The sequence below is a fragment of the Aminobacterium sp. UBA4987 genome (genome assembly GCF_002396985.1).
Classification (GTDB): Bacteria; Synergistota; Synergistia; order Synergistales; family Aminobacteriaceae; genus Aminobacterium; species Aminobacterium colombiense.
The window spans coordinates 57,672-234,255 of sequence record NZ_DGZF01000009.1 but is presented as its reverse complement, the minus strand read 5'-3'; the positions used below and the strand labels follow the sequence as shown (position 1 = coordinate 234,255).

The window sequence follows — 176,584 nt, the reverse complement described above, 5'->3', positions numbered from 1 at the left end:
GGAGAGTTCCCCTTTTTATATTTTACTTCCATCAGGCCCCTGTTTCACAAAGGAACCTGGCTATTCTCTGTATTGACGCTGCCTTTTTCGTTTCATTATCCACATCGACAATCACAGCATTGAGTCGAAGGTCATCACTTGCCACCTGGAAACGAGATGGAAGACTCGTAAGGAACCGTGGTAGAACACTTTCAAGGGTCATACCTATGGCACTTTGAAAGGATCCCGTCATCCCCACGTCAGAAATATAGGCCGTTCCCCCTGGAAGAATCTCTTCATCAGCTGTCTGGACATGGGTGTGAGTTCCCAGAAAAGCCGAAACCCTGCCATCCAGATAAAATCCCAACACTCGCTTTTCAGAAGTGGCTTCTGCATGAAAATCCACAAGCACCGGTACGTCTGCAAAAGTTTCTAGAATTTCGTCAGCCTTGCGAAAGGGACAATCTATATCGGGCATAAAGACCCGTCCCTGCAAGTTAATGAGTCCTAACTTCATTCCATTCTTAGAAAGAACGGTCCATCCCAACCCCGGACATCCCGGAGGATAGTTCGCCGGTCTTATTACTCTTGGCTCTCCATCAAGAACTGGAAAGAAATCGGACCGATCCCATATGTGGTTGCCAGAGGTAATGCCATCCACTCCAGCATCAAATAGTTCATTCATGATCTTATCGGTCAGTCCTTTGCCAGCAGCTGCATTTTCTCCGTTTACGATCACGAAATCAATTTTGGAAAACTCTTTTCTTAGAAGAGGCAGCAGGGTCGAAAAGATCTTTCGTCCCGGCCGCCCTACAATATCACCAACGAAAAGTATCCTCATAGCATAAAGGGCCTATTTCGCGTACTCTGTTGCCCGAACCTCCCTGGTCACTGTAACTTTAATCTGACCGGGATACTTCATTTCCTCTTCTATCTTTCGAGCAATGTCATAGGCCGTCTTGTAAACCACCCCTTCATCCGTTACATTCGGTGAAACAATGACCCGCACTTCTCGTCCAGCCTGAATGGCAAAAGCCTTGCTTACCCCTTTAAAGGACTTTGCCACTTCCTCGAGTTTTTCAAGTCTGCGTATATACGCATCAAGACTCTCTCGTCTGGCCCCAGGGCGAGATGCGCTCACCGCATCAGCTGCAGCAACTATAACATCATATACAGAAATCTGCTCTACATCCTCATGATGGGCAGCTATGGCATTGATGATTTCTGGCGTTTCTCCGTAACGCTTTGCCAGATCAGATCCAATGAGAGCATGAGGGCCTTCGATCTGATGGTCCACAGCTTTTCCTATGTCATGGAGCAACCCAGCACGCCGGGCCATTTCTTCGTCAAGCCCCAGTTCTCCTGCTATAATCCCCGATAAGTGAGAAACCTCAAGACTGTGCTGAAGGGCATTTTGCCCATAACTGTAACGGAATCGAAGCTGGCCAATAAGACATACCAACTCATCGTGCATGTTTTTAATGCCAGTTTCAAGAAGAGCCATTTCTCCTGCTTCAAGAATCTGCTCTTCGACGTCGCTGGTCGCTTTTTCAACAAGTTCCTCTATTCGGGCTGGATGAATGCGCCCATCAGCCACAAGCCTTTCAAGTGAAAGACGGGCTACTTCTCTTCGCACTGGATCGAAACTGCTTAACGTAACAGCTTCAGGCGTATCGTCCACTATGAGGTCCACTCCTGTCAGAGTTTCAAAAGAACGGATGTTTCGACCTTCCCGTCCGATAATACGACCTTTCATTTCATCTGAAGGTAAAGGAACTACACTTACCGCTACTTCTGATGTCTGCTCAACTGCGCACCGCTGTATTGCTGTTACGAGCACTTCCTTAGCTTTCTTATCCGCATCACGCCGTGTCTTTTCTTCCAGGTCTTTGATCAACATCCCCAAGTCATGCTGGATATTCTCTTCTGTCTCTTTTAATAGAACCTGACGTGCGTCTTCTCTGGACATTTCGGCAATTTCTTCAAGGCGTTTGACTTGCTCAAGACGAATAAGCTCTATTTCTGCCGACTGCCTTTCCACTTCTTCCTTTTGGAGGCGAAGCTCTTCTTCCTTATGGCTCATACGGTCAATTTTCTTATCGAGGTTCTCTTCTTTTTGTTCGAGTCGCCGTTCTGCTCTCTGCAGCTCCGATCGGCGCTCTTTGTTCTCCCTTTCCAGTTCCTGGCGAAGTTTATAAGATTCTTCCCTGGCCTCTGTCAATTTCTCCCGTTTACGCTGTTCCCCTTCTTGAACCGCCTCTTTAAGAATTGTTTCTGCCCTTAGTTTGGCGTTTTCAAGATGTTTTGCTCCGATAGTTTTTGAAAGCATAAACCCTGCTGCAACTCCAGCAGCAAGGCCTGCAGCTATTCCTATAATAGCAGTCATAATTTGCATAATTGGCCAATCACTCCTCATTTTATTATCAAGGTGCTGTCATATTTAATGGAGACTGCACACGTAGTGCTGAGGGTTCTATTTTACAGGTCAAAAGAAGGGCTCACAAGTCCTTTCTAAAGCAATTCTGCAAGAACTGGGAGAAAAACCCCGACGAACCAACCGCCCCCATATTCTACGAGGGTCAATATCATGGTCTTTCCACTCTCCTGCTAAGATGCAGGCTCGCTGAACTTCGTCAGACTCTGCCTCCTCAAGCACTTTCTCAATCACGCAGCGAGCCACCTTTCGCCTGCGCAACTCATCCCGCAACTTCCGGTCACCCCAGCCTTTATGGGATGCCACAAAAAGAATACTATAAGCTTCATCATCAAGAAAGCCTAATTCTTTGTACTGCTCAACTAATTTATCCGCTTCTTCTTCAGCTGCACCCTTTTTTATGAGTTTATCGTGTATTTGCCAACATGTATAGGCTCCGCGGGTTAACAATCGCTGAAGATAGTTTTCAAGATCCTGGTCACTCATGCTATTCCCGCCAATTCAAGGTTTTTTCCCACCGTTCTCAAGACATAATCTAGAAGTTCCTGTTCTTCAGAAAGACGAGGGTCACATTCCACAAGATTGAAAGCATCTTTTCTAGCCATGTCGAGCAGAGAACGATCCTTTAAGAGATCTGCCACTCTGAAATCTGTAATTCCATGCTGCCTGACGCCACACACCTCACCCGGTCCCCGAAGTCTCAAATCAGCTTCCGCTATCTTAAAACCGTCGGTGGTGGCACACATGACTTTGAGTCTTTCTACACCTTCCCTGGTGGTTGGATTGCTCAATAGGACGCAATAGCTCTGGTCCCCGCCCCTCCCCACCCTCCCGCGAAGCTGGTGAAGCTGAGAGAGACCGAAACGATCAGCATCTTCTATAACCATCACAGTGGCCTGGGGGACATCAACTCCTACTTCAATAACCGTGGTAGAAACAATTAAATCAAGATGCCCCCTCGCAAAACCCCTTATTATGGTCTCTTTTTCACTCGATGGAAGCTGACCATGCAAAAGGGCCACGTTCAGATCTGGGAAAATTTTCTTGAGATATTCGTACCTCTCAGTTACCGAAGCCACTGAAAGGGTTTCACTTTCATCTATGAGAGGACAAACCCAGTATATTTTTTCCCTGGCTGAGCACCTCTCTCGTATAAAGGGCCACAATCGTCCCTCATCCTTTTTCTTAAGCCATCTCGTCTGTATGGGCGTTCTGCCTGGCGGCATTTCATCAATAACCGAAACAGAAAGATCCCCATAGACTGAAAGGGTGAGGGTCCGTGGAATAGGCGTAGCTGTCATAACCAATATATGAGGAGCTTGCCCATCATTGGCCCCCTTGGCGCGAAGGGCGTTTTTTTGCAGCACGCCAAATCGATGCTGTTCATCTATAACAGCAAACCCTAAATTTGAAAAGGTGACGGGGTCAGAAAACAGGGCATGAGTTCCCACCACTATGTGGGCCTCCCCTGTGCTGATCTTTTGCAATGTCAATTCCCTCGCCCTGTTTTTCAAAGAACCTATGAGCAACACCACTGAAACCCCCAAGGGCTCCAGAAAAGAATGCAACCTGTAGTAATGCTGTTGAGCCAATATTTCTGTAGGAGCCATAAAAGCCCCCTGGTACCCTCCCTCCACAGTTTGAAGGAGGGCCAGAACAGCTACTGCTGTTTTGCCAGACCCTACATCCCCCTGAAGAAGGCGATGCATGGGGATATTAAGGGCCATATCCTGACTTATTTCTAGAGAAACTTTCTTCTGAGCTTCCGTGAGAGGGTAGGGAAAGATTTCTTTCAGGAAACGCTCTTTCAGTCTTCCGCTCTCTGGCAGCATTGGAGCTTTTTCAGCCAGACGGGACCGCTCCCCTCGTCGGAGAGCCATTCCTGTCTGAAGCACAAAGAGCTCCTGATAGGCCAGACGATCTCTCGCCTTTTTCCAGCTTTCACGCCCCTGGGGGTAATGCATTTCTAGAATTGCATCATAGAGGGGAGGGAAAGCATGTTTCAAACGTAAAAAGTCAGGTAACGGATCAAAAATAAATGGGCTATTATCAAGACAAAAGCGAATGAGCTTGCGAAACCACCGCTGATGCAATCCAGCAGTAAGTGGGTAAATTGGCACCACTTGACCAATAGATTCAGGGCTTTCCCCTTCTTCTATGATTTCAAATTCAGGATTAGTGATCTGAAGATGTCCGTATTTCCAATCTATCGGACCATACAAAGCGACCTCTTTGCCTGGTGTGAGCAAGCGTTCCAGTCCTTTTCTATTGAACCAGACTGCGCGAAGAAAATCCTGACCATCTGTCATAAGTCCCTGAATAATGACAAATCCTTTCCTGGATGTTTGGCGCTTTTCTACCGCTACGACGCGGACAAGAAGTGAAACTGTGGTTTCCGGCTTTAATTTGGCCAAAGGAGTTAAACCTCTTCTGTCTTCGTAACGGCGTGGGAAAAATAGAATCAAATCTTCAGCTGTCTGAATGCCAAGGCGGTTCAATTGCTTTTCTCTTACCGCCCCTACACCTTTAATATAGCGCACAGACTGCTGATGCAATTTTTTCTCCGTCACTCCCTTTAACTCTCCTCCGGTTTGTCTTCAATGGAGTTAAGTATGGAAGAGAATTTCGATAAAAGAGCCACCATATCTCCTTTGAATACCCGCTTCAGGTCTGCAAAACTAGCAGCTTCCCGCCGATGAAGATCCCGCTCGTTCATAGCCTCGAACACTATGCGCTCACTTTTAGCCCGAGCTTCAGAAATAATCGCGTCGGCCTCCTGTTTCGCCGCTTCCGTTTTGGCTTCAGCACTTTTCTGAGCCATAAGAAGAGTTTCCTGCAATGTGTCTTTCAGATTGTTATACTCTTTTAATTGCCCTTCATAGAGCAAAGCTTCCCGCTCCAGGTCTGTTATCTGCTGAGCCATCAGACGAAGAGTTTCTGCTATTTGATCGAGAAATTCATCAACCTGATCGGGGTCATACCCGCGAATAGATCTTGAAAAAGTCTTACTTTCAATATCAAGGGCCGTTATAAGATCAGGCACGATGTTCCTCCTTCCATTCCTCTGTTATCCCCTTACGCGGAGAAGCTATAAAAACTCCAGGCGACACTCGCACCACATCTCCACGCATTGCAAATGCAACTCCACATAAAAAATCAAGTACGCTTTGCCCAACATCCCGTTCCATGTTTCGCAAATCCACAATGACCATAAGTCCTCTATGAAGAGCTTCTCCAAGTTCTTCCCTCCGGTCAAGGCAGAGTTCACCCCGGCAAATCACTATTTGTGCCTGGGTGGGAGGAGTTTTTAATACCCTTTTCTGCCGTTCCTCCAGATCTTCTTCGGTACGAACCGGTACTTCCAGAGCTGCCTCGTTCCCCACATCATCATAGTCGTATTCGGCAAGCCCCAGCATAGCCATCAGGCGCTCAAACATTGAACCACCTCCTGTATTAGAGCGGTCAATATGATCGGGGACCAAAAATAGCCGTCCCGATCCGAACCATGGTACTACCCTCCTCAATGGCCCACTGAAAATCTCCACTCATACCCATGGAAAGCTCCGGCAAGGACACTCCCGTGGAAGAGCTCAGATCATCTCGCAGGTTCCTGAGCAGCGCAAAAGCCTCCCTTACTCTGTTTTCATCATCTGTAAGGGGACCGACGGTCATAAAACCAGCTACATATAGAGAGGGACACTTTTCTATTACAAAATCAAGAAGTGCTTGTACATCCTTTGGCGCAACACCATGTTTAGATGTTTCTCCAGACGTATTTACCTCTAGCAGCACCTGGACGGTGCGGTTCATTTCTACACATATGCGTTCCAGTCTCTCTGCAAGGGATTCGGACTCCAATGACTGTATCGTATGAAATATTTCAAGGGCCTTCCGCGCCTTGTTCCGCTGAAGATGGCCCACAAGGTGCCATTGAGCCTGAACCTCCTCAGGCCACGAACATATTTTTGTCTGGGCCTCCTGAACCCGGTTCTCTCCAATGTACATAATGCCAGCATCCCGAATGGCCGTTACCATTTCTTCCACCGCATGGTTTTTTGTTATGGCAATAAGTTTTATCTCATGAGCCTGGCGCCCACTTTTGGCAGCACCTTCCTCGATACTGTTGCGAATAAGTTCTACATTTTTACGTATGTCTATAGTTACCATAGCTCTACTCTGCCCTCCCTGGCATGATCTGCTTTAAGAATAACGATATTCCCTGGCTGAAGTCCACTTGTAATGAAAAAAAGATGATCTGTCAGGGGAATGCCTTTGACCTCTTTAAATCTGGCGTAATTTCCCTCCACAATAAAGACGCCTAATTTGCCCTCTCGCGAAATGACAGCAGATTGGGGAATGGACACGCCAACATGCTCTTCTGTAGAAATAAGATACGATACAGAACGTTTTTTAACAATATTAACAGGAAAAAAGGGAAGGGAAAGATATAATTTTACCCTATGTCCCATTTTTCTCACAACCCGTACTTCCGCTTGGTACAGAGGGTCTTTAGGGCCGCGACGTAAAGATATCGATCCCCGCTTTAACTGTTTATCAAGGGCTGGAGTCAAATCCGCATACCCTACCGCTCTTAACTCCTGAGGCATGGGGATAAGCTTTCCAATAAAGCCACCCCTCTCTGCTGTATGTCCCATTGAAAAGAGCGAAAGCTCAGGGGTTTGGGGAATCCTGTCTTCTCCCGCCCAAAGGGACTGATAACTTAATCTCCCCTCAAAGCCATCGAGACCGGGAACAAAGTAGCCTGTCTGGGGCGCACGAAGCTGTTGACGTGATTCTTCACCCACAGTTGCTATGACATCTCCCTGACTCACTCTTCCACCACTTTCAGGAACAGTATAGGCCACATTTCCCCCAACTGGGGTGGTTACAATGATTTCTTCCCATAAAAGCATTCCTGAAAAAGGCATTTCTTCCTCATAAGAATGAGGAACAGCCTGAGTGATACGAGGGTGGGTCACCTCATAATTACGCCACCAAAGCCCATAAACCCATATGGCTGCCGTTATAAAACATAAAACCATAACTCCATAGGCAACGGCTTTTCTTTTTTCCCCAAAATTAAAATTCATCGATTACAGCGTCTTCCTTCTGTTAATATCTTGGACATTGAGACAAGAACATGGTTCACGTCCATCTGACAGCCTTTTGATGTTTTCTACTATAAAGTCAATGGCACCCTGAAAGGAAGCATCTGTTACCCCGCCAACGTGAGGAGTAGTTGTTATGAGAGGATGGTGAAGGATGGGGTCGGCAATATCGGGCGGCTCGTTCCAGAATACATCAAGCCCCGCCCCGGCAATCCATTTATTTTGGATAGCCTTGTCAAAAGCTTCCCGTTCCACAATATCTCCACGAGCTACATTAATAAAAAAGGCATCTCTATCCATAGCCTGAAAAAAAGACTCGCCAATAGTATGCCTCGTTTCGGGCGTCAATGCCAGGGTAACAATGACAAACCGGCATCCAGTCACTGCCTTTTCTATTTCTGTCAAAAGGTGGAAGGTGTCTACGCCCCATTGGAAGAACTCGTCCCTATAGGTGCGATTGACTCCTGCCACAGTCATCCCAAGGCCCTTCAAACGCTCTACCAGACAGTGTCCCAGATTGCCAAGACCGATGACACAGGCTTTTTTGCCCCACAGAACTGTCCCTGGAGGTGTAAAGACCTTGCCCTCCAAGAGTTTTTCTCGGGATCGATGATATCGCCTTCCTAGAAGCATCATATGGAGAATGGCCATTTCTGCAACTCCTTCCCCATTACCAGTGCCCCTGGATGGTATGTTGCAGGCATATATGCCCAAATCCGTACAGTCCTGAATGTTAAGGCCTTCCACACCCGCACCCCACTGCTGAACCATTTTAAGGTTTGTTCCATGTTGGAGAAGACTTTTTGTAATATTCATAGGACGGATGACAAGCACATCCGCCCATGGAAGTTTCTGCTCGAGTTCTCCGTCGCCTGCCACATCCAGAGAATGTTCCTTAAAAGCAGGAAAAAGACTATCCCTCAATCGCAGAAAGGCCTTGTCCCCAAAGAGTATATTCATATGGACCCCCCATGAGCCACATGTCTTTCAAGCTCTGCAAAAGCATCGTGATTATGAATGCTTTCAGAGCTGACCACTCTCACTTTGTACCAGGATATGCGGGGTTCAGCTTCAAGTGCCAAGGCCGTGTCACGGAGCACGTCTTCTACGAATTTAGCGTTGTTATAGGCCTCCTCTGTTACATATTTTTCATCTTCTCTTTTCAGCAAAGTGTGAAGAGGAGCAGAACCGCAGCGTTCTGCAATTTCAACAAGCTCTTCGATCCAGACAAAATTTTTCATGCGGGCTGATATGTCTATTCTGCCCCGCTGATTATGGGCACCCGCCTCAGAGATTTCTTTTGAGCAGGGACACAGTGTCTGTACAGGAACTGAAACGGTGGTCACAAGATCAAAGGTATCCGATTTCTGAGACCAGAATGTCACATCATAACGGGAATAACTTGGAAGATTGGTTACCGGGGCGTAACGGCGCATAAAATAGGGAAATTGAAAAGTGATCTCAGCCCGGTCTGCGTGAAGGACCTTCCGAAGATGCTCCGTAATATGCTCCATTTGTGAAAGTGTCACTTTCCCCTGGAATTCCTCAAGAACTTCAATAAAACGGCTCATATGTGTGCCCCGATAGTGATGGGGCAAGGAAACAGCCATGGAGATCTCCGCCACTGTTCGCTGCTCATTCTGCTGTCTATCGAGCACTATAATGGGGTAAGAGAGGTTTCTCACCCCCACAAGGTCAATGGGAATTTTTCTTGAGTCTCGCTCGTTCTGCACGTCACGCATTGATGTCTTCCTTTCTAACGACTACTCCACTGGTCGCTGTTTCCCAAATTTCTACTGCCTCCAAATGGCAGTTAGGTCGTCGCAGAAAACCCTCTATTTCTTTCCAGACCCATACCGCAATATTTTCCGCCGAAGGCTGGGGGATAATATCATTGATATACGCGTGGTCAAGACGTGAAATGACCCGCTCTTTAACGAGGGAAGAAACTTCACAGAAATCAATGACCATGCCTTCATGGTCCGGTATGCCTTCAATGATCACTACCATGCGATAGGTATGGCCATGAAGTTTTTCGCACTTCCCCTTGTAATGGATTAGGTTATGGGCAGCATCGAATACAAATTCTTTTTTAAGAAGCATTGTGTCTAAGCTCCTTTCTTTCTAATATATTGTCTATTAGATTTTACACCAAAAAACCCCCTCTCCCTCGCTGAGAAAATATACCTTCATGGTTTTCAGGACAAGCATGAAATCATAGGATCTTCCTTAAGCATGAATTTTCTCAAATAACATGATTAATCATAGCTCCTTATACTCCAAAAACCTCTTTATCCATCTTTTATACGCACCAATCTATTTTTTAAACATTAAATATGAAAACTATTGACTCCGTTTATTTTTGGTGCTATAAATCAGCATCATTTTTTTGTAATATCCACTCTATAAGTGAGAAGGGATTATGATGCCATACGATAAGCCGCGGGATATTTTCGGGATGTATGTTTTTGACAGAAGAGCCATGAGAGAGCGCCTCCCAAGGGATATATACGATACTCTCATCGCATCTATCGAGGTTGGGCAGAAACTAGATGCCAGTATTGCAGATATGGTGGCAGCCGCTATGAAAGAATGGGCGTTATCAAAAGGAGCCACCCACTATACCCACTGGTTCCACCCCCGCACAGATCTCACCGCTGAAAAACACATGGCTTTCCTTTCAGCAGATGAAAATGGGCTGCCCATGGAGTCTTTTAAGGGAAAGGAATTAGTACAAAGTGAACCGGATGCCTCGTCTTTCCCTTCCGGCGGCATTCGCTCCACCTTTGAAGCGCGAGGATACAGCGCCTGGGATCCCACAAGTCCAGCATTTGTTGTCACTAGCCGTAAAGGGGGAACACTGTGCATCCCCTCTGTCTTTATATCCTACGATGGCACCCCCCTTGACCTCAAGACTCCTCTGATGAAATCTCTCGATGCAGTAGAAAGCAGGGCCCTTCGTCTTCTCAAGCTTTTTGGGAACCGCGGATTACGGTGGGCCAAGGTTACTGTAGGAGCTGAACAGGAATACTTTCTTGTGGATGGAGAAAGAGCACGCAAGCGCCCAGATCTTCAATTCTGCGGCCGCACGATCATCGGCTGCCAACCCCCTAAAGGGCAACAGATGGAAGATCACTATTTTGGAGCCATCCCCCCCAGGGTCCTCGCCTATATGGAAGATGTAGAGCGCGATCTCTATCGTCTTGGGGTCGTTATCACCACTCGCCACAACGAGGCGGCTCCCTGCCAATTCGAATTTGCCCCTCAATTCTCTGAAGCGAACCTCGCCTGCGATCAGAACCAACTTGTTATGGAAACCATGCGAAAGATGGCCCGCCGCCACGATCTTATGCTCCTGCTTCATGAAAAACCTTTCGCTGGTCTGAATGGGAGCGGAAAGCATATTAATTTCTCAATACAGGACAGCGATGGGAAGAACGTTTTGAAACCGTCTACCAACCATCGGAAGAACATTCAGTTTTTGACCTTTCTTTCCGCTCTTCTTCTTGGGCTTTCCCGCTACAGCCCTTTGCTTCGGGCATCCATAGCCTCGCCGGGAAACATGTACCGTCTTGGCGGACACGAGGCTCCGCCGCCTATTATGAGCGTATATCTTGGAAACACCCTTGCCACGATTATGGAACGAATCGAACAGGGTCTTCCTGAGTCTTTTCCAGGGAAAAGCCTTATAGACCTGGGACTCAATCGTTTGCCAGAGATTCGGGCTGACAATACGGACAGGAACAGAACGGCGCCTATAGCCTTTACCGGCAACAAATTTGAGTTCAGGGCCCCTGGAGCATCTCAATCCATCGCCGGCCCTCTCACCATGATCTTAAGCATCTGGGCGTGGGGGCTGGACCAGATGTGCTCTATGATCGAAACGCGCCTTGGCGGGGGGGATGTGGTGGATGCAGCCCTTGAAGCCATTCGATATGCCGCTCAAGAAAGCAGGAATATCCGTTTTGAAGGAAATGCCTATAGCCAGGAGTGGCATGACGAAGCGCGAAGGAGAGGCCTTTCCATTGCCAACACTACGCCTGAAGCCCTGACCCTCTATCTTGTGCCAGAACATCGTCAGCTTTTGTCTGATCTTCATGTTATGACAGACAGGGAAACGTCAGCCTATTATGAAATAAGACTTGAACAATATATAAAGACTGTGGAGATCGAGATGGGAATTTTGCACTCCATGGTATGGGAAGGAATTCTGCCAGCCCTTACAAAACAGATAGTTTTAGAAGGCCAGTCCCTTTCAGCCATTGAGGGCAAGATCAATATTGATACTCAGCCCTGGATGGGGTTTACCGAACGTCTCTGCACATTGAAAAGCGGACTTCTCACCTCTATTGAACACCTTGACAACCTGCGCAAAACCATTCAGGACAAGCCCATAGAGAAACAGGCCCAGGTACTCACCGAAGAGGGCCTGCCCCTGTACGAAGCCATCAGGGGCATGTGCGATGCTGCCGAGTCTATAACTGCAGCCAGTGTCTGGCCCTATCCTACCTATAGGGATCTGCTTTACATTTCATAAACCAGGCAACGTAAAAAAGGGGACAGTGATGGATATATTTCTGTCCCCTTTATTGGGTATAAGGAGACAGTTCATTGAGAAGGGTTTCGTTATTCAACCTGTGCCCCCAGTTTAAAAGGATACCTAGATCCTTTCCATGAGGTTCATGTTGAAAAACATCATAAAGACGGTTGAGCCCCGCAGAGACCATTTGCGGATTCCGCAGACGCTCTCCCGTATTTAAGTAATGATAGGCCAATTGCTTTTGAGCAAGATCTTGCACCATAAAAGATTTGCCGGCCCTTTCTAGATAGTCTCTCTGCAAATCCACGTCCTTAACATTGAAGGAAGAGCTCAAAAGATAATCCCCGTACATACCTTGACCAAGGAATAGAAGCCCCAAAAGGACACCCACGCCAAGCAGAGTAAAAAAAGCTTTCTTGCTTTTTCTAAAAAAAGAAAACAACGGCTGGGTGCCAAGAATCTCCTTATTGGCTATCGCAAAAGCCACAACCATCCATAGAACGTTTTCGATACGATGGAAAGGGCGGGTCCATAGACCTGTGCCTAAAATAAGAGCGATAAGAGATGTTCCCCACAAAATCTCATGAGGGAGACGAATTTTTCTCCATATTATCCCCCCAAAACTCCAGAGCCACCAACCTGCAAGAAGCAAAAGCCACAATCCCCCTACAATCCCTGTTTCACATAACCACTGAAGGTATTCATTATGGGCCCAGTAAGTGAATTGCCAGGCTTTTTCAGGGTGAAGAGCACGCATAGAGCGCTGAGCTTCGAGATAATGCCATTTATACTGGCCTAGACCTACCCCCTGAAGGGGTTGGGATCGGAACATATACCAAGAAGTAAGCCAGATGCTGTCTCTTTTGCCAACGGAAGCCGGATTCTCAAGAACATCTGCAAATTTTTGCCTCAGAGTCCCTATTCTCCCCTTATTCATTTCAATGGTAACTCCCAGAATGACAAAAAAAATAAAAATCACTGCTAAAGTTTTCTTCTGAATCTCCTTAGATTGGGTCCTCAATGACGTTACCAGCATAAAGAGGATGCCCGCCCCAATTCCAAAGATTGCGGAGCGGCTTGTGGTATTCCAAAGTCCCCACTCTATCACCGCCATAAAAATGATGACCGGGATACCTAAAACAATAGTTTTCTTCTTTATATAAAGATACATGGTGTTAAGTACACAAATAGCCAGCCACAGCCCTAACATGTTTTGTTGACCGGTATTAGCGATGTAATGTCCTGGTGTAGCTAGAATAAAAGGGAAGGAACCATTCATTCCCCGGAGCTGCAATTCTGCGAAAAAAACGCTCAAAGCACCGCCAATGGCACTTCCCCACAACAGAAAAGAGAGAAACTCCATAGAGAAAAAATTCGAAGCAACAACATAAAGAACCCAAAGCCCAGCAAAGAAGAACCAGCTTCGCAAGAATGTGGGGAGGGAAAATATGGGGATCCAAAGAGGCTGCAATGTTACATAGACCAAAAAGGCAAGCCATATGAGGGCAAAGAAGTCAACAGAAAAGGGAAAGACGGCCCTTTTATTAAAAGAACTGGCCCAAAGAACCAATACTATCAGAGCAATGGGAACAAAAGCCGCGACCCATTTTAGAAGATGTAAGCTCTGAAACCAGTGGTTGCCAGAGAAAACCATATTGGGGAAAATGAGCATGGCAAAAAAGCAGGAAAATAAAAAGCCCTCCATTAAAAATGAGGGGCTTTCATTAGAGAAAGACGGATCTTTCATTTTGTTTATTCTATCCATAGGCTGTCTTCGCAACTTACCGACCTGCTACATGAAGGTTCTTTCAACGTTGACAAATCTTGTGTATTCTTTTAAGAACACAAGATTCACGTCGCCTGTAGGGCCATTACGATGTTTGGCTATCCGAATGGTCGCCCTATTATCTTCTTCTTCTGGAGAGGCTGCCGTATCATAATATCCAGGCCGGTATAAGAGCATGACCAGGTCGGCATCCTGCTCTATAGCACCACTATCACGAAGGTCAGACAGCTGGGGCATTTTCTCGTTTCGCTGTTCCACTGCGCGGGAAAGCTGGGAAAGGGCTATGACTGGAACATCAAGCTCACGAGCCACTCCCTTTAAGGCCCTCGATATTTCTGCGACTTCTTGCTGTTTGCTATCAATGCGGCGGGCAAAACTCATGAGCTGAAGGTAGTCAACTACTATTAGTCCCAGGTTTTCGAAACGGGATTTGAACCGTCTGGCCCTGGCCCTAAATTCGAGAGTTGAAAGCATGGAACTATCGTCTATAAAAAGTGGGGCCTGAGAGAGACGGCCAGCGGCATCTGCAAGTTTTTCCCAGTCCTTTTCAGCAAAGGAACCATTTCTAATGTCATGAATATTCACCTTGGCTTCAGATCCGAGCATCCTCTGGACAAGCTGCTCAGCGCTCATTTCAAGACTGAAAATGAGGATAGGCTCCTTTCGTTCAACTCCACCATATTGGGCAATATTCAAGGCCAATGCCGTTTTCCCCATAGAGGGACGGGCAGCTATGATATTAAGGCTGCCAGGCTGCAGGCCTCCTGTCATTCTGTCGAATTGATAAAAACCGGTAGAAAAACCGATCACATCCTGATCGGATTTTCGATACTGGGTTTCTATGATCTGGAATGTTTTGCCTAACACATCAGAGATGGGTCTGAAATTCGTTCTGTTCCTCTTCTGAGCTATTTCGAAAACTGCTTTTTCCGCCTCTTCCAGAATCTCGTCCACTTCTCGCTCTTCAGAGTAGCCGAGATGAACAATGGTGTTTCCAGCAGAGATCAGACGGCGATGTATAGACTTATCCTTCACAATTAGGGCATAATACTCCGCGTTTGCAGTGGTGGTCACACCGTTGACAAGTCCTGCTATAAAGGGCTGCCCTCCGATTTTTTCTACTAGTTCGCGCTTGGTTGACTCTTCCAGGAAGGTCAGGGCATCTACAGGTTTATCCCGCTGTGCCATATCACAAATAATATCAAAGGCCAGGCGATGGTTTAAATCATAAAAATCATCAGGGACAAGCGTTTCCATCACCATGTTGAGGGCTTCCCTATCAACAAGGCAAGCCCCTAATACGGCGCGCTCTGCCTCAAGACTTGACGGAGGCACTCGATTATATATATTTTCACCCACTACTATTCAGCCTCAACTTTGACGGTCATACGAGCTTCTACCCCTTGATAGAGCTTGACCGTAAAGGAATAATTTCCCGTATTTCGAATATTTTCATCAAGTCTGATGTCTTTCTTATCAATTGATACATCCAGCTGATTTTTCAGGGCATCCTCTATATGAGCGTTTGTTACGCTTCCAAAAAGTTTCCCCGATTCTCCGGCGCTCGCTTTTACAATAACCCGCTTCCCCTGAAGCTTCCGGCTTTTTGCCTGAGCTTCGGCCAACATTTTTTCTTCTTTTCTTTCTCGGGCTTCCTTCACTTTCTTCCACTCTTTCAGCTTGGCAGGTGTAGCCTCTTCCGCCAAACCTCTTGGAAAAAGATAATTTCGAGCATATCCGTCGGATGTTTCGATAAGGTCGCCTTTACTGCCAAGTTTTGCAACATCTTCTTTCAAGATCACCTTCATTGCTATTCCCTCCTGATTCGTGACCTGAAATCAAACCACATATCTGCCACTCCAAGGATCAGTGAAACATTCGAAAGGAATGGGATAAAAACTATAAGTATTACCGCAATCCATTTAACAACAGCCCCCATACCCTTCAATGAAAGATAATACCAGATGACTGACAACCCCTGAAGTAGGAAAATAATATTGACAAGGAGTTTTAAGTTCATCCCCATACGAAATAGCAGGCTAGTCTGTCCTTGTTGTATTCCCACCATAGAAAAAACCATAGATACTAGCAGAGCCCAAAAAATACTTTTAGGGAACCGCCAGTTGGAGAAAGACGGCAAAGGCGGAAGAATCCCGCTTCCAACCCTCCTTATCACTGCACTGCTAATGACATAGCTAAGATAGCAATCAACAGAGGCTGCTAAAGTAAGGAGTGCAGGAAAGACAAGGGGAATTATCTTCAGAGACATCATCACCTGCTGCTTCATTGATTCAATTGTTTCCGGGGAAAGCCCTTTTCCTGCGTAGAAGGCAAATATCTTATTGAACATGGTTTCCATCTCTACTGGATCTATGGAAAAAGGATTTACTCCCATTACTTTGCTCGCAATAACCATGAGAAGCAACTTGCTTCCCAGGGAGAGAAGTATTCCATAAAGAATAATCTCAACTCCCCTGGTAAAGCGTTTTGCAAGAATGCCAAGCCCCACCCCTAATACACCGAAACCAAGAATAAAGAACAACGCACCTATGGGGCCCATAAAGATCGTAATGAGACCTGTAGCTACAGCTACACCAAGAAGGGCCTTTTTTATGTCGTGCCTCAGGCCCATTACTACAAGAGGGGCCGGACAAAGAAAGGAAAAAACAATTCCGACGACAGGAAGAAATTGAGCCGCGAGAAAAAGTACGACTGCCAGCCCTACAAGAAGGGATGATTCCACGAGGCTTCTCGTTGGTGTCACACAAAAACATCCTTTCACGCACTAGTTGTGCCTAAAAAAGAAGGGGAGAAGCCTCGGCCACCCCCCTGGAAAATCTTATTATTCAGCCGTTTAATCTACAGAGTAGGGCAAAAGCGCCATAAAACGAGCTCTTTTAATTGCTGTTGTCAGCTGCCGCTGATGTTTGGCGCAATTCCCGGTAACCCGTCTCGGCATGATCTTGCCTCGTTCACTAATGTACTTCCTCAGGCGTTCTACATCTTTATAGTCAACATAATCGATTTTGTCGACACAGTAAAAACAAACCTTTGGCCGTCTCTTGCCGCCTCTTCTCGGAGCTCTCGGCCCCTTTGAAGCGCCTCCACTTACAGCCATAGTTGTGTTCCTCCTCTCTAAAAGGGAATATCTGCTTCATCATCCCCGGAATCAGGTTGTCCCATTTCGGAGATGTCAAGAGGAAACTCTTCTCCATCGAAACCTTTATCGCGGATACTTCCGAAATCATCGTTTCCTCCACCATAAGGGCTTCCTTTATTCTCATCATCTCTGGGAGCACTGCCTAAAAAGATTACTGAAGCAGCGATTACTTCAGTCATCCAGCGGCGTTCACCTGATTTGTCATCGTAACTCCTCACCTGGAGACGTCCTTCTATCAAAACCGGACGTCCCTTGCGGAGGTACCGTTCGCAGTTCTCAGCCTGAGCCCCCCAGACAACAACTGGGATAAAATCGACCTGGTTCTGCACTTCTCCGCTTCGGCCTTTCCATTGACGGTCAACAGCTACGTTCAACCTTGCTACTGCCTGTTTGGACGTAGTGTAACGAATTTCAGGATCACGAGACAGATTTCCCATAAGTATGACTTTGTTGAATCCCCTGGCCAAAAGATCTCCTCCTTATTCTTCGTCAAGACGGACGATCATCTGCCGGTGCACATTCTGCCGCAAGCTCAGCAATCGTTCAAGCTCTGTTATTTCGTCAGGGTTGAGCTTAAAGGTCATAACGGCATAGAAACCATCGGTGTGCTCATTTACTGGATAAGCCAGCTTTCTTTTTCCCCATATATCGGTTTTTGAAAGCTCTCCACCGAGGCTTCGTACGACCTCTTCCACTTTAGAAACCTCTTCTTTAGGTTCTTCGAGATCTGCATTGACAAGAATCATCATTTCGTATGGCCGCACGTAACTCACCTCCTCCCTTTGGTCTAAGTGGTCTCTTTTCTTAAAAAGAGACAGGGACACATGCCCGTGTATTATACGCTACTGTTTATTCTCGGGCAAGGTATCATCTGACGTTACAACAATTTTATAGATCCGCTCACCTGGAAAAACCAGGTTATACTGGTCTCTCGCCAGATGGGCCATCCCTTCCTGAGTTTTATAAAATTCGATCTTTTCACGGCATTCCTGGATCGTCCGGCTTTTTTCCATTAAATAGTTCATTCGGGTATCCACTAAAACTGAAAGGCGGCGTATGTCGCGAAGTTCCACGATATAGGCTGTTCCCATAATGGCTGTTATAAGAAACAGGACAACCGTTAAAAGAACCCACCGTAACCGCGGCATGCCTTTACATCCTTTCCGGAGCACTCACTCCAAGAAGTTTTAAAGAGCGGGAAAGCACAGACTTCGATGCTTGCACAAGCAAAAGCCGCATATCCATAATATCCTGACGTTCCCCAAGTATGCGATTGGCATTATAAAAAGAATGAAAGTCCGCTGCCAGATCATAGGCAAAACTTACAATCACATGGGGAGCGCGGTCCAAAGCAGCCCGTTTCACTTCCTGGGGGAAGAGGGAAAGACGATTGACTAGTTTTTTCTCTTCGTCAGAAACAAGAAGCTCTGGGTTAAACCCAGCAAGACCGGGCATTGGGATATGCCTGTTTTCTGCCTCTTTGAGAACGCTGCAAATGCGCGCATGGGCGTACTGAACATAGTACACTGGATTTTCATTAGAGGATTGCTTGGCCAGCTCCAGATCAAAATCAAGATGGCTGTCGCTCCGCCTCATAACAAAGAAATATCTCGTTGCATCTACACCGACTTCATCCATAACGTCCCTTAATGTTACAAATTGTCCTGAACGGGTAGACATAGCAACTTGTTCGCCGCCTCGCAAAAGATTTACGAACTGGATCAGTACGACTTCAAGACTTCCTCTTTCCTTGCCCAGAGCCTCCACTCCCGCTTTCATTCGGGGGACATATCCATGATGGTCAGCTCCCCAAACGTCAATCACCCTTTGAAAGCCCCGACTAAATTTTTCCATATGATAGGTAATATCTGAGGCGAAATAGGTTGGCACACCGTTATTCCGAATGAGAACGCGATCCTTTTCATCTCCGAAGGCTGTGGCCCTAAACCAGAGCGCCCCTTCTTCCTCATAGGCGTACCCATGTTTATTGAGCATCTCCATAGCCTGGGGAACTAAATTCCTGTCGTAGAGACTCTTCTCTGAAAACCAGACATCATATGCAACGCCAAAATCTGCAAGGTCTTTTTTAATGCCTTCCAGGATGCGGCCTGCTGCGTAGGTCTGAAAGAAACCGAGGCTTTCTTCAAGGGGCAAAGAAAGGAAACGATCCCCCTCCTGGTCGATGATCTCCCTCGCCAGGTCGTATATATACTCGCCTTTATAGGCATCTTCCGGAAATGGAGCACGTTCCGGGCAGTTTAGAAGCTTGAAGTATCTGGACTGTGTTGAACGCCCCAGAATCTCCATCTGCAATCCGGCATCATTAATATAATATTCTTTCTCCACCTGCCACCCGGTAAAGTCAAGGATCCTTGCAATAATGTCACCAACAGCGGCACCCCGACCATGACCCACATGAAGGGGGCCGGTAGGATTGGCGCTTACAAATTCCACCTGAACCTTTTCTCCTCCGCCTATATTCTGGCGACCGTAATCATCGTCAAGGGTAATAATATCTTTTACAACTTCCCCCATCCACTTTTTAGAGAGGCGAAAATTGATAAAACCTGGACCGGCAATTTCTACCGCCGTAAAATAATCACAATCAGCCAACCGGCTCACAATTTGCTCGGCCAGTTTTCTCGGATTGTCATGGAATATTCTCGCCAGCTGCATGGCCGCGTTTGTTGCCCAATCTCCGTGCCCCTCGTTTTTCGGTTTTTCAATAGCAAACTCAGGAATATCATCAATTGCAACATTTTTTTCTTCTGCCATGGATAGGACCGCTTCATCCAGAAGCTGGCGAAGGGTCCGCAATACATCTGCCATTCTTACACCTCCGATAAAGACTTACTTTGCACGCAGGGGCAGTGTCTTCGTATTAAAATCGGCAAAACGCCGCAGGGATTCGCTAAGGGCAGAGGCCAAGGAACCATCAAAACGATCCACAGACACAACTACTCTGGCGCTACCATTCACTGTATGTTTTTTCTTTTTATAGGTCAGATTTTCATAATACTTTACTTTTCCCATATCTTTACCTGACGTACCTGGAAGGGCAAGAACGCTCATGGTGTCTGGAATGCGAAGGTCATATTCCATCTCTACAGCAAATGGAAACTGCACGGAAAAAGGAGAGCGGACAGTCACTAGTTCCTTCAGGCATCGCGGAGTAAAAGTTGGAAGCTTTACCAGCATCTGCTTACCTGAAGCTCCAGTAATCGCTCCAAACACCTTTACGGGGAAGATTATTTCATAGCCATATTTCAGCTTCTTTATTTCCCCTTGTCCGCTATCGAACTGGAGCCCCGTGCTGTTTGAAAGAATAGAGGCAGCCGTTGAAATATCAGGTGTCTTCCCTCCAAAGAAAAGTCCCGCCCATCCGTTTCGCAACAAGAAAGAGGCATGCCCGGAAAGATAACCGCTCTCGTCAAGGTTCAGATTCCAGCGAAGGGAAAGTCGATGATCCGCTGCGCCGCCTCCCTGAATAACATCGGATGTAAGTTTTCTGTCAACAATGCCGCATATCCTGCTGCCCCATAGAGAGGGAGGGGTGTTGCCCAAAGAAAGCCCCTGCCGAATGTCGAAATAGAAAGTGCCGCTGCCAGGGATAGAAGCTTCAAGGATCGGCTTTAGAAGAAAACCCCTGGTTACAGGCGTATCCTTTGCAATGTCTGCCGCTGTAACCCATTTCAGATTCACCTGCCACCCCGCGAGGGGCAGCCATCGGGCGAGAATGATTGTCTTTTCCCAATCCGACCAGGCACCTTTCTCAGGGATCACTGTCCTCAAAAGATTATCCGCCACGAAATCCGGAAAGGACGGCTGATTCTTTACATACTGAATAATTTCATTACCGGCTTTCATATGGTTTGCATTTTTTGCTATGGAAACCACCGATGCAGGGGCATCGGGTACAGTAACACCTTCCATTGACTGAAAAAGGCGATAATAAGCATCTTCCCCCTGCTGCATGCTAAAGGCTATAAAAGGTTCGAAAGAGCTTAGAAGAGATGTCCCTCGCCATATGGGGCGATTGACTATATGCCATAGATATCGATCTCGCCCGGCCTGTTTCTGGAGTACTGGTTCGTCGTTCTCACTGGCAAGCCAGGAGAATGATGAACCAGCGGGCACATCCACTGTAATGAACTGCTCCCATAGGGGGAGGGTCAGGCCTGTTCTCACATAGCCATCCACCCCTAGTTTTCGAGGAGATCGGACCCTATAGGAAAGAACCCAGATAACTTCATCTCTTGCAGGGAAATGCACATGATAAAGGGAACGGCCTTCCACTTCCTGAGAAGAAACCTCTGCCGTTTTTATCAACAGAGCGGAAGCAGGATCATACACTTCCGCCTTCATAATTTCGACAGAACCTCCTTCGGGAGCTGGCAAAGACCAATCCTGCCAGGAAGGGTCAATAGTATCCCGCACAAGCACTACCCAGGAGATATCAGTTTCCATACTGCCATCGGCAAGCAATGTGTAGTGGTGGTCCTTCAACCAGACGATACCTTGCGCCTTTTCATAAAGGGAAAAATCCGGGGCTTCCTGAACAAGTCGCTGTATGTCAATATCCGAAGCCGCCATAGCTGGTGAAAGCAACACTGTCCCCGCTAAAATCGCCAGAATGGCCACATTCAAAGCTATTTTTAAAATGTTCCGGCCCATACCCGTTACCCTCCTCTTGTTATCATTAGGCATTTTTGCCGCAGCAATACTTATACTTTTTGCCGCTGCCGCACGGACAAGGATCATTGCGCCCAACTTTGGGCCCCTTCCGTATGGGTTGATGTTTTTCTGTACCCACTCCGGCTCCGGGGACCTCCCCTGAAGGGATTGGCATAGCAAAGTCTCTGCTCTCTCTAAGACTTTGCCGATCAGGACTTCTGTGAGTTTCCTCAGAAACAACCGTAACCCTGAAAGCCAGCTCAGAAATAGACTCTCGCACCCGTCCCATCATAGATTGGAAAAGGTTATATGATTCAAACTGGTATTCAAGAAGAGGATCTTTTTGACCTATGGCCCGCAGTCCGATACCCCTCCTCAACTCATCCATTGCAAGGAGATGATCTTTCCAGCTCGTATCAAGGGTGTGGAGGACGATGAATCTCATCAGCTCATCTGCCACCAAAGGGCCAAGATTCTCTATCTTCCGAGTGAAACGGGACTCCACTTCCTGCTTTATCTGTTCAGACACTTCAGGTAAGAGGCGGCTGCTATCAACACTTTTTAAAAAGGTTTCGAAACCCGGGCCGAAAAGTCCTCTTAGCCTCGCTTCCGCCCGCTCTGGTTCAGGTTCCCCTTCTTCGGGGAAATAATGGTTCAGCACATCATCTACAACACCAGTTACCACATCCCGTGTGTGGTCAATAATGTTTTTGTCTTCGAGAATTCTGTGACGCTCACCGTACACGGCTTCCCGCTGCTGGTTCATAACATTGTCATAGGACAAAAGCTGACGGCGTATATCAAAATGCATTTGCTCCACTTTCTTCTGGGCCGATTCGATAGCTTTCGTAAGAAGGTTGTGTTCTATCGCTTCCCCTTCTTCCATGCCTAATTTTTCCATTATGCCCTGAATACGCTCGGAACCAAAGAGTCTTAAAAGATCATCTTCAAGGGAGAGATAAAAACGGCTTGATCCCGGATCTCCCTGTCGGCCGGATCGGCCCCTCAGCTGGTTATCGATCCTTCTCGATTCGTGACGCTCCGTACCTATGATCTTGAGACCGCCTTTATCAAGAACCTCATCCCGTTCTTTAGCGCATATCTGCCGATACTCTTCAAGAAGCTGCTGATATTTTGAAGGATTCGGATCTTCATCATTGCCTTCTTTTCGAAGAGTTTCTTTTGCCAGGAAATCTGGGTTCCCGCCCAATACAATATCAGTACCTCGGCCAGCCATGTTCGTCGCCACGGTAACCGCTCCAAACCGCCCCGCCTGCGCAACGATCTGAGCTTCTTTTTCGTGATATTTGGCATTCAGGACCTGGTGAGGAATTTTGCGGGCTTTCAGCAACTTGCTAATGCGTTCTGAGTTCTCAATGGATGTTGTTCCCACAAGTACCGGCTGACCATTGCCATAGGTCTCTTCCACTTCCTCTGCCACAGCGTGGAATTTTTCAAGGGATGTGCGGTAGATTACATCAGGGAAATCGCTTCGCACCATAGGCTTATTGGTAGGTACCACAATGACATCCAGACCATAGATCTCTTTAAACTCCTCTGATTCAGTAACAGCAGTACCGGTCATTCCCGCCAGTTTCCTGTACATCCGGAAATAATTCTGCAAAGTTATGGTGGCAAGAGTCTGGCTTTCTCTGCCAACTCTGACTTTTTCCTTCGCCTCGATGGCCTGATGCAACCCATCAGAATAGCGCCGGCCAAACATTAGCCGGCCGGTAAATTCATCTACGATTATAATTTCCCCATCTTTTACAACGTAATGAACGTCTTTTTGAAAAAGCACGTGGGCTTTAACGGCCTGCACTATTCGGTGGGCAAGATCTGAATTGGCAGCATCAGAAAAAAGCCCGGGCATTTTAAGCAAGTTCTCACAACGGGCTATACCATCTTCTGTAAAAGCTACGTTTCGCTCTTTCTCATCCTTTTCAAAATCCCGAGCCTCTTTAAGTTGCCTTGCAATCTGATCTGCTGTGGTATACATCTCTACGTTGTCTTCAGAGGGGCCGGAAATGATAAGAGGGGTTCGAGCTTCGTCAATCAAAATAGAGTCAACTTCGTCAACAATGCAAAAATGATGCCCCCGCTGGACAAGCTGATCTTTAGCCACTGCCATGTTATCTCGAAGATAGTCGAAGCCAAACTCACTGTTCGTTCCGTAAGTTACGTCAGAAAGATACGCTTCTTTTCTTTCTTCCTGATCCATATAAGCATAAATACACTTTACGGAGAGACCGAGAAAACGATAGATAGGTCCCATCCATTCTGCGTCACGCTTCGCCAGGTAGTCATTCACTGTAACCACATGTACTCCATTGCCGGAAAGGGCATTAAGCACTACCGCAAGGGTGGCCACAAGTGTCTTCCCTTCACCAGTCTTCATTTCTGTTATCTTGCCTTCGTGAAGAGCCATGCCTCCCATTAGCTGTACGTCGAAATGGCGGAGGCCAAGAGTTCTCCTTGAAACTTCCCTTACAAGGGCAAAAACCTCTACAAGAAGATTGTCAAGGCTTTCTCCTTCGTTAGCTCGTCTTTTGAAGTCTGCAACCAAAGAGCGAAGGTCTTCATCACTTTTCGCACTATACTCTGGCTCCAGCCCGTTGATATCATCAGCTATCTGACGATATCTTTTCAGCGCCCGTTCATTGGGGTCTAAACCAAGAACGCGCTTTAGGCCTTTCAACATTTACTTCACCTCAATAAATAATATACGATGATCGTTCCACAAGAGTTTATTATATGCCGTCTGGGAGTAACGGGTCAAAAGTATTTTTACTGCCTGCCATCATAAGGGCAAAAACTTTTGTCTCATTCACTAGATGGGTAATTTCACAATATTCATTTGGCATATGGGCCACATCAGCTTCTTGCGCCCAGACAACTGCCGGAACGCCATTTTTTCTAAAATAGGCAGCACAGGTCCCGCCTCCTACTCCACCTATCACCGGCGCAAAAGAATAAACTTCCTTAACTGCTTCTGAAAGAAGCTTAACCACAAGCGCATCAGATGGGGTGGGGCTTGTGGAATCGGTTCGCTGGAGTACGGTTAAGTCGATTTCGGCACCACTTTTCTGCTCCTCCAAATGGGCAATCTGCTCCATAACCTTCAACACTTCATCTACATTGATCGAAGGCAGTATTCGGCAATCAAGACAGAAGATCTCTTTGCCGGGAACAGTGTTTACGTTGCTCACGTTGGCCAATCGCCGAGTAGGCTCAAAAGTGGAAAGGGAGGGAGAAAAAAGCCCATTCTTTTCTGGGAAGGCTTCGTTGAGGGCTCCATCAAGTTTCATGGCAAATTCATTTGCAATTCGGCAAGCGTTTAGACCAAGGTCAGGCCTGCTCCCATGAACCTGTTTCCCTGTCACTGTCCATTGGACCCACAGGATGCTTTTTTCTGCAACTTCAATAAAATCACCCCGTTCATTTCCACCATCTGGAACAACCACAAGGTCTTCTGAACTGAAAAGCCCTTCTTTGATAAGATGCTGTATGCCGTATAGACTGCCCAGCTCTTCATCTGCTACAAAGCAGAGGCAAACCTCATATTCCGGCACAATATTCTGCTCTTTCAATGCTACAGCTGCAAAAATACTGGCTATGAGCTCTTGCCCATTGTCACTGCAGCCCCGCCCAAATATACGGCCGTCTTTTATAGAAGCCTTGAAAGGGTCAGTGTGCCAAAGGGTGGAATCGCCCTCTGGAACCACATCCATGTGTGTGATGACCCAAAGGCGTTTTTTTATTCTGCCTGGGATACGCACTATAAGATTAGGGCGATATTTTTCTGGCGCCTTCTCATCAGGGGCATTATGCCATTCTGCTTCCGGAAGGCCTTTTTCTAGTAGAAGCTTCGCAATAAAGCGCGCTTTTTCGACCTCTCCTTTCCCTCCGTCATGAGGAGAGATAGCGGGAAAGCCAATAAGCTGAGCCAGACTTTCAACCATTTGATTTTTCATTCCGTCTATATAGGCAATTATATTTTCTCCCATATGAAAATCCACCCTCTTACGAAGCGTCAAAAATGATGTTTCGCCCTTTTATGAGATATTCCATGCCAGACCACACAGTGAGAATCATGGCCACCCACATAGCGAGGAGCCCCCCTGGGAAATTGAATATTAACAACGATATGGCAATGATCTGACTTACCGTTTTGAGTTTGCCCATAGGTGAGGCGGCGATAACTATCCCTTCTACCGCAGCTACAAGGCGGATGCCTGTAACAACAAAATCCCGGGAGATAATGACCACCACTATCCATGCAGGCAAACGCTGTAATTCTACGAGGGAGATTAAAGCCGCAACCACAAGGATCTTATCCGCCAGAGGGTCTATAAATTTGCCAAGGTTGGTAACGATGCCTTTTTTACGGGCAATGTAACCATCGGCAGTATCAGTGAGAGCCGCAAGAATAAAGACAAATCCAGCAATAAGGTCCCCATAGCTTACCTCGGTTCCCAGTTTTTCAAGGATAAGAACTGGAGTGCTTATTTTCAGGGTCAAAAAGATAACTACTAAGGGAGTCAGGAAAACTCGTAACAGACTTAACATGTTCGGAACATTCAGGGCAGACATTTAGTCTTGTCGCCTCCTCAACCAAATTATCGGTGCCACACTGCGCTTCTCCATATTATGACACAAAGCAGGGGCCGGCAAGACTCGGCCCCTGCTTTTTAGCTGTAAATATTATACTACCTATTCTTAGCCACCTAGATATGCCTCTTTAACTCTTGGATTTTTCAGCAAATCCTCACCCGGGCCAGAGAGAACAATACTGCCAACCTCAAGAATATAGGCATAATGAGCGACTTTCAACGCAGCAAAAGCATTTTGCTCAACAAGAAGAACTGTTTTCCCCTGAGCGTTTATTTCCCGAATTATATCAAACACTTCCTTAACAAGCATGGGTGCAAGGCCAAGGGAAGGCTCGTCCATCATCACAAGGTCTGGGCGGCTCATAAGAGCTCTGCCCACAGCAAGCATTTGCTGTTCCCCTCCCGATAGAGTTCCCCCCTTCTGCCATGCCCTCTCTCTAAGGCGTGGGAACAGAGAATACACGTGGTCCATGTCCTTTTCAATTCCCTCTTTATCATTTCTGATGTAGGCGCCTAAAAGAAGGTTTTCCTCCACTGTTAGATGGGGGAGGATACGCCGCCCCTCGGGGCTCATGGCAATGCCTTTTTTTACTATGAATTCAGGGGCCTTCCCTAATATATTCTCTTCAACCCCTTCATTACTGGTGTAGAGAATCTTTCCCTTCGCAGACCGGACAAGGCCGGCTATGCTCCGAATAGTACTGCTCTTACCGGCTCCATTAGCGCCAATCAACGTAACTATCTTCCCCTTGGGAATATGAAGACTTATGCCTTTTACGGCATGAATTCCTCCATAGTAAACGTGAAGTTCCTCTATTTTAAGCATTTTTCACGTACTCCTCTCCAAGGTAGGCTTCTATAACCCTAGGGTTGGACTGTATCTCGTCTGGATTTCCTTCTGCAATGAGCTTGCCGTAATCAAGAACCCAGATATATTCGCAAATTCCCATGACAACCTTCATATCATGTTCGATAAGAAGGATAGTTAAATTAAACTCGTCGCGGATTCTGCGTATAAAGGACATGAGGTCCACAGTTTCCAAAGGGTTCATGCCGGCTGCGGGTTCATCAAGAAGCAAGAAGCTCGGATCTGTGGCGAGGGCCCTGGCTATTTCAAGACGACGTTGCGCTCCATAAGGCAGAGAGCTTGAAAGTTCGTCAGCATGTTGAGCCAAAGACACAGATTCCAGCAGCTTCATAGATTTCTCACGAATTTCCTTCTCTTCCTGGATCATAGATGGCACTGGGAAAGGTGCCATCCACCACTTGCTTTTCTGCCGTACATGGCAGCCTATCATAACATTCTGCACTACCGTCTCATTGGTAAAAAGACGTATATTCTGAAATGTTCGGGCAATGCCCGACTCACATACCTTATTTGGAGGGAAACCTGTAATATTATCTTCATTGAAGAAGATATTACCTTCTGTAGGCTTATAAAAACCTGTAATCATATTAAAAACAGTGGTCTTTCCCGCACCATTAGGACCTATCAGCCCAACAATACTTCCCTTCGGAACGGCCATATTAAAAGCGTTTACCGCCGTTAACCCGCCGAAACACATGGTGAGCCCCTTTGTTTCAAGCACAGCTTTAGGCTGGTTCATTCCGCCTTCCCCCCTTTGTTGAAGCGGGCAAAGATCCCGTCCCAGGTAATCTCTCTCATCCCAATCATGCCTTCTCGCCTAAAGAGGATTATGAGGATCAGAGCGAGGGAGAAAATAACCATACGCATCCCCGGAATGCCAGGGATTTCAAAGGATCCTATGGTGAGGGGATTTTCGACAAAACGGAGCCATTCAAGCAAGATAGTGATGATAAAACTGCCTAGGATACTCCCGGAAAGAGACCCCAACCCCCCAGCGACAGTAATCATGAGCACGTTAAAAGTCAGCAAGAAAATAAACATTTTGGGATCAATGGTGGTGATGAGGCTTCCCATAAGAGCACCTCCAATACCAGCAAAAAAGGCCCCGATGGTAAAGGAGATGACTCTATACCTAAAAGTATCTATACCCATGTTCTTTGCGGCAATCTCATCGTCACGAATGGCTTTCAAAACATTACCGAAATTGCTGTTGAGAAACTTAACCATGAAATAGAGGGTAAAGATCAGCCATCCGTAGTTCCACCATATGTTCGCGTAGGACGGAATACCTTTAATTCCAAGAGCCCCGTTTGTAATAGGGGTCAGGTTTGTCAAGACAACACGGATAATTTCTGCAAAGCCAAGGGTTGCAATACCAAGATAGTCGCCACCAAGACGCAAAACCGGAATAGCGATAAGGAGACCGAAGAAACTGGCAATAAGCCCCCCGGCAAAGACTGCAACAACAAAAGGCGCGCCTATGACTGAAAATGGCCATATGATCGGTTCCAGAATCCATAGGGCCTGTTTCTGAGCCGGGCTTAAGATCAGTATGGCGCACACATAGGCGCCAATAGCCATAAAACCAGCATGGCCAAGGGAAAACATCCCCGTAAACCCATAGATCAAATTAAGACTGAGGGCCAGAATTGCATTGACAGCGACTAGATTAAGAACCTGTATCTTGTAGCCATCCAGATTTCCCTGTGCCCAGTAAAGGAAAAGACCCAGCGCTCCAATGCCGCATAAATTCAATATGAAGTTTCTCGTCTTTTTATCCATCAGATCTTGTCCTCCAGCTTCTCCCCCATAAGACCAGTCGGCCTTATGAGGAGGATAATGATCAGAAGAATAAAGGCAAAAGCATCGCGATATCCAGAAAGAGCGGGAAAAAATGCAACCACCATAATCTCAATGATGCCGAGGATCATACCCCCAAGGACTGCTCCCTGAATGGAACCTATGCCACCAAAAACAGCAGCTATAAATGCTTTGAATCCTGGAATTACTCCCATAAATGGGTTAATTTGGGGATATCTCAAGGCCCACATAATCCCTGAAGCCGCTGCCAGAGCTGAACCTAGAGCAAAGGTAAGAGCTATGACTTTATCCACCGAAACTCCCATGAGCCGAGTTGTTTCAATATCTTTAGAGATGGCCCGCATGGCCAGACCTGGCTTGGTTTTATAGACAATCCAGAGCAACCCTAAAACAAGCGAGAAGGTAACGACTGGAACAACTATAGCTAAAGGCAGTATACGAACTCCATTTACCTTAATGACCTTCACCAGCCAAGCAGGCTGAACAACAGGTCTCGGCAGACCAGTAAAGACCACAAGGCCCAAATTCTCTATAAAGAAAGAAACACCAATCGCGCTGATAAGGGCGGATATTCGGGGCGCGTTTCGAAGAGGGCGATAGGCAATTCTATCTACCAGAATCCCGCAGAACGTAGAAAGGATAACTGCGAGAGCAACCGCAATACCCCATGGCAACTTGGATAGGGAGACAGAAAAAAACACAAAATAGGCACCAAGCATAAAAATATCACCATGGGCGAAGTTAATAAGTCGCAAGATGCCATAAACCATGGTGTAACCTATTGCTATAAGGCCATAAAGAGAGCCGAGGGTAATGGCATTAAATAGATGCTGAATAAACATATTCAGGCTCACAGCAACATCCCCCTTGAGAAAAGGCAGGAAGGAAAGCTTTCCTTCCTGCCTTTATAAAAATCAGATCATCTGAAAAGCACCATGAAAAACTGCTCCTATTACATTTCAGGTTTTATAGTACCGACAAAGGTCTTTTTGCCGTCCTTGATCATAACGATACCCACTTCTTTTTCAGCATCGTGAGTTTCGTTGATGGTTGTGTTTCCTGTTACACCTGGGAAGTCCTTAGTTTCAGCCATAGCCTTGGTAATAGCTTCGGGCTCCGCAGCACCGGCACGTTTGATGGCGTCGATAACCAAAAGGTAGGAATCGTATCCAAGTGCGGCATTGACGTTAGGATCTTTGTCTGGGTGACCTTTCTTCCAGTTATCGGTAAACTGTTTTGCGATAGGGCTCATATCTGTCATTGATGGGTCATAGGGGAAAGTGGTGTGCATGAAACCTTCAACGGCCTCTCCACCGATAGCGACTATTTCGGGGTTGTCCATGGCGTCGCCGCCCATGATCTTGAATTCGGCACCAAGCTCGGCAGCTTGTTTCATAATGATAGCGCCTTCGGCGAAGTAAGAAGGAATAAACATAATATCGGGTTTTTTGCTGATTATTTCTGTAAGCTGCGCTGTGAAATCCTGGTCGCCAGTGTTGTACTTAAGCTCTGCAACGATCTCTCCGCCCAATTTCAGGAAGGACTGTTTGAAGAATCCAGCCAAACCTACACTATAGTCATTAGAAACATCAACGAGAGTTGCGGCTTTTTTCGCGCCAAGTTCCCTGATAGCATAGGTTGCAGCGGCTGCCCCTTGGTAGGGATCTATAAAGCATGCGCGGAAATAATATTTTTTACCCTGAGTTACGAGCGGGTTTGTGCAAGATGTCCCCATAACGGGAATCCCTGCTTTTTCTGCCACTTCTCCGCCTGCCATAGCAAGAGAGGATCCATAGGTTCCGATAATGGCAACCACTTTTTCTTTCTCAATCAGTCTTTTTACCGCGTTTGCCGACTCGACTTTGTCTGACTTGTTATCCACTACTATGAGTTCTACTTTCTTACCTAATACTTCCGGGACTTCTTCGTGAGCCATCCTTACGCCATCCAGCTCAAGCTGACCGCCAAAAGCGTTCTGACCTGTCAGAGGAAGAAAAACTCCTATGCGAATCGTATCTTGAGCAAAAGCCATTCCTCCCAGCAGCAGAACCATTGCTAACGCTAACCCAATCCTTCGCAGCTTCATAAATCAAACCCCTCCTTTTAATATTATTAAAAGAGAAAGAATCTATGATACATAAAGCCAACATAATTATACACGAATATTGAGTATGGCAATGGATTAAATTCCCACTGGAAAGTAACTTATGATAAAGCAACTAATCTTTTTCCCCGGAGAGCCGGGATATCTCTCGCTGAAAGCTTGACAGGTCTGTAAACTCACGGTAGACAGAAGCAAAACGAACGTAGGCAACCTTATTTAACTGCTTCAGTTCCTCCATTACTCGCTCCCCTATGAGTGAAACCGGAACTTCCCCATATCCGCCAGACCGAAAACTTTCCTCTATTCTGGAAGCTACTTCTTCAATCTGTTCTAAAGATACGGGAAGCTTCTCACAGGCCTTGCTGATTCCTCTGGTGATTTTTTCACGGTCAAAAATTTCCCTGCTGCCATTTTTTTTAATGACCCGCAACGTTCTCTTTTCCTCTACCTTTTCATAGGTTGTAAACCGGGCCAGACATTCAGGGCATTCTCGCCTACGGCGTACCACCCGTCCCTCGTCCGCGGTACGAGTCTCGATTACCCGAGTTTCCATAGCTCCACACTTGGGACATCTCATAGATGACTCTCCTCCAATATCTGTAAAAATAAAAGCCGGGCACAAACCCGGCTTTTATTTTACATGAAGAACTAATCTACAAGAGACTGCAAATAGGATTGGACCCTGGATTTGACCCTTTTCCCCTCTGCCCTACCACGGATTTCCCCCATTAAACGGCCCATTACACGGCCCATATCTTTGGGACCCGTAGCTTTGGCAGCAGCTGCAGCCCTTTCAATCATTTCATCAAGCTCTTTGTCAGAAAGCTGCTCTGGAAGATATGTTTCAAGAAACACAGCTTCACGCAACTCTTCTGCGGCTCGCTCAGCAGCTCCTCCTGCGGTATATTGCTCCGCGGCTTCTTGTCTCTGTTTAATGAGACGCTGGATAAGGGCAACAATATCATCGTCGGCAAGTTCCGTCGTACGGCCCTTTTCCGTCTGAGCCTTTTGTATTTCTGATTTCAACATGCGCAACACAGAAAGTTCAAGCTCATGTCTTGTTTTCATAGCTGCAACGAGATCTTTCTGAATACGTTCCGACAGATTGCTCACCTTAACTTACCCCCTGGATCTGCTCCGTCGTTTTCTGGCCGCTTCGGCCCTCTTTGCTTTTTTCACTTCACTTGGTTTCTCATAATGCTCACGTTTCCGTGCCTCTCGAAGGGTTCCAACTTTCGAAACCTCACGCTTGAAGCGCCTGAGCGCATCTTCAAGGGACTCGTTATCTTTCCGAATGATCGTTGTCATACAGGATCCCCCCTTTCTATGCCACCCACATTGCCTAACCTGGTGGCCAGCGGAACGATCGTCCCGCCAACAGGTGAACATGAAGGTGGGGGATTGTTTGTCCGGCTTGTGCACCACAGTTAATTACCAGCCTATAACCGCCATTGCCCAGATCAAGTTCCCGGGCAACTTTTGTTACTGCTCCCATAAGATCTGCCCAAACCTCACCTTCGAGAACTTCGGCAGCAGATCCTACGTGCTTTTTGGGAATAACAAGCACGTGAACAGGAGCCTGAGGATTAACATCTTCAAAAGCTATAACCTTAGAATTTTCATAAACTATTCGGGCATCCAAAGCTTTTTCGGCTATTTTACAGAAGAGACAATTTCTGCTCACTAAAACCCACCTCTCAACTTCAGGTTATTCTATACTAGATTTTTCTTCTGGACAATAGACTTAAGCCAAACTATTACCCTTTAAAACTGGCAAATTAAGAAATCTTTTTCAAGACTTTAAAAAATCAGTTCGTTTACACTCTTTATTATACCAGTCAAAAATTAATCATAAACAATAAATAATACTATCCATAAAGTTGTTCTGAATCATATGACCTGGTCAAAGTTCTTACAATGCGCCCTGGCGCGGCCATTTGGGGAATAACCGCTTTCACAAAAAAGGGGGTCAGGCCTGTGGATCCAGTTTCCGCAGCATCTTCAATGAACACAGAAATTTCTTCTCCAACCCACTTTGAACAATATTCTCTAAAAAGCAGTTCTCCCATTTCCATGACCTTATGGACCCGTTCTTGCACAACGTGTCTGGGAAGGTGATCATCAAAAGATGCCGCCCTGGTCCCCTCTCTAGGGGAGTAAGGGAAAACATGGACCTTTCCAAAGCCAACTTCATTCATAAGAGACAGGGTGTTAGCAAAGGCCTTTTCATCTTCTCCTGGAAAACCCACGAGAACATCTGTACTGATATGTATGCGAGAGCCGAGATAATGCCGTACCCTCTCCACTGAAGCCATATATTCCAATGCAGAGTACCCCCGTCTCATTCTCTGCAATACAGCGTCATCGCCACTTTGGAGGGGGAGATGGAGATGGGGGCAAAACTGAGGTGTCTCAGCCAGAGCTGAAAGCAATTCATCGTTTATCCCAAAGGGTTCCAGGGAACCGAAACGAATACGTTCAACCCCCGGAATTGCTCCTGCCTGTCGTACCAATTCCCCTAGAGAGACTTCCCCAAACTGGCCGTAGAGGCCAAGATGGACGCCTGTAAGTACAACTTCAGTGCATCCTGAATCTGCTATGGAGCGAACCTCTTCAAGCACACTGTTCAATGGCCTGCTCACAGGTTTCCCCCTAACAAAGGGAATAACACAATAGGAACAAAAATGATTACATCCGTCCTGAATCTTGACAAAGGCCCTACTGTGAAGAAGGGGCTGGAATTGAAAAAGATGGTCCCATTCTCCGCTATGAAGAATATCTTTTCTCACAATAGTTAAGGGTAATGGTCCTTTTTTCCTGAGAGCGTGGTTCAACAGGGAGGGAATCTGCCATTTCTGCCTGTTGCCCACAAGAAGGTCGACCCCAAGGCTCTGGGCAAGATTAGGGGCTGCCTGTTGAGCCCAGCAGCCCGTAGCCACAAGAAGAGCTTCAGGAGATTGCCTTCGCAGCCGCCTGAGAAGCTGACGACTTTTTTTATCTGCAATTGCCGTCACTGTACATGTGATCAGGACTGCTGCATCATAGGGCGGCGCCTTCACTATTTCGGAACCTGCCCTCTTTAACATAGAGGCCAGGGAATCCGCTTCAGACTGATTGGAGCGGCACCCCATGGCCATAATACAGATCTTTTTTCCTTGCAAGGCGCCCATCATTTTCTGGTTACTGCCACTCCCCACCACTCATTTTGTTCAAGTTCATCTATAATCTTCAAACCCGCTTTGCCAAGGGCCTCCATAAACATTACCTTTTCTTTAACTAGAAGCCCTGAAAAAATAGCAATCCCGTCATCTTTTAACACTGCGGGGACATGAGGCACCATCGAAATAAGGGGCTCAATGATAATGTTCGCCATTAACAGGTTGACCTGGTGGTTAAAATCTTTAAGCAGGTCTCCTTCTTTCAAATCTACTTCTTCTCTGAATATGCCGTTCAGTTCCATATTATTCAACACTTCGTCCAATACCGCGGGATCCAGGTCCCTCGCATAGACCTTGCCGGCACCAAGGCGGATCGCCCCAATAAAGAGAATGCCAGACCCTGTCCCGATATCAGCCACATCCCAGTGTGGTTTCATATGGCGTTCCAAAAGGGTCAGGGCTATTTGAGTACTCTCATGATACCCTGTGCCAAATGCGGAGCCAGGGTAGATGTAAAGCGGTATGCGGTCCCTGGGTTCCGAACCCCGATGCCAGGGTGCCATGACAACAAACTCCTCCCCTACGGGCAAAGGAGGAAAAGCCTCTTTCCATTCAGTATGCCACTGCCGATTTTCTATTTTCCCCATATCGACGGCAGTTATGCCTGATAGAGGCTCAAGAATACGATTGAGCTCATCAAGCCAGTAGCCTAGGTCATGGGAGGTTCGATAATAGATACGGAGAAGAATCTTTTCGGGGCTTTCATGCTCTTCAGAGCCTATTCCGCCAGAAAGATCGGCGAGAGAAACCATTTCCTCTTCAAGTCCTGTTTCTCCTTCCAGGGTTATATACCACCAGAAACTTTCTGCTCCGGCCATAATTCGTCCTCCTCTATAAAAACTTTGGGAAAAAACGGGGAGGCGTAGGCCCCCCCGGCAAGTCTTGAGTCTACCACGAAGAATTCAAAAATGCAGCCCTTTCTCAAGAACCGAAAAGGTTTCTAAACTTAGAAAACAGGCCTTCGTCCTTTACTTCAAGCTCCATTTCCTTGGCCAAACCTTCAATCAGCGCTTTTTGTTTTTCTGTAAGACGGGTGGGAACTTCTACCGTTACATGGATGAACAGGTCTCCCCGGCCTCGGCCTCCTCTAAGTCTGGGCATTCCTTTGCCGCGAATACGGAAGACTTTTCCTGGCTGGGTTCCCGAAGGAACCTCCAATTCCTCTACCCCATCTATCAACGTTTCCAGGCGAATCATCCCTCCCAGGGCTGCCGTTGGAAAAGCAATGGCCTCTTTCTTATGAAGATCTGACCCATCTCTCTTAAAGACGGGATGGTCCTCTATGTTAACGACAAGATAGAGATCTCCTGGCGGGCCGCCGTTAATACCAGCCTCGCCTTCACCATGGATGCGCAACCTTGTTCCTACGTCCACACCGGCTGGAATTTTCACTTTAACACGATGGAGGTTCCGCGTCCGTCCCTGGCCGTTACAAGAAGAACACTTATTCCTGATAAATTGGCCAGACCCGCCACATTCAGGACAGGGAGAAACAGAAACGAACTGCCCAAAAGGAGTTTGCTGGCGAATTTCCACCTGGCCCGTACCTCCACAGCGTGAACATCTCTCTGGCGACGTCCCTGGTTCTGCGCCGCTTCCATTACACCGAGCGCAATTATCCCATCGGGGGATCTCCACTTCATGATCTAGCCCAAGAGCAGCGTCTTTGAGGCTGATTGTAACTCTCATTTCAAGATCCGCGCCTTGGCGGGGTGCTCGGGGGTCGGCTCGGCGCCGCCCCATTCCCCCACCGAATATATTTTCAAAGAGATCTCCGAAAACATCCCCCATACCGCCAAAACCATCGAAGGGACTGCCGCCTGGAGGCATATCGCCCACAGTACCAAACTGATCGTACTGGGCACGCTTCTGAGAGTCGCTTAAGACCTCATAGGCCATATTGATCTTCTTGAATTTCTCCTCAGCATCGGCATTACCTGGATTTGCATCAGGGTGATATTTCCGAACAAGCTGACGATAGGCCTTTTTAATATCAGCTGACGAGGCATCCCGGGGAACGCCAAGTATTTCGTATAGATCTTCCTGCGTACCGGGAGATGGCACTTCAAATCACCCCTTACGCCTGACCCTGATCGCTGAACTCTGCGTCTACGGTCTCTCCGGCGCCTGAAGCTTCCTGAGTTCCTTCTCCTTCGGCACTGGAGGAGGCATTTGCCTGGCTATACAACCGCTCAGAAAACTCCTGAATTTCTTTTATCAAGGTTTCCTTGGCAGCTTTCATCTTCTCCAGATCGCCGCTTTCAAGAGCTTTCTTTATCTCTTCAACAGCGGTATTGATCTTGCCCTTCTCTTCAGCTGAGATTTTGTCGCCATGATCCCGGATAAGTTTTTCTGCCTGATATATTATGCCGTCTGCCTCATTTTTGAGTTCAGCTGCTTCTATTCTCTCCCTATCTTCACTTTCGTGCTCTGCTGCCTGGCTTTTCATCTTCTCTATTTCTTCATCAGAAAGCCGTGAGGACTGAATGGTGATCCGCTGCTCCTTGCCCGTGCCTTTATCTTTTGCTGAAACGTTAAGGATTCCGTTTGTGTCGATATTGAAAGTCACTTCTATCTGGGGAACGCCGCGAGGGGCTGCCGGAATCCCGTCGAGCACAAAGCTTCCAAGTTTTACATTATCTGCCGCCATAGGGCGCTCTCCCTGCAATACCAAGATCTCTACCTGGTTCTGATTATCAGCCGCAGTGGTAAAGACCTGGCTCCGTGATGTAGGGATGGCTGTATTTCGTTCGATGATCTTGGTAAATACACCGCCAAGGGTCTCGAGACCTAAAGAGAGAGGGGTTACGTCCACGAGAACTATATCATGATGGTCTCCCGTCATAATAGCACCCTGAAGAGCGGCGCCAGCCGCAACACATTCGTCTGGATTGATGCCTTTCGTGGGTTCTTTGCCAAGAAGATCCTTAATTTTCTTCTGCACCATGGGCATTCGGGTGGAACCGCCAACGAGCAATATTTTATCCAAATCCTTTGCGGAAAGGCCAGAATCGCTCAATACCCGATTTACAGGGCCTTCCACCCTGGCCATAAGGTCTTGGGTCAGCTCTTCGAACTTGGCCCGGGAAAGGGACATTTCGAGATGTTTAGGCCCAGTTTCATTTGCCGTAATAAAGGGCAGGGATATGGTAGTTTCCGGCATGGAGGAAAGTTCCACCTTGGCCTTCTCCGCCGCTTCTCGCAAGCGCTGCAGCGCCATGCGGTCATTCTTCAGGTCGATGCCTTCCAGCTTCTTGAATTCAGCGACCATCCACCCTACGATACGACTATCCCAATCGTCACCGCCCAGCATGTTGTCGCCCGAGGTGGCAAGCACTTCGCACACGCCCTCACCTACATCAAGAATGGATACATCAAAGGTTCCGCCGCCCAGGTCAAAAACAAGCAGCTTGCTTTCTCCCTGCTTTGAATCTCCATAGGCAAGGCTTGCCGCGGTGGGTTCATTGATAATCCGAAGCACTTCAAGTCCGGCAATGGTACCGGCATCCTTCGTCGCCTGGCGCTGAGCATCGGTAAAATAAGCCGGAACCGTTATAACTGCCTTTGTCACAGGTTCGCCAATATAATCCTCAGCATCCCGTTTCAATTTCTGCAGTATCATGGCAGAAATCTCCTGTGGAGTGTAGGCTTTGCCGTCAATCTGAACTGTTTTTTCACTTCCCATGTCCCTTTTAATAGAAAGGATGGTGCGATCCGCATTAACGATGGTCTGCCGTTTGGCCAGCTGACCAACGAGCCGTTCCCCATCCTTAGTGAAAGCTACCACTGAGGGCGTTGTTCGCGCTCCCTCCGCATTCGATATAATAGTTATGTTATCTCCTTCTTTAACAGCTATACAGCTGTTGGTCGTTCCTAGGTCTATTCCCACTACCTTTGACATACATATCACCTCTAGAAAAGAGTATAATTTCCTGCGAAATTCTTAATTGAGCTCTATACTAAGCATCTTGATTCGCTTCTTTGTTTCCTCTATATTTGCCAACCTTAACTCTGGAGGCTCGAATCACCTTGTCGGCCATTCTGTAGCCTTTCTGAAGTTCCAATATAACAATCCCATCTTTTTCAGGATCTTCCACATCCTCTATTCCTACGGCCTCGTGGCAAGCCGGAGAAAAAACTTCTCCCTCTGTAGGGATCTCAGAAACCCCAACACTCTCAAGCACCGATAGGAATTGGCGGCGAACCATAGCAACTCCCGTTCGAATATCCTGTTCCTCAGTTTTCTCTGACTGGCTCAAAGCCCTGTCAAGGTTGTCGAGGACTGGCAAAAGCAGCAAAACAATCCGCTCTCCAGCCAAACGGATGTACCGTTCCTTTTCTCTATCCACTCTATTTTTGAAGTTATGGAAATCGGCTCTGGCTGAGGCGGCAGCAGTTCTCAATGCTTCATTCTCACTTTTAAGCTCTTCTATAACTTTTTCCATTTCTTCTTTTTCCCTTGTTACAATTTCAAGGATCTTTTCTTGAGGAAGCTCTGCAGTCTCTACCTTTTCTACTGCCTCTTCCATAGGAAAATCCTGAGCCTGAAAATCCTTATCTCCAGGGGTCATAGAACAAACCTCCTTATTTTATGAATTCGTATCATCTTCTTCAATATCTGCCATCATCGCTTCAAGAACAGCAATGGTTTTTTCATAATCCATTCTCATGGGGCCAATAATGCCCAAAACAGTTTTGCGCCCTCTCTTGCGGGACGGAACCATAAGAACAGAACAATTTTGCATGCCGACTTCCGGGTTTTCGTCCCCAATAGTCACGCAGACTTCTCCGCCAACTGAGCATCGCCCCACCATTTCAACGAGGGACGACTCTTCCTCGAGAAGGGATATCACTGCCTGAAGTTTGCTGACATCCTGAAAATCCGGCAAGCTTAAAATATGCTGAGCGCCGCCAGTAAAGAGCTTGTAATTATATTTCTGTAATAAGGCGTCCATCTGAAGGATTGCGGCACGACATGCGCTGGAAAGCTTTTCAAGCCCCTCGAGTACGTAAGAGTACAACACTTCGCGGACTTCTGACCACGGATGTCCCACAGCTACCATGTTAATCCGCCTAGCCAGCTCATCCAGAGAATCCTGTGAGAGTTCGCAAGGCAACGTTACCGTATTATGATGGACAAGCCCGCCTTCAAGAACAAGTATGACCAAAACAGTGTTTCCACCAAGGCACAAAAAATCAACCCTCTGTATCTCCACTTCGTGAAGAGAAGAAATAGCAGCCACTCCCACATAATTTGTAACACGACCGAGAAGTTGAGAGGCATATGAAAGAAGGGATTCTATCCCCTGCTTCTGATCGCTTATGCCATTCCGCCAGTGTTCAAATCCTATTGGGGGAACTCTTCTTCTATGTAAAATGGAATCAACGTAAAGGCGATAGGCCCTGGATGTAGGAAGACGCCCTGCAGAAGTATGAGGCTGATAGAAGTACCCCATCTGCTCAAGATCGTACATTTCATTACGAACAGTAGCGGCACTGCACCCTCTCAGATATTTACGGGCAATAGTTCTGGAGCCAGCTGGCTCTCCTGTCTGGATATACTCATATACGACGGCTAGAACAGTCTCGAGTTGCCGCTCGGTAAGCATGAACCTCCCCTCCTTTTGAGGGTGTATTAGCACTCTGTGCTAATGAGTGCTAGCCTCACTATTTACAAAAGGTAGATTATCAACCCTTAGAAGTATTGTCAAGACTGGTCAACCTTTTTGTTCTTCCTTCAATTTTCTGTTATAAAGGTTGACATAGATAACAACAAGGAGGCTTTATGATGGCTACCAAATATAAACATACGACAATTTTTTTAGCCCGACACGGAGAATGCCAAGGGAACAGAGAGGAACGATTCAGAGGTCAGATCGACTACCCACTGAATGAACGGGGGCTGGAACAGGCAAGAGATCTTGGGAAAGCCATCATCCCCTTCTCACCTTCGGCTATATATTCGAGTCCGCTATTGAGGGCACGGCAGACAGCCTCTGAAATAGCTGACGCATGCAGTAAGAATGAAGTTATGATCCATGAAGGGCTCAACAATATATATTTTAGCAGCTGGGAAGGACGTCTCAAGTCAGAGATTGCCTTTGAATACCCCCATGAATGGAATATATGGTTGACCAGCCCTGAAAGGCTTGCCCTGCCTGGGGCCGAAACACTCGCTGAGATACAGCAGCGATCTTTTGCTGCTCTGAAGGAACTTGTGGTAAAACATGAAGGAACGACCTTTGTCCTCGTTTCCCACCGCACTGTTCTTAAACCCCTTATCGCCGCTTGTCTGGGAATACCTGTACCCTATTTCTGGAAAATACACATGGACACTGCTTCATACAGCGTCCTTATCTACGACCCTAAACGAGGATACGGCCTTTTCTGTTTAAATCAGACATCCCATTTAAAGAAGGTCGTCACCGAGTGGGTTTAACCTTTTTCTTGACCTCCTCATCAAGAGGACTTATTATCTTTGTGCTTCACCTTCTTTAAAAATATTCTGAGAAAGGGATCTGTGCATTGGCTACATACGAATTAAAGATACTTAATAGCAACGATCTTTTATCATTAATAGCAAAAATCGGGGCTGACCCCCGATCCGCAGCATACTTTTTGCCTAAAAGGGAAGTCCTTTCCTTTTGGATCCCCCAGGTCGATTTTCGCGCAGCCGCCTATTTAAAGCAGGAAATGCTCGCCCGAGGGGGCGATGCTATAGTACACCGCAACGTTATTGATGGAAGAACAGAGAGAAGCGACGTTCTGCTAATTGGAACAGAAGGCCAGTATAAGGCTATCTTCCCCAAGCTGGAAGCCATGTCATGCTGGGGACTCGATACACTGCGTAAAGCCCTTTATGCCGCCTTTCGAAAAAGCCATATTGCCGCGTGGAACATTCCCCTGCCAGGCGGCCGCACCCTTGGTCTCGGCAAAGGGAAAACGAAGATCATGGGCATCATTAACATAACCCCGGATTCCTTTTACTCAGACAGCCGGCTTTTCACTGCTGACATAGAAGAGATTCTTATAAGGGCTCAAAAAATGATCGATGCAGGCGCTCATATCCTCGATATAGGGGCAGAGTCTACCCGACCTGGATCCGAACCAATTTCAGAAACAGAAGAAAAAGGCCGTCTGCTCCCAGTACTTCGAGCTCTTAGAAAAAAATTTCCTGAACAGGTGATCTCTGTAGACACATATAAAGGGAATATCGCAAGAGTCGCAGCAGAGAATGGAGCAGATATCATTAATGACATATCAGGGTTTACCCTTGACAGCGGCATGCTTCAGGCAGTTGCCGAAACAGGGCTTTCATACGTGCTGTCCCATATCCAGGGTACTCCCCAAACCATGCAGTCAAATCCTTTTTACAACGATGTCGTTGAAGAATCCATTGATTATTTTGAAAAGAAACTCCAAGAACTGGAAAATGTGGGGATTTCGGCAGATCGCGTTATAATTGACCCTGGGATCGGATTTGGAAAACGTTTACAGGACAATCTCCGTATCCTTAAGTCTATCCAATCCTTTCGAAGTCTTGGGCGCCCACTTCTTATAGGTCATTCAAGGAAAGGATTTATCAAGAACATCCTTAATAAAGAAAACCCTGAGTCACGCCTTTATGGGACCATGGCAGTTTCTGCCTATTGTGCTGGAGAAGGGGTTGAACTTGTGCGGGTTCATGACGTAGAGGCAACCCATGACGTTTTAGAAATGATCGATGCCATAAGGGAGGCAGAATTGTGATGCGCCTAGCGCTAGGTATTGGAAGCAACGTCGGCGACCGAATGAATAACTTGAGGAAAGCAGTACAGCTTCTCAAGGAAAAGGGCGTTGTCATCATTGCTAAAAGTGATATTTTTGAAACGGCGCCTATGGGAGTGACTGATCAACCCCGTTTTTTAAACGCCTGTATAGTTATTGATACAAAATTTGATCTTGAAGAGTTACTCTCCGTTGTAAAGTCCATAGAACAGGAAATGGGACGTGTCCACAGACTGCGATGGGGACCCCGGGAAATAGATATCGATCTTTTACTTCTGGAAAACGGCGAAGTGCTGGATAGCTCAACGCTCAAGGTTCCCCACCCGGAAATGCATAAAAGAGCTTTTGTTCTTATGCCCCTTGCACAAATAGCTCCGGATTGGATACATCCCCTGTTGAAGGTTTCTGTAAAAAAACTGGCAGAAGATATTCACTTGCAAGATGAAACATTGCTAAAAATATCCAGTCTGTAGCAGGAGGTGTTTGGCGTTTATGCAATGTAAGAAGATTTGTAGAATTGCCATCATAGCAGCAGCTAGCCTTCTTCTTTCTCTCTCTGCTCTGGCAGCGGCAAATCCGCTCCAGGTATACTCAGTGCCAGGACATCCCCTTGCGCTGACAGTTCAGAATAGAAAAGGGATCATAGAAGAGGCCTGGCTTAGATCTCCTGCTGGCCTCCATCCCCTCAAGATCCTTCAGGGCAAGCGGATCACAAACAGCACATGGTGCCTGCCTATAGCGGACAATGACCTATGCGCAGATCTCATCTGGAAACTTTCTTTTACAGATCCTGATACGACAAAAGGCTATTTCCTCTGGATCACTGCCCTTACGGAAACTCCAAGGGCATGGCTTGCCGTCACGCCGGCAGGACGGTCTCGCTGGGACTCATTGCCTCTTCATTTAACCATACCAGACGATGTCTTTCTTTACATGTCTCCTACTCTTCCTGCCTATGCTGAACTGGGAGACCTGGAACAAAACAAATTACCCCTTCTGACTTTTGTATACACTGTTGGGCTCACACTAGACGGGCCTAATTTTGTCCTCGTCCCAGAAGTTTATCGCCAGCTTCTGCCCATTGCTGATCTCGTTCGCAAAGCTGAAATAAATAGCACCATTCGATCAGGCTATGACAGGCTTTATGATGATTTTGAGAAAATGGGGAAGGGGCAATCACCTTCCAGAGAAGCGATCATTAATTTTAATTGGAAAAAGGTCCTCAGCATAAATTGGCAAAACTGACCCCCGGCTGCGCCGGGGGATTCACTGCACTTATACGTATTTAAGTAACGCTAATTTGTGGCGTCAATCCCTTTTGACCGGCTGTCCTTCATACAGACTGTTCTCCCCATAGCGTCTTTCAGACATCTCTGTATCTCCATATCAAGGTTAGGGATCTCAGTCTGGGTATAGTCTTTAAGCAGAAAAATTATTTCCCGGAGATTAGGAACTTCCCCTAATTCGTAGCCCTTGGCAAAGATCACTTCGTGCTTCTCATTAAGAATGATATTTGCCCTCGCTGAAAACCCCTCTTTCTCTACAAACACCCCATATTGCCTGGCAACATCTCCATGGGGCCAGAAATCAGAAAGAAATTGAAGTTTTTTTATGCCAAGGGCATCACTCCAGGCTTTTTTCGCCGCAAAGGAATCTACACTCAGGGCAAAGGGCAGGGTGTTAAGCCTTTCAAAGAGCTTTATATGAGCATCTATTGAGTTAACCTGGGCTTGACAGACCGCTGTCCAGGCTAAAGGATGAAATGAAAGCAGTATATTTCTTCCTTTTAGCGAAGAAAGGGTTACATATGTTCCAAATTGATCTTTCAGACAAAAATCGGGACCTTCATACCCCATCTGGATCAGATCTAGCATATGAACTTCCCCCCCTTTAAAAAGTACACCTATTATGCCATAGATGTAATACAACCTTCAATAGTCTTAATTTTTGCCATTCTCTTAAACAAAGGAGCTTTATCACCTTTATAAGCGTCCATATTCTCTTCAAAGGCAGCTCTGCCTTCCTGTCGATATAAAACTCCAAGGGGAAAACTATCACTTTTAAGGGCCAGAGCCAGGGCTGCTTTCTGATCGGCAGAATTATGGCTGTCGCCAATATAATAGGTATTCTCTTTAAACCAATTATACGTATTCACCTTGTTAAAGGATACGCACGGTTGAAAAATATCAAGCAAAGCATATCCTTTATGTTGAACAGCCTGTTCTATAAGAAACGCCGTTTCTTCTACATCACCGGCAAAGGCCCGGGCCACAAAGGTGGCACCAAGAACAATGGCCACAGCTAAGGGATTAAAGGGCACAGACGTTACACCATGTACCTGAACAGGCGTTTTAAAACCGAGAAAACTTGTTGGGGACGCCTGACCTTTTGTCAAGCCATAAACCATGTTGTCATAAACAATGTTTGTAATGTCAGGGTTTCTTCGAATAGTATGGATAAAGTGATTTCCTCCTTCTCCATACATATCGCCATCACCGCCAATAGCGACTACATTCAATAAAGGGTTTGCCGCTTTAATTCCTGTAGCGTTTGAGAGTGCCCTGCCGTGAAGTCCATTGAAAAAATGACATTTCATAAAATGAGGAGTCTTTGCCGCTTGTCCAATTCCAGTAACGATAACCACATCCGCAGGTTTCCATCCCAACCTTGTAAAAGCTATCTTTAAGGCATCAAGTATGAGGAAATCTCCACATCCGGGACACCATGACATATCAGCAGACGGAAGATCAAAGATTGTCGAGTTCACGACAACACCTCCCCTATAAAACATGAGTCCAGATCTCTCGCTATCTGTTCTACTGAAAATTGCAAACCAGAGTAATGTCCAAGCACATAGTCTGGCTCCCTGCCAATTTCACTCTTTAAAAGGCGGGCAAATTGCCCTCTATTATTTCCCTCTACAACAACGATCCTTTGAGCTTGTTCAAGTCTCTCTCCTAGATTTTCCGGAAGGGGGTAAAGTTGCTGAAAATGCATGAGAGCCACATCCGAACGCCCAATATAATCAAGAGCCTCTTCAAGAATATGAAAAGTTGAACCCCACCCTATAATAAGAGTTCTATAGTCCGATGGCCCCACAAATAATGGTTCTTCCGCTTCAACCTTCATCTTTTCCAGTTTTCTGAAACGCTTTCGCACCATACGTTCACGAAGATCAAAGTCTTCATACACATGTCCGATCTCATCATGTTCGTGACTATCTGCACCTACAATGCCTTTGCCATAGCCAGGAATGCCTCTTGGAGAAATGCCGTTACTTGTAATTTCATAACGCCGATAATCTTCTTCCGTTTCAATGATCGCAGAGGGGATTACAGCAGCTTTCACATCAGGAATGGGGATATCGTAATAAGAATTGAGAAAATATTGATCTGTCATAAGTATCACAGGAATTTGATATGTTTCAGCCAGATAAAAAGCTTTTGCTCCCAACCTGAAAGCTTCTTCCAGAGTGGCTGGTGCCAGTACAGCCCTTGGAAACTCTCCATGGCCCCCGTATAATGCCACATCCAGATCTCCCTGTTCCGTTCGAGTAGCCATCCCAGTAGCCGGGCCAGGACGTTGCGCAAGATGTATAACCACAGGTGTCTCCATCACTCCCGCCAGGCTAATTCCTTCACACATGAGGTCAAAACCGCCTCCTGAAGTGGAAACCATTGCCCTCGCTCCTGCATAGGAAGCCCCTAAAGCCATGTTGATCGCTGCTAATTCGTCCTCAGCCTGTTCTACAACAATCCCCATTTCCTCTGCCTTTTGTGCCATGTAGGTTAAAACTCCCGTGGCTGGGGACATGGGGTAGGCTGTTATAAAAGAACATCCTCCGGCAAGAGCCCCCAGAGAAATGGCATCGGTGCCATTCATCACCACTCTATGAGCTGAACGCATAACTGCTTCTGGTGGAAGGAGTATGGAATCTCCCTTTACAAGGGCACGCCCCACTTCATATCCTCTCTCTAAAGCAATTTTGTTCTTTTCCGCGATATCTTCTTTTTTTCCGGCAAATCTCTCGTCGCAAAAACCTTTTGCCCATTCCAGACCTCCCTCTATAAGGCCTATAATCACCCCGGCAGCAACAAAGTTTGCAAAAATCCTGCCTCCAATGTCTTTGGCAATCTGGACAATGTCTACATCAAACAAAGAGCCTCCCAGGCTCTCTCCTTCCTCGCCCATTTCTTTACTGTCACATATAATTACCGTCTCTTCTGAGATGCGTCTCAGAATATTATCGCGAATACCAGGGCTTAAGGGCACTAGAATGTCGATACGGTCAACAAAGGCCCGTATTGGCCACGAAGATATTCTGATTTCTGTAGAATTGTTTCCCCCCCTGACTCGCGACATATATTCCCTGCTGGCAAAGACACTATACCCCGCTTGCCGAAAAGCTCCTATCAACAACTCCTCCACTGTCTGAACACCTTGTCCAGCAGCTCCGCACAGTACGATGGAAATATCTTTTGCAGCTTTGCGCAAAGGGATTCTGCTCATGTGACGCCTCCTCTCTCTTTTATGGCATACTGTTATAGTACAAGTTTACACTATTCAGGCTAAAGCACTTTATGAAAAAAGAAAATCTACTATAATAGAGAAGCCATCATAGAATATCTAAACGGAGGTGTTTGTGTGTGGCCAAGTTTAAGTGCCTTGAATGCAAAAAAGAATTCGAATTGGAAACGACAGAAGCCGTTATGAAGTGTGTCTATTGCGGAAGTCGTTATCTTTCGAAACTAGAAGGAGAGCCTTTAAAACGGGGCAAATCCTGGAACAGTAAATCATTCAGCGTTGGCGGCCCTAACAATTAACATATGAAAGGGGTCGGAACTTTAGAGAAAGTTCCGACCCCTTTCTATTTACGCTTTAGATTCATCCTTTACTTTTAAAGCACGGAAGGATTCCCGAACCATAAGGATAGCCAAGACTAGCAGGATAATAGAAATGGATACCAGCAAATAGTTCGGAACTCCAGTCAGTTTTTCTTTGATCATGAAGAGTAAGGCGGCAACTGTAGTCGCCAACATAAACCACATGGGAATCATAAGGAAAGAGTTATCCTTCTTCAATCCCTTAACCACCCAGACTCCCACTGCCAAAAGAGCCAGAGCAGCAACTAGCTGGTTTGCCGCTCCAAACATAGGCCAAATAGCAGCCCAGGCCGGAATTGCTTTTCCATCCGGACCAACGGTTTTGACCAGCAGCAAAGCCATAGCGGCAGCTATGGCGACAATGGTTGCCGTATATTTATCGACTTTCATATTCGCAAGCTCTTGAATCTGATACCGGGTCAGACGGGTTGCCGTGTCAAGAGATGTCAGCAAGAAAGAGTTAATGGCCAATCCTCCAAGAGATGCTCCTATTTTTGGATCAATGCCAAGAAGCCCTGCAAATTGACCAAAGCCTTTAGCATAGGTGACAACGGGCCCTCCTTCTAATATTTGACCGCTAATCATAATTGTTCCGATAGCGATAACAGCCACAACACCCTCAAGAAGCATCGATCCAAACCCGACCAGAGTGCTGTCTGTTTCACGCCGAAGCTGTTTTGAAGTCGTACCGCTTCCTACAAGGGAGTGAAAGCCGGAAATGGCACCGCATGCCACTATGACAAAAAGCATGGGCCACATATATTGATCGCCTGCAACAAATCCCTTGAAAGCGGGGAGCTTGACTTCGAAATTTCTGCCAAAAACCATTCCGATGGCACCAACAATAACTGCGAAATAAAGGAAGAATGAGGCAAGATAGTCTCGTGGCTGCAACAGAAGCCATACAGGCAATACAGATGCGAGAAGGATATAAACAGCCAATACCCACCGCCATGTGGGCATAGAGTATGCGAAAGCCCCTGCAACCCACGTGGCATAGTTTCCATACCAGCAGGCTCCTATGACAATGGGTACCATGACCAGCGTCATAAGCCAGAGGGGAGTGTTATATTTATAGACAAGAACACCAAAGATAACAGCCATAAAGATGTAAAGAACACTCGAAAAGGCAACAGCAGTGTCAGCAGCAAAGGTATTGGCAGAGAGCTGCAAAAAGACTGCGACAACCAGAATAAGGGTTAAAATAGTAAAAACTAGGAAGAAGAACTTTCCGCGCTTGCCCACCCAATGGTCAACAACCTCACCTACTGACTTGCCGTTATGGCGCATAGAAGAAACAAGAGCACCCATGTCATGGGGACCACCGAGAAAAGCAGAACCAAGAAGGCACCACAAATACGCAGGGAGCCACCCAAACATACTGGCTGCTGTTATGGGACCAACAATTGGCCCCGCCCCCGCTATGGATGCAAAGTGGTGTCCCAGCAATACTGCCGGGTGGGCAGGACAGTAGTCGATGCCATCATACATAGTTTCAGCTGGGGTAGGATTATCGTCATTAAGGTCATAAATTCGGGCCATATACCGACCATGGATACGATATATGACTGCAAAAAACACTAGTGAAAAAATAAATAGCATCGCCAACATTTTTCTTCACCTCCCAAAAGATTTGAAAATTAAAAACTAGCCGCACAAATCCCTGTTTCTGTGGGCGCCATCACCCCCAAGTTTGAGAATTAACCATGTCCTTCGCTTTATTGACTAAAGGAGCAAGGTCTTTAATTTTGGGATCCCAGACTGCACCGGGCACATAAGAATACACTTCAAGAAAACCTCTGAAACCCCAAAAAAATGTTTTGACTTTCTTTTTAAAGGTCGGGATCTGTTCGATGAAAAGAAATCTTTGGGTCATTACATCAGACAAGGGTTTCCACGTAGAAAAGATATCTGCTGCATCACGTACTCCCTGATGGGTCCAGACTACATAGTCGTATGCGTAGTATCGGCCGACTTCTCCTAAAAAGGAATCTTTTACAAAGGTTATCTTTCGGGATACACCCTTCATCTGCTTATAAGACCAGGGTTCGAATCCCCAATAGGTCCATAAATCCATGCTTTTATCTAAAAAAGACATGTCAACCATCTACGATCACCCCTGTGCGAATATTATACAACATACAAATAATTTTTTTCGCTGTGGGTTGAAATAATGAAGCAAGACAGCTATAATACGCTCTGTCGTGGGTGACTAGCTCAGTGGAAGAGCGCTTCCTTCACACGGAAGAGGTCACAGGTTCGAACCCTGTGTCGCCCACCATTTCTTTTTTAAATGTACTAATTTATTATAACTCCATTTCGATAGAAATATTTATCTTTTTTAGTTTTTTATAAAAATAGCGTACATATAAAATGCGGACACCCTTATCATATGGGTGTCCGCATTTTATTCAGCCCTTTTTATTAAAGACCTCTGAGTATAGTTTGGCTTCGCCCTGGCCCAACGCCTATGAGCTGTACTGGAACCCCTGTTCCTTTTTCTATATACTCTACATATCGTCGAGCCGCTTCGGGCAGCTTTTCGAAGTCTCTGCATCCAGAGATATCCTCTTTCCAGCCATCCAAAGTGGTGTAAACTGGCGAAGCTTTTGCTAGCAGGGAAGTATTCGTCAGATAGTTTTCATGCTTCTCCCCATTCACCTCATAATGAGTACATATCTTGATTTTTTCAAAACCTGTCAAAACATCAAGTTTCGTGAGAGCTATGGAACTCATGCCATTTACACGCACTGCGTATTTAAGAGCTACCATATCAAGCCATCCGCAACGGCGTGGACGACCTGTGGTCGCACCATATTCTCCGCCCCTATCCCGTAAAGTCTGGCCATGGTCCCCAAGGTCCTCTGTAGGGAAAGGCCCTTCCCCCACCCTTGTACAATAGGCTTTAACGACACCGATAACCCTGTCAACATCTGACGGACCTACTCCTAATCCTACACAGCCTCCAGCAGCAATGGGGGAAGAACTTGTTACGAAGGGATATGTTCCGTGATCAACGTCAAGGAGGGTTCCCTGGGCTCCTTCGAATAAAATCCCTTTACCATCAAGCATCGCTTCCCTCAATGCCAAGGATACATCAGCAACATAGGGTTCCATGGCTTTGCCCCAGGCTCGGGCCTGGGCATATATGTCATCAAAGGCTACTGGCTCCGCATTATAGACTTTCGTCAGCAAAAGATTTTTCAGCTCAAGGTTAAAGGAAAGTTTTTCCCGCAATATATCGGGATCAAAAAGATCTTCAATGCGAATTCCGCAACGATTGAATTTATCAACATAACAAGGTCCAATGCCCCGTCCCGTTGTCCCTATCTTTTTATCCTTGCTCCTGAACTGCTCGTCAGCTTTATCAAGTATTTTGTGGTAAGGCATTACTACATGAGCCGACCCGCTTATCATCAGACGAGCCCTGTCTTTTCCCTGTTCCTGAAGGGTGTGGAGCTCCTTAAGGAGCTGTTCCGGGTCCACCACTACTCCATTTCCCACTACACATAATTTACAAGGATAAAGCATCCCTGACGGCAAAAGGTGGAATACGTATTTTTCATCTTCGACAATCACCGTGTGCCCGGCGTTGGCCCCCCCCTGGTAACGGGCGAAAACCTCCACCCGATTCCCCAGAGCGTCAACTACACGCCCTTTACCCTCATCACCCCACTGGGCTCCTATAATAATCTCTACTCGTCCTTTCACTTTCAAGGCCTCCTCATCGTGCCCTTTTCTTCTTCGAGAAGTTCAGGCACCGTTACAAATTTTACGACGTTTATATTAGAATCGCAAAGTTCCTGTAAAAAAGGGATTGAATCAGGTCTGTTATGGCATATTGCCAAAACCCATCCTCTTCTCTTTGCGATAGTAATCGCCCTCTGAAATTGTTTTCTCATAAATTCAATATCTTTTTCATGGTCAAGAAACACTGAATTATACACTGCTGGAATCCCATAACAAAGGGCCATATCATAGGCAACAGAACGCGAAGAGGTGCGACTGTCAACAAAAACCTTTTCTAATGGCCTAAGGGTTTCCATCAAGGCTTCCATTGTTTTCTTATCACTTGTGGCTTTCGAGCCTCTGTGATTGTTCATCCCCACTGCACCTGGCAAAAGGGCAAAAACGTCCCGCACCTCTTTAGAGAGCGCCGGAGCCGACATACCAACTCCTATAAGTGAGGCTCCCTGGGACTTGTCTGCCAATGCTTCCATAGGCATGTGCACTAAATAAGGAATATTTTTTGACGCGGCAAGCTGGGCTGTTTCATGAGTGAATCGTTGATAGGGAATAATGGCCCACGTAACAGGGAGATCTATGGCCGCAATTTTTTCTGCCAGCGAATAGGAAAAACCAAAGTCATCAATTACGATAGCAATTACAGGAAGCGGCTCCCCCTCATCTCTATTCTCACCTTCTGCCTCTGCCTTGATTTCTGTATTAATCTCTTTTTCGCGGTCAAAGTTAGAGTGTGTAACAATATCACCACTAGAGGCAGAACCAAATGCAGGCTCAGATTGTGATTCCATCACGCTCTTCTTGTCTTTCCATAGATCAGCAGACAGAGGCTCAGTCTTCTTTTCTGATGATATAGGGATCGGCACTTGCCGCACATCATGCTTTTCCTCTTGTTTAGTCGATGTTAAAAGAAAAAGAGTTAAAAATAAAACAAAAACGCTAGACAGGATAAAGAGGAGGTCATAGGACCTCCCCCTTTTTTTCCATCTTTTTTTCACCATAAATTTTTCCTCTGATTACTTCTTCAAAAAAGGAGACGTTCCTTTTTCAAGCTTCACGAGCTCTTCTATAGCACGTTTCAACTGCACATCCTTTTTGCGATCCGGGTTGTATTCCCCCTCCACAGTAATCTGAGGGGTCAAGCCGATGTTATCTATCACCTTATTTGAAGGAGTGTGATACCGAGCTATGGTAACATAAAGCCCCGAACCGTCTGAGAGGTTGAAGAGGGTTTGTACAGACCCTTTCCCAAAGCTCTTCTTTCCAACGACCACCCCTCTCTCATGGTCCATAAGGGCTCCTGCCACTATTTCGGATGCGCTCGCACTGCCTTCATTGATCAACACTACCAGAGGGAGCTCTGTCAATACCCCCGGCCTGGCATACAGCTTATCGTTCGCCCGTTCTACACGGCCTTCCATTCCCACCACCAGGCTCCCATCGAGGAAAAGATCGCTTACATCCACAGCAGCGCTTAGAAGGCCGCCACCATTGTTACGAAGGTCAAGGATCAGCCCCTTAGCGCCCTTTTCCTCAAGCTCAACAATGGCGGATCGCACTTCATCCCCTGTTTTCTGCTTAAACTGAGAAAGCCTTATATATCCTGTGTCTTTTTCAAGCATTTCCGAGCGGACGGAAACAAGCTTAATGTTTTCTCTCATCAAATCAAAACGAAGCAATTTCTCTTCGCCCTCGCGACGCACCCAGATAATCACAGAGGTACCTGCCGCGCCACGAAGACGTTTTACCACTTGCTGGGATTCCCAGCCAATAATAACATCTTCGCCTATCTTTACTATTTCGTCTCCCGGCTTCAACCCGGCCCTGTCAGCAGGCGTATCTTCTATGGGGCTAATGACCAAAGTCTTTCCATCCCTATGGCCAAGATAAATACCGAGTCCCCCGTATTCACCCTCCATTTCAATCTCTTCTTCCTTCAGTTCTTCGGGGCTTACAAATCGGGTATAAGGGTCGCCGTAGGCCTGAACAAGGCCCTTCATTGCACCGTAGACAAGATCCCTTTCTTCTTTTTTCTTTTCTTCGCTATCTATCTGGTAAGTTTCTATAATAGCCCGGGCCTGCTTTATAAGCCAGAGGTTTTCAAGTTTGAAAGGCACGAAACGGGCCAGATCCTCCAAGTCTGAAGCATGGGCTCCCAAAAGAACTCCTGTAAGAACTACCCCTAAAATCAGTCCGAAGGCAACGCCTCTTAATCGTTTGAACATGCTATGTCTTTGCTCCTTTTCTCGTTACTGAGATGGTTATTGCAAATATTTCATCGGATCCCGCGCGTCGCCATTAACACGCACTTCGAAATGGAGGTGGGGGCCTGTACTCACCCCGGTACTTCCAACATGGCCGATCACTTGCCCCTTTGACACTCCCTGTCCTTCATCTACACCTGTGCTGGATAGGTGGGCATATACAGTGCTCAAATCCCTGCCATGATCTATAATAATGATCTGTCCGTAGCCTCGAAGCCACCCAACATAGAGAACTTCTCCGGGACCTGCTGCTCTTACCGCTGTTCCTCTTGGTGCCCTGATATCGATCCCCGTATGCATAGTCGTTGTTTTAAAAACAGGATGAACCCTCTTGCCAAAGGTTTCTGAGACTTCTCCTCGAAGAGGCCAATCCAGCCGTCCCCCGGCAGGGACATAGGCAATAACTCTTGTAGGCTTCTCATTACGTTCGCGTTCTTTGGCAATAAGCTCCTGTTTCTGACGCATAAGACGGCGAATCGTATTTCCTACTTCCTGCTGGGCCTGCTGAAGTTCCCGGGCCGCCTGCTCATGAAGAGCTTTTTCCTTCCTTAACTTTCCCAAAAGGGCATTTCTTTTCTCTATCTCTGCCTTATAACGCTTCCGTTCGCCCTGCAGTTTTTTCTCCTGAGACTCAAAAAGGGCCTTCTGTTCCTCAAGTTCCTTTTTAGATGCCTCTATTTTCTCCCGGCTAAGGGCCAGGTCATCGATCATATTTTCATCTTCTCTGGCTATTTTACCAAGAAGTATAGAAGTAGACATAGCTTCATGAGCCGTTGATGCTGTTAAAAGAAGATCTATTTCTGCCATTCCTCCGTATTTGTAGATGGCAACAAAACGCTCTCTCAAATATCCTTTTATTTCCTCTATTCGAGCATCTGTTTTTTTTATGTCTTCGTTCAGTTCCTTTATTCTTCGCTGTGCCTTGGCCTGCTTTAATTCCAAAACCTTGATCTGCTGTTCTGTCTTTTGCTTTTTCTGATCGTATTGGGTAATCTGGCCGAGGATGCCCCTCTCCTTTTCTCCTGCTTTTTTAATGAGATCTTCGTAATAAGCAGCTCTCCGTTCAATAATCGTCATACGCCGCTCTTCTTCTGCTATCTGCTGTTCAAGCTCCTGAGTGGTAAGAGCGAAAACAGGTGGTGTTAAACAACAAAAAATATAAAAAGCCGCTAGAAGGATACCGAATAAATGTTTTTTTGTGAAGCACTTCAAGGGATCACTCCCCCTTTCTCCTTCACATTAAAGAGGTTTTTCTGCCACACGCACAAAACGGCTCACTGCAAACCAGCTGCAAATCCAGCCCAGGGTTGTTCCTATTCCCAAAAGGAGCAGATAAAATTTTAAAAGAAATTCCGGCTGGGCAATAAGCTGGACAAAGGGAAGAGTCGTCCATATGGCTTCTCTCGCAGTCGAATAGGATCCAGCAACAGCGAGAGCTGCCAGCAACGCTCCCAAAGATCCCAGGATCATGCCCTGCAAGACAAAGGGGAGAGAAATATATGTCTTAGTCGCTCCCACCAATACCATTACCTGTATCTCTTCTTTACGGGAATATAAAGAGATCCTGATGGTGTTATAAACCACAAGAGCGCTGATGATCAGGGCAAGACTCAAGACAACGACGGATATTTTAGATACCATGAGGGAAATGCGGGATAGCTTTTCTGCTAATTTTCCCGCATATACAAGTTCATCAACTTCAGGCATAGCTGTCAGTTTTCGAACAAGAGGAGCCACATCCCCAGCCCGTTTCACTTTAACTTCTACGCTCCATGGCAATGGATTTTCTCCTAAAAGGGTTACTGCCCTGGCCTTGGTGCCTAATTTGGCCCGTAAACGCTCGAGGGCTTCCTCGGGAGATACGGCCTTGGCGTAGGTTACATAGGGAATTGTTTTAATTTGTTCTGCCGTTTTCTGAATCTGACCGCCCTCTTTAAAATAGACCTGAACCACCAGCTCACTTTCAACTTTGGATACCATAGATCGGACGTTCAAAGAAAAAAGAGCGGACATCCCTAGCAAATAAATCACTGCCCCTGCGGTAATGAGCGTAAGGATGCTAAGTCCCCAGTGTCGAAAAACCAACCTGAATGTATCACGAAGGGCGTATCTAAAGCTCGCCATCTATAAGATACCTCCCTTTCTCTTCATCTCGAACAATGCGGCCTTCCTGAAGTTCAACAACTCTCTGACGGTAGGCATCCACAAGGTATTGATCATGGGTGGCCATTATGACAGTGGCTCCGGCGGCATTCAACGCCACAAGCAGCCTCATAACATCCTCTGCCGTATGGATGTCGAGGTTTCCTGTAGGCTCGTCCGCTATAAAAATAGCGGGAGAGTTAGCCATTGCCCTGGCAATCGCCACCCGCTGCTGTTCTCCTCCCGAAAGCTGAGGGGGGTACAAAAAACGGCGTCGCCACAATCCAACCTGGTCGACTACCTCGTTGGTGCGTTTTTGTACCATTCTTCGAGGCATTCCCATGGATTCCAGAACAAAAGCTACATTCTCCCAGGCTGTCAAATGGGGAAGAAGTTTAAAATCCTGAAAGACAACGCCAAGATACCGGCGATAGTAGGGCAACTGTGAAGCCCTGAGCTTTCTCAAGTTCTGGTCACCAACGGTCACCTGACCACGAGTTTGAATGAGTTCTCTGGTTATAAGCCTCATAAGAGTCGTTTTTCCAGATCCCGTGGTTCCCACAAGGTATACAAATTCTCCCTGCATTATGGAAAGATAGACATCTTCGAGAGCTACAATGTCCGGTTGGAATATTTTAGTGACCCCTGCGAGACGTATATCCATTCTTACCTCCTGCGCATCGTCCATACCTGTACAGCCGCACTAACTATCTGGCTGGAAGTGAGGCCATAATACTCCTGCAATTCTTCGGCTCTTCCGCTTTGCCCAAACTTGTTATCAACTGCCACAAATTTAACCGGAGCAGGGTAACTTCGACAGACAAGACTGGCAATGGCATCGCCCAATCCGCCATGAAGCAAATGCTCTTCCGCTACTACACAGCATCCTGTTCGATGGATAGATTCCAATATCTGCTGGGCTGGAAGAGGGTTGACACTATAACAGTCTATCACTTCCGCACACAGATCCTGCTGTGCCAATATTTTTGCTGCCTTCAATGCCTCGTGAACCATAATACCACACGCACAAATGGTCACTTCTGTCCCCTCTTTTAAGACTCGGCCGCCTCCCAAAGAAAAATTAGCGTCGTCATTATCGTATAAAAGGGGCAATTCGGGACGCCCAAGACGTATGTAAACCGGTCTATTAAGTTCTGCCGCCCCTTTAATAAGAGCAAAAGCCGAGTTGTAATCTGATGGAACCAAAACACCCATACCAGGCAAAACTCGCATTAAAGCTATGTCTTCAAGCATCTGGTGGGTAGCGCCGTCCTCCCCCACAGTGACTCCTCCATAAGAAGCTATGAGCTTCACTGGAAGACCGGGAATGGCAATAGTCTCTCTAATTTCATCATAGGCCCTTCCAACAAGAAATGACGCTAATGATGAAACAAATACCCGAAAATTAGCGAGGCTCAGACCTGCAGAAGTAAGTATCATATTCTGCTCGGCAATACCCATATTGAAATAACTGTTGGAGCGAAGATTGCGAGCTGCATCTTTGAATGCCGGCGCACCAACATCTCCATCTATAACAACGAGATCATCATATAGGGCGGCAAGTTCCACAAGCGCTGGCCCATAGGCATCCCACGTGCTCTTATTCAATGTTTCCGTCATAGCTTCATCCCCCCCGAATCCAGCTCACCAAGAGCCTTGTCTACAAGATCCCGGGTTATAACAACCGACCGGTCAAGAAGCTGTCCCTCCAGAAAGGAGACCCCTTTTCCTATTACCGTTTTTGCAATAATGACCAGTGGCTTGCCTGGTACGCCACAGGAGAGGGCATAATCCAAACTTGAAAAATCATGACCGTCGGCACAAACAACATGCCAGCCAAAAGCCTGAAATTTAGCATCAAGAGGCTCGATAGACAAAATTTTTTCCACTATGCCTTCCATTTGAACTTCATTGCGATCTATGATCATAATAAGATTATCAAGCTGATAATGGGCGGCAGACATAGCGGATTCCCAAATGGCCCCCTCCTGCAATTCCCCATCCCCTGCCAGACAGAAGACCCTGCTTTGAGAACCCCTCAGCCTGAGGCCGAGAGCGATGCCATTCGCCACACCTAACCCCATCCCAAGGGAGCCACTCGACGCATCTATCCCTGGCGTTCGTTTCGCCAGTGGGTGTCCCTGCAACATGGCGCCGAGCCGCCTATAATTCCATAGTTCATCTCTGCTAAAAAAACCGCGGTTAGCAAGAGCAGAGTATAAAGCGGGGCAACCGTGGCCTTTACTTAAAACAAGCCTGTCCCGCTCCTCCCAGTTCGGATTTTCAGAATTCGTTTTCAGGACCTTCCAATACAGCCAGGCCATTATATCCACGATAGAAAGGGATGATGCCATGTGGCCAGAACGGGCAACCCCGATCATCCGAACCACATCTTTCCGAATCAAAGCCGCGGCTTCTTCGAGTAAAACCTGTTCTTCCTTAGGAAGTTTTTTCATGGAAGCTCATCTCCTTCCAAGTCTTTTCCATTGATCGGCCACATTCCTGCCTGACGTAAGCGACCCGCTCAAGGCCTGATACGGGCCATGGAACAAGGGGCAGGTCTTTATTACTGAGAAGAGGAATCCCCCAATTTTTAGCAAAGGCTTCGACTTTGGGATCGTAAGGAACTGCGACAACTGGACATCCGGCTAACAGGGAAATCATGCAAAAATGCAAGCGCATTCCCACCGCCTGTCCTCCCAGACTCCAGATTTCCTCTATCTCCCTCCAATTTCGCACAAGGCGTATATCTTTACAGGGCAATATTCCTGAAGCGGAAAAAGATCGTAACAGCTGTACATCCTCAGGCGCCATACCTACTCCTATTACAGGAAGAGCGTGTTGCCGGGCATACCGTGCCACAGTCTTTGCGGTCAGAACTGATAAATCCCCTTCCCAAGGACGAAGATTCACAAGCAATGCCAAAGGTGCATTTTCTTGTTTAGAAAAGGACAGCCCCATAACAAGATCAGGAACAAGCTCTCCGGCAAGGTCCCAGGAGTGAAGTACATCAAGCGATCTCTGATCCCGAACTGTTCTGACCTTGCAGAGGGTCAGGGCATTGCGGGCCAGCCAGGCCCCCATCCCGGTACGAAAAGGGCCGATAGATTGGGCCAGAACTGCCGAAGGACACCCTGCAATCCTAGCCATATGAAGGAGTCCCCAGTAATATACACATGATCGGAGACTTGTGGAATCCTGAAAAAGCCCCCCCCCTCCAAAAAGAAGAACTTCTGAACGTCGAAGGGTACGGTACACCTCCAGAAAACTCCACCGATCCACCGCATGAGTTCCAAAGGAAGACGCTGTTTCCTCAGGGGAGGCAGAGAGCACTACTATTCTCTCCCTTGGAACGCCATTCTTTTCAAGGTAATGAATCGCTGACGTTGCTAAAAGTTCGTCTCCTAAATTGTTGAAACCATAGTACCCTGCAAGAGCAGCTGCGAAGGGACGGCTCAATCCATAATCACTCCTCGCCATCGTTTCCAAAAGGGGCAAAGGATGTAGTGGAAGACAAGAAGCATTAATGTTCCTAAAATAATACCTGTCCACCACCCATTAAACTCTCGCCATAGAATAAAATACAAGGGGGTGTGGAAATGGCAGAAACTATTGACCAGGGATGAAAAGGCCAGGGTCGCAACTAATCTGAAAATTTCACGATACCGCTCCCATAACAGGCTCCTTCTAAAGTAATACCAAAGAAGAAGGGCCGGATACCCCGCAAAAAGCTCCTTATTCCTTGGACGAGCTATCAGGAATCTCTCAAGCATGTCACGCATTGTCACTTCCCAACCAGGAACAAACTGGGCATTTCCACTTCTGAGCAGGACTATAGCAGCGGCAGCGAGAAGACCTCCTATAAGCATAAGTTCCCCCCAGAGAGGCGGTCTGAAAATCACATCTTTTAAAGATTCTGGGTGGACTCGCCGACGCAGATCATGGAGAAGGACGATAAGAAGGGGTAAAAACAACGTCAGTTTAACACCAGAAAACGTCCGCAGCCTCAACATGTAAACGGGGTAACTAAAAAGAGCTGCAATGGCAAGGCCGCCAACAAGGGCGACGAGAAACCCACCCACAAGGCCTTTTAAAGGTTTTTTCCATTCTTCAAGAGCAATAAGAGAGGCCTCAGAAGCAAGCAGCCCCGCGGTGAAAGCCGCAACGATCCTGGCAATGAAAAGGATCTTCCAGACCCCCACCCCGAGAAAAAGTCCTATAACAATAAAAGCGGCGGTCTGAATGAAGCTGACCGTAGTCATTTCAAGAATTTGAAAGCGATCGCCCAAGCGGGCTATCATGAGAAGAAACACAAGGGAACAGGCAATAGCCCCGAATAGGGACATGTTCCACGATGAGAAAGGGTCTGGCCATTGTACCGCTATCTTCTGACCCCTCAGTCCCTGAGATAAACGCTGGATTTCTTTTTCGAAAGCCGCAAGAGGGTCGTCAGTCGCTTCAATAGCTGACGGACGCATGAGTAGAAGGCGCACGCCACGCTCTTTCGCTGCTCTCATCATCCGCTCATAGAGGGTATAACGAGAAATACTGCGGCTAATAATCTCTTCGGTGGTGACACTGTGAAGGGAAAGCAATCCCGGATACATAAGCCAATTCAGCTGGTGGGCTCCGAATTGTCTGGAAAACTCAACCATTGCCACAGGTATACCCGCCTCTTTCAACACATCGGCCAGTGGTCGAAGATCTGGATAACCGGCAGCAAAAAGCCCGGAAGGAGAAACGGCTCGAATCACAGCAGAAAAGTTATCAAGAAGCCCTTCTAAAAGGGCCATTTCATTTTGAGTATCGGGGACAGCGACCGGCGCAACTCTGTACATGACAGGAATTCCCGCAGAAGATGCAAAAAGGAGTCCCGAAAAATCAGGCAACACTCCTGTTTCTAAAAGTTCCTCTAGAGTATGGGGAAGAACATAGACAACTCCTTGTTCTTTGACATATCTGCGGCTCTCCGGAAACCTCACCTGAAGTGCGGAATCATACCATTGGGAGGCAGTAATGTCTGACGGAATCCATAAAGCGGCCGCGCCAAAGGGTTCATGGAGGTCTTTCCCCAAACCGTCCGGCAGACCCGCGACGGTTCCGTAATAAAGAGGAAGAGAGCCGGAAGAGAGATCTTTTCCTACTGTTTCGGATACGATCAGACCAGAAACACCGGCCTCTTTCAGACGGTCAAAGACTATTTCAGGGCTCTGGCTATTTTTCTGAGCCAGAGAGAGCACATCTTTATATTCGATAATAATGCCTGCATCTCTATGCTCTTTTTCCCCTTTCCAACGGGGGGTAAGGGCCAGCCCGGCACAGATAACGGCCAACACAAGAATAAGCAGCGTAAAGTTGCGTTTCGTAAAAGTCATTTCTCCCTCATCCTCCACTGATCTGCCAGAGAAAGCCCCGCCTTCTCAAAAAGACAGCTTAAAGCATATAAAGGCAACCCGACCACGTTGAAATAACAGCCATGAATAGATTGTACAAGAAGGGCGCCCTGTCCCTGTATGGCATAGGAACCAGCCTTATCAAGACCTTCTTCACTTTCGACATAGGCCGACAGGGCATCTTCATCAAGCTGGCGAAAGGTCACCTCCGTACACTCTACATCAGAAAACATCCTGTCGCCAGAACATAAGGCCACCCCGGAATAGACACGGTGCGTTTTTCCATTCAGCAGACGGAGCATTTTCAAAGATTCTTCTCTGTCAGCCGGTTTGCCCAATACCTGACCATCGATGGTTACAATAGTGTCCGAACCTATTACGTAGGCTTCAGGAAAATCAACAGACACCGATAGGGCTTTTGATTCTGCCAGTCGCCTCGCCATAGCCACGGGGTCTTCCTTAGGCAATAAATGTTCATCTACATCTGAAACTATGACATCAAAAGGCCATCCCAGGGACACCAGTAATTCTTTTCGCCGGGGACTCCCCGAAGCTAATATCACTTTTTTTATCGTATGATCCACAATCCCGCAATGCCTCCGATCAGTGTTCCCAAATTAGCGTGGAAGTAGAATTTCAGGCCAAAATCAATCACGGCAAGATTCACGTCGCGAAAATTAAAGCCTACAGATACTATATTACGAAAATACGATGCTGTAGAGGCAAATCCCTGTAAATAAATTCCGATGAGGGTTCCGATTACTATGGAAACGATGAGCATCCACCATCGTTTGGAACTATACTTTCCAATAGCCACATCTACCTACCTCCATAAAACCGACAAAAGACTCACGCTGGCAGGAATAAGACAATAAAAAGCGAATATGCGCCAGCGACCCAACGTTACCATCTTTCGCAAACAGATAAGCGCTCCATACCCCGAAATAAAAGCTATAATAACCCCACCATACCAGAAATCAGGCAGTTGGGTTACCAGACTTTCATTTTTGGTTATATCCATAATTTGGAGTATATTTGCCCCCAAAATAGCGGGAAGAGAGAGAAGAAAAGAGAAGCGGAATGCCTCTTCTGGAGATAGACCCCGTTTCAGCCCCATAACAATGGTAGAGCCAGACCGGGAGATTCCGGGAATAACTGCCAGCCCCTGAGCCACTCCGATCAAAAGACCTGACAGCAAAGATATTTTCCCCTGTCCTCTGGGCAATGTGGAAGCATACCAGAGAAGAAGGGACGTCACCAGAAGCGCCGCTCCCACAAGGGAAGGAACAACCATCCAGCGCTCAACAAGAGGTTTGAGAGGAAAACCGATAAATGCCGTTACAAAGGTACCGCAAATAACGGCCCACCCCAGGCGCCAACCTTCTGACTGACGACCAGAAGAGGAAACAAAACCAACAAGCCACTCACGGAAGAGATAAAGAATATCTCGCCAAAAGAAGCAGGCCGTGGCAACCATCGTACTAAAGTGAAGCAGCAAATCGTAGGTCAGGCTGTTTTCAGTGATACCCCACAAGTTTTGCAGAAGGGCAAGGTGGCCAGAGCTGCTTACAGGAAGAAACTCTGTGAGGCCTTGAACTATTCCAAGAATAAGCGATTCAAAACTCATTTTTCAGGTCGCTCCTCCACCATGGTTATGATAGGTAAAATCATCGGTCTTGCATGTACATAGCGCCGACGCACCACATCCCGCACTCTGCTTTTCACTCGCAGCTCAAGAACATCTTTCTCCACCGCTCTTTTTCTCTTTGCAAAATGTTCAAAGACTCTTTTAATAGCGGCAAGAAGGTCTTCATGAAGACTGGACGCGTCTTCTATGTGGATAAATCCTCGGCTTTCTATATAAGGGATAGAAAGGAGATTCAAATATTTATCAACCACCGCTGAAACAACAATAAAACCATCTTCTGCCAATTCATGACGTTCTTTCATAATGCTGCCTTCCAGTTCTCCCATGGCCACCCCATCGACCATGATCCTTCCTGCCGCCACATGCTCACGCACCTGGGCCCTGGTGCCTGATATGGCAAGCACATCGCCATTCTGCAATACAAATGTATTTTTGGGGGAGATTCCCATTTCCTGAGCTATCTGGGTGTGTCGAACCAGATGCCGGTATTCGCCATGGATAGGCACAAAGTATTTGGGTCTCACGAGATTGATCATAAGACGCAATTCGTCCCGGGCGGCGTGCCCGGAAACATGTATTTCCTTATCTCCCTCATAGATCACTTCACAGCCGCAGGCAAACAGGCGATTAATAGTGCTGCTTACGAGTTTTTCGTTACCCGGCACGGGAGAGGCAAAAATGGCCACCACATCTCGCGCACTCAGCTCTATCTGTTTGTGCTCTCCCTTGCTCATAAGAACAAGTCCGGAGAAAGGTTCCCCCTGGCTTCCCGTAGTCATCACAACAACCTGGTTCGGCGCATACTTATACACGTCAGCCGCAGGGATAATCATCTTATCATCTGCTGACAGATAGCCAAGCTCTCTCGCAAGGGCTACGTAGTTAATCATGCTGCGCCCCACAAAAGCGACCTTTCTGTTAAACCGGCTCGCCGCATCCACAACCTGCTGCACCCTGTGAAGGTTACTGGCAAAAGCCGCTATAATAATACGCTTATTCCGATGGAGGCGGAATATACGATCGAGGGTTCCGCCTATAATAAATTCTGATGATGTGAAACCTTTCTTTTCTGCATTGGTAGAGTCTGAAAGCATGAGAAGAACGCCCTTTTTCCCAGCTTCGGCAAAAGCCGCGTAATCGGTGAGCCGTCCATCAATGGGGGTAGGATCAAGCTTGAAATCCCCTGTATGTACAATGCAGCCCTGGGGGGTCTGAATGACTAGCCCCACACCATCTGGTATGGAGTGACAAACTGAAACGAACTGAACATTGAAACTGCCAAGCCCCGCCTCTTCCCCCGCCTTTACCTCCACAAAATTAGCATTGTAGTCGGGCACTGCCTCCTGTAGTTTATGGCGCACCATTCCAAGGGTAAGACGAGTTCCATAGACCGGGACGTTGAGGCGGGGCAACACAAAGGGAAGAGCGCCAATATGGTCTTCATGGCCGTGGGTAATAATAATCCCCTTAATTTTTTCGCGATTCTCTTCAAGATAAGAAATATCAGGTATGACAAAATCTATGCCTAACATCTCTTCGTCGGGAAACATGAGCCCAGCATCCACAACGAGAATGTCGTCTCCATATTGAAATACATACATATTTTTACCAATTTCGCCAAGTCCACCGAGGGCAAAAACCTTAAGCTGTACCGATTTTTTCTGCTTTCTTGGGCGTCGCCGCACTTTTTTATTATCCGGCATTCATTCACCTCCAATATTTTTATTGCCATAATCAGCATTTTTTGGTATTATTCCAAGTTACTGTAGATTCGTCCCTCTAAAGGAGGTTGGAGAATTTGAGTCGAATTGATTTTGATGGTGCACCTGTAATGACACGAAGCGGCTACGAAAAGCTCACTGCCGAGCTTGTTGAACTCAGAAGCGATGGACGGGCGGAAATATCACGCCAACTGGAAGAAGCAAGATCCTTTGGCGATTTAAGCGAAAACGCAGAGTACGCCGCCGCAAAAGACGAACAATCCAAATTAGAATCACGCATTTCGTGGCTAGAATTTCAGTTGAGCAAAGCTAAAGTAATAGATACTTCAGATGTGGATACCAGCCGTGTCACCCTCGGAACTACCGTCACAATAGAAGATATCACACACAAAAAAGTTTTCACATATACTGTCGTTGGCTCAGAAGAAGCAGACCCTAAAATGAATCACATTTCATCTTCCAGTCCCGTAGGAAAAGCCCTTTTTGGGAAAACAATAGGAGAAGAAGTCCAGGTCAAAGTTCCTAGGGGAATAAGGAATCTGAAAATCGTCAGCATCGCTGTAATGTAATCAATTAAGAGGGCGCATCTCTGCCGCACTTAACGGCAGGCGCTCTTTTTTTCAAGGGACAGACAAACAACATGAGACAGAAAAGCTGGAAAATCATAACCTGCCGCCGCTGCAGCTTTAGGGGTCAGGCTTGTTCCTGTCATTCCTGGAGCAGTATTAACCTCCAGAACCCAGGGAGTGCCCTTTTCTTCAACTCTAAAATCCACTCGTGCGTATCCTTCGCAACTAAGAGCTTCAAAGGCACGGCAGGCCATCTGATGGATATCTGAACGTATTGAAGGATCAAAGGGCGCCGGTACTATATAGCGAGTCTTTCCCGGCGTGTATTTTGAATCGTAATCATAAAACCCTTTTTCCGGGCAAATCATTACTTCAGGCAAAGCTTCCAGATACCCTTTCTGTTTCCAGACAGTAACAGCCAGATCCACCCCATCAATATATTTTTCAATGACGCATCGACTATCATATTTCCAGGCCTCGTTAAAAGCATCAGAAAGCCCCTGGCTGTTATGGACAACTGTTACTCCCAGGGTACTTCCACCATTGCAAGGCTTCACAACGACTGAGTGGTGCCTTTCTGCAAAATGCCGCGCCTTCTCAAGAGAAAAGGACGACCCTTTAAGAACAAGAACCCCTTCTGGAGTAGGAACTCCAAAAAGATTCAACAACCCCTTCGTAGCAGCCTTGTCCATAGAGAGGCAACAGGCAAGAGGCCCTGACCCAGAGTAGGGCAACCTCAGCACATCAAGTGCTGACTGCACTCGGCCATCCTCCCCCCAGCTTCCATGGAGAGCGATAAAAACACTATCAATATGACCTGTTTTTCTTAAATCCGACAGTTGACTCAAATCTGTTATGTCAAAGGGGACAACTTTAAATCCAGCTTCTTCCAAAGCAGAAACCACAGCGGCACCGCTCTTGAGAGAAACCTCCCTTTCCGGCCCATCCCCTCCATACAATACCGCAACATTCAACTTTTTATCCACAATGTCATCCTCGTTTCGTTGACCCAGCAAACAGCTCCCCCGCTAAAATGGGAAGGGATTGGAAAGATTTTTATCTCCTAGTGCCATGGGCTTGTCAGGAAAAGCATTAATGATCAGCTTCATACTTACCCAGTCGTCATTTGTCCGACTCAGGTCGTCCCGGTAAAAAAGCTGCCATTTCAGGCAGTCACTCGTGTCATATGTCAAGATGTAGGCACGTTCAAACCATTTCTCGGTGCGTATATTATAAGCGCCGCGTACAGTAAGAGAGAGGTCTCTTCCTATAGGGAAAGCAAATTGCTGATAAAGCTCTTCCAATTCGCCATAGTTATCCCATCTCATCGGGGATCTACCATCTACCCACCGTCTGCGGTACGCCGTCCTCATATCTAAAAAGCCCAGTTTGTATCCGGCTCCCAGAGATAACCATGCAATCTTCTGCTCATCGTCGCCGCCATCATAACTATAATGCCAGTAACTTGAGGTCCAGAAGGGGCGTATTGGTGCCGGATTCCCGACTCCCGAAACAATTATTCCCAGCCCGCTGCGATCCGCTTCAAGAGTTCGACGTCCCCGCCTCTCTTCATAGCTTCCGTAGGTGCCAACCAGCCGCCATTTGGTGTTGACCCACGACATCAGTGGCCATGACGGGCTGTAAATATAGATCTCCGGCTCGCGGTAAAGAAGGTTCTTATAGATTTCACCGCCGCCCTTTTCTATATTAAGAGCCTCCCGCTGAGACCACCAGACCTTAGCCGACCAGCCGTTCCAGCTGCCTTTTACCCCCCAGGAAGGCCTGAATGTCTCTTCATCGGTAGTTTCTTCCCAGGAATATTCAAGATCACCGAAGAAGGAAGCGTTATCCAAGCCTAAAAAATCAAGATTCTGATGGGCTGAAACTGTCCATTCCATATTATTTTTCGTCCAGAAGACAGCCCCCACATGGGCGCCGCCATCTTCCCAGACAATGGGGCCGCTATAACCCAACCCCACGCCTTTATCCGAATCATAAACTATAGAGGGCATAAGTTCAGATTCAAGTTTATTCAGACTAACCACATAGTCAAAAGGATAGGTAAAAAGATATGATTTTCCTATATAAACCTTTGGTTTTTTAGCTACAATGCTTTTACCCGGTATAATGGTCAGTTTTTTTGTGACAACACGGTAGTGGGGATTTTTCTCAGGGCACGTGGTCAGCTCGGTGTCGCTCCATTTTCCAATGGTGACCTTTTCTTTTATTCGGCGGGCTGACTTGCTGCTGATCCAACCTTTTTCAGCAGCCTTTTCTGTAGGGGCGAACTCCAGCTTTTCCCCCCGCACAAACAATTGCCCCACACCTGCCGGCATCTCTCCTTTTGCACCTTCCAGAACGCCTTCTTCTGTTGGAAGGTGGTAGAAAAGACTTTCACCGTACAGCTTCTGTGTCCCAGAAATAATAGAGACGCTTTTGCCAGGCAACGCTTTCGCCAGTGCCTCCTGAGACGCAATATCAAAATCTATGGAATCGGCATATATTCTAATGGCTCCATAACGAAGCAAGGCGTTCCCTTCAGCGGTGGCCAGGGATCCCTTTTCATTGTAGGCAACTGTTTCTGCTTCCAGAAACACTTCTGAAGGCTGTGCAGCCCAGCAGATACCTTTTGCCATAATAACAGCGAGGGCCAGTATGAATGCTATTCCGACTGCACTGCCACGAGCTATTCTCTCCACGTCAGAGCGGCCCCCTTCTCCACATAAAATACACCATCTTCTGTGGCGCGCCCATAGTTTCCCCTTAATGTTCCCTGAGTGTGGTCGGCCGAAATTCCTTTTGGGAAAATCCATTCTGCCTTGGCGCTGTTCCACTGAGCCTCAGGTGCTTCCCAGCTCACAGTAAAGGTCTCACTCTCAGTTACACCTTCCGGATTATATAACACGCCGTCTGAAGAGCCCTCATCAAAAACTCCTGAAGGAGCGATAACTCTCCAGCGATTGCCCTCAGAGGTCTTCCCCGTAACCGTAATCTGTTCTGCCGCAATGAGACCGGATTTTCGCTCTGTCCGCTCAGCATGGATATGCCATATGCCGCCAGAAACTTCTTTTTCCATAGAAAGACTTTCAACCACAATAGCTGGTCCCTCTTTTACCACTTTCTTAATGGAATCAGGATCCAGGTGAAGGTCTCTCCAGGCTATCCACCCATAAAAGGCCATAAGGCCAGCAAGAACCAATAGGAAGATATAGATTTTTTTTTTACCGCTGAACCTGCCAGCCATCATTTTCCTCCCCTACAGAACATGGCAGCCCCGGCCGATGTAAAATCGACCCAGGGCTTACCGATTCTTCAGGATATTATAGTCTGAAATCAATTATAGCCGACACTCCTACCCCCTGAACCCTCTTGAATTGCTTCACAGGGTTCTCTGAATCTATAGGGATCAGTATCTTCGTTCTGAGTCTGTCTCTAAAAGTTACTTCAAGCTGAGCCACAGCCTTCGTCTTCTGTATTGCTTCTCCACGCGGGCCAGCCACCTGAGCTGCTCCAATACGGGTTCCAGAACCAAGAGATACGATGGGAACCACCTTCGTATGGCCCTCAACCTTTGCCCCTTTATTAAAGGTGACAGTGTTGATGAAATCGTTAAGGGGACCCGCCACCTGAGAAACAATAAACCCTCCGCCCACTACTCCAATGAGATCGCCCAGGTCTATAGCCCAGGCCATGCCGGACAAAGAGATAACGAAGGCCAGAACCACAGCCGCCAATTTCTTCTTTCCGTATTTCATCATATACTTCAACTCCTTCACTGCTGACGACACCTCGTAAGAAACTATTAGTTGATCGGCGTTAACGTGTCATCATTTGTCGCTGGTGCCTCTGCTACTCCCTGAGTTTCGTTTGTCGACACCGTATCAGATGATCCTTCTTCCGAAACCGCCGCGGGGCGCACCATCCCCTGCAGCCCCGCAGGAACGGGGTAGGCCGATATGCGAACTGTTTCTGCTGTTTCTACAAAAAGCTCGGTGCCCGCAGCAATTTCTTTCGCATCACCTCTAACAAGCATTCCGCCTGCAAGGCCAACAGGACCAAGAAGAATGGCCCCTATGAAACTCGTGCCGGCTGCCGCAATCTGAGCAGATTCCGCTTTTGTTGCCTTATCTGCCTTCTCTCCGATGGTGAGGGCAATCATCTCTGGCCCTAAAGGCAGAAGGGTGTCCGCTCCAATCTTTATTTCCGCCGGGCGTCCGAAACTTCGAGGCTTTGTTACAGATTCTACATGGGCTAAAGCGCGACTGCCAGCTGGAGCCAACAACATGCTTCCCGAAACAAGATCTTCCGCAAGTTCCAGGTGCACATTGTCACCTGCTTTAACAGCTGCCGGGGATAATGTATCCTTAAACTTTACCCGCAATACCTGTCCCTGAGGTATTTCTGCATCTTGCCACGTGACATTTTCAGAAAGGATGAGTCCTAAAATGCGTTCCAATCTCATGGCCACAGGCTTATCTGGATGAGCTGTCCCTTCGAGGATGGTCTCAAGAGAGTCTACACGCCTATTTACCGGACCATAAGCATCCACTTTCTGGTTAATAGCCCACTCGGCCACTCCCAGTTTAAAAATCATAGAAGGCTGGCCGGAGGTTCCTTTTTCAAGAAAATCAAGAATTGCTCTCTGACGTTCGGCGATGCTTCCTGGCAGTTCCCGGCCAAAAAGGTCTTTTTCAATATTACCAAGCCTCTCAATCAAGCCGCCTGACTTTGTTCTGCCGTATAAAATATCTTCAATATGACTCAACGTCTGAAAGGTAGATGTCCCATCATCGGACTGTGCCCAGACAGCAGAACTGGAAACCCCTAAGAACAGGACTATAAGAACCATTACCGCCGTAGACAACTTCAGCATTTTCTTCATTGTGGTCCCTCCTTCGCACCCTTTTAATCAAATTATTCTTTCGCCAAATCCACAGCCGCCCGAATAAACCCAACAAAAAGGGGATGGGGTTTAACCGGTCTAGACCGAAACTCCGGATGAAACTGCACCCCCACAAACCATGGGTGATCTTGTATTTCAACGATCTCTACAAGATCTTTTTCTTTATATACTCCCGCTATTTTAAGGCCTGCCTTTTCCATTTCCTGGCGGTAGGCGTTATTAAATTCGTAGCGATGGCGATGTCGTTCATTTACTACCTCTACATTATAGGCTTCATAAGAACGTGTGTTTTTAACAAGGGTACAGGGGTAGGCTCCCAGGCGCATGGTTCCCCCCATCTCATCCAGCTCGCGCTGTTCTTCCATAAGATGGATCACCTGATGCTCAGCCGACTCATCTATTTCAGCGCTGCTTGCATCTTTTATGCCGCAGACATTCCGGGCAAAGTCGACAACTGCTACCTGCATGCCAAGGCAAAGCCCCAAATAGGGAATGCGCCTTTCCCTTGCGTAACGTGCCGCTTCTATCTTGCCTTCTATGCCCCGTGCGCCGAAGCCCCCTGGGACAATCACTCCATGGACTCCTGACAGTACTTTTTCGGCTCCTTTTTCTTCAATTTCTTCAGCCTCTACCGCTCGAATTCGAACCCGCACCTTGTTTTGAATGCCAGCATGGTTGAGAGATTCCACTACGCTCAAGTAGGCATCTTTATGATTAATGTACTTGCCCACCATAGCTATTTCCACTTCGCCTTCCGGATCACAGAAGGTTTTTACAACTTGCTTCCAATCGTCAAGGTTGGGTTCAAGAGTACTGGTAAAGGAGAGCAATCTCATAACAAGGCGATCGAATTCCTGGGCCTGTAGGCTCAGGGGCACCTGGTAAATTGTAGGCTCATCAAGAGCTTCGATAACTGCCTCCTTCGGAACGTTGCAGAAGAGTGCGATTTTTTCTTTCATTTCGTCACATATAGGATAGTGTGAACGGCAAATTATAATATCGGGAAGAATACCGATTCGCCTCAGTTCCTGCACACTATGCTGGGTGGGTTTGGTCTTAAGTTCCCTGGCTGCTTCAAGATAGGGAACAAGGGTCACATGGCAATACAGAACATTTTGTCGTCCAACACGTGTCGCCATCTGGCGAATGGCCTCAAGAAAGGGCTGCCCCTCGATATCCCCCACAGTTCCCCCAATCTCGGCAATAACTATATCGTTGTCATCCGCGGCTTTAAGGACTCGATCCTGAATTTCGTTTGTTATGTGGGGAATAACCTGCACTGTCCCTCCGAGATAACAGCCGTGGCGCTCCTTTGATATGACTGTTGAATAGATCTTTCCCGTAGTTACGTTGTTATCGGCAGAAAGGGACTCGTCTATGAAACGCTCATAATGGCCGAGGTCCAGATCTGTTTCAGCCCCATCGTCAGTAACAAAAACCTCTCCGTGCTGAAAAGGATTCATTGTACCAGCGTCAACATTCAAATAGGGATCAAGTTTAATAATGGAAACTCTAAACCCTCTCTTCTTCAACAACACCCCTAAAGACGCCGCAGTAATACCTTTTCCGAGAGAAGAAACTACGCCGCCTGTCACAAAAATAAACTTTGTCATGGAATAATCCTCCGCCTAGGAAATAAAAATATCAAAAAAGATGGACCAGGGCCGCAAGAACCCCCTGGTCCAGTTTATCGAATCTACACTCCCTTGTCATGGGGCCACCAGCCTATCGAAGCACCTTTAAGGGATTTATCGGGCTGTTATTTTTTCGCACTTCAAAGTGAAGATGGGGCCCTGTAGCCCGTCCCGAAGTGCCCACGAGACCAATCACCTGTCCCTGGCTGACCCGCTGGCCTTTTTTAACGCTCAAACTTGAACAATGGGCATAAAGGGTTGAATAGCCCTGGCCATGACTTAACACCACAACACGTCCGTAACCGCCCATCCATCCGGAGTAAACGACTTGTCCATCCTTTGCTGCCCTTATGCGATATCCACGGGACGCTTTTATATCGATTCCCGTATGAAAACTTTTACGGCGGGTAATAGGATGACGCCGCCACCCGAAGGGACTGTTAATACGCCCCACCACCGGCCATCTGAAAGATCTTGAATATGTGGCGCCGGATTTTGAGGAGGATCCCTTGCCAGAAGAAGAACCAAAGGCTGAAACTTCTGGACGGGCTTCGGGAAGAAACAACTCTTCACCGATCTTCAATATCGCAAGATCCACACGAGATTCATTGATCTCTTTGACCTTATCAATCGAAATCTGAAATTTCTTTACTATGGAATCTAAGGTGTCTCCCTTTTTCACAGTATAGAAGATTCCATCCTGATTAGGAATCCTCAGCTGCTTTCCAGGTTTTAAAACGTTGGGATCCTTTAGGTCGTTGCTTCCGAAAAGGGTATCAATTTCCAGACTGAAAGTGTTGGAAATAGACCAGAGACTATCCCCATTTGCCACAGTGTATGTGGTCACCTCCAGTGGTTTCACTTTCCGCTGTTTCTCTGCCAGTCTGGCCTTTCGAGTTCTCACTTCTTCAAGAACTATCTCCACATCATCTGGTGAATGAGGAATGAGAAGCTTCTGATTGAGCGTCAAACGATTGGGATTTTTCAACTCGTTTGCTTTGGTGATATCCTCCACCGTAACATTATAGCGGGAGGCGATATCTATAAGGGTTTCTCCTGCTTTTACCGTATACTCTTCCCATTTCGTCTTGACTTCAGAAAGGACAACCTCACTGACTTCTTTTGTCCCTTCCGGCACCTTTGCTTTTTCTGCGCCCTCTGCTTTATCTGCGCTTTCAGCACTTTCTTTTTCTACTCTAACTTCTTTCTCCTCTTCAGGAGCAATGACATCGACTTCTGGATCTACATCATCTGTGGCAAAATCAGAACTTTCACTACTGGCCATAAGAACCTCACCGCCATAACCATAGTCTGAAAGGCCTTCTTCCTCGGGAAGGGGACCTATCCCTATGGTTTCATCAGTGAGATCCATATCATTGGCAACGGCACCAGACATATCTATTACAACAAAACCTGCCGGAAATTGCGCATTATCATCTTTGTTTTCCTGGTCATCCTGAAGATTTCCCCATGCCACGCCCGCTGAACGATTACTGGCACAGACAGTGATGAATATGGCCGTACTGAACATAAGGAGCATAACAATCATAAAGCCCATACGGCCAGACTTAGAGTGGTTGCTGTTGGCTGGAGAATCCTTCATCCTTGTCCCTCCTTAAACACTCCTACTACTCTATACTACGCCATCTTAATGGTCAACAAGAAATCTCGGTTTGTTGGCGATTTCTTCAGTTTGTCTATGATAAGGGATAAGGCTCCCGCTTCGTCCACATTCACCATTCTGCGCCGTAAAAGCCAGATTCTGCCAAGGTCTTCCTCACCCATAAGCAGCTCTTCCCGGCGTGTTCCAGACTTGGTAATGTCAACAGCGGGGAATATTCTCTGTTCCGCAAGTTTTCGTGAAAGATGAAGCTCCATGTTGCCTGTACCTTTAAACTCTTCATAAATGACATCGTCCATTCTGCTTCCCGTATCCACGAGAGCTGTTCCTATAACTGTGAGACTCCCGCCCTCTTCTATATTTCTGGCCGCGCCAAAAAATCGTTTGGGAAAATAGAGGGCCGCGGGATCCATACCACCTGACAGTGTTCTCCCAGAAGGAGGAACAACCAGGTTTGAAGCTCTTGCCAGACGGGTAATGGAGTCTAAAAGGAGCACTACATCCTTGCCTGTTTCCACAAGCCTTTTCGCTTTTTCAAGGGCGAGATTAGCTACGCGAAGGTGCTCTTCAGCAGGACGGTCAAAGGTGGATGCGATTATTTCTCCATCCACAGATCTGGCCATATCCGTAACTTCTTCAGGGCGTTCATCAATAAGCAGCACCATGAGTATGATATCGGGGTGGTTGACGGTCACCGCATTAGCTATCTTTTTCAAAACCGTGGTTTTCCCTGCCTTGGGGGGAGAAACCAAAAGGGCACGCTGCCCCTTTCCTATAGGAGCAAAAAGATCTATCAGTCGAGTAGAGATTTCGTCAGGGTCTGTCTCTAGCGTCAATCTGGAATCGGGGAATATGGGGGTTAAGGTTCCGAAATGGGGCCTCTTCCGTGCGGCTTCAGGATCGGCAAAATTCACCATTTCTACCCGTAAGAGGGCCTCATAATGTTCCTGATCCTTTGGAGGCCTCACCATTCCCCAGATGACATCGCCGTTGCGAAGTCCAAAACGCCGAATCTGGGAAGCAGAAACATATATGTCGTGATCGCTGGGCAACAATCCCTTTGGCCGCAAAAAACCGTAACCCTCGTTCAATATCTCAAGGGTTCCACCGCCAAAGCGATAATTCAGCTGTTCTGCCTGTGTTGTAAGTATAGAAATGATGAGATCATCTTTGCGAAGATTAGAGAAGCCGGTTACTCCTATATCTTTTGCTATCTTACGAAGTTCAGTTATGAGCTGTGAAGAGAGCTTTGCAAAATTATATCTCGGTCTCGGGACTGTCTTGGTTTCAGTCACTTCGGTCTCCGCCTCAGCTTCTGTTTCGTTCATCTCAGGTGTCTCCACCTCAGGTGTAACATCGAGAATATTATTCTCTGGATTCTGATTATCTGTCATGGCTTTTCCGATACCCCTCCCAGTCTAAAATAAATTGCTGCAAGCCTTTTTCTGTTAATGGATGATTGAACATCTGCTTCATAACTTTGAAAGGCACCGTCGCAATATGAGCGCCAGCAAGGGCGGCCTCCAGCACATGGGCTGGATGGCGAACGCTGGCTGCTATAATTTTTGTTGCAATGGAATGTATATGAAACACATCTGCGATATTTCGAAGAAGACCGCAACCCTCTTCGCCGATATCGTCAAGTCGTCCGACAAAGGGACTCACGTATGTTGCCCCGGCAGCGGCGGCAAGCAGGGCCTGCTGAGGTGAAAACACCAGGGTCACGTTAGTAGAAACTTTTTCTTTTGAAAGCGCCTTAGCAGCTCCCATACCTTGTGGCGTCATTGGAATCTTCACTACAACGTGAGGCGAGAGTGCAGCCAACTGAAGCCCTTCTCGAATCATGCCTTCAGTATCTGTTGCTATAACCTCCGCGCTGACAGGACCTTCCACAATACCTGTAATTGTCCGGATCAGCTGATGAAAATCCACAGCCCCCTCTTTGGCTACAAGAGAAGGGTTTGTTGTCGCTCCTGATATAACTCCCCAGGCAGCAGCCTGTCTTAACTCATCAAGATTAGCCGTATCAAGGAAAAATTGCACCTATATCCCCTCTTCACTCTATTTATTATGGAACTTTTACCAAACTGGAAATTTCGAAATTCAGGCTGGAATACACTGTTCCCTCGTAACAGACCCGCACATCATAGGCTCCAACGGGCAGTGGCGAACCATCTTCCCGCAAAAGGCAAAACACCTTTGATCCCTTTCCTGGAGAAAGCAGAAGAACTTCTGAATAGACAAGGTGATCTCCATAATACCACTTTATTCGAATGTCACTTCTTTTACTGGCAAGACTATAGTCAAAACACAGGCAAAGCTGACGTATTCCAGACATAAACTGCGTTCCCGTATGGAGAGGACGCATCTTTTCGTCCACTTCGTCGCAGAGCACCATGTTCTCGAGTTGGAAGGAAGAATCTGCCGTTCGCCGATTGTGTTTAACAGCCCAACAGGAAAAACCGAGAAGAAGCACAATAGAAGACATTACCAGAAGGAGAAAAAATCTCCCATTCCTAGACATTATACCCATCGCCCCTCGAATATGACAAGTTCGTAATATAAAAAGATTTTATTCAGATCCAGAAATGTCGTTAATTATGCCTGATCTGGTACTAATACCAGCGGTAATACACTTATACAATATAAAAACATTCTCCTCAGGACGGAGCTGATCGTGTTATGAAAAAAAGATCTCAGGCATCAAGAGTTTCTTTTGGAGCTGTAATGGCCGCCATAGTAGCTGTGGCAACCCTCATAAGTATTCCCATGCCAGGATTCAGGCTCTATTTTAACATGGGAGAAGGAGTGATCTACACTATTGCTCTCATTTTCGGCCCTCGATATGGCGCATTATGCGGGGGTCTTGGCGCTTCTATTGCAGATCTCATTTTAGGCTATCCTCTGTGGGCCCCCTTTACCCTTGTTATTAAGGGACTGGAAGGTTATGTCGCGGGAAAGCTTCGCAACAAGAATAAGACTCTTGCCATCGCAGCCGGCGCCTCCGTTATGATCACAGGGTACACCACCATGGCCGCCATTCTCTATGGCGCAAAGGCCGCCCCAGTGGAGCTGGCCACCGATCTTCTGCAGACAGGCATAGGCGCCATCGTTGCGTTGGTGTTGTCGCCTATGATAGAGAAACGTCTGAAGCCTTCTTTTCTCTCAAACTCATAGCAGCCTGCCACCAGTCGCGTAAGGCATTTACCAACCGAAGATGTTCATTAAGGGGGAATCCGTCAACAGAGGGTTCCCTCCTTTTCGTTACGCCATCCACAGCCCCTGCCTTAAAAACCGCCGTAAGAAGATCTTCTTCCTCTTGCAATGATTGCCCGAGCCATCGGGACTCCCGTAGAGAAAGAAGGGCTGTCAAGGCATATCCTCCCCAATTTGACACATCCACCGGCAAAGCTATGTCTGCCTGGGTTACAGATAAAGAGCTTTCATACTCTGGCACAAGGCGGGCAAGCTCTGAAAAGAGAAGTCCCATCCCCGCCTCATTTCCGCCATCGCCAACGGCGAGGACTGGAATTCCTTTCTGCTGAGCAAGAAATATCCCATCATCAAGGGGCGCTGTCCATTGGGTTATATCCTCTCCCCGCATATTGTGATAGCCGCCAGAGGAAGTTTTTCCAAGGCGCTCAATATAGATGAAGACATCAAAAGAGGCATATTCCATTATTTCTTCGGCCGTGGAAACCGCAACTACCGGCGGTCCATCTATGGCCTTGCTTGCCGCCTCCACCACCAAACTACAAAGGGGGTCGGTAAAAATCACCGCAGAGCGGCCAGACCAAACAAGAGCCCGCCCCAGCACAGCAGCGCCAGAAGGGCCATCGGTTTCTGCCGCCCGGGCTGAAGGAATATAGAACCCCGTTACAATAGCCACAGAAGAAGAGCCCGCCAGCAGGTTCAGTGCTTTCGACAGATAAAGAGGCTTACATAATCTGGACGCAGACCTTCCACCCTTGTCAGCACCCACCAGGGAACAAAGATCAGCGAGGTTTTTCATTTTTATATGCTCAGCTTCTCAACGAGTTCCAATTTTTCGGGACTCAATATTTTGTTAACCTGCCATGAATCGGAGAGAGAACAGAGACTCATCTGATGGGCAACAGTCCCCACCATCATCCCCTTTTTGCCATCAAGAAGGGATTCAACAGCAAAGGCTCCCATACGAGAGGCGAGAATGGCGTCAAAGGACGTTGGGCTGCCCCCTCGCTGAATATATCCCAAAACCGTAACCCTTGCATCGTATCCTGCCGTATCCTTAAGCTCACTGCGAAGGGTCGCCGCAGACATGGCCCCTTCCGCTACTATAATAAGGGAGTGGGTCTTGCCCCGGGCCCTCGTATCGTGAAGCTTGTCGCAGAGGCGCCCCAGGCTGAAAGGCAGTTCGGGCACCACAAGATACTCAGCTCCGCTGGCAACAGCCACTTCAAGGGCAATAAAGCCCGCTTCCCGTCCCATTACTTCAACAATAAAAAGCCGATCATGGCTGCTGGCCGTATCACGAAGCTTTTTAACGGCTTCAAGAGCTGTATTAACGGCCGTATCAAAGCCTATGGTCTCATCTGTGCCCGCCACGTCATTATCGATGGTACCGGGCACTCCTATGACAGAAACCCCTTTTTCGTAAAGTTTCTGCCCCCCTCTGAACGATCCGTCTCCACCAATAATGACAAGTCCGTCAATTGCCGCATTCTTTAACTGGAACAGGGCCCGATCCAATCCAGCCTCTGTTTTAAACCGTTCGCTTCGGGCTGTCTTAAGAATCGTACCGCCCCTATGGATGATTCCCCCCACAGAAGCCCTGTTCAAAGGCACGAAATCGCCATCGATCAGCCCTTCAAACCCCCGCATAACGCCTACCGCCTCGAGATGGTGATAAATGGCCGTTCGTACCACTGCCCGGATAGCTGCGTTCATACCTGGGGCGTCTCCTCCGCTCGTGAGCACTGCAACCCTTTTCACGTCGTCATTTCCTCCTCTACAAATAAAAAAGGGACGGCTATGCCGTCCCCTATTGTCACAAAATATTACTGATGCTGCAACTCTTCCACACGTTTCTGTACCTGCCGCAACTCTTCTTCCACTTCTGCCAGCTGTCCTTCAAGGTCTTTCTTCTGGCCATTGAGCACATCAAGACGCTTTATAAGGCGGTCAAGCTCAAGGCGGGCCGCGGCCTTGCCAGCATAGAGCCTCTCGGGGTTATCATCCACCACATCCCATATATATTCAATGGTTTTGCTCATGGTCACAGAACTAATCCCGCCGTTTACTACGAGGCGAATGGATTTTACCCCCTCAAGAATGGGCTTGCCCTTCTCGTCAAACCGGGGGAAATAGATAAAGCCGTCACGCTTGCCCTGCAACTTAAAGTTAAAACGCTTATCGTAGTCCACGGGTTTCAGTTTGTTCTTGCCCACCCACAGCGTAAGCTGGTCGCCAAAAGGCGCCATGTGCATGGACGGCCCCCTATTGTCAAACTCAATAAAAATAGGAATGTACTCTTCTAAAGTTAGTGTCTTCAGAAGTTCATATTTATACTGCTCTGCCTCATCAGACGTCCACAGATTCTTATTAGCTTCACTCTGCACCAGGGCCTCTATATATTCTGCGGCATAATAGGTTGCGGTAATCCATACTTCGCTTCCCATATCATCCTTATAATGGTTTGTCTTCGACCATCGCCGCAATATCTTCTCATCGGCAAAGCCTGGTGCCATAATACTCAATATAAGCACGGCAGCACATATACACACAAGGCATTTTTTTAGCTTCACAGAAAGTCCCTCCTCAGGTTCTACACAAGCTGAATGTCATTATACACTGGAAAAGCCCATGAAAAAAGGACCTCCCCACATTACGGAAGGACCCTTAAAAAGTTACTACGGTACGAAGTCTGATAACCCTGTCATCCTTGCCAGGCGTTGTCCCGCTGTTTTCGATCTTGTCATAGGCAAGCTCGAAAGAAAGGCCCGGCGTGTAGTAGTATTTAACGCCAAAGGTCCAGTTCTTCATGTTTTCTGCATCAACATAGCGGGCTTTGCCCGCAAAATAGCGGTGGAAGGTCGTCCACTGATTATTCCATTTCCGGGTCAAAAGGACAGAAAATACATTGTCCCACTCTCCCCTATAATAAAGATCAGGAGCACCAGCAAAGTAAAGGGCTGCATTATATGCCGCCGCGCCATAATCATCCCATGGCCCGGATGTCAAAACATAAAAGTACTCATCAAAATTCACGTACTCACGCCAAAGGAAAGTGAACCCAAGGGCATTGTCACCTTCCCAGTCATAGCCCCGGTGGATCATTGGTACATCTATAGAAAGACTCGCAGCAAACGTCGGTGCGACGAAAGCGGCCAATGCGACAACTGCTGCGAGTGCAAAAATCTTTTTCATAGTTGCGCACCCCCCGGTTGTCTTTATACTTGCGGCTAAAAGCTGTCGGCTCTTCTTTTTTACCGCGTACGCTCAACTCAATTACACTCTAAATTATTTAATTTCTTTAATAAAACAAAAACCCTACTTTAATAAGGTACTAAATTATCACTTTTTTTGCAAGTAGAAAATATAAAAAAAGGGTCTCCCGTACGGGAGACCCTTTTGATTAACAAGCAACGTTCTTCAGTTCAATTAGAATGTTACGCGGGTACGAAGTCTGATGACGTTGTCGTCGTTGGCAGCCACAGTCTGGCTATTTTCGATCTTATCATAGGCAAGCTCGAAAGAAAGAGCTGGTGTGTAGTAGTACTTCACGCCAACGGTCCAGTTGGTTGTATCGTCAAAGCCCGCACCTGTTGCACGAGCGCTTCCGCTCAGGTAGCGCTGGAAGGTTGACCACTTGTCGTTCCATTTCTGGTTCAGGCTTACGAAAAGAATGTTGTCATATGCGCCAAGGCCTGTATCGGTAACTGTACCGTAGTTATCCCACGGGCCATCTGTCCATGCTGTAAAGTTCTCGTCAAAGTCTGTATATTCAACCCAAAGAGAAGTGAAGCCAAGAGCGGCCTGTTTCACATCAAGAATGGCCTGCCATGCTGCTGGGCTATCTTCGCCAGCGGCAACATTGAGATCCTGATTGTAGTAAGCTCCCTTGAATCCCCAGTCAGAATTAAAGTTGAATCCAAGAGCTGCCCACCAGACTGACTCGTCATCAGCTACATCATAGGCGCGTGCAATGTAGTTTCCAGACATCCAGAAGTTCTCGTTGAAGTTGAACTTCACACGGCCAGCGTACTCATAGTATTCATCTGCAGCATCGTCATTACGTGCAACATACATCGCGAAATCGCCCATGCTGAAGGGTCTGCCAAAGTAGAAACCATTGAGAGAACGGTCGGTGAACCAGGCATCGTTGTCTGTATAGAGACCATCGTCGTCTTCCCAGTCGAATGCCCAGAGACCTGCCATCATATTGACGTCCCAGGGAAGGGCCACGTCGATCCAGTAGCGCTGCCAGGCAACGTTTCCATTTGCGTTTCCAAGACGAGCTGTGAACTTAACTTTATCATCAACCTTTTTGCTCATCCAGATGCGGTAACGGTTCAGGTTGAAGTCTACATCGCTGCCGCCTGCGCCTGTGTAAAGGCCGCCTGCCTGATCAGCAAACTTCGCGTCGAAGCGGAATTCGCCCCAGAATTTCCAGCCGCCAAGGTTCTCTTCGAGAACGGCTACTCTGCCGTCGAGTTTGTCGACCTTCACGCCAAGTGCGTCAAGCTCGTCTTTGAACTCAACAACAAGTTTCTTCAGCATCTCAACATCCTGCTTGCTGGCCTTCTCCATGTCAACTACGGCCAATGAGCGGGCTACAAGAGAAGCCATTTCATAACGGGTCATGGGCTGGTTTCCTTTGTAGGAACCATCGGGATAACCGGAAACGACACCGCGAGAAGCAAGCTGGCCTACTGCGTCATAGGCCCAATGGTTCATAGGTACATCCATGAAAGGATTGGCAGCGAACGCCGGTGCGGCGAAAGCAACCAATGCTACTACTGCTACGAGTGCAAGAATCTTTTTCATATTTGTGCAACCCCCTTGGTTGTCTTTATATTTGCGGGATCACACATTCTTATCGGAAGACTAGTGAGAAGTTTCCTCGTTTCCTTCTTTGGTGTCCTCACTCAAGAACTGTGTTTTCTCCGCCCTCAACATCCGCTCCCTCTTTTTGGCTGGGGGTTGTCGGCACCTCCTTTCTTGCCTTCAGAGATTATTACGGATGAATGAAGCTAGTGAACCAAGTCAAATTGTCAAAGGACTCAGTAATTTCGCTGACTATGCTACCGTGAAATCCCTACGATTGGAATAGGCCCTAAGACTCAATTCCATAGTTCTCCCGTTGTAGACTGAATCCGAGAACAGTCCAGAATAACACGGCCGCCTTATATCGGAAGGAGAAGACATCCCCTCCAATACTGTATAAAAGTATTGACAATATTGTAACCCAACAGACAAGAAAAAGCCACCGCCACTTGTCAGCGCCGGTTTTAAAACGCTGAAACCCTTTTTTCAAAGCAACCCCAAATAGATAGAGCATTCCTATAAGGGTTGGAATCCCTCCGTAAATTAACAAGTTTAAATACATATTATGTGCATCAGGGGCTTCCTTTATGTGATTTTCCGGAACGTAGCGTTTTTTCACTTCTTGAAATTCTTCTCGGAATCTGCCCCATCCCCACCCAGTAATCGGTTTTTCCTTCACCATATAATAGGCAACTTGCCATATATCAGACCTGTTTGTGGTTAAATGTGAAATATCATGAAAACTCGTAATTTGTTGAACCTCTTTCGAGAAACGATGAAAAACTTTCTTAAAGGTAGAGTCCGCGGTGACGTGCCCTACTAACGCGACACATATAAAGATAAGAATAAAAAGTGCCGTTATCTTTCTAACCCTTTTACTGTAGTAAAGGAGGAAAAACAAGCTAAAGACACAGGCCATCCAGGCTGCTGTCGTAAAACTTATTATAAGGGCTATAAAAACCAGGATGCTTACAGCAATATAACCAAAGGATTTAATATGGGATTTTTCTACCATGTTGGCGCTGCCTGGATATAAGAGGGCAAAGGGGAAAATAAGGCATACGTAAAGCCCAAGGGAATTGATGTTGGAATAAACACCTTCACCCAGGGGGTTCTGGGCTATTTTGAAGAAGGAAAAGGCCATGGTAACAATAACGGTCATGTACCAGACATGAACCCATCTATTTACATTTTTCTCTTTTCGCAACACGTAGGCAGCCAACCAGCACGCAAAAACAAACTCCACGAGCATCGAGTAACCGCGGCCCCATAAAGCAAAGTCGTTTTTTGCGAACCAGGTGACAACTCCTCCCCATATGAGAAGGGCTATAAACACAAAGGAAACCGATCTATCAAATACAGCCGGCAGCGATTCTCTTTTAATAGCCTTCAGCGCCAGCCCTATAAACACCAAAAGCCATCCCAGATATCTTGGGACAGGCCCCCAGGGGGACCAGAAAAGAGACCATAAAAAGCCAAATTCAATAATGCGATCTGCAACCATTGCAATGCTCCTTTGAAAGTGTTGTGAAAACTATTTTAAAAGATTGTCACATGCCTGCAAAGCATCTTCCACACTTATATGCCCGAGACATTTAAGACGATTGCCTAAAAGACATTTTTTCCCTTCGTCACATGGCGCACAAGGAAGCTGTGGAAGAAGAACAATATGGCGGTTTCCCCATGGTCCAAATCTATCGGGGAGAGAAGGCCCATATATTGCCACAGTAGGAGTCCCCATAGCGCTTGCCAGGTGGAGGGGGCCTGAATCATTGGTTACAAAAAGGTCGGCCTTTTGCAATATAGCAGCTATTCGAGGCATGGGAACACGCCCAAACAAATTAAGAGTATAGTCTGACGGCAACGACTTGACAATACGAGAAGCAATGGTTTGCTCCTCTTCTGTATATCCCATAATTCCAATGAGGCATTGACGCTTCTCTATAAGCCTTTGAGAAAGCTCTATAACATTTTCAACTGGCCAGCGCTTATGTTCCCGACCGCCAGGATTTGCAATTACGAGCTTTTTTTGAGGAAAAGATAAGAGCGTTTCTTCTGCATACTGTCGTTCTTCTTCTGGAACATAATAGCTCATTGAACGGGAAACGATAGGGACTCCCAGAGCATATATCTTCTGTATAACCCGCTCCGCCTCATGAATCGTTTTCGGCAAAAAGGGCCTTTTCAAGAGAAGAAGAGGAGCGTAACGGGCCCCGATAAAAAGAGGCATAAGGGTTTCACGAAGGTCTACCACAAGGTCAAAATGTCCCTTTCTCATAATACGAAGTGCCCGAAGCCGCCCTTTGAAACCGTAGAACTCAGATGTTGGAGACCAGCGGTCATAGGGAACCAGATCACTCCACATGGGATCATGTTTGAAAACATTGACAACGGTAGGCCCAGCCCAAAGGGTAAAACGCGCCTTTGGCAAATAATGCTTTAGGTTATTAATTCCCGGCATTGAGAGCAACATGTCTCCAATGCATGAAAGACCTATAACCAACACGCGGGAGATGTGAGCAGGGTCTATACGCATATTTTTCTCCTATTTCACTAAGAACTTGTAATAGCCGGCGTACAGGGAAGAAATTCTTTCTACATCGAAGGAAGAAACCTTCTGTTTAGCTTTTTCGAGGATAAGGTTTTTAGTGGCCGTATCTGCATCCAAAACCTGAGCCAGAGTGATTTTCATGGAGGCGGCGCTGTCTTGCGGAACCAGCCAGCCCTCTGCGGAGTGGGTTATCATGTCGAGCGGACCTCCCATATGAGTGGCAACACAAAGCAACCCTGATGCCATGGCTTCCAAAAGGGATAGGCCAAAGGGCTCTGGCAAACGAGACGGCAACACATATACATCTGCGGCCCAGAAATAGGGGCGAATATCATCGACAAAGCCCAAAAAGATTATTCGCGGATTTGAACCAGCGAGGTTCTTCAGCTTTTCTTCTTCTTCACCAGTACCTGCCAACAACAACCATGTATCTTCACGATCAAGTTTTTTAAAGGCTTCGATCAGAACATCAAAACCCTTCCAATCAACAAATCGCCCCGCCCCGATAATGATCTTGTCTTCTGGGACTATAGCATACTTGCCCCTGACTGTTTGGGGGTTAAAGCCAGGAGGTCTGTGATAATAATGAGCATCTATGGCATTAGGAATGACATCAATCTTTTGCGAATCCATGCCGCTCTCTATGGCTTGCTCTTTGATATAAGAAGAAATAGCAATGGTTCTATCTACAAAGCGAAAATACTTGCTTTTCGGTCTTGAATCTATGGTGCCCACCACAGGGATTCCAAGTTTTTTCCCCCAATATCCGCCTATGACAGCGGCGGAAAAAAGACGGGTATGGATAAGGTCGGGAGAAAGCCGCTTCAAAAGCTGCCCAAACCCCTGGCACACCCATGGAGCCCAGGAAACAACGGGCTTGTAGGGAAAAACGGGGATTCCTCTTTCCTGAAACTGAGCTGACAGTGTTCCCTGCCCGGGACAAAGCACTACGTTATCAATGCCCTTTGATTGCATGCCTAGTATAAGTTGAATCCAGGGGATAGCCCACGATAAGTTCCCTTCGTTGACGTAGTGCAATACCCTCATACAAATCACTCCCGCGCAGACTTAAAAAATAATCTTACGATAAAAGCTTGCTACACGCTCAGCCATTTCTTTTTCACCTGATATTTTTTCTTGAAAAAAATGTTGCCTTGTCTCTCGCGATTTAAGTATCTCAAGGAGGCCGTTTTTCCATAGTTCCACCTTACCAGGGGGAATCAGCTCTTCAGGATTTTTACATAGTTCCCTCACGGGAGGGAGGTCTGAAGCAAGAACAGGCACTCCCATTTGAATGCCCCTCATTAACGTTAGCCCCATACCTTCAGACAGTGACGGAAAAAGCAGGCACGAACATTGCGCCATCCATTTATCCGGGTTGTTTTGAAAACCATAAAAAGACACACGCTCTGAAAGATGGTTTTCGTGACAAAAAGTCTCAAGCTCTTCTCTCTGAGGGCCGTCTCCCACGACGTTCAGGCGCCAATCGTGGAATGAGCAATCTTTTAAGGCCTCCATTATTATATGAAGTCCCTTTATCTTTGTCAGACGGCCGATAAACAAAAATAAGAACGGGGTCGATTGAAGACTCCCCTTCCATTGGTTTTGAAGGGGCGGCATCCCGTTAAAAATAACGACTCTTTTTTGAGGCAAGTAATGATCCAGATAGTCTTGAACCCAGTTGCTGATCGAAATAGCTCCCAAAGCTTTTTTAAAAGGGGCGATACCCATATTTTTTGAATAAGTGGAATGGGCGGTAATAATGAATGGAATTCCGGAAAGGCGGCTGGCCCACCACGCGATCCACGCGGGAACTCTGGAATGGGCGTGAATGAGCTCCCAGCCTTCCCTCTTGATCCGCATTGCTATTTTAATCGCTGCGTATATGACTGTTAGAGGATTTTTCTGATACACGGGAAGTGCCCAGTGTTCCACATTTTCAAGTTTCTCCTGAAGTTTTCCACCGCCGGAAACAACTAGAACGGTGTGCCCCATTTTTGACAATTCGTTTGAAAGGCCAAGAACATGGCGCTCCACTCCCCCCTCTATAAATTCTGGAAGGAGCTGAATGATTTTCATTCTTTCCACCTCTCTATAATCCATAAAGCCGCCCGTCTGGCTTCATTAAAATCTTTAATCCCCTTAAGGCCTTCGCCGCTTTCCAGAAACTGTGGGGAATACTCAACAAGACATCCCTTTTTTTTAAAGGCATCGAAAAGAGTGTTAAAGCGAGGAATTCCCCATAAATAAAAGGGGCTCGCCACCTGTTGAAGAATTCCCTTAATGCCCTTGCGATGCTCAACCCCCATCAATATAACACGATGTCCCGCCGTAATAGCTTCAGATACCATGGAAACGGAGTCCTCTGTGCAAAACACCCTGTTGCACAACCCCATCATCCCAGGCACGGGGTTAAGGGGGTTTTGGGACGCGAGAAGCAGCATTTTAACGTGAGGCTGGTTCGCCGCCATATGAACAAGGGCGTCTTCAGCGTCTTGGGCAGTGCGCCGGGAAGTGGTTATGTACAGATCCGCCCCCTTGGCCGCTGAAGCGCTGACAATAGGTTTCACATTTTCTTCAACCCATCGTCCGCTAATACGATAGTTCCCATCGTCTCCGCCAATGAGCAGGGCCCATCGATCCTGTGATTCTTGTGGATACAGCGTGGCTAGCTCTTCTGCGGCCTGCTTTAGCTTTTCAGGGAAAATAGAGTTCGGCGCCCCAAGGGTTGGCAGTACGTTTTGTATGTCTTTCGGCCTGTCATGTAAAGGCACAATGGCAAAATCGAAGGGGTTTGAGCCAATAAATGATGGCGTCATGAGGGCGCAGCTCTTCGCCGCCAAATAAGAGGAAAGAGCGAGGTTAAAGGCAGCCGTGCCGCTTCCAGCAGAGATAAAAAGCACTTCATGGGGTTCTGCCCTATGTCGAGTTAAAAGAGTCTGACACTGCTCCATCAATTGCGTGGCGCCAGTCTTTGCCAGCCAATCTTCAAGGCTCTTTTTGTCCATGGACGGAAGATGCCGCCCCTTGAGTTTAAGAAGGCAAAGTTTTCGAAATCCAGATACTTTGGGAACCTCCAATTCTTCTACAATCGTCCCCGTTTCCTGGGCCAGCCAGCCCGCAATGCCCCTACTCTGAAAGAGATGGCCCCGTATTCCGTCGCTTAAGATGACGACCAGCCCTGGCCCGCCCTTCATATTTTTCATCTATTCCTTTGAGCAGCCAATGATACGGCGAACGGCATCGAGGTCTTCGGGGGTATCCACACTGGGACCACGATGGGTCACAGCCGTTTCCACCACTTTCATAGAGTAGCCATGCTCAAGGATCTTGAGCTGTTCTAAAGATTCCGCCGTAGAAAGAGGCGTAGCCTCAAGCTCCACATATTTCATAAGAAAATCTTTGCGATAGCCGTATATCCCTATGTGCTCGTACACTGGAAGGGCTGTTTCAACCCTCATATAGGGGATGGGAGAACGGCTGAAATAGAGTGCGAAGTCCCGACGGTCTTTCACCACTTTAACCACATTGGGGTTTGAAAGACTCGCCTTATCGAGAATGGGGGCGCAAAGGGTCGCGGAGACAACGTCCTCATTCTCTGTGAGAGCATGGATCACCTCATCGATCATGCGTGGGTCGAGGAGGGGTTCATCGCCCTGAATGTTGATGACGTAATCCACATTCATCTTTTCTGCCACCTCAGCCGCCCGGCTTGTTCCGTTGGGATGTTTTTCTGAAGTTAGAACGGCATTGCCATTGAAGGCCTGTACGGCTTTGATGATCCGTTCGTCATCAGTGGCTACTATCAAGGCTCCAAGAGAAGAACTGGACGCCTTCTCATAAACATGCTGTATAAGAGGTTTGCCGCAAATATCGGCAAGGGGTTTTCCCGGAAGACGGGTTGATCCGTACCGAGCAGGTATTACGCCTAGTATATTCATAGCTTTATACGATGCTCCTTCGCTTTTTGTAGTAATTTATCACGGTCAAGGAAGGAAATCTCCCTGACTATCCACTCTCTCATGGCTTTGCCATCCTCAGTTTCCTGGGAGTAGCTCATAAAGTCAAGTTTAACATTCAGTTCCTGAGCCACACGCCAGGCCATGACAGGCCACACCTGACCAATATCGCCAATGATGGGGATGCTTCCCTCGTGCCTGGCAAAGGCCGACATTTCCATACGGAAAGGGATTTTAGAGATCTTTGTTTTGGGCAATCCCTTGTTAATGGCCTCTTGTATCATGGCGCTTTGTTTCTGCAGATCCTGGGCTTTGCGAAGGTTTTCATCAAGATCGATGCGAATGAGTTTCTTGTCCCTAAGGCTGTAGGTATGAAGGCCTTTCCACCACGACCAGATGCCATGGCCAGTGTAGCATTCGAAAGGCCCATCGTGGATTTCCTGGGTAAGGGCCACTGCCGATTCGATGATCACATCGGCCTCATCAAGCATTCTGGCCACTCTCTGTGACCGTTCAAAAACAGAAATACTGTCGCCAATAGCCATGCCCACATGGCCGCTTCCTATCATCTGAGGAATGCTGACGAGAACAGGCAACCCCTTTTCAGCGCCAATTCCGATCATGGTGCGCCGGTCGGCTCCCCATCCGGCAACAACTTCGAAGGGAAGGCCATAGACCTTGCATATGCTCAATATTTCCGCAGCCAGCATTTCGTTGCGCAACCCCATAGGATAAGCCATGTTGCCTGCCGCTTTCAAAACAATGCGGCCATCTATTTCTTCGCCCCGTTTAAGCAGTTCTTCGTCAAGAACCATTTCGCGCCGTAGGGTGTTCATTTCCTGGGGAGTAAGCTGGGTAAATTCGAATACGTTTCCCCGAGGCATATACTTTTCATCAAATCCGAACTCCGTCCCGCTGCTCATTTTTACCTTATCGAGAGCACCTGCCATTTCGTGCCCCACAACGGCCGAGCTGGTGGTTACTCCGTCAATGATCCCTTTATCCATAAGCTCTGCTATGAGGGTGGTGACACCTTCGTGAATGTTAGGGCCGCTGCCTGTGGCTACCATTATTTTGCCGCCCTTTTTCTTCACTGCCGTCATTATTTTTACAGCTTCGTCCAGACTGGCTTTTGATCTTTCGTCTAATTCCTGATAAAAGGAATTTAAAAGCTTTTCATTTATTTTCATCAACCCATCACCTCACGTATTTCTTTCCAGGATAAGGATGCCGCTCCCCCCACTCCTTCAAAATACTGTGCCGCTCCCTGTTTTACTCTTTCCCTCATAGAGGGAGAGAGGCTTTTCTGCCACCATTCAGCCATTTCTTCCGCATTTCGCACAGTTACTGCCCCATGGTGTGCTGCCAGACCTGCTGCCGCTTCGGGAAAATCTTCCATATTCGGACCATGACAGACCGGTATGCCGAAGACTGCGGCCTCCATAAGGTTCTGCCCCCCTTTAGGAACCAGGCTTCCTCCCACGAAGGCACTGTCAGCAACACCGTAGAGGTCGAAGAGAACCCCTATTTTATCGACTATAAGGATGTCCCATCCATTTTTTACAGCAGAGAGGCGCTCCGCCTTGGCAATTTTCTGAGCTGAAGCAGTGACGGCCTCGGCCCGTTCGGGATGGCGTGGAACTATGATGAGCCGGGCCTCTGGTATTTGCTTTTTGACCTGTGAATAGGCCTCAAGGACAATTTCATCTTCTCCTGTATGGGTGCTGCCGGCTAAAAAAACCGGTTTTCGGCGGCCAATAAGTTTATTAGCCCAGCTGAAGTCCGCACTTTTTTGCCTCAATCTGAGAGCGTCAACTTTGCAGTCTCCCGTCACTGCGATTTTCTCTGGCTCCAGCCCTAAAGAAAGCAGATATTCCTCATCTTTATCTGAGCGAACCATAAGGCGGGTAAAGCATGAAAAAATATTCCGCCAGAAATCCGGGTGGTTTTTCCCCTTTAACGATGTCGTTTCTGAAAACCGGCCATTCACAAGAAATGCCGGAATTTGCCGTTTTACCAGCTCTTTGAGCAAATTGGGCCAAATCTCAGTTTCTATAACCACATAGGCTTTGGGCTGTATGGCGTCAAGAGCGCGAGCCACGATCCACGGAGTATCCCAGGGGTAATAGATATGGGCGTCAAATAGTTCTGATACCAGCTGATGGGCCATATCTTTTCCTGTAACGGTTGTCGTAGACAACACTACAGGAAGATCCGGAACATCTTCGTGGGCCGCAAGAAGAAGGGGCCAGGCCGATTGAACCTCTCCTACTGAAACGGAATGAACCCAAAGTGGGTTTTTTCTACGAAACAATTGTTTTTTTTCTTCTGTATAAAGAGCTTTCCGCTCATTCAGCCCCGTTTTGTATTTATGCGCCAGCCATGGGTACGCCATGAGATAGGCTGCTGATATGAGGGCCCTGTACGCAGAATAGTTCAGATCAGGCCACCCCCGCTTTAAGCAGTTCGTGAAGGTGAATAATTCCAATGGGCTTGCCTGCCTTCGCAACAATAAGCACTGAAATTTCCCTTTCTTCCATTATATGGACGGCTTCCGCAGCTAAACGGCCAGCTTCCAGCGTGACAGGATTTTTTGTCATGGCACTGGACACATCAGACTCAAGACATTCCACTCCGCACCGCTCAATAAGGCGACGCAAATCGCCATCTGTAAATATTCCGGCAAGTTTTCCCTCTTCGTCAACAATGAGCGTTGCCCCGTATCCCTTGCTCGTCATCTCGAAAAGGGCGTCGCTTACCTTGACATGCTCGATGACCACCGGCAGCTTATCTCCAGATCCCATAACATCTTCGACCTTAGTCAAAAGCCTTCGGCCAAGGGCACCCCCTGGGTGAAAGAGGGCAAAATCATCTTCTTCAAGCCCCCGGAGTTCCGTTACCATGCCTGCAAGGGCATCGCCAATTGCAAGCTGTACAGTGGTGCTGCTCGTCGGGGCCAGATTCAATGGATCCGCTTCCCTGCTGACACTTGAGTTCAAGACTATGTCAGAGTTTTTAGCAAGGGGAGAAGATATTCCGCCAGTGATGGATATAACAGGCGCTCCTAACCGCCTAAAGAAAGGAAGGAGGGCCACCACTTCTTTTGTTTTTCCGCTATTGCTGATAAAAAGGCCAACGTCTTCTCTGCAAACCATGCCGAGGTCGCCATGGGACGCTTCGGCAGCATGAAGAAAGAAAGACGGCGTCCCCAGGGATGCAAGGGTTGCCGCTATTTTTCTGCCGATAAGCCCCGATTTGCCCATGCCTATCACAACAAGACGGCCTTTGCTGCAATGAATAACCCTTGCCGCCTTAACAATTTCCTGGCCCATTTCGTCGGCCACTCGCAACAATTCGCTCGCTTCCTGTTTTAATACATCTCGGCCTATGGAAAGCAGCCGTTCGTCATCGAGATCGATCCCTGCCCGATCTCTGGGAAGACAGACCATTTTCTACGCCTCCTCCGCCCAATCAAGATTTACCTTTTCGATGGTGTTTTCTACAAAATTCCATATTTCTTTTATCTGAAAGAGAAAATACTCAAGTTTTTTAAGGGGGACCATATTGGGTCCGTCACTTTTCGCCTTGTCCGGATCAGGGTGGGTTTCAATAAAGAGGCCGTCAATGCCGATAGCGGCAGCAGCCCTTGCCAGGGGAAGGGCAAAACGCCGGTCTCCGCCGCTGGACGTTCCCTTTCCGCCAGGCATCTGTACGCTATGGGTGGCATCAAAGACAACAGGACATCCAAGACTCCGCATCAAAACAAGAGAACGCATATCCACAACCAGCTGGTTATAGCCCATAGTGGTGCCCCTTTCGCACAACAAGATCTTTTCGTTTCCCGCTTCTCTGCATTTCTCCACAACCTGCTTCATATCCTGGGGGGCCAGGAACTGGGCTTTCTTTATATGAAGGGCGCGCCGGGTCTGGGCGGCAGCTACGAGAAGGTCTGTCTGGCGACAGAGGAAAGCGGGAATCTGCAAGATATCAGCCACCTCTGCCACAGGCTCTGCCTGCCATGACTCATGGATATCGGTCAGTACCGGCACTGAAAGCTTTTCTTTTATCTCTGCCAGCTGGGCAAGGCCTTTTTCAAGGCCTGGACCGCGATAGCTGTGAATGGAAGTTCTGTTTGCCTTGTCATAAGAAGCTTTAAAAATATAGTTCATGCCTAGACGATCACATATTTCCTTTGCTGTCTGCCCTATTTCCAGACCCAAATCCAGGCTTTCGAGAGAGCAGGGACCAGCAATGACTGTAAGGGCTTCTCCACCTACAAAAAAATTATGAATTGGTACTGTATGAACCATGAATGTCATCTCCCTGATTTATAATGCGGGATATTTTCTGATAGACGCGACATCGGAGATCCCAACCGTATTCTCGTGCCACATACTCTACTACATTGTCTAATGCTCCTGGACCGCCAAGGCGCTTTTTGCCTTCTTCTCCCATAGATTGACGAAGTTCTGAATCGGACAGAATGACGAAAGCCGTATCAGCAAGAACCTGTGGATCGGGGGAAACAAGGATTTCAGAGTCTCCAAGAAGTTTTTTTTGCACTAGCTTCCCTTTCTCCCTTATGGAAACAACGGGAACTCCAAGGCCTGCACAGACCTGATTAGCCGTTCCTCCAAGACCTATAAGGATATGGGCGTCGGTTGCGACTGATACAAGAGGACCTAAATAGAACAATACCCGTAATCCGTTCTTTACAATGCCTCGTCCATCGTCAGCCAGCCGCCACCCAGGGGCCGCTGCCACCAATTGCTCTATGTCCAGTGAGGGGGCAATAACTGCCACAAATACGCACGACGTCTTTTTATTAAGGATCTCCACAGCGTCGAGCAGCATTTTCATATCATCATAGGCACGTTGTCTGCTGCCCGGCAACAAAAGCACCCTGGCTCCCTTTTCTTTGGGCCATTGAAAATATCCACTATTATTATCACATGTGAGGTCCATTATTGGATTCCCCGCAAACACCGCGTCGGCGTGGGAACGTACAAGCTCTTTAGCGGTCTCGGAATCCCGTGTCCAAACCCGGCGGCAACGATGTTTTAAAAGAAACCGCTCAAGTCGCCAATGGCCGCTCAGATAGACGGTTTTGGCCGTGGCTACGAGAACTGGAAGTTGTCCCTGCCCCCAGAGGGTGTGAAGTAAAAGATAGACATCTCCAACACAGAGAGGGGTGCGCACCTCGCCGCGCAGTTTTTTCCAGGCTTTGAGCTGGGAAAATATATGACGGACAAGCCCCGATTTCAGATCTTTTAGCAAATCTGAAATGTGATATTTGATTACCCCTCCTGAGGGGGATTCAGAAGGTACAGAGTCCACAGAGATGCCGGCATTCTCGTACTGCTCTCCCTTTCCCACAATAGGGAAGGACGTAACGTAAGCGCACGGGAACCGCTTTTTCACTTTTTGAGCCAAAAGAGCTCCCATGGCATCTTCTCCATATCCGTTGGAGGCCACTACCAGCCGAGGTCGAAGTTTTTCTGCAACAATACTCCAGAAACGGTCTTCTTCGTCTATGACTGTTGAGATTATAGGCACAAGAAGAGGAGAGATAAGGGGCTCCTTGGGAAGATTGTAGACGTCTTTTTCAGTGCAGACCAGATATCGGGCCCCCAGCTCCTCCTTGAGGGCGGCAAGCCGTTCCATATCTCTCAGGTCGAAACGGTGGTGGTCTTTGAAGCGCTGTTCCCTGAGCACGCGCAAACCTGCCTGGTCCAGTGTCCGCCTAAAACTTTCCGGGCTTCCAATGGCGGAGAAGGCCACCACAGGCAGGGACTTCACAGTAAAATCTTCCATATCCTGCCAGGAACCGTCCCATAAAGACCAGCATCGCAGTTCCAGCCTCGATGTGAACAGACGGTCTGCCGGAATATATTGCAAAAGCTTCTGGCGGAGGCTTCGCAGCTCATCTTCTGAAACCTGATCGGCCTTTGTTATGACCACTATATGGGCCCTTTGAATAGCTTTTGGAGGTTCCCTCAAAATGCCCGCCGGTACAAGGCGTCCGTTTCCGAAGGGGCAGCAGGCGTCCACGAGCACTATATCCACATCCCGCCCTAAACGGCGATGCTGAAAGGCGTCATCGGCGACAATGAGTTCCACATTGTGTTTCTGCAAGGCTTCCACGTCTTTTAAACGATCTCTCGAAACTGCCACTGGCACATGGGGAAGACGGGAGGCCAGAAGGAGGGGCTCGTCTCCAACGATCTCTCTTTCAGAAGAAGTACCCTTTATTACAACAGGCTCGCTTGTCCGCCCTCCATAACCCCGGCTTACAATGCCCACACGAACCCCCATATTGTAGAAATGGCGGGAAAGCATTTCTACGAAAGGCGTCTTGTTTGTTCCGCCAAGGGTAATATTTCCTACACTGATAACGGGAATAGGCGGTTCATAGCTTGCCACAAGACCATGGTCGAAGGCAAAATTACGCGACCGGGCAAAACTTTGAGAAACACAGGCCAAGGGGACGAGCAAGGCCCAGGGGCTGAACTGCCGCTCTCCCCTGGCCCATTCAAGATAACTACGGACGAGTTTCATTGTTCTTCTCTCCCCCAAATTGCAGCTCGTACAGGTGGCGGTAGATTCCACCCTTTTCAAGGAGCTCGTCGTGGGTGCCGCTTTCCACAATGTGCCCCTTACTGAGGACAAGAATGCGGTCCGCACTCCGCACAGTGGACAGGCGGTGGGCGATGACAAAGGAGGTTCGGCCTTCCATGGCTTTTTCCATAGCTTCCTGTATCTGGCTTTCAACGGCCACGTCAAGAGATGATGTAGCCTCGTCAAGAATAAGGATGCGGGGATTCCGTATAATGGCACGAGCTATGGCCACGCGCTGTCTCTGGCCGCCGCTGAGGGTAACTCCCCGTTCTCCCACTTCAGTGTCATATCCTTCGGGAAGGCTGGTTATAAAGGAATGGATACCGGCAATCTGAGCCGCCTTCACTATATCCTCTTCTGTAGCCTGGGGAAAACCGTAGCTGATGTTAAAGGCCAGACTTCCCTTCATGAGAACCGGGTCTTGGGGTACAATGCCAATCTGTTTCCGCAGTTCTGTGAGATCAAGGGTTCTCACATCGCAACCATCAACGCTCACTTTCCCGCGGGAAGGGTCATAAAAGCGGGGAATAAGGTCCATGAGAGTAGATTTCCCGCCGCCTGTTTCGCCGACAACGGCAACCCTTTCTCCAGGACAGACCTCGAGAGCGACGCCTTTTAACACCCACTGTTCGTCTTTATAGGCAAACCAGACATCTTCCATTTTGATCGCACCCTGTATGACTCCCAGGGGAACGGGATGTTCTGGCGAACGTATTTCACAAGGGGTATCAAAAATTGAAAAGATGCGTTCCGCCGAAGCCAGGCACAGCTGCATGCTGCTGACCACGCGGGTAAAGACCCGGATAGGGTGAACCAGAAAACCAAGATATCCCAAGAAGGCGATGAGTTCACCAGGAGTGAGTTTTTCATTTATAACATCTCTCCCCCCTATCCAGAGAATTAAGGCAAGGGCCGCAATGAGCACCACTTCGATAACACCTGAGAGGGCAGCCTGTACCTGCACTCCATGCATGAGGGCCTTGAAGTTCGCTCTGTTCTGGTCCTTAAAGCGTTGAGATTCCATGGCTTCCGTCACAAAGGAACGCACGATGCGTATGGCCGACAGGGCTTCCTGAATGATGGCAGACAGCCTGGCCAGCTCTTCCTGGATCGCATGCCCGACAAAGCGAAGTTTTTTGGAGGCATGGTCAAGAATGAAAAAGGTCAGGGGCAGAATGGCAAAGGTGATAAGGGTAAGACGCCAGTTGATATATATGAGGAACCCAAGCATGCCCAAAAAGGTGATGCCCTGTACCACAAGATCCACTATGACAGTAGTAACCATGTTCTGCAGTACATTGACATCGTTGGTGATGCGCGACATCAGCTCGCCTACCCGCTTGCCGTATATATATCGCAGGGATAGATTCTGCATATGATCGTAGAGGCCCACACGAAGGTCCATGACCACATGCTGCCCCACCCAGTTCATAAGATACTGGTGGCCGTAGGAAGCGATACCTTTGCCCGTAAAAAGGAGCACCAGACCGATGGTAAGCACATTGAGAACATCCATCTTTTTAGCGATGAGAACATCGTCCACCACGTTTTTTAAAAGCCACGGGGGAATGACAGTAAAGACAGAGGCCAGAACCATACACCCAAGGGCGGCAAAGAGCCTCGGGAAATATGGCCGGGTATATTCTAAAAGACGTACGTAAATATGCTTCTTATTCATTGATACACAGCCTTTCGATCATGTCACATAACTTTTTCGAAGGTGTTTCTATAGACCGCCCGGATAGCTGGCATAATTTTATTTTCTGGGCTCTTCGTTCTTCGTGGTCGAACCAGAGGGCGCTTATTTCCCTAACTACATCTTTCGAGCTCAGTTCTCCAACTACTTCCTTCATTATCTGGCTTTGAGAAAGCCGATTAGGCCACGCCAGGTAGGAGGTTCTATGATTCGCTTTCCACCGCAGCACTTTCTCTTTAACAGCCGGACCAAAAATCGGCAAGGATGCAATGAGCCCCTTTAAGCCGCTTATGGGGATTTCCCTCAAAAAAGCGAAGGGAACGGCAACGAGTGCGGGTATTCCCATATGCATAAGCTCAAGGGTGTTTGTTCCAGGCTGGGTTAAGGCCATGTCCGCATTTTTAAGAACCACACCTGTTCCAGCCATCGCCGGGTTTAAACCCGCGGAACGCCAGGTTTCCCGCTCTTCAGCCTTCGAAAAGGGAGAGAGGAGAGTTGCAACCTGAAGCGGCCCTGTCTGTTCCCGCAGCAAAGAGACCACTTCCATAAGATAGGGCAGAGCCTTGGCGCGTATGGCAGGGCGGCTTCCCGGGAATAAAACCAGTTTAAGACCTTGCCTATCCAGCCAGGGAGAAGGGCCGTCATCCATAAGGATCCCTTCTTTAACAAGATCGCCAACTACTGCCGCATTAGGAGATATGGACCGGGCCATGGATTCAAAGGCGGTAAAGACACCACTACAGTGTTCCAATCCTTTTTTACGGCCATAAGTGTAGCAGAAAAGAGGGACTTTTCCTTTTTGGCCCATATGGCGCCCAAAAAAGAGATCGCCGCCCAGTTGAATAATACCATCAGTTTCATGATGGTTCATAGCCCGCAAAGTATTTGCCGAAGAGTAAGGCCCCTTCACTTCATCCGCTCCCAGTGCCATGGCCGCATGACCTTCCCGCCCACTGGCAAATTGGCATGGAAGAATCCAGATTGTAACATTTTTATTACGGCGTTTAAGTTCTCTCGTAAGGGGGCGGCACCATCCCCAAAGTTCGCCCGGGCCATTGACAAGAAGAGTCACGGAATTCATGGCAGCCCCCCCTTGAGAATAGCCTGAGTCCAAAGTTCCGTAGCTCCAGGCACTCCCAAATCCTTTCTGCCTCTCATAAGAGCTTCGTGTTTCTGCTTTTCCACCTCGGGATCATCAAGATAAAGGATCGCCTCTTCCATAACACGGGAAGAAGAGGCCTCTTTTTGCAGAAGCTCGGGATAAACTGTTTCGTGGGCCATAATATTAGGAAGCGAAACCCAGGGAGTCTTAACAAAATTCTTATAGATGCGCCACGATAGCCATGACCCTTTATACACGACGATCATGAAACGGTTTGCCATCATGGCCTCAAGGGAGGCTGTTCCACTCGCCCCCACTACCATCCGGCTCCGTTCCATAAGTTCCTTTCCCCTTCCTTCAAAAAGAGTCCACTTTCGCAAGTCTCTTTTCATCTTTTCACGGATAGAAGAAGAAAGGCCTGGGGCAATTGAAAAGACAGGTTCATATCCCATACTTTGAAATTGTCGGGCACTTTCCACAAGTATGGGCAGCAGCCTTTTCACTTCCCCAGTGCGGCTTCCTGGCAGAAGGGCAATGATTCGGCCTGACGGTTCTGTGACACCAGAGGAACTGGTCTCATCAAGGAAGGGATGGCCGATCCAAAGGGATGGAACGTCATGTTCTGTTAAATAGAGGTGTTCAAAGCGCAGCAGGGGCAGCAGAAGAGTGCAATACCGCCGCAGTGTCCTGACTCGTTTTTTTCTCCACGCCCAGACAGTGGGCGGGGCCACGTAGAAAATAGGATTCTCAAACCCCTTCTTTCGCAGCGACCGGATAAGTGGAAGATGAAAATCCGGGCTGTCTATAACAATGACCCGCCTGGGCTGCTCTTTGAGAATAAACTTCACCATGGTATTTTTAAGGCGAAGGAGCCTGGGGATAGCCGCCAGGATATCTGTGCTGCCCATAAGACTCAGTTGGTCGATTGTCCAGAGAGCCTCCCCCTGTTCTGCGACTCCCCTGGGACCAAGCATCCCCATGATGGGCTCGTCAGTTTGTTTGCGAAGATACCGGATGATAGAGCCTGCGTAGTGATCCCCTGAAGGTTCGCCGCAACTTATATAGATAGACATGGGGGCACTCCCACCACTGCGATGTTCAGCCGGGCAGCAAGCTCAAGAAAAGCTTCTTTCTCAAGCATGAGGGTACGGCCGGCTTCGAGAGCCAGGCAGGTTTGTCCGGCTTTCTCCATCATGTGGAGGGTATGAGTTCCCACTACAGGGATATCAAAGCGTTCATCCTGGTCTGCCCGCATCATTTTTATCACAGAGCCTCCATGGACCAATGTTCCAGCCCGCTGAAGCATGGCATCTGTTCCTTCCATAGCTTCCACTGCCACAACCGCGCCGCTGTGTATGACGATGCTCTGGCCAAAAGAAAGGGGCAGAAGATGAAAAAGGATTGAGCAGCCATAGGCTACATCCTTTGCTTCCTGATCTGAAAGGCCTCGGGCTGAGACTTGCCCTTCAGGAGTGAGGAGATCAGAAAGGATCTGTCTGTACCCTGCTACTTTAATTCCAGTTTTTTCTATAGTACGGACGATACGACTGAGAAGAGCGTGGTCATCGTTGTTTTCTGCATCAAGAGACTGTTTCAGCAATACGTCGAGGTTTTCTCGCTGGTACATGAGACTTTTGGGAACCTGACCTGCCAGTATCATGGTCTCTACTTTATGGGAAAGCATCTGACCCAAAATCCATTCAAGATCAGGTGTTGCCACTGTCCAAATTTGCCTTGCAAAAGGAGCGAGGCGCTCTATATCCGCTCCCATTGAAAAAACATAAGGGGGCATTCCCTCTTTGAAAAGCCTGGCACAAATTATTTCAGGGAGGCAGCCCTCCCCGGCAATAATAGCAAGTGTTCTTTTCATATTAATCATTCGCCTTTCGTGCGAAGTATCCTCCTACAAGCAAAAAGAGGACGTTAGGCACCCAAGCAGCCAAGAGCGGGGGCATATGTTCTGTTTCCCCAAAGGCTTTGCAAAGGGACATCACTACATAGTAGACGAAAACAATCATGACGCTGAGGCCAAACCCCACGCCGGACCCGGTTCTATGGGATCTTACGCCAAGGCTGGCTCCTAATATGGCGAGAACAACGCTCGCCCATGGAACAGCGAATCGAAGGTGGAAGAGAACCCACAACGGCGCAAGGTTCCCACCCTGGGCCTGAAGAAGGCGTATCTGGGCCATAAGTTCCAGGGCGCTCATTTCACTCGGTTTGCGGGAAGCCTGCTCAACCTGCTGAGGCGAGAGGTTTAGATCGAATTGCTGACGCTCGAAACGAAAAAGGAGTTCTACTTTTCCACCATTCGTTACCTGAAATACTTCACCATCATCAATCCACCATTTTCCATCTTTCCAGAGGCCAGTCTTGCCCACGGTTATCCGTTTGAGCTTTCCCTTTTCGAACTCCTGAACGAGCACATTGGTCATAGTTCCTTTTCGAGGCTGAAGCTTTTCTATGTAAATAACCCTGTTGAGCTGCCCATTGCTTTCGTCCCGTAAAAAAACTTGTTCTTTGAGAACGGAGGGCTTCTCTCGCATCACTTCGAATCTCATGAGATTTTCCGCGGCACGATTTGAAAAAGGCACCACTGTTTCATTAAGGATAAGAGCAGAAAGCCCTACCAGGAGAGATCCCACAATGACAGGTTTCAAAATTCGCTGAAAGGAAATTCCGGAGGCTTTCAGCGCCACTATTTCACTGTTTGTAGAAAGTTTGCCAAAGGTAAGGAGTGCCGAGAGCAGACACGCCATGGGCAGTGTCAGAATGATCACTTCCGGCAAACTGTAGATAAAAAGCCGCAAGACAACGCCAATGGATATCCCTTTTTCTATAATCATGCTGGCAATTTGGAAAAGCAGGTCGCCCGCTACAAACACCATGGTAAAGGCCATGACGCCAAAAACAAAGGATCCAGCCATTTCTTTCCATATGAAACGATCGAGAATTCCTCTATTTCCCACTATCCCCACGTCCTGTTACCCATTCTTTATTGTATGCGAGTATGTATTCGGCAGCTTCGCGAATAGCGCCCCGGCCGCCCTCTTTGGTGGTAACCCTGTCTGCCGCCTTTTTGGCCTCTGATACGGCATTGGCCACCGCAAAACCAAGACCGACCCACTGAAGACATTCAACATCGTTCACATCATCGCCGGCATAAGCAATCTGAGAGGATGGGAGAGCGAGATCAGAGGCCAGTTTTTTCAATGCTTCATATTTATTTTTTACGCCATTCTGAAGGAGGGCTATGCCAAGCTCTTTTGCCCGCCCTTCTGTGGCAGGTGAGTAACGGCCGCTTATAATGGCTACTTCTACGCCCCCTTGGCGAAGACGGGAAATGCCCATGCCATCCTGTATATCAAAACGTTTAAACTCGTTGCCCCGCCCATCAAGATATACTCCGCCATCAGTCAAAGTTCCATCTACGTCAAGAACAAGGAGTTTAATCATCTGTCTCTCCTTTAGAACCATGGGGCCATGGCGCCAGCCCCCGGTGTGCTTGTGCCACAAATGCAACGATCTCGGCAGCAAGAGCGTTTTCACCGGCAGCAAGACTTTGAGCCGCCGTTCTGATTGGAAGACCGCTATGGTAAAGATGCCGATATAGATTTTTTATATCTTTCCTGTCAGAGGAAGAAAAACCAGCCCTTTTCAGACCCACGCTGTTTATACCGTGTACCTGGGCCGGATGGCCGTCAACAAGCAAAAATGGCGCTACATCTTTCACAACTTTCGACAGACCCCCTATCATACAGTAGCGGCCAACCCGGACAAATTGATGAAAACCTGCCAGGCCGCCTACGACTGTACCCTCTCCCACAGAAACGTAGCCGGCGAAACCTGCTTTGTTTGCAATGGTAACACGTTTTGCTATCTGTACGTTGTGGCCCAGATGGACACCTTCCATAATGAAGCAGTCATCGCCCACCACTGTAATCGCTCCCTCACCACAGGCGCGATGTATTGTCACATTTTCTCGAATAACCACCCTATCCCCAATATGAACCCAGCTTTCTTCATTGCCAAAACTTTTATCCTGCGGTTCCCGGCCAAGGATGGAATTTTCATAGATGTGGCATCCTGCCCCGATTCGGGTGAAATCGAGGATACGAACAAAGGCCTCCAGCGTGGTGTTTTCGCCAATATGTACCAGGTCTCCCACAATACAATAGGGCCCCACAACAATATTATCTTCAAGAACCGCCTTTGGCGATACTATTGCCGTAGGATGAATGGTTACGGACATGGCTAAATCCTTTCCTCCATAGCTTCTTTCTTGGAAAGCCTCTCTGCCATGAAGAAGCTGTACTCCGCTTCTGCGGCAAGCTCTCCGTCGACTTCCGATCTTGCTTTCACTTTTCCCATAAGCCCCCGCGACTTGACCATTTCAGCTGTGGTAATGAGCTGATCTCCAGGTCTTACAGGGCGGCGAAAACGGGCCTTGTCCACTCCTGTCAGGTATGTCACCATATTTTGCATGTTTGGTCGGCAAACGATCATCATGGCCGCCACTTGCCCCATGGCTTCAAGAATAAGAACACCGGGCATCACCGGTTCGTCAGGAAAGTGGCCGGTAAAGAAAGGTTCGTTAATTGAAACATTTTTGAGGCCAACCACTCGATTTTCCCCTACTTCCAAGATGCGGTCTACCAGAAGAAATGGATAGCGGTGTGGAAGGGCTTTCATAATTTTATCAATATCGATCATTATATTATCTCCTTTCATTGTTGCCGGCTTTCTAATTGTTTTAATCGGCGAAGGAGGCGAAGGTGCATGTCATGCCCCGTTCGAATAGCCACTATATGGGCATGTAAAGGCCGCCCCAACAACGCTATATCGCCGATAAGGTCAAGAATCTTGTGACGGACGAATTCATCAGAAAAATAAAGGCCTCTTTTGTTTAGCGCCTTTTGTGAAGTCACAAGAACCGCATTGTCGAGACTTCCTCCCTTTGCGAGCCCTCGCTTTTTTAGAGTATCCATTTCCTCTTCAAGAGCAAAGGTGCGGCATGGAGCTATCTCTTTTAAAAAACCTTCCGCAGTCACCCTGAAGTCATAGATTTCAGTGCCGATGACCGGATTTTCATATTCGATCACATAGGTAATAGAAAGACCCTCACCGGGCAATGCACAGATGATCTTTTTTTGAGTCTCATCTCTTTCTACAACAGGCACAAAGAGGCAGAGCGGATCTTCGTGATGCTCTGTTTCTACCAGTTCCACCTCGCTGAGCTTCTGCGCAAATGTCAGGGAGCCGCCGTCAAGAATAGGCATTTCAGGCCCACTTATCCTGATCAAAGCCTGGCCAATACCCAAAACATAAAGGGCTGCCATAAGGTGTTCTACGGTCCTGACTACTGTGTTATCAGGGAAAATTATTTCCGTCCCTCGGCCGCTTCCTTCAAAGACTGCATCCCTCAAGGGGTAGCGGCGGCCTCCAATTTCAAAAACTATTCCCCTTTTATGGTAAAAGGGAATTATTTCTGCCCTGCACGGTTCCCCGGAATGAAGACCCGTCCCTTGAAAAAAAACAGGGGTCTTTATGGTGCGCAAAAAGCTCATTTAGAATCTTCCCCGGATTCTGCCAATCTTTTTTCCAAAGCCTTAATTCGCGAAAAAAGTTCCGGCAGACGAAGATAGAGGGCCTGGGCCCTGAATTGCTCTTTATGGGGACGAGCGGGAAATCCTGATACTATTTCACCAGGAGGAACATCTTTAATGACTCCGCCATTGGCAGCTACCTGAGCTCGATTCCCTATCTTAACGTGGTCGCGCACACCGCTTCGAGCCGCCAATATAACCCCCTCGCCGATCTCTGCGCTTCCCGCAATGCCCGTCATGGCTACAACAATGCAATTATCACCGATGCGAGCGTTATGGGCAATATGGACGTGGTCGTCTACTTTGGTTCCTTTTCCTATATACGTATCGTCGAGAGTCCCTCTGTCAATTGTGGTACAAGCCCCTATTTCCACATCATCGTCTATAACGACCCCCCCGATCTGAGGCACTTTCTGCGGGCGCTCATCAGGATGGGAGGATGGAATAATGCCGAAGCCGTCGCACCCTATAATGGCGCCACTGTGGATCAATCCCCTCTCTCCAATGGTCACATTCTCATAAAGCACTGCCATGGGCTCAATATGCGTACCCTTTCCGACAGAACATCGCGCACCCACATAAACCTGAGCTTCCAAAATAGCCTCGTCATGAATTACAGCATTTTCCTCTATAACACAAAGAGGCCCGACATATGCCGTATCTGCAATGCGAGCATTTTCAGAAACCACCGCTGAGGGATGAATCCCATAAGGGAAGGATTGGGGAATCTTAAAAAGATAAAGCAACCTTGCAAAGGCTTCCCTGGGTTTTTCTGTGACAATACCTTGTCGGGATTCTGTAAAAAATTTTTCAGGGGCTGCTAAAAAAGCTTCTGCAGACAGCATCCCCAGCTCTTTTTCTTCCCAGACCACACTCAAGGTCTTTTCTCCGCTTTTTTCGGGAGAAACAAGTCCCTTTACTGAAATATGAGGGTTCCCAATAACTTTCCCTCCAATATATGCTGCAATCTGACCAAGAGTCATGGGTGTGTCAGATATTTTGTCCACTTTTGCTGCCCCCTTACAAGTTGCCGACCGCGCGAATACTCCATTGATCTTCGTCACGTTCGTCATAATGCAATTCAATAGATAAAAACTCGTTTATTCGATAGCCTACGCCAAAATTACTGTAACTATCCTCACTAAACCGCCACCATGCGTAGGGTTCCTTGACCTTGCCAGTAAACCAGAATCTCCACCATACTTCTCCTCCAGGATAGGCCAGTTCTGCCCCTAGGAGCATTCGTGGATGAACCTTCCACCGCGCCCCCCAGCGACTTTCAAGATCAAAATCATTGGTGGAAAGAATCCACTCGCCATAAAGTTCAACATCCCAGCCACTTACAGGAAGGGATTTTCTGCCTATGTGAAGTCCCACCTCGGGATATTTATCATCCGTTCCACCGTAGGCGGCTGCCCACGCCTGAACAGTAAACCGGGAACTCTCTACAAGAGCATCTGCTCGTGAGATCTGCGCAGGGCGAAAATCTACACTAACCTTGGCTTTTGAATTGACCACTATGTTGCGGTCTTCCAAGGCTTTTTCTGCCAGTTTTTCAATATCGTTCTTGTGGTGGGAAACCCATTCTACTGGCAGACCTACAATGGGAAAAAGGCCCGACTGCAAATTATCTTTCAGATCAGACTGAAATGCAACAGGGAGGGATCCCGATTGGACGGATGGGGTTACAGCCAGAACAAAGGGTTGTTGCGGAAGAAAGGAAACTTTAAGGATGTTTGACTTGGCATTTGCCGGCAATTCCACAAAAACCGCGATATCCCAACCTGGAGCACGGGTTTCTGTCAGACTTCGTATCTCCCGTTTCAATGCCGTATCCGCCCAGGCCAGGGCAGCAAGGGGCACCCCATCGATGTGGGAATGGATGAGGGCTGGGAGAGAAACGGTATCCTCCTGAAACCATTTATCGCCAGGGGAAGGAAGGGATGGCATTTGCAATTCCACCTCCCAGGCCAGGGCTTCTTCAGCATGGGCTTTTACTTCAACTTGGTTGTTACGATAACGAGGCGACCTGAACACGTACCCCGTTAGCAATCGGTCCGCAACGAGAGTAAGCATCTTAAAGCGCTCTGACAAAGAGATGGAAGTATCCATCTCCCCCCAGACAGCACTCAGGCTTTTTTCCGCGCTTTCTGCCATCCATGCCGGCATTCCCTCTATATGAACGGCTCCGTAAAGAGGGAGCGACATAAAAAGAAGGGCCGCAGCCAGAAACGCAGCGGCTACAGCCCTGCTCTTTCTTGTCATAATGGGCGATCTCACCCCTTAGAAAAGTTCTCCAAAACCAAAGTGGGTCTTGTTCTCATCTTCTCCCTGCGCGTAATCCAGACGAAGGTTCCCAAGGGGGGTTTTCACTCTTACCCCCACACCCCATGAGTCATGAAGATCTGAGAAACTGAAGTTGTCTTCTCCACGCCACGCATTGCCTATATCGTAAAAAAGCACAAATCCAAAGGCACTCTCTATAGGAATGCGGGCTTCTACGTTCGCGAGAAACATTTCATCCCCCTCAAACTCGCCGCCATCGTATCCTCGAAGAGAGTTCGATCCCCCTAAAGAATACCTTTCGGCAGAAGGAAGGACACCGGAAGAAAAGCCGGCCTTGATGCGGGTAGCGAAAATAGGTGGATTGTCTTCTTTCCCTAAATTGAAATCCAAAAAATCCCCTAATCCCATGACAGGAATATAGTAGCGACCCTGGGCCCAATATTTAGTGTAGGTCCAGTCAGCGCCCAACATATCCAGGGCATGTTCAACACTTAAATCAATAATGTGGCCTTTGGAATAACTGAGGTATTCATCTAACGTGTTCCAGGTCAATGTCCCGATAACGGCAAAGGTGGTTCCCGTGGTCAGGTCATCAAGGTCTTCCTGGGTTCCGGCAGGCAGTTTTACGACATTAGAAACATCAACATCATGCCAATCAAGGGTCAGATACCAGCTTAGGCGTGGATCGAAACTGAACTTTTTACCGGCGCCAATATAGAACCCTACCCGTTCCTCATCGTATTCAAGGCGCTTTGCTCCCGCTCTGTAAAAGCCTCGCTCCTCATATACACGCTTGTAGGCGCCCACTTTCCAAGCATAATATATATCATCCATATAGGGCTCTGTATATGTCAGCCAGTACTGCTCGTTATCTCCCGTTTCAAAGCCTACTTCGGCATTGTGCCCTTTTCCTCTCCAGTTGGAATCTCCATAAGATAGTCCGCCTGACCAGCCGCTTTCAGTGCCATGGCTTATGGAAAGCCCAACAGCAGCTGTCTTTTTCTCTTCTACCGTTACCACAACATTTGTAGCAAGGGGAGTATCTCCAGGTTCAAAGCCCACGTTCACATCTTCAAAAAAGCCCATCTGCTGAATTTTGTTAATGGAGTGGCGAAGCACAGTGGCATTAAAAAGGTCGCCTTTTTTAACCTTGATCTGGCGCTCTATGACGTAGCTCTTCGTCTTTGTGTTACCCTGAATAATAATGTCACCTACAATAGGTTCCATAATCTGCACATTAATAATGCCGCCCTCAATCTGCACATCGGCAATTCGAGTCATGACGTAGCCATCTTTCTGATATTTTTCTTGTATGCGTTCCAGATCGTGACGGAAAAAGACCCTGTTAAACACAGCTCCAGGCGCGGTGAAAACCAGTTTTAACAGATCTTCATCGCTATAAACAGTATTGCCTGAGAACTCAATTTTATCTACCACTGGGTTTTCTTTCACCACATAGGTAACTCCAACGCCACCTTCCACAACGGCGAGATCCACATCTACAAAAGAAAAAAATCCTAACTCATAAATTGCCTCTACATCTTTCTGAAGCTGTTCACGGTTTAATGGTTCTCCTATTTTCGTTCCAGTAGCCGAAAGGATGTGCTCTGATACCACATGCTCATTACCTCGTACATCCCGCGAAACGACAGGAGGCTCTTGAGCCCAAACTCCCAGAGACATGAACATCATAAAAAAGAAACACATTATCGATATAAAAACTGGTCGTTTCACACGTAATCTCTCCTTCCGGGAAGGTGAAGTTTTTATTGTCTATTAATGATTATAGCAGGCCCTTCTTCTCGCAAGGCATTTTGCCCAATTTGCATAAGGGTCAAAATACGTTCTAGGGCAACAGGTTTTTCATCGCTTTTTTTCTGATCCTGGAAAACATGCTGTTCAGGTTCAAAAGAAATCTGTTTTTTGGGCTGGACAGGAACAAGTTTAAAACTTGACACAGTTGTAGCGGAAGGCAAAGGAATTTTTTCCAACTCGTTTTTTTGCTCTCTTTTTAAAGCTTCAAGGTTGCTTTCGCTCAGACTTTTCCGCAAGCCTGCTAAAACTGCTTTTTCATCAGAAGTTACCCATTCCAATATAAGATCATCATTATTCATAACAATGTTTCTCTGACTATTGCCTATGGGAGCCGAAAGGGGGACAGAAAGAACACACAGGAAAAATATAGCCAGGGCCGCGACCCGACTTAAATCAACAACAAACATATTTCTTTTCGGCTGCTCATTTTCCGCAGCCAATTCCCACAGTTCCCTTCTTGCCTCTTCAAGCTCAGCCCTGGCGCACTCCATTTCTGTCAGCGCATTATGCCACGCTTTGCTTTTTGACGCAGAAACACACCTTTCAAGCCATCTTACAACCCTTGCGATGCGTTTTTCCATACTGCCATCACTCCTGAAGACACTGCCGTCATTATAACCCTCTCTTTACTTATCACTTTTTAGGTCTTCTTAGTGGTATGGTCGGGAAAAATCCAACTCCGAAGCCGTGCTACAGCATTTCGTCTGAGACGATATACGTGGCTAATATCAAGATCCTGTTTGTCAGCAACCTCTTTTGCCTCGCGTCCTTTATAAAACATCTCCCTTACTATTTCCCCTTCACGGTCAGGTAAATTCTTTATTTCCTGAGAAAGGGTAAGAAGGAGATCGTAGGTCTCATAAGAAAAATTGTCTTGTATTCTCATGTCTTCATCGTCCATGGGAATAGGCGCCTTGGCCTCACTTCTCTGGAGAAAATTAACCATTTGTCCTTTTATGCGGTAAAAGGCATAGGTGGTAAATTTAAGCTGGCGCTCCGGCTCAAATTTATCTACGGATTTAATAAGCGCAACCATACCTTCCTGAATTAAATCGGGGTAGAGTGAAGGAGAGACATAGAATTTTTGAGCAAGCCAGAAAACAAGAGGCCGATAAGAAATAATCAGTTCCTCCCGGGCATCGTCATCTAAATGACAACGGGCCCAAAGCATCTCTTCTTTCTCTGGAGAAAGACGTAACTGGTTCTGTTCTTCATCCCATCTCCCGCTCAAAAAAAGCCTCCTCTCCCTATGCAGACATAACTATGGGAATTTTACCAGTTAGTTTCTATCTTGTCTAAGAAGAAAGGGGAAGTTGTTGAATGATTTCCCTCGGTACGTAAAGATGCATAGCATCGTTCAGAAAAGAAAGCATCATTACACTTCTGTAAGCGTGTATGGAAGAAATAGAACAATTATCGAGACGCATACGCCATACAAGGGAAGAGCTGACCTTTAGAAGTTCAACAAGGGCCGTACGTATAGAACCTCCGTGGGCTATTACAAGGATTCGTTCTTCATCCCTTTTCAATATTTCATCAAGGATTTCCGCAACTCGCTGTCGAACCTCGTTAAAGGATTCCCCGCTCCTTGGGACAAGGGTTGAAGGATCTTTTCTCCATTGGCTATGCTCTTCAGAAAACCGCGCTTCAACCTCTGAGACAGAAAGTCCTTCCCATTCGCCAAAAGCAATTTCTTTTAGGCCTTCACGCACGTGAAGCACATTGCAGCTCTGCCGCGCTGCTATTATTTCTGCAGTCCGTCGTGCTCTGAGCAAAGGGCTTGATACGATAAGATCTGCCTCAAAGGATGCCGCCAGGCGAAGGGAAACCCGATCAGCCTGCTCAAGGCCTTCCGCATTGAGAGGCACGTCGCTTTGCCCCTGATACCTCATCTCATTATTCCAATCTGTTTGTCCGTGACGAATAAATAGTATCTGCTTTTTCAGTGCCATTTGAAATCCCCTTTTATGTTTTCATTCTGTGCCATTATACCGTTGCGCAATAAAAAAGGCTTTGGGCTTTTGCTCTAACAGCAATAAGACTCAAAGCCTTTTATATTCTCTCTGCGGACCTGGAGCCAGCGGGCAAATTCGAACCGCCGACCTGCGCATTACAAGTGCGATTACAAGCCGAGGAACGTTGCCATTTGCAAGCCATCTTAAAAATCCCCACGTAAAATAGATAGATTTTAATTGCCTCGCGCTTTTATTGTTTTTATTTTACTTTGGCTGTATTATGCGACATACATAGAAGGTGTCAAAATGAAATTAACGGAGACACCAGTAAAAAGGCCGATTGCGTACCAGGTCGAAATGAGTGGAGAAAAATAAAGTACGTTTGCTACAGACATCCTATCACAAAAAGCACTTGATGCGAAAACTCGGGTTAAGGGCATACCTGATCGCAGAGCCCCCGAATTAATGGACAGTACAAAGAGACGATATAGTGGAGATTAGAGAGGTGCAAATATTACACACAGGATTTCAAACTTGAAGCAGTAAAACGTGTGAAAGGGAGGAAACATTAATGAGAACCCGTAAGGCGTTGCCTGTTCTTATGAGTCTTTCGTGTGTTGTATTAATTCTTTTCATCTTCATCTTGCCGTGTTCTGGCAATGTCGTTAATTACCCGAACACAGTTTCGACCGCGAGAGAAATAATATGGAAAACTATTATATCCGGAGGGGGAAACTCCGCATCGGTAGCAGTGATGGACAGGGGCAATATAGTGTATTCGGAGGGATTCGGACCGGCAGACCGCTCACTTAACCGTCTCGTGGACAGAGACACCAGGTTCAATATAGGTTCGACGAGCAAAATGTTCGCTGCCGTAGCAATTCTGCTGCTGGCAGATGATGGTAAATTAAGCCTTGAAGACCCCGTGGTAAAGCATATACCTGAATTCGTAATGAAGGACCCCCGATACCGGGACATTACGGTGCGGATGCTTTTCAATCATTCTTCAGGCCTGCCTGGCTCCACATTTGTTTTTGGGTACAGGGCTGACGAGGATCACCAGACCCTATTGCTTGAAACATTGAAGAATGCGGTTCTCAAGCACACCCCAGGTGAAATGAGTATTTACTGCAATGATGGTTTTACCCTGGCCGAGATAATCGTTGAGCGTGTTTCAGGAAAGTCATTCGCCTCGTTTGTCACCGAAAGGATATTTTCTCCCCTTGAAATGCGGAACTCGGGTGAGAGTGTTGGCGTTACTGGAGGAAAGATTGCCGAATTCTACGATGAAGAGGGAAATAAATATCCCCCAGAGGTAGTTACGGTGCTGGGCGCAGGCGGGCTCTCCTCCACTCCGGAGGACCTCTGCCGGTTTGGAGACAGTTTTGCCCCCGGCGGAATGAACATTCTTTCAGATTCCTCGCTAAAGGATGTTCTGAAGGAACAGCCCACCCCCTTTTCTTCTTTATTGAAGGGGGATGCCCTTTTAGATGCCTTCGGTTGGGATTATGCACTCCTTCCAGCCTACCGGGAGAACGGGTACCAGGTTCTGGGCAAGAGCGGCGGGACCTTGTTCTATTCAACCAATCTCCAGATCCTTCCACAGGAACGGCTGGCGGTTGCAGTGACGTACTCCGGACAAGCTGGCGCCGCAAAAGCTACGCACCGTATTATGGAGGCGCTCATGAAGGACAAGGGGCTCCCCGGACCGAAACCGGTTTCTCCAGTCAAACCTCCAGAACCACAGCCCATTCCCGATGAGTTTTTGAAACTCGCGGGATTCTATGTAAACACACAAGAAGCTGTTCGCATGATCTTTGACAAAGAGAGTCATACGCTGAACGTCTACTCCCTCGCTTCTCCTTCGGAAGACGAAGAAGCGAAAGAGAATAAAGAGAAGCCGATTCTTTCACTGGTTCACAACGGAGGCTTATTTCATGATTTTGCAACTGGTTACCGATATTACTTTCTCACGGGAGAAAAGACAGTTTATCTTGTCATGGAAGAAGTCCCGCAGTACGGGGCAGATATTCCCATGTACCAGAAGATTGATCCAGTAGAAAAACCAGAAAGTCTGTCGGTGGTAATGGACGACAGGTTTTGGCTTATACGCAACGCCTCTCCCTTTGCGCAGCTTCCTGACGATCTGTTGGTAAAATCTGAAGAGTACGGCGATCTTCCCGGGTATGTGAAATTCTTTGGAGTGAACAGGGTGGAAACCCCCGATTTTGGGGCAATTGCCGCAACAGGCTTTCGCGATCAGTGCAATATCCAGCTTTTTAAGAAAGACGGCGCAATCCGTTTGAAGGCAATCCAGTTCGTCTATTCGAGCGAAGATATCGCAGGAACGCTAGTACCAGGGGAAAATACCATAGTGATCGGATCTGAGGGCGAAAATGAATGGAGGAAAGTCGAACAGGGAGGGATCATGTCCATCGAAAAGCCAGCAAATGGCAGGGTGATCATTTTTCCCAGACGGCAGGTAGAGAAAGTTTACGACAGCATTATAGACAGCAGCGAAATATCCGTACCCGGGGGAAGCCTGGTGTTCCTGGCGGGAGAACCGGGAGATTCTTTTTCGATAATAGTGCGGTAATTTGTCCGTTTTTCTCGTTTCCAACAAAAACGGCGGCAATAAATTCGATTGGCTGAGTATACTTCTGGGGTGCTTTTTTAGCGAAATGCGATGGCGCCTTCAATATGCTTTGGATCGGCAGAGGGCTTACGAGAACGAAAGGGTTCACATGGGGAACATACTTATGCTAACTCTGGAGCCGGCGGGCGGACTCGAACCGCCGACCTGCGCATTACGAGTGCGCTGCTCTACCAACTGAGCTACACCGGCAGATAAATTGAAAAATGGCGGTCCCAACGGGATTTGAACCCGTGTCGCAGCCTTGAAAGGGCTGTGTCCTAGACCACTGGACGATGGGACCGCTATGGTGAGCCGTGTGGGAGTCGAACCCACGACGCCCGGATTAAAAGTCCGGTGCTCTGCCGACTGAGCTAACGGCTCGTGCATTCGACCTGTTACTGCCGTTACGCAAGGGTTTATTCTACAGAAAAAACGCCGCAAGTCAAGCCCTTTTTAAAAATCTCAGGATTGAAAGTTTTCTGACAAGGGGAATCTCGGCCTGTAAAATAGCTTTTGCCTGCCTTTATTTGGTTTCATATTCAACTGGAAGAGCAGGCGTCATCTCTCTTCTTTTGATACGCGAGCCACCCATCCCCTTCTTCTATTTGCCGCTCTACACATATAAAACCTGTTCCTCCATAGGTTTGCCGCCTGGCGACACTCTCTTTAAGAGAAAGAATGGATAAAAGGTCTTCTTTCGCTTCTGGAATAATAGCTTTCCATTCAGACAGGGTCAGATCCAGAAGAGACCGCCCGTTATCGAGACAATAGCGAACAAGCTGTCCGGCTTTCCAATGAGCGTCTCTGAAAGGAACACCTTCCTTAACCAGATACTCGGCCACATCGGTAGCAAGGATCATACCATTTTCCATTCCTAAAACAGCTCTTTTTTCATCAACTTCTACACGAGACAAAAACTCTGGCAGAATTTCTATAATCGAGAGAATAACGGCAAGAGATGCCAGAAGACCTCGTTTATCTTCCTGCAAATCCCGATTATATGTCATGGGCAGTCCTTTTAGCATAACAAGCAAATCAACGAAGTGTCCTATGATTTGTCCTGTCCTTCCACGGGTCAGCTCCAATACGTCAGGATTTTTCTTCTGGGGCATCATGCTTGAGCCCGTGCAGAAAGCGTCAGGAAGTTTAAGCCAGCCAAATTCCTGACTATTGTAAATAATAAAATCCTCGGCCAATCTGCTGCAATGTATTGCAAACACCGCCGCAAAATAGTGATAATCAAATAAATAATCTCTATGGGCTACAGAATCAAGACTGTTCTCCGTCGGGTTCTTAAATCCAAGCTCCTTTGCAGTATAAAAACGATCAAGAGGCAATGTTGAACCCGCAAGAGCCCCTGCGCCAAGAGGGCAATCTTCCAGTGAGCCCAGAGCAGCCCGAAGACGGATGCAATCCCTTCGAAATGCCTGAAAATGGGACATCCAGTAATGGCCCATGCTTACTGGCTGAGCCTGCTGCAAGTGAGTGTATCCCGGAACAACAATATGGCGATGAGCATGGGCTCTTTCCAGAATAGCCTCAAGAAGGGTGAACATGCCTTGTTGAACCTTTTGCAGTCTATCACGCAAATAAAGGCGCAACGTCGTAGCAATTTGGTCGTTGCGGCTACGCCCAGTATGAAGCTTCGCCCCCAGAGGTCCGAGCAATTGGGTAAGACGGTGCTCTATGTTCATATGCACATCTTCTAATTCAATAGAGGGGGTAAAACTTTTCTCTTCTATTTCCTGTAAGACCTGACGAAGTCCGCCTTCTATTTTTTCTCCTTCGTCAGGGGACAAAAGACCGGCAGAAACAAGCATTCTCCCATGGGCGATGCTCCCCTGGATATCAAAGGGAGCAAGGCACCAGTCCAGATCAAGAGACTGGGTGTAGTTCAAAACGATTTCTGCTGTTTCTTCACTAAAGCGCCCTTTCCACATTCCTTCCCCCTCCTTTTATAAAAACATGGGTAGCTCTCTGGAACGGGGCAGCTAACCTGTTGCAGGTTTTGATGAAGCCACTCTCCGGCAGGGTGTGTTCTCAGCGCTAGCCATGAAGCGACATGAAGATGAAGACATTTTACTTTAAAAGAATTTTTATCCTGAATCCCTCCTACCCCTCCCCGACGCAAAGCCTTCCATAATGAAGGCCGTCTTTTTTGAAGGTACATTCTTTGGGCCGGAGGAAAAAGGGACATGCGTATATTCATATGAAGCATATGGTAAAGAACCCAATCATGGAGAGAAACCCTTTTCTGTAGATATTCTTCTAAAGCCTTCACGCCCTGTTGAGATTCAAGTTCGCCGCACTTCTGAATGAGATAGGGACACGTTAACCAAAAAGACGTGGGGAAAGGCCTTTTCTTCACCATTGGCCTGCATAGGAGAACTTGTGGAGCCCCCCATTGGCAGTAATAGGTTACTCCTGCCACGATGTCGTTTTTAAACTTGCGATGAACCATTTGACGCTTCACAATTTCAGTATCTTCTTTCGTAAGGCTCCAATACAAAGCAGGGGAGCTTAAGCTCCCCTGCTTTGTTATTATTCGGGTCATTTGCTTCTTTTGCTCCGTTTTTTGCTCGCTTTCGCATTATTTAACTTGCTATTGAGATCCGCTATTTTCTGATCGCTAATTTTTAGGAAATTTGATAGCTTTTTTTCAAAGTTATCCTCTGTCTCTTTAGGAGCAGAAGGAGCAACAGGAGGACGTTCTTCCATTTTTTTCAAGGAAAGATCAATCCGGTTTTTTTCGTCAATCTTGATCACTTTCGCCGTTACCTTCTTGCCGACCTCAAGAACATCTTCCACTTTCTTAACATAGCTATACGAGAGTTCTGAAATGTGAATCATCGCTCTCTGTCCCGTGGAAAGGCGTACAAAAGCACCATAAGGCATGATCTGCTCCACTTCACATTCGACCGTATCCCCGACACTCACGGGAGCCTGGTCACTCCTCTTATCTTCTACCATCAGTTTTTCTACCCTCCAGAAGGCTAATATAAAATCTTTTTTAAAAACTAGTTAGACAAAAAAGATCTGTTTTGGAATTATACCAAATTACCGGCGTTCCAGTCTCTTTAATATCCTATTCTTATTCGAAGCAATTTATATTATATAGATACCGTGCCTCTATTGGTGAACTATGGAATAATCTAGGCCAAGGCCCTGCTCAAAGCTTCCACTACCCGATCCGGCTGAAAAGGCTTCACAATAAAATCCAGAGCCCCGGCTTTGATCGCCTCTCTGACCATAGGTTGCTGTCCCATGGCACTCACCATAATAATCTTGGCCTCAGGATCTAAAGCTCTTATGGCCCTGAGCGCATCAATGCCATCCATCTTCGGCATTGATATATCCATTGTCACGATGTCAGGATGAAGCCTCTGATAAGCTTCCACCGCAACTTTCCCATTCTCAGCTTCTCCTACAACCTCAAAATTATTATTTAAAAGAATATCTTTCAGTATTATCCTCATAAAAACGGCGTCGTCAACTACGAGCACTCTTTTTCCCATGCATTCATCTCTCCTGTGTTGTGCTCCACTCGAAAGGGAAAGGACAGTGAAAGGGGCTGATCAGCCCCTTTCACTGTTTTATTGTTAATTATTCTGGGTAAGAACCATCCCAAGTTCTTCTATAAAAAGAGGACTTAATATCTTAATAAAGGTTCCTTTCATGCCTAGGCTTCTGCTTTCGATAATCCCAGCGCTTTCCAGCTTTCTCAAGGCATTTACAATGACACTTCTTGTAACTCCCACACGATCCGCCACTTTGCTTGCAATGACGACTCCTTCATAAGCTCCAAGCTCTGCGATGATATGCTTTACAGACTCTACTTCGGAGTAGGATAGAGCACGCATAGCCATCTGTACCACAAGGCGTTCTCTCGCCCGTTCTTCTATACTTCGTGTTCGATCATGGAGTATTTCGATACCTACGAGAGTGGCAAGATATTCTGCCAAAATGAGATCTTTCATGTAGAAGGGGTTGAAGAACCTTACGAGAAGCAATGTCCCCAGCCGTTCTGCCGCGCTATAGATAGGAACATACAATAGATGCTTTTCTGGAGCTTCCTTCGAGGCGACCTCATCATCGAAAAGATATCCATCTGTTTCACTCAAAATGGACTCCCTGTGCTGGTTCATTTTTTCCACAAAACTTTCTGGCATATATCCCCTTTCAAGGAAATTCGCCACTGCTTCTGAATGATACTCGCTAACCCATGAATGCCCTAGTATCCGCCCTTCTCTGTTAATGATATAGACATTGGCTGTTGAGAATTCACAAAGAAGTTTTGCCAGTTTGCTATAATCTGGTTTCGTCCCTTCCCGCCGACTCTGAAGGGCCCTGCCTACCTGGCGAGTCTTATCAAGCAAATCTTTCATTGCTGGGTCATCAACTATTCCAATCTTATTCTCTGCTACTTTTTTGTCACTTTTTACCATTTCCGATCCCTCCTGCATGATTTAAAGCAAATACTTTCGTAAGTCTGTGTCTTCCATAAGAGGCGAAAGCCTCTCCTTTACAAACTGAGCGTTAATATCAACCACTTCACCTTGCCGCTCTGGCGCAGTAAAACTAATTTCTTCGAGAAGCTGCTCCACCATGGTATGGAGTCGCCGGGCTCCTATATTCTCCATCTCAGCATTCATTTTTTCGGCCATTGCCGCTATTTCCTCAATGGCATCTTCTGAAAACCGCACTTCAATGCGCTCTGTGCTTAAAAGTGCCTGATATTGCTTAATTAAACTGTTTTCGGGCTCCACAAGTATGCGGGCCAACTCTTCTCTCCCAAGGGGCTGCAATTCCACCCGAATGGGGAAACGGCCCTGGAGTTCCGGTACCAGGTCTGAGGGCTTAACACTTGAGAATGCCCCTGCTGCAATAAAGAGGATATGATCTGTTTTTACCGTGCCGTATTTTGTCTGCACGGTAGATCCTTCTACGATAGGGAGAAGGTCTCGTTGCACTCCTTCTCGACTTACATCAGGACCGCTGGAAGTTCCTCGAGCAACCACCTTATCTATCTCATCAATGAATATAATGCCCTCTTCCTGGGCCTTATCCAGTGCTTCTCTGGCTACAGACTCCATATCTATCAGTTTTTCTGCTTCTTCTGCCTGTAGGAGTTTCTTTCCATCTGATACTTTCATTCGACGCTTTTTTGTTTTTTTAGGAAGCAATCCACTCAGCATTTCATTTATATTCATACCCATGGAATCCATCCCTGCTCCTCCAAGAATAGGAATGCCCATGGACGCGCTCTCAGCAACTTCCAGCTCTACTTCCCGCTCATCAAGCTTTCCAGCCTTAAGAAGGGCATAGACCTTATTTCTTGTAGACTCCCGGATGGTGTCTTCTTCCTGAGGCGGCGTTTCTTCAGCTTCCTTACCTGAAAATATTTTCATAAAATCCGGCATAGATGTCTTTCGCTCCGGCCGTGGCAGCAAGGCATCCACAAGCCGCCATTCCGCCCGTTCCTCTGCAGGACCTTGAACTTCTTCTATTTTTACCCTCTTCACCATGGCTACTGCTGTTTCTACGAGGTCGCGTATCATGGAGTCTACATCCCGTCCAACGTAGCCCACTTCAGTAAATTTCGTCGCTTCCACTTTCACAAATGGGGCCAAAACGAGATCGGCCAGACGCCTTGCAATCTCTGTTTTTCCTACACCTGTAGGCCCCACCATGAGGATATTCTTCGGCGCCACTTCATTTGCAAGATCCCGGGGCAAATTTCGCCGGCGCATTCTGTTACGAAGAGCTATGGCAACAGCTCTCTTCGCCTTTTCCTGCCCCACGATATATCTATCGAGGCACTCCACAATCATGCGGGGCGTCAGATCCTGTTTGTCATCGGCCAGAATGATCATTCTCCAATCACCTCTACCGTTATTTCCTTATCTGTATAAATACAAATATCCGCCGCAATCTCAATGGCCCTGCGAGCTATGTCAGACGCTTTTTTGTCACTGGACTCCATAAAGGCCCGTGCGGCGGCCAAGGCAAAACCAGCACCAGATCCAATAGCAGCCACATTATTTTCAGGCTCGAGGACATCTCCAGCACCAGAAAGCAAGAGCGTATGTTCTTCATCTGCCACCAGCATAAGAGCCTCAAGTTTTCTTAAAGCCCTGTCCAAACGCCACTCTTTTACCAAAGAGACAGCTGCTCTCATTAGATCTCCGCTATTTTCTTCCAGCCTGGCCTCAAAACGCTCTAAAAGGGTCATGGCATCAGCTGTGCTTCCCGCGAAACCGGCGAGAACCTTGCCTTTATAGAGTCGACGGACCTTACGGGCCCCCGCTTTTATAATCTGGTCTCCCAGGGTAACCTGTCCGTCTCCGGCCATTGCCACTGAATTTTCTTGTCTTACACATAAAATCGTAGTTCCTTTAAACAGCTTAATCATCTCCCCTAGTTCTCGGAAAAGCCTCTATATAACTTTGTTTTAAATGCTCGGCCGTTACTGTGAGATACCGTTGGGTGGTGATAAGACTTTCGTGACCCAACAACTCTTGCACGACACGGATAGAGGCGCCTCCTTCAAGCATGTGAGTGGCAAAACTATGGCGCAACATGTGGGGCGTCACACCAGATAGGCCTGCGCGTTTAGCGGCTCGATCGACAATCCTGCCAACTGTTCGAACTGTAAGATGACTCCCTTCTTCTCCGGTAAAAAGAAAAATACCCATTTGGCAACTATCTCGCCAGTTATAGAGAGCCTTTATAGCCATCTTTCCGACAGGGATCATGCGTTCCTTATTCCCCTTGCCCCGCACACGCACCCATCTCTCCGCAAAATCTATATCTTCCCAGCGAAGGACCACTAGTTCGCCGATTCTGAGGCCGCAGCCATAGAGCAATTCCAGAACAGCTTTATCACGAAGAGGATCAGCGCTCTTTGCACATCCCACTTCTATAAGCCTTGATACCTGCTCAACACTTAACGCGCGAGGCAACCGTCCCGGCAGACGCGGCCCCTTAACATTTTTTGCCGGATCCTTCCCCACCAGTTTTTTATCTACAAGAAAGGCAAACCAGTTTTTTATAGCTGAAAGCTTTCTCGCAACAGAGGATCTTGCATATCCCAAAGAGCCAAGAACACGCAAGTATTCTCGAATAACGCGAGTATCGACCTCAGACAGAAGGGTAACATTCTGTTCTAGAAGGTAATTGACAAACTGATTGAGATCAACAGCATAATTCTCTATTGTACACATTGACATGCTTTTGGCAAAACGCATCTGTTCCAAATAATAATCCAGCGCAAAAGATAACTTTTCAACCATAACCATATTTTATCATTCTTTTCCTGCTACTTGATACTTTTCTAAAGAATCAGAATGCCATAAAATTGCAACTTTTGCAACTTGAATTGTCAGAAAAATGCCAAGGATACAACAACGAAAAAGTTTAACAATCATTGGAATTGATTATTATACATTATACAACAATAGTCTATTAGGAAAATAGGGGGGAAGTCCTATTTCAAACAGTTTTTATCAAATTCTTCCAAGGCGCGGAGGGCTCGTTCTCCCACCTTTTGACATCGCAAGCTTTTTGGGCGGATTTTAACATCGAGGGAGGGGAATATGCCCAGGTTAACATTCATGGGATGGAATACCTTTGGGTCGGTTTCCGCAAGATATCGAAGAAGGGAACCAATGGCTGTTTCCTTAGGCCAAAGGGGGATTTGCAAACCGGCTGCACAGAAAGCCACGTGAAGTCCTGCGACGAGTCCCATAGCTGTACTTTCAAGATATCCCTCGACGCCGGTTATCTGCCCAGCAAGGAACAACGCCTTGCTCCCTCGCAGACGAAGGGAACCGTCAAGCACTTTAGGCGCATTGACGTATATGTTCCGATGCATTACGCCATAACGGGCAAACTCCGCGTTCTCAAGGCCAGGAATCATTCTGAAAACCCGATTCTGCTCTCCCCACTTCAAGCTTGTCTGAAAACCTACAAGATTGAAGAGTGTCCCATCTGCGTTATCCTGGCGAAGCTGGACTACTGCGTAGGGTTCTGCTCCGGTAGAGGGGTTTGGAAGTCCTACCGGACGGAGGGGACCAAAACGAAGAGTATCAATTCCCCTGGAGGCTATGACCTCCACAGGCAGACATCCCTCAAAATATCGGACATCTTTTTCAAACTCATGACGGGGAGCCTGTTCTGCCGTTAGGAGGGCCTGGCAAAATTTTATGTACTCTTCTTCATTCATGGGGCAATTGATATAGTCTGCTTGCTGACCATATCGACCAGCCCGATAGGCCTTATTCATATCAATGGTGTCATAAAAGACCACTGGCGCGATGGCATCAAAAAAAGAAAAATATTCTTGGCCTGTCACTTGCCGAAGCCTTTCAGCAAAAATTGGGCTCGTAAGGGGGCCTGTGGCTATAATGGCAGGCTCTTCAGGCAGCTCAGTTATTTCTCGCCGCTCGATTCGAATTCGGGGATGCCCCGAAAGTTTTTTTGTAATATAGCCAGCAAAGACATTCCGATCTACGGCAAGAGCCTTCCCTGCCGGGACAGAAGAATGATCAGCCGCTTCCATAATAAGGCTGTTAAGGTAGCGCAACTCCCCTTTCAATATCCCGGCTGGGCTTGTCAAATTATCTGCTCCTAAAGAATTACTGCATACCAGCTCGCCCATCATATCGGTCTGATGGGCAGGAGTGGTAGCAATTGGCCTCATTTCTACAAGGCAAACAGAGTAACCCCTTTGAGCCAGCTGCCATGCTGCCTCGCTTCCTGCAAGCCCTCCTCCGACAATTAGAATCTCATCAGATCTTCTCATATATTACTTATTCTCCTTTTTGCCCTTTTTTTCTTTCTTCCAGCCACACTCAGGGCATTCTGGAAGACTTTTCTTGTTCTTGCGAATGAGAGAAGCGCCACATTCCTTACATTTTTCTCCAGTTGGTTCATTCCATGAAACATATTTACATTCAGGGTAACGAGAACAACCATAAAAGAATTTCCCTTTTTTACTTCTTCTCCGAACTACTTCCCCACCCTCTGTTTCTCCACAGAGAGGGCATTTAACACCTATAGTTTTTAATATTGGCTTGGTATAACGACATTCCGGGTATCCGGAACAGGCTATGAATTCCCCAAAACGGCCTCTTTTTTTAACTAAGGGCTTGCCGCATTCGGGGCAATCCTCACCGATCGGTTCCGGTTCAGGCAATTCAACAGCGGAAGCTTTCTTAGCCTCTTCAAGGGTGTTAGTAAATCCATTCCAAAAGGATCGCACTACTTCTACCCATTGAAGTTGATCTTCTTCGATAAGGTCGAGCTGTTCTTCCATCTGGGCCGTAAATCCAGTATCAACTATGGGGGACTGACTTTTAGAATCAAAATATTGGAGTAAAAAGTCATCTACAGTCATACCCAACTGTGTGGGCTCAATACGTTTTTCTTCATTTTTTTCCACATATCCTCTATCGTAAAGGGTCTCTACAATGGTGGCATAGGTCGATGGGCGGCCAACTCCCTTTTCCTCAAGGGTTTTGATGAGAGTCGCTTCGGAATAACGGGCGGCCGGCTTGGTAAAACGCTGTTCTTTTTCAATCTCTTGACACAAAAGAGTTTCTTCAGGCTGTGCTGGATCAAGCTGTCCCCCCTTCAACTCAAGGGGCCATACCGCTCCCCAGCCATCAAATATAAGTGATTCTCCTGTCTGGCGCAAACCATAGGAACCGGCCGCTACATCAAGAATGGCATTGGCAACTAATGCCGAGGCCATCTGAGAAGCGACAAAACGGTTCCAGATAAGGGTATAGAGACGGTGCTGTTCGGAATTCAAAACATTTTTTAATATCTCTGGCGTTAATGTCACGTCGGTAGGCCGGATAGCTTCATGAGCATCCTGGCTTCTCGCCTTTGACGCAAAGAAGTTTGGCTTCGCTGGAAGATATTTTGCCTCATATCTTTCCGAAATAAAGGTTCTGGCCCCATTAATGGCATCCGGGGCAATGCGAAGACTATCAGTGCGCATATAGGTTATTAGGCCCACTGGACCTCGCCCAGGTACGCTGACACCTTCAAAAAGACTCTGAGCAATCCTCATGGTCCGGCGAGGAGAAAAACCCAGGCGGCGAGCGGCTTCCTGCTGTAGAGTACTCGTCTTAAAAGGGGGCAAGGGGGCTCTTTTCCCTTCCTTGACCTTATACTCCTTTACCACAAGCTCCTGTTTAGCAATATCTGACGCTATTTTCTCCGCCTGCTCTGAGCTGGAAATAAGAAGAGGCTTGCCTTCTTTCCAGAAAGATTTATTTTTGAAGCTCATCACTTTCAGATCATAATTCCTCGTTTTATCAAGGGATGAGGCCAATACGCTAATGTGCCAGTATTCAGAGGGAACAAAACTAATTATCTCCCGTTCCCGTTCACAGATGAGATTGAGAGCTACAGATTGAACCCGGCCGGCAGAAAGACCATAACGAATTTTTTTCCAAAGAAGAGGACTGAGAGTATAGCCAACGAGGCGATCAAGCACCCGCCTGGCCTGTTGAGCATTCACCCGATTCATATCCACTGGTTCTAGTTTTTTAAGAGCTTCTTTAACAGCCTTTGGAGTTACCTCATAAAAGCGGATGCGGCATAACGTTTGAGGATCAACATCAAGAATGTTGCAAAGATGCCATGCAATAGCTTCTCCTTCCCGGTCAGGGTCTGAGGCAAGCAAAATCTTTTGACTTCCCCGGGCTAGTTTCACCAACTCGTTTTTAATCTTGGCTTTACCTTTTACAAGAATATATTCAGGTTGAAAGTTGTTCTCCACATCAATGGCGATACGGCTTTTAGGCAAATCTTTAATGTGGCCTATACTCGCTTTAACCGTATATTTTGAACCTAATATTTTCGATAGAGTTTTTGCTTTCGTAGGAGACTCAACAACAACAAGGGTTTTTCCCGATTCTTTCTTCGTCATAAGATCCTCCTTGTTTAATGAACGAAATATTGACCTTTAACTGAGTCATAAAGAGAACCCATGAGGTCAAAACTTGCCAGGCTGGAATCGACAGCCCTCTGAATAATGTTCAAAAAAGATGGGGCATCAATATGCCCGCCCCGAATTTGTCCGATCATGATGGCATCTTCAATAGCTATTTCTATGACTTTTCGTGGATATTCTTCAGTCATAAGAAGGTAGTGTATAAGGTCTAGAGCATCTTCAGTTAGAAACATTCTTTCAAGATCATGTACCAATCGCGTCAATACGATACGCTCCTTTACTTGGGATCGATAGAGGCCCTCCAGCGACCGGGCCCAGATTGATAGATAAGATTTAACGCCGACAAATGACTTATGCAAGAGATAACATCGGCGGCAGTCATTTTACATTCAGCAGACAGGTTGTCAACTGTCCGATCTCCATGAATTTGAAAAAGATTGAGAATTTTTTGCTCTTTTTCTGTTATATCCAATTGATTTTGCCTGTTTTTCCGCACATCAGAACCCCAAAGATCAAGCTGTTTCGAGCATAGGGTTTCAGCAAAATCGGAAACATCGATAAGGGGGTTAGCTCCGTCAAAAAGAAGTTTGTTAGAACCCTTGCACACTTTTTCATCAATACGTCCTGGAACAGCCCAGATTTCTTTTCCCAGGTCAAGGGCCAATTGGGCTGTTACTATGGCTCCGCTTCGAACAGGAGCCTCAACCACAACAATTACATCTGCCAACCCAGCTATAATACGGTTTCGTTTCGGGAAATGCCAGGGTTTAGCATCAACCCCTAACCCATATTCAGTAATAAGGGCCCCCGAACCAACAATCTTGCTAAAAAGGTCCTTATGCTGCCTTGGATAAATACGGTTGTGCCCATGAGCCAGAATTACTGCTGTTTCTCCACCAGACTCAAGACACCCACCGTGAGCCGCCCCATCGATGCCAAGAGCGCCGCCGCTCAACAAGATGCAACCCCGCTCAGCCGCAACACGTCCTAAAGCACGAGCTACCTGCTGGCCATAAAACGTACTTCTGCGAGTTCCCACAACTGCCAGCATAGGTTTTTCAAGTCTCGAGCGTCCTCGTACAAAAAGAACCAAGGGGGCATTTTCCATGGTCTGGAGAGAGGGGGGGTATCCCTTTTCTCCATAATATAGCACCTGAATCCCCATGGAATGCCATCTATTTTCTTGTCTTTTCACCCATTTAGACCTAATTAAAGAAACAATGCGCTCGCAAGCTCCCGGTGAAAGAGCTCCCCGTTGTTCTTCTGTGAGATTTGCGGAAAGCAGAGCCTCCATACTTTCTTCTGTGGCAACCAGCCTATTCCATAAACGGCTATCTGCTTCCAATGCGTTCATCAATAAAAGGGCTTGTTGCCGCGGCGTCATGAAGAACCCCCCCCTCCCCTATAGGCGAGAGCTTCTGATATGTGCGGAACCCGTACCCGAGAAGAATTATCAAGATCAGCAATGGTCCTGGCCACTTTTAAAACCCTGCTTATGCCTCTGCCCGAAAGACGCAGGTTGTCTGCCATCCGGATTAAAAATGGGCGAACGTCGGTGCCGAGGTTGAGCTCTCTTTTAATGATGCGCTCTGGAAGTTCAGCATTGCAGTGAAAACCATACTTTCTCCATCGCAATCGCTGTTTTTCCCTTGCCTCACACACCCTTTGGCGGACAGTTTCACTATCTTCCCCACTCTGATCTTCAAAAGAAATCAATTCTTTGGGCAGAAGGCGCGGAACTGAAACATGCAGGTCAATGCGGTCAAGTATTGGGCCGGAAAGGCGCTTGCTATATCTTTCTTTCTCATAAGCTGAACAGCTGCATGACTCCACCGGGTCACCAGCCCAGCCGCAAGGACAAGGATTGCATGCTGCCAAAAGCAATACGCGACAAGGAAACTCTACCCTTCCAGCCGCCCGGCTAACAACGATACTTCCATCTTCAAGGAGCTGCCGCAGTGCCTCCAGAAGATCCCGTCGAAACTCCGTAAACTCATCTAAAAAAAGTATACCTCGATGGGCAAGACTTATTTCTCCTGGACGCAGGGAGGCTCCTCCGCCGCATATGGCCACAGTGCTCGCTGTGGGATGGACTATATGAAAAGGAGGCTCAAGGGACGGCTTATAATCTGGCCTTGCTGAGCTGTGTATCTGAAGGCTTTCTAAGAGCTCTTCATGGGAAAGGGGAGGGACAATCCCCCGGATTGCTCTGGCAAGCATGGTCTTCCCACTCCCTGGAGATCCGATAAAAAGCAAATTATGATGACCGGCCGCAGCTATTTCCAAGGCTCTTTTTGCCCCGGCCTGTCCTTTGATATCCGCAAGGTCTGGATTGGGAATATTTTTCTGCGAAGGCAAACGCTGTTTTTCCAGGGGCAGCAAAATCTCCTCTCCTTGCAGATGATCAAAGAGTTGGCTTAGAGTTGACAGGGCATAGGCCTCTACGCCTGGAACCAGAGAAACTTCAAAAGCATTCCCCCTGGGAACAAAAAGAGGCATTCCAAGGTCTCGTGCCAAAAAGGCAGCAGGGACTGCCCCTCTCGTTTTTCGCAATCTGCCGTCAAGGGACAGTTCCCCCATAAAAAGGGTGGGGCTTTGCAGTGAAATGACGCCTAGTTGTTGAGCGATGCCAATAGCAATGGGAAGATCTAGAAAAGCCCCTTCTTTGGGGCAATCGGCGGGGGCAAGATTGACGGTTACACGGCCGCGGACAGGTATATCAAGGTTCCTTAACGCGGCTCGAACCCTCTCGCGAGATTCCCGTACCGCCGCATCCGGGAGCCCAACTATACCAATGACAAAAAGTCCTCCCGTTATCTCTACTTCCACTTCTACTTTAAGAGCCCGCACTCCCTGGAGGGTGATGCCGTAAACAGGTTTCATGATAACATCATTCCATTGGTAATATCAGAATAATGTTTTACCGTATAGGAGGACATATTATTATGGCAAGTGATCCCCACGAGATCTATTCTCCATATTCCTGACCATTGAACCTGATCTATATAAAGAAAGCCGGTTCTGATAAGTCGCCTGATCTTTACAGGCCCTACAGATTCTTCCGGAGGCATAATGCGTCCTACAGATCGGGTGCGGACTTCCACTATGACAAGTTCTTTTTTATCCATGGCTACAATGTCCAGCTCTCCCCGAGGAAATGAAACGTTACGTTCAATAATGCGCCACCCCTTTTTCTGAAGGAACGCACTGGCTGTTTCTTCACCCCAACGGCCAAGTGCAACATGATCCATGGTTTTATCCATCTCCTTTGTCAAGTTGTTGAAAAGCAAGAACAGCGCTACGGCCTTGTATCCGCAGCGCCTTTCACAGTATGAGCTTAACCCTGGTGATTAGGATTTATCCTTTTAGGGATAACCGGGATGGTTGCTTAATACCATGCCAGAAAAACGCCCCAGATTACTCAGGAGAAACAGTCTTCCACGTAAAGCTTCTGCGATGAATGGGTGACAGCCCAAACTCAGTAATACGACGACGATGATCCTCTGTGGGGTAACCTTTGTGTTTGGCAAAATTATATTGAGGATAGGCCATATCCAGAGCGACCATAGCTCTGTCTCGAAGAACTTTAGCTACAACAGAGGCTGCCGCCACTTCTGGTACGAGACTGTCGCCTTTGGGTATCGCCTTTTGTGGATAACTCCTAAGCCCGGGGATAAGGACACTGCCGTCTACAATGACTTCCTCAAAAACGTGAGGTAACTTGTTCACTGATCTGCTCATGGCCCATAAGGTAGCCTGCAAGATGTTCATTTGGTCGATACGCCGAGGGGAAGCAGCCTGGGCTCTCCATGCTACTCCAAGGCTTACCATTGCCTTAAAGATTTTTTCACGCTTTAAGGGCGTAAGCTTTTTTGAATCATTTAATCCTAACGCTGCCAAAGCATCAAGCTGAGAGGGTGTTAGAACAACAGCCGCCGCTACAACTGGACCAGCTAAAGGGCCGCGGCCTGCCTCGTCTACACCAGCTATTACTCTATTTCCCATGGATATCGCTCCCCTGGCCACTCCAATGTTATTCGCCCAAGTTTACCCGTAGAAAAGGCATCGAGAAAACGCTGCCCTGCCAATAAAAGATCAACACGGCCGCCGCTGACAAGACATCCTAAACGATGGCCTATTTTCTCAAGAGTAACGAGTGGCTCTTCTTCCACATTTTCTATATTCCACTTTTTTTCAACAAGATGCCAATGTCCTCGCTCTTTTAAATGCTCAATAAGGGAAAGTGCTACGACATCCGTGCCGCCAATAACTTCCGCTTTGCTGCAGCCGAGCCAGGCAAGGCGGCGGTGTACCTCGTTATGTGAACGGGGGTCAAGAATGCCTGGAGAATCTACAGCAAGGATATCTTGCCCTTTATACCATGAAACCCCCCTGGTAATGCCAGGAACTCCTCCAACGGGAGCTCGTTTTTTACCTACTAGAAGGTTTAGGAAAAGGGATTTGCCCACATTGGGGATTCCCACAACAGCAAGACGAAGTTCACGGTGAGCAGGCCGAAGTTTCGCAAGGTCCCGACGCAATAATTGTATTCTCCCCTCAAGAAAATTGAATGCCCAGGCCTTTTGCTTAATAGACGAAAAAAACTGAAGCCATGCTTTTGTAGCCCCTTCCTCAGCAAGGTCTGCTCGTGAAAGTACAATGTAGACGGGACAAATTCTGGAAAGCTGATCTGACATTGGCGAAGAGGTAAGATGAGGAGCCCGCGCATCTCGAACTTCTAATATAAGATCGAGCTTTTGAACCAGTTCTTCTAATTTGCGTTTCCCTTTTGCCATATGGCCTGGGTACCAGACTGTACGTGGCATATTAATGCACAACTCCTATTCTGCGAAAAGGCCAGTATCGGAAAAAAACTGGACCTCGAATATATTCTTCTGGGACAAACCCCCAATAACGACTGTCCTGTGAATGCGATCGATTATCCCCCATTGCAAAATACCTTCCCTCGGGAATTCTTATGGGAACCTGAGGAAAGAGAATGTTTGGGAAAAGTGAAAAATCATCTCTCCACTTCACATATTTTTCATGAAGGGGCTTTTCATTGATGTAAACGATCCCGTCTCTAACATCGAGGAAGTCTCCAGGAAGACCAATTATTCGTTTTACAAAATCACGCTTCGGGTCGAGGGGAAATTTAAAGACGAAAATATCTCCACGTTCTGGCTTTCGGAAAGAATACCAGAACTTGGCCACAAGAACCCTATCTCCCGGCTCAAGGGTAGGGACCATGGATCCGCTGGGAATCCAAAAAGCCTGTACTATAAAAGTCCGTAAAATAAGAGCAATAACAAGAGCCCATAAAATAGTCTCAACAAATTCTCTCCACCAAGGCTTCCCCTCTGCCATCCAACTGTCCCCCTTTTCTATAAAAGCGATGTTGGAATTGTTTTTTTATACTCCTGCGCTTTCAAGATTTCAATAGAAATAAATATATTTTTTACTTTTATTTAATGCTGACAAAACTGTGAAGGGAAACAACTACTGAACAAACTGTTTCACCTGACTGTGGTGCGGTCATCACCTCTAGAGCAAAAGCGGGAGAAACTGTGTGCCATCGCGGACTATAGGTACACACGCGATTAAATGATGCCATTTGAAACCAGGCTTTTCCACGAGAATCAAAGATCTCCCTTTCTCCTGTGTCCCAAGTGATTCTTACCTGATCCACAGGGCGATCTCCCGGTAAGAGGCGAATTTCACAGGAATGTTGCTGCAATCTCCCTTTACACAGACGAGACTCGAACCATAAAGCAAGGCGTTCCGCTTCTTTATGCGCTTGTTGTTCAGGAGACCCCAAAACAGAGAGAGGGCGGAAACGTGTAACTACTGCCCCTGATATTGCCAGGGTGATGGCAAGAACAAGAATTACTTCTATAAGCATTGTTCCGCGGTGAGCAAAGGGAGGGAGCTCAAAAGAGCCCCCTCGCAAAATGCTCCTTTTTTTGTTAAAAAATGGCATCGTAACCGAGGTTTAATACCTTGAGGTTAGCGTCTGCAAATTTTTCTGGGGATAACTGCTGAATAGCCTGTCGAACCTGGTCTATTTTTACGGTGCTTACGTCACATGCGCAAAGAGCTCCAAGAATAAGAACGTTCAGAAAAAGGAAATTCCCGCCCATGTGCTCTTTGAGTATATCGTACCCTTTTATTTTGAATACCTTAATATTTCTCTTTTTAAGATACTCGTTGAGATGGGTATTTTCAAGGGCCTTTTCGTCAAAAATATTTACTAACAGGCTTCCTTCTTCCCTTAGAAAGTGAAGGTTTCGTATGGCTTCATTTTGATCAAAAGCAAGAAGGATGTCCGCTTCACCAGTTTTTACAAGGGGGCTCTGGTAATCTCCCACTTTAAAATGACTGATAACAGACCCACCACGCTGAGCCATGCCATGAACTTCACTTCCCATAACTTTTTCGTTGCGGGACATGGCAATATGACCCAATACTTTTGTGGAAAACAAAATTCCCTGTCCACCTATACCTACGATGACATATTGCATGGGCCTACACCTCCTCCATAGCAACTATGGCCCCGTGTGGACACACCTTCGAGCAAACGCCACAAGAGACACAGAACCGTTCATCGATGTATGCCTTCTTACCGGCTTCATCGAATACAAGCCCAGGGCAATTAAAGAAATTAATACAGAACTTACATCCAATACACTTTTCAGGATCGACCTTCATAGGAATCTTATCCTGTTTTTCCCGCAGTAGCATACAGGGGTGTTTGAATATAAGCACCGCTGGTTCCTGGTGGGCTTTAGCATACTCCCACGCATCTTTTACAAGTTTTTTCCCTTCCTCTACATCATAGGCTTCAAGGGTTTTAACGTAATTCACGCCACACCCGCTTACAACCGAATCTATTTCTACAACCCTGCCCTCGTCCCCCTTTCGGAGCTTTTCACCCACAGATGGGTTAGACTGAGCTCCTGTCATAGCCGTGGTCCTGTTATCGAGGATGCACAATACAAAGGCATGTTTGTTGTAAACGGCACTGACAAGCCCAGGAATACCCATATGGAAAAAGGTCGAATCCCCAATGGTAGAAACGATGGGCTGTTCTTTACCTGCCACCTTATGAGCAAGATAGAGTCCCGACGCCATAGTCACAGAAGCACCCATATCCATAACTGCATCTGCCCCTTTCTGGTTGACTGAAAGGGTATAGCAGCCAATATCTGAAGGATTGATGGCACTGGGAATGGCCTGACGAATAGCAAAGACACTCGCTCGATGGGGACATCCTGGACAGAGCATAGGTTTCCTCGGCGTTATTTTAAGATCCTCTAGAGCAGCCTTTAAATCACTGTCGGCACCTATCTGTTTTTCTTCTCCAAGAGATTTAAGAATAATTTCTTCTATTACTTCCGGCAGAAGCTCTCCTGCTCTCGGCACATACCCGTTCCATCGGCCTTTAACCTTCGTGCGATCGAGAAGCTGCATCTCCACAACCGGGTAGGTTTCTTCAAGAACGAGAACATTGCTATGGCGATCAATGAAATCAGAAACCATCTTAATAGGTAGGGGAACGGGAGTCCCTATTTTTAATACAGAAACGTCATCTCTTCCCATTGCTTTAAGAATATCAACAACAATAGAAAAGGAAACGCCAGAAGCGATAATGCCGAGCTTCGCCCTTCCTTTTGCAGGAACTTCATAATTGTATTTGCTATACTTGGTTTCAAAGTCTTCCCGGATTTCATCGTTCTTCTGATTCAATTTAGGGTGATTTATACGCACGCTTGCAGGAAGGCAGACCCACCGGGCAGGATCTTTTTCGAACCGTATTTCTCTATCAAGCTTGATTACTTCGTTGAGATCTACATCCTGCCGGCAGTGGTCTACACGAACGCTCGGCCTGAGAATTGTGATGATATGGTACTTTTCAGAAAGATCGAATGCATCGAAAACCATCTCTTTGGCCTCAGCTGCTGTAGCAGGGTCAAAACAAGGCACTTTTGCAAAATATGCAAAAAACCGACTGTCCTGCTCAGTTTGAGAACTGTGGGGGCCCGGATCGTCAGCCACAACCAGCAACATTCCGCCTTTCATATCAAAATGGGCTGCGCTCATAAAAGGGTCAGCCGCAACATTAAGGCCCACCTGCTTCATAATCGCACAAGACCGCACTCCTGAAAAAGCAGCTGATGCCGCCATTTCAAAAGCTACTTTTTCATTAACGCCCCACTCAACAGCAGTGGAAGTCCCCAGTTCGTCTGCAAATTTGGCTACTGCTGGCAGAATCTCCGAAGAGGGAGTTCCTGGATAAGCCGTAGCCACTCCACAGCCGGCTTCCACAATACCGCGAGCTATAGCTTCATTGCCCAAGAGTATTGCTTTTGTGCTCACAGTACATGCCACCTCCATTATTTTTCATCCATAAATGATTGGATCATGGTGTAAAATGGATGCTTTGCCCTAAGCAGTTTCCCCTCTTTATTAATAAAAGCATGACGAGTAGCACCCTCAGCCAACAATCTTCCATCTCCTTCCCTCGTAACTCGATAGCTAAAACGTATGCTGGACACCTTAAGCTCATCGACCCATGTAGTGATATTGATACGGTCATCGTAACGGGCAGAGGCCTTATAGCGGCAGGAAGCTTCTACCACAGGCAAAAGAATCCCTTCTTTTTCCCAATGAGAGTAGGGGGTGCCAAGAATACGGCAATACTCGGTTCGCCCAACTTCAAACCAGGTCAGATAGTTGGCGTAATACACAATTCCCATTTGATCTGTTTCACTATAACGGACTCGTAAAGAAATGGTGACTTCCTGAGACAAAGAGGAACCTCCTTAGACGGAAAAGTAATGTGCAAAGGATTTCAGGATGATTAAAAAAAACCGTCCTTTCTAGAATTATATACCATAGACACAAAAAGTGTGAAAATTAAAAGCTTGGAAAAAGTTTGTATAAAGTATTCTAACTTACAAAGTAAATTTACAATGCTTGATATGGGCGGCCATTATGCAATCATGGTTCACAACAGAAAACCCCTTGTCTTTGAGCCATAATTCCAAGGCTGCATTTTCTGTTCCTGGCTGAAACCAGACAACGGGGTGTTCTTTCTTTCCTTCCAGTTCTTCAGCTATAGGCTGCTGCAAAGAAGGAGAGAGGAAAAAAACAACTATATCAATGGGTTCTGATAAATCTGAAACAGAACCTGCACAGGGGCAATCGAGTATCATCTGGCCTTTGTATGCTGGATTCACTGGATAAAGTCTATGTCCAGCTGCCTGGAGATATTTCATAACCTTATACACAATTCTATTTTCCTTCAGGGAGGCTCCTATAATCGCAATAGCAGATGGCTTACAAAGATACATCCTTACTATGTCCATTTTCTCCACATTAATCCCCCTCTGTTTCTCTATGGTTCGCAAGAAATTCTTTACATTATATCCTTTCTTTATAACTAAAAGGGTTGTCGGCCGCATAAGCAATGTGTATAATACATGCCCGGGCACATGCCCATTGCGGAGGACTGGCCGAGTGGTCGATGGCGGCTGACTTGAAATCAGTTGAGGTGCAAGCCTCCAGGGGTTCGAATCCTCTGTCCTCCGCCATTTTAGAAATATTATGGGTTATCAAGATTTTTTTGATCGATCTTGATAACCCTTTTTGTTTTAGCGTGAATTAGTTGCCTCTAGAAACACTTTCTTTTCAATTGCAAATAAACCCGCAAAATACAAACTGACTGTTTTCTTTTATCCCAAGACTGCTGTCGCAATGAAAAAGTAGATCAGAATAGATAAGAGATCCTGAATCACAGTTGCCAAAGGCCCGCTTCCAAAGGCAGGGTCAAGAGAGAGGGTGTTCAGCAACCATGGAAGCATCATAGCTGCCAATGTGGCTGTGGAACAGGCGGCGAAAACCGATAATCCTACACATAAAGCAATACTAGGGATTCCCCAACGCCACCACACCAATGGACCCGCTACCGCAGCCAGAGCCAAACCAATCGCCAGCCCTGCCAATAGTTCTCTCATTACCATTCTTTTCATTTCAACACCTACCGAAAGCCCCCGTACTACAACGGTTTCAGTTTGAGTACCCACTGCATCCGCCAGATAAACAATGCTCGGAATGAAAAAAGCAAGCATTACATTCTGCTGAAGCTGTACCTCGAACCAGCCAACAAAATCTGCCGCGAGCAGTGCCCCTCCGAGGCCAACCAGAAGCCATGGAACACGATGCTGAAATCGGCGCTGCACCGGTTCTTCACTAGTGGAGCGAGCCTCTTCAGTACTCCTTGTGAAACCTCCCAAGCGCGATAGGTCTTCCTCATGTTCTGATAGCAGAACAGCAAGAAGTCGGTGAGGGGGGATAATGCCAACAAAAAGCCCATTCTGGTCTACAACCGAGAGGGCAGACTCCTTGCTCTGGACAGCTTTCCATGCGGCAACCTCCTGGTCTACTCCAGGAGTGACAACCGGCGACTTCCGATCCATAATTTCCCCCATGAGAGTTTCGCATTGAGCGGCAAATAGGTCCTCTATCCTAATAACACCAAGGAATAGACCTTTTTCACCACAGACTACTACATGGCTAGCTATCTCATACTGCCGCCCTGCCATCATCTGGCGTACTTCACCAGCATTCTGATTGGGCAACACAATCGGTACTTGCATGAAAGCATGCTGGGCAGCGGTTTCAAAGGTTATATGATCGTTAACAAGCTGGGAATTTAATAACATAAACTTCCCTCCAATCAACGATATTTCATATTGCGCCCCTTGCTTCTAAGCCAATTATCCTATGATTTTTTACAGAATACTTAAAAGGTTCAATAGGATTCTGCAAGAAAATTAGGGTAAGATATATAAAAAGCCTCACCCCATAGATAAAAAAGATTGATTAAGCCAGAGCAAAAGAGACCGCAGAAATACAATTGATGTGCTTCACATCATTATAAGAAAGGAGGAAATGACCTATAAAAATGCCGTGAAGGGGCCCTTTACAGACTTCATACTACCACTCTAAAATGGCAGATACTAGATGCTAGAAGAACAAACAGGCAGTGTGCGTAGGCAAGTTACGGCGTATCAATGAACGGATGACAGGATATTAACTTGTTAAGAGCTTTAATCTGGAAAAATAACGGTATAGCAGATTATTTCCCAATTTGAAACGGTCTAACATAGACTGCACAACTATATGAACAAAGAAAGGAATTAATCACGATGACCAACAAACTTGAGATACTTTTTTTGAGCGATAAACAAGTAAATGAACTCGCAGCAAACAACATGTCAGAAGTAATGCATGATATGGAAAGAGTTCTTTCTCTCTTTGACAGCGGCGATGCGATGTGCCCTGACAAAGCCGTGATGCCATGGGGAAAGACCATTGAGGATGAAAACACTCTAGGCAGACTTAATGCTATGCCTGGATATATAGGCGGCGAGTATGATATGGCTGGCATCAAATGGATTGGAAGCAGCCCTCAGAATTACAAGATCGGACTGCCAAGAGCAACGGTTCTTGTAATATTGAATGATCCTATCACCAAGATTCCCGTCGCTATTTCTGATGGCACCACAGTCAGCGCAAAACGAACAGGTGCTGTTGGCGGAATTGCCATAAAATATCTTTCGGTTAAAAATGCGACCACAATGACCATATTCGGTGCCGGCGCACAGAGCAGAACACAGCTCGAGGCGGCATTGCTGGCTCGTCCTTCCATTAAAACCGTCTATATCAATGACGTCATGTTTGAGCGCGCAGAGACCTTTGCCAACGAGATGAGCGAAAAATACGGTGTGGCAGTTACCGCGGTAAAGGAACCTGGGGAATACTGTAAAAAGAGCGACATTATCATTACGGTCACCATCGCCTCTGAGCCCATCGTTCATGCAGACTGGATCAAGAAAGGCGCACTGATGATGAACATGGCCGACTACGAATTTACCGATGACTGCGTAAGGCTGGCAGATAAAATCGTCGTGGATAACTGGAAGAACATAAAACATCGGAAGATCAGTACTGTCGCCCTTATGTACGACAGGGGGCTCATAACCGATGGAGATATAACTGCACAAATCGGAGAGATTATTAACGGTAAAAAGCCTGGGCGCGAAAACAATAATGAAACCATCTATTTCAACGCAGTGGGTATGGGAATAGAGGACATAGCCGTAGTTACCCGTGCATACAGAAAGGCTCTGGAGCAAGGTGTTGGCACGAAGGTTCCTTATTGGGAATAGTCATTAAAATATAAGGGGCTATAATGAATTGGACAAATAATTCATTATAGCCCCTTATATGCTTTGCCATTGCCGCCATTCTATTGTCTTCTACTTGGGAATTCCTATTCTAGATAAAGGCCAGAAGCGGAAAAATGCAGGGCCCCTCAGTTCATCCCTGGAAACAAAACGGTGGTCCCAGAAACGTCCATCCCATGAGTTGGGCCTGTTGTCTCCAAGCATAAAGTAATGTTTTTCAGGAACAATCGTTGGTTCCATCGACATTGAATCATGATTCCTCACATAGGGTTCATTAAGATTTTCTCCATTAACATACACTGCCCCATTTCGAATCTCCACCGTTTCCCCTGGCAATCCAATTATCCGTTTTACAAAATCTTTTTTAGGGTCATCAGGAAATTTAAAGACAACGATTTGGCCCCGTTGAGGTTCAGAAAACCGATACCAGAACTTTGCAGCCATAACACGATCACGTATCTGCAGAGTGGGAATCATAGATCCACTCGGGATCCAGTATGATTGAACGACAAAGGTACGAAGAACAAGCGCAAGAGCTACGGCCCAGAGTACTGTTTCGAGGGCCTCGCGCCACCAGGGTTTTACAGCCATAGAAATACCTCCACCTCAATTATTTATTATGCCTTCTATTTTATCCCTTCCTAGAAGATTTTAGTGGTTTTTTTGACGGTAATTCTTAGAACTACCACAAAAACATAAAAAAAGGCGATTGGCATCATTATAACGATGCCAATCGCCTCTAAAAAACATTCTAGTATCTCAACTTAGAATAGTCCAGTAATATTACCGTCGTTATCTACGTCGATCTTCATCGCAGCAGGAACCTTGGGAAGACCGGGCATCGTCATTATTGATCCGGTTATGGCAATAATGAATCCCGCACCTGCTGACAGTCGTACTTCACGGACAGTCAGTTCGAATCCTTCCGGACGCCCGATGAGGGCCGGATTGTCAGAAATAGAGGCCTGGGTTTTCGCCATACATATTACAAGATTGTCTTTTCCAAGTCGGTGAATCTCTTCAAGATCCTTTTCCGCCTGAGCTGTATAGGTGACACCCTTCGCTCCGTAAATTTCCTTAGCAATTTTTTCGATCTTTTCTTTCGGACTCTGGGCCACATCGTAAAGCGGGTGGAAAGAATTGGGTTTCTCTACCGCTTCAAGAATCCGCTCTGCAAGTTCTATTCCGCCTTCGCCACCCTTTGCCCAGATCTCTGAAAGAGCTACTGGGACACCGAAAGCAGCACAGCGCTCGTGAACAAGCTTCAGTTCAGCTTCTGTATCGGTGGGGAAACGGTTAATTGCCACAACAACCGGAACTCCAAATCCTTGCATGTTTTCGATGTGCTTCTCAAGGTTAGGAATACCCTTGGACAGTGCCTCAAGGTTTTCTCCGGTAAGTTCGCTCTTCGCTACTCCGCCGTGCATCTTTAGCGCACGGACCGTAGCCACTATGACTACAGCTGAGGGATGAAGGTTTCCCTCACGGCATTTAATGTCAAAAAACTTCTCTGCGCCGAGGTCGGCTCCAAAACCCGCTTCTGTAATAAAATAATCAGAAAGTTTAAGCCCATACTTTGTTGCCTGAAGGCTGTTGCATCCATGGGCAATATTGGCGAAAGGGCCACCGTGGACAAAGGCCGGAACGTGCTCAAGGGTCTGCACAAGGTTGGGCTTCAATGCATCTTTCAGCACCACTGCCATAGATCCCTGAGCATTCAGATCTCCAGCGGTAACGGCCGTGCCATCATAGGTATAGGCCACAACAATTTTGGCAAGCCGCTCTTTCAGTTCTTTAATACTCTCAGAGAGACACAGTATAGCCATAACTTCCGAAGCCACTGTGATATCAAAACCTGACTCACGGGGAACTCCGTTTGTTTTGCCGCCCAGACCAACGTTGACATAACGAAGAGCCCGTTCATTAAGGTCAATAACTCTGCGGAAAACTACTCGGCGCGGGTCGATGTTCAATGGATTGCCCTGATGCAAATGGTTATCAAGCAAGGCTGCAAGCAAGTTGTGAGCTGTCGTTATGGCATGAAGGTCACCAGTGAAGTGAAGGTTGATGTCTTCCATGGGAACAACCTGAGAGTAGCCTCCGCCTGCCGCTCCTCCCTTCACTCCAAAGCTTGGGCCAAGTGAGGGCTCTCGAAGGGCGATGCTCACTTTTTTCCCTAGCTTCGCAAGTCCCTGAGCCAATCCTACTGTAGTAGTAGTCTTGCCTTCACCAGCTGGCGTCGGCGTAATAGCAGTAACCAGCACGAGTTTGCCATCGGGGCGATCCTTGATCCGATTCCAAAGGCCATAGGTTACCTTAGCCTTATATTTCCCATAAAGCTCCAATTCTTCTTCGTCAATTCCCAGCTGCGCGGCCACCTCAACGATGGGCTTCATTTTGGCACTTCGCGCAATTTCAATATCGCTCAGCATCATTAGTAGCACTACCTCCTCTGTTTGTTACAGCTTATATACCCCATAAAGGACATTAAGGGGCAGAATTAATTCTGCCCCTTAATAGGGAACAAACGTGAAAACGCTTTAAAAATAACTTATAACTTGGCGTCTACTTTTTCTTGGACTGCCTGGCGAAGGCTCATGCCCTCATCAAGCATTTTCTGAACGGCAGCCTTTTTTTCTTCCACATACGCTTCATCTTTGATGGAAGGAAGGTTTATCCGCACATTCATAACAGCACCTTCAAGGCCAGCAAGGGCCTGAGCTGCTGCTACTCCCATGTCGCTCACGGCGTTGATATTGCCTTTATCCACAATACTATCAGCCAGGCGGATCACGGCAAGACACTCTTCAGCGATAGAAAAAGGAGAATCACAAGCTCCTTTAAAAGCGTTCTGAATGGAAGCCTTTCGAGCAGCTTTATCTTCATCTGTCTCTTTTTTCATCTTAAAAGCAGCCATTACTTTGTTGAAGGCTTCTGTATCGTTATCAATTCTTTCAAGCAAGCTGGCATAGAGGCTCTCTGACTTTGCTCTCACCTCAACCATATCCGATTCATAGGCTTCGTATCCTTCCTTACCAATGGTCAAATTACAAACCATAGAGATAAGGCCTGCTCCTAAAGCTCCTGAGAGAGCGGCAACACTTCCGCCGCCTGGAGCCGGTGAATCAGATGCTAATTCTTTTACAAAAGCCTGTAAATTCATTTCTACCAACATACGACTCTACCCCTCATCATCAAAAGCTAAAATATTGTTCTCTAAACTCTGGTTCGGATCAAAATCTACAACACGAAGAAAACAATGAGCACAGTTCAAAAGGACTTCCTGAGGAAGTGTACCACAGAACTGGGTTCCAATTACGCACAATCCATATCTCTTTTAGCCTCATTTTCAATAACCTGGAAGGCACGGTAGACTGGAGTGTTGACATAATCAAACATGTTCATGGAAACTGCGACATTATCATAACCATCGGGTTTGAAGGCAACGGCACGGATTGTACTGAAGCCGCCGCTTGGACCCCTCAGCATTTTAGCAATTTTCTTGCCAATTTCCAAGTCCGTTGTATTTAAAATCATATTAACCAGCCACAAGATTGCGAGGTGCGACACTTACGATAGTAGCACCTGCTGTTAAATGGAGTCTTGCAGGCCCCAGGCGAACTCTCTGTCTTTTTCTCCATATCGATAAGCTCATAGGATTTTGCCGCCATATTTAAAAGTGCTCCTTTCAAAAGCTTTAGTTCTCCGAGACAAGCACTCGATAACTGTTCTATTAAAATCTGCATCAAGAAAGTAGCCTATAAGATTTACACCTTTCGCGTTACGGTTGTGGTTGAAAAGGTTACGGCTAAGAACATTGACAATGGCCACGAGCGCCATAATGCCAATACTTCAGGAATCAGCAAATCTTTCAAACTGTTCACAGAGAGCATCCAACAAGCTAAGATATTTCATTATAAAAATCCCACATTTTCACTGTCTGCTTTTCGCATAGAGAGTAAGGACTTCTCCCATACGAATAACGGAGTCAATTCGCACATATTCATCCGGCTGATGGAAAAAGAGTTCATCGCCTGGTCCAAACATTACAAATGGAACCCCTAAAGAAGGGATAAGGATGGAAGCGTCGGTAAAATAATTCAGCCCTGTAGTTTCCCATGGAATATTCAGGTCCAGATAAATACTCTTCAATGATTGAACAAGAGGAGCCCCTTCATCCATGCCCACTGGCTGTCTATTTAGAATGACTTCTAGAGAAACACGAACATCCTTGCATTCCCTTTCAACGCAACTCACACATGCATTAATTTCACGAAAGAGCCAATCATGATCGACGCTAGGGAGGGTTCTGATGTCCAACGTACCTTCCACATAATGTGGAACAATACTGCATTGATCGCTTACAGCATGAAGAGACGTAACTAAACACGTGGTATAACCAAGAAAATCGTGTTTCTTTTCATTTGAAAATAAGGCTTTTATAGTTTCTGCAATTTTATTAAAAGCAAAAAGAGCATTAATTTGAGCATCAGCCATAGCAGCATGAGTTGATTTTCCTTCAGATTTCACACGCAGCCAAATAGCTCCTCGTTCAGCCAACCCTATTTTTTCATTTGTGGGTTTAACAATGATAATTTCCTCTACTTTGTCCAAAAAACCGCCGCCTACAAGAGAGAGTGCTCCTGTTCCACCTGCTTCCTCATCAGCTGTAAAACAAAAGAAAATGTCTACGGCAGGCTTAAAGTCTTCCCGAAGGAGGGATAACGCTGCAAAAATAATTGAGGTTACTCCGCCCTTCATATCGGCAGCACCTCGACCATATATAAGACCATCTATTATTTCTGCTCCAAAGGGGGAGTGAGCCCACTCTTTCGCGTTCCCTACGGGGATGGTGTCAAGATGTCCTAAGATAGCCACACCCCGATTTTGATCCGTACCTGGAACAGTAACAATAAGTGAGATCCTATTGTTTTCATGTCTTATAATTCTTTTTTCAACACGATTTTCCGGGAATAATGAGGAAATATAAATTACGGCATCACGCTCATCACCAGCGGGCTGAGGGGTACGCATACGTATAAGCTGCTGTAGAATAGCGATGGCCGTTTCGCTCAGCATACAACTTCCCTTCATCTGCGGTCTCACCCCTTTCCTGAGGTTTTTACTAAGAGCCAGACAAAATTTACGAACAGCTCATGAAAGCCACTTTAAAGATTTGTAAGTATTTTATAGGAGGCAGACCACGGAAGCATTGTTGTAAATTGATAAGTTTTATTTCGTCTCTTTGTCAAGTTTTGACAAAAACTCAGAATACGCCAAGGTCATATAATTTAAGGGCCAGGGCTATATTGAAGCGATGATCGCTGTTTTCAGGATCAAAATTCAGGAGTTCGTTTATCTTCTTGTTCCGGTATTTAATTGTATTGTAATGGAACTTCATTGCCTCTGAAGCACGCTTAATGTTCCAGTTGCACTGGCTTAGAACCCTGAGCGTTTCGAGAAGCTCTCCATTGCTTTCCAAATCGTGTTCTATAACTTTATCCAGCACGTTATGGCAGAAAAGTGCAGCTTCATGATTCTGGGATATCATGGAGAGCAGCTTCATTGCCCCTAAGAAGTCCCAAAATACTACTTTTTGAGCGTGGGATGAGAGTTTGGCAACTCTTTGAGCCCCAATAGCCTCTCGATAGCTCTCATGGGTGTTTAACGGATCTGGCTTATAGCCCCCAACGGAGACAAGGATTTGGCACCGAAACTCTCGCATGGCCTCTTCGTTCAAATGTTCCGCCACTTTGACCATGTTATTTTGAAAGGTCTTAGCGCCACTGTCCGGATCTGGCGGGGAAAGAAGGAAGATCACCGACGTTGTTAACAACGTATAAATGGACTTTGGGAAAAAAGCCAGGAATTTCGATCGCAATGTGGAAAAGAAAACCTGTAGTTCTCTCCCCCCTGATTCGCCGCTCTCGGTTATCATTTCAAGGGTCACTGCCACAACACCGTTAACGGGGCTCCAGCCAAAGGTCCGCGACCGGCTCTCTAGTTCTTCCATTCTTTGTACTTTGTTATAAATTAGGTCTCTCACAAATTCGTCGATATAGTTTCGCTCTACCTTCTGAGCTGATATTTTTTTCTCTATGACAAGCTTCACCGCAATGAGAGCGTTTTCCACTGCGGATCTCTCAAAAAGGGTGAGCTCTCTCTTGGGCTGATGGGAGCGGTTAAGGATAAGGTACCCGCTTACTGCGCCCCCCACGCGCACTTCCACATGCTCGTGAAGCCGCATTACTTCTTTTAAAGGGTATATTTTTACATGTTCTTTGAATTCGTCGGAATAGGAGGCGACGAACAATTTCTTCTGAATCATGTCTCGATAGGCTACGCCGCATTTTATGGCGTCACGGAGGGCCCAGAGAATGCGGTCTATGTCGCCGTCGTCCAATAAAATATCGGCAAAGGGCGAAAAGGAGGAATACAACCCTTTTTCTTCGGCCACCAATTCATTGCGAAGGTGCAAAAGGACATCGAGGAGCACGTGATCGGAAGAGATGTGAAACAAAGGAATCCCCTGCTCGTCTGACAAATGAACAAGTTCGGGGGGGGAGGTTTCCCTGAAAGGCAACACCTGCTGCGCCGGAATTAAATACTTTTGTTAAAAGAACAAGATTTCTTTTTTTATTATCTCCAGTCCATCTTCCTACTATGAAGGATCCTGAAGAAAAATTCCGCTCCGCCCTTATGTCATCAAAAAGCATGACTTTATCTATTTTTTTATCAAGACCTTTTTCTCCCCCAAGCAAGGAAAAACTGGCTAGAGTCTTGCACATACGTACTGTAGACAAAAAAGGATCTCACCCCTCAAAAAAAGATTGTAGTATTGTAACATGAAGAGGAAAGGATAAAAAAGGGTCTCCTTATAATTAACAATTAATTACAAGGAGACCCTTCTATCGTTTTCTCTCTTGCCAATCGTATGTGTTGTGGCGGGCGCTACTTTTTCAGCCCCGCTTCCAGCGCATTCTGAAGCAGCATCGCAATAGTGAGAGGGCCTACCCCGCCTGGTACTGGTGTAATCCAGGAGGCCACTTCAGAAACCCCTTCAAAGTCTACATCTCCCACAAGGCCATCTTCAAGGCGGTTAATACCCACATCAATGACCACTGCCCCCTCTTTAACCATAGAAGCGGTGATCATGCGGGGACGTCCCACCGCTGCCACAACGATATCAGCCTGCCGTACGATAGCCGCAAGATCTTTTGTACGGCTGTGGCAGATGGTAACAGTAGCGTTGCGGTCAAGAAGAAGATGGGCAATAGGTTTACCTACAATGTTGCTTCTTCCTACAACTACTGCGTGTTTGCCTTCGATGTCTATATTGTAGGCATCAAGGATGTACATAATTCCCTTAGGGGTGCAGGGATGTACTGCCGGCAGTCCTGTCACAAGATTTCCCATATTTACAGGATGGAATCCATCAACATCCTTAGAGGGAGCGATTGCCATGAGCACCTTGTCAGTATTAATTTGTTCTGGAAGAGGAAGCTGAACAAGAATTCCATCTACCGCCCTGTCATTATTCAAAGTGTCTATAAGTTTCAACAGTTCTTCTTCTGTTGTAGACGCAGGCAGTTTATGGAGAAAGGAATTGAAACCCACTTCCTTGCATTTCTTTTCCTTTTGCCCAACGTAGACCTTTGATGCTGGGTTTTCACCAACAAGAACTACGGCAAGGCCCGGAACGTGCTTACCCTGGGCCTTTATTTCTTCCACTTCTTTTTTGATAGAAGCGACTACATCAGCTGCTACTTTCTTTCCATCCAATATATGAGCTTTCATTACAACAGATCCTCCCTTGACTAGAACAGTCCTGTAATATTGCCGTCGTCATCTACATCGATTTTCATTGCTGCAGGAACCTTGGGAAGACCGGGCATTGTCATTATTGATCCAGTTATGGGAACAATGAATCCCGCGCCTGCTGACAGCCTCACTTCACGAACCGTCAGTTCAAATCCTTCCGGACGCCCAATGAGGGCCGGATTATCGGAAATGGATGCCTGGGTCTTACCCATGCATACCAACAGGTTATCCTTCCCCAGACGGTGGATCTCTTCAAGATCCTTCTCCGCCTGAGCCATATAGGCAACGCTCTTCGCACCGTAGATTTCTTTGGCTATCTTTTCTATCTTCTCCTTAGGGCTCAAGGAAGCATCATACAACTTGTGGAAGGTGTTGGGTTTCTCTACCGCCTCAAGAACCCGTTCCGCAAGCTCAATGCCGCCTTCGCCACCCTTTGCCCAGACTTCAGACAATACCTGCTGAACACCTAACGCGACACAGTGTTCCTTTACAAGTTCCAATTCAGCCTCAGTATCGGTGGGGAAACGGTTAATGGCCACAACGACCGGAATTCCAAACCCCATCATATTCTCTATATGTTTCTCAAGGTTCGGGATGCCCTTGGAGAGTGCCTCAAGGTTTTCCCCAGTAAGCTCGTTCTTCGCCACTCCGCCATGCATCTTCAGTGCACGGACGGTAGCCACAATGACTACTGCCGATGGGGTAAGATTGCCTATGCGGCATTTTATATCAAAGAACTTCTCCGCGCCGAGGTCCGCGCCAAAACCTGCTTCCGTAATGAAGTAATCGGCAAGCTTAAGACCATACTTCGTCGCCTGAAGGCTGTTGCAGCCATGAGCGATATTGGCGAAAGGACCGCCATGAACAAAGGCCGGAACATGCTCCAGGGTCTGGACAAGGTTTGGCTTCAATGCGTCTTTCAATAACGCCGCCATAGAACCATGGGCGTTCAGATCTCCTGCCGTTACAACAGTCCCACCATAAGTATAGCCCACAACAATTTTGGATAGGCGCTCTTTCAACTCTTTGATGTTTGCCGAAAGACATAGAATGGCCATAACTTCCGATGCCACTGTGATATCAAATCCTGACTCCCGAGGCACACCGTCAGCTTTACCACCCAGGCCAACGATGACGTGACGGAGGGCCCGTTCGTTCAGATCCACAACTCGGCGGAAAACGACTCGGCGAGGATCGATATTCAATGGATTCCCCTGATGGAGGTGATTGTCGATCAGGGCGGAAAGCAAGTTATGAGCAGATGTTATGGCGTGAAGGTCCCCTGTAAAATGAAGGTTGATATCTTCCATGGGAACAACCTGAGAGTAACCTCCTCCCGCAGCTCCGCCTTTCACCCCAAAACTCGGGCCTAGCGAGGGCTCTCTTAGAGCGATGCATACCCTTTTACCTAACTTCGCCAATCCCTGGCCAAGGCCAACGGTTGTGGTTGTCTTGCCTTCTCCAGCTGGCGTCGGCGTGATGGCCGTCACCAATACAAGTTTGCCGTCGGGGCGATCCTTGATCCTGTTCCAAAGACCATAAGTCACCTTCGCTTTGTATTTTCCATAATACTCAAGCTCATCTTCATTGATTCCCAGCTGCGCAGCCACCTCTACAATTGGCTTCAACTCGGCATTTTGCGCTATCTCAATATCACTCAGCATCATTCGTAGCATTACCTCCTCTACTCATCGTATGCAAGATCATCAGCAATACAGCAATGAATAGATATGTTTGATGCTTTTTGATCCCCATCGTATTGTACTCATTTAAAAAAAAAGAGGCAAGCTGTGTTTTGCCTCTCCATTAAGCAACTGTTACTACCCCTTTATCACCGCCACTGGCTTTAATTTTGCCACTTTAAGGCTTAATTGAGCCTGATGAACAACTTCTACTACTGCAGAAATATCTTTGTAGGCTTCCGGCATCTCTTCTCCCAAGGTACGGAAACTATCTGCCTTTACTGTCACTCCCCGGTCAGCCATCTCTCGAACCAGGTTTTGTCCTCTCGTTCGTTTTACAGCTTCATTTCTGCTCAATACGCGTCCCGCGCCATGGCAAGTTGAAGCAAAACTTTCCATTTCTGCTTTTTTTGTCCCCACCAGAACGTAGCTTGCCGTTCCCATGCTGCCTGGAATGAGCACAGGCTGACCTTCGAAAGCTCGGGTTGCCCCTTTACGATGGACACAAACCTCACGTTTGCGCCCTTCCCATATATGTTTTTCTATATGGGCCATGTTATGGCTTACGTCATAGACAGGGAAAAGAGGCTTTCCTGGGAAAAACTGGGCGAAGACATCCCGTACAACTGACCCTATTATTTGTCGATTCGCCATGGCAAAATTAGCGGCAGCCTTCATCGCTCCAATATACTGCTGTCCTTCTTCCGATTGTATAGGAGCACAGCAAAGCTGACGATCCGGAACATCAATCTTATATTTTGCCATGGCTCGCCGCATGACCTTTAAATAGTCATCGCAAACCTGATGACCCAGGCCGCGGCTGCCGCAATGGATCATCACAGTTATGCTTCCCGACTCAAGGTTCATTTGAGAAGCAGCTGCCTTATCAAAAATTTCATCCACAACTTGTATCTCAAGAAAATGGTTGCCTGAGCCCAGGGTTCCCAGCTGATTCTTTCCCCGCTCCTTTGCCCTGTTAGAAACAAATTCGCATAGAGCTCCGTCAAGACAGCCTCCCTCTTCCGTGCGGTCCAGGTCGTCCTGCATTCCCATACCTTCTTTTACCGCCCAGCGAGCCCCCTTGCGGAGGACATCGTCAAGATCCTTAAGGGAAAGTCTTATTGCGCTCGAAGATCCCACCCCACTCGGTACTGCTGAAAAAAGAGCTGTTGTTAGAGCGTCTAAAACGGGCTTAATATCTGCAAGCTTTATATATGAAGAAAGCAAACGCACACCACAGGAAATATCGTACCCCACTCCCCCTGGGGAGATAATTCCTTCATTCACGTCAAAAGCAGCTACTCCTCCAATGGGGAAGCCATACCCCCAATGGATGTCAGGCATGGCGTAGCTATACCCTACAATGCCAGGAAGGCAGGCCACATGGGCAACCTGCTCAAGAGCACTATCCTGTTCCAGCATGGTTTCTATATAGTGATCCGCATAGATCAACCCAGGTACGGCCATGCCCGGGAAAGCCTCTTTTTCTAGTAACAAACGAACATTATCCATCCTCTTCAATAGATTTTTCATTCTCTCACCTCTCATTCAGACATCCAGGAAAATTCTAAGGAAGGGCCTGGGTTCTCCTCGAATGACCAGTCCTCCATAGGTCGCGGCTTTGATCGGCAGCTGTATCTGGCGATATACGGCAAAAAGACCGTCAGCCTCAAGATGCCAGGAACCTCTTTTCACATTGACATGGAGAGGGATGAAGAGCACGTTTTTGCTTTCCCAAATATAAATAAGCTCGTTTAGCCACGATACCATGAGCTCTTCCAGATCGATACCATCGATCATAATCGTTTCATGGCTCCCATGACGAATGCCCCTTAAAACAGATATATCTCCATAGCAGACTCCGTATAAAGCAAAGGCAGCCTCTATAAAGAGGTCGTTAAGAGACTGAGTTTCCACTTCAAAACCTACGTCTGCCGTATGTTCTATCTCTTTCCAAGCCATGTACCACGCGCCTCCTCGACAGAAGTAATAAAAAAGGGCGACTTTGAGGGCCGCCCATAAAATTCCGCGAAAAATGAAATCTTCCACATCGATCATCCGCCGTGAATAACTATATTATATCAGGATTTGTGCGATCTTTTTTTAAAAACAAATGAGGGGGCTTAGTGTTGATGGCTTTTTTACCCTAAAAGGGCAAGGAGAAGCCCTCCCGCAAGTACTGACCCAATCTGTCCCGAAACATTCGCCGCCACAGCCGGCATAAGAATAAAGACATTCTTGTCTTCATTATAGGCCATCCTCTGAGCCACCCGCGCTGCCATAGGGAAGGCGGAAATGCCTGCCGCCCCGATCATAGGGTTGATCTTTCGAGAAAGGAAGCGGTTCATGAAGCGCGCGGACAGCACTCCTACGGCTGTATCAAGGATAAAGGCAACGAGTCCCATGGCAAGGATGGCAAGGGTTGAAGGCTGCAAAAAACGGTCGGCAGTCAGAGTAGCGGAAATACCCAGGCCGAGAAGGATTGTTACAATGTTAGCCAGTTCGTTTTGAGCTCCCTTGGCGAGACGGTCAACGACCCCGCTTTCCCGAAGAAGATTGCCAAACATAAGGAAGCCAATGAGGGAAACAGAGGCTGGAGCTAACATTCCTGCCCCAAGAGTAACAGCAAGAGGGAAGAGCACTTTCACTGTTTTTGAAACGGGTTTTTCTGTGTAGGTCATAGGAATGCGGCGTTCTTCTGATGTTGTAAGCAGCTTGATGACTGGAGGCTGAATAAGAGGAACAAGAGCCATATACGAATATGCCGCCACAGAAATTGGGCCAAGGAGATGGGGAGCGAAACGGGATGAAACATAGATAGAAGTGGGACCATCAGCAGCGCCTATAATTCCTATGGAAGCCGCTTCGTTCAAATTGAACCCGAAAAGCAGAGCCAATCCCATGGTCAAGAAAATCCCTGCCTGGGCTGTGAAACCAAAAAGAGCCGTAAGTGGGGACTGGAAAAGGGGGGTAAAGTCGATCATGGCCCCTACTGCTATAAAAATGAGAAGGGGAAAAAGTTCGGTAGAAATCCCTATATCAAAGAGCAATGACAACGCTCCAGGATGAGAAACCCCTGCAACAATTTGTGTCAGAGCCGATGTAAGAGGGATGTTTACAAGGATAGTTCCAAAACCCATGGGAAGAAGTAAGGCTGGCTCATACTCTTTCACCACTGCCAGATAGATAAGCAATAATCCCAAGCCTATCATGACCCCTTGCTGAATTGTTATCGACGCAATGCCTTCGAAAATAAATCCCAACCAAGTTCACTCTCCTGTCTTCGTCTTCTTAATAATAGTCATAAAAAAAGACCTTCAGCATGACTTTCGCCACACCAAAGGTCTCGCTTATTGGCCTTCACCAACGACAGGACCAGGCTGTAAAGCCATGATGTTGATCCTGCCCTCGCAAGCTACTCCCCTTCAGGATGTAGTATATACTGGAAGATATTCTATCTAACCCCTATACTTTGTCAATGGAGAAAGATCTATAGGGGGAAAAAATATGGTTACTATTACGCTTATGAAGCAAAACACCTATGAAGAAACATCGTTGCGACAGAAGATAGAGGATATTTTTCAGTTCCATTTTGATAAGGGAAATCCCATCCGCCCAGGTGATATTATTCTATTAAAACCCAACCTTCTTTCTGCTTCTTCCCCTGAAAAGAGAATTACTACAGACCCCGCAATTGTGAAAACGGCGGCAAAGGCTGTTCTCGACAGATTAGGCAAGCCTGTCATAGGAGATAGTCCCGGGCTTGACCGTTTTCCTTCCGTAGCAGAGAAAACCGGCATGAAAGCTGTGGCCGATGAGCTTGGCATTCCTATAGTAGAACTGACAGATCCCATACCCGCACCTGTTTCTTCCTCTGCCCGTTTCCACCGTATTGATCTGGCGCGGCTTGCATTAGAAGCAGACCTTATTATTAATCTGCCTAAACTTAAGACCCACGCTCAAATGCTTCTCACTTTAGGGGTAAAAAATCTATTCGGCACAGTTGTAGGTCAGCAGAAAGCTTCATGGCATTACAATGTCGGACTTAATCGAGACCTTTTTGCTGAACTTCATCTTGACATCTATCAGGCCCTCCCTTCCTCCTTTACAATTCTTGACGGCATCTGGTGCATGGAAGGGCATGGGCCAGGGAACGGAACCCCACGGTTTTTAGGTCTTCTCGCAGCATCAGAAGATGCAGTTAATCTCGATATTGCAATTAGCCGCATTCTTCACGCAACTCCCGAATCCTTTCCCTTATACAGAGCCGCAGAGCGGAGAAACCTTATTGTCAGCAGCCCCTGTATCCTTTTTACCCACGATACGCCAGAATCCTTTGCCTTTAATGATTTTGATATACCTCATCTTGACTCTCTTCACCTGATCCCGGCTTTTCTTGATATTTTCTCGAAACGCTTTCTTGTTTCTCGACCGGTTCAAAATCCCGACCTGTGCATTCGATGCCGAAAATGTGAAGAAATTTGTGCCGCCCATGCCGTCATTCTGGATTCGAACGGGAAACTCCATTTTAATTACAACAAATGCATTCGCTGTTTCTGCTGCCAGGAAGTATGCCCTAATAACGCCATAGAATTTCAAAAAGGGGCCCTTCTTAAATTGATGGATAGTTTTAAAAAATAGTGTCTTAAGTCTCTATAGGTTACAAAAAAGCAGCTCCAGACATTGAAATGCTGGGGCTGCTCTCTTTCTTCCCCGGTAATTAGCCCGATCTAATGATGGTGGTGATGATGTTCTACGCTCTCTTCTGAGAAAAGGTTTTCTTCCAGTTCTTCCAGAGCTTTCCATAAGTCTCTTAAAGCTGTTTTTTTTGATTCGATAGCATGGACAAAAGCATGTTTTGCCTCATGCCCTGATACGGCGTGCCAACGGGCCACAAGACTTGTCATTCCTTCTAATTCTTCACAGATGGTCTCCCTAAGAAGCTCTGCTTCTTCTAATGGACCATGTACATGAAGATGTTCTTCTGATGATTGCGGGGTTATTACTTTACACATGATGAGCCTCCCTTTCTTTGCTTCCACCATTTTTTAAAAGCTTCTTCAGCTTTGTGAGCATTTAGAGAACATTGTTCTGTAAGGGTTTCTGAGAAATCAAAAGAATACCCTGATATTGACAGAAGCCATGCTTCAGGTTTTGGTATCTCAAGGCGATCCATAAGGGATAGCAGCCAGGCCGGTCCCATGGAGTGTATATTCAATCCTTCGAGGGCTGCGTCAGATAAAACGTTTTCCAGCATATACCCTTCAGGAAGTTCTCTCATATCAGCGTCTATAAAAAGGGCAATCTCAGCGCCTTCAAGGTCATAGGCCAATTCTGGAAGAAGTTGCTGGCCTATCCACAGGTTAACCTCAAATCCTTCTTCTTCAAGCCATTCTGCAATTTGGGGGGCAAGTTGCAACCCGACACTATCATCTTCACGAAAAGGATTTCCAAATCCTGCGATGAATACCTTCATTCTTAACTCCTTTGTTTGAAAAAACAGCAGGGCCAGAAGAAGTCCCCAGCCCCGCTGTCATCCCCTTTAGGTTACGAGATAGGCTTCTTCTCTTAGTGTTTCTCTATGGTACGGATCTCTCGTCCATTTACATCTACAACTGTCAGCTTCAAAGGCATTCTGCCCACTGCATGAGTTGAGCAAGAGAGGCATGGGTCATAACAACGAATGACATGTTCCATTCTGTTAAGTACGCCTTCCTCCACAGATTCCCCATGAATGTACTTTTTCGCCACAAGCTCTACGCCCTTATTCATGGCATAGTTGTTGTGTCCAGTGGCCACAATGAGATTGACCTTTGTAATGGCACCTTTCTCGTTCACCTGATAGTGGTGAATCAAGGTTCCGCGAGGTGCTTCAATGACACCGATACCTTCAGGCTGAAGGCTGTTAGATGTGATCCTAAGTTCGCTTCCTACAATATCTTCATCGTGAAGAAGCTCTTCCATACGCTCAATTGCATACATGATCTCAATTAATCTGGCGTAGTGATAATACATAGTATAGTGCACTATGCCATCATCTGTCAGCTTTCTAAAAGCCGCCAATTCGGCAGAAGCCTCTGGAGTAGAGATTGTATCGCAAGCATTGACACGTCCCAAAGGTCCAACCCTGTAACTTCCGTGGGGAAATTCCAGCGGTCTGTAGAAGGGGAACTTCAGATAACTCCAAGGTTCCACGTGCTCGCCAATAAAGTTCACGTATTCTTCAGAGTTAAATTCATCAGTAATACGTCCCCTTGGCCCCCGCAAACGAATGCGGCCATCGTACAGTTCAAGGTTTCCTTCGCGAACTAGGCCAAGATAGGAGGTCTCCAGAGTGGCAAACTCCTTTGCGTCATCTCCATGTTCTGCCAGATAGTTTTTGATCAGATCAAGTGCCTTGCGGAGGTCTTCCTTAATTTTAGGGATCCCCGCCAGAATGGTTTCCCGTTCTTCTTTTTTCAGACTGCGGTTCACGCCGCCGGGAATACTATGCCATGGATGGACTTTTTTTCCACCAAGAGTTTTTATAACTTCCTGCCCAAATTTGCGCATGGTCACACCCATAACCGCCAAATCCGGGAATTTAGCGACCAAACCGGCCACATTTCGTATGGCTGGATCTGCATCAAAGCCAAAAAGCAGGTCCGGACTCGAAAGGTGGAAGAAAGAAAGGGCATGGGACTGAATGAACTGCCCCATATGCATAAGCTCACGAAGCTTATGGGCTGTAGGTGTTATGGTGACACCTAGAATAGCGTCACATGCCTTCGCAGAAGCCAAATGGTGGCTTACCGGGCAAATGCCGCAAATACGAGGGGTAATAACAGGCATTTCCCGAAAATCCCGTCCCTGGGTAAAGGCCTCGAATCCCCTGAACTGAGTGACGTGAAAGCGAGCGTCATGAACTTCGCCCTTTTCATTTAAAGTCACCGTGATCTTTCCATGTCCCTCTATACGGGAGACAGGATTAACAACAATGGTTTTTGCTTTTTCTGCACACATTTTCGATCTCCTCCCTGCTCCCTAGTCGTACCTCATCATGTCTACCGGCACTTTGGGGATACGCCCCTGCAATATTTCCTCGAAAACAAAATAGATCGTATCCGCATCCGGAGGACACCCTGGAACGTATACATCAACTTTTACTTCATAGTCCACAGGGATAGCGTGAGGCAATAGCTTAGGAATATCCTCTCCGGGAAGGATACCTTTTGGGTTCACCGTAGAAACGGTATTTATATACCCCTCTTTGAGGACATCCTCTACTTTCGCAAAGTTTCTCATACAGTTAATGCCGCCAAAAACAGCACAATCTCCCCATGCAATGAGAATTTTGCACTTCTTTCTCATCTCTTTAGCTAGATGTACTTCCTCTTCGTTTCCTAGAGCTCCCTCAATGACTCCTACTGTTACTTCAGGGAATTCTTTAAAGTCTGTTATGGGCGTAGCCGTTATTTCCACCAAATCAAGGAGGTTTATTATTCGTTCATCAATATCGAGGAAAGACATATGGCACCCGGCACATGCCTCAAGCCAGACTGTTGCTACCTTCGGTTTAGACATACCCTACACCTCCTCTGAAGAAACCACTTGGGCTTTATCAGGTGAAACATGTGATTTAAATACGTTTTCACAGGGCGATGCTGAAGAAGAGGTTGCCAGAGAAACGCCCATCCGTGACGCAAGATCCTGGAAAATCTTCGAAAGCCCACGAAGCCCTTCTTTTGGGGGAACAATCATGTTCATTCGGCGGCGTTCTCCCTCCAATGTGCAGAAATGACCGCTTCTCTCATACCACGCTGGCATGGGAAGCAAAACGTCCGCCATGTTAACCAGAGGACTAACCATGTAGGGTACATGTGCTACTACAAATCTAGCCTTATTGACGGCTTCCAATGACTTGGGATCTTCCGGTACCATGCCTGTTGAACTAACATAAAGGAAATCAAGGTCTTCTGTTTCAAGCCACGCTTTTTTGCCTAAAACTGTATTCCACGCGCCAAGGCTATTCCCGCTCAAAACCATAGGAACAAGAGCTAATCCGTCTTCGAAGAAGCCTTGTGCCGTAATGGCCATGTTCACCGCCTCCATAACTATCTGAGGGTGTTTGGCCAGTCTTGAACCAAGAACAACAACCGGCTTTTTGGCATCAGCCAGGTATTTAGCGGCTATAGCTATTTCTTCCGGTTTCATATTGGCAAGATCCGCTACTGATGAAATTCTGTTCTCCGCATCTTCTTTCCCGGCAACCGCTTCAGTAAAGGAAACAAGGGCCCCGTGAAGGACTTCGGGAGAAATGCGGATATCCACATCGGTAATCCCTTCGAAGGGATTGTCCTTGGCCGAGAAATTGATCAGTTTGGCTCCATTTTTCACCGTAGCCACACGGATATAACTGGCAACGACAGGGGCTTCATTCTGAGGATCAGCGCCAATGACTATGATTGCATCGCTATCAAGTATGTTGTGGGCTGCTGTAAACGGTTGAACCCCTTGGCTTATAAATGGGCGGAAACCTTCTTCAAAGCCGCGAAGCACATCTCCATTGAAGCAATCGACCTTATCCATCTTCAAGGATTTACGGAAGAAGTCAGAAAGAACTGTGAGCTCTTCATCTGTGGAAAGCCCGGATATAAGTGCTCCCGCTCTATTTGTGGCCTTGGCCCTCCCCAATTTGTCGGCAACAAGGTCAAGTGCTTCATCCCATGATACTTCTCGGAAGGTTGAACCCTCACGGATCATGGGCACAGAGAGACGTTCTCTCTCTGTAGATTCAGGAAGCCACCAGCGGCCTTTGTGGCAAAGCTGCCCGCCGTCAGGAGTATCAATTGAAGCCCCTTCGACTCTGGCAACACTTCCTGTTCTTACATAGGCTTTGATTTTGCAGCCTATGGGGCAAAGGGGGCAAATGCTTTCCACTACTTCGTCGCAATCGTTACGGCGTCCACGATAGACAAAATCCCGGATTGTAATCGTTCCTGTAGGACAAACCTGAGCGCAAGCTCCGCAGGAAACACAAGTATCGCTCTCACCAAGGACTTTCCCCAGGTCAGATACTACGCTGGCATTCCATCCGCGTTTTTCCAGATCAAGGGTGTGGGCTCCAACCTTCTCACCACAAACCCTGATGCAGCGAAGGCAAAGAATGCAACGGTTATGGTCTACCTGCAGGTCTTCGTCGGAAGCGTCATTATGAAAATCAGAATAGAGATAGGGATATCTCACTTTATCCATGCCATGCTCGATGGCAAGACGCTGCAGCTCGCAATCTCCGCTTTGGGAACAAAACATACAGAAATGGTTGCGCCCAGCAAAGAGCAGTTCAAGTATCTGCAATCTGTAGGCTCGCAGTTTTTCTGTTTGAGTATGGACCTTCATGCCATCAGTGGCAGGAGTAGTGCAGGAGGTCAGCAGTTTGTTGCTTCCTTCCACTTCTACGACACACATACGACATGAACCTATAGCTGATATACCCTCTAAATAACAAAGGGTAGGAATATAGACATCATTTTTACGGGCTATATCAAGGATCGTATCTCCAGCTGTACCCTTACAAACCTTTCCGTCAATGTTAAGAGTTATTTCGCTCATATTCGCATCCTCCCTGCCACTCTAACCTTTGATAATGGCTCCGAAGGGGCACTTTTCAAAACACGTGCCGCAACGGATACATCTCTCTGTGTCGATAGTGTATCCCGAAGCTCTGTCCCCGGGGATACAATGTACCGGGCAGTTACGGGCACACAGACCACAGCGCTTGCAAAGGTCCTGGTCGATGGAGTACTCGATTAGGGCGGAACAGACACCTGCGGGACACTTCTTGTCTTTTACGTGAGCCACATATTCATCTCTGAAATACCGCAGGGTTGTAAGTATGGGGTTAGGCGCTGTCTGTCCCAATCCGCAAAGAGACATTTCCTTAACCATAACCGCCAGATCATGAAGGGTGTCGAGATCTTCCATCGTACCCTTTCCCTCAGAGATCTTATTGAGAAGCAACAACATCTGCTTCGTTCCTTCCCGGCAAGGAGTACATTTTCCGCAAGACTCACGCTGAGTAAACTCAAGGAAAAATTTAGCTACGTCAACCATGCAGTTGTCTTCATCCATAACGACCATTCCGCCGGATCCCATAATGGCGCCGACCTCTGCGAGGGATTCGTAACTTACAGGAAGATCAAGATGTTCTTCAGTGAGACATCCGCCACTTGGCCCGCCAATTTGAACGGCCTTGAACTTCTTATCATTAAGAATTCCGCCGCCTATATCGAAGATAATCTCCCTTAGGGTAATTCCCATGGGAACTTCCACAAGTCCGGTATGTTTAACCTTACCGGTCAGAGCAAAGACCTTGGTCCCCTTTGATTTTTCAGTCCCCATTGAAGCATAATGATCGCCGCCATGAAGGATAATATAAGGAATGTTTGCCCATGTTTCCACGTTGTTGATGTTCGAGGGTTTCCCCCACAAACCTTTATTGGCCGGAAATGGCGGGCGGGGACGAGGCATTCCGCGCTGACCCTCGATAGAGGCCATGAGAGCTGTCTCTTCACCACAGACAAAAGCTCCTGCCCCTTCTTTGATATGCACTATAAATGAGAAATCTGTGCCCATAATATTCTTTCCGAGAAGTCCATAGGCTTCAGCTTTCTCGATAGCAGTCTTTAAGCGCTGGATGGCCAGAGGATATTCAGCACGGCAGTATATATAGCCTTCATCTGCACCTATGGCATAGGCCCCTATCATCATTCCTTCAATGACACAGTGGGGGTCGCCTTCCAGAATGGAGCGATCCATAAAGGCACCTGGGTCGCCTTCGTCAGCGTTGCAGATGACATATTTTTTATCCCCCTGGGCTCTGGCACAGAAGCTCCACTTCAGTCCAGTGGGAAATCCGCCGCCTCCGCGACCCCTTAATCCCGACATTTTTACCTCTTCTATAACCTGCTCCCGGGTCATTTCAGTCAAAGCCTTGCCCAATGCTTCGTATCCATGGCGGACAATATATTCCTCGATGTTATCCGGGTTGATATAACCACAATTTTCAAGAGCAATGCGATGCTGTTTGCCATAGAAAGGAATCTCTTTATAATGGGGAACTTTAGGGGCTTCTTCTGAAACAGTATAAAGAAGTCTGGGAACGATTCGTCCCTTCAAAAGATGTTCACTTACAATTTCTTTTACGTCTTCTGTTTTTACCTGGCAGTAAAAGGTCCCTTCCGGATAGACCACCACTATTGGACCCATTTCACACATACCATGGCAGCCTGTAGGGACGATGAGAACCTCTCTGTCGAGCTTCTGGTTTCGAAGTTCTTCACGGAATGCATCCATCACCTCATGAGATCCACTAGAGGTACATCCTGTTCCTCCGCAGATGAGAACGTGCGAACGATAGATTGGCATCCTCACTACCCCCCCTTAGTCGGCTCTGCCAATGGCCAGTTTCTCAACAATATGGCCATTGACAACGTGCTCAGTGATGATGACAGGGATGTCACTGGGCTTCACATTACCGTAGGTAATACGTTTCCCGTCACGAATAACATCTACAAGAGGTTCATCCTGGCACATGCCAATGCACCCAGTCGTTTGGACATTTACTTCATTGAGTTTCCGTTTTTCTATTTCATCCATAATAGCGGTCATGATTTCTCGTGCACCAGCAGCAATACCGCACGTACCCATTCCAACAATAATAACGACTTTCCCCTCAGAACGAGCAGATGTTAAATCCTTTGATGACTCGCGAATTTTTTTCAGTTCTTCCAGATTAGTTATTTTAGCCATTGCCGTCCTCCTTGTTATTCAAACTTTGCAAGTACTCCAGCCACCATATCAGGAGCAAGACGTCCAAAGGTCTGGCTGTCCACCATCATGACTGGGGCTAGTCCACATGCGCCAAGGCAGGCGACTGGCTCAATCGTAAACCTTAAATCATCAGTCGTCTCGTTCTCACTGACGCCGGTAAGTTCTTTGACTTTCTCAAGGATCTTGAGACTTCCGCGAACATGGCAGGCTGTTCCTCTACAAACTCGAATTACATGTCTACCTCGTGGTTTCAAATGGAACTGAGCATAAAAAGTCGCAACCCCATAAATTTCAGCTTTCGGGATCTTAAGTTCTTTGGAAATGGTTTCCATTACCTCTGGGGGAAGATACCCGAACTCATGCTGAGCTTCCTGGAGAATCGGAATAAGACCACCTTTCTTATTCTTCCAGGGCGCCACAATTTCCCGCGTTTTCTGGATCCTTTTCAACTCCACTTGTGACATGATTCCCCTCCTTGTTGTGAACTTCCATTGGTGCTTCTGGGAAGTATTTCTCAACGTTAATCATATATAAATGAACGAAACTAATTATTACTAATCGTTATCCCTTTCACAAATCGAGGAGACAAAGTTCCTGGGTATTTTTTATACAATATATCTCTATCCGCAAATATAGATAAAAGCCGCTCCCCTCCGAAAGCGGCTTACTCTTTTGTTTTCTAGAGGGGATACTGTTTTTGTCTTCATTTAAATACCCCCCATATGTATCTCATAGAGGTCGTAATCAGAAAAAAAGGAGTTTTCAATTTTCACGTTCATGCTATCACATGGGCAAAGACTGTACAACCCGAAGGAAAAGTGTATATTGCGTCCATTATTCAAAGATATTTGGTTGCGTACTGTTCTACTCGGACATAAAGAAAGGATTATTACTGCTGGATGAGGTGGAAAGTTCACCTTCTGTGAGGATAAGAAGGCGATCTGACAGGCTTTTTACCCAAAGGACATCGTGGCTGACAAGCACAAGGGTGGTTCCCCACTTTTCGCGGCACATTCTGACACCCTGCTTTATAAGTTCAGCGCTTACCCTGTCGACACTGGCTGTAGGTTCATCAAGCAGCAAAACTTCCGGTTTTATAGCTAGACGACTGGCCAAAGCAACTCGCTGAGCTTCCCCTCCAGAGAGTTCAAACCACTTTCTTCTTGCAAACTGACTGGGGGCCAGGCCGACAAAATAAAGGGCCTCTTCCATACTTTTCATTAGCTCTTTACCCCTTACTCCTCGGACTTTCAAACCAAAGGCCACATTTTCCCAAACAGCACGTTTTAAAAGATAGGTGTTCTGAAGCAAAAGGGTCACAGATCTTCTGTAGTTCACTGATAAGGTTTCAACACGCTCTTTTTTAAAATAGAGCGTTCCTTCCGTTGGTGTTTCGAGGAAGGCAAGGATACGAAGCAAAGTACTCTTGCCGCTGCCATTTGCTCCTAAAAGACCCAATATTTCCCCCTGCCCTATTTCTAATGAAGGGATATGGAGAGCACACCGCTGACTATAAAAATGCTTTATATTTTTTAATCGATACATAGCCTTCATGCCGCGCTCCTCCGTTTAAATTCAGCAAGAAAGAGATTGACCAATAGAACTATGAACAAGAGAACCATTCCAAGAGCTATGCCCATGGCGAACTCTCCCTTACCTGTCTCAAGGGCCATGGCCGTCGTTATACTTCGTGTATGCCACTTGATGTTTCCACCAAGCATCATAGATACGCCAACCTCAGAAATAATCCGGCTGTAGGCGGTAATAGCAGCAACAGTAACGGCATATCGAGCCTCCCACAGGGTGCTTAGAACCAACTGTTTTTTCGTTGTTCCTAGGGTAAGAAGAGTCTGACGCAATTGTACTTCCAGGCTTTCAATAGCTGATGCTGTAAGAGCCACCACTATGGGCAACCCTAGAACAACCTGGCCTATAACAATTCCTTCAAGAGTGAACAACAGACCGAATTCGCCAAGTGGCCCCCTTCTTGATATGAGGGAATAGACTAATAGACCAACAACCACTGTAGGGAGAGCCAGAAGAGTGTCCACCAGGGTTCGAATACTATTTTTCCCGGGGAAGGAAATGCTTCCAAGTAAAAATCCCGCAGGAATTCCAAGGAGAAGAGATATGAGAATAGAAAGGGAAGAGACCCTCAATGTGGTAATAACTGCTGACCATGTTTCGGCATCTCCCCTGGCAAGCAGTTGAAAGGCAGTGGCAATTCCTTGTGAAATGTAATCCATGGCAGCTGTTCCTCCCATAAAAGAAAGCGCCGCCTCAGGTTAGGCAGCGCTTTTTCATCACATATTATCCTCTTTTAGCGGGCGTTGGGGAAAAAGAGCTGTTTCCCAAGCAACGTAAAGTCTCCAATTTTTTTCTGTACATCAGGAGAAACCATCCAGTCTATGAACTCAAGGGCAAGATCATATCTGACATTTTCACAGCGCATGGGGTTTACAGCAATGACGCTATACTGATTTCTAAGTGCGGCATCCCCTTCTACAAGGATGGCGAAGGGGGAGTTTTCCTTATTCACATCTTCGTATTTAATAAAGGTCCCCCGGTCAGTCATAGTATAGGCATTTCGCTCTGCCGCTATATTAATGGTGTTAATCATCCCCTGGCCAGTCTGGATATACCATGACTCCCTATCGGGGGTCATCCCCGCGCCTTTCCAGAGATCCATCTCCATTATGTGGGTACCAGACTTGTCTCCTCGGCTTGCAAAAGGCGTTTCGGAGCTTGCAATCTTATTCAGGGCTTCTACTGCTTCCAACCCTTTGATTTTGGCGGGGTCAGCTTTAGGGCCGATGATGATGAAATCATTGTACATAGTTTCCCGTCGGTTCACTCCGTAACCATCTGAAACATACTTTTTTTCGGTGTCTGGAGCATGAACAAGCAAAACGTCCACATCGCCATTCTTACCAAGTTCAAGCGCCTTTCCAGTGCCAACAGCAACCCACTGCAGTTCTATTCCTGTTTCTGCTTTGAAAAGAGGAGCTAAATAATCGAGCAATCCCGTGTTATCAGTACTGGTTGTTGTAGCCATCCTCAAAACTTGAGCATCTGCCAAGACAGCAGAGCATGAAAAAATAATTAGTGAGGCCAAAAACAACGCCATTAATCTTTTTCGCGGAATACCCATTACAATCCTGCCCCCTTGTTATTCCTCTATTAAATTTAATTGTTTTTATAGAAATAACTCCGTTAAAACACAATACCACAATCCATTTTGAAACTCAATGTTAAGGATTTTAATGTTAAATTAAAAAGAATGACTACGCCTGATTCAGTTCTCCCTCAGGTTCCTCTCTAAGCATGAACCGATCGAGATCTCTGAACTCACGACGCAACAAAAAAGAAGCCAGGATCCCACCTCCTACATCAGATATGGGGAATGCCAGCCACACTCCATCAGTTCCCATCATAGGCGGAAGCAAAAGAATGGGGGGGATAAAGAAAAGGACATGCCTTAGCACATTGAGAAATAGACTCTGACGTCCCAGGCCCAGAGCTTGGAAAGTATAGGAAGCAACTATGGAAATTCCCGCAAAGACAACGCAGCTGTAAGAGATCACCAATCCTCTCGCCGCAAGTTTTATCAATTCAGGACTTGTAGTGTTAAAGATCATGACAAGAGGTTCTGCGAAAAAATATACCATGATAAAACTTGACGCAAAGAAGAATAAAGCCCCGAAGAGAGCCCATTTGATTGTGGCCTTCACCCGCTCTATCTGTTTCGCGCCAAAATTATAACCAATAATGGGCTGGGCTCCTTCTCCTATACCAAGTACTGGAAGAAAAAAGAGAGAGTCAAGACTAAAAAATATACCAAGGGCAGATATGGCTATTTCCCCACCATAGATTTTCAGCGTCTGATTTAAAACTCCCAAAATAAAAGTAAAGCCCGCCTCGAGAATAAAAGGCGCCGTTCCTATTGAAATAATGCGTTTTATCACATTTTTACGGAAACGCAAATGTATAAACCGAATTCGCAATGATCCTTTTTTTCTTACAAAGAAAGAAACAGCCCAAAGAGCCGCAATGAGTTGAGCAACAATCGTGGCAAAAGCCGCTCCCTCAAGGCCCATGTCAAATACAAAGATCATGACGGCATCAAGAACAATATTGATGCCTGCACCTAAAAGAAGGGTCATCATGGCAAAACGAGGGGCACCTTCTGCCCGGATAAAATAATTAAAACCAAAGCTGAAGAGTGAAAAGGGGATTCCCACAATGATAATCCGTAAATATTTCCGAGCGTGGGGCAATAAAAGGTCGGTGGCTCCGCCAAGGCGCAAAATCTCATCGAGGAAAAACCAGCCTAATAAGAAACCCCCAATACTGGCAATGGCGAGAAGAGCAATGGCGTTGCCCAAAACTATTTCAGCCCGCCGCCTCTTTTTTTCTCCAAGAGAAATTGAAATAAGAGCGGAAGCCCCCACTCCTATGAGCAACCCCACCGCAATCACTGCTACCATAAAGGGGAAAGCCACTCCTATGGAGGCTATGCCTGTGGGACCCACTGCATGGCCAACGAATATGCGGTCTACTATATTATAGAGGGCATTTGCCAAAAGTCCTGTAATGGCCGGCCCTGAAAAATGAAAAAGAAGACGGGGGATTGAATCCTCCCCCATCTTTCTTGCTCTTTCCATCTTGTCCTCCTACCCAACTGATAAAAACAGGGGCCTTCGTCGATCAGACTTCACCTGGATATCCCAGTTCCCTTGTCATTCTCTGCAAAGCCTCGAGAGCTTCCCGGGGGAGCTTATCTACCCCTCCACGCTCCGATTCCCTTGATTTTACAAAAGCAACCCTGTCTTTTATACGGGCAGTAATTTCTTTTTTATACTGAACATCATCAAGGTGGAGAGGGAAATCTTCCATTTCCATCACTTCTACTGCACTCAAGGCTCCTAAAGGGCTGAAAGAAACTCGCCCTTCTACAATAGATTCTAATATAGAAAGGGTATGACGGGGCTGCACTTTCTTCCCCATAAAATCCCCTGTATTCAAGATATAACAATCCACTCCACTTTCAAGCAGAGTCTTAAAGCGCCCGTAATCAACCCCTAAGGGATAGGTCCTGAAGGGGTTTGCATAGGGCTCAAACACTAGAGCGTTTGGATCAACACCAGGGGCAAGGCGCTCTGCCGTTGTTCTGCGAGTGGCTAATGTAGCCCCCATAGCGGCTCCTAGCACAGGATCAGTAATTTTGAGCACAGGGGGTATCGTGGGATCTTTCATGAGCCAGAAAATAGCATCTATCGGTTCGTCAATCCGATCTACTCTTGTTGGAGACCACAATTTTGACTTGATAGCCCTCCCGTTGCCATTTCTAAGATCTTCAGTTACGGCATAGACCAAACCGCTCTCCTTACGAACCGCACCGCAATTCTGAAGGGTAACTATAAACTTGTTATCCTCACAATCCATTGGATAATCCTGTACTTTATCAAAATAAGAAGGTTCCAGGGCGATAGAATATCGCTCTTTCAGGTTAATGACAAAGGCATCGTCATGAAGCACTGTTATATCATAGCGATTTTCGTGGCGTGCATGGGTAATAGTGGACTTCCCTGACCCTGATAATCCAAAGACAGCCGCTACAAAAGAACGGTCTCCAGAAAGATTATACCGTTTCAATCCGCCATGGCAGGAAGCGAAACCGTTGCGGACAGCTGTTCCCCATGCCAGGGTGAGGGTTCCCTTTTTTAACTCGCCAAAATAGCGCATCCCTAAGATGGCCGCGCAATTATGTTCTGGGTCGAAGAGGGCAAGTCCTAGAGGATGATCAGGATGCTTCCAATCAGGATCAGCCAGTATATAAATATCCCCATCAAGATAGGCATGGGATTCCTTATACATTTCACTATAAATCTTATTTATATACTGGAAGTTGAGAATCCAGTTATAGAGCAAATTCTCATGACCTTCAGGAATGAGCAGATGAGCTCGGACCATAAAATCTTTTTCAAGCCCTATAACAGCTTTCGCTGCATAGAGATTCCTGTATCGGGTATGATATACCGCTTCTCGAAGTTTGGCTGCATATTCATCCAAAGACACTTCAGGGTCGCCAAGGATACGCCTGGCAGCGGCACATCGCCCTACCACAGCTCCATCATTGAAAAGAAGGACGTTGCACCCTTTAGGAAGCCCCTGCCACTCAGGTTCATACACTGGCATGCCTGTCAGTTCGATAGTCCCGACACTTCTTTTAGCCAGCTCATAGGCCTCACGAGGTGTTGTTACATGGAGTACGTTATTGCTCAAAAATGCTGTTTCTATAGTGGTTCTAATTCTGGAAGATACCTTTCCAAAAGTTTCTTTATCGGTGTAGTCACCTACAGTAGCCATATAAACACTCCTTCTGTAGTAAAGGTTTTTCCCATCTTACAATATGCGTACGATTCCGGCCAGAAGAGAAAATAAAAAAAATAAAAAAATAATAGCCGAAACCCTACATATAGAGTTATAATATTTTTGATAACCCCATATAGCCTATATTTCCGTTTGGCTTTTTCTATGAAGGGCGGTATAATCTGAGCCCGAGTATTACCTAAAACATTAAGGAGGCCACCAAAGTGATACGTCGCATACGGAAAAGAGATGGCCATGAAGTCCCTTTTGACGAATCCAAGATCACAACGGCTGTAATGAAAGCGGCAAAAGCTGTTGATCACCAGAACCCTATGGAAGTAGGTCAAGAAATAACTCGCCAAATTGTATCCCTTCTTGAAATTTTTTACAAAGAAGAAGGGGTGCCCACAGTAGAACAAGTACAGGACCTGGTAGAAAAAATCCTCATTGAGAAGGGTTATGCCTCTATTGCCAAGGCATATATCCTCTATCGGGAGCAGCATGCCAAAATGAGAGACACCAAAAAACTTCTTGGCAGCGCCGCTGATATGATCAACAAATATCTTGAAAAGCTAGATTGGAAAGTGAACGAGAACAGCAATATGAGCTACTCTCTCCAGGGGCTCAACAATTATATTGCTTCTGAATTAACAGCTCAATACTGGCTTCAGGAAATATATTCCCCAAGGGTGAGGGAGCGCCATATTTCAGGAGACCTGCATATTCACGATCTGAGCAATCTTTCTGTATACTGCTGCGGATGGGATCTGTATGACCTTCTTGTCAGCGGTTTCACCGGCGTTCAGACAAAAATGAGCAGCAAACCTGCTAAACACTTTAGAAGCCTGTTAGGGCAAATCGTTAATTTTTTCTATACTATGCAGGGAGAATCTGCCGGGGCTCAGGCCTTTTCTAACTTTGACACCTATCTGGCGCCATTTATCTATTACGATGATCTGACGTATCGAGATGTGAAACAGGCTCTGCAAGAGTTCATCTTCAATCTCAATGTCCCTACGCGAGTTGGATTCCAAACTCCCTTTACGAATATCACCATGGACCTTATTCCACCCAAAATCCTGGAAGGCCTGCCGGCAATTGTGGGGGGCAAGGCTATGGATAAGGCCTACGGCGAATTCCAGAAGGAAATGGATATGCTGAACAGGGCTTTCGCAGAGGTTATGCTTGAAGGGGACGCTACGGGGAAAGTTTTTCCTTTCCCCATTCCAACTTACAATATTACTCGAGATTTCCATTGGGATAACGATGTACTCAACACTGTGTGGGATATGACTGCACGTTACGGCATTCCCTATTTCTCGAACTTTGTCAATTCTGACATGAGCCCTGACGATGCCCGTTCCATGTGCTGCAGATTGCGCCTTGACAACAGGGAGTTGCGTAAAAGAGGCGGTGGCCTTTTTGGGTCGAACCCTATGACCGGCTCAATAGGGGTAGTAACCCTCAATATGCCTCGAATCGGCTATCTTTCGAAAAATGAAGATGACTTTATAGAACGCACCTTTGAACTTATGGATATAGCTAAAGAAAGCCTCGAAATAAAAAGAAAAGTGCTCGAGCGTCTCACTGAAGCGAATTTGTACCCTTACTCAAAATTTTACCTTCGCTCGATAAAAGAAGAGACAGGAACGTACTGGAACAACCACTTCAATACCGTTGGCATTAATGGAATGAATGAAGCACTACTAAACTTTATGGGGAAAACCATTGCGGATCCGGAAGGGATGTTTTTTGCCACCCGTGTCATGACCGCTATGAGACAGCGGCTTTCAGACTTCCAGGAAGAAACGGGGAATCTTTACAATCTGGAGGCCACTCCAGCAGAAGGGACCAGCTACCGCTTTGCCCGTCTCGATAAAGAACGCTATGGAAACAGTATCTACGCTGCAAATGAAGAGAACGTAAGGCAATTAGGGGCTGACCCCTACTATACAAATTCCAGTCAGTTACCAGTGGGATATACAGATGATATTTTTGAAGCCCTGGAACTCCAGGATAAACTTCAGACTCTTTATACCGGCGGAACCGTCTTTCACGGATTTCTAGGGGAAAGTATGCCAAGTGGGGAAAGCACCAAACGTTTAGTGAAAAGAATTGCTGAGAATTTTCATCTACCTTATTTCACTATCACACCAACCTTTAGCGTATGCCCAATCCACGGGTATATACCGGGGGCCCACGAATACTGCCCCTACTGTGATGCTGAAAAAGGATATATGGAAGAAGTGAAATCGCGGTGATTCTTGCAGGGATCGTTCCATCGAGCCTCATTGATTATCCCGAAAAGATTGCTGCCGTCGTTTTCACCAAAGGGTGTAACTTTCGGTGCCCTTATTGCCAGAACCCAGAGCTCGTTGAAGGAGGGGAAATAAACTCCCTCTCAGAAGAAGGCTTTTTTAATTTTCTTGGAAGAAGGATCGGGCTGCTTGACGGCGTTGTTATCACTGGAGGAGAACCTACCTTGCAGCCAGATCTTTTGCCTTTCATCGAAAAAGTGAAAAATATGGGGTTTCTCGTCAAGCTTGATACAAATGGCAGCGACCCCAAGGGACTTCAATCGTTTATTGGAAAAGACCTCGTGGATTATGTGGCTATGGATGTCAAAGCATCGCCAGAAGAATATCCTGTAACAGCAGGATATGGCGGTTCCATTGAACCAATACTTCAATCCATCGAAATACTGAAAAAAACCTCTGTGGCAATGGAATTTCGTACTACTGTGGTTCCTGGTCTTACCGACGAAGAAGAGATGGAAAAAATTGCAAGAATGATAGAAGGGGCAAGGGTTTACTACATTCAGAATTTCAGGTCTTACAGAACCCTATCTGAAGAGTTCTCAGAAGAAAGAAGCTTCTCTCTTCATGAACTGAGTCGATTCAAGAAAATAGCAGAAAAATATGTAGCTTTTGTAGGAGTCAGGAACTAGAAAGCGTCTTACCCTTTTAAAGGAGGCCGTAAATGATGAGTGAAGAAAAGCGGACTAAATGTGAAGTATACTCGCGGGTTGTGGGTTTTTTAACCCCAATATCACAATGGAATAAAGGAAAAAGAGAGGAATTCAAAGATAGAAAGACCTTCGACACCCTCCTCAAAAAAAATGAGATTACCGTTTAAGCCGCCATATGGCGGCTTTTTTACATCCCCATTCTTGAACCTATTAAAATCGTGTTACAATAATATTGTTTCTTAAAAAATATCTCCCACCAGAAGTGGAGGGGACATGATGCCGTCGCTATGGATTTCCGGCCTTACCAAAACCTTCGGAACACTCAAAGCGGTCGATGATTTCTCTTTAGAAATTGCCAGTGGCACTGTCCATTCTCTTGTTGGCGAAAACGGAGCGGGGAAATCGACTGTAGTGAAATGCGTCTATGGACTTTACAGCCCCACTGCAGGAAAGTTCAAGATCGATAATAAAATCCTCACTATAAAAACCCCGCGAGACGCAATGAAATATGGAATTGGAATGGTCCATCAGCACTTTATGCTTGTTCCGTCCCTCTCTGTCTATAAGAACGTAGTTCTTGGAGATGAACCCACCAGGGGGCTTATCTTCAATCACCATGGCGCAATAGAGGCTGTAAGACACCTTTCTGCTCAATACGGGCTAAATATAGATCCTCTCGCCCCCGTCCACTCATTGCCAGTGGGAATACAGCAGCGTGTGGAAATACTGAAACTTCTTTACAGAAAAGCTGAAATTCTCATTTTTGACGAGCCCACTGCCGTTCTTTCTCCCCGAGAGATAGAAGGGCTTTTTTCTATTATCAGAGAGTTTCGCAAGGCGGGGAAAACGATTATTTTCATTGCACACAACCTCAACGAAGTGCTCGCTGTTTCCGATGTTATTACCGTTATGAGAAAGGGGAAACATATTGCGACCCTCCCTCGCTCAGAGGCCACTTCCGAGGAACTTGCCTCTCTTATGGTAGGCCGCAGCGTCCATATACCGGTACTTGAAGAAACTCCTTCCAGGGAGCTCAAGCCTTTTTTAGAAATGACCCGTTTGACCGTCTCCGGGGACAGGGGCAAGGATGTGGTCAAAAACCTCACCCTTACTGTCCATAGAGGGGAAATTGTTGGAATTGCGGGCATTACTGGAAATGGGCAAAGTGAGCTGGAAGAAGCTATTTCCGGTCTTCGGTTTGTAAAAGAGGGACAAATCTTAATGGGCAAACGGGACATAACACATTTACCACCTCTAAAACGGCGGAAACTTGGACTTGCCTATATCCCGGAAGATCGCATAAAGACAGGGCTTGCCCCCCTCGCTTCCTTAAAAGACAACGCCCTTTTAGGCTATCAATACAAACCGCCCTTCTTAAAAAGGAACTTCTTTCAAAACTTTCGATCCATCAGAGAATTCGCCCTTCATCTTATGGAACGCTATAACATTATGGCGGCAAGTGAAAATATACAGGCAGGAACTCTCTCCGGCGGGAATATGCAACGCCTTGTAATGGCAAGGGAACTTGAACAGCAGCCGGATTTCCTCCTCGTATCCCAACCGACCAGAGGAGTGGATATTGGGGGTATCTCCTTTATCCATGACAGACTTCTCTCCTTAAGAAGAGCTGGGAAAGCCATTCTGATGATCTCTGCGGATCTCGATGAAATCCTTTCTCTCAGCGACAGAATAGCAGTTATGAACAGGGGAGAGATCGTAGCCGTTCTGCCCCGCAAAGAAGCCACCCGCAACCTTGTCGGGCGCCTTATGCTGGAGGGTTCCTTTGTCCCAGGAAAGGCGACGTCATCATGATCCTTTTTTCAAAAGACTGGCTGATACGTTATCGGGATCAGTGCATCATTCTTGTGTCCTTTGGCTTGAGCCTTCTTATTGGCGCCGTGCTCATTTCCTGTTATGGAGCAAACCCTATGGAAGCCTACAGGGAAATGATCATTGGGGCCTTAGGAGATACCGGCGCGCTTTTAGCAACCCTGGCCAGGGCCGTTCCCCTCATACTTTCCACCATGAGCATCGCTGTTGCTTTTTATGGAGGGATGTGGAATATCGGCGCCGAGGGACAGCTGTTTCTGGGAGCCTTTGCCGCTGCTTTTGCAGGCATAGAGTTTGGCGGGCTTCCTGGCTTTATTCTTATTCCTCTTGGCCTCGCGGCTGGAATAGGAACCGCGGTTTTGTGGGCATGGATCCCAGGGAAACTCCATCTTGATCAAGGCCTCAATATTGTCGTTCTCACTATAATGCTTAATTCTATAGCAATTCTCTTTACTACATATTTGGCCACCGGTCCCTACGCTGGCGAAAGGACAAGTGCAGGAAGCACTGAAAAAATTGCGGAAGCCATGCGTTTCTCTCATTTTCAGGTTTTTGGAACCCTCAATACAGGTATCTATGTAGCACTTGGGGCAGTTCTTATTGTAACTGTGCTCATGGTTTTATCTGTATGGGGCTACGATTGGCGCTGCTCCCGAATGAACACACGCTTTGCCAAATACGGAGGGATAGATGTTCGAAATCGTCAGATGGCAGCAATGCTTTTGAGCGGGGCCCTCGCCGGTCTGGCTGGATCTCTTCTCGTTATGGGAGATCACTACCGTTTCCTCATTAATATTTCTCCAGGGTATACGTGGACAGGCATGATCCTGGCTATGATGGTCACATACTCCCCTATCGGAGGGATTCTCGCGGCTTTTGTTTATTCAATCATGAGTTCCGGAGCCCTTCAGATGGAACTCGTCACAGACATTCCTCAGGAACTTGTTTCAATCATTGTCTGCTGCGCCGTGCTTTTTGTAACTGCCGGAATCTCGGTAGCTAATCGCCTGGCAAACAGGATCAGGGAGGATTAAGCCATGTTTGACTTTCTCAGAGCTACCATCAGGATGTCAACGCCGCTGTTCCTCACTGCCCTCGGCGGAACATGGACTCGGCAAACTGGGGTTTTGAACATAAGCCAGGAAGGGGCTATGCTCATCTCGTCTTTTTTTGCCGTCCTTGGCAATTACTTCTTTCAAAGCTGGATTGCCGGCGTTCTCTCAGGTATGGCGGCGGGACTTATTTTTAATATGCTTTTTGCCTTGCTTTGTGTTTTTCTCAGGGCTAATATATGGGTAGTTGGTATGACCCTCAACATACTGGCAGACAGCCTTTCAATTCTTCTCATGAAGAGCGTCTTTCACGTAAAAGGCGGCTTTCGGGATCCGCGGATGGTACGTATTCCTGACATTTCGTTGCCCTACATAGGAAATTTTTCCCTCCTTATCCTCCTGGCAGCTATTCTCTTTTTTATATTCTGGTTCGTTGATTTTAAAACAGTCTTCGGGATGCGTCTTAAAGCGGCAGGAGAAAATGAAGAAGCCCTTTCAGCTGCGGGGATTTCTCCCGTCAGCCTTCGTTTTAAGGCTTTGGCCATTAATGGAATCATGGTGGGATTGGCTGGCGCATTTCTTTCTACATCCTATTTGGTTGCCTTTGTAAGCGGTATGAGCGCTGGACGGGGATGGCTCGCTGTAGCGGCTGTAATCTTTGGTGACGGCAATCTTCTCTGGTCCATTGTAGGGGTTTTTCTCTTCGGGGCTGCTCAAGCCGCGGGAATAGAGCTTCAATCCTTTGGATTCTCAAGCCATCTCGCCCTTATGCTTCCTTATATTCTGGTTATTATAGCCCTTGTCTTCAAGAACTGGAAAGGGGTGAAACTGGCTAAAAAAGCCTGATTCCAAATATATATAGATGAGGTGATAGGGTATGCATAAAAAAACATGGTGTCTTTTATTAGCTGGCCTACTGCTTTTCGGGATAGCATCCGGAGGAGCCCTCGCTGCCGACAAAATCAAAGTCGCCCTTGTCATCGCAAACAAATTAGGCGACGCGTCATTTTATGACTCTGCCAATGCGGGACTAGAGCGGGCCAAAAAAGAGCTGGACATCGTAGGGAAAGTGGTGGAATGTAATTTTGACCCCGCTAACTATGTTCCATATCTGGCAACTGCCGCCAAAAACTTTGACCTTGTGCTTGTTGTCGGCTTTGAATTTATTGATGCCATCGAACAGGTAGCCCCGGAATTTCCCAACACAGATTTCGCCTATTTCGACGTTTCTGGCAAAACAGTCCATGTCACTTACGTAGACTTTAAAGAAAATGAGGGAAGTTTCCTGGCAGGAGCTCTGGCGGCAATGATGACCACCCGTGAAAACGATCCTCTCGTTAATAAGGAAGCCATTATCGGCGCAGTGGGGGGAGAAGACATTCCCGTCATTCACAACTTCTTTGTGGGATATGAACAGGGCGCAAAATATATCAATCCCGACTGCGAGGTCCTTACGGGCTTTGTGGGGAGCTGGTCTGACCCCGCGAAGGGAAAAGAAATGGCGTTGAACCAGTACCATAATGGCGCAGATGTGATCTTCCAGGTGGCAGGGGGAACAGGGGAAGGAGTTATCGCCGCGGCTAAAGAAGCTAATTTCTATGCCATAGGTGTTGATTCTCCTCAGGAATACCTTGCGCCGGAAGTGGTTCTCACCTCCATGTTAAAGAGACTGGATAACGCGGCTTACGACCTCATAAAGGCTAAAAAAGAGGAAAACTATCCCAGAGGGCAGGTTGTCTCTTGCGATCTCAAAAACAACGGCGTGGGGCTCTCCTGGTCTGATAGTGCTCTGAAGCTCGTTCCCGAAGATGTGCGGCATCGGTTGGAAGAACTTACTCAAGAGGTTGTTGAAGGCAAAATAGTTGTGGAAGAGTATAAATAAGAGTATCAATGAAAGGAGGCTGAGGTTATGAGGAAAAAAATTGTCAGAGGGCTTATAGCGTGTTGTCTTCTCCTCATCCTCTCTGCAGGTGCTCTAGCCGTTGACGGCTCCATTACTCTTATGACCCTTAATGATATCCATAGCCACATCTATCCTTACACAATCAGCAAAGAAGTGAAGGGGGAAAAAGTTAAGGTTGAAGTAGGCGGACTTGCTCGCGCTTCCACTCTTATAGGCAAAGAAAAGGCCCAAAATCCCGGCAATGTCTTTGCTTTGGAAATGGGTGATATCAATGAAGGGCCGCTTTTCTTTTTCTACAAAGGACTTGCTGAGATCAGAGGGCTTAACCTGGCTGGCATTGATATTGCCACTTTAGGAAATCATGAATTCGATCTCGGCCCTTCAGTGCTTGAGGACTTGATGAGATATGCGCGGTTCCCCTTTACCGTAGCGAATCTTCATACAGACCTTCCCGCTTTTCAAAACCTTTATCACCCATACGTCATCAAAGACGCTGCCAATGGGCTGAAGATCGGTTTCTTCGGTCTCATCGCCCCTGAACTTTTCTCTGTCACCAAGGGCAGCCGCGGTTTCCGTGTAGGTCAGGATCTCAAGGAAGAGGCCCAACACATGGTAAAGATCCTTCATGAGGAGCAATGCGATATCATTGTCGCTATGACCCATGTGGGCATCTACGCAGATCGGGCCATCGCCCAGGCAGTAGAAGGCATCCATATCATCACAGGCGGCCATTCCCACACACTTCTTGAAACTCCTGAGATAATAACGGGACCCAATGGGTGGAAAACAATGGTCTCCCATGGCGGTTCAATGGGCAGGTATATAGGCATCGCCACAGTAGCAGTGAAAAATGGCAAGCTTGATGAAGGCAATTCTTCATGGAAAGCGCGGGAGCTCACCAGCGACATCCCCATGGATAAGCGTGTCGCATGGCTCATTAACCCTTTCCAGGAAAAGCTTGATGAAAAACTCGGCGAGCCTATAGGGATCATGACGCAGGATGCTGACGCCACAAAGGCAGCGGTAAGGGGAAAGGAAGCCCCTCTTGGGAATTTTATCGCCGATTCCCTCCGCTGGAATGGTCAGACCCAGATAGGGCTTATGAACGGAGGAAGCATCCGCGGCGATAAGGTATACCCCGCCGGAGAAATCTCATACAAAACCCTTTACGAAATGTTACCCTACGGAAACACCCTTGTTCGAATTGATCTCACTGGGGAGCAAATCCGAGACATTTTAGAAGTATCCGCCTCCGCCCTCATTCGTGAGGGAGATGGGTATGATGGAAACCTTCGAACCCCTACCGGCGGATTCTTACAGGTATCGGGTTTGAAGGTCTCATACGATCTCAAGAAAAAACCCGCTCTGATCAATAACGATGGGGATCTTTTGGAGAATGGGGATCGGGTTGTTGAGGTTATGGTTGAGAACGATGACGGAACATGGGCCCCACTCAACCCTGGCACAGTCTACTCAGTGACGACTACCGACTGGCTTGCTCCAGGGGGCGATAAATATTACGTATTTAAGATGGCGGCTCCCACAGCCTATAGCATGCAGGTAGGGGATGTAGAAAGTTTGGCCCAATATATCCGCCATCTAGGGGAAATAAAGCTTCAATCTGAGGAACGCATTACTATTCTCCAGTAATAGGTTCTCACTCAAAAAAGAGAACATAAAGGGGCTTGCGTTCATACAAGCCCCTTTCTCTATTTCAAAAAGGAAGCTATTTCTCGCAGATCACAAAGGGTCTGATGGAGAGGACGCCCCTTTTCCCTCGATCTGTTCCGCAACAGATAACTTGGATGAAAGAGGGGGCGGATCTTTATTTTCCTCCCTTCAAAATCCCAGGGATAATATTGCCCCCGCAGGGCTGTAACCCCTTTCCTCGTGTTGAGAAACCACTGGGTGGGCGTATTGCCTGCCGTTACAATCAATAACGGGGAAAGGAGGCGTATCTGTTCTTCCAAAAAAGGGCGGCAGGCATCCAGCTCATCCTTTGTAGGTTTTCGATTTTCCGGTGGGCGGCACTTAACCATATTGGTAATGAAAAAGAATTCTCGAGAAAGGCCTGCTTCTTCAATAAGCTGGCACAGGAGATTCCCTGACCGTCCCACGAAGGGGCGCCCCGTTTCATCTTCTGTAGCGCCAGGAGCTTCCCCCACAAGCATAACCCTGCACTCCGCCAAGCCTTCACCGATAACAGGCTGCTGTCTCATTCCGCATAATTCACATTTCTCACAAACTTCTATACGTTGTCGCAAAGAAAAGGCATCCATAGACAGCTGTTCCCTCCAAACGTGTACTTTTCACAATTCTATTTCCATATTCAGGTTACTATGTTTTTTATAGTACGTAAACAGGATGGCACGGCTTCGTGTAATCCATGCTAAAATCAATTGCTACACTGGAGAAAGGAGGATAGGCCATGAATTTTGCTGTCTTTGACCTCGAAACGAACGGACTGAAGGGAAGTTCTGTTGTCTCAGCTTCCTCCATTGTTTTTGATGACAGAGGACATATCCGTGATTTTTTTAATCGCTTTTACTTTCCCACAGAAACACCAGACTATGCCACTGAAAAGATTCATGGTTTGACAGTGGAAAGAATTCATTGGTTCCGTCAGACAGAACCCTATCCCCTCTATTTTCTTGAAGATGTGGACGCCCTTCTTTCTTTCTGGAAAAAGTGGCACGTGTCAGGAATCGTGGTACATAATCTGGCCTTTGATACGTCATTTTTACCCAGAGAAACTGTAAAAGACTGGAAATGGTGGTGTTCCATGATCGGCCTTACGAACTGGTGCGCCATACCTAACCCTAAGAATGCCGCACTGTACAAATGGCCCAGGCTCAATGAAGCGAAAATGAAGACCATAACTCACCTTAAAACTCCGTCTATAGTCAAAACAATAGAAGACGCTCTTCCTTCCGAAATAGGGCACTACTCTCTCAGTGACTGTTTTGAACTGTATGGCATTTTCATGCGTATCTGGGTTTCCCGCCCCGAACTGGTGACATTCCGTCATTATAAAAACCGTTATATTAAACCCCAGGAAAAACACTACCTCATGCCTCTTCCCACGTCGCCTGATATTTTTGTAATTCGCGGACTTCTATTTGCCGAAGGACTGGCCCTTTCAGCAAACTTGACTGAATACGCCTTTCATATACGCTCACTGATAGATCTATATACGCTACACTATAAAGTCAACGTTTAAGGTCAGAAAAAGACAAAGGCTATCCGCACTTTTAGTATCTGGAGGTACTCACATGTACTATATAGAGAACAATTGCACAGACCCGCGGTACAACCTTGCTCTTGAAGAATATGTTTACTCTCTTCTCTCAACGTACAAAGAGAAATTTATGCTGCTATGGCGAAATAGCCCATCAATTATCGTCGGGCGCTTTCAAAATACAGCGGCAGAGGTCAATGAGCCTTTTGTAAGGGAAAACAATCTTCACGTCATTCGCCGCATCACCGGAGGGGGAGCTGTCTATCATGATCTTGGAAATCTCAACTACACCTTTGCCGTACCTAACGATTCAGACAATCCCTTCGATTTTCAAAAGCACTCCCAGCCGATCGTAGATGTGCTGCAAAGCCTTGGGGTATATGCTGAATTCAACAGCCGGAATGACCTGGCCATCAATGGTCTAAAGTTCTCTGGAAATGCCCAGCATATGGATAAAAAAAGGCTTCTTCATCATGGAACCCTTCTCTTTAATTCAGACCTGGAGAAGCTCTCTTTAGCATTGAAAGTTTCAGAAGATAAATTCCAGTCTAAAGCCGCTAAATCAGTAAAAAGCCGAGTTACCAATATTCTTCAGTGGCTTCCCCGCCCTATGAGTATTGAAGCCTTTAAAGATGCAATTCTTCGCCAGATGGATAAAAAGGAGGGTTTCAAGCCCTACTTTCTCTCACAAGACGACCGTAAAAACATTGAAAGGCTCATTGAAGAAAAATACAGTACATGGAGCTGGAATTGGGGAAGATCCCCTGAATTTACAGAAAAAAAGAGCCGGCGTTTCAATGCCGGCAAAGTGGAGGCCTGCTTTAACATAAAAGACGGGGTTATAACAGGCTGTCGTTTTTTCGGAGATTTCTTTGGCGACGAGAACCTTAATATTTTCGAAGGTCATCTTTTACATTGCCTCTATGAAGAAAAGGCCCTGAGAAAAAGGCTCGCTTCCATTGATACTGAAAAATATTTCGCCTCCATACCCAAAGAAGAGCTTGTTTCTTTCATTTGTGGCTAAAAGAAGATGCCGACTCATCGAGAAGGTGTATGGCTTCTTCTTTAAAACGAATGAACACTTCCTCTTCCACTTCAAAAAGGGTCTGCGTTATGGGGTTCACAGTATGAACAATAAGATGATCGTGAAAAACCGTATTGTGAACCTCAATTTCATACTCAATTATGGTTCCTAAAAAAGTACGTCGGAGAATTCTTCCTTCTCCATGGTGTACATCATCGCTTTTTATGTTATCTATTTCTATCGCTTCGGGACGAAGGGTCGCTATAACAATATCTCCAACATGACACGCCTCAGGAATAGCCATAACATCTAAAAGGGAAGAGCCAATGCGGACATGTTTTTTGTCCTCTATTTTTGCAGGCATAAAGTTGACCTTTCCTATAAAAGCCGCAACAAAAGAATTCGACGGCCTTGCGTAAAGTTCAATGGGAGTTCCCACCTGCTCTATCCGCCCCTTGTTCATGACTACCACTCGATCAGATATACTCATGGCTTCCGCCTGGTCATGGGTTACATAGACACTGGTAATGCCAAGTCGTTTCTGAAGATGGCGAATCTCTATACGCATTTGCTCCCGTAATTTTGCGTCAAGATTAGAGAGGGGTTCATCAAAAAGCAAAAGGGCCGGCTCCATTATAATGGCCCTGGCCAAAGCCACCCTTTGCTGCTGACCGCCGGAAAGCTGGCTGGGCTGTCGGGATTCCAGCCCCGTCAATCCAACGAGATCAATGACCCCTTCCATTTTTTCACGGATTTTGCTCTCCTCCATTTTCTTGAGACGCAGGCCAAAGGCAATGTTCTCATACACATTGAGGTGAGGAAAGATGGCATAAGACTGAAAAACCATGGTAGCGTTCCTATGGTTGGGAGCCACATCGTTGACCCTTCGATCCCCGAAAAAAACATCTCCCTCTGTGGGATCTTCAAAGCCGGCAATCATTCGAAGCAACGTTGTTTTCCCACAACCGCTCGGCCCTAAAAGGGTGATAAGTTCCCCCTCTTTTACATGAAGGTCCACCCGATCTACCGCTCGAACTCGATTGGAGGGATCATCATAACTGCCAAAATCCTTGACAATTTTTTTTATGTAAAGTTCCATAGGGCTACAGCTCCTTTGATATCTCTAAGGCTTTCATTCCACCGGCTCGACCCGAAACGAGGCGGCTGATAATGACCATGGCTACAAGGACAATCGCCACCAAAATAACGCTGAAAGCCGCTGCCACACCCAACCGTCCCGACCCAACTTCGTTGAGTATCTGGACCGTGAGAAGGTTCCACCGGGCTGAAACGAGAAAAATAGCGGCACTTATGGCCGTCATGGCCCTTACAAAAGCGAAGACAAGGCCAGAAAAGAACGCCGGTGCTATAAGAGGCAACGTAATTTTTCGAAAAGTAGTCATACCATCAGCTCCAAGATTCTGTGCCGCCTCTTCTATTGTGGGATCTATTTGTCTTAAAACGGCAACTCCCGACTGAATTCCCACAGGGATATAACGAAAAATGAAATTGAGCACAAGAATGACGAGAGTCCCAATAAGAAGGAGAGGCGGTTTATTAAAAGCAAGAATATATCCAATACCTACAACCGTTCCAGGGACGGCAAAATTAAGAATAGAAACAAATTCTAAAGTTCCTTTTCCAGGAAAAGAGAGGCGAACCACCATAAAAGCAATAAGCATGCCAAGAAGCCCAGAAATAGGTGTCGCCAAAGCAGCAATGACTAAGGTATCTTTTATCGTATCAAACCCTACACTCAGGGCATAGGCAAAGTGCCTGGCTGTAAGAGAAAAGTCATATCCCCAAACACGAGTCATGGCCCCGAGAAAAATCGTTCCATAAAAAAGGAGCACAAATAGAGCGAATAAGGCGACAAAAGTCTGCAGGCATTTTCGTGCTCCGCGGCTCACCAGCTTTGATGATGAAGCTACAGGTTTCCCCGTAATGGTCGTATATTGCCGTTTTTCAAGATAATAGCGCTGAATGGCAAAGGCTGTTATAGATGGGATAAGCAACACAACAGCTAAGGCCGCTCCCAGGGGAAGATTGAAGGAACCTGTAATCTCGAGATATGCCTGGATGGAAAGCATAGGGAAACGGCTTCCCGCCAGAACAAGGGGATTTCCAAAATCGGCTAAGGACTCAATAAGCACCACTAGAAAAGCACTGGCTATACCCGGTAGACTCAATGGGAAAGTTACTTTCCAGAAAGTCTGCCAGCGAGAAGCACCTACATTCATTGCCGCGTCCTCCAACGTGGGGTTAAGAGATTCAAGAACCCCACGCAGTGTTAGGTACGCTACAGGAGCAAAGGTAAATATCTGAGAAAGGAGTACTCCTTTAAAACCATAGATACTGAAATTCTTCAGTCCTAATAATCCTTTCGTAATAAGGCCATTCGCTCCGAAGAGCATCAATATGGCCAGTGAGCTGGTAAAGGGCGGGGAAATAATTGGTAAAATAAAAAGGATATGTAAAACCTTCTTCCCGGGAATAGCTGTCCTCGTAATAGTAAAGGCTGCTATATATCCAATTGCAACACCCGCAACCCCTGTAGCTATTCCTACAAAAAGGCTATTACTCAGTGCACTTCTAAGATAACGAAAAGTAAAGAAACGGCGGTAATTAACGAGGGAAAATGCTCCTTCCTGAGTTTGAAAGCTTCTAATCAGCACAGAAATGAGGGGGAAAAGAACAAAAAGAATAAGGGCAAAAGCCACAATACCCACTAAAAAAGCAAGAAGTGGGTCACGCCAAAGAAGCTGCAGTTCCCGCTTAGCTCGACGTATATATGACATAAAAAACCTCCTGAAAAAAGGGG

Annotated in this window: 170 protein-coding genes and 5 tRNA genes; 23 read left to right on the top strand and 152 right to left on the bottom strand. The window is 46.9% G+C overall.

The features are described 5' to 3' along the window. Window positions 1-31 precede the first annotated feature (31 nt). The 11 genes from B2U56_RS05185 to queD all read right to left on the bottom strand — a co-directional run bounded on the left by B2U56_RS05185 (window position 32) and on the right by queD (window position 9,624). Entirely contained in the window at window positions 32-820 is a 789-nt protein-coding gene (locus B2U56_RS05185; protein WP_286952655.1) for a TIGR00282 family metallophosphoesterase, read from the bottom strand. A gap of 12 nt (window positions 821-832) precedes the next feature. Beyond that, complete coding sequence (gene rny / locus B2U56_RS05180) at window positions 833-2,374, bottom strand: ribonuclease Y (protein WP_213700734.1); 1,542 nt, start codon at window positions 2,372-2,374, stop codon at window positions 833-835. A gap of 90 nt (window positions 2,375-2,464) precedes the next feature. Beyond that, window positions 2,465-2,899, bottom strand: coding sequence for a regulatory protein RecX (locus B2U56_RS05175; protein ID WP_286952654.1), 435 nt, complete (start codon window positions 2,897-2,899; stop codon window positions 2,465-2,467). After that, a complete protein-coding gene (gene recG, locus B2U56_RS05170) occupies window positions 2,896-4,983 on the bottom strand; it encodes an ATP-dependent DNA helicase RecG (RefSeq protein WP_286952653.1) in 2,088 nt (695 codons plus the stop codon). Before recG ends, B2U56_RS05175 begins: the two co-directional genes overlap by 4 nt. A 5-nt stretch (window positions 4,984-4,988) precedes the next feature. Further along, on the bottom strand, window positions 4,989-5,456 hold the full coding sequence (locus B2U56_RS05165; RefSeq protein WP_013048788.1) for a DivIVA domain-containing protein: 468 nt from the start codon (window positions 5,454-5,456) through the stop codon (window positions 4,989-4,991). Next, on the bottom strand, window positions 5,449-5,850 hold the full coding sequence (gene sepF, locus B2U56_RS05160) for a cell division protein SepF (protein ID WP_013048789.1): 402 nt from the start codon (window positions 5,848-5,850) through the stop codon (window positions 5,449-5,451). Before sepF ends, B2U56_RS05165 begins: the two co-directional genes overlap by 8 nt. A gap of 25 nt (window positions 5,851-5,875) precedes the next feature. Next, a complete protein-coding gene (locus B2U56_RS05155) occupies window positions 5,876-6,580 on the bottom strand; it encodes a YggS family pyridoxal phosphate-dependent enzyme (protein ID WP_286952652.1) in 705 nt (234 codons plus the stop codon). Then, on the bottom strand, window positions 6,574-7,503 hold the full coding sequence (locus B2U56_RS05150; RefSeq protein WP_286952651.1) for an HlyD family efflux transporter periplasmic adaptor subunit: 930 nt from the start codon (window positions 7,501-7,503) through the stop codon (window positions 6,574-6,576). Before B2U56_RS05150 ends, B2U56_RS05155 begins: the two co-directional genes overlap by 7 nt. 3 nt (window positions 7,504-7,506) lie before the next feature. Beyond that, the gene (locus B2U56_RS05145; protein WP_286952650.1) at window positions 7,507-8,481 is read right to left on the bottom strand and encodes a 2-hydroxyacid dehydrogenase; all 975 of its coding nucleotides are present in this window, start codon (window positions 8,479-8,481) and stop codon (window positions 7,507-7,509) included. Further along, window positions 8,478-9,263: a GTP cyclohydrolase FolE2 gene (gene folE2 / locus B2U56_RS05140; protein ID WP_013048793.1), complete on the bottom strand. Its 786-nt coding sequence runs from the start codon at window positions 9,261-9,263 to the stop codon at window positions 8,478-8,480. Before folE2 ends, B2U56_RS05145 begins: the two co-directional genes overlap by 4 nt. Continuing rightward, window positions 9,256-9,624, bottom strand: coding sequence for a 6-carboxytetrahydropterin synthase QueD (gene queD, locus B2U56_RS05135; protein WP_013048794.1), 369 nt, complete (start codon window positions 9,622-9,624; stop codon window positions 9,256-9,258). The genes folE2 and queD overlap by 8 nt, the downstream gene beginning before the upstream one ends. 322 nt (window positions 9,625-9,946) lie before the next feature. On the opposite strand from queD, the gene B2U56_RS05130 reads away from it, so the two are divergent. Further along, a complete protein-coding gene (locus tag B2U56_RS05130) occupies window positions 9,947-12,058 on the top strand; it encodes a glutamine synthetase III (protein WP_286953102.1) in 2,112 nt (703 codons plus the stop codon). 49 nt (window positions 12,059-12,107) lie between these two features. On the opposite strand, the gene B2U56_RS05125 is transcribed toward B2U56_RS05130, so the two are convergent. The 28 genes from B2U56_RS05125 to hrcA form a co-directional block, all read right to left on the bottom strand. Continuing rightward, a complete protein-coding gene (locus B2U56_RS05125; RefSeq protein WP_286952649.1) occupies window positions 12,108-13,841 on the bottom strand; it encodes an O-antigen ligase family protein in 1,734 nt (577 codons plus the stop codon). Between the two features lie 12 nt (window positions 13,842-13,853). Then, window positions 13,854-15,206: a replicative DNA helicase gene (gene dnaB / locus B2U56_RS05120; protein WP_286952648.1), complete on the bottom strand. Its 1,353-nt coding sequence runs from the start codon at window positions 15,204-15,206 to the stop codon at window positions 13,854-13,856. 2 nt (window positions 15,207-15,208) lie between these two features. Next, window positions 15,209-15,655 (bottom strand): 50S ribosomal protein L9, encoded by a 447-nt coding sequence (gene rplI, locus B2U56_RS05115; RefSeq protein ID WP_286952647.1) that lies wholly within the window; start codon window positions 15,653-15,655, stop codon window positions 15,209-15,211. 2 nt (window positions 15,656-15,657) lie between these two features. Further along, a complete protein-coding gene (locus B2U56_RS05110; protein WP_213700619.1) occupies window positions 15,658-16,611 on the bottom strand; it encodes a YybS family protein in 954 nt (317 codons plus the stop codon). 90 nt (window positions 16,612-16,701) lie between these two features. Beyond that, window positions 16,702-16,965, bottom strand: coding sequence for a 30S ribosomal protein S18 (rpsR, locus tag B2U56_RS05105; protein ID WP_013048800.1), 264 nt, complete (start codon window positions 16,963-16,965; stop codon window positions 16,702-16,704). Window positions 16,966-16,982: 17 nt separating this feature from the next. Further along, the gene (locus B2U56_RS05100; protein WP_286952646.1) at window positions 16,983-17,474 is read right to left on the bottom strand and encodes a single-stranded DNA-binding protein; all 492 of its coding nucleotides are present in this window, start codon (window positions 17,472-17,474) and stop codon (window positions 16,983-16,985) included. Window positions 17,475-17,486: 12 nt separating this feature from the next. Continuing rightward, window positions 17,487-17,771, bottom strand: coding sequence for a 30S ribosomal protein S6 (gene rpsF, locus B2U56_RS05095; RefSeq protein ID WP_013048802.1), 285 nt, complete (start codon window positions 17,769-17,771; stop codon window positions 17,487-17,489). A 78-nt stretch (window positions 17,772-17,849) separates the two neighbouring features. Further along, the gene (locus B2U56_RS05090) at window positions 17,850-18,155 is read right to left on the bottom strand and encodes a septum formation initiator (protein WP_286952645.1); all 306 of its coding nucleotides are present in this window, start codon (window positions 18,153-18,155) and stop codon (window positions 17,850-17,852) included. A gap of 4 nt (window positions 18,156-18,159) precedes the next feature. Then, a complete protein-coding gene (argS, locus tag B2U56_RS05085) occupies window positions 18,160-19,836 on the bottom strand; it encodes an arginine--tRNA ligase (RefSeq protein ID WP_013048804.1) in 1,677 nt (558 codons plus the stop codon). Window positions 19,837-19,857: 21 nt separating this feature from the next. Then, on the bottom strand, window positions 19,858-21,681 hold the full coding sequence (locus B2U56_RS05080) for a hypothetical protein (protein WP_286952644.1): 1,824 nt from the start codon (window positions 21,679-21,681) through the stop codon (window positions 19,858-19,860). A 25-nt stretch (window positions 21,682-21,706) separates the two neighbouring features. Continuing rightward, the gene (secA, locus tag B2U56_RS05075) at window positions 21,707-24,382 is read right to left on the bottom strand and encodes a preprotein translocase subunit SecA (protein WP_286952643.1); all 2,676 of its coding nucleotides are present in this window, start codon (window positions 24,380-24,382) and stop codon (window positions 21,707-21,709) included. A 49-nt stretch (window positions 24,383-24,431) separates the two neighbouring features. Beyond that, complete coding sequence (locus tag B2U56_RS05070; protein ID WP_213699994.1) at window positions 24,432-25,688, bottom strand: M20 family metallo-hydrolase; 1,257 nt, start codon at window positions 25,686-25,688, stop codon at window positions 24,432-24,434. 16 nt (window positions 25,689-25,704) lie between these two features. Further along, window positions 25,705-26,274: a CDP-diacylglycerol--glycerol-3-phosphate 3-phosphatidyltransferase gene (pgsA, locus tag B2U56_RS05065; RefSeq protein ID WP_213699993.1), complete on the bottom strand. Its 570-nt coding sequence runs from the start codon at window positions 26,272-26,274 to the stop codon at window positions 25,705-25,707. Window positions 26,275-26,400: 126 nt separating this feature from the next. Next, window positions 26,401-27,120: an ABC transporter ATP-binding protein gene (locus tag B2U56_RS05060; protein WP_213699992.1), complete on the bottom strand. Its 720-nt coding sequence runs from the start codon at window positions 27,118-27,120 to the stop codon at window positions 26,401-26,403. Beyond that, a complete protein-coding gene (locus tag B2U56_RS05055) occupies window positions 27,113-27,901 on the bottom strand; it encodes an ABC transporter ATP-binding protein (protein ID WP_286952642.1) in 789 nt (262 codons plus the stop codon). Before B2U56_RS05055 ends, B2U56_RS05060 begins: the two co-directional genes overlap by 8 nt. Next, window positions 27,898-28,944, bottom strand: coding sequence for a branched-chain amino acid ABC transporter permease (locus B2U56_RS05050; RefSeq protein ID WP_286952641.1), 1,047 nt, complete (start codon window positions 28,942-28,944; stop codon window positions 27,898-27,900). The genes B2U56_RS05055 and B2U56_RS05050 overlap by 4 nt, the downstream gene beginning before the upstream one ends. Continuing rightward, complete coding sequence (locus B2U56_RS05045) at window positions 28,944-29,837, bottom strand: branched-chain amino acid ABC transporter permease (RefSeq protein ID WP_286952640.1); 894 nt, start codon at window positions 29,835-29,837, stop codon at window positions 28,944-28,946. The genes B2U56_RS05050 and B2U56_RS05045 overlap by 1 nt, the downstream gene beginning before the upstream one ends. A 98-nt stretch (window positions 29,838-29,935) precedes the next feature. Continuing rightward, the gene (locus tag B2U56_RS05040; protein WP_286952639.1) at window positions 29,936-31,069 is read right to left on the bottom strand and encodes an ABC transporter substrate-binding protein; all 1,134 of its coding nucleotides are present in this window, start codon (window positions 31,067-31,069) and stop codon (window positions 29,936-29,938) included. Window positions 31,070-31,202: 133 nt separating this feature from the next. Further along, the gene (nrdR, locus tag B2U56_RS05035; RefSeq protein WP_286952638.1) at window positions 31,203-31,664 is read right to left on the bottom strand and encodes a transcriptional regulator NrdR; all 462 of its coding nucleotides are present in this window, start codon (window positions 31,662-31,664) and stop codon (window positions 31,203-31,205) included. A gap of 71 nt (window positions 31,665-31,735) precedes the next feature. Beyond that, complete coding sequence (locus B2U56_RS05030) at window positions 31,736-32,200, bottom strand: GatB/YqeY domain-containing protein (protein WP_286952637.1); 465 nt, start codon at window positions 32,198-32,200, stop codon at window positions 31,736-31,738. A gap of 6 nt (window positions 32,201-32,206) precedes the next feature. After that, window positions 32,207-32,395, bottom strand: coding sequence for a 30S ribosomal protein S21 (gene rpsU / locus B2U56_RS05025; protein ID WP_013048816.1), 189 nt, complete (start codon window positions 32,393-32,395; stop codon window positions 32,207-32,209). Between the two features lie 34 nt (window positions 32,396-32,429). Continuing rightward, the gene (locus B2U56_RS05020; protein WP_286952636.1) at window positions 32,430-32,771 is read right to left on the bottom strand and encodes a histidine triad nucleotide-binding protein; all 342 of its coding nucleotides are present in this window, start codon (window positions 32,769-32,771) and stop codon (window positions 32,430-32,432) included. Between the two features lie 184 nt (window positions 32,772-32,955). Then, the gene (gene mtaB / locus B2U56_RS05015) at window positions 32,956-34,260 is read right to left on the bottom strand and encodes a tRNA (N(6)-L-threonylcarbamoyladenosine(37)-C(2))-methylthiotransferase MtaB (protein WP_286952635.1); all 1,305 of its coding nucleotides are present in this window, start codon (window positions 34,258-34,260) and stop codon (window positions 32,956-32,958) included. Continuing rightward, window positions 34,257-35,123, bottom strand: a complete 867-nt coding sequence (locus B2U56_RS05010) for a 50S ribosomal protein L11 methyltransferase (RefSeq protein WP_286952634.1) — start codon at window positions 35,121-35,123, stop codon at window positions 34,257-34,259. The genes mtaB and B2U56_RS05010 overlap by 4 nt, the downstream gene beginning before the upstream one ends. A gap of 103 nt (window positions 35,124-35,226) precedes the next feature. Then, window positions 35,227-36,369, bottom strand: a complete 1,143-nt coding sequence (dnaJ, locus tag B2U56_RS05005) for a molecular chaperone DnaJ (RefSeq protein ID WP_013048820.1) — start codon at window positions 36,367-36,369, stop codon at window positions 35,227-35,229. Window positions 36,370-36,382: 13 nt separating this feature from the next. Continuing rightward, entirely contained in the window at window positions 36,383-38,206 is a 1,824-nt protein-coding gene (dnaK, locus tag B2U56_RS05000) for a molecular chaperone DnaK (RefSeq protein ID WP_013048821.1), read from the bottom strand. 58 nt (window positions 38,207-38,264) lie between these two features. Further along, window positions 38,265-38,876, bottom strand: a complete 612-nt coding sequence (locus tag B2U56_RS04995; RefSeq protein WP_213700032.1) for a nucleotide exchange factor GrpE — start codon at window positions 38,874-38,876, stop codon at window positions 38,265-38,267. 18 nt (window positions 38,877-38,894) lie between these two features. Then, complete coding sequence (hrcA, locus tag B2U56_RS04990) at window positions 38,895-39,914, bottom strand: heat-inducible transcriptional repressor HrcA (RefSeq protein WP_286952633.1); 1,020 nt, start codon at window positions 39,912-39,914, stop codon at window positions 38,895-38,897. Between the two features lie 179 nt (window positions 39,915-40,093). Here hrcA and B2U56_RS04985 point away from each other — a divergent pair, with 179 nt between their 5' ends. From B2U56_RS04985 to B2U56_RS04970, 4 genes are all read left to right on the top strand, one after another. Continuing rightward, window positions 40,094-40,744, top strand: a complete 651-nt coding sequence (locus B2U56_RS04985; protein WP_286952632.1) for a histidine phosphatase family protein — start codon at window positions 40,094-40,096, stop codon at window positions 40,742-40,744. A gap of 86 nt (window positions 40,745-40,830) precedes the next feature. Then, on the top strand, window positions 40,831-42,054 hold the full coding sequence (gene folP / locus B2U56_RS04980) for a dihydropteroate synthase (protein ID WP_286952631.1): 1,224 nt from the start codon (window positions 40,831-40,833) through the stop codon (window positions 42,052-42,054). Beyond that, entirely contained in the window at window positions 42,054-42,545 is a 492-nt protein-coding gene (gene folK / locus B2U56_RS04975; protein ID WP_213701003.1) for a 2-amino-4-hydroxy-6-hydroxymethyldihydropteridine diphosphokinase, read from the top strand. The genes folP and folK overlap by 1 nt, the downstream gene beginning before the upstream one ends. Before the next feature lie 19 nt (window positions 42,546-42,564). Beyond that, the gene (locus tag B2U56_RS04970) at window positions 42,565-43,317 is read left to right on the top strand and encodes a hypothetical protein (protein ID WP_213701001.1); all 753 of its coding nucleotides are present in this window, start codon (window positions 42,565-42,567) and stop codon (window positions 43,315-43,317) included. Window positions 43,318-43,367: 50 nt separating this feature from the next. On the opposite strand, the gene B2U56_RS04965 is transcribed toward B2U56_RS04970, so the two are convergent. Genes B2U56_RS04965 through B2U56_RS04955 form a run of 3 tightly spaced genes read right to left on the bottom strand, consistent with a single transcriptional unit; the run spans window position 43,368 to window position 46,581 of the window. After that, window positions 43,368-43,946 carry a redoxin domain-containing protein gene (locus tag B2U56_RS04965; protein ID WP_286952630.1) on the bottom strand — a complete coding sequence of 193 codons (579 nt, stop codon included), beginning with the start codon at window positions 43,944-43,946 and terminating at the stop codon, window positions 43,368-43,370. Between the two features lie 32 nt (window positions 43,947-43,978). Continuing rightward, window positions 43,979-44,839, bottom strand: a complete 861-nt coding sequence (locus B2U56_RS04960) for a thiamine pyrophosphate-dependent enzyme (protein ID WP_213700999.1) — start codon at window positions 44,837-44,839, stop codon at window positions 43,979-43,981. After that, window positions 44,836-46,581, bottom strand: coding sequence for a 2-oxoacid:acceptor oxidoreductase subunit alpha (locus tag B2U56_RS04955; RefSeq protein ID WP_286952629.1), 1,746 nt, complete (start codon window positions 46,579-46,581; stop codon window positions 44,836-44,838). The genes B2U56_RS04960 and B2U56_RS04955 overlap by 4 nt, the downstream gene beginning before the upstream one ends. Window positions 46,582-46,718: 137 nt before the next feature. Here B2U56_RS04955 and B2U56_RS04950 point away from each other — a divergent pair, with 137 nt between their 5' ends. Further along, complete coding sequence (locus tag B2U56_RS04950) at window positions 46,719-46,895, top strand: hydrogenase expression protein HypA/HybF (protein WP_213700990.1); 177 nt, start codon at window positions 46,719-46,721, stop codon at window positions 46,893-46,895. 48 nt (window positions 46,896-46,943) lie between these two features. Here B2U56_RS04950 and B2U56_RS04945 read toward each other — a convergent pair whose 3' ends face one another. Together B2U56_RS04945 and B2U56_RS04940 are read right to left on the bottom strand one after the other, a co-directional pair. After that, window positions 46,944-48,566 (bottom strand): carbon starvation CstA family protein, encoded by a 1,623-nt coding sequence (locus tag B2U56_RS04945; RefSeq protein ID WP_286952628.1) that lies wholly within the window; start codon window positions 48,564-48,566, stop codon window positions 46,944-46,946. 70 nt (window positions 48,567-48,636) lie between these two features. Continuing rightward, on the bottom strand, window positions 48,637-49,062 hold the full coding sequence (locus B2U56_RS04940) for a hypothetical protein (RefSeq protein ID WP_286952627.1): 426 nt from the start codon (window positions 49,060-49,062) through the stop codon (window positions 48,637-48,639). 99 nt (window positions 49,063-49,161) lie between these two features. Between B2U56_RS04940 and B2U56_RS04935 the strand changes: the two genes are divergently transcribed. Further along, window positions 49,162-49,236 (top strand) — tRNA-Val (locus tag B2U56_RS04935). Between the two features lie 143 nt (window positions 49,237-49,379). Here the strand turns inward: B2U56_RS04935 and B2U56_RS04930 are convergent. Genes B2U56_RS04930 through B2U56_RS04865 form a run of 14 tightly spaced genes read right to left on the bottom strand, consistent with a single transcriptional unit; the run spans window position 49,380 to window position 63,849 of the window. Continuing rightward, window positions 49,380-50,666, bottom strand: coding sequence for an adenylosuccinate synthase (locus B2U56_RS04930; protein ID WP_286952626.1), 1,287 nt, complete (start codon window positions 50,664-50,666; stop codon window positions 49,380-49,382). A gap of 2 nt (window positions 50,667-50,668) precedes the next feature. Further along, window positions 50,669-51,700 carry a divergent polysaccharide deacetylase family protein gene (locus tag B2U56_RS04925; RefSeq protein ID WP_286952625.1) on the bottom strand — a complete coding sequence of 344 codons (1,032 nt, stop codon included), beginning with the start codon at window positions 51,698-51,700 and terminating at the stop codon, window positions 50,669-50,671. Window positions 51,701-51,715: 15 nt separating this feature from the next. Then, entirely contained in the window at window positions 51,716-52,924 is a 1,209-nt protein-coding gene (locus B2U56_RS04920; RefSeq protein WP_286952624.1) for a S41 family peptidase, read from the bottom strand. A gap of 36 nt (window positions 52,925-52,960) precedes the next feature. Then, on the bottom strand, window positions 52,961-54,175 hold the full coding sequence (locus B2U56_RS04915) for a murein hydrolase activator EnvC family protein (protein ID WP_286952623.1): 1,215 nt from the start codon (window positions 54,173-54,175) through the stop codon (window positions 52,961-52,963). 27 nt (window positions 54,176-54,202) lie between these two features. Further along, the gene (locus B2U56_RS04910; protein WP_286952622.1) at window positions 54,203-55,087 is read right to left on the bottom strand and encodes a cell division protein FtsX; all 885 of its coding nucleotides are present in this window, start codon (window positions 55,085-55,087) and stop codon (window positions 54,203-54,205) included. Further along, on the bottom strand, window positions 55,074-55,769 hold the full coding sequence (locus B2U56_RS04905) for a cell division ATP-binding protein FtsE (RefSeq protein ID WP_013048839.1): 696 nt from the start codon (window positions 55,767-55,769) through the stop codon (window positions 55,074-55,076). The genes B2U56_RS04910 and B2U56_RS04905 overlap by 14 nt, the downstream gene beginning before the upstream one ends. Window positions 55,770-55,771: 2 nt before the next feature. Further along, on the bottom strand, window positions 55,772-56,725 hold the full coding sequence (locus B2U56_RS04900; protein ID WP_286952621.1) for a transketolase family protein: 954 nt from the start codon (window positions 56,723-56,725) through the stop codon (window positions 55,772-55,774). After that, the gene (locus tag B2U56_RS04895) at window positions 56,722-57,561 is read right to left on the bottom strand and encodes a transketolase (protein WP_286952620.1); all 840 of its coding nucleotides are present in this window, start codon (window positions 57,559-57,561) and stop codon (window positions 56,722-56,724) included. Before B2U56_RS04895 ends, B2U56_RS04900 begins: the two co-directional genes overlap by 4 nt. Further along, window positions 57,545-58,564, bottom strand: coding sequence for a polysaccharide pyruvyl transferase CsaB (csaB, locus tag B2U56_RS04890; protein ID WP_286952618.1), 1,020 nt, complete (start codon window positions 58,562-58,564; stop codon window positions 57,545-57,547). Before csaB ends, B2U56_RS04895 begins: the two co-directional genes overlap by 17 nt. Continuing rightward, window positions 58,561-60,480: a DUF5693 family protein gene (locus B2U56_RS04885; RefSeq protein ID WP_013048843.1), complete on the bottom strand. Its 1,920-nt coding sequence runs from the start codon at window positions 60,478-60,480 to the stop codon at window positions 58,561-58,563. The genes csaB and B2U56_RS04885 overlap by 4 nt, the downstream gene beginning before the upstream one ends. Continuing rightward, a complete protein-coding gene (locus tag B2U56_RS04880) occupies window positions 60,477-61,082 on the bottom strand; it encodes a Maf family protein (RefSeq protein WP_013048844.1) in 606 nt (201 codons plus the stop codon). Before B2U56_RS04880 ends, B2U56_RS04885 begins: the two co-directional genes overlap by 4 nt. After that, window positions 61,067-61,315: a DUF4321 domain-containing protein gene (locus tag B2U56_RS04875; RefSeq protein ID WP_013048845.1), complete on the bottom strand. Its 249-nt coding sequence runs from the start codon at window positions 61,313-61,315 to the stop codon at window positions 61,067-61,069. The genes B2U56_RS04880 and B2U56_RS04875 overlap by 16 nt, the downstream gene beginning before the upstream one ends. Before the next feature lie 6 nt (window positions 61,316-61,321). Next, a complete protein-coding gene (locus B2U56_RS04870) occupies window positions 61,322-62,125 on the bottom strand; it encodes an undecaprenyl-diphosphate phosphatase (protein ID WP_013048846.1) in 804 nt (267 codons plus the stop codon). After that, window positions 62,122-63,849: a ribonuclease J gene (locus tag B2U56_RS04865; protein WP_013048847.1), complete on the bottom strand. Its 1,728-nt coding sequence runs from the start codon at window positions 63,847-63,849 to the stop codon at window positions 62,122-62,124. The genes B2U56_RS04870 and B2U56_RS04865 overlap by 4 nt, the downstream gene beginning before the upstream one ends. 95 nt (window positions 63,850-63,944) lie before the next feature. On the opposite strand from B2U56_RS04865, the gene greA reads away from it, so the two are divergent. Next, window positions 63,945-64,436 carry a transcription elongation factor GreA gene (greA, locus tag B2U56_RS04860; RefSeq protein WP_013048848.1) on the top strand — a complete coding sequence of 164 codons (492 nt, stop codon included), beginning with the start codon at window positions 63,945-63,947 and terminating at the stop codon, window positions 64,434-64,436. Between the two features lie 29 nt (window positions 64,437-64,465). Here the strand turns inward: greA and B2U56_RS04855 are convergent, their stop codons facing one another. The 10 genes from B2U56_RS04855 to B2U56_RS04810 form a co-directional block, all read right to left on the bottom strand. After that, complete coding sequence (locus tag B2U56_RS04855) at window positions 64,466-65,422, bottom strand: D-alanine--D-alanine ligase family protein (RefSeq protein ID WP_286952614.1); 957 nt, start codon at window positions 65,420-65,422, stop codon at window positions 64,466-64,468. A gap of 42 nt (window positions 65,423-65,464) precedes the next feature. After that, window positions 65,465-67,135, bottom strand: coding sequence for a hypothetical protein (locus B2U56_RS04850; protein WP_286952612.1), 1,671 nt, complete (start codon window positions 67,133-67,135; stop codon window positions 65,465-65,467). Continuing rightward, the gene (locus B2U56_RS04845; RefSeq protein ID WP_273312447.1) at window positions 67,123-67,680 is read right to left on the bottom strand and encodes a hypothetical protein; all 558 of its coding nucleotides are present in this window, start codon (window positions 67,678-67,680) and stop codon (window positions 67,123-67,125) included. The genes B2U56_RS04850 and B2U56_RS04845 overlap by 13 nt, the downstream gene beginning before the upstream one ends. A gap of 76 nt (window positions 67,681-67,756) precedes the next feature. After that, the gene (locus B2U56_RS04840; protein ID WP_013048852.1) at window positions 67,757-68,194 is read right to left on the bottom strand and encodes a hypothetical protein; all 438 of its coding nucleotides are present in this window, start codon (window positions 68,192-68,194) and stop codon (window positions 67,757-67,759) included. 44 nt (window positions 68,195-68,238) lie between these two features. Beyond that, a complete protein-coding gene (locus B2U56_RS04835; protein WP_013048853.1) occupies window positions 68,239-69,318 on the bottom strand; it encodes a hypothetical protein in 1,080 nt (359 codons plus the stop codon). Between the two features lie 32 nt (window positions 69,319-69,350). Continuing rightward, a complete protein-coding gene (locus tag B2U56_RS04830; RefSeq protein WP_286952609.1) occupies window positions 69,351-70,952 on the bottom strand; it encodes a CTP synthase in 1,602 nt (533 codons plus the stop codon). A gap of 112 nt (window positions 70,953-71,064) precedes the next feature. Then, entirely contained in the window at window positions 71,065-72,576 is a 1,512-nt protein-coding gene (locus tag B2U56_RS04825) for a peptidoglycan DD-metalloendopeptidase family protein (protein WP_013048855.1), read from the bottom strand. 35 nt (window positions 72,577-72,611) lie between these two features. Then, the gene (gene rho / locus B2U56_RS04820; RefSeq protein ID WP_286677353.1) at window positions 72,612-73,922 is read right to left on the bottom strand and encodes a transcription termination factor Rho; all 1,311 of its coding nucleotides are present in this window, start codon (window positions 73,920-73,922) and stop codon (window positions 72,612-72,614) included. A gap of 55 nt (window positions 73,923-73,977) precedes the next feature. Next, window positions 73,978-74,637, bottom strand: coding sequence for a fructose-6-phosphate aldolase (gene fsa, locus B2U56_RS04815; RefSeq protein ID WP_273015472.1), 660 nt, complete (start codon window positions 74,635-74,637; stop codon window positions 73,978-73,980). 25 nt (window positions 74,638-74,662) lie between these two features. Beyond that, entirely contained in the window at window positions 74,663-75,118 is a 456-nt protein-coding gene (locus tag B2U56_RS04810; RefSeq protein ID WP_213700603.1) for a hypothetical protein, read from the bottom strand. Between the two features lie 158 nt (window positions 75,119-75,276). Between B2U56_RS04810 and B2U56_RS04805 the strand changes: the two genes are divergently transcribed. Next, complete coding sequence (locus tag B2U56_RS04805; protein WP_286952607.1) at window positions 75,277-75,771, top strand: ECF transporter S component; 495 nt, start codon at window positions 75,277-75,279, stop codon at window positions 75,769-75,771. Here the strand turns inward: B2U56_RS04805 and B2U56_RS04800 are convergent. From B2U56_RS04800 to cobC, 31 genes are all read right to left on the bottom strand, one after another. Beyond that, a complete protein-coding gene (locus B2U56_RS04800; protein WP_013048860.1) occupies window positions 75,725-76,606 on the bottom strand; it encodes a DUF4392 domain-containing protein in 882 nt (293 codons plus the stop codon). The genes B2U56_RS04805 and B2U56_RS04800 overlap by 47 nt on opposite strands. Window positions 76,607-76,608: 2 nt before the next feature. Beyond that, window positions 76,609-77,568, bottom strand: a complete 960-nt coding sequence (gene pfkA / locus B2U56_RS04795) for a 6-phosphofructokinase (RefSeq protein WP_013048861.1) — start codon at window positions 77,566-77,568, stop codon at window positions 76,609-76,611. Between the two features lie 65 nt (window positions 77,569-77,633). After that, entirely contained in the window at window positions 77,634-78,380 is a 747-nt protein-coding gene (locus tag B2U56_RS04790) for a hypothetical protein (protein ID WP_013048862.1), read from the bottom strand. A gap of 94 nt (window positions 78,381-78,474) precedes the next feature. Further along, window positions 78,475-79,002, bottom strand: a complete 528-nt coding sequence (locus tag B2U56_RS04785) for a hypothetical protein (protein ID WP_213700602.1) — start codon at window positions 79,000-79,002, stop codon at window positions 78,475-78,477. A 234-nt stretch (window positions 79,003-79,236) separates the two neighbouring features. Beyond that, window positions 79,237-80,622, bottom strand: coding sequence for an S-layer homology domain-containing protein (locus B2U56_RS04780; RefSeq protein ID WP_286952605.1), 1,386 nt, complete (start codon window positions 80,620-80,622; stop codon window positions 79,237-79,239). A 289-nt stretch (window positions 80,623-80,911) separates the two neighbouring features. After that, window positions 80,912-82,126: an O-antigen ligase family protein gene (locus tag B2U56_RS04775; RefSeq protein ID WP_286952603.1), complete on the bottom strand. Its 1,215-nt coding sequence runs from the start codon at window positions 82,124-82,126 to the stop codon at window positions 80,912-80,914. A gap of 30 nt (window positions 82,127-82,156) precedes the next feature. After that, the gene (locus B2U56_RS04770; protein ID WP_013048866.1) at window positions 82,157-83,158 is read right to left on the bottom strand and encodes a glycosyltransferase family 9 protein; all 1,002 of its coding nucleotides are present in this window, start codon (window positions 83,156-83,158) and stop codon (window positions 82,157-82,159) included. 9 nt (window positions 83,159-83,167) lie between these two features. After that, complete coding sequence (locus B2U56_RS04765) at window positions 83,168-84,220, bottom strand: glycosyltransferase family 4 protein (protein WP_013048867.1); 1,053 nt, start codon at window positions 84,218-84,220, stop codon at window positions 83,168-83,170. A 21-nt stretch (window positions 84,221-84,241) separates the two neighbouring features. Further along, window positions 84,242-85,252, bottom strand: coding sequence for a glycosyltransferase family 4 protein (locus tag B2U56_RS04760; RefSeq protein ID WP_013048868.1), 1,011 nt, complete (start codon window positions 85,250-85,252; stop codon window positions 84,242-84,244). Further along, window positions 85,249-86,379, bottom strand: coding sequence for a mitochondrial fission ELM1 family protein (locus B2U56_RS04755; protein WP_273015265.1), 1,131 nt, complete (start codon window positions 86,377-86,379; stop codon window positions 85,249-85,251). The genes B2U56_RS04760 and B2U56_RS04755 overlap by 4 nt, the downstream gene beginning before the upstream one ends. Next, a complete protein-coding gene (gene kdsB / locus B2U56_RS04750) occupies window positions 86,380-87,114 on the bottom strand; it encodes a 3-deoxy-manno-octulosonate cytidylyltransferase (protein WP_013048870.1) in 735 nt (244 codons plus the stop codon). It lies immediately after the preceding gene. Continuing rightward, the gene (locus B2U56_RS04745) at window positions 87,111-88,322 is read right to left on the bottom strand and encodes a deoxyhypusine synthase family protein (RefSeq protein WP_013048871.1); all 1,212 of its coding nucleotides are present in this window, start codon (window positions 88,320-88,322) and stop codon (window positions 87,111-87,113) included. Before B2U56_RS04745 ends, kdsB begins: the two co-directional genes overlap by 4 nt. After that, window positions 88,322-89,527, bottom strand: a complete 1,206-nt coding sequence (locus tag B2U56_RS04740) for a 3-deoxy-D-manno-octulosonic acid transferase (protein WP_013048872.1) — start codon at window positions 89,525-89,527, stop codon at window positions 88,322-88,324. The genes B2U56_RS04745 and B2U56_RS04740 overlap by 1 nt, the downstream gene beginning before the upstream one ends. Before the next feature lie 46 nt (window positions 89,528-89,573). Continuing rightward, window positions 89,574-90,581, bottom strand: coding sequence for a KpsF/GutQ family sugar-phosphate isomerase (locus tag B2U56_RS04735; protein WP_013048873.1), 1,008 nt, complete (start codon window positions 90,579-90,581; stop codon window positions 89,574-89,576). A 3-nt stretch (window positions 90,582-90,584) separates the two neighbouring features. Continuing rightward, complete coding sequence (gene kdsA / locus B2U56_RS04730; protein ID WP_013048874.1) at window positions 90,585-91,442, bottom strand: 3-deoxy-8-phosphooctulonate synthase; 858 nt, start codon at window positions 91,440-91,442, stop codon at window positions 90,585-90,587. Beyond that, window positions 91,417-93,690, bottom strand: a complete 2,274-nt coding sequence (gene lpxK, locus B2U56_RS04725; RefSeq protein WP_013048875.1) for a tetraacyldisaccharide 4'-kinase — start codon at window positions 93,688-93,690, stop codon at window positions 91,417-91,419. Before lpxK ends, kdsA begins: the two co-directional genes overlap by 26 nt. Further along, window positions 93,674-95,428: an ABC transporter ATP-binding protein gene (locus B2U56_RS04720; protein WP_286952599.1), complete on the bottom strand. Its 1,755-nt coding sequence runs from the start codon at window positions 95,426-95,428 to the stop codon at window positions 93,674-93,676. The genes lpxK and B2U56_RS04720 overlap by 17 nt, the downstream gene beginning before the upstream one ends. Next, on the bottom strand, window positions 95,421-96,527 hold the full coding sequence (locus B2U56_RS04715; RefSeq protein ID WP_013048877.1) for a hypothetical protein: 1,107 nt from the start codon (window positions 96,525-96,527) through the stop codon (window positions 95,421-95,423). Before B2U56_RS04715 ends, B2U56_RS04720 begins: the two co-directional genes overlap by 8 nt. Then, window positions 96,524-97,621, bottom strand: coding sequence for a lipid-A-disaccharide synthase (gene lpxB, locus B2U56_RS04710; protein WP_013048878.1), 1,098 nt, complete (start codon window positions 97,619-97,621; stop codon window positions 96,524-96,526). Before lpxB ends, B2U56_RS04715 begins: the two co-directional genes overlap by 4 nt. Continuing rightward, window positions 97,606-98,418 carry an LpxI family protein gene (locus B2U56_RS04705; protein ID WP_013048879.1) on the bottom strand — a complete coding sequence of 271 codons (813 nt, stop codon included), beginning with the start codon at window positions 98,416-98,418 and terminating at the stop codon, window positions 97,606-97,608. The genes lpxB and B2U56_RS04705 overlap by 16 nt, the downstream gene beginning before the upstream one ends. Before the next feature lies 1 nt (window position 98,419). Further along, window positions 98,420-99,517, bottom strand: a complete 1,098-nt coding sequence (locus B2U56_RS04700) for an LptF/LptG family permease (protein WP_013048880.1) — start codon at window positions 99,515-99,517, stop codon at window positions 98,420-98,422. Beyond that, window positions 99,507-100,004: a KdsC family phosphatase gene (locus tag B2U56_RS04695; RefSeq protein WP_041459377.1), complete on the bottom strand. Its 498-nt coding sequence runs from the start codon at window positions 100,002-100,004 to the stop codon at window positions 99,507-99,509. The genes B2U56_RS04700 and B2U56_RS04695 overlap by 11 nt, the downstream gene beginning before the upstream one ends. Continuing rightward, window positions 99,997-100,800: an acyl-ACP--UDP-N-acetylglucosamine O-acyltransferase gene (gene lpxA, locus B2U56_RS04690; protein WP_013048882.1), complete on the bottom strand. Its 804-nt coding sequence runs from the start codon at window positions 100,798-100,800 to the stop codon at window positions 99,997-99,999. The genes B2U56_RS04695 and lpxA overlap by 8 nt, the downstream gene beginning before the upstream one ends. A gap of 2 nt (window positions 100,801-100,802) precedes the next feature. After that, window positions 100,803-101,261: a 3-hydroxyacyl-ACP dehydratase FabZ gene (fabZ, locus tag B2U56_RS04685; protein ID WP_273015418.1), complete on the bottom strand. Its 459-nt coding sequence runs from the start codon at window positions 101,259-101,261 to the stop codon at window positions 100,803-100,805. A 14-nt stretch (window positions 101,262-101,275) separates the two neighbouring features. Then, window positions 101,276-102,115, bottom strand: coding sequence for a UDP-3-O-acyl-N-acetylglucosamine deacetylase (gene lpxC / locus B2U56_RS04680; RefSeq protein WP_013048884.1), 840 nt, complete (start codon window positions 102,113-102,115; stop codon window positions 101,276-101,278). Next, entirely contained in the window at window positions 102,112-103,161 is a 1,050-nt protein-coding gene (lpxD, locus tag B2U56_RS04675) for a UDP-3-O-(3-hydroxymyristoyl)glucosamine N-acyltransferase (RefSeq protein ID WP_013048885.1), read from the bottom strand. Before lpxD ends, lpxC begins: the two co-directional genes overlap by 4 nt. A 13-nt stretch (window positions 103,162-103,174) precedes the next feature. Then, the gene (locus B2U56_RS04670) at window positions 103,175-104,419 is read right to left on the bottom strand and encodes a hypothetical protein (RefSeq protein ID WP_013048886.1); all 1,245 of its coding nucleotides are present in this window, start codon (window positions 104,417-104,419) and stop codon (window positions 103,175-103,177) included. Window positions 104,420-104,437: 18 nt separating this feature from the next. Further along, window positions 104,438-106,174 carry a BamA/OMP85 family outer membrane protein gene (locus tag B2U56_RS04665; RefSeq protein ID WP_013048887.1) on the bottom strand — a complete coding sequence of 579 codons (1,737 nt, stop codon included), beginning with the start codon at window positions 106,172-106,174 and terminating at the stop codon, window positions 104,438-104,440. Window positions 106,175-106,206: 32 nt separating this feature from the next. Next, on the bottom strand, window positions 106,207-106,836 hold the full coding sequence (locus B2U56_RS04660; RefSeq protein ID WP_013048888.1) for a hypothetical protein: 630 nt from the start codon (window positions 106,834-106,836) through the stop codon (window positions 106,207-106,209). Between the two features lie 59 nt (window positions 106,837-106,895). Beyond that, a complete protein-coding gene (locus B2U56_RS04655) occupies window positions 106,896-107,486 on the bottom strand; it encodes a sigma-70 family RNA polymerase sigma factor (RefSeq protein ID WP_013048889.1) in 591 nt (196 codons plus the stop codon). 64 nt (window positions 107,487-107,550) lie between these two features. Further along, window positions 107,551-108,207 carry an alpha-ribazole phosphatase gene (cobC, locus tag B2U56_RS04650; RefSeq protein WP_013048890.1) on the bottom strand — a complete coding sequence of 219 codons (657 nt, stop codon included), beginning with the start codon at window positions 108,205-108,207 and terminating at the stop codon, window positions 107,551-107,553. A gap of 574 nt (window positions 108,208-108,781) precedes the next feature. Here cobC and B2U56_RS04645 point away from each other — a divergent pair. Further along, window positions 108,782-110,806: a serine hydrolase domain-containing protein gene (locus B2U56_RS04645; RefSeq protein ID WP_286952592.1), complete on the top strand. Its 2,025-nt coding sequence runs from the start codon at window positions 108,782-108,784 to the stop codon at window positions 110,804-110,806. 173 nt (window positions 110,807-110,979) lie between these two features. Here the strand turns inward: B2U56_RS04645 and B2U56_RS04640 are convergent. The 25 genes from B2U56_RS04640 to B2U56_RS04520 all read right to left on the bottom strand — a co-directional run bounded on the left by B2U56_RS04640 (window position 110,980) and on the right by B2U56_RS04520 (window position 131,179). After that, window positions 110,980-111,055, bottom strand: a tRNA-Thr gene (locus tag B2U56_RS04640). A 15-nt stretch (window positions 111,056-111,070) separates the two neighbouring features. Next, window positions 111,071-111,146: transfer RNA gene (locus tag B2U56_RS04635), tRNA-Glu, on the bottom strand. 4 nt (window positions 111,147-111,150) lie between these two features. Beyond that, window positions 111,151-111,226: transfer RNA gene (locus B2U56_RS04630), tRNA-Lys, on the bottom strand. Between the two features lie 158 nt (window positions 111,227-111,384). After that, window positions 111,385-112,785 carry an argininosuccinate lyase gene (gene argH, locus B2U56_RS04625; RefSeq protein WP_286952590.1) on the bottom strand — a complete coding sequence of 467 codons (1,401 nt, stop codon included), beginning with the start codon at window positions 112,783-112,785 and terminating at the stop codon, window positions 111,385-111,387. Beyond that, window positions 112,740-113,318, bottom strand: coding sequence for a DUF501 domain-containing protein (locus tag B2U56_RS04620; RefSeq protein ID WP_286952588.1), 579 nt, complete (start codon window positions 113,316-113,318; stop codon window positions 112,740-112,742). The genes argH and B2U56_RS04620 overlap by 46 nt, the downstream gene beginning before the upstream one ends. A 77-nt stretch (window positions 113,319-113,395) precedes the next feature. After that, window positions 113,396-113,815, bottom strand: a complete 420-nt coding sequence (locus B2U56_RS04615; RefSeq protein WP_013048894.1) for a S1 RNA-binding domain-containing protein — start codon at window positions 113,813-113,815, stop codon at window positions 113,396-113,398. 182 nt (window positions 113,816-113,997) lie between these two features. Continuing rightward, on the bottom strand, window positions 113,998-114,360 hold the full coding sequence (locus B2U56_RS04610) for a response regulator (protein ID WP_013048895.1): 363 nt from the start codon (window positions 114,358-114,360) through the stop codon (window positions 113,998-114,000). A gap of 84 nt (window positions 114,361-114,444) precedes the next feature. Then, the gene (gene codY / locus B2U56_RS04605) at window positions 114,445-115,290 is read right to left on the bottom strand and encodes a GTP-sensing pleiotropic transcriptional regulator CodY (protein WP_273015676.1); all 846 of its coding nucleotides are present in this window, start codon (window positions 115,288-115,290) and stop codon (window positions 114,445-114,447) included. A gap of 21 nt (window positions 115,291-115,311) precedes the next feature. Next, a complete protein-coding gene (hslU, locus tag B2U56_RS04600) occupies window positions 115,312-116,718 on the bottom strand; it encodes an ATP-dependent protease ATPase subunit HslU (RefSeq protein WP_013048897.1) in 1,407 nt (468 codons plus the stop codon). After that, the gene (hslV, locus tag B2U56_RS04595) at window positions 116,715-117,257 is read right to left on the bottom strand and encodes an ATP-dependent protease subunit HslV (protein ID WP_013048898.1); all 543 of its coding nucleotides are present in this window, start codon (window positions 117,255-117,257) and stop codon (window positions 116,715-116,717) included. The genes hslU and hslV overlap by 4 nt, the downstream gene beginning before the upstream one ends. After that, complete coding sequence (locus B2U56_RS04590) at window positions 117,250-118,143, bottom strand: tyrosine-type recombinase/integrase (RefSeq protein WP_286952584.1); 894 nt, start codon at window positions 118,141-118,143, stop codon at window positions 117,250-117,252. Before B2U56_RS04590 ends, hslV begins: the two co-directional genes overlap by 8 nt. A gap of 188 nt (window positions 118,144-118,331) precedes the next feature. After that, entirely contained in the window at window positions 118,332-119,648 is a 1,317-nt protein-coding gene (gene trmFO, locus B2U56_RS04585; protein ID WP_286952582.1) for a methylenetetrahydrofolate--tRNA-(uracil(54)-C(5))-methyltransferase (FADH(2)-oxidizing) TrmFO, read from the bottom strand. A 3-nt stretch (window positions 119,649-119,651) separates the two neighbouring features. Next, window positions 119,652-121,787 (bottom strand): type I DNA topoisomerase, encoded by a 2,136-nt coding sequence (topA, locus tag B2U56_RS04580; RefSeq protein ID WP_013048901.1) that lies wholly within the window; start codon window positions 121,785-121,787, stop codon window positions 119,652-119,654. A gap of 14 nt (window positions 121,788-121,801) precedes the next feature. Next, the gene (locus tag B2U56_RS04575) at window positions 121,802-122,074 is read right to left on the bottom strand and encodes a hypothetical protein (protein ID WP_013048902.1); all 273 of its coding nucleotides are present in this window, start codon (window positions 122,072-122,074) and stop codon (window positions 121,802-121,804) included. A gap of 14 nt (window positions 122,075-122,088) precedes the next feature. Next, window positions 122,089-123,195 (bottom strand): DNA-processing protein DprA, encoded by a 1,107-nt coding sequence (gene dprA, locus B2U56_RS04570; RefSeq protein WP_013048903.1) that lies wholly within the window; start codon window positions 123,193-123,195, stop codon window positions 122,089-122,091. Next, window positions 123,192-124,694, bottom strand: a complete 1,503-nt coding sequence (locus B2U56_RS04565) for a YifB family Mg chelatase-like AAA ATPase (protein ID WP_286952579.1) — start codon at window positions 124,692-124,694, stop codon at window positions 123,192-123,194. The genes dprA and B2U56_RS04565 overlap by 4 nt, the downstream gene beginning before the upstream one ends. Further along, on the bottom strand, window positions 124,691-125,062 hold the full coding sequence (locus tag B2U56_RS04560; RefSeq protein ID WP_013048905.1) for a YraN family protein: 372 nt from the start codon (window positions 125,060-125,062) through the stop codon (window positions 124,691-124,693). Before B2U56_RS04560 ends, B2U56_RS04565 begins: the two co-directional genes overlap by 4 nt. A gap of 166 nt (window positions 125,063-125,228) precedes the next feature. Further along, window positions 125,229-125,816: a ribonuclease HII gene (locus tag B2U56_RS04555; protein WP_013048906.1), complete on the bottom strand. Its 588-nt coding sequence runs from the start codon at window positions 125,814-125,816 to the stop codon at window positions 125,229-125,231. Continuing rightward, complete coding sequence (locus tag B2U56_RS04550; RefSeq protein WP_013048907.1) at window positions 125,801-126,637, bottom strand: YlqF/YawG family GTPase; 837 nt, start codon at window positions 126,635-126,637, stop codon at window positions 125,801-125,803. Before B2U56_RS04550 ends, B2U56_RS04555 begins: the two co-directional genes overlap by 16 nt. Window position 126,638: 1 nt before the next feature. Next, window positions 126,639-127,178 (bottom strand): signal peptidase I, encoded by a 540-nt coding sequence (gene lepB, locus B2U56_RS04545; protein WP_013048908.1) that lies wholly within the window; start codon window positions 127,176-127,178, stop codon window positions 126,639-126,641. Between the two features lie 97 nt (window positions 127,179-127,275). Next, window positions 127,276-127,761 (bottom strand): hypothetical protein, encoded by a 486-nt coding sequence (locus B2U56_RS04540; protein WP_286952576.1) that lies wholly within the window; start codon window positions 127,759-127,761, stop codon window positions 127,276-127,278. A 16-nt stretch (window positions 127,762-127,777) separates the two neighbouring features. Continuing rightward, window positions 127,778-128,332: a 2-oxoacid:acceptor oxidoreductase family protein gene (locus B2U56_RS04535; RefSeq protein WP_013048910.1), complete on the bottom strand. Its 555-nt coding sequence runs from the start codon at window positions 128,330-128,332 to the stop codon at window positions 127,778-127,780. Between the two features lie 4 nt (window positions 128,333-128,336). Further along, the gene (gene iorA, locus B2U56_RS04530; RefSeq protein ID WP_013048911.1) at window positions 128,337-130,205 is read right to left on the bottom strand and encodes an indolepyruvate ferredoxin oxidoreductase subunit alpha; all 1,869 of its coding nucleotides are present in this window, start codon (window positions 130,203-130,205) and stop codon (window positions 128,337-128,339) included. Beyond that, complete coding sequence (locus B2U56_RS04525; protein ID WP_013048912.1) at window positions 130,205-130,621, bottom strand: acyl-CoA thioesterase; 417 nt, start codon at window positions 130,619-130,621, stop codon at window positions 130,205-130,207. The genes iorA and B2U56_RS04525 overlap by 1 nt, the downstream gene beginning before the upstream one ends. A 144-nt stretch (window positions 130,622-130,765) precedes the next feature. Continuing rightward, complete coding sequence (locus B2U56_RS04520) at window positions 130,766-131,179, bottom strand: CoA-binding protein (protein ID WP_244392477.1); 414 nt, start codon at window positions 131,177-131,179, stop codon at window positions 130,766-130,768. Window positions 131,180-131,316: 137 nt separating this feature from the next. Between B2U56_RS04520 and B2U56_RS04515 the strand changes: the two genes are divergently transcribed. Further along, window positions 131,317-131,404 (top strand) — tRNA-Ser (locus B2U56_RS04515). Between the two features lie 141 nt (window positions 131,405-131,545). Here B2U56_RS04515 and B2U56_RS04510 read toward each other — a convergent pair. Beyond that, window positions 131,546-132,535 carry a magnesium transporter gene (locus B2U56_RS04510; protein ID WP_286952574.1) on the bottom strand — a complete coding sequence of 330 codons (990 nt, stop codon included), beginning with the start codon at window positions 132,533-132,535 and terminating at the stop codon, window positions 131,546-131,548. Between the two features lie 486 nt (window positions 132,536-133,021). Here B2U56_RS04510 and B2U56_RS04505 point away from each other — a divergent pair, with 486 nt between their 5' ends. Beyond that, window positions 133,022-134,044 carry an ornithine cyclodeaminase family protein gene (locus B2U56_RS04505; RefSeq protein WP_213700745.1) on the top strand — a complete coding sequence of 341 codons (1,023 nt, stop codon included), beginning with the start codon at window positions 133,022-133,024 and terminating at the stop codon, window positions 134,042-134,044. Between the two features lie 90 nt (window positions 134,045-134,134). Here B2U56_RS04505 and lepB (B2U56_RS04500) read toward each other — a convergent pair whose 3' ends face one another. From lepB (B2U56_RS04500) to B2U56_RS04450, 11 genes are all read right to left on the bottom strand, one after another. Beyond that, window positions 134,135-134,653: a signal peptidase I gene (gene lepB, locus B2U56_RS04500; protein WP_013048916.1), complete on the bottom strand. Its 519-nt coding sequence runs from the start codon at window positions 134,651-134,653 to the stop codon at window positions 134,135-134,137. Between the two features lie 173 nt (window positions 134,654-134,826). Further along, entirely contained in the window at window positions 134,827-136,497 is a 1,671-nt protein-coding gene (locus tag B2U56_RS04495) for a formate--tetrahydrofolate ligase (RefSeq protein ID WP_349679258.1), read from the bottom strand. Window positions 136,498-136,613: 116 nt separating this feature from the next. Continuing rightward, complete coding sequence (locus B2U56_RS04490) at window positions 136,614-137,237, bottom strand: cyclodeaminase/cyclohydrolase family protein (RefSeq protein WP_286952571.1); 624 nt, start codon at window positions 137,235-137,237, stop codon at window positions 136,614-136,616. 140 nt (window positions 137,238-137,377) lie between these two features. Further along, entirely contained in the window at window positions 137,378-137,632 is a 255-nt protein-coding gene (locus tag B2U56_RS04485; RefSeq protein WP_286952569.1) for a hypothetical protein, read from the bottom strand. Between the two features lie 363 nt (window positions 137,633-137,995). Next, entirely contained in the window at window positions 137,996-139,156 is a 1,161-nt protein-coding gene (locus B2U56_RS04480; protein ID WP_286952567.1) for a M20 family metallopeptidase, read from the bottom strand. Window positions 139,157-139,328: 172 nt separating this feature from the next. Then, window positions 139,329-140,582 carry a PucR family transcriptional regulator gene (locus tag B2U56_RS04475; RefSeq protein WP_286952566.1) on the bottom strand — a complete coding sequence of 418 codons (1,254 nt, stop codon included), beginning with the start codon at window positions 140,580-140,582 and terminating at the stop codon, window positions 139,329-139,331. A gap of 431 nt (window positions 140,583-141,013) precedes the next feature. Further along, a complete protein-coding gene (gene folD, locus B2U56_RS04470; RefSeq protein WP_286952565.1) occupies window positions 141,014-141,859 on the bottom strand; it encodes a bifunctional methylenetetrahydrofolate dehydrogenase/methenyltetrahydrofolate cyclohydrolase FolD in 846 nt (281 codons plus the stop codon). A 20-nt stretch (window positions 141,860-141,879) separates the two neighbouring features. Beyond that, window positions 141,880-143,547 (bottom strand): formate--tetrahydrofolate ligase, encoded by a 1,668-nt coding sequence (locus B2U56_RS04465; RefSeq protein WP_286953099.1) that lies wholly within the window; start codon window positions 143,545-143,547, stop codon window positions 141,880-141,882. A gap of 156 nt (window positions 143,548-143,703) precedes the next feature. Then, entirely contained in the window at window positions 143,704-145,098 is a 1,395-nt protein-coding gene (locus B2U56_RS04460; protein ID WP_286952563.1) for an RtcB family protein, read from the bottom strand. A 15-nt stretch (window positions 145,099-145,113) separates the two neighbouring features. After that, on the bottom strand, window positions 145,114-145,527 hold the full coding sequence (locus B2U56_RS04455) for an archease (RefSeq protein WP_169302820.1): 414 nt from the start codon (window positions 145,525-145,527) through the stop codon (window positions 145,114-145,116). Window positions 145,528-145,706: 179 nt separating this feature from the next. Next, entirely contained in the window at window positions 145,707-146,828 is a 1,122-nt protein-coding gene (locus tag B2U56_RS04450; RefSeq protein ID WP_286952561.1) for a sodium ion-translocating decarboxylase subunit beta, read from the bottom strand. Between the two features lie 244 nt (window positions 146,829-147,072). Here B2U56_RS04450 and B2U56_RS04445 point away from each other — a divergent pair, with 244 nt between their 5' ends. Further along, window positions 147,073-148,206 (top strand): DUF362 domain-containing protein, encoded by a 1,134-nt coding sequence (locus tag B2U56_RS04445; protein WP_213700877.1) that lies wholly within the window; start codon window positions 147,073-147,075, stop codon window positions 148,204-148,206. Between the two features lie 89 nt (window positions 148,207-148,295). On the opposite strand, the gene B2U56_RS04440 is transcribed toward B2U56_RS04445, so the two are convergent. The 13 genes from B2U56_RS04440 to B2U56_RS04380 form a co-directional block, all read right to left on the bottom strand. Then, complete coding sequence (locus tag B2U56_RS04440) at window positions 148,296-148,580, bottom strand: hypothetical protein (RefSeq protein ID WP_013048931.1); 285 nt, start codon at window positions 148,578-148,580, stop codon at window positions 148,296-148,298. After that, complete coding sequence (locus tag B2U56_RS04435) at window positions 148,568-149,041, bottom strand: hydrogenase maturation protease (RefSeq protein ID WP_013048932.1); 474 nt, start codon at window positions 149,039-149,041, stop codon at window positions 148,568-148,570. Before B2U56_RS04435 ends, B2U56_RS04440 begins: the two co-directional genes overlap by 13 nt. A gap of 92 nt (window positions 149,042-149,133) precedes the next feature. After that, window positions 149,134-150,567: a Ni/Fe hydrogenase subunit alpha gene (locus B2U56_RS04430; RefSeq protein WP_013048933.1), complete on the bottom strand. Its 1,434-nt coding sequence runs from the start codon at window positions 150,565-150,567 to the stop codon at window positions 149,134-149,136. A gap of 21 nt (window positions 150,568-150,588) precedes the next feature. Next, window positions 150,589-151,128, bottom strand: a complete 540-nt coding sequence (locus B2U56_RS04425; protein WP_286952558.1) for an NADP oxidoreductase — start codon at window positions 151,126-151,128, stop codon at window positions 150,589-150,591. A gap of 3 nt (window positions 151,129-151,131) precedes the next feature. Beyond that, on the bottom strand, window positions 151,132-153,156 hold the full coding sequence (locus tag B2U56_RS04420) for a molybdopterin-dependent oxidoreductase (protein WP_286952556.1): 2,025 nt from the start codon (window positions 153,154-153,156) through the stop codon (window positions 151,132-151,134). A gap of 21 nt (window positions 153,157-153,177) precedes the next feature. Further along, on the bottom strand, window positions 153,178-154,971 hold the full coding sequence (gene nuoF / locus B2U56_RS04415) for an NADH-quinone oxidoreductase subunit NuoF (protein ID WP_286952554.1): 1,794 nt from the start codon (window positions 154,969-154,971) through the stop codon (window positions 153,178-153,180). 15 nt (window positions 154,972-154,986) lie between these two features. After that, on the bottom strand, window positions 154,987-155,355 hold the full coding sequence (locus tag B2U56_RS04410) for a (2Fe-2S) ferredoxin domain-containing protein (RefSeq protein WP_013048937.1): 369 nt from the start codon (window positions 155,353-155,355) through the stop codon (window positions 154,987-154,989). Window positions 155,356-155,369: 14 nt separating this feature from the next. Further along, the gene (gene nuoE, locus B2U56_RS04405; RefSeq protein ID WP_213700873.1) at window positions 155,370-155,840 is read right to left on the bottom strand and encodes an NADH-quinone oxidoreductase subunit NuoE; all 471 of its coding nucleotides are present in this window, start codon (window positions 155,838-155,840) and stop codon (window positions 155,370-155,372) included. 400 nt (window positions 155,841-156,240) lie between these two features. Further along, complete coding sequence (locus B2U56_RS04400; RefSeq protein ID WP_286952552.1) at window positions 156,241-156,930, bottom strand: energy-coupling factor ABC transporter ATP-binding protein; 690 nt, start codon at window positions 156,928-156,930, stop codon at window positions 156,241-156,243. Next, window positions 156,927-157,622: an ABC transporter permease gene (locus B2U56_RS04395; RefSeq protein WP_286952550.1), complete on the bottom strand. Its 696-nt coding sequence runs from the start codon at window positions 157,620-157,622 to the stop codon at window positions 156,927-156,929. The genes B2U56_RS04400 and B2U56_RS04395 overlap by 4 nt, the downstream gene beginning before the upstream one ends. Before the next feature lie 74 nt (window positions 157,623-157,696). Beyond that, window positions 157,697-158,527, bottom strand: coding sequence for a substrate-binding domain-containing protein (locus B2U56_RS04390; RefSeq protein ID WP_286952549.1), 831 nt, complete (start codon window positions 158,525-158,527; stop codon window positions 157,697-157,699). 133 nt (window positions 158,528-158,660) lie between these two features. Then, window positions 158,661-160,040, bottom strand: a complete 1,380-nt coding sequence (locus B2U56_RS04385; protein WP_286952548.1) for an MATE family efflux transporter — start codon at window positions 160,038-160,040, stop codon at window positions 158,661-158,663. Window positions 160,041-160,083: 43 nt separating this feature from the next. Continuing rightward, entirely contained in the window at window positions 160,084-161,745 is a 1,662-nt protein-coding gene (locus B2U56_RS04380) for a phosphoenolpyruvate carboxykinase (ATP) (protein WP_286952546.1), read from the bottom strand. Window positions 161,746-161,972: 227 nt separating this feature from the next. Here B2U56_RS04380 and B2U56_RS04375 point away from each other — a divergent pair, with 227 nt between their 5' ends. From B2U56_RS04375 to B2U56_RS04340, 8 genes are all read left to right on the top strand, one after another. Then, window positions 161,973-164,009, top strand: a complete 2,037-nt coding sequence (locus B2U56_RS04375) for a ribonucleoside triphosphate reductase (protein ID WP_286952544.1) — start codon at window positions 161,973-161,975, stop codon at window positions 164,007-164,009. Next, window positions 164,006-164,695, top strand: coding sequence for an anaerobic ribonucleoside-triphosphate reductase activating protein (locus B2U56_RS04370; protein WP_286952543.1), 690 nt, complete (start codon window positions 164,006-164,008; stop codon window positions 164,693-164,695). Before B2U56_RS04375 ends, B2U56_RS04370 begins: the two co-directional genes overlap by 4 nt. A 32-nt stretch (window positions 164,696-164,727) precedes the next feature. Then, entirely contained in the window at window positions 164,728-164,883 is a 156-nt protein-coding gene (nrdD, locus tag B2U56_RS04365) for an anaerobic ribonucleoside-triphosphate reductase (protein WP_286952541.1), read from the top strand. A 106-nt stretch (window positions 164,884-164,989) separates the two neighbouring features. After that, window positions 164,990-166,528, top strand: coding sequence for an ABC transporter ATP-binding protein (locus B2U56_RS04360; RefSeq protein WP_286952539.1), 1,539 nt, complete (start codon window positions 164,990-164,992; stop codon window positions 166,526-166,528). Beyond that, complete coding sequence (locus B2U56_RS04355; RefSeq protein ID WP_013048947.1) at window positions 166,525-167,580, top strand: ABC transporter permease; 1,056 nt, start codon at window positions 166,525-166,527, stop codon at window positions 167,578-167,580. Before B2U56_RS04360 ends, B2U56_RS04355 begins: the two co-directional genes overlap by 4 nt. A 3-nt stretch (window positions 167,581-167,583) precedes the next feature. Next, window positions 167,584-168,444: an ABC transporter permease gene (locus B2U56_RS04350; RefSeq protein WP_013048948.1), complete on the top strand. Its 861-nt coding sequence runs from the start codon at window positions 167,584-167,586 to the stop codon at window positions 168,442-168,444. A 31-nt stretch (window positions 168,445-168,475) separates the two neighbouring features. After that, on the top strand, window positions 168,476-169,480 hold the full coding sequence (locus tag B2U56_RS04345) for a BMP family lipoprotein (RefSeq protein ID WP_013048949.1): 1,005 nt from the start codon (window positions 168,476-168,478) through the stop codon (window positions 169,478-169,480). Window positions 169,481-169,507: 27 nt separating this feature from the next. Beyond that, complete coding sequence (locus B2U56_RS04340) at window positions 169,508-171,151, top strand: bifunctional metallophosphatase/5'-nucleotidase (protein ID WP_013048950.1); 1,644 nt, start codon at window positions 169,508-169,510, stop codon at window positions 171,149-171,151. A gap of 59 nt (window positions 171,152-171,210) precedes the next feature. Here B2U56_RS04340 and B2U56_RS04335 read toward each other — a convergent pair whose 3' ends face one another. Further along, window positions 171,211-171,780, bottom strand: a complete 570-nt coding sequence (locus B2U56_RS04335; protein WP_013048951.1) for a uracil-DNA glycosylase — start codon at window positions 171,778-171,780, stop codon at window positions 171,211-171,213. Between the two features lie 149 nt (window positions 171,781-171,929). Between B2U56_RS04335 and B2U56_RS04330 the strand changes: the two genes are divergently transcribed. Together B2U56_RS04330 and B2U56_RS04325 are read left to right on the top strand one after the other, a co-directional pair. Then, on the top strand, window positions 171,930-172,721 hold the full coding sequence (locus B2U56_RS04330; RefSeq protein WP_013048952.1) for a hypothetical protein: 792 nt from the start codon (window positions 171,930-171,932) through the stop codon (window positions 172,719-172,721). 52 nt (window positions 172,722-172,773) lie between these two features. Further along, the gene (locus B2U56_RS04325) at window positions 172,774-173,763 is read left to right on the top strand and encodes a lipoate--protein ligase (protein WP_286952537.1); all 990 of its coding nucleotides are present in this window, start codon (window positions 172,774-172,776) and stop codon (window positions 173,761-173,763) included. On the opposite strand, the gene B2U56_RS04320 is transcribed toward B2U56_RS04325, so the two are convergent. Both B2U56_RS04320 and B2U56_RS04315 read right to left on the bottom strand, forming a co-directional pair. Further along, a complete protein-coding gene (locus B2U56_RS04320) occupies window positions 173,750-174,862 on the bottom strand; it encodes an ABC transporter ATP-binding protein (protein ID WP_013048954.1) in 1,113 nt (370 codons plus the stop codon). The genes B2U56_RS04325 and B2U56_RS04320 overlap by 14 nt on opposite strands. A 4-nt stretch (window positions 174,863-174,866) precedes the next feature. Next, on the bottom strand, window positions 174,867-176,561 hold the full coding sequence (locus B2U56_RS04315; RefSeq protein ID WP_013048955.1) for an ABC transporter permease: 1,695 nt from the start codon (window positions 176,559-176,561) through the stop codon (window positions 174,867-174,869). Between the last annotated feature and the right edge of the window lie 23 nt (window positions 176,562-176,584).

Excerpts from the sequence above, each read along its gene's own strand:
- B2U56_RS05185 (WP_286952655.1), bottom strand. The coding sequence starts at position 820 with ATGAGGATACTTTTCGTTGGTGATATTGTAGGGCGGCCGGGACGAAAG.
- rny (WP_213700734.1), bottom strand. The coding sequence starts at position 2,374 with ATGCAAATTATGACTGCTATTATAGGAATAGCTGCAGGCCTTGCTGCT.
- B2U56_RS05175 (WP_286952654.1), bottom strand. The coding sequence starts at position 2,899 with ATGAGTGACCAGGATCTTGAAAACTATCTTCAGCGATTGTTAACCCGC.
- sepF (WP_013048789.1), bottom strand. The coding sequence starts at position 5,850 with ATGTTTGAGCGCCTGATGGCTATGCTGGGGCTTGCCGAATACGACTAT.
- B2U56_RS05155 (WP_286952652.1), bottom strand. The coding sequence starts at position 6,580 with ATGGTAACTATAGACATACGTAAAAATGTAGAACTTATTCGCAACAGT.
- B2U56_RS05150 (WP_286952651.1), bottom strand. The coding sequence starts at position 7,503 with ATGAATTTTAATTTTGGGGAAAAAAGAAAAGCCGTTGCCTATGGAGTT.
- B2U56_RS05145 (WP_286952650.1), bottom strand. The coding sequence starts at position 8,481 with ATGAATATACTCTTTGGGGACAAGGCCTTTCTGCGATTGAGGGATAGT.
- folE2 (WP_013048793.1), bottom strand. The coding sequence starts at position 9,263 with ATGCGTGACGTGCAGAACGAGCGAGACTCAAGAAAAATTCCCATTGAC.
- queD (WP_013048794.1), bottom strand. The coding sequence starts at position 9,624 with ATGCTTCTTAAAAAAGAATTTGTATTCGATGCTGCCCATAACCTAATC.
- B2U56_RS05130 (WP_286953102.1), top strand. The coding sequence starts at position 9,947 with ATGCCATACGATAAGCCGCGGGATATTTTCGGGATGTATGTTTTTGAC.
- rplI (WP_286952647.1), bottom strand. The coding sequence starts at position 15,655 with ATGAAGGTGATCTTGAAAGAAGATGTTGCAAAACTTGGCAGTAAAGGC.
- rpsR (WP_013048800.1), bottom strand. The coding sequence starts at position 16,965 with ATGGCTGTAAGTGGAGGCGCTTCAAAGGGGCCGAGAGCTCCGAGAAGA.
- B2U56_RS05090 (WP_286952645.1), bottom strand. The coding sequence starts at position 18,155 with ATGCCGCGGTTACGGTGGGTTCTTTTAACGGTTGTCCTGTTTCTTATA.
- argS (WP_013048804.1), bottom strand. The coding sequence starts at position 19,836 with ATGGCAGATGTATTGCGGACCCTTCGCCAGCTTCTGGATGAAGCGGTC.
- B2U56_RS05080 (WP_286952644.1), bottom strand. The coding sequence starts at position 21,681 with ATGGGCCGGAACATTTTAAAAATAGCTTTGAATGTGGCCATTCTGGCG.
- secA (WP_286952643.1), bottom strand. The coding sequence starts at position 24,382 with ATGTTGAAAGGCCTAAAGCGCGTTCTTGGTTTAGACCCCAATGAACGG.
- B2U56_RS05070 (WP_213699994.1), bottom strand. The coding sequence starts at position 25,688 with ATGGGAGAAAATATAATTGCCTATATAGACGGAATGAAAAATCAAATG.
- pgsA (WP_213699993.1), bottom strand. The coding sequence starts at position 26,274 with ATGTCTGCCCTGAATGTTCCGAACATGTTAAGTCTGTTACGAGTTTTC.
- B2U56_RS05060 (WP_213699992.1), bottom strand. The coding sequence starts at position 27,120 with ATGCTTAAAATAGAGGAACTTCACGTTTACTATGGAGGAATTCATGCC.
- B2U56_RS05055 (WP_286952642.1), bottom strand. The coding sequence starts at position 27,901 with ATGAACCAGCCTAAAGCTGTGCTTGAAACAAAGGGGCTCACCATGTGT.
- B2U56_RS05050 (WP_286952641.1), bottom strand. The coding sequence starts at position 28,944 with ATGGATAAAAAGACGAGAAACTTCATATTGAATTTATGCGGCATTGGA.
- B2U56_RS05040 (WP_286952639.1), bottom strand. The coding sequence starts at position 31,069 with ATGAAGCTGCGAAGGATTGGGTTAGCGTTAGCAATGGTTCTGCTGCTG.
- nrdR (WP_286952638.1), bottom strand. The coding sequence starts at position 31,664 with ATGAGATGTCCCAAGTGTGGAGCTATGGAAACTCGGGTAATCGAGACT.
- rpsU (WP_013048816.1), bottom strand. The coding sequence starts at position 32,395 with ATGACAACGATCATTCGGAAAGATAACGAGTCCCTTGAAGATGCGCTC.
- mtaB (WP_286952635.1), bottom strand. The coding sequence starts at position 34,260 with ATGATGGGCGCCTTGCAAGGAAAAAAGATCTGTATTATGGCCATGGGG.
- B2U56_RS05010 (WP_286952634.1), bottom strand. The coding sequence starts at position 35,123 with ATGGCCGGAGCAGAAAGTTTCTGGTGGTATATAACCCTGGAAGGAGAA.
- dnaK (WP_013048821.1), bottom strand. The coding sequence starts at position 38,206 with ATGTCAAAGGTAGTGGGAATAGACCTAGGAACGACCAACAGCTGTATA.
- B2U56_RS04995 (WP_213700032.1), bottom strand. The coding sequence starts at position 38,876 with ATGACCCCTGGAGATAAGGATTTTCAGGCTCAGGATTTTCCTATGGAA.
- hrcA (WP_286952633.1), bottom strand. The coding sequence starts at position 39,914 with ATGCTTACCGAGCGGCAACTCGAGACTGTTCTAGCCGTCGTATATGAG.
- B2U56_RS04985 (WP_286952632.1), top strand. The coding sequence starts at position 40,094 with ATGGCTACCAAATATAAACATACGACAATTTTTTTAGCCCGACACGGA.
- folK (WP_213701003.1), top strand. The coding sequence starts at position 42,054 with ATGCGCCTAGCGCTAGGTATTGGAAGCAACGTCGGCGACCGAATGAAT.
- B2U56_RS04970 (WP_213701001.1), top strand. The coding sequence starts at position 42,565 with ATGCAATGTAAGAAGATTTGTAGAATTGCCATCATAGCAGCAGCTAGC.
- B2U56_RS04965 (WP_286952630.1), bottom strand. The coding sequence starts at position 43,946 with ATGCTAGATCTGATCCAGATGGGGTATGAAGGTCCCGATTTTTGTCTG.
- B2U56_RS04955 (WP_286952629.1), bottom strand. The coding sequence starts at position 46,581 with ATGAGCAGAATCCCTTTGCGCAAAGCTGCAAAAGATATTTCCATCGTA.
- B2U56_RS04945 (WP_286952628.1), bottom strand. The coding sequence starts at position 48,566 with ATGTTGGCGATGCTATTTATTTTTTCACTAGTGTTTTTTGCAGTCATA.
- B2U56_RS04940 (WP_286952627.1), bottom strand. The coding sequence starts at position 49,062 with ATGGTTGACATGTCTTTTTTAGATAAAAGCATGGATTTATGGACCTAT.
- B2U56_RS04925 (WP_286952625.1), bottom strand. The coding sequence starts at position 51,700 with ATGGTGAAAAAAAGATGGAAAAAAAGGGGGAGGTCCTATGACCTCCTC.
- B2U56_RS04920 (WP_286952624.1), bottom strand. The coding sequence starts at position 52,924 with ATGTTCAAACGATTAAGAGGCGTTGCCTTCGGACTGATTTTAGGGGTA.
- B2U56_RS04910 (WP_286952622.1), bottom strand. The coding sequence starts at position 55,087 with ATGGCGAGCTTTAGATACGCCCTTCGTGATACATTCAGGTTGGTTTTT.
- B2U56_RS04905 (WP_013048839.1), bottom strand. The coding sequence starts at position 55,769 with ATGGATATACGTCTCGCAGGGGTCACTAAAATATTCCAACCGGACATT.
- B2U56_RS04900 (WP_286952621.1), bottom strand. The coding sequence starts at position 56,725 with ATGACGGAAACATTGAATAAGAGCACGTGGGATGCCTATGGGCCAGCG.
- B2U56_RS04895 (WP_286952620.1), bottom strand. The coding sequence starts at position 57,561 with ATGAAAAAACTTCCTAAGGAAGAACAGGTTTTACTCGAAGAAGCCGCG.
- B2U56_RS04885 (WP_013048843.1), bottom strand. The coding sequence starts at position 60,480 with ATGACTTTTACGAAACGCAACTTTACGCTGCTTATTCTTGTGTTGGCC.
- B2U56_RS04870 (WP_013048846.1), bottom strand. The coding sequence starts at position 62,125 with ATGAGTTTTGAATCGCTTATTCTTGGAATAGTTCAAGGCCTCACAGAG.
- B2U56_RS04865 (WP_013048847.1), bottom strand. The coding sequence starts at position 63,849 with ATGCCGGATAATAAAAAAGTGCGGCGACGCCCAAGAAAGCAGAAAAAA.
- B2U56_RS04845 (WP_273312447.1), bottom strand. The coding sequence starts at position 67,680 with ATGGCTGGCAGGTTCAGCGGTAAAAAAAAAATCTATATCTTCCTATTG.
- B2U56_RS04840 (WP_013048852.1), bottom strand. The coding sequence starts at position 68,194 with ATGATGAAATACGGAAAGAAGAAATTGGCGGCTGTGGTTCTGGCCTTC.
- B2U56_RS04835 (WP_013048853.1), bottom strand. The coding sequence starts at position 69,318 with ATGAAGAAAATGCTGAAGTTGTCTACGGCGGTAATGGTTCTTATAGTC.
- B2U56_RS04830 (WP_286952609.1), bottom strand. The coding sequence starts at position 70,952 with ATGACAAAGTTTATTTTTGTGACAGGCGGCGTAGTTTCTTCTCTCGGA.
- B2U56_RS04825 (WP_013048855.1), bottom strand. The coding sequence starts at position 72,576 with ATGAAGGATTCTCCAGCCAACAGCAACCACTCTAAGTCTGGCCGTATG.
- rho (WP_286677353.1), bottom strand. The coding sequence starts at position 73,922 with ATGAACGAAACAGAAGCTGAGGCGGAGACCGAAGTGACTGAAACCAAG.
- B2U56_RS04810 (WP_213700603.1), bottom strand. The coding sequence starts at position 75,118 with ATGTCTAGGAATGGGAGATTTTTTCTCCTTCTGGTAATGTCTTCTATT.
- B2U56_RS04805 (WP_286952607.1), top strand. The coding sequence starts at position 75,277 with ATGAAAAAAAGATCTCAGGCATCAAGAGTTTCTTTTGGAGCTGTAATG.
- B2U56_RS04800 (WP_013048860.1), bottom strand. The coding sequence starts at position 76,606 with ATGAAAAACCTCGCTGATCTTTGTTCCCTGGTGGGTGCTGACAAGGGT.
- B2U56_RS04785 (WP_213700602.1), bottom strand. The coding sequence starts at position 79,002 with ATGAAAAAGATTTTTGCACTCGCAGCAGTTGTCGCATTGGCCGCTTTC.
- B2U56_RS04780 (WP_286952605.1), bottom strand. The coding sequence starts at position 80,622 with ATGAAAAAGATTCTTGCACTCGTAGCAGTAGTAGCATTGGTTGCTTTC.
- B2U56_RS04775 (WP_286952603.1), bottom strand. The coding sequence starts at position 82,126 with ATGGTTGCAGATCGCATTATTGAATTTGGCTTTTTATGGTCTCTTTTC.
- B2U56_RS04770 (WP_013048866.1), bottom strand. The coding sequence starts at position 83,158 with ATGCGTATAGACCCTGCTCACATCTCCCGCGTGTTGGTTATAGGTCTT.
- B2U56_RS04765 (WP_013048867.1), bottom strand. The coding sequence starts at position 84,220 with ATGAGGGTATTGCACTACGTCAACGAAGGGAACTTATCGTGGGCTATC.
- B2U56_RS04760 (WP_013048868.1), bottom strand. The coding sequence starts at position 85,252 with ATGAAAATCATTCAGCTCCTTCCAGAATTTATAGAGGGGGGAGTGGAG.
- B2U56_RS04755 (WP_273015265.1), bottom strand. The coding sequence starts at position 86,379 with ATGAAAAATATGAAGGGCGGGCCAGGGCTGGTCGTCATCTTAAGCGAC.
- kdsB (WP_013048870.1), bottom strand. The coding sequence starts at position 87,114 with ATGAATATACTAGGCGTAATACCTGCTCGGTACGGATCAACCCGTCTT.
- B2U56_RS04745 (WP_013048871.1), bottom strand. The coding sequence starts at position 88,322 with ATGAAAATAAATGAAAAGCTTTTAAATTCCTTTTATCAGGAATTAGAC.
- B2U56_RS04740 (WP_013048872.1), bottom strand. The coding sequence starts at position 89,527 with ATGGCGTACCCATGGCTGGCGCATAAATACAAAACGGGGCTGAATGAG.
- B2U56_RS04735 (WP_013048873.1), bottom strand. The coding sequence starts at position 90,581 with ATGGTCTGTCTTCCCAGAGATCGGGCAGGGATCGATCTCGATGACGAA.
- kdsA (WP_013048874.1), bottom strand. The coding sequence starts at position 91,442 with ATGGTTCATACAGTACCAATTCATAATTTTTTTGTAGGTGGAGAAGCC.
- lpxK (WP_013048875.1), bottom strand. The coding sequence starts at position 93,690 with ATGAAACTCGTCCGTAGTTATCTTGAATGGGCCAGGGGAGAGCGGCAG.
- B2U56_RS04720 (WP_286952599.1), bottom strand. The coding sequence starts at position 95,428 with ATGAATAAGAAGCATATTTACGTACGTCTTTTAGAATATACCCGGCCA.
- B2U56_RS04715 (WP_013048877.1), bottom strand. The coding sequence starts at position 96,527 with ATGAATTCCGTGACTCTTCTTGTCAATGGCCCGGGCGAACTTTGGGGA.
- lpxB (WP_013048878.1), bottom strand. The coding sequence starts at position 97,621 with ATGTCTATCTATATAAGTTGCGGCGAACCTTCAGGGGATCACTACGCA.
- B2U56_RS04705 (WP_013048879.1), bottom strand. The coding sequence starts at position 98,418 with ATGAAAAGAACACTTGCTATTATTGCCGGGGAGGGCTGCCTCCCTGAA.
- B2U56_RS04695 (WP_041459377.1), bottom strand. The coding sequence starts at position 100,004 with ATGATTAAACTCCTTGTTCTTGACGTAGATGGAACTTTGACTGATGGC.
- lpxA (WP_013048882.1), bottom strand. The coding sequence starts at position 100,800 with ATGTCCGTAACCATTCATCCTACGGCAATAGTATCGCCAAAGGCGGTT.
- fabZ (WP_273015418.1), bottom strand. The coding sequence starts at position 101,261 with ATGATCGATATTGATAAAATTATGAAAGCCCTTCCACACCGCTATCCA.
- lpxC (WP_013048884.1), bottom strand. The coding sequence starts at position 102,115 with ATGAGCTTTTTGCGCACCATAAAGACCCCTGTTTTTTTTCAAGGGACG.
- B2U56_RS04670 (WP_013048886.1), bottom strand. The coding sequence starts at position 104,419 with ATGACAAGAAAGAGCAGGGCTGTAGCCGCTGCGTTTCTGGCTGCGGCC.
- B2U56_RS04660 (WP_013048888.1), bottom strand. The coding sequence starts at position 106,836 with ATGGAAAAACGCATCGCAAGGGTTGTAAGATGGCTTGAAAGGTGTGTT.
- cobC (WP_013048890.1), bottom strand. The coding sequence starts at position 108,207 with ATGGCACTGAAAAAGCAGATACTATTTATTCGTCACGGACAAACAGAT.
- B2U56_RS04645 (WP_286952592.1), top strand. The coding sequence starts at position 108,782 with ATGAGAACCCGTAAGGCGTTGCCTGTTCTTATGAGTCTTTCGTGTGTT.
- argH (WP_286952590.1), bottom strand. The coding sequence starts at position 112,785 with ATGTGGAAAGGGCGCTTTAGTGAAGAAACAGCAGAAATCGTTTTGAAC.
- B2U56_RS04615 (WP_013048894.1), bottom strand. The coding sequence starts at position 113,815 with ATGGTAGAAGATAAGAGGAGTGACCAGGCTCCCGTGAGTGTCGGGGAT.
- B2U56_RS04610 (WP_013048895.1), bottom strand. The coding sequence starts at position 114,360 with ATGGGAAAAAGAGTGCTCGTAGTTGACGACGCCGTTTTTATGAGGATA.
- codY (WP_273015676.1), bottom strand. The coding sequence starts at position 115,290 with ATGGTAAAAAGTGACAAAAAAGTAGCAGAGAATAAGATTGGAATAGTT.
- hslU (WP_013048897.1), bottom strand. The coding sequence starts at position 116,718 with ATGATCATTCTGGCCGATGACAAACAGGATCTGACGCCCCGCATGATT.
- hslV (WP_013048898.1), bottom strand. The coding sequence starts at position 117,257 with ATGATTAAGCTGTTTAAAGGAACTACGATTTTATGTGTAAGACAAGAA.
- B2U56_RS04590 (WP_286952584.1), bottom strand. The coding sequence starts at position 118,143 with ATGGTTATGGTTGAAAAGTTATCTTTTGCGCTGGATTATTATTTGGAA.
- trmFO (WP_286952582.1), bottom strand. The coding sequence starts at position 119,648 with ATGAGAAGATCTGATGAGATTCTAATTGTCGGAGGAGGGCTTGCAGGA.
- topA (WP_013048901.1), bottom strand. The coding sequence starts at position 121,787 with ATGACGAAGAAAGAATCGGGAAAAACCCTTGTTGTTGTTGAGTCTCCT.
- dprA (WP_013048903.1), bottom strand. The coding sequence starts at position 123,195 with ATGACGCCGCGGCAACAAGCCCTTTTATTGATGAACGCATTGGAAGCA.
- B2U56_RS04565 (WP_286952579.1), bottom strand. The coding sequence starts at position 124,694 with ATGAAACCTGTTTACGGCATCACCCTCCAGGGAGTGCGGGCTCTTAAA.
- B2U56_RS04560 (WP_013048905.1), bottom strand. The coding sequence starts at position 125,062 with ATGGATCATGTTGCACTTGGCCGTTGGGGTGAAGAAACAGCCAGTGCG.
- B2U56_RS04555 (WP_013048906.1), bottom strand. The coding sequence starts at position 125,816 with ATGGGAAATAGAGTAATAGCTGGTGTAGACGAGGCAGGCCGCGGCCCT.
- B2U56_RS04550 (WP_013048907.1), bottom strand. The coding sequence starts at position 126,637 with ATGCCACGTACAGTCTGGTACCCAGGCCATATGGCAAAAGGGAAACGC.
- lepB (WP_013048908.1), bottom strand. The coding sequence starts at position 127,178 with ATGGCAGAGGGGAAGCCTTGGTGGAGAGAATTTGTTGAGACTATTTTA.
- B2U56_RS04535 (WP_013048910.1), bottom strand. The coding sequence starts at position 128,332 with ATGCAATATGTCATCGTAGGTATAGGTGGACAGGGAATTTTGTTTTCC.
- iorA (WP_013048911.1), bottom strand. The coding sequence starts at position 130,205 with ATGGAGGTGGCATGTACTGTGAGCACAAAAGCAATACTCTTGGGCAAT.
- B2U56_RS04520 (WP_244392477.1), bottom strand. The coding sequence starts at position 131,179 with ATGGACATAGTAAGGATGTATCTTTGTAAGCCATCTGCTATTGCGATT.
- B2U56_RS04510 (WP_286952574.1), bottom strand. The coding sequence starts at position 132,535 with ATGTTATTAAATTCCCAGCTTGTTAACGATCATATAACCTTTGAAACC.
- B2U56_RS04505 (WP_213700745.1), top strand. The coding sequence starts at position 133,022 with ATGACCAACAAACTTGAGATACTTTTTTTGAGCGATAAACAAGTAAAT.
- lepB (WP_013048916.1), bottom strand. The coding sequence starts at position 134,653 with ATGGCTGTAAAACCCTGGTGGCGCGAGGCCCTCGAAACAGTACTCTGG.
- B2U56_RS04495 (WP_349679258.1), bottom strand. The coding sequence starts at position 136,497 with ATGATGCTGAGCGATATTGAAATTGCGCGAAGTGCCAAAATGAAGCCC.
- B2U56_RS04490 (WP_286952571.1), bottom strand. The coding sequence starts at position 137,237 with ATGTTGGTAGAAATGAATTTACAGGCTTTTGTAAAAGAATTAGCATCT.
- B2U56_RS04480 (WP_286952567.1), bottom strand. The coding sequence starts at position 139,156 with ATGAAGGGAAGTTGTATGCTGAGCGAAACGGCCATCGCTATTCTACAG.
- folD (WP_286952565.1), bottom strand. The coding sequence starts at position 141,859 with ATGAAAGCTCATATATTGGATGGAAAGAAAGTAGCAGCTGATGTAGTC.
- B2U56_RS04465 (WP_286953099.1), bottom strand. The coding sequence starts at position 143,547 with ATGCTGAGTGATATTGAGATAGCGCAAAATGCCGAGTTGAAGCCAATT.
- B2U56_RS04460 (WP_286952563.1), bottom strand. The coding sequence starts at position 145,098 with ATGAAAAATCTATTGAAGAGGATGGATAATGTTCGTTTGTTACTAGAA.
- B2U56_RS04455 (WP_169302820.1), bottom strand. The coding sequence starts at position 145,527 with ATGGCTTGGAAAGAGATAGAACATACGGCAGACGTAGGTTTTGAAGTG.
- B2U56_RS04445 (WP_213700877.1), top strand. The coding sequence starts at position 147,073 with ATGGTTACTATTACGCTTATGAAGCAAAACACCTATGAAGAAACATCG.
- B2U56_RS04440 (WP_013048931.1), bottom strand. The coding sequence starts at position 148,580 with ATGTGTAAAGTAATAACCCCGCAATCATCAGAAGAACATCTTCATGTA.
- B2U56_RS04435 (WP_013048932.1), bottom strand. The coding sequence starts at position 149,041 with ATGAAGGTATTCATCGCAGGATTTGGAAATCCTTTTCGTGAAGATGAT.
- B2U56_RS04430 (WP_013048933.1), bottom strand. The coding sequence starts at position 150,567 with ATGTGTGCAGAAAAAGCAAAAACCATTGTTGTTAATCCTGTCTCCCGT.
- B2U56_RS04425 (WP_286952558.1), bottom strand. The coding sequence starts at position 151,128 with ATGTCTAAACCGAAGGTAGCAACAGTCTGGCTTGAGGCATGTGCCGGG.
- B2U56_RS04420 (WP_286952556.1), bottom strand. The coding sequence starts at position 153,156 with ATGAGCGAAATAACTCTTAACATTGACGGAAAGGTTTGTAAGGGTACA.
- nuoF (WP_286952554.1), bottom strand. The coding sequence starts at position 154,971 with ATGCCAATCTATCGTTCGCACGTTCTCATCTGCGGAGGAACAGGATGT.
- B2U56_RS04410 (WP_013048937.1), bottom strand. The coding sequence starts at position 155,355 with ATGGCTAAAATAACTAATCTGGAAGAACTGAAAAAAATTCGCGAGTCA.
- nuoE (WP_213700873.1), bottom strand. The coding sequence starts at position 155,840 with ATGTCACAAGTGGAGTTGAAAAGGATCCAGAAAACGCGGGAAATTGTG.
- B2U56_RS04400 (WP_286952552.1), bottom strand. The coding sequence starts at position 156,930 with ATGAAGGCTATGTATCGATTAAAAAATATAAAGCATTTTTATAGTCAG.
- B2U56_RS04395 (WP_286952550.1), bottom strand. The coding sequence starts at position 157,622 with ATGGATTACATTTCACAAGGAATTGCCACTGCCTTTCAACTGCTTGCC.
- B2U56_RS04390 (WP_286952549.1), bottom strand. The coding sequence starts at position 158,527 with ATGGGTATTCCGCGAAAAAGATTAATGGCGTTGTTTTTGGCCTCACTA.
- B2U56_RS04385 (WP_286952548.1), bottom strand. The coding sequence starts at position 160,040 with ATGGAAAGAGCAAGAAAGATGGGGGAGGATTCAATCCCCCGTCTTCTT.
- B2U56_RS04380 (WP_286952546.1), bottom strand. The coding sequence starts at position 161,745 with ATGGCTACTGTAGGTGACTACACCGATAAAGAAACTTTTGGAAAGGTA.
- nrdD (WP_286952541.1), top strand. The coding sequence starts at position 164,728 with ATGATGAGTGAAGAAAAGCGGACTAAATGTGAAGTATACTCGCGGGTT.
- B2U56_RS04360 (WP_286952539.1), top strand. The coding sequence starts at position 164,990 with ATGATGCCGTCGCTATGGATTTCCGGCCTTACCAAAACCTTCGGAACA.
- B2U56_RS04355 (WP_013048947.1), top strand. The coding sequence starts at position 166,525 with ATGATCCTTTTTTCAAAAGACTGGCTGATACGTTATCGGGATCAGTGC.
- B2U56_RS04350 (WP_013048948.1), top strand. The coding sequence starts at position 167,584 with ATGTTTGACTTTCTCAGAGCTACCATCAGGATGTCAACGCCGCTGTTC.
- B2U56_RS04345 (WP_013048949.1), top strand. The coding sequence starts at position 168,476 with ATGCATAAAAAAACATGGTGTCTTTTATTAGCTGGCCTACTGCTTTTC.
- B2U56_RS04340 (WP_013048950.1), top strand. The coding sequence starts at position 169,508 with ATGAGGAAAAAAATTGTCAGAGGGCTTATAGCGTGTTGTCTTCTCCTC.
- B2U56_RS04335 (WP_013048951.1), bottom strand. The coding sequence starts at position 171,780 with ATGGATGCCTTTTCTTTGCGACAACGTATAGAAGTTTGTGAGAAATGT.
- B2U56_RS04330 (WP_013048952.1), top strand. The coding sequence starts at position 171,930 with ATGAATTTTGCTGTCTTTGACCTCGAAACGAACGGACTGAAGGGAAGT.
- B2U56_RS04325 (WP_286952537.1), top strand. The coding sequence starts at position 172,774 with ATGTACTATATAGAGAACAATTGCACAGACCCGCGGTACAACCTTGCT.
- B2U56_RS04320 (WP_013048954.1), bottom strand. The coding sequence starts at position 174,862 with ATGGAACTTTACATAAAAAAAATTGTCAAGGATTTTGGCAGTTATGAT.
- B2U56_RS04315 (WP_013048955.1), bottom strand. The coding sequence starts at position 176,561 with ATGTCATATATACGTCGAGCTAAGCGGGAACTGCAGCTTCTTTGGCGT.